Raw genomic sequence first — 230,686 nt, 5'->3', positions numbered from 1 at the left:
CGGCTGGGCTGTGACTACTTGTGCGTCAACTGGAAACTTTGTTCGCCAGAACTTGTAGAGAAAGCTCGCCGGAGAGGAATGCATGTCTCCTGCTGGACCGTCAACCGCATCCAGGACATGCTTCGGCTTGAAGCTATGGGCGTGGACAGTATCATCACAGACTTCCCTACAAGCACGCGCATGTTTTTTGATAATCGCGCACGCTCTGCCACCTCACTGCCTGACGACCGCCAGGAAAACACAACGACGGGTAATGCGACATTACCCGCCAACTGAACCTGAACCGATCAGAAGATCCGGTTCAGGCCGTTCAACGCAGCTACCCGGTAAGCTTCCGCCATGGTCGGGTAGTTAAAGGTTGTGTTGATGAAGTAATTGAGAGAGTTGGCCTCACCCTCCTGATTCATGATCGCCTGGCCGATGTGAACAATCTCGGCAGCCTGGTCCCCAAAGCAGTGTATGCCCAGAATCTGTCGGGTTTCACGGTGGAACAGGATTTTGAGCATGCCGACAGCTTCGCCAGTAATCTGCGCCCGGGCAAGATCCTTGAAAAAAGCCTGCCCAACTTCATAGGGTACCTTGGCTTCTGTCAGCTCACTCTCGGTTTTACCGACAGAACTGATTTCGGGAATCGTATAAATGCCCGTGGGCACATCTGAAACAAACCGGAAGTACTCATCCTGAGCAATGTCCGAAGATGCAGATCGCCCCTGGTCATAGGCAGCACTTGCAAGGCTTGGCCAACCGATAACATCGCCAGCAGCGTAGATGTTCTCCACATCTGTGCGGTAGTGCTTATCAGTGGACAACTGGCCACGACCATTCGGCGTCAGGCCAATGTTCTCCAGCCCCAGGCTTTCAGTATTGCCACTGCGGCCGTTGCACCAGAGAAACGCATCGGCGCGTATTTTCTTGCCTGACTGCAGAGAAAGAACAACCCCGTGGTCGTCCCCATCCAAAGCCTCATATTGCTCGTTGTGACGCACCAGCACACCGTTGTTGCGCAGGTGGTAGCTAAGCGCATCCGAGATTTCATCATCAAGGAATGACAGCAGGCGACTGCCCGGGTTGATCAGGTCAACCTTCACACCAAGACCGGCAAAAATGGACGCATATTCGGAACCGATAACGCCGGCACCGTAAATGATCAGCGTGCGCGGTGTATGGGACAGATTGAGTATGGTGTCCGAGTTGTAAATCCGGTGATGGCGGAAATCGACATCAGGCGGCAAATACGGACGTGAGCCGGTCGCAATCACTGCCTGCTTGAAGTGCAGTGTCTCGACGGACTTGTTACCACGGACTTCGAGCCGGTTCTCATCCAGAAACGATGCGCGTCCGTTGATCAGATCCACTCGGTTACGGGAATAAAACTGAGTTCTCAGTTTTACCTGTTTACCAATGACCTTCTGTGCATTTTGCAGCACCCGGGGAAACGAGAACCAGCGGGGTTCTCCGATATCCCGGAACATCTGATTGGTATTGAAGGTAATGATCTGTTTGACCGAGTGGCGCAAAGCCTTGGAAGGAATCGTACCCCAGTGGGTGCAGTTGCCTCCCACGGTGGGCTTGTCTTCAACGATAGCAACACGCTTGCCATGCTTCGTCGCGTTCATTGCCGCACCTTCACCTGAAGGTCCCGCACCGATAACGACGACGTCGTAATGATGTTCTGCCATGCGTGCAGTGACTCCTTATCTACGTCGTGAAAAAGTAATTGTGATTATTCTGGATCTGCCAGCGCTTACTGCTTGCGACCAGCCTTGGTCGCATCATAGGCCAGGTCCTCGGGTGCTACTGCCTCCAAAGCCACACGCTGACTTTCCTCTTCGCACTTCTGGGTGTTGCCGCCACAAATATCACAGGACGAGCTGATTCCAACCGCACTCATACCGCCACAGCTGCCGCTGATCGGCTTGCGACCAAAAATGACGCCAACAGACATGCCGGCGACCAGCAAAACCACAATCAAAAAAACCAGAAGAAAGGTACTCATGTTGTCCTCCCCTTACTGAGCAACGAAGGACGAAAACGCCGGGGTCTGATGCCCCTCAAACCCGTCTTCCGTCCGAATAATAAAATAGGCCGGAATATTCTCCCGCGTTGCGAGCTCACTCGCCCGCTCGTAACCCATCACAGTGAAACCGGTCGCCAGTGCATCAGCGGTCATGCAGTCATCTGCAATAACCGTTACAGAAGCCAGATGATGCGCAATCGGGTGTCCGGTCTCAGGGTCTATTGTATGGGATAAACGGCGCCCTTCCGATTCGTAATAGTTACGATAGTCTCCTGAGGTGGCCATTGCCCGTGAAGGCAGGGAAACGATGCTGTTGACCGTATGCTCTGCGCCATCCACCGGCTGCTCAATGGCAAGCCTCCACACGCTACCATCCGGCTTCTGCCCGTGGGTGCGAATTTCTCCACCTATTTCGACAAGATAAGCCTCAACACCTTCACTATCGAGATAGCGAGCCACGACGTCTACACCGTAACCTTTTGCGATCGCAGACAGATCGATGTATTGGGGCATCGCCGCCTTTACAGCGGGCGGATCGGCCTGAAGCGTCAGCTGCTCGTAACCCGTCTTGGCCAAAGCGCGAGCCAAGGCCTCTTCTGAAGGAATCTGTTCTGGCCGTGCATCCGGACCGAAGCCCCAGAGATTGACCATCGGCCCGATGGTTACGTCAAACGCACCGCCTGTCAGCCGTGAAATCTCATTGGCCCTGGCCAACACTTCAAAAAGCCCATCAGACACCGGAATCCAGTCCGACTGATCTTCCCGGCGGTTCAGCTTTGACAGTTCTGAGTCCTCCCGCCAGGTCGACATGGAGGCATCAACCCCTTCAAGAGCGTCGTCAATGCCTTTTGCCAGCGCCTGAAGCCTCTCGTGATCTTCCGGTAAGACAACGCTGATATGATAAGTGGTGCCAAACGCAGGACCTGAAATTTCCCAGACTTCTTCGTCCGGCTGAAACGAGCAACCCGCCAAGGCCACCAGTGCCAGCATCATGAAGATGCTGGCAAAGGCTACCCGGGCGGGTTGTAACATACGGGATGTCATCTGAAAGGTTTAGCCTCCGAAGTCATCCAGCATGATGTTCTCGTCTTCAACACCCATATCCTTCAGCATCTTGATAACAGACGCGTTCATGATAGGAGGCCCGCACATATAGAACTCACAGTCTTCCGGAGCGGGGTGATCCTTAAGGTATTTGTCATACAGAACGTTGTGGATAAAGCCCGTTGGGCCTTCCCAGTTGTCTTCCGGCTGCGCATCAGACAGGGCCACGTGCCATTCGAAGTTCTCGTTCTCTTCGGCAAGCATGTCGAAGTCTTCCACGTAGAACATCTCGCGGACACTCCGGGCACCATACCAGAAGCTGATCTTGCGCTTGGAGTTCAGGCGCTTGAGCTGATCAAAGATATGGGAACGCATTGGTGCCATGCCGGCTCCGCCGCCGATAAACACCATTTCCGCTTCGGTCTTCTTGGCGAAGAACTCACCGAATGGCCCCATAACCGTAACCTTGTCACCCGGCTTCAGGTTGAACGTATAGCTAGACATGATACCCGGCGGGTGATCAGTCCCCGGAGGCGGGGTGGCAATACGGATATTAAACTTGAGAACACCCTTCTCTTCCGGATAGTTCGCCATAGAATAGGCGCGGATGGTCTCTTCCTTGTTGATTGCCTTGTAGCGCCAGATATCAAGCTTGTCCCAATCGCCGTGGAAATCCTCTTCAATATCAAAATCCTTGAAATCGATTTCGTAAGGAGGACACTCCAGCTGAACATAACCGCCAGCGCGGAAATCCACTTCCTCGCCTTCCGGAAGCTTCAGTATAAGTTCTTTGATAAAGGTGGCCACGTTGTGGTTGGAGGCAACCTCACACTCCCACTTTTGAACACCGAAGAACTCTTCAGGCACTTCAATTTTCATGTCCTGCTTAACCGGAACCTGGCACGACAGGCGCCAGCCTTCCTTCTCTTCACGGTTCGTGAAGTGGGTCTTTTCCGTAGCCAGCATCGCCCCGCCGCCATCAAGCACTTTACACTTGCATTGCGCGCAGGTACCGCCACCACCACAGGCTGACGACAGGAAAATACCGCTGCCTGCCAGTGTGCCCAGAAGCTTGCCGCCGGCTTCCGTTTTTACGGTATGTTCCGGATCGTCATTGATTTCGATGGTCACATCACCGGTGCTTACCAGTTTGGATCTCGCCGCGAGGATGATCGCCACAAGCGCCAGAACGATAACGGTGAACATGACCACGCCGAGTATGATTTCTGTATACATGGTCTCGCCTTTTCGTTAAACCGAATCACCGGATGAGTTACAGGGAAATCCCAGAGAATGACATAAAGCCAAGGGACATCAGACCAACGGTAATGAAGGTGATACCCAGGCCACGCAGACCTTCAGGAACATCGCTGTACTTCAGCTTTTCACGGATGCCGGCCAGGGCAATAATAGCCAGAGCCCAGCCCACACCGGCACCAAAGCCATAAACCACACTTTCACTGAACGTATAGTCACGTTCCACCATAAACAGTGCAGCACCCATGATTGCGCAGTTCACTGTAATCAATGGCAGGAACACGCCCAGTGCGGAGTAAAGTGCGGGGATATATTTGTCCAGAATCATTTCCATGATCTGAACAATGGCCGCGATAACGCCGATGTAGGTAATCAACCCAAGAAAACTCAGATCCACATCAGGCAAACCTGCCCAGGACAACGCACCTTCACGCAGGATGTTGTTGTAGATCAGGTTGTTGACTGGCACGGTCAGTGTCAGAACCACAACAACGGCAATACCGAGACCCGTCGCCGCTTCAATCTTCTTGGAAATGGCAAGAAACGTGCACATACCCAGGAAGAACGCGAGCGCCATGTTCTCAATGAAAATTGCCTTGAGAAGCAAGCTGATATAATGCTCCATCAGAAGGCCTCCTTATGGGTGTGGCGGGACATTTTGTAGTCCTCTTCTTCTACTTGCTCAGGCATCCAGGAACGCAGCCCCCAGATCGCAAGACCAATGATGAAGAACGCACTCGGTGGCAGCAGCAGCAGGCCATTTGTCACGTACCAGCCACCTTCGTTTACCGGAGACAGGATGGTCACACCGAACAGTGAACCGGCACCCAGAAGCTCGCGGAAAAAAGCCACGAACAGCAGCATGACCGAGTAGCCCAGACCGTTACCAATGCCGTCGAGGAAGCTCAACCAGGGGCCGTTCTTCATAGCGAAACCTTCGGCGCGCCCCATAACAATACAGTTGGTGATGATCAGACCAACGAATACAGAAAGCTGTTTACTGATTTCGTAAGCATAGGCCTTGAGTATCTGATCAACCACGATTACCAGAGAAGCAATAATGGTCATCTGTACGATGATCCGGATGCTTGCCGGAATCTGGGTACGAACCAGTGAGACAGCCAAGTTGGAAAACGCGGTAACAGCGATAACCGAAAGACACATAACGATGGTGACGTTCATGCTCGTGGTTACGGCAAGTGCTGAACAGATACCAAGGATCTGCAGCCCGATCGGGTTATTACTGAATATCGGTTCAAAAAGAACCTGTTTGGCGGTTATTTCGGCCATGATCAGACCTCCCCTTCACGAAGTTTCTTGAGGAACGGTGCGAAGCCCCGGCCACCCATCCAGTAGTTAACCAAGTGCTGAACGCCACGGCTGGTCAGTGTTGCTCCGGAAAGCGCATCGACCTTGTGCTCTTTGTCAGCAGTGTTAGCGCTTACGCCACCCTTAACCAGGCGAATTTCTGGTTGAGACGTGTTGTTACCGTAAAGCTCCTTGCCTACCCACTGCGATTTCCAGCGCGGGTTATCTACTTCACCCCCGAGGCCGGGTGTTTCTGCGTGCGCGTAGAAACCCAGACCCTCAATGGTGTTCAGATCCCCTTTAAGCGACATGAAACCATACAGAGTAGACCATAGCCCGTAACCGTGAATCGGCAGTACCACACGCTTGAGATTACCACCTTCGCTCAGAGTATAAACCTTTGCGACATTGGGGCGGCGCTTGATGCCAGCCAGATCTTCAGAGGCTGGAATCCTGGTCGACATCTCGGGATTTGAAGCGCTTTTGTACATGTCATACTTCATGGGATCTTTAACATCCACGAAAGACGGCTCCACGTATTCACCGGTTTCGAGATCCACCAGACGCACTTCAAATTGCGAAAATACTTTTTCGATTTCCTCAGCGCCGGCTCCCTGAGGCAGCATTCCTGCCGCAGACAGGATGTTTGTCTTGATATCCAGGTTCTGGTTCTTGATCTGCGCCGGGCGGAGCACTACCGCCGCGGTAGAGACTACAACAGAGAACACAATACTCAGTACCAGAGCAACAATCAGCGTTCTGGAGACGGTTTCTTTACCTTTAGCCACGAGCGAGCCTCCTTTTGACGTTGGCCTGAACCACGTAATGATCCATAAGCGGAGCAAAGAGGTTAGCGAACAGAATCGCCAGCATGATGCCCTCCGGGAATGCCGGATTAATAACCCGGATCAGGATGGTCATTACACCCACCAGAATACCGAAGCACCAGCGACCGGTGTTGGTCATTGCCGAAGAGACCGGATCTGTTGCCATGAACATCATACCGAAAGCAAAGCCACCCATAACCAGGTGCCAATGAGCCGGAATCGCAAACATCGGGTTGGTTTCAGAACCGACAACATTCAGCAAAACGGCCATACCGATCATGCCGATGAGCACACCACCCACAATCCGGTAGCTGGCAATTCGCATGCCGATCAGTATCAGACCACCAATGAGTACAGCCAGCGTAGAGGTTTCGCCCATAGAGCCCTGAATAGAACCCATGAATGCGTTCATCCAGCCAATATTGCTTTCCAGCGCATCCAGGCCACCGCTTGCTGCCCAGCTCAGAGCTGTTGCACCACTGAAACCGTCAACTGCAGTCCATACCGTATCGCCGGAGATCTGCGCCGGATAGGCGAAGTACAGAAATGCACGGCCAGTCAGCGCGGGGTTCAGGAAGTTTTTGCCGGTACCACCGAAAACTTCCTTACCGATTACGACACCGAAGGTAATGCCCAGAGCTACCTGCCAAAGCGGGATAGTCGGCGGGCAGATCAACGCAAACAGGATTGAGGTTACGAAGAAGCCTTCATTCACCTCGTGACGACGCACGGTGGCGAACAGCACTTCCCAGAAACCACCAACCACAAAGGTCACGAAGTAGACGGGAACAAAGTACGCCAACCCGTAAACAAAGTTGTCCCAGATGCCAGCGCCGGCCCCTGTAACCGCAAGAGCCTGTATAAAGGCTGCACGCAGACCATTGTCAGCAATCAGCGCGTCCGGGTTTGACGCCAGAAAGCTGTTCGCCTGAAAGCCAATGTTCCACATACCAAAGAACATCGCCGGAAAGGTACACATCCACACCGTGATCATAATGCGCTTGAGATCAACGCCATCACGAACGTGCGAGGTTGTCGAGGTTACCGAACTGGGCGTGTAGAAAATGGTATCGGCGGCTTCGTAAAGCGCATACCAGCGCTCGTACTTGCCTCCTTTTTCAAAATGATGCTCGATTCCATCGAGAAACTGTCTGATAGCCATCGTATTAGCCCTCGATCTCGATTCGGGTCAGGTTCTCGCGGAGAATCGGACCGTATTCATATTTACCCGGGCACACGAAAGTGCACAGCGCCAGATCTTCTTCGTCCAACTCCAGAGCGCCAAGCTTCTGAGCCATTTCGGTATCACCCACAATCAGCGCACGCAGCAACTGGGTAGGCAGAATATCCAGAGGCATAACCTTTTCGTAGGCACCTACCGGCACCATGGCGCGTTCACTGCCATTGGTGGTGGTCGTGAAATTGAAAAGCTTGTTACCGGAAAGCTTGGACAGGTAGATATTCAGAACGGAGAACTTGTTAACGCCCGGCGTCAGCCATCCCATGAAGTAGCGCTTGTTGCCTTCTTCCAGCAGAGATACCTGATTGGCAAAACGGCCAAGGTAAGCACAGGGGCCATCGCCACGGCGACCGCCAAACACAGAACCGGAAATCGCGCGTACATCACAGTCTGTGGCCACTTCGCCATCGAGAAGTTCGGCCAGGCTGGCGCCCAAACGGGTGCGAACCAGGCGCGGCTTCAGGGCCTTGGGGCCGCCAAGCGCAACAATCCGGCCAACATTCAGCTCACCGGTTGAAAACAGCTGCCCTATATCAATTACGTCCTGGTAGTTAATTGTCCAGACGCACTTTGAGACAGACACCGGATCAAGGTGATGTATATGAGTCCCGACGTTTCCGGCGGGATGCAAGCCATCAAACTGCTGAACATCAATGTTATCGGCTTTTGGAACGGATACGTTAGATCCGGGCCGGCCGGTCACGAACACTTTGCCAGAGGTGATCCGGCCCAGAATAGTCAGGCCGTTCTCAAACGCTGCCGCATTTTCAGCGATCACCAGAGTGGGATCAGCCGCCAGCGGATTGGTGTCCATAACGGATACGAAAATGGAGTGCGGAGCAGTGTCGATTGCCGGAACTTTGCTGTACGGACGGGTCTTCAGAGCCGTCCACAAACCGGACTCAACCAGATTATCGACCACCTGCTGACGTTCCAGACCGGCAAGGTCCGAGTCACTGAAGCGGGCGAAGGTCTCAGCGTCGTCACCATCAATTTCGATGACAACTGACTGGAACACCCGACGCTCACCGCGATTGATTTCTTTCACCACACCAGCGGCAGGTGATGTGTAACGAACGCCTTCGGTCTTCTTGTCCGTGAACAGCAGCGTACCGCGTTTGACACGGTCCCCTTCTTTAACAGCCATCGTCGGCTTCATGCCGATGTAGTCAAAACCGATTAGCGCAACATGGCGAACCGGTTTGCCGTCTGTAATGGTCTGTTCGGGAGCGCCGCTGATGGGAAGATCCAGGCCTTTTTTGATCTTGATCATTAGCCTCATCCAATCATCGGAAACTATTCTATGAATTTGCGTCGCCCGCCCCCTGCGGCCCAGAAACAGATGAGAAACGGAGGGACAGACATACCTAAAATCGCGCCAATTATAGAGTCTAAGGCAAGCTATTTCCACCGGAAACGAGAACGGGTTTGTACCGGAACGTAATTCCGCAGTGGCAAGCCATCGTTAACAAAAAAACCCGGCGACTTCCGGCGCCGGGTTTCTGGAGCTATCAACGCCAACTCTGGCGCACTACCCTCAGTCGCGCGAGCGCTTCGGGAAGATAGGGAACTCAATGCCTGCCATCTGGGTTACTACCCTGATCACCTGGGCACTGTACCCGAACTCATTGTCGTACCAGACGTAGAGAATCAGCCGCTTACCCGCAGCAATCGTTGCCTGGGCATCAACAATGCCGGCGTGGCGGGAGCCCACAAAATCTGTAGACACCACTTCCGGAGAGTTCACAAAATCTATCTGTTTCTGCAACTCGGAGTGCAAAGCCATCTCGCGCAGGTAGTCGTTGACAGCTTCTACACTAACCTCTTTTTCCAGATTGAGGTTCAGGATCGCCATGGAAACGTTCGGTGTCGGCACGCGGATGGCATTTCCGGTGAGCTTGCCTTTCAGCTCCGGAAGAGCTTTGGACACCGCTTTTGCCGCTCCTGTCTCGGTAATTACCATGTTCAGCGCAGCGCTTCGGCCACGACGACTGCCTTTGTGGTAGTTATCGATCAGGTTTTGGTCGTTGGTATAGGAGTGCACCGTCTCAACGTGGCCATCCTCAATACCATACTCGTCGTGAATTGCTTTCAGCACCGGAGTAATGGCATTGGTGGTACAGGAGGCTGCCGACAGGATCTTGTCGGCATCCGTAATCGAGTCGCTGTTGATGCCGTAAACGATATTCTTGATATCACCCTTACCCGGCGCTGTGAGCAGAACACGGCTGACACCCTTGGATTTCAGGTGCAGGCCCAAGCCCTCTTCGTCACGCCACATACCGGTGTTATCGATAACAATGGCGTTGTTGATACCGTACTCGGTGTAATCCACCTTGTCCGGGCCGTCTGAATAAATCACCTTGATGAAATTGCCATTGGCAATCAGCGCCGACTCTTTCTCGTCCACACGGATGGTGCCATCAAATGGGCCGTGTACAGAATCGCGGCGCAGCAGGCTGGCGCGCTTTTCCAGATCGCTTTCTGCGCCGCCATGGCGCACCACAATGGCTCGCAGGCGAAGGTTATTCCCGCCGCCGGCTTTTTCGATCAGGATACGGGCGAGCAGGCGCCCGATGCGTCCGAAGCCGTAAAGCACGACATCTTTAGTGGCGTTACTGGCATCTTCTTCCGACTGGAAAGGGTACTGACCAACCACCGGCCCGATTTCTCTTTTGAGAAATTCGACCAGGTCACCACCTTCTTCTTTGAATTTTACCGCCAGCTTACCTATGTCAACGTGCGCGCGCCCGAGATCCATCTGGTCCATAGCCTGCAGAATTGGCAAGGTATCGTGAACGGACAATTCGCTGTCCTCCACTTGGCGCACAAATCTGTGGGCGCGGATGATATCGATAACCGACTGGTTGATAATGGCGCGACCATATACGGAGGTAACAACGTTGTTTTTCCGGTAAAGACGGCCAATCAGCGGAATCATAGCCTCCGCAGTGGATTCTCTGTCCATCCAGTTCGACAGGCACTGGTTCATCTGTTCGTGACTCACGGTAGGGACCCCTGTTTCGCACGTGTAATAATTCAGGTCGGGCATTATCCAACTTAAACCGGCTAACGGCAAATACGAACTGGCACGGACATCGTAAATTTGCCGCCATGACACCGCCATCTGCCGGCGTTAGAATAGCTACCTCACCGGCTCCCAACACCCACAGCAGGAGAACACGACTGCCCATGAATCAAGGTGCCCCGACTACCGCTTCACTGCAAACACTGATTGCGCCGTCATTTCCTGAGAAACAGGCCGATCACCGCACCTGGGGGCAATTGCATGGCAGCAGTGACGCCCTGGCCATTTGTGAAAGCGCCCGGGCCCATGAGGGACTGACCCTGGTCATTACCCGCAGTACGGCCGATGCGATCCGCCTGGAGCAGTCCATGCGCTTTTTCCTGGGCCTGCCTCCAGAAGAAGATGGCGCCACCATCACAGAGGGCGGCCTTGAGCTGCTATCGCTGCCGGACTGGGAAACCCTGCCCTACGATCTGTTTTCTCCGCATCAGGATATAACCTCACGGCGCATTCGCACCCTGCACCGGCTGCCTGGCATCCGGCACGGCGTGATTGTGGTGCCGGCCCGAACCCTGATGCACCGCCTGCCGCCGGTAAGCTATCTCCAGGGCAATACTCTGCTGCTGGAAACCGGTCAGACCCTGGATATCGACAACTGGCGCATGCAGCTGGCAACCGCAGGCTACCGGCACGCCGAAAACGTTTATGAACACGGTGAATATGCCGTTCGAGGCTCCATACTCGACATATTCCCTATGGGCTCCAACCTGCCCTATCGGATCGATCTGTTTGATAACGAAGTGGAAACACTGCGCACGTTCGATCCGGAAACCCAGCGCTCCATCGATCGGATTGAGCGCATCGAACTTCTCCCTGCCTATGAATTCCCATGGCACAAGGAGGCCCGTTCCGGCTTCCGCGGCCGCTGGTTTGAGCAGTTCCCAAATGCTGATAAAGATGTGCCCATATACCAGGACGTCAGCCACGGTATTACGCCGCCGGGTATCGAATACTATCTGCCACTGTTTTTCGACCAGACAGCAACCCTGTTTGATTACCTGCCGGACACCACCCACGTTTTTACAGCTGAGGGCCTGAACGAATCAGTCAGCCACTTCGACGCAGACACCCGTAATCGCTACGAAGATCGCCGCCACGACCGGCTGCGGCCGATTCTTCCGCCGTCCAGCTTGTTTTTGCAACAGGATGAACTGTTTGGCCATCTCAAGGCCTTCCCCCGGGTAACCACGTCGCCCGAGCCAGCAGAAGGTAGCGGCACGGTCAACTGCGCCAGTGAAGCGCTTCCGGATATCGCGATGAACGCACGGGCCGCCGATCCTGCGGGCCAGCTGAAGCGTTTTATACAGACTTTTGCCGGACGGGTACTGATTTGCGCCGAATCTTCAGGCCGGCGCGAAGCCTTGATTGAAAATCTGGGGGAGTACCAACTTCAACTGCAAAGCTTTGAAAACTGGAAGGACTTTCTGGCAGATGGTAGCAGCAGGCTAGGCATCACCATTGCACCCATGGAACAGGGGCTGGTGCTACCCGGTCACAACCTGGCCCTGATTACTGAAACCGCCCTGTTTGGCGAACGAGTGCTGCAGCGCCGCCGGCGTGAGAAGCCCACCGAAGCAAATGACGACGGCTATCGCGACCTGTCCGAGCTACGAATCGGCTCACCCGTCGTGCATATCGATCACGGTGTTGGCCGCTATCTCGGCCTGGAAACCATTTCCGTGGAAGGCGAATCCAGCGAATTTCTAATGCTCGAATACGCCGGCAGCTCAAAGCTGTACGTTCCGGTATCCAGCCTGCATCTGATTTCACGCTATGCCGGCACTGACACAGAGCACGCGCCACTGCATAAGCTGGGTACTGAGCGCTGGAGCAACGCCAAGCAGAAGGCTCTGGAAAAGATCCGCGATACCGCTGCCGAGCTTTTAGATGTATACGCCCGCCGTGAAGCCCGCACAGGGTTCGCCTTTGAAGACCCGAAAGAAGCCTACCGCGCTTTTGCAGCAGGGTTTCCATTTGAGGAGACGCCAGACCAGGAGGTTGCTATTCAGGCAGTCTTCGAAGATATGACCAATGAAAAACCCATGGACAGGCTGATTTGTGGCGACGTCGGCTTTGGCAAAACCGAAGTCGCCATGCGCGCTGCCTTCATGGCGACATGGTCGGGAAAGCAGGTCGCGGTGCTTGTGCCAACAACGCTGCTGGCCCAACAACACTATGAATCCTTCCGTGACCGTTTCTCGGATACACCGGTCAATATCGAACTACTGAGCCGTTTTCGAAGCACTAGCCAGACCAACAAGGCACTGGCGGCCACCGAAAGCGGAACAGCTGATATCGTCATCGGTACCCACAAGCTGCTTCAGGGCGACATCCGGTTCAAAAACCTGGGCTTGGTTATCATTGATGAAGAACACCGGTTCGGCGTAGGACAGAAGGAAAAGTTCAAGGCTCTGCGCGCTGAAGTGGATATGCTGAATCTCACGGCAACGCCCATTCCAAGAACCCTCAACATGGCTATGGGTCACCTGAGAGATCTTTCTATCATCGCTACTCCACCGGCCCGGCGGCTCTCAGTGAAAACCTTTGTGCGTGAGCGGGACGAGCCGATGGTCAAAGAAGCTATTCTGCGTGAGGTTCTGCGTGGTGGTCAGGTGTATGTCCTGCACAACGATGTGGCAAGCATCGAGAAAACCGCGGCGGATTTGCGGCGCCTGGTTCCCGAGGCTCGAGTGGGCGTGGCTCATGGCCAGATGCGGGAGAGACAGCTTGAACAGATCATGTCTGACTTTTATCACAAGCGCTTCAACGTGCTGGTGTGCACCACCATCATCGAAACCGGGATCGACATCCCCAGCGCCAATACCATCATTATCGAACGTGCCGACAAGTTCGGCCTTGCTCAGTTGCACCAGCTACGTGGCCGCGTTGGCCGCTCGCACCACCAGGCTTATGCTTACCTTCTGACACCTCCTCCGAAAGCCATCAGTGCGGATGCAAAAAAACGGCTGGAAGCTATTGCCGAGGCTCAGGAGCTGGGCGCCGGCTTTATGCTGGCAACCCACGATCTGGAGATTCGTGGTGCCGGCGAACTACTGGGCGACGAACAGAGCGGTCAGATAGAGGGCATAGGCTTCACCCTGTATATGCAATTGCTGGATGAGGCGGTGAAAGCCATTCGTGAAGGCCGCACGCCCAATGCTGAACTGCCCCTGAGCCACGGCACAGAAATGAACCTTCGAATACCGGCGCTGATTCCGGAGGATTACCTGCCAGACGTTCATATCCGGTTGATGCTCTATAAGCGCATTGCAAGCGTCAGCAACCGCGATGCATTAAAAGAACTTCAGGTTGAAATGATTGATCGCTTCGGATTATTACCGGAACCGGCAAAAAACCTGGTTCGACAGACTGAACTCCGGCTCAAGGCAGAAGCCCTGGGTATTGTGAAAGTGGACGCCGGCAAGGAGTGGGCCCGTCTTGAATTTGGCAGCTCTACACCGGTGGATCCGCTGATTCTGGTTAAGAAAATGCAATCTGCACCAGACACATATCGCCTTGAAGGAGCTAACAGTTTCCGTTTTCGGCTGAAGGACGCCTCAACCAGTGGTAAACTCGACGGCATTTCCGGGATGCTAAGCGAACTGGTGCCCGCACCAAGCGCCGCTACCGCCTGACTATCGCCTGAAAAAAATGGCCTGAATAGAATTGGAGCAACCTCTTGCAGACTGATGGTAATCGCTTGTGCCGGCTACTGGCACGCACACTACTGACGGCTTTTCTGCTCACAACTGCCATGGGGATCCATGCGCAGCAAACGCCCGACGACTATTACCGGGCCGAGTTTGTGATTCTGGAGCGCATCGTCGAACCAGGCGAGGTGAATGAACGCATGGTTAACCGTAAAGTGGAAGCGCCGGTGGATACCAGCGAAACTCTTTATCGTGTCGCCAGAGACGGAACGACCAGCTCTTCCCTCAAGCTCGTACCACGCAACGAACTTCATCTTGGGAGCGCTGCCAACCGACTGGAACGAAGCGGCCGCTACCGTGTACTCATGTCGGCAGGCTGGTACGAAGCTTTCCCGCCAGACTACAAAGGCCAGCCGCTGCGCATCGAAATTGGAGACTGGCTGGAGCAGGCGGGCCAGAGAGAGATTGAAGGGAACATCACAATCGATCGGCAACGCTACCTGCATGTCGCCGTTCACCTCAACCACTGGCAAGAAGGAAAAATTGCTGCGCCGGGGGTAACCCTGGTGAATGCAGATCAGACACCCGGCGCCAGCCCGGCGGCAAGCGCCGAGTTGGCTATCAAGCCTGACATACCGCTGGAGTTAGTGACCTGGATCCGCGAAACCCGCAGGATGCGGAGCGAGGAAATTCACTTCCTGGACTCCCCCACCATCGGCGTTCTCATATTCTTCAAGAAGGTTGAGGCAAAGCCATAAGGGCTCCTAGCCCGGCCATCGAGACTTCAAGAATCTGTCTGACACCAGACATGCCTTGCTCGATGGCCGCTTCGATTTCTTCCATGGTAATGACGTGATCTGACTTCCCGGCCGCCCGGTTTACCACAAGGCCAAGGCACACATACCGCATCCCCAGCTCAGCCGCCAGAGCGGCTTCCGGCATGCCGGTCATCCCTACCAGATCACACCCATCCCTCTCCATACGGCGTATTTCTGCCGCTGTCTCCAGCCTCGGCCCCTGGGTTGCGCCATAAACACCAAACCCGGCAAAGGACACCTCATGGGCCGTTGCAGCCTGCATCAGAACATCTCGCCCGGCCTTGTCGTAAGGCCAGGTAAAATCAATATGGGTCACTCTTTCCAGGTCACCCTCAAAGAAAGTGCCGGCTCTACCCCAGGTGTAATCAATGATCTGCTCTGGGATAACCACGCAGGCGGGGCCCATATCCGGATGTATCCCACCCACCGCATTCACTCCGATTACGGTGCGCACACCCGCGTCGTAAAGCGCTTTTATGTTCGCCCGATAGTTCACTTCATGAGGCGGTATCCTGTGAGGATTACCATGCCGGGACAGGAACACAACAGGCTGGCCATCGAGGCGCCCTTCGGTCAACTCGGATGAAGGTGCTCCCCAGGGCGTTTCCACGGTTCGCGCCCCCGTGATCTTCAGGCCCGACAGGGTAGTCAGGCCGGTGCCACCAATAATGCCAACCGCACTGCTGGTTTCAGACATCAATCTCCATCTCCCGTGTCCAGGGACTGTTCACCGACGTCACCCGCCTTTGTATCCCGCCGGCGACTACGCTCGTTGTCGTTACCACCCTCATCCGCATAGGCGATTTGTTTCCTGCCATTTCGGCCACCGTCTCTGGCTTTGCTGTCTCTATCGCTCTCTTGCTCTGAGGGCCGGCCATCATCACTGATGTGTATGGTTTGCGTGGGGAAAGCTACCTCGCCGCCGTGGCCTACGATAACTTCGCTGATTTTCAGCAGCACATCCTGCTTCACCTCATGAAACCGAACCCATTGGGTTGTCTTGGTAAACGCGTAAACCATGATGTCGAGCGATGACTGACTGAACGCCAGAAAATTCACAATCAACGTTTGCTTGCTATCAATGTCCTCATGCTTTTCAAGCATTGAGCGGATATCTGAAACAATAGTCTCCATTTGGCTGACATCCGCATAGCGGATGCCGATGGTTTCGTAGATACGCCGGTTGGTCATTCGAGAGGGGTTTTCTACCGCGATGACTGTAAACGTGGCATTGGGAACATAAAGAGGGCGCTTGTCAAACGTCCGGATAGTCGTAAGCCGCCATCCGATGTGTTCCACAGTACCCTCGATATTGCGATCCGGTGAGCGCACCCAGTCTCCGACCTTGAACGGCCGGTCCAGATGGATAATAAAGCCGCCGAAAAAGTTGGCCAGCAGATCTTTGGCCGCAAAACCCACAGCAATACCGCCCACACCACCAAAGGCAAGCACGCCCGAAATACTATAGCCCAGCGACTGCAGACTGATCAGTACAGCTGTAATGATCACCACCGCTCGCGAAAGCTTACTGATCGCGTTAATGGTGGTGTAATCCATGGGCTTTTTCATTTTTACCGGAGAGACAAGAATGCTCTCTCCTTCCTTTATCGTCCTGAGCAAGGCCCAGACAAAGATAAAAATGAAGCCGACCTGGAGCACCGTGTCATTGACTTTGAAGATCTCGGCGGATGAATAGCGATGGGCCACTTCAGCAGCCCAGTAAACACCTTGAAGCCAGACAAAAGCCACCACAGGTTTACGAGCAGCATGCAGCGCTGTGTCATCCCAGAGATTGCTGGTGCTTGCGCATTTTCGTTCCAGCGCAACAATAATATGGCTGAAAACATAGGCAACTGTGGCTGTGCCGAATACCAGTGCGAACACAACAATACCCACGCGCCATGCCTCAGACAGCAGACCGAAGTTCTCGATCCAGCTGTTTAGAATGGCCATCATTTCTCCGATCATCGGATTCCTCTAATCAGTGTTAACACTCTGTGTCAGCGGATAGTAACCGGCATACCTGGCCGGGCACAGTCAAACAGTTCAATGACATCGGCATTGCGCATGCGAACACATCCATGTGAACGCGCCAGGCCCATAGGCTCCGTATCGGGCGTGCCATGTATGTATATAAAACGGCGGAAAGTATCAACACCAGCACCACGGTTTTTTCCCGGTTCCAGACCACAGAGCCACAGTATGCGGCTCAGGATCCAGTCACGACCAGGGTGGCTGGCCGCAAGTGCCGGGCTGTATATCTCGCCGGTGGGCCGACGGGCACGGAAAACGGTGTTGGCAGGGAGCCCGGAACCAATCATCGCGCGTATATAGTGCTCACCTCCCGGTGTGCAACCACTGCCATCCTGCGCGCCCACGCCATTAAGCGCGGAGGAAACAGGATAGCGAACGATAACGCCCCCGCTGGCATCGAGCAGCGCAAGGCTCTGACCATTCAGGGTGATGTCAATTGAACAGGCACTGCGGTTGTGGTGGTTCACAACGGGTCGGGCTCCCTCCAGGATTCAGGAGGAAGCCTAACCGAGAGGATACAGATCAGGCAACCGGGATCTTATCGGCGGCGGAGGGAATCAGCAAGGCATCGTGCGCCTGCATGCCGGCTGCGAGGAAGGGCACAAGACGTGCGGCAATTTCCTGAACCGTGGTTTCCACGCCCAGTTTGTTGCGCAAAATGTCCTGAAGGGCATCGCTGCTGGACATGGTAAACGCTGTCGCTCCAAGCATGAACTGGATGCGCCAGTAACGATCTACAGCTGAAAGTTGCGGCGTTGCTTCTTTCAGCAGACGCATGAAGCGACTGAAAGGCTGACTGTATTCCTGCTCCAGAAACTTGCGCAAGTGCCCTTGCGACTGAGTATACGCCAGCCCAAGAAGCCGCATGAAAATCGAAATGCCCTTTTCATTCCGCTGTGGCATTCGAATGGCGCTCTCAGTGAGAGCCCACAAAGTCTGGTTCAGTGTTGGCGGACTGCCGTCACAACGAGCTTCCAACCCATCAAACGCGTTTTCAAGAGTCGCTGAAAACGGCGTCAGAAAACGACCAAAAACAGCATGGATCAGCGCGTTTTTGGAGCCAAAGTGGTAATTCACAGCGGCCAGATTTACTCTGGCCTTGCTGGTAATCATGCGCAGTGACGTCTCTGAAAAACCACGTTCAGCAAACAGTTCTTCTGCGGCATCAAGGATTCGATCAACAGTATCTGACTGGGCCATTTTGTTTTCAGTGCCTCTAGCAAACGTCTGTTTGAAACATACGTTTGAAGGACATTTATGTCAAGTTCTGTCCTCCGGCTCCGCAGCCGCTTTTTCCCAGCCCTTGTCGATGGCTTCCTGATTACCTTCGAAAAAAGCCGCCTGAGCCCGACCATAAGCATTCTCCGCTTCAAGAAGATAAATCAGATAAAGCCTCACATGCTCCCGTCGGGACAGCGCCCGGGGCAAAGATTTCTGTTCCGACAGGTGCAGCAGGCTACTGAACCTGGCATTTTTCAGGGCGGGGTTAAAGTCTGCCATTCGGGCACACTGCCAGATCAGCCCCTCTTTGCCCTCCAGGTGCTCGGCGTGTTTCCGTGCATCACGCATCATGCGTTGGCGCTTGATCAGTAAGTCCAGATAAGACGGCGCCGATGTATAAATCCGGCGAACGGCTGGAATACCCAATAGCAGAATAATGATAAAGGCCCCAAACCCGCCCCCGGCAATCCAGGCAGGCACAAAGCCTGTCAGACCGCTGAGGAATATGGTTGCAGCGACAATCGCACTGAACATCCACAGATCCCGGCTTCGCCGTGCGGCCGCAACACTGAAGTTATCAGGCCAGTCGTTCATTGCCAGCAAATCAAAATCCATCAGCAGCACACGATCGCATTGGCGCAACATCAGTCTCAGGGTGCGCTGACGGGATTCAGCCCTAACGGGGCCTGCATCGCCAGTGGCTTCGACGCTGTCTATCGACTCTGCGTCGGGCTGATTGTTATCTACCTCAGCAGTCCCGACGGCGCTGTTTCCAGCGTTTGCAGAGACTTCTTTCTGAGAGACAGGCGCCGGATCAGCCGAGCGCCCAGGATGCAACACGGCATCCTGGGCGGCTCCTGTTAAAGCTTCTGCAGCATTCTGATTCCGGGCCATGGCGGTTTATCCCACTCGTTATAGAGCCTCTGATTTAAGAATGTGCTCTAACAGGGTATCGACAAGCTTTCCTATATCTTGAGCCGGGATGTTCCGGATAGCATTTTCCCGCCCTCAAACTTGGCAACAGCTAGCTTGCTGGTTATCCTTCCTATCCGTTACGGCGCTCTCTAATACACTCTCCAATGCACTCTGCGCTCTAAAGAGGTCTGCTTATGTTCACCGGTATTGTTCAGGGTATTGCTGTTGTTGAAGATGTCACCGCTGCAACCGGGCTGAGCACTTTTGCAATCCGCTTGCCGGATGACAGCGCAGATGGCGTAAACATTGGCGCGTCGGTTGCTATTAATGGTACTTGCCTGACCGTTACCCGCCAGGCAGGCAACACGCTGTTTTTTGATGCCATGCAGGAAACCTTGAGACTAACAACGCTTGGCGACCTGGAGCCCGGACACAGTATTAACTTCGAAAGAGCGGCGCGGATCGGCGATGAAATCGGCGGCCATTTGCTGTCGGGGCACATCCACACAACCGCAAGCGTCATTGAGATTCTGCGCCCGGAGAACAACGTGACGATCTGGTTTGAAGTTCCGGAGCAGTGGGCTCGCTACATCTTTCCAAAAGGCTACATTGCAATCAATGGCGCCAGCCTGACCATCGGTGAGGTAGCCCGCAACCGGTTCAATATTCACCTGATTCCCGAAACCCTGAGAGCCACAACCTTTGGTGCAGTAGAAGAGGGAATGAAGGTCAACATCGAAATTGACAGTCAGACACAAACCATCGTGGATACACTGGCGCGCCTGGGTTATGACAGCCAGGCTTCGAAGACCACAAATTTGGGATTGGCATCCAGCTGACGGAGGTGCGGAAAGAAACGCTGCAAGCTTCGGTGGTAACCAAGATGCCGGTTCCCCACCATAAGCAGGCGACCGGTTTCAGACAGATTCTGCGACGCCTGCTCAAACAGCCGCAGTGCAATATGATCACCCACTACACCGCCTTCATGAAAAGGTGGGTTTAACAGGATTCGTTCGAACGGCTCGCTGCCCCCGGCAACTCCATCCGCATGCATGAACAAACCCCTGGCATCAGGAAATGCAACCTCTGTGTTCCGGCGAGCACTCAGAACTGCCTGGCTGGATACGTCGCTGAAGGTCATATCGATACCCGGTTGCGCGGCCAACGCACTCAGGCCGAGAATGCCGTTACCGCAAGCCAGATCCAGCACTCGGGCACCGGGAAGGCAAGACTTAAGGGTGGGTTTGAGGTGGGGCAGCATCAGCCGTGTGCCAATATCCAGCTTCTCCCGCGCAAATACCGCGGGCATGGCGGCTACATGAACGCCTCCGCTCTCCAACTCATAACCCTTCCAGGTACCCGACCAGCCGTCCAACGGCGCCTCACCGCGACCACAGGTCATCATGCGAGCCTTTTTTACCGCACGACCCACGCTCTGAACCGCCACAGCCCCGGCAAAAACGTCCACACTGCGATCTGGCAGATGCTTGATCATGCCTGCAGCCAGTATCACCCCATCGGGTTTGAGCGCGCCATTGGCCCAGCGCAGAAGCCAGGCCAGATAATCCGCTTCCCGGGGAATCTTCAGGAGAACCAGATCGTAAGTGCCAGCGGGAGGCTGCAACCAGCTGTATACCTGCTCAGGAGCCGAACTGCCGGGGTTCAGTCTCGCATTCAGCTCCAGTGCAGCGCTTAGCTGAGCGCTATCGGCAACCACGTCTGGAGAAAACCGCGACAACCCCAGCGTCAATGCCCCATATTGGTCATCAACCACCAGAACCCGGGATTCAGGCGCAGCTTCCAGGCGGCTCAAAGCTTCCTGCAAGAGCAGTTCGTCGGCAGAGCTCCAGGCGCGAAGGCTCGGATCATCTGTACCGGGCCGGCTAAGCGTCAGGCTAACACCGGGAAAATCCAGCACAGCGGTTGTCATATCAGGCATCCAGAGGGAAGTTCGCAGAAAAATGCCATTTTAGGCTGATTACTCTAAAAAATAACCCTAATGTTTAATCTGTTCACCTTAAGGAGGTTCTCTTTAGGAGGGTTATTCTTAAATACTTTCGTGGTTAGCTCCGTTTTTCCGGACGCCAACCTTTTGCCCCTTACCCCTGGGGCTTTTTTCGTTATTAGCCCCGAAAAGCACGGTAAACGGTGAAGCGCCCGTCTTCATGCAGGCGCTCGACGCGCCCGATGTGCCGCTTGATCTGAACCTCATAGGGTAGAAAACTGTTCGCCACCAGGCGCAGCTCGCCGCCGGGTTGCAAGTGTCGCTTCACGTCCTGAAGGAACTGCTCTGTCATAGATGTATCGGTTTTCACACCGGTATGAAAGGGAGGATTGCTGATAATTCCGGGCCAGAGGCCGTCAATGCCCGCGAGACCGTCTGAGGCGAATATCGTACCGGCAGCGCTATGACGCCGGTAGGTTTCCCTTGCGCAAATAACCGCCTGCGACTGGACATCCACGCCGTCAACATTGGCAACGGGCATTCCCCGCGCTGCCTGAAAAGCCTGAGTCCAGGCACCGATCACGCCCGCACCACAGGCAAAATCCAATAGTCGGTCAGCGCGGACCGGCTGCTCTGCAAGGGTTTCCAGCAGCATGCGCGTTCCCTTATCCAGACCATCCTGGCTGAAGATCCCCGGCAACCCGGCAATCTCTAAGGATACTCCCGCACACTCAATCGAGCTCCAGTTCAGCCAGTCCTGAACCCGAAACCCGGGAGCGGGCTCGATCGCTTCTGCACACCAGACCTGGCAATGGCGTGCACTGTCGACCTTGGTCGCCTGCGGGGCAACCGCTTTCAGCTGCTTGATCGCTCCGGCAATGCCTTCCTTTTTTTCGCCGACCAGTATCAGCCGCGCATTTTCTGCCGCCAGCGAGCGCGCCAGCGCCAGGCGCATTTCCAGCTCGGCACGGGCTTTTGGCAGAAACACCACGACGCTGTCGTAGCGGCCTTCTGCCAGTGCCGGGTCTTCATAACCAAAACTGGCCTGCCAGGTTTCATGGTGCTCAAGCGCACCAAAGACTCCGGCATGCTCGCTCATGGCAAGGCCGCTGAGAGGAAGCTCCGGCAGCAGGGATGCGGACGCCACACCCAACACAGCCAGCCGACCGGACAACAAGTGCTGGTTTTTAAGCAGCGCCTGATGAGAGTTCGGTAAAGAGGAGCCAGATAAACTTTGCATGGGTTGGATGATGCCGTTTTGCGGTGAAAATTAGACTTTTTTCTGGCGACCTGAGCGCACCGGGCGCAATATCAGCTCATCCAGACTGTTCTGTTTGACCTGTTCCCAGTCTTCAGCGCCGGAAACCGATAAGCCCATGTCCCGGAGTATGCCGTCCGACACATCGTATACGAAGCCATGAACATTCAGCCGCTGGCCACGCTTCCAGGCTTCCTGAACGATGTTGTTCTGGCACACATGCCCTACCTGCTCAACCACATTCAGTTCACATAACCGGTCAACCCGATCGAGCTCACTGCCACTTGCATCGAGTACGGACTGATGACGATCGCGCACATCCTGAACATGCCTTAGCCAGTGACTGATCAGTCCAAAGCCTTCGTTACGCAGAGCGGCTCTGACACCACCGCAGCCATAATGACCAACCACAAGAATATGCTTGACCTTCAGTACTTCTATGGCGAACTGCAAAACGGACAGGCAATTGAAATCCGTATGCACTACTACGTTGGCAACGTTGCGGTGAACGAAAAGCTCACCAGGCATAAGATCAACAATCTGGTTAGCGGGCACACGGCTATCGGCACAGCCAATCCACAGATATTCAGGCGCCTGCTGGTTCGACAGGCGATGAAAAAACTGCGGATCCTCAGCCTTGATGCCATCGGCCCAGGCCCGGTTTTTTTCAAGAAGATGGTCAAGCTGCCCCATTTAAAGACTCCGTTTCGTGATTCCCGGTCACGATTGAACGGGAATCACGGCTTCAAAGCAATACTCAGTTTGTCTGAATCATCTCATGAAGTCTTTTCGGACTGATTGTCGCCGTGGGTCTGATGCATCGTGCTTTGCGCCAGGTCCAGCAGCTCGCGCAGAGCAACCGAGAACATGGCGTATTCCGGCTCCCTCACACCCTTGAGTTCCAGCAACATGGTTTTCCAGCGCTCAATCATGGGCTCGTGCCGCTGCAGCCAACCATCTACGCAAGCAGGCACGTCTTCCGGTTTCTCTGCCAGATTCAGCACACCGGTCGTCAGCGCGCGCTGCTGCCAGTCCAGATCTTCACGGAAGCTCTCCCGCGCCAGCGCCTGCCAGTGTGATGCCGGCGTAAGGCTGGCAATAGCGGTGGCGAACCAGTTCAGGTCTAGCCGATCGCCCAGCTCATAATAAAGATTAGCGACGGTTTTCAGCGGCATGCCGGTAGCTTCCTGAGCCTCGATAATGCCAAGCGACGAATACAGATAGCCAGTGCCCGACACGACAGAAGCCAGTTCCACCGGAAGCCCGACTCTGACCAGCGCCTCGTTGCGCTTTTCCCAATTGGCGCGGGCCTGGTCGCCCAGATATTCCGGCAAGCCCGCGGTAATAGCCCAGACACTGTCGGCAAAACGTTCCATGTGGCTCTGAATGCTGAGCTCTGCCCGGCGATTACGTAACAGCCAGCGCACAGACCGGCGCATCAGACGCATGAGATCCCGCATCAGCTCCATCTGCAACTGCGGCGGAATGTGGAAATCGAGATCTTCGATCTTGTCCCACCAGTTATCAATCCGGTAGACATCCCGGGCGATAAGCCATGCCAGCGCTATGGACGCTGCGTCTGCCCCGGTAGACTGACTCAGGCGCTCCACAAAGGTAATGCCCATGTGGTTAACCATGTCGTTAGCGACCTGTGTGGCGATAATCTCACGCCGCAGCTGGTGCTCACCGAGTTCTTTTGAGAACTTCTTGGTCAGATCGCGCGGGAACACCTTGTACATTTCACGGGCAAGCAACGGATCGTCCGGAAGGGTACTATTTATCAGAGTCTGTTTTAAATCGCCTTTGACATAAGAGATCAGAACCGACAGTTCAGGGCGGGTCAGCCCCTTTTTGTTCAGCTTGCGCTCAGACAGGGTTTCATCATCCGGCAGGAACTCCAGAGCCCGGTTGAGTTTGCCTTCGCTCTCAAAGGTGTTCATCAGCCTGCGGTATTCCTCCAGGCGCGTTGCTGCATCGTCGTTGGCAATACTGATAGCCTGAGTCTGCCGGTAGCTGTTCTTGAGAACCAACGCTGCAACATCGTCTGTCATTTCTTCCAGCATGACGTTGCGCTGCTTGGGCGTAAGATCTCCCATGACGACGGCACGATTGAGCAGGATCTTCATATTGACTTCATGGTCCGAACAATCGACACCGCCGGAGTTGTCAATAAAGTCTGTGTTCAATCGCCCGCCCTTCAGGGCATAGTCAATACGGCCAAGCTGGGTCATACCCAGGTTGCCGCCCTCACCTACAATCTTGCAGCGCAGTTCCCCGCCATTGATGCGCAGGCCGTCGTTGGCTTTGTCTCCAACATCACTGTGGGATTCGCGACTGCCCTTGACGTATGAGCCAATGCCGCCGATCCAGAGCAGGTCGACCTGGGCTTTCAGAATGTGGGAAATCAGCATGTTCGGGGGCACGCGGTCGGAATTGACTCCCAGAAGTTTTTTGATTTCCGGACTTATCGCTATGGATTTGGAATTGCGGCTGAAAACGCCACCGCCCTTGGAGATCAGCTTGGTGTCGTAGTCTGTCCAGGCTGAACGGGGCATATCGAACAGTCGCTTGCGCTCTTTGTAGCTCTTTTCCGCATCCGGTGAAGGATCCACGAAAATGTGAATATGATTAAACGCTGCCACCAGGCGGGTTTTCTCGGAGCTCAACAGGCCGTTCCCGAATACGTCCCCGCCCATGTCGCCGATACCAATTGCGGTAAACTCATCCACCGCCGGGTTAATGCCCGCTTCGCGGAAATGCCGTTCTACAGACACCCAGGCACCCCGCGCGGTAATGCCCATCTTCTTGTGGTCGTAGCCATTGCTGCCACCGGATGCAAACGCGTCGCCCATCCAGAAGTTGTATTCCGCCGCCAGGCCATTAGCAATATCGGAGAATGTGGCGGTACCTTTGTCCGCTGCAACAACAAGATAGTGATCATCCGCATCGTGGCGAACCACGCGCTCCGGGGGCTGGATACCAGAATCCACCAGGTTGTCGGTAATATCGAGCAGCCCCCGGATAAAGGTCTTGTATGCTGCAATGCCTTCCGCCTGGAAAGCTTCGCGGTCAGACGAATCCGGCAACCGTTTGGCAACAAAACCGCCTTTGGCACCCACCGGCACGATTATCGCGTTTTTCACCTGCTGAGCCTTTACCAGGCCCAGAACTTCGGTCCGGTAGTCCTCAAAGCGATCAGACCAGCGCAACCCGCCCCTCGCCACCTTGCCACCGCGCAGGTGAACACCTTCAACCCGGGGCGAGTATACGAAGATCTCGAACACGGGTAATGGCAATGGCATGTCCGGAATCCCGGAGGGATCAAACTTCACGCTGATGTAAGACTTGGGGCCGCCAGCTTCGTCGAGCTGATAGTAGTTGGTGCGCAGCGTAGCCTGCATCAGTTCCAGATAGAGGCGCAGCACGCGGTCTTCACTGAGGTTTTCCACCTCTTCCAGCCCCGCATTAAACTCAATTTCCAGTTTCTGCTGGGCAGCCTGGCACTTGCCATCACTTTGATAACGATCCGGATTGAAACGTATCTCAAAGTACTCCAGCAAAATCCGGGTGAGCTCAACATGATTCACCAGCGTGTTGGAGATGAAAGTCTGACTGTTGGAAAAGCGGATCTGGCGCATATAACGAGCGTAAGTGCGCAGCAACGCAATTTCCCGCCAGCTCATGTAAGAGGAAATGAGCATGCGGTTGAAGGCGTCATTTTCCGCTTCGCCGTGCCACACCCGATGGAACAGGTCTTCGAAGATGGGCCGTATCCGGTGGATATCCACTACATTACCGCTGTGGGCATAGAGGGTGAAATCATGAATCCAGACGGTTTTGTTGTTACGGTCGGTTACTTCGAACGGGTGCTCACCCAGAACACGGAAGCCCAAATTGTCGAAAATGGGCATAACGTCCGACAGCGGCAACGGCTGGTCGGGATAGAAGAGCTTGAAGTGAAGCGTGCTCTCATCCTCTTCCAGGGCCCGGTAAAAGCTCATGGCCAGGTCGTTTCGGGTAGAGGCTGCCGATATATGCTCAAGATCAATAGCCGCCCGGCGCGGCGAGAACATCTCGATGTAACTCGCAGGGAAGCCCGCGGCCCAAAGCCGATATAGCTCGTTACCTTCCTCTTCGCCGAAGGTCTCGCTAAGCGCTCCAGAGAGGCCGTCGCGCCAGGACTGAGCCATCTCGATGACCTTTTCCCGTATTTCAGCGATCGGCAACTTGCGGTTTTCAACCTGGGGAACACGAATGGTGAACTGCACCCGGGCCAGCACAGACTCCGAGAAGTGCGTAACAAACTCGATGTCCTCAGCTTCCAGCCGGTCCAGAAGTACCTGCTCCACCTTCAGACGAAGCTCGGTGTTGTAAATGTCCCTCGGGAAAAACGCGAGACAGGTAACAAACTGGCCGTATACATCCTCGCGCATGAACAGCTCAATGCGACGCCGCTCCTGTATATACAGGATATTTTTCGCCACATCCAACAACTCATCCTCGGCGATCTGGAACAGCTCGTCACGGGGATAGAGGGTAAGAATCTGCTCCAGCTCCTTACCCGCGTAATCTGCGCGCAGGAACCCGGAATGTTTCATCACATTCTGGAACTTGCGTTTGAGCAACGGGATCTCATCAGGCCGCTCATTGTAGGCCCGAGCCGTATACAGGCCGAGGAAACGGCGTTCACCAACCACCTCGCCTTTTTTGTTGAATTTCTTGACAGCAATGTAATCCGGGTAGGCGGGGCGGTGAACCCGTGAACGCTGGGCAGACTTGGCGAAAATGAAAATATCGTCGGCCCGCGTCATTTCATGGCGGGTGCGCTGGGGCAGCTCGTTGAGGTGAACCCGATCAGGCCGCTCATTATTTACGCGAAGAATCCCCAGCTCGGAATTCTCCACCCGTCGAACCACCATGCCCGACTTGTCACTGGCGAAGTCGTACTCATCGTAGCCAAGAAAGGTAAAGTGATCGCTCACCAGCCAGCTCAGGAACGCTCGGGCTTCCTCCTTTTTCTCGCTGCTGATCCCTGCGGTAGTGGTTTCCAGTTCTTCAATGACCTGGTTGACCTTGTCGATGACAACCGGGAAATCCGCGACCGCAATGCGCACCTCGTGCAACACAGTTTGCAGTGTCTGCTCCAGATCTTTCAGATCCTCTGGATTGCTGTGCCTGTCGATTTCCAGAACAATAAACGCTTCATAGGCAGAAGCGGAATCGCTTTTTTTGGTTGCTAGCAGCTTTTTGAGCTTTCCGGCTTTGTCTCGCTCCAACTGAAGTATGGAATGCTGGATCGAGTGCGTTCCGATTTCCCGCTGATTAACAGCTATCCGAAGGGAGTCGATCAGGAACGGGATGTTCGGATGCAGAACGAAAACAACGGTATGGGTAGATTGCCAGCCGTCGCTTTCCAGATCCGGATTGAATACCGCAACAGGCGTTTCGTCGGCGCTGCGTTTCTGCAAAAACTGCCATGCGGCCAGTGCTGCGCCGTAGGTATCGGAGAGGCGTCGACTGACGAGCTCCTCCAGAGGAATGTGGGCGTAATGTTGCTTTACAAACTCGCTGATTTTTTGGGCTTCGGCTTTGGCGATCTTTCTGGAAAACTCTTCCGCCAAGAGCTGGAAAAACTGATCTTTGCTGGCCACTGTCAGCGCATTCATGGGCGACCTCAGATAGTGTGAAATAAACGTAATCGGGATATCGTTAGATAAGCATAGTCAAACCCTTGATTTTTGCCGGCCAGACACCAAAACTGCGACAACTACTTATCCACGAGAGCAATCATTTCCAATGTCGCTACAGCATACGTTCGGTGAGCTACGGACACAGTTAGCCAAAAGGATTATCGGGCAGGAAAAACTGGTTGATCGCCTTCTCATTGCGTTGCTGGCCGATGGACACCTTTTGGTAGAAGGTGCACCGGGGCTGGCCAAAACTACGGCCATAAAGGCCCTGGCAGATCATATTACGGGCGACTTCCATCGCATCCAGTTCACCCCTGATCTACTGCCATCAGATGTGACCGGCAGCGAAATTTACCGCGCTGAAACCGGGCTGTTCGAGTTCCAGCGCGGGCCGATTTTCCACAATCTGGTGCTGGCAGATGAAATCAACCGGGCACCGGCAAAAGTGCAGTCTGCTCTGCTGGAGGCTATGGGTGAGCGTCAGGTCAGCGTGGGCATGCGAACGTTCCCGCTTGATCGCCTGTTCATGGTGATGGCCACCCAGAACCCTATCGAGCAGGAAGGCACTTACCCGCTCCCCGAGGCCCAGCTTGACCGCTTCCTGATGCACGTGGTGATTGGTTATCCATCTGCACAGGCCGAACAGGCCATTCTCCACCTGGCCAGAAGCGACTACCGCCAGGGCCAGCCAGCCGCTGATACTCGACTGACCGCAGATCAGGTGTTTGAAGCCCGGGCTGAGGTTGCGGATATCTATATGGCCGAACCGGTTGAGCAGTACCTGCTGGCCCTGGTACTGGCAACAAGAGACCCGGGCTCTCTGGACCCGGAGCTGGCAAACTGGACGGCTTTCGGCGCCAGCCCGCGAGGCACCATTGCCCTCGACCGCTGCGCTCGAGCTATCGCTTGGCTGAATAACCGGGATTATGTAACACCCGATGATGTTCGTGCGGTGGCTTTTGATGTGCTCCGGCACCGCATTCTGCTTACCTTTGAAGCCGAGGCCGAAGGGGTGACCGCCGACACTGTGATACAACGCCTGATTGATCGCGTGCCAGTGAGCGCCTGAATGGATGTGACCGACAGCGATACAACAACCCACATCAACCTGCAGGCACTCATTCGCCTGCAGGCTGATGCCAGGGCGCTGAAGTTACCATCGGCACGTCCGGCGCGAGCGCGACAGGCCGGGCTTCAGCACTCTTCGCAGCGCGGGCGCGGGATGGCGTTTTCGGAAGTGCGGCTTTACCAGCCGGGAGACGATATCCGCAGCATCGACTGGCGCGTAACTGCCCGGCGCCAGGCACCCCACACCAAACTTTATGAAGAGGAGCGGGAACGCCCTGTACTGCTAATTTGCGATCTCGGCCCTACCCTGTTCTTTGCCAGTACCGGCGCGTTCAAACAGGTACGGTGCGCCCAGCTTACCGCCATTCTTGCCTGGCTCGCGCTGTCGGCAGGCGATCAGGTAGGCGGCATTGTCTTTAACGGTAACGCCTTGACCGTTCAGCGCCCGGCACGGCGCAAAAAATCTGTGCTGCGGCTGCTCGATACACTTGCCAGCCAGCAACGTACGTCGGTCGATAGCGCAGCAACAGAAACCACCCTCGATACGGCCCTGGCTGAAGCTCGCAGAGTCGCCCATACCGGCAGCCGGATTTTTGTAATCAGCGATTTTCTAAGCATCTCAGAGAACACCACATCGCTACTTGGTGCGCTGGCCCGCCACAACAGCGTAAGCGCACTGCGGGTTGTCGACCCACTGGAACAGGAGCTGCCGAAAAGTGGCCGCTTTGCCATTGCGGGAACGGAAGGCCCGGTCTGGTTCGATGCGTCCAACAAGAGCTTTCAACAGGCCTGGCATGAAAAGATCACCCGTCATGAAGCCACACTTGCGGAGTGCTTCCGCTTGTCCGGCGTCCGGGCAACAGACGTTTCAACCCGTGAGGCAGCCGCTGCAAGCCTTCAAACCATGCTCGGGCCCGGAGGGCGAATCGGATGATGCCAGACGATCCGCTAAGCCAGCTCCGCGATATTCACCTGCCACAAACCGGAGGCTTCTGGCCACCGGCTCCGGGCTGGTGGATTCTGGCTGCTGTACTCCTTGTCGCAGTTGCTGCCCTGGTGTGGCTGGTCCGTCGTCACCGCCGCCGTAACCGTTGGCTGAAACAGGCCAAGGTCGAGCTGGCCAACCTTGAACGCATCGTGTCGAAAGAGCCTCAGTGGTTTGCGCAGCTCAATGCGCTGCTCAAGCGAGTGGCGCGGGAGCGCTACCCGAATGAACACCCTGAAGCACAATCTGGCGAACAGTGGGCCAACTGTCTGTTACGCCACCTCCCTGATGGTCGGATTGCACAGCAACCGTTTGTTAATGCGCTGGTAAACAGCGCCTGGCAGCCGAAGCCAACGGCCGAACCCGCACAGGCCCTGGATTTTGCCCGAACTTGGCTGAAGGCACAGAAATGCTGAGCCTCGCCTACCCCTGGGTACTGCTGCTGACTTTGGTGCCGTTGCTTTTGCAGTGGAAAAAGCCCGCGGCACATACCGTGGATGCTCCGGTTTTCCCCGTTGGACACTGGATCTCGGACCTGCCCGGCGTTACCCGTCAGGGTAATGGTGTGCCTCGCTGGCAAACTCTGGTGCTATTCCTGGCCTGGGCATTACTGGTGTTGGCATTGGCACGGCCACAGCATGTGGGTGAGCAGGTTCAGATGCCCGTTTCCGGGCGCGATCTTATGCTGGTCGTGGACATTTCACCCAGCATGGAAGAGCAGGACATGATCATTCAGGGCCGCAGCATAAACCGCCTGCAGGCGGTCAAAAATGTGCTGAACGACTTTATTGCCCGCCGGAAGGGAGACAGGTTAGGCCTGATACTGTTCGGCACAGAACCCTACGTTCAAGCGCCCCTGACATTTGATCTCGCAACGCTGGAAACGCTTTTGCAGGAATCAGGTATCGGCATGGCCGGGCGTGCAACCGCTATTGGTGATGCCGTTGGGCTGGCCACCAAGCGTTTAAGGGACAGACCCCAGCAGCAACGGGTAGCAGTGTTGCTGACAGATGGCGCCAACACCGCCGGTGAGATCACGCCCGACAAAGCCACAGAAATAGCGGCTGCCGCCGGCATTCGCCTCTACACCATCGGCATTGGCGCCGAATCCATGATCCAGCGAGGGCTGCTCGGCTCACGCCGGGTAAATCCTTCCAGAGATCTGGATGAAAACCTCCTGATTCGAATGGCCCAACAAACCGGTGGTGAGTATTTTCGTGCCCGCAGCCTGCCGGAACTGGAGCTGATCTACGAAACCATCAACCAGCTTGAACCCATTGAGCTGGACGGCAAATTCTACCGCCCGGTTACCGATCTCTTTTTCTGGCCTGCAGGTATGGCCGCGGCTCTCTGGCTAGGCCTTTTTCTTTTCCGACGTAGCGGAGGCAAGCTGACTCGAGCTCGCCAACACGCCGGCGGGAGCGTGAACCATGGCTGATTTCCACTTCCTGCGTCCACTCTGGCTGTTACTGCTGCTGACCCTGCCAGTGCTTTACCTGGCTCTGAAGCGCAAAAGCTTCAGCGACAGCGGCTGGTCCGGTTTGATCCCTGAGCCGTTTTTGTCCCCGGTGATCCGGCGGTACGGCGGCGCTGCAGAAAAGCACGGATCGCTTTTTGTACCCGCAATCAGTGCTATTGTTATCCTGGCTATAGCCCTCGCAGGACCTGCATGGCGTGAGGCGCCCACTCCCCTGAAAAAACCGGGAGATAGCCTGGTGATCGCTCTCGATCTGTCCTTATCCATGCTGGCAACGGATCTGGAGCCAGACCGCCTGACCCGGGCAAAGCGCAAAATCCGCGATATTCTGGCGATTCGTGAGGGCAGCCTCACCGGGCTGGTGGTGTATTCCGGCGATGCGCACGTAGTGACACCCCTGACTGACGACAGCAACACACTGATAGGCATGCTCAACGTACTCGACCCGATAATCATGCCGGTTCAGGGCAACCGTGCTGATCTGGCTGTTACCAGAGCCCGCGCGCTTCTGGAACAGGGCGCCCCCGGCCAAGGCCGGATCCTGTTGATTACTGATGGCGTTACAGAAAACTACCGTGCGTCCATCAGCAATTCGCTTACCGGCACCGGCTTTACCCTGAGCACTTTGGCAGCTGGCACCCGTGATGGCGGCCCCATTCCCCTTGCCCAACGCGGTTTTATACGGGACAACGGCAATATTGTCATAACACAGACCGACCCGGACATGCTCGCGGCGCTTGCCCGTAACAATGGTGGCACAAGCCATGAACTGACACTGGATGGCAGTGACATAGCTGCTCTGAATCTCAGCCCCGTGAAATCAGACGAGTGGCAGGACACAGACACAGGGCTCACCATCGATCGCTGGAAGGATGACGGTTATTGGCTGTTATGGCTCGCCCTGCCATTGCTATTGCTGGGCTGGCGCCGCGGGGCCTTTACCGCGATGGCACTGATTCTTATGCCGGCGATACCCCAGCCGGCCGCGGCCATGGATTGGGGCAGCCTCTGGCAACGGGAGGATCAGCGGGCAGCAGAACTGATCAGTAAAGATCCCGACGGGGCATCGCAACTACTTCAATCACCGGAATGGCTGGGCTCCGCGCTTTACAGGGCGGAACGATTTGACGAAGGCGCCAAAGCCTTCTCCGGAGCAGACACAGCCTTGGCAGATTACAATCGCGGCAACGCCCTGGCCCGTGCTGGTAAGCTGCAAGAAGCTCTGAAGGCTTATGACAGCGCTCTGGACCGCAACCCGGATATGGAAGACGCTCGTGTAAACCGCCAGCTGGTTGCAGATCTGCTCAAGCAACAGGAGGAGGAAAAGTCCAGCCAGGATCAGGGCAACAGCGATCAGCAGCAGGAAAATAATTCCGACTCATCTGGCGATAACCAGAACTCTCAAGGCTCTCAAAGCTCTGAAAGCTCTCAAAATCTCGACGGAGAACCTGAGCAGTCCCAGGGTAGTCCCCAAGAACAGGAGCAAAGCGGCGGGCAAGAAGCATCAGGCGAGCAACAACCCGGAGATGCATCCGAAAACAGCGATACAAATGCGCAGGCCGCGGGAGCAGAACCTGGCGGAAAAGAAGCTCAGGCGCCCGCCCCGGTATCCGAAACGCCCCTGACTCAAAGCCAGGAGCAATCACTGCGCCGGGTGCCCGATAACCCAGGTGGGCTGTTACAGCGAAAATTCCTGCAACAATACCAGGAACGCCAGACACCATCCGATGAAGGCGATACACCATGGTAAAACGGCTGATCATTCCGACAATCTGGCTGGCGGTTTTGATGGCTCTCTGGCTACCTGCCCATGCCGGCAAACTTACTGCTGAACCTGACAGAACCCAGCTGTACGAAGGCGAAGTCTTAACGCTAACCGTCAAGGGCACCACAAAGATCGATATCAACCTGAGCAATCTTTTTGATTTTGATGTCTCTAGCCTGCCCTCGCCGGATATTGACAAGGTGTCTCCAGACTTTGAAATACTGGCTCGCAATCAGCGTTATAGCATTCGCACTGTTAACGGCGACATGGTCGGAGAAATAACCTGGACCTACCAGCTTGCGCCTACATCAACCGGAGAGCTGACAATCCCCGCGCTTACCTTCAAGGATTCCGTATCCAGACCGGTAAACATAGAGGTCGTGGACGGTAACCCTCCGGGTCAAGCGAACGCCAACCGGATCAGTTTCATTGAACTGACAGCAGACAAGGCGGAAGTCTATGTCCAGGAGCAACTGATACTGACGGTGAGGCTGTTCTTCCGGGGCAACCTTATAGGTGGCGAGCTATCCGACCCCCAACACCCCAATGCAATCGTCGAAACCCTGGGCAAACAACGCGAGTATTCCCGCGACCGTGATGGCGTGCGCTACCGGGTAGTGGAGCGGCGCTATGCGCTGTTCCCACAGAAACCAGGCCCGCTGAACCTGCCTCCCATCCGTTTTGAGGGCCAGGCCAGGGACACCGATGGCACGCTTAAATTCCTGCGCGACAGTGCCACTTTGTTTGAGGTACCCGTGAAAGACGTCCCCGCAGAGTTCAGCGGCTCAACCTGGCTCCCGGCTACCAGCCTTACTTTGGCTGAAGCAGGCATGCCGCCAACCCTGAACCTCAAGACCGGGGACAACCTCACACGCACGCTGAGCTTGCAGGCAACCGGGCTGCCTTCAGAGGCCTTGCCGCCCTTGCCTGCATCTGTACCGGACGGGCTTCGCAGTTATCCCGAGGAGCCTCAGCGGAACACCAGCGTCGGCCCGGACGGGATTACTTCAACCCTTACGCAGACCCGGGCGTTGGTTCCGGTAGAGGCAGGCAAACTCTTGCTCCCGGCGATTCGTATTCCCTGGTGGGATACAGAGTCCAACAGTGAAAAAGTAGCCGTTATCCCTGCGCAAACCCTGAACGTAATCAGTTCGGGTAATGAAAATAGTGCGGCTATGCCCGCTGCTGCCCCGGCAGATAAGCAAGCCACGCCGCAGGAAACCGGCAGCAAAGAGAACTCCGCCAACGCAACCGTCAACAGTAGCTTCTGGCAGTGGGTCAGTCTTGTGCTGGCTGGAATCTGGGTTTTGACCATGCTGGCCTGGTGGCGAACCCGTAGAATGGAATCTCAGGCACCAATCAGCATTGATTCTGCAGAAATCCGGAACGAGAAAGCGGTGTTTGAGCAGCTGCTTGCGGCTGCGAAAGAAGCCAGTACTTCAACGCCTGGGCTGTTCGTAAGCTGGGCCAATATACGCTGGCCCGGCCACAGCTTCCACTCTGCAGGAGACGTCTTCGGCGTATTCCCGGAAGCAGACCTGGAAGTGGAACTCAACCGACTGCAGGCTCACCTGTTCAGCCGGGAGCATACCGGTGATGAGGAAAACAGCGAAAAATGGAGTGGCCGCGCCTTGGTCGACGCGCTCAGACAAACCCGGGAGAGAATGGAAGAGTCATCGTCAGTCGCGGGTTTACCGCCACTCTACCCGGGCAATCTTTCAGTGTCGGGGCAGGCCTGACGCTCAGTTAATCAGCTGCTGGTCAATAACCAGCGCTATCGGCGCCCCCTGATCTTCAGTAACTGCAACGGGAGAATCTGTGCGGCCCTGCCAGTCCCCAGACTGCGCGTTGATGTTGCCTGAGCGTGTCAGGCGGGCGGTCACAACCACTTCTTCTGCGCCAGATATAACCGCTTGCGGCGCCATCGAATGACTGTCATCCAAACGAATCTCAACGGGCAGGTCGCCCGCCGTCAATCTGACAACGGCCAGGGGCGGCCCCCCCTGAGTATTGGCAGCACGGGCAAAGAGAAACAGCGTGGTATCGTCCGGGACATCCTGCCGAAATGCCTCATCGAGCGTTACCCGAACGCTTACACCCAAACCTCCAGCCTGCGAGACGGATCCCTCATTTGTTGCTGGCGGCTGTTCGCCGAGGCGCGTGTACGCCTCTTTTATGCCGCCCTGAATCGAAGCCAGCTGTGGATGATCAGGTGCGACCGTCTCGATACGCTCCCAGTAAGCGATCGCCTCACGATAGTTGCCCTGGCTGAACGCATGGATTCCCAGCAGCCCAAGCGAGTTAACCTCGTCGGGGTTCAATGCCATGGCCTCTTCAATCGCCGATGTTACGCCGTCGGTCATGGCGCCCTGGCTGCGAAAAAACTGTGCCTGAGCAGACAGGCCTAGAGCTACAGCCCGGGATCCGTCATCGGAACTGACGCTGTCAGCCAGTTCCCGGAATGCCCAGGCCGCGTCATCGTAACGCTCCAGACGCATATACGTCTGGCCCAGCATGGCCCAGCCGTCCGGGTTGTCCGGGCTGGCCTCCAGGCGCGTACGCAATTGCTGCGTCAGTTCATTCATCTTCGCTGCCCGAGCATCATCCGAACTGCCCAGTTCCTGCATTGCAACGAAAGCTTCAACGCTGTCCATCGCCCCCCACTCTTCGTAGAGCAGAACCGTGGCTGCAGGAATCAGAAGTATTGATAACAGGCCAACCGCCATGGCGGCTTTGCGGCCCGGAACTGTTTTTGCGGGAGCTTCGTTCTCCGGAACGTCGTCCAGCATGGCGCCGGCAAGTTCGTCCCGGAGTTGTCGATGGCTTTCATCATCGATAATGCCCGCCTGATGCTCTTTTTCCAGCTCCGCCATCCGGCTGCGATAGGCCATCAGGTTCTGATTTCGGAGATCTGTCTGCTGCCGGTCGCCCCGACGATGGAACAGCACGGGGTAAAGTACAAATGCCAGGGCAAGAATGATCAGTACCGTTGCGGCAATCCAGAAAGTTTCGGTCATGGAGATATCGTCACAGGTTCAAAAATGAATAAAGCGGTGTATGTTGCTGCGAAACTAGGCGCGCTTGCTCTGCATGCAGGTTAATCGTTGCCGTTCTGCGTCCGTTCCGCGAGCATTTTATCAATCCGGGCCTGCTCTTCGGTGCTCAGGGCCGGCTCTGTTTTACCGGCCCTGCGGGAGCGTACAGCAACCCCGGCGACCACAAGGAGGCCGCCCAGAACCGCAATCGCAGGTGTTGCCCATAGCATGAACGTACGGCTGTCCAGGTCAGGCTTGTATTTCACGAACTCACCAAAGCGGCCCACCAGAGATTCGACTATTTCCTCGTTGCTGGCGCCATCCAGCATCATCTGATAGACAGCATTTCTCATATCCTTGGAAATAGGCGAATTTGAATCCGCAATGTTCTGGTTCTGACACTTGGGGCACCGCAGTTCTGCAATCAGATTCTGATAACGCTGCTCTTCGCTACGGCTATCAAAATCATAGACGGCCGCCACATCCGCAACGGACAGTCCGGGTGCCATTATCACCATAAGAAAACAGATAATACGGAGCATCAGCCGTTCTCCCGCGCGTCGTTAATCACCGGCAACAGAACCTGCTCCCATACCTCGGCGTTAATCACACCTACATGGCGATAACGCACAACACCGGCGGCATCAATGACAAAGGTTTCCGGTGCGCCATAAACGCCCAGATCAAAACCCAGCGTGCCTTTGGGGTCATAGATAACCGAACGGTATGGGTCGCCCAGCCTGTCCAGCCAGACCAGAGCATCGTCGCGGTTATCCTTGTAGTTCAGCCCGATGATCGCAACCTTCTTTTCCCGGGCAAGCCACATCAGGTCGGCATGCTCGTCGCGGCAGGAAGGGCACCAGGTGCCCCAAACGTTCAGCAAAGTAACCTCACCCCGGAACAGGCTCTCATCAAGATTGCTTTCAGGGTTTTTAAGGCTCCTGAGGCTGAACGCCGGAACCGGCTTTCCAACCAGCACGGACTCGAGCTTGGTCGGATCCTTGCCAATACCGGCAAACAGAACAACACCCAATATAACTGCCACCAGCAAGGGCAGGAACAGCAAAAGTCGCTTCATGAAATCGCTCCGGCTGTGCCTTGGGCATCAGTCTGCGCAAGCGAAGAAGTAGCTGAGGGTTCAGCAACCCGTTCACGGATCCGGTAGCGACGATCCGACACAGCCAGGAAGCCACCGGCAGCCATAAACAGGGCCCCCAGCCACAGCCATCGGATCAGCGGCTTGTACTGGAGCCGGATGGCCCAGGCGTTATCAGAAATCCGCTCACCTACGGCGATAAAGATATCCCTGAACAAGCCGGCATCAATATCCGCTTCGGTCATAACACTCATCCCCACCGCGTACTGACGCTTTTCGGGATGCAGTTCGGCGACAGGTTTGCCGTCCATCATGACCTCAAAACTGGCGTACTGGGCGGTGAAGTTCTGGCCGCGCCGCTCACCGATATCCATAAAGCGAAACTGATAGTCACCAACCTCGGCGACATCGCCTGGCACCATACGCACATCACGCTCGATGCCGTAGTTCGATACAATCGTTGCACCGGCCATGGTGATGGCCAGGCCAAGATGCCCAAGCACCATGCCGTAGTAACTGCGAGACTGGCGCCTGAGGCCGTGGATGCGCCCCTTTCTGGAGGAGGACTTGTCCCACAGATCCCAGAACGTCGCCGTAGTTACCCAGACTGCTGTAAATACACCTAGGAAGGCCCAGGGAGTGAACCCGCCATAACCGACCATGACCGCCGTGCTGATCAGTATACTGACCGCCAGAGGCCACAACAGCTTACGCGCAAGCCAGCCGGCATCTGTTTTCTTCCAGCGGGAAAAGATGCCGACGCCCATCAGAAGGCCGGCCGCCACAGCCAGAGGGCTGAAGGTGAGATTAAAGAACGGCTCGCCAATGGAGATTTTGCCGAGATCGAAAAAATCAAGAACCAGCGGGTACAGGGTACCAACCGCTACCAGCAGCGTTGCTGAAACCAGCAATACGTTGTTCAGCAGCAGGAATATTTCCCGCGACAGAGAACCATAGTGGGAGCGTACGTGAACTACCGGCGCCCTGAATGCATAGAGCACCAGGCTCGCCAAAATAGTGAATGCCAGCAAAACAAGCAGAAAGGTGCCGCGCTCTGGGTCGGATGCAAAGGCGTGGACCGAGGTAAGCACGCCAGAGCGAACCAGGAAGGTGCCCAGCAGGCTCAGTGCAAAGGTGACAATCGCCAGCAATACCGTCCAGCTTTTGAAGACACCGCGTTTTTCTGTCACTGCCAGTGAGTGCATCAACGCCGTCCCGGACAACCATGGCAACAGGGAAGCGTTCTCAACCGGATCCCAGAACCACCACCCGCCCCAGCCGAGCTCGTAGTAAGCCCACCAGCTTCCGAGGGCGATACCGACGGAGAGAAATGCCCAGGCAACGGTGGTCCAGGGCCGTGACCATCTGGCCCAGGCGGCGTCCAGGCGACCGTTGATCAAAGCGGCAATGGCAAACGCAAACGCCACGGCAAAGCCAACATAGCCCATGTAAAGCATAGGCGGATGAATGATCAGCCCGAAGTCCTGTAACAGCGGGTTCAAGTCCGCACCATCAGCCGGCACATTGGGCAGCAAACGGTCAAAGGGGTTCGATGTAACAACAATAAAGAGCATGAACCCGACACTGACCATGCCAAGAACTGACAGCACCTGTGAAATCATCACTGATGGCAAACGGCGGCTGAAAATGGCGACTGCCAGAGTCCAGCCCGTCAGCATCAGTATCCACAGCAGCAGCGAGCCTTCGTGGCCGCCCCAGACTGCGCTGAACTTGAAGTACCAGGGCAACATGCTGTTACTGTTGTTAGCGACGTAGGCTACCGAGAAATCGTCTGTCATAAAGGCATGGGTAAGCACAGCAAAAGCCAGCCCGACAAAAACGAACATGCCCGCCGCCAGAGGCCTGGCAAACGCCTGAAGGTTCTCCCGGCCGGTGAGTGAGCCAACAAGGGGTACAACCGAAAGAAGCACTGCCAGCAACAGCGCGAGTATCAGTGCAAGCTGTCCGAGTTCGGGATACATCAAAGCTCTCCAGGAATCATGCTGTCGGGTGTGGTGTGTTTAATCAGGTTGCGGGCGCGACACTGCCAGCCGCGGCCTCACTCTTGTTTTGGGCGGCCTTTTCCAGTGCATCGGCAACTTCCGGGGGCATATAGTTTTCATCGTGCTTGGCCAGAACCTGATCTGCAACAAAGCGGCCTTTGTTGTTAAGCCGGCCCATGGCAACAATGCCCTGCCCTTCCGCAAACAGATCCGGCAGGATACCAACGTACTCAACAGGCACCGAGGCATTAAAGTCGGTTACCAGGAATTCCACTTTCAGGGTTTCCGGATCCCGCCTGACCGAGCCTTCTTCCACCATGCCGCCAGCGCGGATTCGCACATCAACCGGCGCCTCCCCGGCGGAAATCTGGCTTGGGTCGTAAAACAGGTTGATGTTCTGGCGCAGCGCATAGGTTGTCAGCGCCACCGCAATGGAGAGTCCTGCCAGAAGAAACAGAACAATGGTCAGCCGCTTTTTACGGATCGGATGCATGTACATACCTGTCAGTCAGTCTTGGGAAACGTTCACGCGCGCGAACGACGCAGAAGGTGTCGGCGCCGTCGTCACTTTACTCTTGTCGGCCTGAAACTCATAACCGCGACGGCAGGATTCGATAATCGCTTTCCTGCTCCGCACCGACAAGATCATCATCATTACCATCAGTACGAAAAACACAGCGTAACTGGCCCACACATAAGGGCCGTGGCCTTCCATCGTGATAAAGGCAGAAAAGGAATCAAATGCCATTGGTCAGACCCTTCCTTTCATTACGAATTCTTTTACCCAGCGAGTACGCTGCTCCCGGGACAGAATCTCTGTCTGCATACGAACGCAGGCCAGCCAGCCAAATATCAGATACAGGCCCAGCACTGACAGCAGCAGCGGCACCCACATCTCCGCCGGCATGGACGGTTTTTCTGTGAGTTTGAATGTCGCAGGTTGATGCAGTGTATTCCACCATTCCACGGAGTATTTGATAATGGGGATATTCACTACCCCTACCAGCACCAGCACGGCAACCGCGCGGGCGGCTGACTTCTCATCATTAATAGCGCGATCCAGTGCAATAACACCACCATATAGAAACAGCAGTATCAGCATGGAGGTCAGCCGGGCATCCCAAATCCACCAGGTACCCCAGGTCGGTTTACCCCAGACCGCGCCGGTAAACAGTGCCAGAAACGTGAGAACCAACCCTACCGGGGCAACCGCCTTGACGAACACATCGGCCAGCTTCATTCGCCAGACCAGTGTCACAACGGCCGCGGACGCCATCATGATATATACCGACTGCGCCATAAACGCCGTTGGAACATGAATAAATATAATCCGATAGCTGTTGCCCTGAAGGTAATCCTTGGGTGCAAACACCAGGCCCCAGATCACCCCGGCCATAAGCAGCAATGTGCCGCCCACCAGCAGCCAGGGCATAAGCCGGGTGGCTATCCCGAAAAACCATTTTGGGGAACCCAGTTTGTGAAAAATTTGCCACATCAGATGGTCACCGTCCTACCGTTTACCTTGTTTTACCCATTCGACAAACTGATTCTCAACGCTGCTGCCGCCGCAAAAGGCGCCAGTGTCAGCGACAGCATCAGGAAGGCCCCCATCAGAGCCAGATAGGCTCCCACAGCCGCACCATCCGCTGCTACCGCAACGGTGCCTGTGCCAAAAATCAGCACAGGAATGTACAGTGGAATGATCAGCAGGGACAAGAGCACACCTGCCGAACGCAATCCAAGGGTCAGCGCAGCGCCAATGGCGCCAATCAAACTCAGTACCGGCGTACCAATCAGCAGCGTTAGACACAAAATCGCGATGGAGTTCCCGTCAAGGTGCACCATTACACCAAGAACAGGTGTCAGCAAGACCAGAGGCAGCCCAGTCAGCATCCAGTGCGCCATGGTTTTTGCCAGAATCAGCAGAAACAGGGGCTGGGGCTGGAGCACGAGCTGCTCGAGCGTGCCATCGTCAAAATCATGGCGGAACAGATGATCCAGCGACAACAATACCGAAAGCAGCGCCGCTACCCAGAGAATACCAGCTCCCGCTTCTTGCAAAAATGAGACTTCCGGGCTGACTCCGAGCGGAAACAGAGTAACAACCATAACGAAAAACAACAGCGGGTTGAGCAGATCCTGGCGCTGCCGGAATGCTACCTTCATATCCCGAGCAAAAACGCCTTTCATTGCAGCCAGCGCACCAACACTGCTACTGGCAAGCCTAACCGCCGGTCGGGCTTCAGCGTTCATCAGACACGCCTCCCGCGCCAAGAACCAGTCTATGCATGCCTGGCAATGCCAGATCATGGTGAGTCGTAACAAGCACGGCGCCCCCTTCAGCTGCCCGCTGCTGTATAAGCGCCTCGAGCGCTTTTACGCCATCTGCGTCGATGGCAGTAAACACTTCATCGAGCAGCCACAGGGGTTCATCGGCAATCAGCAGGCGTGCCAAAGCAACTCTGCGCTGCTGGCCGGCAGACAGATTGCGACAAGGTACATTTTCATAGCCTGCCAGGCCGGTACCTTGCAGCGCCTGGCTCAATGCCGCATCAGACACCGGACTACGACCGGCCATCAAGGCCCGGAGGTTTTCCAGTGGAGTAAGCAGGGGTTTGATACCCGGGCGGTGTCCGAGATAAAGCATGTTCCGGAGAAACGCTTCCCGCTGACGGTCTACTGGGGATCCGCACCACTTCAGCTCGCCTGTCCACCCATCGTTCAGACCCGCCAACATTCTCAGTAGCGTCGTTTTGCCGGAGCCGTTTGGCCCCTCGACACGGGTTACCGTACCGGGCAGTATGGAGAAGGATAACTCACGGAAAAGTATCCGCTTGTCCCGTTCACACTGCAGATCGACAGCCTGTAGTAACGGCTCGGACATCAGGGCCCCGTAATCAGGACGATGCGCAATCGCATCGGGTGTATTCACGACAATAGTTGCCGGCGCGGCGTATTATAACGAAAGCGTCTACAGATTACTCTTGTCTGGTATCAAGTCAGCAGCGATGAAATTACCTAGCGGTCAACAGCCCCCTACTCCCCCTGCACCGGCAACTCCGAGGCCGGCGCAAACCAACGACGCCGGGCAGCCTGGCCGTGAAACAGCGGCTTTGTCTGCCCGGCAGCAACTGGACCAACTACAGCTCGCGAACCGGGAAACCATACTGGCCCGCGTAACGGAAATCATCAACCGCCAGGGCGGCGGCAATGCTGAAGTCCTGCTCGATGTGCGAGGCAAGCCGCTTCAGGTAAGTGCCTCCATTGGCGCCACGGAGCTAACGACCGGTGACTGGGTAAAAGTGATGCGCGCCGGCAATGAGCTGCAACTGATGGGAAAGCTGGCACCCACGCCAGAAGCCGCCATCTCCCGCGCCCTGGCCCAGCGTATGCCCTGGCAGCAAAGCCTGGACAGCGGCCTGGCAAAACTGATGACAGCACTGAACCGGGGCGTGGTTCCTGAACTGACGTCCGGCCAGCTTCCCACAGGACGCAGCCCGCAGCCGTTGCCAGAGGCAGCGCGACAAGCGCTTGAAACGCTGATTGGGCGGCTGCCTGCCAGTAATACTCTGGCACCCGGTGCCGGCACGCAAAGCAACACAGTGCAGCAAATGCGGCAGTGGATAGCCGAGAGCGGGCTGTTTGCAGAATCTCGCCTGACCCAGACGCCCTCCTCGGCCTTACCCGACCTAAAACTTGCCCTTGGCCGGATGATCACCGGCCTGCTGGCTGAGCAAAGCGGCGACGCGACAACGTTGTTTAACCGTCTCACGCCGCTGGCCAGCCCGGGGCTGATTCAGGCGCCGCTGCAGTTCCCTCAGGCTTTGGCATCACCGCGGCCTGCGAGCAGCTCTGAGCCCATATCTGTGGGCCAGACACTGCGAATGTTAGCCGGCATGCTGAACCGGATTACGGTTAACCAGCTTCACAGCCAGATACTGACCGCCAGAGGCGGAGGTGACACACCTGCACCTGCCTCAACCATGCTAATGGATTTACCCTGGGTAACGCCTCAGAACGAGCCCAGAGTGGCACAACTGCGCATAGAGCAGCACAAAGAGGATCCCGCATCCAAAGGCCGTGACCAAAAGTGGGCAGCGATCAGCGAATGGCGACTTAATCTTGCGATTGATCTGGAACTGGCGGGCGCTCTGAATTTCGAGGTTGCCCTGCGCCAGCAGGAGGTAAGCGCACGGGTATGGGCAGAAAAACAGGATACGCTGAAGCAGGTCAACGAAGAGCTGCCGCTTCTGAGGCGCAGCCTTGCGGAGCTGGGGCTGGAAGTCACCGACCTCGAATGTCGCCGGGGCAGCCCCTTATACCCGGCAACGAAGCTGGAGCACAGACTGGTGGATACTCGGGCATGAAAGAACAAAACGAAGGTTCCTCTTCAAACTCGAACTCCAGCGCCGCCGTTGCACTTAAATATGACGGCGAAAAGGCCCCGACCATAACGGCCACGGGTACTTACGAACTGGCAGATGAGATTATCAGGATCGCCAGAGAGCACAATGTGCCTCTGTATGAAAACGCAGAGCTGGCCGGCATTCTCGCGCGTTTGTCCCTGAACGATGAAATTCCCGAAAACCTTTACCGGGTTATTGCTGAAATTCTCGCCTTCGCCTTTCATATCCGCGGCCGGACGCCTGAAGACGCCGGCCGGGACACTTCCGCTCCCTCAGTGGATGAGTGAGCGCAGCGGCCCATACCTGAGCCCGGATTTCACCCTAAGGGGTGCGATTGCTGTCTCAAAGTAGTGTTTGAGGCGCCGGCGATCGGTACTGCGACCATCCATGGTCTGGCCGCTACGCAGCTCATGGTACATGGTTACAAGAACCTCGATGACGGCTTCATCAAGATCGACGCTGATACCAGCGTGCCTGTTGGCTTTTCTCACTTCTCGTAGAACCAGGCCTATTTCATCCGGCAGATTCTTGATCGGACGGAGTTCCTCGAAGTCCATGCGGCGCTGTTATCAGGCCGCCTGACGTTTTCTCAGCGCTGATACCAGCTCGGCCTCGGGACGGGATATTCCGCACGTGTTCATAAGATCGTCTATATCCGCCCCCAGATCAACAAGCCGTGAGGCTTCATCGTAGGAAATACGCAAAGGATCGTTCTGGCGCATCTCATCAATGGTCGAGCGCAGCTCATGCAATTGCCGCTCGCAGACTACAAGGCGCTGGCCTACGCCCATACTGCCGCTTGCTGTGGCATGCAACTCCCTGCCAAGCGCATCGCAGCGATCCTTGAGCGTGGCTTTCAATTGACGGTTTTGACATCCGAGCATCAAGCCCTGCGCAAAAACCAGACAGAGCGCTACTACGGTCAGCACCCAGGGAATATAGGAAGGCATTTCAGCAAACATGATGGACGTCTCCGGTTTATTAGCCACGGAAGGCGTCCATCATCAGGTCTGGCCGGTACGACTCCGATTCACAGCCCTGAGATTTCTGCCCATTCGTGGTCTGACAACATTTTGTCGAACTCGACCAATATGATCAGTTCGCCATCTTTATTACATACACCCTGGATAAACCGGGCACTTTCCTCGTTACCCACATTCGGTGCAGTCTCAATTTCACTGGCTTTCAGGTACACAACCTCGGCCACGGAATCTACCAGAATGCCCATTACCTGGTCGGCTGACTCCATCACCACTATCCGGGTGGCGTCTGTGATATCCGCATCCGCCAATCCAAAACGGCGGCGTGTGTCGATAACCGTGACCACATTGCCCCGCAGGTTGATGATACCGAGCACGTAATCCGGAGCGCCCGGTACCGGCGCGATTTCCGTGTATCTCAGTACTTCCTGGATCTGCATAACGTTCAGACCATAGGTCTCGTTATCCAGCCGGAAGGTCACATATTGCAGGACCTGATCGTCCTGGGCCTGACTTTGCTGTCCGCTCGGGGATGCCATAACCTGAATCTCCTGTTCGGCTGCCCAGCGGGCAACCTGATCGTCAAAAAAACATCATCAGCGCCCAATACTATAGTTAAGGGCACAAATCGTGCCAGCACGGCACCGTTTCATTCCGTAACCGGCTCGCCGGTCAGCTCAGATCAAGATGCTGCTCACGCTCGGCACGCACCAGCAAGTTCGCCATGGTGCGCACATCAACAAGGGCGCACATTTGTTCAATTACCGTTCCCGCCAGCCAGGGCCGTTTGCTGCGAGCCGTGCGCCAGCGCACATCATCCGGGCTAAGAGTGAATGACTGGGCGACGTCGTCACAGGCCAACCCCCACTCGCTGTTATCCAGTCGGATCACAAACCGGTAGTTGTCCCGGGCGTTAGCTGGCACCCTTCCGGCCATAATCCACTCTGCCGTATCCACAACTCTCAGATTCTGATTAGAGCCCGGACGGATCCCCATATACCAGCGGGGGCTGCCGGGAATTGGTCGGATGTCCTCTTCAATCCGATGGATAGCGCCTAGCAGGACAAGAGGAACCGCAAGCTGCAGACCGGCCACGGTAAAAATCAGACACTCAAACGGGCGCTCCGACCACTCCGGGCGCGCTACAGATGTTTCCGGCGCCGGTTCTGGTTCCGGCGTGGAAGCCACGGCAGCAACGGCCTCTTGTGCTCGAACCGATTGCGGCGGCGCCTCCACCCTGGGCGCCGGTCTGGGCCTCGAAACCGGTTTCTGAACTGGCGCAGGTTCAGGTTCAGGTTTCATTTCGGGAACAGGCTCCGGCGCGCTAATCTCTTCGCGCAAAGAGGTGTCCGTTGCCGTATGCAGCAATTCGTCCAGATAGCTGGCAATTGCGCTGGCCGGATCCACCAGCTTTGTCAATTTCTCGTCAGCCATGCTGACGCTCCTTCAGCGTGCTCGTCCGCTCCAGCAAATCGTCCAGCAAGTGCCGGTATGCCCGGACACCATGGGTTTGGGCATCCAGTTTTGACGGCACGACGCCCGCCTGGCTGGCGTCGCGGAATTTTGTATCGACGGGCACCGCAAATTTCCACAGATTGTCCTGATAGGTTTTCCGCAGCACGTTCAGACTCTTCACAGAAGCCTGAGTGCGCCGATCGAACATAGTGGGCGCAATAGTATAGGACAACTGATTTTTCTGAGAGCGCATGATCATCTGCAGAGTATGCAGCATACGCTCAAGGCCTTTGATCGCGAGAAACTCTGTCTGCACCGGAATAACAAGATGCTGCGCGGCCGCCAGTGCATTCACCATAAGTACACCCAGCGACGGCGTGTTATCAAGGATGACGTAGTCAAAATCGTCCCATAACTGGGCAAGAGCCCGGGAAACGATAAGCCCCATACCCTCAACGCCAACCATACGGCGCTCCAGCGTAGCCAGCGCCGTACTCGCTGGCAGCAGAGCCAGCCCGGGGCAACTGGTTTCGGTAATAAGTTGGGCAGGAAGGCCCTCAGGTACTTTGCCCTGATGCTGAAACAGGTCAAAAACACTATGTGCGAGAGTATCCGGGTCGTAACCGAACCAACTGGTCAGAGAGCCGTGAGGGTCAAGATCAACCACGAGAACGCGCTTGCCACGCTCCGCCAGCAAGCCGCCCAAAGCGACCACCGAGGTGGTTTTACCCACACCACCCTTCTGATTGGCTACTGCCCAAATGCGCACGTTTTCTCTCCGAAAATACGTTATTGCAAGCCACTGAAAACCGCTCTATTCCGGGTTATCGGCCAGCGGATAAACAACTTGAACGGGAACGGGGTTCTAGCGCATGACTCCCCGGATGCTGGCATCGCGGGAAATAAGAAGCACCACACGCCGGTTGCGGCGGCGACCTTCTTCTGTGTCGTTGCGGGCCAAAGGCTGGTGCTGCCCGTACCCAACCGCTGCCAGACGTTCAGGCTCAATGCCCTCCATACCCAGCATGCGAACAACCACTGCCGCCCGTGCAGCTGACAACTCCCAGTTCGAGGGAAAGCGGGGCGTACGAATGGGCTGATTGTCAGTGAAGCCCTCAACCTTTACAGCGTTGTCCCGGTTCCTGAGAACCCTGGCAACTTTTTTGATCACATTAAACGCATCATAGTGTGGCTCGGCATTACCACTGCCAAACAACAGGCTGTCCGGCAGGTTGAGCGCCAGCCAGCGATCATTGGTTTCAAGCGTGACGACCCCGCGGTTGATCAGATCATCAAATTCCATTGCCAGCTGATCAGCCATGGCACGCAGGGCCTCAGTACGTTCCCGGGTATCCTGTTCCGGATTCCGGGGGGCTTCGGTTACCACCGGGGGAATCACATCCTTCGAGACAACCACTTCAGGACGCGAGAGCTGGTCACCCACTTCAATAGGCTGAAAGGATCGCTGAGGGGCGTTGAAAACGCCCGTAAGCGTTTCTGAAAGCACCTTGTACTTGCCCTCATTTACCGATGACACCGAGTACATCACCACAAAAAAAGCAAACAGCAGGGTTATGAAATCCGCATAGGAAATCAGCCAACGTTCTTTGTTGTGCAAATCGTCCTGGGGTTGCCTGCGACGCCGCATAATAGGAACCGGGTTTGCTTACTGCAGAAAGCCCCGCAGCCGCAATTCAATGGATTTAGGGTTCTCACCCTCCGCGATGGCGATAATGCCATCGATCATCATATCTTCGTATCTGGAGCGCTCCTTAACCAGCCCACGCAGTTTGTTGGCAACCGGGAAAAACAGCAGGTTTGCCAGTGCTACGCCGTAGATGGTTGCCACAAACGCTGTGGCGATGCCGCTGCCGAGCGACTGGGGGTCTTCAAGGTTGGTCATTACCTGAATCAGCCCCATGACCGCACCGATGATACCAATCGTCGGTGAGTAGCCACCCATGGCTTCAAACACTCTGGAAGACTCCAGATCCCGCTGCTCCCGACAATCCAGATCAATTTCCATGATGCTGCGGATGGTTTCTGTTTCTGCCCCATCCACCAACAGTTGCAGGCCTTTTCGGGCGAAATTTTCCGGTTCTTTTTCAGCCAGCCCCTCAAGCCCGAGCAGCCCCTGTTTGCGGGCTTTTACGCTCCAGTCAATCACCTTGCCAATGCCATCTTCAATACTGATAAAGGGAGGAACAAACACCCATCGGAACTGGGCAGAGGCCCGTTTCAGTATCGGCCAGGAGGTCTGAAGAATGGTCGCCGCCAGAGTGCCACCAATAACGATAACGGCCGCAGGGGCATTGAAGAGCGAACTGAGGGCTCCGCCCTCAAGCAGGTTGCCACCGAGGATGGCCACAAATGCCAGAATAACGCCAAGCAGGCTGAGGAAATCCATCAGCAAACAGCCTCAACCAGTCTGGGAGCTATTTCATCGAGAGACAGAACCTCATCGCTCAGGTCTGCTTTGGCAACGGCCATGGGCATGCCGTAGATCACCGATGATTTTTCATCCTGAGACCAGATTTGCGAGCCGCTCTGTTTCATCATGCGGCAACCTTCCCTGCCGTCTGCTCCCATTCCGGTAAGGATCACACCCAGCGTTTTTCCGGGAAATGCGCGGGCCAGAGAGCCAAAGGTAACGTCTACACAAGGCCGGTAATTCAGCCGCTCGTCTCCCGGCAAAATGCGCACCCGGGGCTGGCCACTTCGGTTTTCAACCATCATCTGTGTGCCACCAGGTGCGAGCAACGCCAGCCCGGGACGAAGAATATCGCCGTCCTCAGCCTGGCGAACTTCTATCTTGCATAGTTTGTTAAGCCGCTCTGCAAACGCCGGCGTAAAACTCGCAGGCATATGTTGAACCAGTACAATTGGCGAAGGAAAAGACGCTGGCAAGGCCGTCAACACACGCTGGAGTGCGACCGGCCCACCGGTAGAGGTACCGATACCGACAACGGCATAGTGCCGTGCCGGACTTTTCCGTGTGGAACGCCTGGGAGATTCCTCCTGCGCTGGCTGCGCAGCCTGGCGACCGGATACCACAGGGCGTCCAGAAACAGAAGGTTTGGCCGCACCGGGGCGCGGAGGCGGTGCAGCATGTCGCGGAGCGGACGGCGTTCGACTGGCCGGCCGGCTGCGAGCAACATCAAGCACACGATCTATCAGAATTTTCTGCAGCTGGCTGCCATCCCGGGCAATTTCCTCGAAGTTTTTAGGCAGAAAATCCACTGCCCCGGCTTCGAGTGCGTCCAGTGTAATTCTGGCACCTTCGTAGGTAAGAGAAGAAAACATCAAGACCGGCACAGGGTGTCTCTTCATGATCTCGCGCACGGCTGAAATACCGTCCATAATCGGCATTTCGTAATCCATGGTAATGACATCCGGGCGCAGTGATTCAGCAAGCTCAACGCCTTCCCGGCCATTGGAAGCGACACCCACCACCCGGATCTGCCCGGACGCAGTCAGTATCTCCGTCAGCCGTTTGCGGAAAAACCCCGAATCGTCAACGACCAGGACAGAAACTGTCATCCGTTTCTCCTACCAAAAATCCCTTCGCCCCAACCGAACACTCAGCTGTAACGCTGAAGCAAGCTGGGAACATCAAGAATGAGCGCGATACGACCGTCGCCGGTAATCGTTGCACCCGCCATGCCCGGTGTACCCTGAAGTCCACGCCCAAGAGGCTTGATAACCACCTCTTCCTGACCGACCAATTGATCAACAACAAAGCCGACCTGCCGGGTTCCCATGGCCACGATCACAACATGCCCATTTTCAGTATCGAGCTTGTTTGCAGCACCCTTAACCAGCCAGCGCTTTATATGAAACAGCGGGAACACCTTGTCGCGAACAACAATGCACTCGCGGCCATCCACAATATTGGTTCGGGTCAGGTCGAGGTGAAAGATTTCAACCACATTAACCAGCGGCAGCGCAAAAGACTGGTCTCCGAGCTTGATCATCAACGTAGGCATAATTGCCAGAGTCAAAGGCACTTTGATAATAATGCGCGAGCCCTTGCCCAACTCTGAAACAATGCTGAGCTGGCCGTTGAGCTGACCAATTTTGGTTTTGACCACATCCATACCCACGCCCCGGCCAGAGACGTCAGAAATCTGCTCTTTGGTGGAGAAACCAGCGGCGAAGATCAGGTTAAAACACTCTGAATCTGTCAGGCGATCGGCAGCGTCCTGATCATGAATTCCTTTCTCTATCGCTTTGCGGCGCAGTACTTCCGGATCCATACCGGCGCCATCGTCATCAATGGACAGGAGAATATGGTCCCCTTCCTGCTCTGCAGACAGGGTGACTGTACCCTGTCGTGGCTTGCCGGCTTTTTCGCGTACGTCCGGCGCTTCAATACCGTGATCGACCGAGTTCCGGACCAGGTGGACAAGTGGATCCGAAAGGGCTTCGACGAGATTTTTGTCGAGGTCTGTGTCCTCACCATGCATGACCAGGTTCACTTCCTTTTTCATGCTCCGGGCAAGATCGCGAACAACACGCGGGAAACGGCCAAATACTTTCTTGATCGGCTGCATCCGGGTTTGCATAACGGCTGCCTGAAGATCTGTAGTCACGACATCAAGGCTGGATACGGCCTTATGCATGTGCTCATCTTCGCTCGCGGAGCCCAGCCGCTGCAATCGGTTACGCACCAGTACCAGTTCGCCCACCATGTTCATGATGTCGTCCAGGCGCTTGGTATCGACGCGAACGGTGGTTTCTGCCACCGGAGCTTGCTCCCTTGCGGGTGAAGCCGGAGTAGCTTTTTCGGGAGACAATTTGGCTGCCGGTTTTGGATCAGCCTTGCGTTTCTCAGGCACGGGTTTGATGGGCTGAGCTTTTGCCGGCGAAGGTTCAGCTGCCTTTTTTCCGGAATCGCCGGTTGTCGGGCTACCGCCCTTGCCGTGCAGTTCATCCAGCAGTCTTTCAAATTCATCGTCGTTGATCAGCCCGCCATCGCTGCTCGTTGCCGGGTCAGCTGCACCTGTGGTTCCGGAACCTGCGCCCGGAACCTCCTGCACGGCAAATTTTCCTTTGCCGTGCAGATCATCCAGCAAAGCTTCAAATTCATCATCGGTGATATCATCGCCAGCACCATCATTCTTGCCAGCTGGCTTCTCATGAGCCGGGCTATCGCCTGCCCCGGCGGTGGGAGCTTCCGCATGCAGGGCATCAAGCAATTTTTCAAACTCATCGTCGGTAATGTCACCGTTGTCCAGGCCGGCTTCTGAAGGCTCATCCGAGGGTTCGGCGGTCTCTTGCGCAGCGGCATCCTGAGGCAGGGCCAGAGCGTCCAGTGCGGCAATCAGCTCACCAGGCGCGGGCGTCAGCTCTTCGCGATTACGTACCTGCTCAAACATGGCATTAACATGATCCAGAACCTCCAGGACAACATCCATAAGCTCCGAATCCACCTTCCGCTTATGGTTGCGCAGGATGTCGAAGACGTTTTCTGCGGAGTGGCAGCAGTTGACCAGAGCATCCAGCTGCAGGAAGCCAGCACCACCCTTGATGGTATGAAATCCACGGAATATGGCGTTGAGCAGATTGCTGTCATCAGGATGTTGCTCAAGATCGACAAGTTGCTCAGACAACTTTTCGAGAATCTCTCCAGCCTCTACAAGGAAGTCCTGAAGGATCTCATCATCGGCATCAAACGCCATGTGTTAACCTCTTATATTCAGAAACCGAGACTGGACAACAAGTCATCTACGTCGTTTTGTCCCGAGACTACATCTTCACGCTCTTCAGCCTTCATCTGAGGCCCCACACCCTGCTCGGCAGATACTTCCTGGCCGTCAATCTGATGCACCGTGCCGGTGAGCTGGTCAACATGGCTGGCCATAACTACCAGGCTGAGCATCTGCTCCTCCACGTCTTTGACCAGCGTCGTAACGCGCTGAATCACCTGGCCGGTCAGGTCCTGAAAATCCTGCGCCAACAGGATTTCAGAAAGACTGCTGTAAATGGTGTCGGCGTCCTGGGTCAGGCTCAGAAAAAAGTTATCGATCCGACCGTACAGCTCACGAAACTCAGAAGGTTGCATCTCACGACGGCGCAAACGCTGCCATTCATCCCGTAAAGTGGACGCTTCGGCGCGCATTGCATGGGCTACCGGCATACTTTCTTCAACCAGATCCATGGTGCGATTGGCAGCCTGGCCCGTCATCTGAACAACGTACGCAAGCCGATCTGAGGCGTCTGTCATCATCGACAGAACTTCCTTCTGTTCCGCACTGCGCGGATCTATCTGAAAGTTCCGGATTGATTCATGGAGCGTTCGGGTCAACCGACCCACTTCCCGATACAGACTCTGATCCCGGACCTCGCCCAGTTCATTGATCAGAGCCATAGCGCGGACATAATCTCCGCCTTCAACGCATTGACTGAGCTCTGCCGCCTGATGCCGGAGCTTTTCGGTTACTTCCGGCTCAAGACCCTGGTGGATCTGTTCGTTATCGCTCATACGACCCATCCAATCTCTGTTTACTGGATTCGTTCAAAGATTTTCTCAATTTTTTCTTTGAGAACGGCGGCGGTGAAGGGCTTTACCACATACCCATTCACGCCGGCTTGAGCAGCTGCCACAATCTGGTCCCGCTTGGCTTCGGCAGTAACCATCAAAACCGGGAGGGTTTTCAGATTGTCATCGGCCCGCACCGCCTTGAGCAAATCAAAGCCGGACATTCCGGGCATGTTCCAGTCAGTTACCAGGAAATCGTACTTGCCGCTTTTCAGCATGGGCAGAGCAGTGTTGCCGTCATCCGCTTCATCAGTGTTGGTGAAACCCAGATCACGGAGCAGGTTTTTGATAATCCGCCGCATTGTGGAAAAATCGTCCACAATGAGAATTTTCATGTTCTTGTCCAAAGGGACCTCCAGTTAGTAAGACCCGGAATTCGTTTGACCTTAGCGCTCAAAGTGTAGCCGGCCGCTGATTTAACCACTTATTGTCTGATCTTTATCACGGTTGTAAAGCATCGGTTACCAAATACTACACTCCAGTACGATCCAGAAACCTGAGACGGGCCTAACTGCCATCATCATTACGCCATTCCGAGAGCCTGGCACGAAGCCGTAGCGCCGCCTGGCTGTGAATCTGGCTGACTCTGCTTTCGCTGACGCCCAGCACTGCACCGATTTCTTTGAGGTTCAGTTCATCCTGGTAATACAGGCTCAGAACCAGTTTTTCCCGCTCAGGGAGCTGTTCAATAGCAGCGGCCAGATTGCTCTGAAAGGAATCCGAAGTCAGGCCGTCCAGCGGATTATCGCTGGCCTCTGTTTCTTCTATCGGCAGCTCTCCGGATTCATTGAGCTCATCAAGGCTAAAAAGTCGCCCGCTGCTCGCATCCGACAAAGTGGCGTGGTATTGAGAAAGCTCCATGCCGAGTTCTTCGGCAACCTCACCGTCCTGTGCTTCACGCCCCATACGATTTTCAACAGCCTTGATAGCCTGAGCAACCCGGCGGGCGTTCCTGTGAACAGAGCGCGGCACCCAGTCGCCTTTGCGGATTTCATCCACCATGGCACCGCGAATGCGTATCCCCGCATAGGTCTCGAATGTTGCGCCTTTGGTTGAGCTATAGCGTTGAGCAGCCTCCAGCAATCCAATCATGCCGGCCTGCATAAGGTCATCCAGTTGCACGGAGGCTGGCAGCCGCGCCAAAAGATGAAGAGCAATTTTCTTGACCAGAGGCGCGTGCGTCTCAATCAGTTCCGAGGAACTTTTTACGCCAGCCTGGTGATAGATTCCCAGATTTTTCGACAATGTCATGTATCCGGTATTGTTTAACGGGTTCCGTTTCAGACTTCGACGAGCCGCTCCACAAAAAACTCCAGATGCCCGCGGGGAGATGAAGGCAGCGGCCAAGTCTCTACTTTTTCAGCCAGTGCCTTGATCGCAAGCGAGGCTTTGGCCCGAGGGTAGGCTTCCAGCACTGCTTTCTGACGCTGAACGGCTTTTTTCACAGCTTCGTCGTACGGCACCATACCTACATATTGCAGTGCCACGTCCAGAAAGCGTTCGGTGACCCGGGTCAGTTTTTCAAACAGATGACGACCTTCCTGCTCAGTACCCACCTGATTGGCGAGAATCCGGAAGCGGTTGGTGCCGTAGTCACGATTCATCAGCTTAATCAGAGCATAGGCGTCAGTGATGGATGTCGGCTCATCGCAAACGACCAGCAGCAACTCCTGGGAGGCCCGGAGAAAACTCACTACCGCCTCGGAAATGCCCGCTGCAGTGTCCACAATGAGTACATCCATCTGATCACCCAGCTCGCTGAATGCGTTGATCAGGCCTGCGTGTTCCATAGGGCTGAGCTGAGTCATGCGTTGCGTGCCGGAAGATGCCGGAACAATTTTGATACCCCCCGGGCCGTTAACCAGAACGTCTCGAAGATCGCACTCGCCCGCCAGCACATCCTGCAAGGTACGATTTGCCGTAATGCCAAGCAGCACATCAATGTTGCCCAGACCAAGGTCGGCATCAAGCAAAACCACACGCCGGCCCTTCTGGGCCAGAGCGATGGCAAGATTGACCGACACGTTACTCTTGCCGACACCGCCCTTACCGCCGGAAACTGCGATCACCTGTACCGGATGTGGTTTGCTCATACTGTTTATTATCTCTCACAACGTTTAGCCGGGTATGGTTCGTAGCTGGATGCAGCTCAGATCTTCAGGGCCTCATGCCGTTTCGCGCGGACGCTCTGCGTCAGGTAACCGCTCTGCAGCGGCCTGTTGCTGAAGCGTTTTAAGGCGCTCGACAGCCAGGCGCACTAGCGGAACCGCTTCGGCATGATGCAGATCTCCAGGAATCTTTTGCCCATCTGTGTAGTAGGCCACCGGCAATCCGGTTTCCATCACAAATCCCAGAGACTCGCCCAGTGTCAGGGCTTCGTCAATTTTTGTCATTACGCAGCCCGAAAGATTTGCCATCTTATAGCAATGCCATACGGATTTCATAATTCGCGGCTGGCTGGTTGCGGAAACAACCAAGTGTGTACGCACATTATGGTGACTGCGGGCCAGCTCTGTCAGTTGCTCCTGATAGCCCTTCTCGGAGCTGGTCAGCCCCGCGGTATCAATCAGCACCAGATGGCGATCCGACAGCTCATCAAGAATATCATCCAGTGTGTGGCTTTCATCCACCACCCGGACCGGCACATTCAGAATGCGACCAAACACGAAAAGCTGCTCATGCGCGGCAACCCGATAGCGATCTGTGGTAACCAGCGCCAAAGAATCGGCACCGTGCTTCAGCACATAACGGGCAGCCAGCTTGCCAATCGTGGTGGTCTTGCCAGCGCCCGTGGGGCCGACCAGTGCATAAACCCCCCCCTCGTCCAGCCACTCCTGACGCGCTGTGCGCACGCCGGTAACGAGCATTTTCAGGGCCCGCTTCCAGCCGTCATCAAGCTTCCCGCTTTTGTGTCGACGGGAGAGAGAGCCTGCCAGATCCGGGCTCAGGCCAAATTCCTGCAACCGCTCTGCCAGCCGCTGCTGAACCGCGTTGACGCCGGGTTCTTCCGGCTCATTGCGCTGGCCACTCATGAGATCCCGCAAAGAGCTGATTTCTGCACGCATGCTGGCAAGCTCATCGGAATAGTCGGTATTGCTGCTGACGCTTGCGGAGGCAGGTTCCTCATAACCTTCACTCGCTGCTTCATGCAGCTCCGCAAACGATGCTTCGGCATAGCCCTGACTGCGCGCTGCTCGATTTTCGCGAACATCGCGAATACGTGAGCGGGAGCGACTCAGCTCATCTTCCAGCCGGCGGTGCTGCTCGGCCTGCATTTCCGCAAGTCGGGCTCCGTTGGTGGCCTCACTGGCTTTTTCGCCAAGGCTCTGGCGCGCCATATTTTCGTCGTAATCCAGCGCAGAGACAATTTCAACGCCACCATCTACTCGCCGGTTGGATAGGATGACAGCATCTGGCCCCATCTGCTCACTGATCTGTTTCAGTGCTTCGGCCATGCTCTTGGCAAAAAAACGTTTCACTTTCATGTTATTGCATCCTCCACCGGCAACGCTGTATCGGCGTTGTCCGTTCTTTCATCCGCATGCCTACTGGCCCACGGACGCCACGATCGTAATCTGCTTGTTATCCGGTATTTCCTGGTACGAAAGCACATGCAGCCGCTCCACACCGAAACTGGCAAACTTTGCAAGCACCGGCCTCAGCGGGCCGGATACCAAAAGGATGGCGGGCTTACCCAGAACTTCCTGGCGCTGAACGCTGTCTTGCAAAGAGCGCTGCAGCTTCTCCACCATATTCGGCTCCAGAACCATACCTATATCTTCCTGGCCGCCAGATTGTTGACTCTGCTGAACAGACTTTAGCAATAACTGTTCCAGATCCGGATCCAGAGTAATCACTGGTATCTCCTGATCATTGCCACAGATGCTCTGAACGATCATCCGACGAAGAGCCTGACGTGCCAACGTCGTCAGCAACCTGGGATCCTGACTCTTCGGATGCACGTTCACGATGGATTCGGCAATGGACCGCATATCCCGGATGGGAACTTCTTCTTTGAGCAGGTTCTGGAGCACTTTCAACAAAAGGCTGATGGACACCGTAGTCGGCACCAGCTCTTCTGCCAGCTTGGGCGAGACCTTTTCCAGTTGATCCAGCCATTTCTGGACTTCTTCGTGCCCCAACAGTTCGTGGGCATGTTTTTGCAGAACCTGGTTCAGGTGCGTAGCGACAACCGTGCTGGCATCAACTACGGTATAGCCAAGTGTCTGAGCCTGATCTTTTTTCTCCGGTTCAATCCAGCTCGCATCCAGGCCAAAGGCCGGATCCTTGCCTTCTATCCCTTCGATTTTTCCGAATACCTGGCCGGGGTCGATGGCCAGTTCCCGGTCGGGATGTATTTCCGCTTCGGCTATCGTTACCCCCATTAGAGTGATGCGATACACATTGGGCATGAGATCCAGATTGTCGCGGATGTGCACGGAGGGCATCAGAAACCCCATGTCCTGAGACAGTTTTTTACGGACACCCTTGATGCGGCTTAGCAGCTGGCCACCCTGGGACTTGTCGACCAGCGGTATCAGGCGGTAGCCGACTTCCAGCCCGACAATATCCACTGTTGCCACATCGTCCCAGCCCAGCTCCCGGGTCTCTCCCGGCGCAGGTAACTGACGGCCCTGATCGCCGCCAGTGTCACCTGCCAGTGGCGCTTCACGGCCACCAGGGCCGGGTACAACACCGGCGCCACCCTGGCCCGGGAACAAGCCACCCTCTTCAACAGTCTGCTGGTCTTTCTTCCAGATAAACCAGGCTCCAGCGGCAGCGAGGCTCCCGAGCCCCAAAAATGCCACATGGGGCATGCCCGGAATCAGGCCCAACAGGAGCAGAATGCCTGCCGCTATCGCCAGAGCCTTGGGAGCATTGAACAGCTGCTGAAGAATCTGCCCGCCCATATCCTGACTGGAGGTCACACGGGTAACCATGATTGCAGCAGAGGTAGAAAGCAGCAGTGACGGGATCTGGGCGACCAGCCCATCACCAATGGTGAGAAGCGCATAGCGCTCCATGGCAAGCCCGAAATCAAGGCCATGCTGGACCATACCAATGGCAACACCGCCAATAATGTTGATCGCCAGAATCAGCAGGCCTGCGACCGCATCGCCTTTAACAAACTTGGACGCACCATCCATAGAGCCATAGAAATCGGCTTCCTGCGCTATCTCTGCACGCCGGTGTTTAGCCTCTTCCTGATTCACAAGACCGGCGTTCAGATCGGCGTCAATAGCCATCTGCTTGCCCGGCATCGCATCCAGGGTAAACCGCGCGCTTACTTCCGAAACCCGGCCGGCACCCTTGGTAACAACCAGGAAGTTAATAATCATCAGAATGGCGAAGACCACGAGGCCGACCGCGTAGTTCCCACCAATCAGCACGGCACCGAATGACTCGATAACCTTACCCGCTGCATCCCCGCCCTCATGCCCTTCCAGCAACACAATCCGGGTGGAAGCCACGTTCAACGCCAGGCGCAGAAGGGTTGCGACCAGCAATACCGTCGGGAAGGAGGCAAATTCCATGGGCCGCAGTGCATAGACACACACCAGCAGAATGACAATCGAGAGCGTGATGTTGAACGTGAAAAATACGTCCAGCAGAAAAGCAGGCATGGGCAGTATCATCATGCCCAGCAAACCCATCAGCATGACGGGCACACCGAGATTGCCCCGCGTCAGGGATTTGACATTACGAAGGACTAAAGCTGTGTCCATGCCGGAAGCATCTCCGATTTACTGTTTCTGAAGGCGTTTTAAGGGTCGAAATTCTGACGCCCAGGCGTCTTTTACAGTGATACCGCAAGATCCATACCACCGTGTTCGATTTTTCGTTCGCGAGCTGGCCTTACCTGCCTGACTCACATTCTAAGATGCGGTATCCTTGCGCCACTTAATCGCGATATTGCACCCTGAACTCCACAACCTCAGACCCACAAACAGGTGAGCCCATGCCGATCCACGAGGTAAGACACCCCCTTATCAGACACAAACTCGGCCTCATGCGCCGTGCCGACATCAGCACCAAGAACTTTCGTGAACTGGCGCAGGAAGTCGGTGCACTGCTCACCTACGAGGCCACAAAGGATTTTAATCTGCAGGAAAAGACCATTGAGGGGTGGGCGGGGCCGGTGAATGTGGAACAGATCCACGGTAAAAAAATCACGATCGTCCCTATCCTGCGAGCCGGGCTCGGCATGTTGGACGGCGTTCTGAGCCTGATCCCTGTGGCTCGGGTCAGTGTGGTGGGCCAGATCCGCAACGAGGAAACTCTGGAAGCCAATACCTACCTTGAAAAGCTGGTCGGTGAACTGGATGAACGCATGGCCTTGATCGTTGATCCGATGGTTGCCACCGGCGGTTCGATGATTTCTACCATCGACCTGCTCAAAAAAGCCGGAAGCACTGAAATCCGCGCGTTGGTGCTGGTGGCCGCTCCGGAAGGCATAAAAAATGTTCTGGACAAGCACCCGGATGTGTCCATTTATACCGCGTCGGTGGACAAGTGCCTGAATGAGAAAGGCTATATCCTGCCAGGTCTTGGCGACGCCGGTGACAAAATATTCGGCACCAAGCAGAAGGACGTCTGATCATGGAAGACCATACCAATGACCCCGTCTGGAAGCAGGCGATTGCCGGCTCCCAGATGCTGCTAGTAGCCTTCGGCGCTTTGGTGCTGATGCCATTGATCACTGGCCTGGATCCGAACGTTGCGCTCTTTACCGCCGGCCTGGGCACGCTGATTTTCCACATTGTGACCGGAGGCCAGATTCCAATCTTTCTGGCCTCATCTTTTGCGTTTATCGCGCCGGTTATTGCTTCCAAGGGCAAGTTCGGCCTTGAGGAAACCCTGGGCGGCCTGATGGCAGCGGGTATTCTTTATATCCTGCTCAGTGGTGCAATACGACTGCGCGGCACCGGCTTTGTGACCCGCCTGCTGCCCCCGGTGGTTATCGGACCGGTCATCATGGTGATCGGTCTGGGACTGGCACCCGTTGCGGTACACATGGCTTCCGGCCGCACTGGCGATGGCGGAACCCAGCTGATACCGCAGGACACGGCGCTGTGGATTGCGATGATTTCGCTGACCGTGACCATTGTTGCTTCGGTTTGGTCCAAGGGTATCTTCCGCCTGATCCCGATCATGTTTGGTGTGATTGTTGGTTATATACTGTCTGCTTTCGCGGGCATTGTTGATATCACGCCTATCCAACAGGCGCCCTGGCTTGCGGTTCCCAACTTTGTCGCCCCGCAGTTCAGCTGGGGCGCCATACTGTTCATGATTCCGGTAGCCATTGCTCCGGCCATTGAGCACATCGGGGATGTTCTGGCGATTGGCAATGTCACTCGCAAAAACTATCTGGAAAAGCCCGGCCTGCACCGCACTCTGCTGGGCGACGGTCTGGCTACCAGCGCTGCCGCTTTACTGGGCGGGCCACCCAATACGACCTACTCTGAAGTGACCGGCGCTGTGATGCTGACACGCAACTTTAACCCGAAGGTTATGTGGTGGGCGGCCTGCACTGCGATCGTGCTGGCCTTTGTGGGCAAGTTTGGCGCGGTTCTGCAGACGATTCCGGTGCCAGTTATGGGCGGCATTTTGTGTCTGCTGTTCGGTTCCATTGCGGTGGTGGGTATGAGCACGCTGATTCGCCATCAGGTGGATCTTTCTCAGTCGCGGAATCTGGTTATTGTGGGTGTAACGCTGGTGTTCGGTATCGGCGGCATGGTTCTCGGCCACCTTGAGGGTATCGCTCTGTGTGCGGTGGCAGCCATCATTCTGAACCTGATACTTCCGGGCAGCCGCGAAGCCTGGGGCAAGGCGATTTACGAGCACAAAGAAGACTGACAGCAACTCCTATGGTGCCTGCAGGCTAGAAACCAAATCAAATATCCCGTCGCAAATCCGAGGGGATCGGAAGATCAGGCATGCCGGGCTTGGGCCCGCGCCCCTTGCGGAACTGCCGGAGTTGGAACACGTAGGCCAGCACCTGGGCGATGGCCATATACAGGCCGTCGGGGATTTCGTCGCCTATGTCACTGTTGTGGTAAACGGCACGAGTAAGAGGTGGCGTGCGTAGGATCTCGACTTTGTATTCCCGGGCGATTTCCATGATTTTGAAAGCGGTCTCATCATTGCCTTTGGCGACGACCTTCGGCGCACCCATGGAGTTGGAATCGTACTTCAGAGCCACGGCATAGTGGGTCGGATTGGTGATGACAACGTCTGCAGTGGGCACATCCTGCATCATGCGGCGCTGGGACATTTCGCGTTGAAGCTGGCGAATTTTGCCTTTGACCTCAGGCTTGCCCTCAGTGTCCTTGTATTCGTCTTTAACTTCCTGCTTGGTCATCCGCAGTTTTTTCTGATGATCAAAAAGCTGAAACGGCACGTCGATAATGGCAATGATGATGGTGGAACAAGAAAGCAGGAAGAAACTCCACCCAAGTGTCCAGAGCACGTGCTCCATGGCCGGTACCGTGGGTTCTTCTGCGATGGCAAGCAGGTCTTCGGTACGGATGTCCAGTATGAGAATTGCTAACGCCATAACCAGACCGACTTTCGCGATAGCTTTCACCAGTTCGATCAAGGAACGCGCGGAGAACATTCTGCCCAGGCCTTTCATGGGGTCCATGCGATTGAGCTTGGGAGCGATAGCTTTACCGCTGAACAGCAAACCGCCGATGCCGATGGAGCCAGCAATGGCAGCGATGAGAAGCAGCAAGAGAATTGGCGCAAGAGCCCAGGCTGCTTCTTTGGCGGACGCCAACAGTTGAATGCTCATATGCCGGGTGTCGAATATCGCGGAGCGCTCCAGCGTGAAGGCATCGCGCATGATGGCCTCCATTGCGGCACCCAGCTGAGCTCCGAAGATCAACAAACCACCGGCACCGGCGATCAATACAGCCATGGTGGCCAGCTCTTTTGACCGCGCAGTCTGGCCATCCTCCCGGGCTTTTTCGAGCCTTCGGGGGGTAGCCTCTTCGGTTTTTTCCTGACTGTTGTCGTTCTCTTCTGCCATGCTCTAACTCTTGAGGTGTCGCCAGGGCTCGCCTAAGGCTGCCCCTGAAGGTTTCGCATAAACTCAAAGGTTTGCCGGGTATACACTTCGAAGTGCGGCAGAAAATTGGCGTGCAACACCCATATAGCAAACAATCCAAAAATCAGGCCAATCGGGAAGCCCAGGGCAAAAATGTTCATTTGGGGCGCCGCCCGGGTCATGACGCCGAAGGATATGCTGACGATGAGTACGGCGGTCACCGCCGGCAGTGCCAGTAACATGGCGGAGGCAAACATCCAGCTTATGCGGTGCGCCAATGCCCAGACACCAGCCTGGCCCAGGCCTTCCATGCCAATGGGCAGGGTTCGGAAACTTTCGATGAACACTTCAAACGCCACCAGATGGCCGTTCATGGCCAGGAACAGCAAGGTAACGGTAATGGTGTAGATCTGGGACAGCACAGGCACGTTGACGCCGTTCGCGGGGTCAACCATGGATGCGAAGCCCAGGCCCATTTGCATGGCAATCATCTGCCCGGCGATCACGAAAAGTTGCCACAGAGCGGTCAGCGCAAACCCCAGACCTACGCCGATCAGAATTTGTTGCAAGGTAATCACGACGGCGTCGGCACTCAGGGCTTCAACCTGTGGCACTTCCGGGATCATGGGTACGATCAGTATGGTCATTAGCAGTGCCAGCCCGAGGCGCACCCTGGCGGGCACGAGCTGGGTACCGAAGATGGGAATAACCATCAAAAAACTCGCCAGCCGGAACAGCGGCCACAGGTGCTGCCCGACCCACTGGCCAAGCATATCCGCACTGATTTCCGCAGGAGTCATGTGTCAGCCGATCAGGAAAGGAATGCTGGATATCAGCCGGTGTGCGTGATCCAGAAGTTTTGTCAGCATCCATGGCCCCATAACGATTATAACAATGAGCGTTATCAGCAGGCGCGGCAGAAAACTGAGGGTTTGTTCGTTTATCTGGGTAGCTGCCTGGAAAGTACTCACAACGAGGCCAATAACCAAACCTGGCATAATAATCACGGAGCAGAGAAGCACGATCATCCACAGGGCTTCCCGCAGGATGTCGATAACGGTTTCCGGAGTCATAATTTCCTCCTGTTTCCCATAGCGGAGCTATATCCCATAACTGGCAGCCAACGTGCCCATGATCAGGGCCCAACCATCCACCAGAACAAACAGCATGATCTTGAATGGCAGCGAGATAATGATCGGCGACAGCATCATCATACCCATTGCCATAAGTACGCTGGCTACAACCATGTCGAGAATCAGAAACGGGATAAACAGGATAAACCCTATCTGAAACGCAGTTTTGAGCTCGCTGGTCACGAACGCCGGCATCAGTATCCAGAAGGAGACATCCTGAGGCGTGTCATATTGAACATCTGCGATGCGCATGAACAACGCGAGGTCATCTTCCCGGGTCTGTCCCAGCATGAATTTCTTGAAGGGCTCGCTGGCCAGTTCAACTGCTTCCAGTGAGGTGACTTCTTCCTGAAGGTACGGCTGTAATCCGACGCGATTGGCTTCTTCGAGGACCGGCTTCATAATGAAAATACTGAGAAACAGAGCCAGGCCGAGCAGTATCTGGTTGGAGGGCGTCGCCTGCAGGCCCAGCGCCTGGCGCAGAATCGCAAACACCACGATAATGCGGGTGAAGGAGGTCATCATCATCAACATGGCCGGCAGAAACGTCAGCGCGGTCATCAACGCCAGAATCTGCAAGGTTACCGAGTATTCCTGAATACCCTCCCCTTCGCCGGGCTGTACCGTAAAGGCAGGAATACCGGGCAGGTCCGCAAATGACAGCGGTGCCCAGAACAGGCCGCCAAGCAAAACAGACAGCGGAATAAGTCGTTTAAGCGTTGCCACCATCATGGGCCTGTTCATTCCTTAGTCGGGGCTGTCCAGGATTTGCCGATCATGCTCTGCAGGCGTCGGGCAAAGTCTCCGGAGTTCGGGTTGCCCGCATCCACAATCGGCTCCTCAAAGATCTGTAGCGTGCGGATAGCCGATGGGGTAATGCCCAGAAGAATCTGCTGCCCCCCCACTTCAATCAGAGCGATGCGTTCGCGGGCGCCTATGGCCATTACCGAAACGACCTTGATCGCATTGTTGTTCATGCCCGTCATACCGTTCATCCGACGGATAATCCAGGCACAACCGTATATGACTGCGATCACCGCCACCAGGCCGGCACCAAGGCTAAGCAGAGTGCCGAGTGTGCCCTGTGCCCTGTCCGGACCGCCCGTTGTCGCTTTGGCCGTTTCTTCGGCAATAACTGGCATGGCCAGTAGCAGCAGTAACGAACCCGCAGTTTTCATCCACATTCTATTTCTGCAGCCGTTTGATTCGTTCGCCCGGGCTGATCACATCGGTCAGACGGATACCAAACTTTTCGTTGACCATGACCACCTCGCCGTGAGCTATAAGCGTACCGTTGACCAGCACATCCAATGGCTCGCCTGCCAATCGATCCAGCTCGATAACCGAGCCCTGATTCAACTGCAGAAGGTTGCGGATAGGAATCTGGGTATTCCCCACCTCCATAGAGATACTGACGGGAATGTCCAGAATGACATCAAGATCCGGTGGTGGCCCGCTGCCCTGAGTCTCCATCGAAACCTCATCAAACTCTTCCATCGGCGCTGTTCGCACACTTTTTTTAGCGCCTGCTCCTTCATCTTTCTCTCCACCGTTTTCTCCAGCTTCCTCCATGGCCTGGGCCCACTCATCGCCTGGGGACTCTTCAGCGCCCTCTTCGCCGGTCTCTTCCATGGCGGCCTCCCATTCGGCTGCCAGCTTTTCGTCCTCGCTCAGCTCCTGACCGTCTTTGTTGTCGTCAGCCATTGCGTTCTACCTTCAGTTGTTTTTTTAACTTGGGCCGTGTCGCCCGTTCATGAATCCTGAGCGCCAGTTTTCCGTCCCGGGTTCCCATCGTTGCCTTGTATATGGGGATGCCATTGGCCGTTACTGTCAGATATTCAGGCACCTCTACAGGAATGATGTCGCCAGCTTTCAGTTTGGCGATGTCTCTCAGGGAAATCCTGCGCCGACAAACCGTGGTGTTGACCGGAACATCCACCTCCTTGATATCCTCCTGCAACGCATTGACCCAACGCTCGTCCACGTCATCAACGTCACTTTGTACTCCAGAATCAAGCACATCCCGGATCGGTTCAATCATTGAATAGGGCAAGGCAAAGTGCAGCTCACCGCCACCGCCATCCAGCTCGATGTGGAAGGTGCTGACCACTACCACTTCGCTGGGGCTCACAATATTGGCCATGGCCGGGTTTACCTCGGAACTGAGGTATTCGAAATTCACTTTGATGACCGCTTGCCAAGCCTCCTGCATGTCATTAAAAACCTGGTTAAGCACCATCTGCACTATGCGGTTTTCCGTCGGCGTGAACTCCCGGCCCTCGATCTTTGCGTGCCGCCCTTCACCTCCAAAAAAGTTATCAACCAGCTTGAACACCAGTTTGGCATCCATAACAAACAGGGATGTCCCCCGCAACGGGCGAACCTTGCACAGATTCAGGCTGGTGGGCACATAAAGTGTGTGTATGTATTCGCCGAACTTCATGATCTGGACGCCACCGGTGGAAACATCCGCATTACGACGCAGAAGATTGAACAGGCTGATGCGGGTGTACCGTGCAAAGCGCTCGTTGATCATCTCCAACGTGGGCATCCGGCCACGGACGATACGATCCTGACTGGCAAGATCGTAATTTTTTACGCCGGTTTCGTCAGCTTCTTCATAAGTATCAACGTCACCGTCATCCACGCCGTGGAGGAGCGCATCAATTTCATCCTGTGACAGTAAATCCTGCATACGTTGTCCTGCTGCTGAAATGCCTTGCCCGTATCCGGGCTCTATTGCACTTTCTATTGCACTACAAAATTCCTGAACAGCACCTGGCTGATGCCGGGCTCACCTTCTTGCTCCAGCACCTGATTAACCGTTGTCAGCATGTTTTCCGCCAGGCTTTGTCGGCCTTCCGGTGTCTGCAACTCCTTAAAATTGCTGCTACCAAGCACCATAACCAGCTGGCTTCGAATCAGGGGCATATGCAGTTTGGCTGCGGTCAGCGCCTCAGGGTCGGTTGCTCCGAGAGCTACGTAGGCCTGCGCATAGCGCTGACGGCCTTCGCCCTGCAACGTCGTCACCAGAGCTTTTTCAATGTCCAGGTAAACGCTCGGAGTGAAGGTTTCTACCGCCACATCATCCTGGCTTTCTGTATCGTCGCCCATTCCGGGCAAACCGCCACCAAGAAACCACAAGGTGCCAGCAACCGACAAGGCAATCGCCAGTAGCACCACCACTGTCAGCAGGATAATCACTTTCAGTTTACCTTTCTTGGCCGGTTCTGCCTCAGGTGCGCTATTTTCTGCCATAGTGTTTTTCGCCAGAAATCCGTCAATGGAAGTACGTTTCCATGACTTTTACAGATTGACTGCAAAGGGCGGGCCAGAAGGCCCAACCCTCCCGCTCAGACCCGCAGTCTAGCGTTGCACGAAAGGATGGGCAAAGCAGATTAACGAAGAGGGCTCAGCAAGATGACCCAAACACTCAGGCAAAAATATCGACGGCGCCGTTCCAGCTCAGGTCAAGACTGCCAGTCTGAGTGTTTGCTTCACCGCCATCTGCAGCCGAGAGCTCTGCACCTGAACCCGAAGACGAACCGTCTCCATCACCCGCGCCCTGCTCTCCACGCTGGTTCTGTGAGTTGTCAGAGACATCGAACTGAGCCAGGGAAAGGCCTTGCTCACCCAGCATGTCACGCAGCCGATGTGAATGCAGTTCCAGTTGATCCCGCACCACCGGGTTAGCGGCATGGACGGTAATGGTGGCCTGATCGTTGTGTACGCGAACCCGTACCTCCATTGGCCCCATATCAGGCGGCGTGAGGTGAATCTCGGCCACTGACAGGTTTTTGGCTGTCAACCAGCTGAGCTTACCCATCAGTTTATCCCCCCACTCTGCGTGGTTTACGGGAACATCAACCGATGTCGCGTAGCTCCTCAGGGGCACCTGGGCTTCTGCCGCAAGCTTGCCAGCCGCGTTGTTGGTGCTTTGCTGAGAAACCAACTCCATGGCCGATTCGAACCGGGTACCATTCAGCAGGCTGGAAGGGTCCATGACACTGGCTTTTTCTCCGGCTGCCGGGGCCAGGGAATCGGTCAGTTGCAGACCAGACATCAGCCCACCTTTTCCACCGAGCGCAGTCTGGCCAGGCTGCCCGGGTTTGCCCCCGACAAGTCCTGCAAACAACTCGGAGCCCTGTATTATTGCCGGACTGCTCGCGGCCGGACCTGCGGCACCACCTGCCACTGCAACCTGCCCGGTTGAAGGCAGCAACAGAGCCTGCAACTCTGCAAAAGTCAGCGGGGTCGTAATGGCTTCCATTTCAGGGGCCGTCTCTGCGATTTTCCCGGCAGTTGTTTTTTCCGCCGCTTCGTCTTCACCCGTTACGGAAGTCTTAACGCTCTTGCCGGACTCACCGGTTTTCCCGGGAGGTTCGGACTGGCTCGCTGATTGCGCACCATCCTCTTTTGCGGAGTTTCTGGCATCGGCTTGCTGGCGATCGAGACGTTTTTGCTCCGCACGGGAGAAAGCTTCGTACCGGCTTTCACTGGCGCCATTGTCTCGACCGGAACCGGATTTCGATGCGCCGGCATCATTCTGCATCCCGGGCGCGGGAGTCTGGGGAAGAACCATCTGTGTCATGGCAACCTCTTGCCGCTTTTTATCGGTAGACGCACTGTTCAGTCCGTTTCAGAGCTGATTTTCAGGCGGTTTCCCAAACAACTGCAAAAGCAATGCCAGCCGCACACTCTGTCTGGCCGCTTTCTGCTTAGCCGCACTCGGTTAACGCCATCGACTGCTAGCTGGCGCCGCGCGCCATCAGAGCATTAAGCGCATTAGTAACCCGTTGAAATTCTGACTTAATGGCTTCCAGAACGGCCGGAGCTTCGTTAAGGCTATCGCTCTTCCCGGCTTCCTCCGCTTCCCGGCACAGCTCTCCAAGTCGAGGAGCTCCAATATTAATGCTGCTACCCTTGAAGCTATGGGCCGTTTTTGCAAAGGCGCCTGAATCCCCATCCATCATGGCCCCCTTCAAGCTATCGATTCGTTCTTGCGAATCATTAAGATAGGTCCGGATCAGCATCTCGAACTCATCTTCCATTACGTCCTGAAGCTCTGCCAAAGCTTCGTCATCAAGGTGTGGCTTATCAACCATGACCAACTCCCTTGTTTCTGTTAAAAGTGCCGATTAGATTAAAAGTGCCGATTAAAAGTACCAATCATAAACAATTTCCACCCGACTCCCCTGTTCATGAAACCTGATGGATTCTGCCAGTCGCTTTAGCAAAATCAGTCCACGCCCCGCATAACGGGGCCCGCTCTGCTCCATCTCCGTGGATTGCAGAACCGCATGATTCTGGAAATCGAACCCCTGGCCGCTGTCTTCGCAAACAACCCGCAGGCGCCCACCCCACTGCATAGGTTCATGATGAAAACTGAACCTGATGTAATGGCCGCTCACTCCGCTGAGACGCAAAGCACGCTCGAAATAGTAACGGTCAAAGCCCTCCGGTGTGTACTTCCATTCAGAAGGTAGCTCAAGAACACCATGTTCCAGAGCATTATTATACAGCTCTGAGAGCAAGGTATAAATTTCTCCGCTTTTACGCCGCAGCCCCGGCACTTCCATGCAGATATGGAGCAACAACGGCAAGGGGCTGAACTCCCCCAGCGTGCGCTCCCGGATTTCATACACACACTTCCACTCCGTCGGCCCAGCCAGAGTGGAAGGCTCAGCCCCTTCGGGCATAGCCGTAAGTCCCGCGTGATCAACCATTTCCAGACAGCAGAGCGTGAGATCATCACCGAATTTCTGGCGCCCGGTAAACCGCCGTATTCCACTCATAAGAGCATCAAACGGATGCCGTCCGGAGGTCACGCCCTCGACTGCGAGCCGCACGCCACGCTCACCGAAGAGATGGCCTTCTTCGTTGCTGCATTCCAGCACGCCATCGGTCATCAACAGCAGCCGGTCGCCGGGCAGCGTTCTGATGGTCTCCATTTCGGCATTAAACTGATCAGCGTTCAGAATCCCCAGTGGCAGATGTCGGGATGGCAGGCTATAACTTGCGGCGGATGAGCGCACCAGCCACCCATCGGGTAAGCCACCATTCCATACTTTCAGCTGGTTGAGCCCGAAGTCTGCCTCAACCATCGCACCGCAGCAGAACATGTCTTTCGGCAGTATGCGCACCAGCTTCTGATTGATTTCCCGGAGAATATCGGACCCGTCAAAGCCTTTGCTTGCCATGCCGTAAAAGGTTTCCGCAACGGGCATGGCGCCAATCGCTGCAGGCAATCCATGTCCGGTAAAATCGCCCGTAAACACAAGCATTCCACCGGCAGGGCGGGGTGAAGCGAACAGCACATCGCCACTGAAGACCGATAGGGGCGACGCGTGGTAGCGAATGTTAGGCGAATCCAGGCACCCGGTGTGAGCGACGTTGTCAAAGACCCGCCGCGCCACATGTTGCTCCTCCAGCAGTTGCCGGTTGCGCTCATGCATCAGATCCCTCTGGTCTGACAGAGCCTGGTGCATCAGACGCATCCGGTTAAAGGCATTGATCTTGGCGTCGATCATTACCCGGTTATAGGGTTTGCTCAGAAAGCCGTCGCCGCCTGCTTCAAGGCATCGCGCCAGATCCTCCGCTTCCGACAGAGAGGTAATGAAAATCAGCGGCACCATGCGCTCACCGGCAAGCCGTTTAATCTCCCGCGCCGCCTCCATGCCGTCCATTGCGGGCATCAATGCGTCCAGAAGGACGATGTCCGGCTCGCCCGAACGAAAAAGTGCCACCGCCTCCCGACCATTAGCAGCATCCAGCACATGGTGGCCAAGGTGTCTCAGCAGGGTTTTCAGGATCACCCGGTCACTGTCGCTGTCATCGGCAATGAGGATTTTCAGGGGGTCGCTTTCTGCTGCAGGCTCATCCATCACAGGTTCCGGCGGCCTGAGCAATCACCGAATGGTGAACAGTTGCTCGAAATTGGAAATGGTCAGAATCTTGCGGACATCGTTATTGCAATTTTCAATGGCAATACTGGCCTTGTCACCCCCGCCGTAGTCCCTCAGCAAAAGCAACATACCCAGCGCTGAGCTGTCGAGATAGGTTGCTTCGGACAAATCCACAATGTAACCGCGCACATCCTTACCGCCATGCTCGTACGCATCGCGGAAGGCCTGATGGGTGCTGAAATCAAAGCGCCCCTCTATTCTGATAATCAGAGTCTGACCGTCGTGACTGCGGCGGGTCTGGATCGGCATCCGCAAAACCTCCGGTGGTATTCACTGAAACATCCAGCCGCCACTTGTGACGCGACCTGAGTTTCTATAAGGATAGCCCAGCGCAGTCAGTTTGCATGGAATTGCGATTGATTCAGGGCAAGCGTCAGCGGCGGCGGCGCGCAAAAGCACGGCCAGCGGCTTCATCAGACATCTTTTGCTCCTGCAGATCCTGAACTCTTTGCTCTTGCTTACGACAGGTCTCGATGTATTTCTCCATACCTCGCCGACGCTCCCAGGCGTGCTGCCACTCCCGTCGACGAGTCTCAAAAACCGCTTCGGTCTGAACCAGCTGCTTTTGCTGCTGCAGGATAACCTGATCAAGCTGCGCAATAAACGCCTGCCACGCTTGCAAACGACTGACCTGCACCACGCCGTGTTGACTGTTGCGGATCTGATCCCGGTATTCCTGCTGGTAGCTGTTGAGGTTTTCTATCTGACCCTTGTGTTGCTCCATCAGTTCCCGGGCCTTGCCCATCCGCTCCAGCGCTTCCTGCTCCTTGCGCTCTTCCAGCGCAAGCACTACGGTCAGGCGCTGAGAACGCAATATCAACTGACACCTCTGCTTGCATTGGCGGCATCGGGATCAGGAACAGCAGACTTGCGGCGTTCCGGTGAGCGACGTTCGGGCACCACAGATAGCAGCCCCTCGATGCTCTCGGTTAGTGAAGCGCGCTCGTTCAGCCCCTGCTGCAGGAACTGGCGCATATTCCCGATATGGGTAATGGCGAAGTCGGTTTCCGGATCGGAGCCCTTCACATAGGCGCCTACGCTGATCAGATCCCGGGCCTGCTGATAACGTGAATAGACCTGTTTGAACCGCTGGGACCGGGCGAAGTGCTCGGTTTCTGTCACCTGCGGCATAACCCGGCTGATAGAAGCCTCAACGTCGATGGCAGGATAGTGCCCTTCTTCTGCAAGCCGGCGCGAGAGCACAATATGGCCATCCAGGATCGCCCTGGCTGCATCCGCAATGGGATCCTGCTGATCGTCACCTTCGGTCAGCACGGTATAAAACGCGGTGATCGAACCACCTCCGGGCAAACCATTGCCGGTGCGCTCCACCAGCTGCGGCAACTTGGCGAATACGGAAGGTGGATAACCTTTGGTGGCAGGTGGTTCGCCAACCGCCAGCGCAATTTCACGCTGAGCCTGGGCGTATCGGGTAAGCGAGTCCATCAGCAGAAGCACTCGCTTGCCCTTGTCCCGGTAGTATTCGGCAATCCGAGTCGTAAGCATGGCTGCGCGCAGGCGCATCAGCGGTGAGTCATCCGCCGGAGCAGCAACCACAACCGATCTGGCCAGCCCTTCTTCACCCAGAATATCTTCAATGAATTCCTTGACCTCCCGGCCACGCTCACCGATCAACCCAACCACGATAACGTCGGCATCGGTGAACCGGGTCATCATACCCAGCAGCATACTTTTACCAACACCACTGCCAGCAAACAGCCCCAGACGCTGGCCCTGACCAACGGTCAGCAGGGCATTAATAGCCCGAATGCCAACATCCATGGACTGCCTTACAGGTGCCCGGTTGAGGGGGTTTATGATTTCTCCGGTCAGCGGAACCCGGGCCTCTGCCTGGAGCGGGCCTTTGCCATCGAGGGGTTCGCCGCTGCCATCCACCACACGACCCAGCATAAGAGGGCCAACAGGAACGCGACTTGCGGAGGCTAGCGGAACCACCCTGGCGCCTGGTTTAAGGCCTTCGATGGCGGTCAGCGGCATAAGGTAGACCTTGTCATCCTCAAACCCCACGACTTCGGCCTCAACGGTGCCTGAACCCTGGCCTTTTATCACACAGCGATCCCCCACCACCATAGGGCAGCCAACGCACTCCAGCGTCAGCCCTACCATTCGGGTCAGGCGGCCTGATAGCTCCGGCTCAGGCTCTGCACGCAAATAAGCCTGGTATCGATCCAGGCGATCAGCCAGGGAGGATGTCATCACGCTTGCCTTCGATGGGGTTGTCTTCGATGGAGGTGTCTTCGATGGAGGTGTCTTCGCTAAGTTTGTTTTCGACTGGGTCTTCGTTCGGGGTTTTATCCGGTGAGCTCAATACATCTCGCTGAAAGTCAGTCAGGTCATCCATCAGGGCGCCCAGCTCTTCGGGCTCGCCGCCCTCACCGTCATCTGTCTGCTGCTCAAGCATACTCTGAACAGCACGCTGAAAGCGCTTTTCAACGGTAAAGTCGACGAGACTGTTGCGGGTTTCGACCCGGCAACCGCCAGGCAAGATGCTGTCATCCTCCAGAACGGAGGCGGCCGCTTCAAAGCGTTCCGCCACTTCACGAACAACACTGCAGTCGTCCGGATGAACATGAATCCGGACATTGTCCGCCGTCGACGGCAGAGCCTCTAATGCCCGGCGCACCACCTGCCGGATTTGCAAGGAGTCAATGGTCAGCTCGCGGTAAACAACGGCCCGGGCAAGTACCATGGTGAGATTGAGCAGCGAGGTTTCAATCTCATCCTGGTGCTGGCGGATTGGCAGCAACAGCTCGCCCAGCATCGGTTCGAGGCGATCCAGGCCTGCGGTTACTTCTGCCCGGGTTTCGTCATAGCCTTCACTCTGTCCTCGCTCCTTCCCCTCAGCCTGGCCAGTTTCGAATCCTTCCTTATGGCCCTGTTCATACCCTTCGGTGCGGCCCTCCTGAAAACCCTGCTCCCGGCCTTCCTTCAGGCCGTCTTCCAGCGCAGCCTGGCGAATTTCGGCAAGGTCACCTGCCGTCAGAGGTTTGACATTACGCTCCTCCTCACGAGCAACCTCATTGCCACTGGCATCCAGCAGCGGAAGCTCCCATCGCTCGTAGGCAGTTAACTGCTCTTTGGGAATGCGACTAGGGTCTCTGGAAGCTGCTCTGGAGAGATCTTTGGAGGAGTCTTTCATCACATCATTTCTTCACCGGCACCGCCAAGCGTGATTTCTCCCGCTTCAGCCATGCGACGGGCAATGGTAATAATGTCTTTCTGGGCAGACTCGACGTCGCTGACCTTCACCGGGCCTTTGGCCTCCAGGTCATCCTGCAGCAACTCGGCGGCGCGCTTGGACATGTTCTTGAAGATCTTTTCCTGAACCCCGCCGTCAGCGCCCTTGAGAGCAACTACGAGAACTTCCGAGGACACCTCACGCAACAACGCCTGAATACCCCTGTCATCAATATCCTTGAGGTTATCAAATACAAACATGAGGTCTTCGATGGTAGAGGCGAGATCCGGATCCATATCCTTGATGGAGTCCAGCAGGCTGCCCTCTATACTGCGATCCATAAAGTTCATGATATCCGCGGCACGCTTTACACCACCTATGCGGCTGGTCTGGGCCGCTGAGCCGCCGGAAAACTGTTTTTCCAGAATGTCGTTCAGTTCCTGCAGAGCCTGGGGCTGGATGCTTTCCAGCGAGGCAACCCGCATCATGACATCGAGGCGAACTTTCTCATCCAGCGTTGCAAGAATCTCGGCAGCCTGATCAGGGTCCAGGTAAGAGATAACAATGGCCTGAATTTGCGGGTGCTCATAGCGGATGATATCGCCGACGGCTCTTGGCTCCATCCATTTAAGCGTGTCCAGCCCGGTGGTATTGCCACCAATGAGAATGCGATCGATCAGGCTGGCGGCCTTGTCGTCACCCAAAGCCTGGGTGAGCATGGCGCGGATATAGTCATCATTACCCACGCCCAGCCCAGTCTGGCCACCCACCGCTTCTACGAACTGCGTTAACACGTAAGAGACGTCATCTTTGCTGACGTCTTTCATCTGGGCCATGGCAACACCCACCCGCTGAACTTCTTTCGGGCCCATATGCTTGAGCACTTCGGCGGCATCCGCCTCGCCCAGAGACATCAGCAGGATCGCGGCCTGCTCTACCCGCGGAATTTTCCGCTGGGGCTTCTGGGGCTCATCGCCACCCGACAGCCTGGATTGATCAGTCATCAACGTTCACCCACTGGCGCATCACCTGAGAAACCCTCGCCGGGTCTTCGGCGATTAGGCCTTTAAGCGCATTCAATTGCCTATCATAACTGTCTGTAGCCCCCGGCAAAAGCAGGTCGTCCTGAGGAGCCATTGCCTGGCGCAAGGCATCGTCGCTGCCAGCATCATCGTAACCGCCATAACCACCGGAATCGGAATCTTCCCCCCGCTCGCGGCGCCCGCCACCAGACAGGCTTTTCAACGTCGGGCGCAGTAAGCCAAGCACCAGCACCAGAATAACCAGACCGGCCAATACCTGTTTCATCAGATCCCAGAACCAGGGCTGCTCCCAGAACCCCGGTGTTTCAAATTCAAATTCCTCTTCGGGAGCAAACGCGGTATTCATTACGGTTACGCTGTCGCCACGGGCTGCGGAGTAGCCCACTGCATCACGCACCAGCATACTCAGGCGCTGCAACTCCTGCTCAGGCCAAGCCTCATAGGTTACATCGCCGGTTTCCGGATCAACCACTTTCATATCATCAACTGCAAGCGCAACGGTCACCCGCCTCACACGCCCAAGCTCCTGCCGGGTGTAGCTGACCGTACGATCCATCTCATAGTTGCGGGTAGATTCCTTGCGTACGTTAACAGGCTGTGCCGGCGCTGCGCCATCAGCGCCACCCGCATTTGTATTTGTATTTGCATTTACCTGTTCCGGCACTGTGGCATTGGCAGGCGGCTGATTGGACAATGCTCCCGGGATGCCACCGTTGAAGCCGGCAACACGCTCTTCTGTCAGATCACGCTCACTGCGAACCGCCTGCTGATCTGGGTTGAACAGTTCCTCCGCCTGCTCCACCGACGAAAAATCCAGGTCTGCAGAAACTTCTGCCCGATACCGGCCTTCGCCAACAATGGGTGCGATCAAAGAGGAAACACGGCGTGTCAGCCCCTCTTCCAGACGCGAGGTGTAGTCGTACTGATCCTGCATACGCTCGCCATCGCCACGACTTTCATTCCCGGTCAGCAGATTGCCGTTCTGGTCAACAACCGTGACATGATCTTTGTTCATCATCGGAATACTGCCGGCGACCAGGTTCACAATCGCTGCAATCTGTTCGTGCTCGGGGCGACGGCCTGCAAAGACCTCCAGGAAAACCGAGGCAGTCGGATCACGGGCATCCCGCACGAATACGGAACGCTCGGGAATAGCCAAATGAACCCTGGCACCGCGAACGCCACGCATGCTGCTAATGGTGCGCGCCAGTTCACCCTCAAGGCCACGGCGATAGCTGATGGTTTCCATGAACTGGGAGGTGCCTAACCCGCGATCCTGGTCCAACAACTCGTAGCCCATGGTCTTCTGATCTGTCACGCCCTCGGCAGCCAGCTTGAGCCGCGCATTAAAGACCTGATCGGAAGGCACCAGCAGAGCACCTGTGCGCGTATCCATTTTGTAATCGATGCCGTTGCTATCGAGGATCGTGGTCACGTCCTGAGGGTTGTACGCCGACAAGTCCCCCACCACTGGCTGGTAGTTCGGCTCCTGGGCCCAAAGCACAACCGCAACTCCCAAGGCAACGCTGGCAGCGAGGCCCACCATCAGGCCGACCTGGCGCAGAAGGTTCAGGCGGTTAAATCCCAGAAACATGTCGCTGTTGCTCTCGGAGCGATCACCACCCTGAGCGGCTGGCATGTTTGAGGTAGTTTCTGCGGGAACGCTGGCCATGTCTGTACTCCGTTATCAGATCGGCATATTCATGATGTCTTCGTAAGCCTTGACCACGCGGTTACGCACCTGGGTCAAAGCCTCGAAAGACACAGAAGACTTCTGGGCAGCAATCATTACCCGAGTGATGTCCACATTGGGGTCGCCCATATCGTATGCGGTCCGCAGGGCACCGGCATTTTGCTGAACCTCGTTCACGTTGTTGACTGCATTGCTGAGCATATCGCCGAAATTCGACGTCTGCCCGGTCTGATCAACCTGGCGCGGGCCGTCAATGCGGCCACGCACCGACTGATCCTGCTCAACACGCTGGTTCTGATTCATTTGCGAACGCAGTGAACGGATATCGGACAGAACGCTATTGATGTCGGCACGCTGAACCATAACTTTCTCCTGACACCACCCCAACAGGGGCAGGCTTGCTGGTCTGACTTTATTGATCAGGGCCAAGCAATGGTCAGGCCATAATTTATTTCATTCTTATTAACAGTTAGTTAGAAGAACAAAAATCATAGAAAAAATCACTGACGGCGGAATTTTGACGGAGAGAAAGTGGCGGTTTCTGTATTTGAACCGGAATCTTTGTAATATTCAATGTTACCCACAAAACCTGTGGATAACATTGTTAACACGGCAAGGACAGGTGTCCTACAACACCATGGAACGGCGCCTGCCGGACACTGGCGTTAAATTGATCAGGGTGCGACGGGCCCGGAAATCACCCAAAAAAAAGCACCCATACGGGTGCCAAAATAAGGGGTACTACGAAGGGGTACTACAAAAGACTGCTTACGCCATGTCCAACTCTGCATCCAGATCAATCCCGGCATCACGCATCTGGGCCAGTTTGTATCTCAGAGTTCTCGGGCTAATACCCAGTTGCTCTGCGGCCCGGTTGCGACGCCCACGCTCTTTTCTGAGTGTCTGGATGATTATACGGAACTCCTGCTGCCGCAGATCATCTCCGAGCGATCCAGCTTCAATTGATACCGGGGCCGGGTGATCGGATTCAGAAAATCCGGGGACCGGTGTTACTGCACCCAGCTGTTCCGGTTGCTGCAGATGCGCTTCTTCAAAAGGTGGAGCGACAGATGCCGGTGCTACCGGGGCCGCTACAGTTCCGTGGCCATCAAAACGTCCGCTGGCGCCAATCTCGAGGCACAGATCGCCTGCGTGAATCACATTCCCCTGGTGCAGAACTAACGAACGCTGAATAGCGTTGTCCAGTTCCCGCACGTTGCCGGGCCACCTATGCTGAATCAGCGCGCTGCGGGCATCGGCAGCAAAGCTGATACCGGTCAGTTTCATCTTGCGACAATGCTTCTTCAGCAGCGACGTTGCCATCGGAAGTATGTCCAGCGGACGTTCCCGCAGCGGCTGCCAGTGGATAGGAAACACACTCAGCCGGTAGTAGAGATCTTCCCGGAACCGCCCTTCCCGCACGAAATCCGCCAGATCCCGGTTAGTCGTGGCAATCACACGAACATCCAGCGAGATGGTTTTACGACCACCTACGCGCTCAACTTCCCGCTCCTGCAAAACCCGGAGCAGTTTGGATTGGAGCCCGGGGTCCATTTCCGAAACTTCGTCCAGCAGAATCGTTCCACCATTGGCTTGCTCGAACTTTCCGGGGGCGGATGCAACTGCGCCGGTAAAGGCACCTTTCTCATGGCCGAACAGAATCGCTTCAAGCATGTTTTCAGGAATAGCCGCACAGTTAATGGCGACAAAAGGTTGATCCGCCCGTGGCGACTGCTGGTGAACATACCGGGCCAGAACTTCTTTACCGGTCCCGCTTTCCCCGGAGATCATCACCGTCGAATCACTGCCAGCCACTTTGGCTGCCAGCTGGAATATACGCTTACTGGCCGGATCCTCAGCCACAGGCTGCTCATCGCCAGGCTTCTGACGGCTTCCGCCCACTACCTTGGTGACTGCATCAACGAGCACCTTCGGCTCAAACGGCTTTACCAGATAGTCCACAGCACCGGACTGCATGGCTGAAACCGCGTGGCTGATCTGCCCATACGCTGTAATCAGCATCATCGGCAAACCGGGATACAAGCGTTGCACCTCGCCCAGCAACTCATGACCGGAGAGCCCGGGCATGTTCACATCGCTGACCACCATATCGACCGGAGCCTCTGCTAGCCGTGCCAGCGCCTCATGAGCGTTCGAGGCCTCGCGGACGCGAAATTTCGCCAGTTCCAGAGTGGTTACCAGCGCCTCGCGCAGGTCACGGTCATCTTCAACAATCAGAATCTGGGCCTTGGCCATATTCGCCTCCGATCAGAGTTTGTTACGCAATAGCGGCAGACGCAGAGTCGCGACAGCGCCACCCTGCTCCGGCGATTCAATGGAAAACTGACCCTGATGAGCCTTCACAACAGCCTGCACAACCGCCAGGCCTAGCCCCGTGCCGTGGGATTTGGTGGTGTAGAAAGCCTCAGCCAACCGGCTTGCTTCCGCCTTGCCAAACCCCGGGCCGTTATCCAAAACCCGGATCAACAGCTCACCCGCCTCCGATGCAACCTGAACGGCAACAGCAGTGGCGCCTGCTTCGAGACTGTTGTTCACCAGGTTGGTACAGGCTCCAACCAACGCATCCCGGTTGCACATCAACCGGCAATCCGCTGGTACGTCGCTCTTCAACATCACGTCAGAACCTGCCGCAGGCTTAATCCCCTCCAGCGCAGATTCCAGAGCCGAAACCAGCGTGGCCGCAAACAGCTCCTCCGCCAGACGGGTTTCGCCCCGTGCAAAAATCAGCATATCCCGCACCTGTTGTTCCAGGTGCGTAAGCCGCGACATCAGGCGAGTTGCGCAACGCTGGCGCATCTCTTCATCCAGATCGTCCTGGGTTAAGTGCCCGCCATAAAGAATGGCCGCAGACAAAGGCGTGCGAATCTGGTGAGCAAGCGAAGCCACCATTTTGCCCATGGCAGAAAGCCGCTGGGCATGGGCCAGCTGGGACTGAAGATGACGGGTTTCTGTCAGATCGGTGAGCAAAATCAACTGCCCCGGCTGGTTGTCCATGGTGCGGATCTCAATGCTCACCCGGCGCCCATCCTTCAAAGACACCTCATGACCATCATCCCGGCGCGGAGAGAAACAGCGACCAATCACATCCACCCAGCGCTCACCGTCCAACGGCTCACCCAGCAACACAATAGCCGCAGGATTGCTCTGCGACACCACACCCTGGCTGTCCAGCACCACCACACCTGCCGGCAGGGCCTTCAGCAGAGTAGAAAGCCGGTCGGCCAACTGCTCCTTCTCCTCCAGCTCTTGCTGACGCTGCAAAGACTCTTGGCTCAACTCCCCCGACAACTGATTAACCCGCGACTCCAGCGTGCGATAAGAATCGGTAATCTGCCGCGACATCTGGTTAAACATCTCCAGCGCAGAACCCACCGCCTCATCATCCTGCTGCGGAAACAACGCCCTCACCTTATCGTTAGCATCCGCCGCCGCATTGGCCTGCGCCTCATGCTCCGCCGACTGAATGATAAACTGTGCCTGACTCATAACCTGACTCCCGATCAGCCCCGATACACAGGGCCACACCCTTCGGATGATTCGTTTTCAGATCACTAAGCCAGTGCCGTGCCAACTAGGATTTTTCCATATAGATCAATGGACAGAAAAACTCACAAAAAGGTAAACGACGGTTTTACGTCGCCCTGAACGAGAAAAACGCCGAAGGCTACAAACCTTTGACGTCTCGTTGGCACACAAAAAGAGGAGGACTACCCCGCGACCGCACCCCACCATCTTGCAAGCTTACTCAAAACTCCTCAGGCTCCTCCTCCCGAAGCCCATACTTCCGAACCTTCTCCACAAGAGTAGTCCGCCGGATCCGAAGCTTCTCCGCCGCACGGGCAACCACCCCCCCGGCCTCGTCCAAAGCCTGCTGAATCAGCTGCCTCTCAAGATTCGACAGATAATCCTTCAGATCAATACCATTCACCGGCAACAAAGCCGGAGCATCCAGCCCCACCAACCCGGGAATACCAGAAGGCATCCCCGAATCCTCAACCGGCCGATTCTCATCAAAATCATCTATATATCGAAACTTCTTCGGCAACTCCTGCACCCCGATTACAGAGTATGGATGCATAATCGCCAGACGCTCCACCAGGTTCGCCAGCTCGCGGACATTACCTGGCCAGTCGTGCCGGCACAGGCTCATGATCGCTGCCGAATTCATCCGTAAGGAACCGCGTTTTTCCTTTTCCATACGGGAAATCAGCTCATTGATAAGCAACGGAATATCCTCTACCCGATCCCGCAATGATGGCACTTCGATGGGAAAGACATTCAACCGGTAATAGAGATCTTCCCGGAATTCACCCGATTCGATCATATCTTCAAGATGCTTATGCGTCGCCGCAATAACACGGACATCCGCGGAAATAGTCCGATTACTGCCTACCCGCTCGAATGTCCGTTCCTGCAGTACGCGCAGTATTTTAACCTGCATATTCAGCGGCATATCGCCGATTTCATCCAGGAACAGGGTGCCCCCCTCCGCCAGCTCGAAACGCCCGACCCGGGCGGTAATCGCACCAGTGAATGCGCCTTTTTCATGGCCGAAGAGCTCACTTTCAAGCAGTTCCGCTGGTATAGCACCACAGTTGACGGGTACAAACGGTTTGTCGCGACGTGAAGAGTGGTAATGAAGATTGCGCGCAACAACTTCTTTACCGGTGCCAGACGGACCGGTAATCAGCACGCTCACATCCTTGTCCGCCACCTGCTCCATGAGCTGGCGCACTTGCTGAATCTGGCGGCTAGTTCCTACCAGGCTCCGGAATAACTGCAGGCCGCGCTGCTGGCCACGCTCTTTTGAACGACGGAACTGCTCTGCAAAAATCTGGGCACGGTAGAGCGAGTCTACGAATTTAGTGTAATTCAGAGGCCATTCCATCCGAGCAATAACGCGAGCAGCATCCGACTCCGCCAAGCCTTTGAGTGCGGGATCACCCACCATCAACAAAGGAACGCCCTGCACGGCCTTGCACACAGCCTCAATCATGCTTACGGCACCAGAATCGAAGCCATTTACAACGGCAACGGAAATATCCGCCAGACTCTCTTCATCGCCAGATTCCAGGAGTGCCCAGGCGTCATGACCTGCAATAACCTGCTCTTCGCCAATAAACTCCAGAATCGTCGCCATGTCCCGGCGCATCGACTCGTCCTCACTCAGCACCAGCACCTTGTTATTTTTAGACATTCACAAGAGTCTCTTTGGGGATTTGTGCGGTATTTAAGACGTTAAAACCAAAAGAGTCAATTTTATGACGCTATTTAGGCCGCGGCGTTGAAACATTCTGGTAGGCCTTAGCTGCACTGCGGTTTCGGTTCACTCCTTTCAGGGCCTGCTCCGCTTCTGCTTTGGCCCGGGCAGCCCCTTCACCTGCTGTGTCCAGAAACTGCCGCAACTCTTCAAGTCGAGTCCGGACAGGCTCCGGTTCAATTTTCCCATCCTCCAGTGCGGCTATCAACGGCTCTGTCGCGGGTTTCACCCCAGCGCTGAGGCTAACCAGAGCGTCCCAGTCCTGATTGGCCAGAGCGCTGCCAAGATCCGCCATTAGCTGATCGAAGTTTGCCAGACACGACTGGCCTTCAGAGCGGGAACCATCTTGAGAGTCCGCCAAGACATTTTCTCCTTGCACAAAGAGGTGAAGAACGAGCGACCCTGAAGAGACGCCGGCGAGTGCCAGCGTCTCATACCGTAGTACTGCAATCAGCGACGAGCAGCCCTCCTCGCAGAAGAAGCAGTAAACTCACTACCGCGAAATCCGGGGTTAAAATCGTAGGCCGGGAAATCGTCATTCAGCCCGTCGATGTAATAGCGCTTAGATTTTAGGTCGTAAGTCATCTCCATGGTAGTCCAGAACACCGGCTCATTGTAATAGCTGATGTTATGGGCTTCCGAAACCCGCCACAGCTCGCCATCCTCGTTATACTCTTCCGACATCAGGATCTGCCAACTGTCTTCATCCACATAAAAAACTCGACGGTCGTAGATGTGCTTGATGCCGGTGCGGCGCTTTGCCTCAACCACCCAAACCCGATGCAACTCATAGCGCGTCAGTTTCTGGTTAATGTGCCCTGCACGAATAACGTCGTCCGGCCGAACTGACTGATTGTGCAACTTGTAAGCATTGTAGGGAACAAAGAGCTCGCGCTTGCCCTTCAGAATCCAGTCGTACTGATTTGGAGCACCATTGTACATATCCTTCTGGTCAACGGAGCGCAGGGACGAGGAGTTTGGCAAATCCGTCTCGTAGGCCAGATTCGGTGACCGCCTCAAGCGCCGGGAGCCAGAATCATAACGCCAGGCCAAGCGGGGCGAGCGCACCTGGTCGAGTGTTTCGTGCACAAGCGTGATAGTACCAGCCAGCGTAGAGGGCGAAATCGTATCCGTCTTGAGGTAGAAAATCTTGTTATCTATATCAGCAAGCTCTGTATCTCTCTTGCTGTAGGCAAAATAGTAATCATATTGATTGACTACCGGGTTATAGGAACCGTCCACCTGGGGCGTGGCGGAAGCGCTACGGAACGATACCTCTTCACCGCGATAACGCAGAATGTGATTCCACATGACTTCGAGCCCGTTTTCAGGAATCGGAAACGGGCTGGTCATAATAGTGTTGCGCACGCCATTTCCGTTATCCAGCACTTTAGCGCTCAGAGCATTGTCATAAAACTTATCATACACATGTTGCGGGAACGCGGCGGTGCGGCGAGTCTGGTAAACCGGCATGAAAAAATCCGGGCCGTACTGGCTGAGCATCCGGAGCGAAGCGTCAGAGAGCTTGTCCTTATACAGGTGCATATTGCCCGCCGTGATCACGAACAACGCCTCATCTTGCGGAAACGGATCTACCTCAATATCGCCTTCACGCCAGTTGGCAGGTGGCGCAGTCAACCCGCCGGTCCACTCCGGAATACTGCCGGAAGCATTGGCTCCTCGCTCGGCACCGACCGGCGTCAGATCCAGCTTTAGCCGTTCGGCTTCAGCTACCGATACTGCTGACAACGCCTGCCCGGAAAACCCGAACGAAAGCACTGCAATACACGCGACAAATTGGCTCCGCATTCCTAACCCCTCCAGACAATCCAAAACCCATAATAGGGGCTCCCTTTTGCCAAATTCAAACGACCGTTTCAAGTGATTGTTTGTATTTTATTGTCACTTGAGACCAAAACGGAAGAGGTAAAGAAATCTGCCAGCTGAAATGCTATGATGGCAGGCTATTTTATTCGGCTGTTTTCGGGCAGGGATCCTCAGCGGGACCTCTGCGCAGCAGGGAGTTTTCAGAGGCACCCCATGGCATCTCAATGGTATTCGCTGGTTTCACAAAAGCTGTTTCTTGCAAGGACGCTTCTTGAAACACCGAAGCAGCCAACCGATACCGGGAACCCGGTTCATACTCCTGCGCAAAAATTACAACGTGAAGCGGCTACCCAAGGTTCTATCGAGCTTCTTTTAAGGGCAAGACGGCTCTTACTGATTATGATTGCCCGGTTTTACCAGAAGCGCTCGGAGGAGCCTTCATCTCTGGCAGAACTTGCAAACCTGATTGGAGAGCAAGCCACCGAAACCAGCGAACTGAGAGCCCTTGAGCAGGAAGCGGGAAGCTGGTGGAATCACCTTGACCAGCTCGAAACCGCCCAGAGCAGACCGCCCGCAGCGCGGAAAACGGTTAGTGCAGAAAATATAATTGCCGTATCTGCCGAGGTCGGGCCAGACCGCTCCGCCCAAGTGCTTATGAAGACTCTGAACGCAGTAAAACAGTTTGCCGACAACCTGGAAGAACAACACGGCGAGTGGTAATCACCAATCACTCAGGACCGCCGCTTCCGGTTTTCAACACTAAAAGGTTAATGAAATGTCACCATCGTTTTTCGAGATTGTACAATTAAGCAACGGCGACTATGCCCTGCGACGCATCGACGACGACAGTGCACCACTGGTCAGGATTTCGTTTTCAAATGAAGCCCGCGAAATGATGGAAGATCGGGATATGTCTGTAGCCAAGGCAATGATTGCTGCAGGAATAGAAGCCGCTGGAAATGTTACTCACGACATTGACTGGGAAGATGACGAGCTGGACGTTTCAGACGCTCAGCCCGCTTACACTCTGCACTAAGTGGGTAAGACTCAGCGTTGCCTAAGCACGACGCCGTGGCTGTTACCTTCCGCCGCCGCCTTCTGCAGGGAGTCAAAGGCTGTTTTCCCCAGTTTACGCGTCCACATAACCACCGCATGACAGGTACCCGCGCTCAAGGCTCTTTCCGCAAGCTGACGCGCAGGGTATTCTGCGGTGGAGCGCAAAACCAGAAGCTCTCCAGCGACAATACCGTGCATTTTCTGCCACTTGCTCACCAGTGCCTGGGGAGGATCAATCCACGCCAACCAACGTTTTTCCTGGTTGAGCTGAGTCAGCATCGGTAGCAACAGCTGAAAGTTTTCTACCTGCCCTTCTGGCAGAATGATTTCCGTGACATTGCCAACCGGAGTGGAGTCCGCGACATCCGGTTTGTAATTGGCTCGAATGACTGTGCGCTGTTTCCGGGCTGTATATTCCGGCACTGAGCAAGGCAAAATACCTTGCTGCCATGCCATGTTCTGATTGAAGCTAAGTTGTTCCATAATTCACCCGTTTTTCAATGCGTCTGTGGTTATACCAGCCCGATCAGTGCAGATCAGAACGCCGGATAACACCTACACCCAGCCCTTCAATGAACAGCTCCTGCTCCTTGAGGTCGACCTCTATCGGCGCAAACTCTTCATTTTCGGCACTCAAATAGACCTTCGAGCCTTCTTTCCGGAAGCGCTTCACCGTCACTTCGTCACCCACTCTGGCCACAACAACCTGGCCGTTATGAACATCCTGAGTGCTGTGTACTGCAAGAAGGTCGCCGTCAAGAATGCCGATATCCTTCATGCTCATCCCTCTGACCCGAAGCAGGTAATCGGCTGAAGGCGAGAAAAACTCCGGCTTCAGCGAGCAATGATCCTCGATATGCTCCTGAGCCAGAATCGGACTGCCCGCCGCCACCTGACCAATAACAGGTAGCCCCGGGTCTTCAGCAACTTCGGGCAGGCGAATACCCCGGCTGGCGCCCGGCACCATTTCGATAGCGCCCTTGCGGGCCAGTGCACGCAGATGCTCCTCAGCGGCGTTCGCCGAGCGGAATCCAAGCTCCGCTGCTATTTCCGCGCGAGTGGGTGGGTAGCCGGTTTCATCCACGGATCGGCGAATAATCGCCAGTACCTGAGACTGTCTTGCTGTCAGCTTCATTGTTGCGCTGCTCCGCTTGCTGCATGCAGGGCTTATACATGCTGGGCCTGATATCTGCTGGCATATACAGTGCACCAGCAATCCTGTTTGTTTATACAGTGTTTTGACTATATACAGTGTTTTATCCAGTGTAAAGCCAGGTGACTTATTTTCTTGCTATCCCTTAACCACCGCCGCTACAGGAGTGTGATATGGTGAAAAATCGCAAATTTATTACCTGTGAGTACTATGAGTAAAACTACCCCCTGCAAGATGCCAGACATACTGAACACGACTGACGGAAAACAACGCCGCGTGGGTGTGGAAATCGAACTGTCCGGGCTTGGATACGGGCAACTCGTCAGCCTGGTTGCAGAGCTTCTTGGTGGAACGCCCACACTGGAATCCCGCTATGTGAGCAAGCTTGAGACGCCTCTGGGCTGCTTTGTTATCGAACTGGATTCGGATCCGGTGAAAGATCTGGATCTCACGGATGAGAGAGTGCCCGAGGCACTCCGTGAGCTCGGCGGGCAAGCCATGGAAGTCATCGATGCCGCGGCTGAGCGTATTGTGCCGCTGGAGATTGTGAGCCCGCCTATGCGGTTTTCGGAACTGCAGCAGATTGAGGTTCTGGTCAAGGAGCTGCGTGACGCCGGCGCACTGGGTAGCCGGGAGGCTATTTATTTTGCATTCGGCTTGCAGCTGAATCCTGAGTTGCCTGACCTCAAACCGACAACACTGGTTCGCTACTTTCAGGCCTTTGCCGTGCTCTATGACTGGCTCAAAGCTCGCCATCAGCTGGACATCAGCAGAAAGTTCACACCCTATATTGAACCCTGGAGCAGCCGTTATACTGACCTTCTGATAACTGAGGGCTATGCACCAGACCAACACCAGATGATGGTGGATTATCTGGAATCCAACCCCACGCGCAACCGTGCCCTGGATCTTCTGCCGTTGTTTGCCCATCTGGACAAACCTCTTCTCGACCAGTACGTGAAAGACCCACGCATCAAAAGCCGGCCTACACTTCACTACCGGCTGCCAGACTGTGACATCGACAACCCGGAATGGAACTTTTCCAACGTGTGGAATGACTGGGTGGTGGTAGAGCAGATCGCCAACAATGCGGACGACTTGGCCGAGCTTCGGGCTTTGTTCCGGGAAAGCCGGAAAATCAGCCTGCGCAATCTGACTCAGAGCTGGCAGGAAACCTCAGCAAGCTGGCTGCACAGCAAAGACTATGTCTGAACAGCATCCTACTGAAGACAACCTGCCCGGCCTGACAATCGGCATCAGCGGCCCTGCCCGCAAGCGTGTTGCGCAACAGTTGATCAGTTTTGGCCTCAGGCTGCAGGGTGCGCGCCCCTATTACATCCGGCCCGGTGCCCGGGTGGACGTTTCAATGCTGGACGGATTGGTGCTGTCAGGCGGCACCCATGTTCACCCGGGGCGTTATGGCCAGGAACCCCAGGTGAGTGCCCGTTACGACAAGGTCCGGGATACAACCGATTATCACCTGCTGGAACAGGCAGAATCTGTCGGGATTCCTGTGTTGGGTATCTGCCGGGGCGCTCAGTTTATCAACATATTTCACGGTGGTTCCCTGTGCCAGAACGTAACGCCCCTCAGGGTGAATACCCGGCACAGACCACTGTTATTGCCCATGCAGACCGTTCGACTTGTGAAAACCAGCCGGCTGGGAAAGCTTATGCGGGCCCCGGTAATCGGGGCCAACCGGATACACAGCCAGGCTATAAAACGCTTGGGCAAGAATCTCAAGGTGACAGCTGTAGACAATGATCTGTTCGTCCAGGCCATTGAAAGCACTCGTGGCCAATGGCTTATGGGGCTGCAGTGGCATCCTGAATACCTGCTTTACCACAGTGGACACCGGCGGATTTTCAGCGAGTTCGTGCAGGCAGCGCTGTCATTCAAGCTGGCCCGGCTGGAGCCCGCATCCAGCCGGGCCAGTTGATGGAGCAATAGCGCGAAGGGATCACTGAGTGCAGGATGCAACGTTTGAACTGGACTGAACTCAGAAGTCCCGTGTATAAAATATATCCAGAGAGGCTGCCAATCCGCTGGCAGCTTCAAGATAAAAGTACCGTCCCAGATCGTAACGCAGCGCCACGGTGTTGATGGGCACAAAGATGCCCACCCCGTAGCGGATACTAAGGTCGTCGTTCAGGTAGCCACTGGCGACAACCGATGTCTGGTCCCCACTACCTTCCGCTTCAAGCGTTAACTCGCGAATACCGAAGCCTTCTCCGATCTGGCCGGTTACCTTGTTCACCTGAGTTAGCCCCAGCGAAATGGCAGCCCGGCTCATCTGCCCGTCTTCACTCTGTCCCCTGGGAGCGCGACCAAGAATCACGTAGGACAAAGCATCTGCCTGCGGCATATCCGGGCTGGAGAACACCTCGGTAGTGGGTGACTGAACCGGGCCACTCAAGCGAATCCCTGCCACCACCGTATCCACCTGCCTCACCGCTTCAATATCCAGGTACGGCTGAACCAGGCTGCCGACAAATAGCAGCCGTGCACGCCGCAATTCAAGCTCCTGGCCATACGCTTCGTATTGACCGTTCACCAACTGCAGGGTGCCCCGGGTGTCCATGTCATTACCGATCCGCAGGGTGCCCTCAAGGTCGCCCGTCACGCCGAACGCGACAAAGCTAACCCGGTCTTGGCCTACAACCACCGTGACATCCATATCCAGAGACCTGACAAGAGGCTCTTCCTGCTTTACTCCGACAATCACTTCATCTTCGGATACGGAAACAGCCTGCTCGGGCAGCCCTTCTATTTCAATGTCACCCCGAGGCACTTCAATCCGGCCTTCCACTCGCAAGGCACCTTCACGGAATGCAATGGTCAGATCCGGCGCCACCTCCAGATGGGCGTAGGGTTCCAGGCTGAAAGGCAACCTGTCACCGGTAATGCGAACCTCACCGCCTGGAGCATCCTGCCAGTCAATTTCCCCCCGAATAAGAGCTTCGCTGCGGGCGTTGCTTCTGATACGACCGCGAATGTCCGCTGAATAGCCGTCAAGCTTGACGCTGATAACCACTTCTTCCATGGGCAGAGGCAGGCGGGGATCCACTATCCGGCCGTTGGTTAACGCCACCTCCCCACGCACCGCAGGCTTCATCAGAGGCCCGGAGATCGTTCCTTCGCCGTTCACCTCGCCGGCCACCTCTTCAAGCCCGGTGAACAGGCCAGCCAAGGCGATATCAAGGCCTTCCAGTTTAAACTGACCTTCAACCGGGCGGCCTTCGGCCATCGGATCCAGGGTCATATTCACCGAGAGTCTGCCAAGTTCCGGGCCAGACAACCGTACCGCAAGATCCGCCTCGTCGGGCTTGAGATCCAGTTCCGTCGTCAGGGTATCGTAACTCAGGCTCTCCCACTCTCCGTCCAGAAGCAGCTCAAATCGACCCTCACCGGCATCGAGTACAATGCGACCATCAGGGCCGTTGTCGGTTGAGGTAAAGTTAATTTCACCGCTAATGCTTGAATACCAGCGTAATGTCTCTGGCAGAAGCGGAGCCAAAGCCGCGGCGGGGAAACTGTCGATACGATAGGCAATGCCGGGCACAGGCAGCAGGGTCTGTTTGTCTGCGCAAACAGAACTTTGCTGCCAGCGCCAGCAATGGGCCGCAAAACTGAGTTTGCCATCATCTGCGTATGCTAGTCCGGCGGGAGATTCCAGCTCCCAGGTCTGCTCCTGCCCGGGCACATCAATAACGCCCCGCGCAAGCTCACCTTGCCAGTTTGCCCAAGCCTCACCCGCAGAACCCTGAAAATCCAGCTGCACTCGCGCATCTGCATGCCGGGCATCAATGGCAACCTCGTGATCGCCCTGGGTGCCCTGAGCCTTGACGGCCAGCGACTCGATAGTTTGCCCGGCGACGGCAATACCCTTGCTCTGCAACTCGGCATTGAGACGGAACCCGGATTCCAGCTGGGCATCGAGGCTTAGCGCGTCAACAACCAGAAGATCCTGCCAGCGCAGTTCGACAGCACTTGCGGTCAACTCCCCTCGCGGGTCATCGGGAGTTCCTGCAAGCTTGAGCTGGAGCTTGGCCTCTCCGCCCAGGCCCGGCAGAATTTTTTCCGGATCCGGCAGTTTGAGGTCTAGATTGGCCTGTAACTCCTTGCCCCATTTACCGCTACCATCAAGTCGATTATCACCAATAACCAGCTTCAGCTGCGGCACAACCCAATCACCCGTTGAGGTATCAAGGCGGCCCGCCGCAACAGTCGGGCTGGAGCGCCACTGGCCCTTCAGATCCCAGCTGGCCTCCATAGCCGGAACTGCCCCATCCGTGAGCTGCCCTTTTGTTGAGACCTCGCCGCTGAGACTCGCTTCCAGAACAGGCACCCAATATCCGGGGTTAAAATCCACAAGTTCCAAGGCGGCCTGCCAGCTTAGCGGACCGGAAAAATCCAGGGCCCCTTCACCAGAGAGGGACCCCGCCCCCGTCACCGCAGAGAGTTCTGTTAACCTGGCCCGGCTGGCATCACCGTCAATAGATGTAGACAACTCTGCCGGGCCTTGGGCCCCGTCCACTTCAGCGGTCAGGTTCGCCTGATAGCGACCATCACGCCACGAAGCCTCACCATCCAGCTTGCGAAGCGCAACAGGCGGCTCGTCCAGGCCGGGAACCAGTGAATACCAGGGGAACTGCCGCAACTGGAACTTCGCCTCCGCACTGAGACCGTCCTGCCACTGCGTATTGCCGGTGACCACCACCGTTTTGGATGGTGTGTCTGCCTTGCTCTTCTCTGCCCCACTCTTCGCCGAAAGTTCCAGCCTGATATCCCGGGCCTCAGCGGTTGTAACCAGGCCCGAAAGTGTCAGATAAACCGGCCCTTCCGTGCCGGGAAGTGTCGCCTGCGCTGTCGTTTTAAATCCGCTCTGCAGGCTGCCTGCGGCCTCAACAAACCAGTCGTTCAGCACCAGGGTTGCCGGCAAGGCCTCGGCCGCCAGGAACGTTTCCGAGGTTACCCGCAAGCGTGCTGGCAGGTTCGACGCCAACGGCTCCACCTTGCCTTCCAGCGCGGCGTCGAGATAGCCGCGACTCTGCCCGGCAAGAGCAAGATCCCGCACGCTGCCAGAAAGCGCCAGGCCAATTGTCCAGGTATCGCCATAAGGAGGCGGCAGCTTGGCGTTCACCTCAAGATTGACGGGCCAGTCTCTGCGGGTTTCCACGCGACCAGATGCCACCACGGTATAGTCATCAAGCTGGTAGTAGACCCGCTCCAGTTTCCAGTCTGCCCCGGAGCCGCCGGCATCAAGCTCGAATCTGTCCCATACCTTGCTGCCATTGAAGGTAAATGTTCCTAACCGTACGTCGTTAACTCTGAGCCCCAGCGGCAACTCAAGCCCAGGCAGACTGAGGTCTTCGGCCGGACCCTGCGCCTCTGCAGAAGGTTGTATATTCACGTCCAACTGCTTTATGTGAAGGGTTTCCAGGCAGAACTGCAAGTCAAAAAGGCAGGAAGGCGACCAGTCTATGAGCGGGAATTCAGCCGCCACATCAACACCGTATCCCCGCCACTGAAGACGATCCGCCTGCCAGGTTCCAAACAGCGAGCCGCGGTCGTTGACAACCTCGAGCCCGGGTATCTGCTCAATTACCCAGGCGGTTCCTGTCTCAGAGCGCAATACCAGCAACGCCGCCGCAACCAGAACAACCGGCAACAGTACCAACAGCCCAAGAAGCAGAAGCAACCAGAACCGGATACGACCAGTCCGCTTGCCCTGAGGCTGTTTTGCGCTATCCGCTGTTTCGTTATCTTTATGAATTTCCGTCACAGCTCCGGCCCCATCGAGAAATGAACCCGCCACTGGCCACCAAGTTCAGGATTCAGGCCTTTGGCAATATCCAGACGCAAGGGCCCAAGCGGACTGACCCAACGAATACCGGCGCCGACGCCGGTAGCCAAGGGGTCTAACAAATCGTTAATCGCGTTGCCATGATCAACAAACAGCGCGGCACGCCATTTATCAGCAAACTGGTATTGGTATTCAGCACTGCCCACTATCGTGTAACGACCCCCAACCGGGATGCCATTATCATTCTCCGGTGATAACGTCTGGTAACCGTAACCGCGCACACTCTGGTCGCCACCGGCGAAGAAGCGCAGAGAAGGCGGTACGTCCTCAAACCGGTTAGTTGCTACGCCACCGAACTGGAGGCGTGACAGAAAACGGTGTTTGCCAGCGAGTGTAAACAGGCCCTTGGCAATGGCGTTCACATGCAGGATATCCACACTGGACAGAACCGCCCTGTGAGAGCCGCTCACATTAACCTGCAAACGGTAACCCCGGGACGGATCCAGCGGTGAATCGGCGTGCAGTTTGGAGTAACCGATCCCCGGGAGCAGCAGAGTACTGGTGCCTTTTTCATCGTCACCAATATTGAAGCGTTCGCCTTCCCAGCGCACTGACAACACCTGCAGCCAGCCATCATCCAGCTGGTGCTGCCACTGCTGCCCAAAGGTCAACAGCTCGGACTCAACGTTCTCGATATCTTCGCGCTGATAACCTGCAGTGAGCCGGATCAGGTCGGTCATGGGTGGGTCCAGCGGGAGTTCATACCAAGTGCTGAGGTTCTGCCGAGGTGCGGAAAGCTCTGTTTCAGCCCCACGCTTGTGTCCCATCGGGTTAATCCAGTGCTCCCGCCAGGTGCCCCGGAAGCGCGGCCCGACATCCGTGGAAAAACCGAGGCCGGTGGCCATAGAGCGGCGATCTCTGCGGGTCAGATCGATACGCACGGGAATCACCCCATTTTCAGCGCTCCCCGGCACGGCATCTATGTTCACACCCGAGAAATAGCCACTACCAAGGAGATCGCTGTTAAGTTTTGCGATTTCATCTGCGTGATAAGGAGTGCCTGGTTCAAAGGTAACAAACTGGCGAAGAAGATGGTTTTCAAACCAGTGCCCTTCTTCAAATGTGACCTCTCCCAGCCGATACCGGTCACCGCTTTCAAACACCAGAGTAATGTTTGCCGACAGGGCTTCCGGATCAACCTCGAGGGTACGGGTAACAAGGCGGCCATCGAAATAGCCCCTACGCCGGGCCCGGTTCTGCAGGGTGTCCCGGAGGTTGGTGTAGTCGCCATGATTCAGGATGTCGCCTTCGGCGGGGTGAACAGGCAGATTCTCTGTGAAGCGCGAGTCCGATGCGGCAGCACCCCGTATCTCAACGGTCCGGGATTTGATTCGCACAGGGTCACCGGGCGTAATAGTCAGAATCAGCCGGGCGGTTTCTTCTGCGTCACCTTCTTCTACCTGCCAATCCACAACCGGACTGTAATAACCCAGCGCACGCAGCGCTTTGCTGGCCTGGCTGGCCGCCGTCGATGCATAACGACGAAGGTTACCGGCACTTCGGCCCTCCACCTCGCCAATGAACGCTTTGGCATTTTCCTGAAGCCCGGGGTAATCACCTTTGACACGAACCTCTACCTGCTGGGCCAGGCCTGCGGAAGACCACAGGAAAAGCAGCAGGCCCAGAAGCCGGATTCGGCCAGATTTCAAAATATGATCAAGTGATAGCATCCGGCTGTTTCAGTGTTGGTCATGATAGGAATGATGGGATTGATGACAGCTATTATCGCTCAAGCGTGAGAGTTTAATACTAGACGGTCAAGTTAATCTGCGCCCGGACAAGTCGTCGGCCGGGTTCAAATACGCTAACCTGTTAAACGATCTGCGACTGCTATTACACCACAGAGGACGGATACCAGCGAATGCTGAAAATTAACCGCGAGAACCTGAAGTCCAGCCATCAACTTATCTGGTTCATTATCGACTTCCTGATGTTGGGACTACTCATCATCAATCTTGCGTTCATTATCTGGGATTCCACCTATAGCTTCGTTGTTATCCAGAACGCTTTGAAAGAGCACCTTCCGGCGTTCCAGGCCGCCTATCACCCGATACACGAAAACTTCATTCTCTACGATGCGATGTTCGTTGCAGTCTTCCTGTCCGAGTTTTTTGTGCGCTGGGGCTATGCAATCAGGGCCAAAGTGTACGACCGCTGGTACTTCTATCCCTTTATCCACTGGTATGATGTCGTTGGATGTATACCTGTAGGAAGCCTGCGGTTCCTGCGGATCCTGCGGGTTATTTCCATTGTGTACCGCCTGCATCAATACAAGATAATCGATGTTACCAGCACCGGAATTTACCGCTTTGTAAACTTCTACTACGAAGCCTTCATGGAAGAACTTTCCGATCGCATCGTGGCAAAGGTACTGAGCGGTATTCAGCACGAAATAAAACTGGGCTCTCCGCTGTTCGAACACATCCAGAATGACATTCTGTACCCGAGGCGCGACATGCTTTCCGGGTGGATATCCAAGCGCGTCGCAGAGGCAGCACAAGAGGGCTATGTACCCAATCGCGGGGCATTAAGAAGTTACCTTGAAGACCGGGTTGATCACGCCCTGAAGCAGAACGTGGAATTATCGCGGCTGAAATACCTGCCGGTCGTGGGATCAACCATCAAGGAAACCCTTGAGGACGCTGTCGGCGACATTGTGGCCAATGTTATCCAGCAGATTCTGGAGGATCTGGCATCTTCTTCGAACCACGCGTTTATCGAAGACATTGTAAACGCCTTTATTCGCGGGCCCGGCGAACCGGAAACCAATGAAGACCGAAACGAAGCACTGATCGCCCTGATCATTGAAGTTATTGATGCCATTAAGGGCCAGGTCAGGGTCAAGCGTTGGCGGGAGCAGCTTCCATAGACCCGCTGTCTGAGAGCGCCGGGAACTTATGTGCCAGCTCCGTCCGCGGTTCGAACCCTCTTTCTTGCATACTGGGAATAAATAAGCGCCTAATGAAAACTATTTCTAGGAACTGCGAGCAATCAACCCATGGATTACCGTACCTACCGCGACAAACTGCAGTCCAAGTTTCCCGAGCCCGTACTGGCGTTCGAACCGGATGAATACGAGGCGCGGCTCGCCTCCGTTCGACGGGGGATGGCTGAAGCCGGGTTTGATCTGCTACTGCTGACCGAAGCCGGAGAACTGTGTTACCTGACCGGATATACTACCTTCGAGGTCTCGGTACAGTGCGTGCTGCTGGTCGCGACTGATCGAACCGTGCTGTTTGTGCCGGCCATAGAAATCGGCCCCGCCGTGTATCTGAGTCGGGTGGACGAGGTTATCGGCTATCCATGGCAGGCGCCCGAGGCGGTAGCCGGCGAACTGGCTGTGCAGGTTCGTCGCACGGCGGGCACCCCGGCGCCGCGAATTGGCTTCAACCCCTGGACAGGCTCCTTTCGGCCGGGGTTGCTTTCAGCACTCAAGAACGAGTTGGAGGCAGCCACGTTCACCGATTTCGGCGCGCTGATTGATCGTGTTCGCCTGGTGAAATCACCCGCTGAACTCGCTTATCTGTCCGAAAGCGCAGCCATCACCGGTGCCGGTCTGGACGCGGCGGCGGCCGTGATACGAGCAGGTGTGGTCGATCATGAAATCGCCCGGGCCGGCGCCAGTTCCATGCTGGGGGCGGGCAGCGAATTCATGAGCATGCAACCGATTGTGACGACTGGCGCGCGCAGCGGCATCATTCATACTAATCATGCCGGTTATGAAGTTGCGAGCGGTGATGTGGTGTTCACCGAATTCGGTGCGGTTCGCAAACGCTACACTGCGCCGATGATGCGTACCGCCGTCGTCGGCCAGGCTTCGGCCGAAATTCGTGAGTTTCATGCGATCTGTCTTGACGTCCTCGAAGCGGTGATGTCGGCCGCGCGAGCCGGTTCAAGCTTCGCCTCGGCTGCACGCGCCGGAGAGGCCGCGCTGGCGCCGATCGTCGATCGTGCGTTTTTCTCCGGCGTCTTTGGCTATCCGGTCGGCGCGGCGTTTCCGCCATCCTGGGTCGCCGGCTCAATGTTCCTGGCCACCGACAACGAGGCAGTTCTGGAAGAGGATATGGTGTTTCATCTGCCGATCTGCTTACGCAAGCCAGGAGAGTTTGGAGTCGGTTTCAGCGAAACGGTGCGTATTACCGCGACAGGGGCCGAGCGGATTACGACTAATACGCTGTCTCTCGAAGAAATTTCCTTATAACAGCAGAAAACCTGGAAAGCAGAAACAAAAAAGGCAGACCAATAAGTTACTGATCTGCCTTTCTTTTATATGGTAGCGGGGGCAGGATTCGAACCTACGACCTTCGGGTTATGAGCCCGACGAGCTACCAGACTGCTCCACCCCGCATCAAACTGGTTGGTGGTCTCTCGATCACCGTGGCGCGCATACTACGGCGCCAAACCGGGTCTGTCAAAGACTATTCCGGCTTTCCTGCAAATTATCGCTCCAGGATAGCCGTTATGCCCTGGCCGCCTGCGGCACAGATTGAAATAAGGCCGCGTCCGCTTCCTTTTTCCTCCAGCAGCTTGGCTAGCGTGGCGACAATACGCCCGCCCGTCGCAGCGAATGGGTGACCGGTGGCAAGGCTACTGCCTTTCACGTTGAGTTTGTTACGGTCAATGCTGCCAAGCGGCTTGTCCAGGCCCAGCTTGTCTTTGCAGAAGGCAGGGTCTTCCCAGGCTTTCAGCGTTGAGAGGACCTGAGCCGCAAACGCTTCGTGGATTTCATAAAAGTCGAAATCCTGCAGTGTAAGCCCAGCTTTCTCCAGAAGCCGCGGCACGGCGTAAGCCGGAGCCATGAGCAGCCCTTCTTTCTTATCGACAAAATCAACCGCCGCTACTTCCGAGAAAGTCAGCCAGGCTTTTACTTCCAGGTTATGGGCTTTTGCCCATTCTTCACTGGCCAGAAGCACGCAGGAAGCGCCGTCCGTCAGTGCGGTGCTGTTGGCAGCCGTCATGGTGCCACGCTCACGATCGAAAACCGGCTTCAGGGTTGCCAGCTTTTCCAGCGTAGTATCCGGGCGCAGAATGTTATCTTTCTCAAGCCCTGCAAGCGGGGTCATCAGGTCGCTAAAGAAACCTTCTTCGTAGGCTTTCGCCAGCTTCTGATGGCTTTCCCATGCCAGAAGATCCTGCTCGTCCCGCGGGATGGACCACTCGTGGGCGGTTACCTGAGCATGCTCGCCCATGGACATACCTGTGCGGGGCTCGCCGTTCTGCGGCACTTCCGGCTTAAGGTCGCTGAGGCGAAAACGGCTGAGAATTTTCAGCCGTTCACCGGTGGTCTTGGCCCGGTTCAGGTCAAGCAATATCTCCCGCAACCCTTCACTCACGCCAACGGGAGCATCCGACGTTGTATCCGTGCCGCCCGCAATACCGCATTCAATCTGGCCCAGGGCGATCTTGTTTGCCACCAGAATGGCCGCCTCCAACCCGGTACCACAAGCCTGCTGAATATCGTACGCCGGGGTCTCCGGCGCCAGTCCGCAACTCATTGCAGCTTCCCGGGTCAGGTTAAAATCTCTGGAGTGCTTGATCACGGCCCCGGCAACCACTTCACCAAGACGCTGGCCCTGAAGGCCGAAACGATCTACCAACCCGCGCAGGGTGGAGGTCAGCAATTCCTGGTTACTGATCTTGCTGTAGACCGTATTGGAACGGGCAAAAGGAATCCGGTTGCCACCAATAACGGCCACACGGCGTACGCCACTGGGGCCCTTCTCCGAAGCTTCTGGGGCTGCGGGTTCCTTCTGGTTGGACTTCTGAGCCTGTGTCATGATGATATCCTCTCTTGAAAACAACATGCTCCGCACATCATAGCAACGCAAGGACGAAGCCATGTCTGACATCTACTTTAAACTTGTAAACACCCCGGTTGGTAAAACCGCCGCGCAATCCCTCGGGCTGCCCTCACCGGTGCCGCTGAAACGACTCAAGCGCGCGGATCAGCCTTTTATTGAAGGTAATGTGCTGGTTGGCGCAGGTAACGGCGGCAAAGCCATAGCGACGATTGGTGGCGTTCTCGGCGCCAGTGCCGCGACGCTTTATCATGCCAGCGGCAAAACAACCCTGGAAGACTCATCAAAAGCCGGCAATAAAGCCCGGGCGCTGGAGCTGGCGCCGGATACTGAAACAAAATTCTCAGCCCTGGTCTTCGACGCCACCGGCCTGAAGGGCCCCGGAGATCTCCGTGCTCTGTACGATTTCTTCCATCCCACCATAAAAAAACTCGGCGCAAACGCCCGTGTTGTGATCGTAGGCCAGAACCCGACAACCTGCCGAAAAGCGCCCCAGGCGGCCGCGCAACAGGCTCTGGAAGGCTTTACTCGCAGTGTAGGTAAGGAAGTTGGCAAAAAAGGCGCAACCGCTAACCTGCTCTGGATTGCACCCAATGCTGAAAAACAGCTGGAATCCAGCCTCCGCTTCTTCCTCTCTGCCCGATCAGCGTATGTTTCCGGCCAGGTTGTGCGCATTGGTAAAACCGCCAGCGCGCCGACAACAAACCCGGTTGCTCCGCTTACCGGAAAGGTTGCACTGGTGACCGGTGCGTCACGGGGTATTGGCGCTTCAATTGCAGAAACCCTGGCCCGGGATGGCGCCACAGTAATCGGGCTGGACATTGAGCCTGCTATGGAAGATCTCGAAAACGTGATGCGCGCCATCAAAGGCAAGGCCCTTTCCTGCGACATTACCTCTGAAGACGCGCCGGCAAAAATTGCAGATTTTGTTGAAAAGCATTTTGGCGGAGTGGATCTTGTCATTCATAACGCGGGCATCACCCGTGACAAAACTCTCGGCAACATGCCCGAGCACTTCTGGGATATGACCATCGCCGTTAACCTGACCGCTGAAGAACACATCAACGATGAACTCATGAACCGGGAGTTGCTTCGTGAAAGTGGTCGCATTGTCTGCATCTCGTCCATCAGCGGCATCGCCGGAAACTTCGGACAGACCAACTACTCGGCGGCGAAATCCGGCGTGATCGGCTACGTAGAAGCCATGGCCAGGCAGGTTAAAAACGGCATTACCATTAACGCCGTAGCACCGGGCTTCATTGAAACTCAGATGACGGCGGCCATGCCCATGACGCTGCGAGAAGCCGGGAGACGCATGAACAGCCTGTCTCAGGGTGGCCAGCCTGTGGACGTTGCAGAAACCATTGCCTGGTATTGCAGCCCCGCTTCCGGCGGCGTGAACGGGAACGTTGTGCGAGTATGTGGTCAGTCGCTGATCGGAAAGTAAAAAAAGGGCAAGTCCATCGGACTTGCCCTTTCTGAAATCTGGTGGGTGGTACTGGGATCGAACCAGTGACCCTCGCCTTGTAAGGGCGATGCTCTCCCAGCTGAGCTAACCACCCAAAAAGAGTGGCGGAGCGGACGGGACTCGAACCCGCGACCCCCGGCGTGACAGGCCGGTATTCTAACCAACTGAACTACCGCTCCGCATCGATCCGGCATTAAGCCTGAATCGTGCACCGAACTCAAGTGCTCGATGCTTACCTTGAAAGAAAGTGGTGGGTGGTACTGGGATCGAACCAGTGACCCTCGCCTTGTAAGGGCGATGCTCTCCCAGCTGAGCTAACCACCCACTTAGTCACCTTTCAAAGGCACTCACTTGAAAATGCTAATGTTGCCTGCGAACAGACCTCATTGCTCGACCAAGTGAGAGGCGCATTTTAAGCATTTGCCCGGCGGTGTCAAATCTTTTTCCGGAAACCCTAAAAAAACCACCAACCGTCAGATTCCGCTGCCTCACGGCGCTCCCTTTCCAGCTCCAGCTGAGCATACTCCTGCTCCAGCTGTTTAATTTTCCGGTCTGCTTCTAGCGGAACCGAAGGACCATCTCCGAAAGGCCAGAACCAGGATGCCGGCTCGTACTGCCCCTCACGCTCAAGCCTTTCCATCTCCAGCTCGCGCTCCTCTTCCAGAAGCGCCATACGCCGCTCGTAGTCCACATCTTCAGTAGTTGCGACAATAGAAACCGCCGCGTGGTTGGGGGGCCAGCACATCGCTGTTCAGGAAACGGGTTGAGATGATTTCCTGACCCTGCATGGCATACTCCCGCGTCACGAGTTGCAGGTCACCCTCAGTGAGCGGATGCTCCGGATCGAGCTCCGGATGTGCCTGTATAGGCTCAGACAGTTCGTTATATCGCAGATAATAAATACGGCCGGGCTCAACCGTGAGAGTGGCGTCCGCAATCAGGCTGAGGCTGAACGAGTTCACCCCCTCCAGGCCAAGCAACGGCCTGCGCATGGTGATATGGCGATCTCCAGGACTGACCACAAGCCAGGTAAAGCTGTTATTGCGGATATTAAAGTAGTGGGTGTCATCAACGTAAACGCTGGGCGCTTCAATCTCATCAGCGGCCCACTGGGAGTGAGTGCGATAGAAGTACAGAACCGCATGCCTGCGATCCCAGTCACCGTTATCAATGTGCACAAAATCATGGCCGGAGACCGGGTGCAGAAACGACCCGACGCTTTTGCCAATGGACTGGTAAACCGTGCACCCAGACGCAGACAGCAACAGTAAGGCGACCAACAACACACGAAAACAAAACGAGGAAAGCTTGAAGGGCCCAAAAAAAGACACTGGGGTTTTCATTTTTGTTAACTCTTCATCCTTTGGTGAGTTACCTGATCATAGCAACTGCCAAACGGTATAAATGAGAGCTACCGCAAGGGATGAATAACAAACCGTTACAAAACCTGACGCCCACGATCATTGCGGCGCCACCAGTGTCGACGCCACATCCGTTACTGGCCTGATACCTGACTGCGAAGCTGATTAACCTCCTCCGACAACCGCACGAGGCGCGAGGTTACCTGAGCGCGGGACGAATCAATCGCCTCAACGTTCTTCTTCACCGCCGCCAGCTCATTTACGAGCGCACGATCACGATCGTTGCCCGAAAGATCAGCCAGTTTCTTCTCCAGAGCAGACAAACGCCCTTCTATGCCACTGATCCCGAGCTTCTGCTCTTGCTCAAAACGCCGCACCCGCCGCTCAACAACCTGATCAACTTCCACCAGCTGCTTGCTCAGCGACGTCAACTGCTCGGACGCCTGCCGGTTTGCATCTTCCAGAGCCGCAACCGACGTCTCCGTCTGCTTAGTCAACGAGGCCACATCGGCGCCCAGAGACGTCCGGACTTTCTCAACCGTGGAGCCCGCATCCGCCAACGCCTTCTTACTTTCTGCGAGCCCGACCTCTGCCGCAGCAATCCGCTCCTGATGATCATCCAGCCGCTTCTTGTTCCGCTCATTTGCGATGACCCATAGCTTACGGATTTCGCTGTCGGCCTCATCAAGCTGTTTCTTCTGGAGATCAATCTGATCAGTCAGAGACGCGCCGCGCTCCTGAAGATTCTCCCCCGTTTCCGACAGATCACCTTCAAACCTCGCCAACGCCAGCTTACTCTGACGCGCCCAGTAATCCGCCTCCTCCAACTGCCCTTCAAGCATCAGAATCCGTTGATTCTGCGAGTACCATCCCGCCACTGAGGCTACAGCTACAGCAATAACCAACAACCACAAAACCGCCAGACCCGACCGGCCACTGCCCCCACCGTTATCGTTCCTGCCGCCCTTCGCCGGTTTCGGTGGTTTAGGCTTCCCACCCGCACCCTCGACTGACGACTTAGGTTTCTTCTGAACTGGCGCCTTCTGCTCCGATGCACCAAAAGGCCGTTCGGCTCTCAGTTCATCGTCATCTGGACGGATGGGTTCCATTACAGCTCCTGAATATGGACGGTTCAATTAATTGGCATTGATAATACATGCACTTGTTCACAGGTTGAAATGACGAAGCCCCAACCGTGCCTAACACCCAAAGACCTTCCTTGCATGGTAGATAGCCAAAACATACAATGTCCGGCTTTCCAATTATCACAGGACTGTTGCGTATGCGGCCGCTTGTAGGACTTATCATGGGCTCAAAATCCGACTGGCCCACCATGGAACACGCCGCCAACATGCTCGAAAAACTCGGCGTCACCTATGAAACCAAAGTCGTCTCGGCCCACCGCACCCCGGATCTGCTTTTCGACTACGCAAAAACCGCCTCCGACCGCGGCCTGAAAGTCATCATCGCAGGCGCCGGCGGCGCAGCTCACCTACCCGGAATGGTCGCTTCCCAGACATCCTTGCCAGTACTGGGCGTACCCGTCCAGTCCAAAGCACTCAACGGCCTCGACTCGCTGCTCTCTATCGTACAAATGCCCGGTGGCATCGCCGTAGGCACCCTGGCGATCGGCAACGCCGGTGCCACCAACGCCGGTTTGCTAGCGGCACAGATTATTGGCACATCTGATAAGGTTGTTCGCAAGGCTGTTGATGAATTCCGGGCGACACAGACCCAAACGATTCTGAACAATCCTGATCCAAAAGAGCAGTGAACCCACTGGCCAGCTCAGACTGCGCGGATGGGGCAAGCCTTCCAAAACTGTGCGTAGCCATGGATGGCGGAGCCAAGCGTACAAGGACGTATTCACAGCGTGTTTTGGAAGGCTTGCCCCACCCGTGCTGACCAATAAAAGTGAAATGCCCACCGTGACAGGAGAACACAAATGAGAATTGGTGTACTAGGCGCCGGTCAACTGGGAAGAATGCTCGCCCTCGCCGGATATCCGCTGGCCAAAACCTTTGTTTTCTATGACATGTCAGGCAGCCCCAGCGCCGGGTTGGGTGAAGTCATCATTGATCGCGAAGGCAAGTACCTCGACGACTTCCTGTCGCGGGTAGATCGGGTCACCTACGAATTTGAACACCTTCCCGTAGAAGTTGCAGAAAGGCTAGCCAAAGAAAAGCCGGTTCATCCCTGCCCCCGCGCCCTGCAGGTTTGTCAGAACCGCGAAGCCGAGAAAACACTGTTCGGTGAGCTTGGCATCCCAACGCCACAATGGAAGATTGCAGACAGCGCTGAGTCCCTGAAAGCCGCAGCAGAAAGCCTCGGCTGCCCGGTCGTTGCCAAATCCAATACCGAAGGTTACGACGGCAAAGGCCAGGCCGTGCTGAAAAGCCCGGAAGATGCAGAGGCAGCTTGGGCATCCATCGGCCATCCCAGATTGATGGTAGAGAAGTTTGTCGAGTTCAGCCGCGAGGTTTCCATCATTGCTGTGCGCGCTGAAGATGGGCAACTGGCCTTCTACCCAATCTCCGAAAACGTTCACCACGAAGGCATTCTGCGCTACTCAATTGCCCCGGCGCCGAGACTCGAAAAACACATTCAGGAAGATGCAGAGCTACACATCAAAGCCCTGCTCAACGAACTGGATTATGTCGGCGTGCTCACACTCGAGCTGTTTGAAACAGCAGATGGCCTGGTGGCAAACGAGATGGCGCCGAGGGTTCATAATTCCGGGCACTGGACCATCGAGGGTGCGATGACCAGCCAGTTCGAGAACCATATCCGGGCCGTGAGCGGTCACCCGTTGGGCAATGTTGCACCTCGCGGCCTGAGCTGCATGGTTAACATCATCGGTGAGCATGGGGATGTTGAACGCCTGCTGGAGCTCCCTTACGCTCACGTACACCTCTACAACAAAGGCGAACGGCCTGGCCGCAAGCTTGGCCACGTAAACATTCTGGCGGACAGCTACGCCGAACTGGTGTGGCGGGTCAGAAACTGTGTACAGTTTTTGCCCGGCAGCCCCGAATTCAGCAGCTCGCTGAACGCAAGCGACAGGCGCTGAATTGCTTTACGGGGTTGATATCGCTCAGATCGACCCTATATTAGAGCAGTAACATTCACCATAACAGAGAGACCAGGGAGAACGATCTCATGGCATTTGAACTTCCGGCATTACCTTACGAAAAGAACGCACTGGAACCACACATCTCTGCTGAAACCCTCGAATACCATTACGGCAAGCACCACAACACCTACGTAACTAAGCTCAACGGCCTGGTTGACGGTACGGACAACGCCAACAAGTCGCTTGAAGACATTATCAAAAGCGCCAGCGGCCCGTTGTTCAACAACGCTGCCCAAGTTTGGAACCATACCTTTTACTGGCACTGCCTGAGCCCGAACGGCGGCGGTGAGCCCAAGGGCGCAGCGAAAGAAGCTATCGAAAAAGCCTTCGGCTCGTTCGAAGACTTCAAGAAAGAATTCAACGACAAGGCCGCCAACAACTTCGGTTCAGGTTGGACCTGGCTCGTCAAGAAAGCAGACGGCAGCGTTGCAATCGCCAACACCAGCAATGCGGAAACACCTCTGACTGGTGCTGACAAGCCAGTGCTGACCGTTGATGTGTGGGAGCACGCGTACTACATTGATTATCGCAACTCTCGCCCGAACTATCTGGAAGCATTCTGGAACCTGGTCAACTGGGATTTCGTAAACGAAAACCTCGCCTGATCAGCCTGACTCGCTTTCCAGGCTCAGCCGGCAATGGCTGAATAAAAAACGCCCGCTTGCAGCGGGCGTTTTTTGTGTGGCGATTCACTAAACTTACAAATTGAAACGTCAGCATTCTCCAGTTTTTGAAATAATCACCGATAGTTCATGCAGAGTTGTTTAACCTGAATCATAATCTGTATCTTTGACAATGTGTTATGTTGGGTTGCCGGCACTTACCGGTTACAGGAACTTGTGCGCCTGACAAACAGGCTAAAAACGGGTCTGAATGCAAAAATTCTTTAAGGTTGAAAACCGCCTTGGCTACCGCATCCTCCGGTGGATACTGGCTGTTGCACTGATCAGCGGTGTGATCGTCAGTGCCATACAGGTGGTGCTCGATGCCCGCCGCGTATCTGCCGACCTGAACAGCCAGGCCAGCCAGACCATTGCCATGGTTAAAGATGCTGCCACCCAGGCCGTATTCAGCATTGACGCGGACCTGGCAAAGCAAGTGGTCGACGGCATGTTTGCGCGGGAAGCCGTGCAGGTGGCTCAGATTCTTCACACAAACGGGGATCCCCTGAGTTCCCGCGTGCGCCCATTGGCCGACAGTGCATTCCGGCCGCTGATTAACTGGATTTTTGGTGCCGATCGCGAATTCCGTACAGAATTGGTGCGCGACGGCGATTCTGCTGGCACCGTATACGGTTATTTCGTTGTTCACTACGATACCTTGCCGGCGGCCCACATGTGGCTGAGCCGTGCCATCGCGACCTTCACTTCGGTCATTGCCACGGCGGTAATTCTCGGCATGGTGCTGTTCTTTGTCTTTTACATGCTGCTGACCCGTCCACTGTTACGCATCGTAAATTCTGTAAAGCAGGTCGACCCCGCGCGTCCGGATGATCGCCTGGTTGACACGCCTGCAGGCCATGAAAAAGACGAACTCGGGCTTTGGGTAACAGCAACCAACACTCTGCTTATCGCCATTGGTGAGAGCCAGAAGCGCCATCGTGAAGCCGAAGACAGAGTAAACAGGCTCGCCCGCTTCGACCAGTTAACCGGGTTGCTCAGCCGGGACAGCTTCATGGAGCTGTTGAAGGCTGATATTGCACAGTCGAAACGCAACCATACCCTGCTGTCCGTGATTGTCTGCGGCATTGATGATTTCAAATCCATCAACGATCAATGCGGTTTCCGCACCGGAGATCTGACCCTGCAAACCGTTGCAGACCGGCTTATAAACTGCCTGAGCGGCTCCCGCTTTACGGTAGCCCGGCTCGGGGGTGATCAGTTTGTTGTTGTCGAGAAAGGGCTTAAAGATGGTTTTCAGGCGGCAGACACCGCAGAAGCCATTCTGGTTGGAATCAGTGAGAACATGGGAATGGAGGGCCAGAACATTTCCTTGACGGCAACTCTGGGCATTGCCCTCTATCCATCTGACGCCATACAACCGGATCGACTGCTCCAGAGCGCCGAGCAGACAATGATGCTGGCTAAACAGAAGGGCCGGGATCACTTCCAGTTTTACGTAGCAAGTATTGACCAGGAAATCCGGGATCGCAAACAGCTGGAGAAAGATCTTTCCCAGGCTCTGACCCTTCAGCAGTTCCATCTGGTTTACCAGCCTCAGATAAACCTTGAAACAAAACGGATTATTGGCGCAGAAGCGCTGCTTCGCTGGGAACATCCCGTGCGCGGCCTGGTGCCACCGGACTACTTCATCCCGGTCGCGGAAAACAATGGTTCCATTGTAGAGATCGGTCAGTGGGTTCTGGAGCAAGCCTGCCTGCAAGCCAAGTTGTGGGCAGACAAGGGGCTTCCCCTGCGTATCGCCGTAAACTTGTCTGCGGTGCAACTGCGCCAGGACCGCATTGTGGATGACATACTGGGCACGCTTAAGCGCCACAACATTCCTGCAGGTCGCCTGGAACTGGAAGTTACGGAGACCAGCTTCATGACTAACCTGTCAGACGCCGTTGCCAAACTGCACACCCTGAACCGGGCTGGCATCAGTATCGCCGTTGATGACTTCGGCACCGGCTACTCATCCCTTACCTACCTCAAGAAAATGCCGGTGCAGCACCTGAAAATTGACAAGCAGTTTATACGGGACCTACTGGTTAACGAGGAAGACACCCAAATTGCCAACACCATTATCGACCTCGGCAAAAGTCTCAACCTTTCGGTGATCGCGGAAGGCGTGGAAACAGCGGAACAGGAATATTACCTCAGCCAGCGTGGATGTACGTTGGCACAAGGGTATTTCTTCAGCAGACCTCTGCGCCCTGCGGATTTCGAGACATTTGTTCAGGGATTTCACCAGAAAATCGAAGAAAATAACGTTTGATCCATTATCTGTGAGGAGTTGCCATGGGCACTACTATTATCGGCCTGATCGTTATTGCCATCGCGGCAATCTATCTGGTTTTCATCTACAACCGCCTGGTTTCTCTGCGTAACCAGTTCAAAAATGGTTTTGCCCAGATTGATGTGCAACTCCAGCGCAGGCACGACCTTATACCCAACCTGGTTGAAGCAGCCAAAGCCTACCTTGTGCATGAGAAATCAACGCTGACCCAGGTTATGGAAGCCAGAAATAACGCCGTCAGCGCCCAGAAAGATGCTGCCAAAGATCCCGGAGACGGCACCAAAATCCAGCGCCTTGGTGGTGCAGAGAACCTGCTCACCAAAGCCCTCGCCAACTTTTATGCAGTGGCAGAGAATTACCCGGACCTGAAAGCCAACGAGACAATCCAGCAATTGATGGAAGAGCTTTCAAGCACCGAGAATCGCGTTTCCTTTGCCCGCCAGGCCTATAACGATGGTGTAATGAGTTACAACATCTTCCGCGAACAGTTCCCTAACAACTTTATTGCCGGCATGTTTGCGTTCAAGGAAACCTCTCAGCTGGAACTTGAGTCTCCAGAGGCCCGCCAGGCTCCGAAAGTCGCCTTCTGAGGCTCTGAAGTATGGCTCATCCGGGGTTTTTCCAGCGCCAGGCCAGTGCCCGGCGCAATACCAGCCTGCTGGTATTTCTGTTTCTCACGGCGGTGGTACTGATCACACTGGCCGTCTGCCTGGTGGGCTATTTCGTAACCCGCAGCGAAACCTCCGGCCAACCCTTTCATTACTGGCTGCTATCCAGCCACGGTCTCATCACCGCCTCGGCTGTGGTAACGCTCATATTTATGGGTTCACTCATACGCTGGGCAGACCTGGCAGGCGGCGGGAGCCGCGTTGCCAAAATGGTTGGTGCGCGGCCTATTGACCCGGACACTCGCGACAGCGACGAGCGCAAACTGCGCAATATCGTAGAGGAAATGGCCATTGCCAGCGGCGTGCCCGTGCCGGAACTCTATCTCATGGATAACGAGACCGGCATCAACGCCTTTGTAGCGGGATACACGCCCGGCTCCGCCGTTATGGTGGTCACCCATGGCGCAATCACTCAGCTAACCCGGGACGAACTCCAGGGCGTTGTGGGTCACGAGTTCAGCCACATCTTCAACGGTGACATGCGCCTGAACGTGCGCCTCATTGCCCTGCTTTCCGGCATCCTGATGATCGGCCAGATCGGCGGCTTTCTTCTTCATGTCTCGTTTTACAGCGGCGGGCGAACAACGGCCCGCAATCGGGACAGCCGTGCCCAGGCTGCCATGGGGATTCTTGGCGTAGCACTGTTTGTAATCGGTTACGTGGGCGTATTTTTCGGGCGCCTGATTCAGGCTGCCGTGTCGCGCCAGCGGGAAACCCTCGCCGACGCATCGTCGGTGCAGTTTACCCGCAACCCGGACGGGATTGGCGGCGCACTTTTCAAGATAGGGCTTCGAAGCAGCTATCTGGATACCACCGGCCACGCCAGTGACATGAACCACATGTGCTTCGGTGAAAGCGCCCGCATGAAGTTCACTTCGCTGCTCGCCTCTCATCCACCGATCGAACAACGCATTAACGCCATCCAGCCGGGGCTTATGGCACGGTTAAAAAGCCGCCTGCGGGATACCGAGTCTGGAGGCGACCTGCGCACGGCAACTGCCGGGCGCGGGCCCGCAGGGGCTTCTAACTTTGCGGGTGCAGCAGCAGACCTCTACGGCACCGTCTCCGGGCGGCGGACATCGCATTCAGGATCGGCAATTGCGACGCCTGTGCCAGCAACCGCAGCCGCGCAAAAGCTATCTGAAAGAGTCGGCACGGTCAGCCCGGAAGGCGAAGACTTTGCCGTTCATCTGCTGCGGCGCTTACCATCAACCTTCCGCGGTTTGCTGTACACTCGGGCAGGAGCCATTCAACTCTGCTATGCCCTGCTCATTAGCGATCTGGACGAACAGCAGCAAGCGGAACGCCTCAGACTACTCCCCGACCGCTCATTCTTTGGCCCACAATCAGACCTGTTGGCGAAACTCATTCCGGCACTTCAGAACCTTGGTGAGGCTGTGCGCTTTCCGGCCCTGGAACTCTCTATGCCGGCACTGCGCAAACTGGATCCGGACGAGCGCGCTGAATTGATTCGGAATGTGAGAAAACTGGTAGACGCAGATAATCGGGTCACACTGTTTGAACTGGCTCTTACCAGCTTCCTCTCTCGCCACCTGGGCGCGGATGCAGACAGGGCAATACCCGTTCGCTACCGTAGCTACAAAGCGGTGATACCCGCATTACAGCGACTCCTGAGCTTGCTGGCAAGAGCCGGCTCAGGTGACAGTCAGGGAGCAGAGATTTTGTATCGTGAAGCCATAGCCGGCTTTGCCAGCCGAGGGAATAACGATTACCCGATACTGACAAAAGTTACCATGCGGCAGTTGCAGGAAGCATTGAAGGCGCTGAATGGGCTTTCACCCCTGCTGAAGCCCGCGGTTATAGATGCCTGCGGGCATTGCATCACTTATGATGGCGTTATTGACGTGCGGGAGTATGAACTGATGCGGCTGGTGGCGGATCAGATGGATTGCCCGATGCCGCCAATGACCGTTTAAAAAACAAGCCGGTATTATTTCGCCAGCTTACTGTCTCCCATGTTAAACAACACATCAATACCAGGATTGGCCTCCATATCCGGCAAGCCGAGTTTGTTGCGAATATCGAGATTCACGTTCCACAACTTGTTGAATTTCTCGGATGTAACAGCAACAGCCTCAGCCTTCCCAAGCATAATCTTAGGGCGCAGGAATACCAATAGGTTCCGCTTTACCCGGCGCTCAGACTCCGACGAGAACAAGCGACCGATAAAGGGAATATCACCCAGCAAGGGAACCTTGCTCTTGTTTACCAGGTAATCTTCTCGGGTCAGACCACCAAGCACAATGGTTTCGCCATCATCCGCCAACACGGTTGTCTTGATTTCACGCTTGTTAGTGACAATGTCCGACGCATCTTCGATGCTGTCAGCAACACTTTCGGTGGTCTGCTCCACTACCAGCCTCACCAGGCCATCAGCACTGATTGTCGGGGTCACTTTCAGGGTAAGACCAATATCCCGACGCTCAATGGTGGTAAACGGATTGGTCGTGCCATCCCCGGTGACTGTGGATTGCCCGGTGCGGAACGGGACGTTCTGACCCACGATAATTTCGGACTCCTGGTTATCCAGGGTGATGATGCTCGGTGTCGAAAGCAGATTGGCCGCTGCCGAGGTAGAGAGCGCCTGCAAAAGAACGCCCCAGCTCACGCCGTTTTCATTTCTCTGGCCAGCACCAACGGTAACACCCCCTACTGCCGGCGAAATGGCGGACCCACTCAGGATTGCGCCGAGCACATCGCCCAGACTACGACCAACGTTCCCAAAGTTTGTTCCCATTACAGGCGTAGAAGATCCGGATTCATCACCCACTGCGAGCTGAACGCCAAGATCCTGACCCAGCTCATCACTGATTTCTACAATAGCCGCCTCAATCATCACCTGGGCACGACGCACGTCCAGCGCCGCGACAATCTCTTCTGCCTCTTGCATCAGAGAAGGGTCACCGCGAACCACGAGAGCGTTCAGCCCTTCATCCGCAAACACCGCAAAATTGCCCTGAGGCCTATTACTGGCGCCGCCACCGGCAGCACCTCCGGCACCCTCCTTGGCGAGCTCACCCATCACACCCTTGAGGATCTCGGTCAGATTCTTGGCATCGCCGTGCTTGAGGCGAATAACCTTGGTAGCGCCGCCGCTGGCAGATGGCTGGTCAAGCTGCACAATCAGCCCACGGATCTTGCTTCGGAACGATTCATCGCCACGGAGGATAAGGCGATTGCTGCGTTCATCTGCCGTGACACTGTACTTTCTGGAGGCGCTGTCGTTCCCGGCGCGGCCCAGCTCATCCGGTGCCAACTCCTGCAGAAGAACCACCATATCGCCGACCCAGGCTTCCTTGAGCTTGATCACTTCTACTTCGTATTTGGAAGGGCTGTCCAGCTCCCGGACAATCTCCTCGATCCGCTGAATATTGGATGAATGATCACTGATAATCAGCGCATTGGCGGCCGCTACTCCAGCCAAGTGGCCATACTTTGCCACCAACGGCCGAAGAATGGGTACCAGCTCCAGCGCATTCGCGTTATCAATCTGGATAACCCGGGTAATAAGCTGTTCGGAGGGTATGCTCGGGAAGCGGCCAAGCGCTTCGGCGGACTGTTTCGCATCCACCTGCTGCACCACCTTTATAACTTCTTCTCCGGGAATGGCGGTGAAACCATGAACGTTCAGCACCGCAAGAAACAGATCATAAATCTGGTTCTTGTCCATCGGGGCACTGGAAAGCACGGTGACCTTGCCTTTTACCCTGGGGTCCACCACAAAACTGTAACCGGTAATATCCGCCACCTGAGTGACAAAGGCGCGGATATCCGCGTCTTTCAGGTTCAGCCTCCAGGTTTCCTCCTGACCGTGCGCCATCGACATCAGGGGTAGAAGAATAAGCAGAGCCAAGGCCCGCAGAAAGTTGGTCTTGTGGTTATACATCTGGCGATTTCGTCCTGTATCGATGAACCCTGTCAGCGCCACTGCTCAGGTATGGCATAACTTATGGTAAGAAAAGACCCGTCACGTTCGATTTCTATATCCAGACTGGCTTGGCCGCGCCAGCTTTCAAGCAGCGATCGATCCTGTTGCACATCACCCAGGCGTTGCCCGTTGATGGCGGTAATCACGTCTCCGGCTTTAAGATTCACTGCGTTCAGCATGGCATTGGAGCCGTTATATACGTAACCAGAACCACCGCTGTCATCAACGGGACTGAGACCATAAGGCGTCAGTGCGGCCGCCCCTGCGCTGTCCAGTTGCTCCCTGGCGTTCTCAAGAAACGCTTCCGGTGATGATTCTGCCGGCTCCCGGGTCACCTCTGCAACCATTGTGGACGTGTCGTCTTCTTCAAACGTCAGTGATTCGTATCGACCACCACGGCGAATCAGTATGCGCCCCGACTCCACCTCTGCCAACTCAGCATTGCCTGGCAGCAAATCGCCAACCCGGTACCACGCAGTTTCACCGTTACTTCCAGCCACTATAGCACCTGAGGCTTCCGGGTGCTGTCCTACCAGAACGCCCTGAAGCCTGAGCCTCAGCCCGGTTTCCGGCGCCGAACGTTTCACGGCCTCGGCCACCTCTCCGGGCGCTTCCGGCCGGCCAAAGAACTCATAGCTGGCCATCGGATAACTGCCGAAACTTCCGAACGTCTGTGATCCGGGTGAGCCCGCAGCAGGTGCGACCGCAACCGGCTTGTCCTTCCAGGCAAAAAGCCAGGTAGCGTTTGCCATAAAAACACCCAGGTAGATCACCAATCCGGCGAGCAGCAGGTTAGCGACCGCTTTCGCAATCCGATGCTGGGTGTCGGCGGCCGGCATAACAATCATCAACGCGGCCCCGGAAGCAATGGCTGTCTTACACGGAACACAATATCATCGGGGCTGGCAGAATCTGGCCAAGGCTGGCCGGCAAGATCGATCATGCGCTTGTAAACCCGCAGTTCCATCATTCCGCTCCAGAGAATACTGGCATCCGCTGCAGGGCCATTGCCCGCCTGCTCCGCAACGACCAGGGCCACACCGCCATCTGTGGTGTCGATAGTTGCCCGCATGGGCGGGAACTGTGCCTGCCCGGTCTGGTTACCCATGGGCCAGCTCACTCTACCTCCAGCCCATCGACCAACGCCATCAGCACGCACAATACGATTATCTGCCCACTCCAGCTCCAGGCGGTCAATGCTTACGTCGCCTTCAATCATCGCACCACCACTGCGCCGGATCAGTTCTTCAAACTCTGCCACAGCAATGTTGCCACGAGCATTCAGGCGGGCATTTGCCGGCCATCCCACGGTGACGTCTCCAGAAACATCCGACTGCAGGGTCTCCACCGAAATCCGCACCGGCTGCTCCAGAGCCGTAATCGAAGGCCAGCCCAGCTGCCACTTAACACGCACCGGAAAGCCGGCAACAATAACTCCGGCCGAACCATCCCAGACCTTGCCCGCAACCTGTCGAACCTGAACCTGGGGAGGAAGAGAAATATGTGGCGAAGCCTGATGCCAGGCCCAGCCAGCGGGTATAAAAACGATCAGTGCACCGAGATAGACAAACACCCCAAGCAACACAAGCAGCAATAACTTGCCGGGGCGTAAAAAAGGTTTGGATTCAGCGTCACTCATTCGGTTTCACACAGACAGTTGACCGGTAGACGAGTCTAACAAACGCCTTAGTCAAGTTCATGACAAAAAAACAAAAAACCCCGCGCCAGTGTGAACCAACGCGGGGTTTTTAAAGGCAGATCAGGCCACGCCCCGGAATTTGAGACGTGGTCGGGATCAGCTCGGTATGACCGGCATTACATCATGCCGCCCATGCCTCCCATTCCGCCCATACCACCCATATCCGGCATACCGCCGCCGGCGTTGCCTTCGTCCGGCTCATCAGCAATCATCGCCTCAGTGGTGATGATCAGTGATGCTACGGAAGCCGCGGCCTGCAGTGCAGAACGGGTTACTTTGGCAGGATCCAGGATACCCATTTCCAGCATGTCGCCGTATTCTTCGGTAGCAGCATTATACCCGAAGGCGCCTTTACCGTCGCGAACCTTGGCAACAACTACTGAAGACTCACCACCAGCGTTGGAAACGATCTGGCGCAGAGGAGCTTCCATGGCGCGGCGCAGGATATTGACACCCGCTCTCTGCTCTTCGTTGAGGACTTCAACCTTGTCCAGCGCAGCGAGAACGCGAATCAGAGTTACACCACCGCCCGGAACAATGCCTTCTTCAACAGCGGCACGAGTAGAGTGAAGAGCGTCTTCAACGCGGGCCTTCTTCTCTTTCATTTCCACTTCAGAACCGGCGCCTACCTTGATGACGGCAACACCGCCAGCCAACTTGGCCACACGCTCCTGAAGCTTCTCTTTATCGTAGTCTGAAGAGCTGTCTTCAATTTGCTTACGCACCTGCTCAACACGGGCTTCGATATCAGCCTGTGCACCAGCACCGTCAATGATGGTGGTGTTTTCTTTGGTCAGGTTTACGCGCTTGGCTGTGCCCAGATCGTCCAGAGTGGCGTTCTCAAGGCTAAGACCAACTTCTTCGGAAATCACAGTACCGCCGGTCAGAATGGCGATATCCTGCAGCATTTCCTTGCGGCGATCACCAAAGCCAGGCGCCTTGACAGCGGCGACTTTCACAATGCCACGCATGTTGTTCACAACCAGAGTCGCCAGAGCTTCTCCTTCAATATCTTCGGCGATGATCATCAGCGGCTTGCCCGATTTGGCAACAGCTTCCAGCACCGGAAGCAGCTCGCGGATGTTGGAGATTTTCTTGTCAACCAGCAGCATGTACGGGTCATCAAGTTCAACAGACATGTTGTCCTGGTTGTTGATGAAGTACGGAGACAGGAAGCCGCGGTCGAACTGCATACCTTCAACTACGTCCAGCTCGTCTTCCAGGCCACGGCCTTCTTCAACCGTGATCACGCCTTCTTTACCGACTTTACCCATCGCATCGGCAATCAGCTGACCAATTGTCTCGTCGCCGTTGGCGGAGATGGTGCCTACCTGAGCAATGTTGCGGCTATCGTCGCAAGGCTTGGCCATTTCACGAATGGCTTTTACAGCCTCCGCAGTGGCCTTGTCGATGCCACGCTTCAGATCCATCGGGTTCATGCCGGCAGTCACTGCCTTTACGCCCTCATTAACGATGGCCTGGGCCAGAACTGTCGCAGTGGTGGTGCCGTCACCGGCGGTGTCGTTGGTTTGGGAAGCAACTTCCTTCACCATCTGGGCGCCCATGTTCTCGAACTTGTCTTTCAGTTCGATTTCTTTGGCAACCGATACACCGTCTTTGGTGATGGACGGAGCGCCGAAGGACTTCTCCAGAACCACGTTACGGCCTTTGGGGCCGAGAGTTACCCTGACTGCGTCCGCCAGAATGTTGACGCCTGCGACCATACGCTTACGCGCGCTATCACCGAATTTGACTTCTTTTGCTGACATGTTTTCTCTTCCTGTTCGTTAAACCGAATTCGTTGAATCAATCGAGTAAATGACTGTTCGTGCGAATTGCTTCAGAGATCACTCAAGCACGCCGTAGATGTCGCTTTCGCTCATGATAAGCAGCTCTTCACCGTCGATTTTCACGGTGTTGCCGGCGTACTGGCCAAATACCACGGTGTCACCCGCTTTGACTGCCAGCGCACGAACGTCGCCATTTTCCAGAACGCGACCGTTACCCACAGCAACAACTTCACCCTGGGAAGGCTTCTCTTTGGCGTTACCCGGCAGCACGATGCCACCAGCAGTTTTCTCTTCTTCTTCTTTACGGCGTACAACAACACGATCGTGTAGCGGACGAATCTTCATTGCTCGGCTTCTCCAATAGTCAGATTAATGTGGCAATGACATTTACTGTTAATGGTCAGACTGCTATATCAGTCCGACAAAATTGCCCGGCTTCGAACCTGCTGTTTAAAGCTGGTACCAGCCTGCGGCGAACTTGTGAGATGTATGTGGGGCTGGCACCGGAGTTTTCAACACCCGCCCTCATAAATCTTTTCATTTTTTATCAAGGCGATCGTGGTTGGTTTTGGTCTCATCACGGTATTCACCTTCAATAATATCGCCGTTGTGATCCCGGTCGAACGGGCGCTGTTGACCAAAAGGGTTGCTGCGCCCCCCGAAGGGGTCCTGTCCGAACGGATTCTGGCCGCCTCCGGCACGGAAATAGAACCCACCACTCTTGCTTGAAGCTACCATGCGCTTCAACGCCTGCGCAGCCAGCCAGTGGCGGGTCAACGGAATAAGACACAGAAACCCGAAGGTATCGGTAATAAACCCCGGAGTAATCAGGAGCACACCGCCAACTGCCAGAATAAGCCCTTCGGCAACTTCTTTAGCGGGCAACTCACCACTGTTCAGGCGCTGGTTAGCCTTGAGCAATGTCGCCAGACCTTGCTGGCGAAGCAGCCAGGCCCCGGCAACAGCCGTCAGCAGCACAAAGCCAATGGTATTGAACACACCAACCATGGTGCCCACCTGAATGAGCACCGCCATTTCAGCGATCGGCATGATAATGAAAACAAATAATAATATGGGCATCAGGCTCTCGCGATCTGGATGTGGGCATTTAAAGGTCTGGTATACTCGCAGCCTTTCCAAAAACACCTTCTCTCTAATTTAGGGCAAAACATGAAACTTCAAGATTCTGTGATAGCAATTACCGGTAGCGGCCAGGGTCTGGGCCGCGCGATGGCCGAGTACCTGGCCGCAAAAGGCGCCAGGCTGGCTCTGATTGACCTGACGCCCGAAAAACTTGCAGAAACCGCCGAAGCCTGTAAAACAGCTGGCAGCGAAGCGAAAACCTACGTGTGCAACGTAGCGAAAGAAGACGAAGTAGAACAAACATTTGCAGCCATCTTAAAGGACTTCGGCCAGCTGAACGGCCTCGTTAATAATGCCGGCATCTTGCGTGATAGCCTGCTGGTCAAAGTGAAAGACGGCCAGATAGCAAAGCGCATGGAATTATCCCAGTGGCAGGCCGTTATCGACGTTAACCTCACGGGTGTATTCCTTTGCGGCCGTGAAGCGGCTACTCAGATGATCAAAAACGACAGCAAAGGCGTCATCATCAATATTGCGTCCATTTCCCGTGCCGGAAACATGGGCCAGAGTAACTACTCCGCCGCCAAAGCCGGTGTCTCTGCGCTGGTGCCGGTGTGGGCGAAAGAACTCGCACGCTATGGCATCCGCTGCATGGGCATTGCACCGGGGTTCGTTGGCACTGAAATGACCGAATCAATGAGGCCGGATGTACTCGAGAAATTGATCGCAAGCATCCCCCTCAAACGAATGGGCACACCCGAAGAAATCGCCTCAACCGTTGCGTTCATCTTTGAAAACGATTACCTGTCTGGCCGAATGATCGAGGTAGACGGCGCACTGCGAATTTAGCATTTAGCCAACAAAGTACAAGGGAGCCAGACCTGGTCTGGCTCCTTCCTACTGCCAACGAAACCGGCGCATAGCCACCCGGCCGTTAACCACTTCCACGCCTTCGGCTTCCAGTAAACTGACCTGCTTGCAGTAAATCCCGGAGCCTTCCGGAAAGGCGATCTGGCCGTTGCTGCGGATAACGCGGTACCAGGGCACCGAGTGGCCTTGCGGAAGTTTGCCGAGTGCACGGCCGATGTAGCGGGCCTGGCGACCAAGGCCTGCCATTTCGGCAACCTGGCCGTAACTTGCGACCTTGCCCGGCGGGATTGCGAGTACGACTTGCCAGATTTTCTGATCCTTTCCCGGCTCCATACGCTCTACCCGCTTGTGTTCTGCCCAGAGTCTACACTGTCGTTACCAGAGTGATCGGGAGCAAGTGCATCCAGCCTTTTGCCCTGGCGAATCAGGAACAGAGCCAGAAGAATAGCAGGGATTCCCATCAAGCCGGACACGAAAAAAAACTCCGCATAACCAAAGCCTGCAACAACCATCCCGGAGAACCCGCCCAGGAACTTTCCGGGCAGCGTCATCAAGGAGCTGAACAGCGCATACTGTGTGGCGGTAAATGAGGCGCTGGTCATACTGGAGAGCCAGGCAATCAAGGCCACATTGGCAATGCCACCGCTGAGGTTATCGGCACTCACCACCGCCGCCAGGGTCACCAGGTTGGGCGGATACTGCGCCAGAAACACGAACAAAAGATTCGTGGCTGCGGTCATGATCGCGCCTATCAGCAGTATTTTTCTTGTGCCGTAGCGCACAACGAGAACTCCGCCTGCCAGAGACCCGGCAATGGTCATGAAAAACCCGAAGATTTTAGTAACATCCGCAACCTGGGTTTTGCTGAAGCCCATAAAATCCAGATAGAACGGATTGGCCATCACACCCATGGCAATGTCGGAAATGCGGTAAACCGCCACCATCACCAGAATGGCAATGGAAAGCTCTTTGTAGCGCTGAAAGAAATCCAGAAAAGGTCCGGCAACAGCGGCATAGAACCAGCCGGCAAAGCGCGCCAGCCGAGGGCTCAGGTGGGTGCGTTTAGCTGTTTCCTGCTCGATTTTGTATGCGATGTCCTGAGCGGCAGCAAAATGGTTCACCGCTGGCTCGCGCACAATCAGCACGGTTAATGCACCAACACCCACCAGAGCCGCCATAACCTCGTAAGAAACCCGCCAGGACCAGAACTCTGCCAGATACAGTGCCCCGGCTCCGGCAACCAGTAACGCCAGCCGATAGCCAAAGATATAGGTTGCCGCGAGTGCAGCCTGAAGCCGCTCTTCGGCGATCTCGATACGATACGCATCAATGGCCACATCCTGGGTGGCCGATGAAAACGCCACCAGCAACCCACAAAGGGCCATCATTTCAGGAACTGCGGTGGCGTCTACTTGGGCCATCAGGTACAGGCCGGTAGCAATGCCCACCTGTGCCAGCAGTATCCAGCTCCGGCGCTTCCCCAGCAGCCTGTCCAGCACCGGCAGCTTCAGCCTGTCGACCACCGGCGCCCAAAACACCTTGATGGAATAGGTAATCCCCAGCCAGCTGAAGAACCCGATGGTGGCGGTTTCCACACCAACGTCGGCAAGGCGGGCGTTCAGCGTTGAAAACACCAGCAGAAACGGCAACCCGGCCGAAAAGCCGAGAAACAGAAGAGCAATCACCTGCCAACGGGTGTAGGTGTGTAGCGAATCCCGGATCAGGGCCAGGCGGGTACCGGTTGAAATGGTGGAGCCTCCGGATCAGTCGCGGAAATTATTGAACTGCAGAGGTACTTCCAGCTCGGTCTCACGCAGCAAGGCAATCGCGGTTTGCAGATCATCCCGTTTCTTGCCGTTCACCCGGACTTTGTCGCCCTGGATGCTGGACTGTACTTTCAGCTTGGCGTCCTTGATCAGCTTCACGATTTTTTTCGCCATGTCGGTTTCAAGGCCCTGCTTCAGCACAAAATGCTGCTTCATCAGCTTGCCGGATTTGCTTTCTCCGCTCTCGGAAAGCGCGCGACCATCGATATCGCGGCTGGCAAAAGCCATCCGCAATATGTCAATCAGCTGCTCCAACTGGAATTCCTGCTCGGCACTGACCGTCACGCCCTTATCATCAATCTCAATGTCTGCGTCTACGTTTTTGAAATCCCAGCGATTGCCGAGATCTTTCTTGGCTTTATCCACCGCGTTGGTGACTTCGTGCATGTCGATTTCAGAAACAATATCAAAAGAAGGCATGGTCGTTATTCTCCTGGACCTGTAGCGAGTATACTGTCGGCTTTAGAAATAGAGGCAAGCATACCAAGCCCCGGTAAGCACCGCATCTGACAATGGACTGCAAAAGTAGACAACCATGCCAAACCTGGACCTTCCAATACTTGTAGTAGACGACGCGAAATTCAGCAGTATGGTGGTTGGCCGAACCCTGCGAAATGCCGGATATCGCGACGTACGTATCGCCAATGATGCTCCTGCGGCCCTCAAGCTGACGGAACAACGCGCCGTGAGCGTGCTGATTGCAGACTGGCTGATGCCCGAGATGGACGGGCTGGCGTTAACCGATGGGGTACGCCAGCAAGATGAGCAGATCAACCACTACACCTACGTGATCCTCCTGACAGCCCGTGAGAGCGTAGAGGCCCTGGCAGAAGCATTCGACCGGGGCGTGGACGATTTTATCTACAAATCCGACATGACCAAGCAGCTTATCCCGAGGATTTTTGCTGCGGATCGCATGGCCGACCGCCAGAACACTCTGCTACGCGCAAACGCCCTGCTTATCGAAAATAACCGGGAGCTGGAATCCAGTAACATCATCGACCTTGAAACCGGGCTTTGCAACAACCGCTATGGCCGCGACCGGCTGGCCAAAATGCTGCGCCACGCTGAATCCCGGGGTGGCGCTTCGGCGTATGTATTGTGTGGTATCCGTAACTGGCAGGAGCTTAAACGCAAGCACCCGCCCACAGTCATGAATGAATTGTCGGTGGGTATTGCCCGCAGGCTCAGCACCCTGATTCGCCCCATCGATGTGCTGTGCCGAGTCGGTGACAATCAATTTGCGATCATTTCCTATTTTCCGAACAGCGATCATTGCACAACGACCGCCTTTCGCCGGGTTTTTGATGGCATTAACCATAAGGCACTGAAAACCACGGCCGGATACATTTCTGTGGAAGCCGGCATGGTGCTTTGCAAAGCCGATGCCCAGAACGGAACGCCATCCATTCAGGAGATGGAACGGGCCTCTGTGAACGGCCTGGTGAATGCCTATGAGACTCGCCGGTTTACCGAAGCCGCACCGGAGATCGGTGCAAGCGCTTAAGCCAGCAAACAATCCGTAACACTGAGACACACATCACACACAGACACAGCAGAACGAACGGCCTATTCTGAAATTGTGGATTTAAGCAGTATCCCCCATGGTGGAGGAGCCGAGTTGTACCTCCGCCGCCAAATGGGAAATCCATCGGATTAACGAATTTTTCAGGCACTTTCGTTGTTCTTTTTTGGGCCAGCTTTTTAGCTGGCCTTTTTGTTTTTTGGTTCCGTACAAAATCTGCTTTTAAAGTCGTCCAGCACAACTTCCGTTATACTCCAGCCATAAAATCTAACAATTGCGCTGTCATCATGAAAAGCCTTGGAACCGCCTCCGTCGCCGCACTCCGCCAATACGCACGTGCGGCAGAATCCGCAGGCACCGACATCTCAGCCCTGTTTAAACAAGCCGATCTGGACCCCGCCATTCTGGATTCCGACGACGGCCGCATTAATGGCGAACAGTTCCAGCACTTCCTCCGCTTACTGTGTGAGTTCACCAACAACCCGATTCTCGGACTGGAAACCGGCGACTTCGTACAGCCGGGCTCCTACAGCGTACTGGGTTACATCACCATGAGCTGTGCCACGCTAGGAGAGGCCGTCGCCCGGATTGCTCCGTTTGAAAAGCTGGTAGGCGATATGGGCACAACTGGGCTCTCCATGTCGCAAGGTTCGATTACGCTAACCTGGAACTGCAACTACAACGATCCCGTAGTGCGACCGCAAGTCGTCGACAACATATTCGCCTCCTGGGTGAACTACGCCCGCTGGTTGGCGGACGATACCGCAGCCTCGCCTACCAGAGTGCGCCTTAAGCGGGAACCACCCGGCACCGAGCTGGAACAGGCCTATCACAACCGCTGGAACTGCCCGGTTCATTTTGGAGCAGATAAAGACTCCATTACTCTGAAACAGGAACTTCTGAATACCCGCCTGCGCCAACCAGACCCCATGCTACGCAAAACCCTCGAGGCGCACGCCCTCTCTCAGCTTGCGTCACTGGATACACTGGATACAGACACCGACCTCACCTCCCAGGTGAAGCACAGCATTCAGCAACAGTTGATGCACGGCATAACCCGGCAGGACATGGTGGCCGAAGCTCTGGGAATCACGAGCCGGACCCTGCAGCGGAAACTGAGCCAGGAAGGCGTTTCGTATCAAAAACTGCTGGATGAGGTTCGTCAGAAGATGGCAGAGGATTATCTGCTGAGCAGCGACCTGAACATTCCGGATATTGCAGTGCGGCTGGGCTACAGCGAAACCACATCGTTTCACCGTAAATTCAAAGCAGTAACAGGAAAGACGCCCGGAGAGTTCCGGGCGTCCACAACCTGATCTTAAAGCTTGCGGCCTTTGCCTGCGGCGATGCGCAGGCGCAGAGCGTTCAGCTTGATAAAGCCTTCCGCGTCCTTCTGATCATAGGCACCATGATCTTCCTCGAACGTCGCGATCTTCTCGTCGAACAGTGAGTCGTCAGACTTACGGCCAACCACATCAACATTGCCCTTATAGAGCTTCAGACGAACCGTTCCGTTCACGTAGGCCTGAGTCTGATCGATCAGCGCCTGCAGAGCTTCACGCTCCGGCGACCACCAATAACCGTTATAAATGACCTCGGCATAACGCGGCATCAGACTGTCTTTCAGATGCGCTACTTCGCGATCCAGAGTAATGGACTCGATAGCACGATGCCCGCGCAGCATGATGGTGCCACCCGGTGTTTCGTAACAGCCGCGGGACTTCATGCCCACATAACGGTTCTCAACGATATCCAGGCGGCCAATGCCGTTGGCTCCGCCAACCTTGTTCAGGTTTTCCAGCACTTCGTGTGCCTTCATCTCCTGACCATCGACGGCAACAATATCGCCCTTGCTGTAGGTAAGCTCAATGTACGCCGGCTTCTCTGGTGCAGCTTCCGGAGACACACTCCAACGCCACATCTCTTCCTCAGCTTCCGCCCAGGGATCTTCCAGATTCATGCCTTCGTAGGAAATATGCAGCAAGTTGGCGTCCATGGAGTAAGGCGACTTGCCCTTCTTCATATCCACCGGAATATTGCGCTCTTCGCAGTACGTCAGAAGCTTCTCACGGGAATTCAGATCCCACTCACGCCAGGGCGCGATAACCTTCACGCCGGGCTTGAGCGCATAAGCACCCAGCTCAAAACGAACCTGATCGTTACCCTTGCCGGTCGCGCCATGGGAAATGGCGTCTGCGCCGGTTTGATTGGCAATATCGATCAAACGCTTGGCAATCAGGGGGCGGGCAATCGACGTGCCCAGCAGGTACTCACCTTCATAAACGGTGTTCGCGCGGAACATCGGGAATACGTAATCGCGCACAAACTCTTCACGCAGATCCTCGATGTAAATTTCCTTAACCCCCAACGCCTCGGCCTTCGCCCGCGCCGGCTCAACTTCCTCGCCCTGGCCTATATCAGCGGTAAACGTTACCACCTCGCAATTATAGGTATCCTGTAACCACCGAACAATAACGGAAGTATCCAGGCCACCAGAATAGGCCAGCACCACCTTTTTAATATCAGACATGCCTGTGCTCCAGACTGAACAGAATGGATGTATCGAAAAGAAGGGGCGTATTGTACGGGAGTGCGGGGGAGTTGGCTATTGGGAGGGTTACTGACTGCGCCTCTCCCTTGATCCCTCTCCCGCAGGGGGGAGAGGGGGAAGGCTCAACCAACCTGAGCCGACTGCGCCACTGTTTCTTCCCGAATCCCATCCCAGCCGCCTTTGATGGAGCGCAGCAAGTCAGCCACCTCATCCAGCTTAGCCACATCATTCTTGGCATTAGCTTCAAACAACGTGCGCTCCATATAGTCATACAGCGCCTCCAGCCGAACAGCCAAATCACCACCCTTCTCAAAATCCAGAAAGGTACGCAGGCCGCCAATAATTTCCATAGCCTTGGAGATCAACTTACCCTTCCCCGCATAATCCTTAGCCTGCATGCGAGCGTTGGCCATATTGATCCGCTCCAGCGCACCGTTATACAGAAGCTGAATCAACTTGTGGGGATCGGCATCAGTAATGCTGGTCTGAGTGTTTACCCGTTGGTAAGCCTGTAAACCGTTCATAATTAACCTCGTTTCTCACCGGCTACGCCGGAATTATCAAAGCGTTAGCCGGAATTACTTCTTGTTGAAATTCTGAGGAGCCAGTGCATCCAGCTGCTGGCTTACATAATCCTGTGTGCTGTTGAGCTGGGAAATCAGCGAATCGGCTGCCGTAAACTGTTTCACCAATCGCTCTCGATAAGCAGCAATGCGCTCATCCAGCCGCACCTGGTTTTCCTGAATTTGTTCCAGTTCGCGGTTCAGGCTCTGGGTTCTGGACTCAAGTGCACCATCCGCACCAACAAAGCTGCTCACCAAATCAACCGTGCGCTCGGCGACACCCTCAATAAAGGTAATGGAGCCGCGGCTGCCTGTCTGGTCACCCAGAATGCGAACCTGCAGACCGGAAGCTCCACCATTGCCGCTGCCAAGAAACAGAACTTGACCGTCCCCTTCCGCTGTTCGCCCACCAATGGTTCCGGCAACATCGTTACCCGCAACCCCTGTGGCGGCAGCCAGCCCGTATGACGAACCATCCTCTGCAGATACGATGCTTACATTGGAGTCGCTGCCATACTTGGCGGAGGTGAACGTCAGCGTTCCGCTTCCATCCACACCAACCTGAACCGACGAACCGGAGGCATTCAACGCGTTACTGGCATTGAACTGGGCCTGAAGCTCGTCTGCCAAGTCCTGGGCGGTATTATACGTCTGCTGGGTAAGCTGCAGACTCACCGATGTTTCGCCGTTTATCTGAAAAGTCAGCTCATCGTTAGTGCCATCAATCGTGACCGGAACAGAACCCCCGGAACTACCTGCCAAAGCTCCCTGAGTTGCAGCCTGAGTAATATTGAGGTCGTACTTCCCAGGCTGAGTGTTAATACCACTGCGAACAAACTCCACCTGGCTATCAGTCGCACGGCCTTGCTCAGCAAACAGTGCAGTCACATCATCCGGATTATTCTTCAGCTGTTCTTCAAACTTTTCCCGGTCAAACTCAAGACCGCCGGTCTCAAAATTGGTGGTAACGCCGACGTCGGCAAGGCTGCGCACACTGGAATTTTCCAAGCCTGGGACAACACGAGTCAGAATCTGGCGCAACTGATTCTGAATCCCCCGAACAGTGCTGTCTCCCGTTAGCAAACTGCCTACGCCCGCCTCGGCATTAAAACCGGCAAGACTGTTAATGGTGGACTGAAAACCGTTGAATTTGTCGACGAAGCCCTGCACACGATCCGCGACCGCACCCAAATCCTGCTGGACGTTGATAATCGACGTGCCAGTATTCGCGATATCGAACGTCAGGCCATCAATCACGTTCTCAAAATTATTGGTAGAGCGGGTAACTTCCACGCCATTGATCTTCATCACTGCATCAGAAGCCGCAATCGTCTCTTGAAAACCAGCATCCACATCCATTCCGCTGTTGAAAGCAAAACGGGAAAGCCCCTGATTATCAGTATCCGAACCGCCGGTGTCCCCCGATACGGAAATACTTACCGAATTGGCCGTGCCCGTCTCGTCTGCAGACAACACAAGCTGAAAGCCGTTTCCAGTATCGATCACACCTGCCGATACGCCGGCATCCGAATCGTTGATCGCGTTAGCCAGTCCCTGAAGCGTGTCGTTGCTGCTATCCACGGTGATGCTTGTGGTCTTGTCACCGACAGAAAGCGTCAGCGCACCCTGGCCCACGCTGGTCGCATCACGGTCAGCAAAGACATCACGGGAGGCAAGCGCCTGAGCACCGGCAAGGCTGGTGACTTCAACGCTATAAGTGCCCCGATTGGCTTTTGTACTATCGACGGAAACGCCAATATCTTCGTTCGAGGAACTCGCAGAGAAAGCCTTAAGATTGTCAGGCGCGCTCAGTTGGCGCATCGGCAGGCGCAATTCGGTAATGGCACTGCGCAGTTTCCCATAGGCGGATAACAGCGCCTGGGACTGTTCGGTTCTCCGGGTAAGGCGATTCTCGGTGGGCGCCCGTTCTGCCGCCACCAACTGATCAACCAGATCAGACGTCAGAACGCCCGAACCAATACCCAATGATGAAATACCTGCCATAACCATGCCTCCTCAAAGGGGCAAATCTCTTCGATACTCAAGGTATCGGCAAAATGCGGCAAAACTTTGCCTTTTTCTCCCGCCGATTTGTAACACCTTGTAACTCAACCCCCTCTCCCATTTAATTCAATTCCCTCCCCCCTTGCGGGAGAGGGGTTAGGGGAGAGGGGGAGCCCCACCCAAACGCAAAACACCGCCGAACCCTCTCGGGCATGGCGGTGCTGAAATACCGTCGTTTCCATCCGTGTAAAAGCGGCAAGCCTTTACACTTTGATGTTAAACACCGTCAGCGGTTCATCTTGCTGCAATTTCTCTGCCAACCTCATTGCCACTTCATCCGGAATCTGGCGAATAACTTCCTGGGTTTGCTGATCTACCACCCGAACGATGGTTTGCCCCATTTCATTATCCACTTCAAACTGCAGATCCCTCTGGACGCTCTGAACATAATCGTTCAACTGCGAAACTGCCTCATCCAAATCTTTCCGCTGCGCCTCATTCCGCTTCTGCAGCTGTTCAGCTTTCGAAACGTCCTGGGCCTGAGAAACCGACTGATTCGGCACTACGCGTCCGGCCGATGAAGAAGCAAGCTCGGAGGCATTTCTGCCTTCGGCCTGAGATGACGACATTGCCTTGGCCGGAGCCTGGATGCCAGAGCGCACCAGTTTAAGATCCGGGCTGTTCAGGTTAACGTCATTCATAGCTCACCTCACTATGCTTAAACGGCTTAAAGCCGGAACCCGAAGGTTCCGGCCATTACCGTTAATCCCTTACTGCAGGAGAGACAGAACCTGCTGCGGACGGGCATTGGCCTGTGCCAGTACTGAGATACCAGCCTGCTGCAGCACCTGGGACTTGGCCAATTTTGCAGTTTCTGCTGCGAAGTCTGCGTCCAGGATACGGCTGTTGGCCGCGCTCAGATTTTCTGAAGTGGAGGCCAGGTTTGAAATTGTTGACTCAAACCGACTCTGAACCGCACCCAGCTCGGCACGAAGGCTGTTGATCTGATCAAGTGCAAAGTCGACCGTCTTGATCGCGTCAGTCGCGTCGGTCCGGGACAACACGTTAACATCATTTAGAACAGAGGCGTTGGTTGCCAAGTTACCTGTGGTCAAACCAAAGTTAGCCACTGTACCAGTGCCACCAACTGTGATGTCAGAATCAATCTCAGTATTTAGCACCAGCCCGGCATCGTATATCTCTTCTGAGGTACCGATGTCGCCAAATATATCAGTCGTCCCATCGTCAGTAACGGAGATACTCGCGCCGTTGCTATCAGTCAGGGTTATGTTTGTTCCATCATTGGTTGCAGCGACGCCAGTCTGGCCAGCAGCATCATTAATGGCTTTAGTTGCTGCATCAATGTCAGCAGCATCCGCAATGGTCACATCAGTACCATTGATATTGACTGTTGCAGTCGCACCCGACGGGGCGTTGTAGGCGCCGCCAGCAACCACTGTTTCAGTCGCCTGCGCGGCGCTCACACCAGTGGACGCGGTTACGCCGTTTATAGCCGAAACTACATCGGAGCCATCTTGTGCAGAAGACAGATCCACATCGATTCCATTAAGAGTTAAGGAGCCAGCACCAGAGAAGCCAGCAATGTCTGCCCTGTCAAAACTTGCACCTTCAAATACTTCAGCGCCCAACTGAGAGCCGCGTGCATCTACACCGTCAACTGAAATGGTCTGTCCAGCGTTCGCACCAACCTGAAAGTTAAGAGTAGAAAGCGACCCATCCAGAATATTCTGACCGTTAAACTGTGTAGAACTCGAGATACGATTCACTTCGCTGATCAAGGCCGAAACCTCTTGGTTCAAAGCCTGACGATCAGAAGCTGAGTTAGTGTCGTTAGCAGACTGTACCGCCAAGTCACGAATTCGGGACAGGCCGTTAGTAACTTCACCTAACGCACCTTCAGCTGTCTGGGCATAGGAAATGCCATCGTTAGCATTGCGCTGTGCCACGTCCAAACCCGAAATTTGAGCACTGAAACGTGTGGAGATCGCCAAGCCGGCCGCATCGTCTTTCGCGGAGTTGATGCGCAGACCAGAAGACAGGCGCTCAAGAGCCTGATCGTTCAGCTTTTGTGAATTACTCAGCTGATTCTGAGCAGAAAGCGACGCTACGTTGGTGTTGATTCCGAGAGCCATAGTACTTCTCCTTCGACATAAGTCTTTATTTCATGGAAGAGGCCTGACGTTCTCTTTTTGGTTTGGAGCGCCGCCCTGTTACTTCTCTTAACGGCAGCGCAGTCAGGTGCTTTAGAAAAAGAGCGGGGGATTTTGTAAAGGAATGTAAAAAAACAAGATAAATCGTACAACGCATTGTTTTTTATATTCTTTATATTTTAAATAATTTTCCATAGGCTCTGCTTTAATAGATCCCACCCGCTTAAAAAAGCGGCAACGTGTTTCCTGCCAACTCCGCCGATAATCTGGCAACACTTTCTGAAGTGTCGTCAGAATACACAATAAAAAAATATAATAATCAATCAGTTAAAATCAAAAAAGAAAACCTGGCACATACTTCGCTTCACTCTCACTCAAACGGTCATTTAACGATTCTTTGCCGGAATGCTGCCTCTATCTAAATGAGCAACGTGACCCGGCACCTCTGAGCAGGGAGAACAGATATGCCTCAGATCATCAATACCAACATCGCTTCACTGAACGCTCAACGAAACCTCAATGCCTCGCAAGGCGACTCCAACGTTGCTTTGCAGCGCCTGTCGTCTGGCTTGCGCATCAACTCCGCCAAAGACGATGCGGCCGGTTTGGCCATCTCGGAGCGCTTTACCTCGCAAATCACGGGTCTGAACCAGGCAATGCGAAATGCCAACGATGGCATCTCTTTGGCGCAGACCGCTGAAGGTGCGCTTGGTGAGGCCGGTAATATTCTGCAACGGATGCGTGAACTCGCTGTTCAGTCCGCGAACGCAACCAATTCAGCCTCAGACCGAAATGCCCTTCAGTCCGAAGTGAACCAGCTTAAAGAAGAACTTGAACGCATTGCGACCACAACGGAATTCAATGGTCTCAAATTGCTGGATGGCACGTTTCAGGCCCAGAAATTCCAGGCCGGCGCCAATGAAAATCAGACCATTTCGGTATCAATTACAGGTGCGCGTACCGATTCACTGGCAAACAATTCCGTATCCGAAGCAAACGCGACAGCGAATCAAGGCACCGGGTCCGCTACCACTGCGGGAACAGCTCCCGCTGCAGCGAATAACATCGCGGCTCAGAACATCACAGTATCAAGCTCTCTGGACACAGCCACGGTGTCCGTTGGAATTGGCGATTCAGTTGAAAAAATTGCTGCGGCTATTAACAGCGAAGCCGCAACTACCGGCGTGAAAGCCTCAGCTCGAACGAGTGCAACGCTTTCCGGTCTTGATGCAACGGGCACTATTTCTCTGACTCTGGTAAATGGCGCGCAGGAATCCACAATTTCTGCTCAGATATCAGATGTCGCCGATCTGTCCCCCCTTGCACGGGAAATCAATTCCGCAAGCGGGCAGACAGGCATCACTGCAGAAGTAGAAAACGGCACCCTGACCCTGATTCAGGAGAATGGCAGAGACATCGTCGTTAAGGATTTCACAACCAACGCAGCGACGCCTAATGATACAGTCGACTTTCAGGGCAGCGCCGATGCAGCGGTGACACCGCTCACCAGTGGAGGCAACGACAGCATCAGAGCTAGCGGCGAACTGACCTTCGACTCCGCCGTCAGCTTTGCCGTTTCCTCCTCTATCGATGCAGCTTCTGGTAGCGTTTTCAATAACGCAGCTGCGGGCACTGCAGTTGGCTCAACACCAGAAACGGTTGCGACCGTGGATATCAGTGATTTTGAAGGAGCAACCAGCGCGCTTTCAATCCTGGATGCTGCCCTCGAAACCATCAGTGGCATAAGGGCCGACTTGGGTGCCGTCCAGAACCGCCTTGAATCGACCATTGCAAACCTGAGCACAACGTCAGAAAACCTCTCGGCAGCACGTTCCCGCATCCGCGATGCAGATTTTGCATCGGAATCCGCCGAACTGGCCCGCACCCAGGTGCTCCAGCAGGCTGGCCTCTCGGTACTGGCCCAGGCGAACGCCAGACCTCAGCAGGTTTTGCAGTTGCTGCAGGGATAATGACCAGCACCAAATAAAACGGCCGGACTAACAACCCGGTCGTTTTTCTTTGCAGTCAGATTCCAACTCGGCAATATCGCTGGTGTCGACCGCCTCATCTTCCCTGTCCAGCAACTCCTTGTCATCTGTTCTAGGTGCACTGTTCATTAAGCCTTTACTCAGGCCACCCCCCCCTATACCTGCCTCAAAACTGGCACGCCTTTCGCAACACCCAATACAAACCACCAAAAACTGCAGGCCTTTGCCGCACATTCCGGAATAGCGGCAGGTACATGAGGTATCCCATGCAAGCCAATCGTCAAACCCAGGAATCCCGCTCCCATCAGGCCCAGGCTGCCCGTCTGCTTCTGCAGGCCAACCTTGCCTATGGCGAATCCAACAGCAACGGGCTCAGCCATATCCAACGCCTGAAGGCCCGGCAGGAATGCCGTGGGTACCTGGAAGAGGTGAATGTGCTCAATCCAGGCAACGCCGTTGCTTTGGGATTGCTGGGGCGTGTCGAGATGGACGATGGGCAGCTTGAAAAAGCCCACGCTCTATTCACCGCCAGTCTGGACGCTCAACCGGGACAAACGCAGCAGTATGCCAACCTGGGTTACTGGGCACTGAAAACCGAACGGCCAGCCCTGGCAGAGCAGCACTTTCTGCAGGCTCTGGACTGCGACCGGCAATCCGCCGCCGCTTTTTGCGGTGTGGCCCACTCCAAGCAGGTGCAGGGGCAGTTTGATGTGGCTTATCTACACTACCGCAGGCTGCTGGAGGCGGGCGCTGAATGGAATTCCGTTTACAGCGGCATGCTCACCTGCGCCCAACACCTGGCGGTCGATAAAGCGGACAGCGATCTCGCGCTGGATGCGATTGCCCTGCTAAAGCACGAAGGCTTGCCCCATCAGGAAATCGGTCGCTTTGTAGGTGCGATCATCCGCCAGCAATACGATCTGGATAATCCGAAGGCAGAGATTTTTCTGGATGCTGCCTGCGAAGATGAGCTGCTGATTCTGGCCCTGCAAAACACACTGATGCCGGATCCAGCGGTAGAAGAACTTGTTGTGATGCTACGCCGTGCCATTTTGGCGGAAGTCGCGCAAACCGTTGAGCTTCGCGATGAACTTCAGCAACTCGCACTCGCCATTGCACAGTACGCAGACCGCACCGGCTATGCGCTGGCGGCGGAAGACGATGAAGAGCGGCTCGTAGGCGCCGTGAATGACAGCCTCAAAGCGCAGTTTGTAATGGGTGAGGCCCAGGACGCTTTAATTGGATCGCTGATGATCAGCTCCATGTACGGCGCCCTGTTTCATCAGGAGTTTGCAGTGCAGCTCGGGCAGTGGAACCCGGTGGACTGGCCACTGGCACTTCAGCCGGTCTTGGCCGCCAGCTACTACCACCGCGCCGAAGAAGAAGGCATCAAACAGTGCTTTGATGAGAAAGCGGAAGAGCTGAGCCTGGATAAAACCGATGTGCCACAAGCCTGGCCTGCCTGGTCGAAACTGGCTTACCGCGCTGAAAGCAGCCTGAAGTCAATTATGGCGACAGAGTTGGGATTGGAAGCAAACAACCTGCCAGACACCTTGCGCATTATGGTGTGTGGCGCCCAGTCCGGCCAGCGCGCCATGGAACTGGCGAGCTACCTGGCGGATGTGGAAGTCATCGCCGTAGATGAGTCCCTGGCCAACATCGCCAAAGCCACCCGCATGGCAGCCGAATCCGAGGTCAGCAACATCGTGTTCTGGCCCTGGTCAATCGCACAGCAGTTTGTGGCGGATGGCCACAAGGTGCACTGGGTCGAAGTCGGCCGCCTGCCCTCCCCGGCCATGACCGAACTCTCGCTCGCCGCTCTGGTGAACAGCGCCTCCGGCTCCGGCGCCATCGTGCATTTGCATACCGCCATTGCTGAACAGACTGCCGGCGACCTGCAGATGCGGAAACTGATTGCAGAACACAGCCTGCAACCAACCCGCTCTACCCTGCGTCAACTTCGCCGGATGGTGTTAACCAACCGGCAAGATGCCACATGGCAGAAACTTGCCCAAGAAGATGACTTCTACAGCCTGGGCGGGTGCCGCGACCGCTGGTTCCGGCCGCAGGATGAGGCACAGTTAAAAGACCTGATGGCGATGGTTAGCAATGAAGTGGAGTGGAAGCTGGTGAAAGCCCGCGATGAAGACGGCCACAGCTTGGCTACCAGGCCAGTACAAACGCAGATTCAGGCCGAGGCGCTGGGGAGCGAAGTGCAAAGTGTGATGGGGCAGAATCTGAGCGTTTATTTTCAGCGGCGGAGGTAACCGGCGCAAACTCTCGGGGCCAGAGACAAACCTCTGGCCCCGGACCAATCCAGGCTTTCACTACATGTAGGGAATCAAAGATTCCCCATACAAATGCAAATCCTCCAGAATCTGCTGCTTCTGCGGCGGCAACTCCGGATCACTCGCAAGCCTCTGCAGCTCAAGCCCAAACGCCTCAAGCGAAAGCCAGCCTTTCTTCGGGGTCATCAACCGCTGACTACGAAACTCTTCCCAACGCTCCGCTTCCTCACTGGTTAGCGAATCCGGGTAATTGCGGGCGCGATAGCGGAACAGCAGCTCCGGCAAGCGCTCATCTTTAAAGTTAAAAGTCTCTTCCACCAGCGCTTCCGGCGGTGTTTGCAGTACGCGGTTCAGCTCGCTGCGATCCGCAGGCGAGATAAAGCCACCGGCGTAGAGCTGCTCGTCGGGATCCGTCAGGTCGCCTTCGTGGGGTTTATCAAACGCTTCGGCGATTCGCCCGGCCAAATTCGGGGCTTTTCTCAACAGTGCGAGGTTGGCGCGAAGCGTCTCGCCGTTAAGCTCCAGTTCTGCCAGCCGTTCAGCAGACAGTGTGGTGAGCATGTTAGCCGGCGCCAGTACCGGGCATTTATTCAGCTGCACACTTTTTAACGGGAATCGCCTCGTCTCCCCCAACTGCGCCTGCGAAGTAAATACACGCTCACGAATCTGCTCAGGGGTGGCGCTAATCAGCTCCGTGGGGTCTTCCCGCAGATCGTAAACAATCACCAGGTTTTTGTTCGTGGGGTGGTCCGCGAGCGGTGCCACCATGGCGCAGCAGCCGCGCGTAGCCGGGTATTTGGCTGAGATGTGGAATACCGGCTTCATGGCCGCAGTATCCAGCATCGCGCGGGCGGAGTGCTTGTCTTTGTTCTTCAGCACAAAATCAAACAGCTTGGGCTGTTTTTCCCGGATCAGCTTCGCAACCGCGAGAGTTGCTTCCACATCCGACATGGCATCGTGGGCGGCTTCGTGGGCAATGCCGTTGGCGGTGGTCAGGGCTTCCAGTTTGAAGCTGGGGCTGCCATCTTCCTTGCGCGGCCAGGTGATGCCCTCGGGCCGAAGCGCATAGGTCAGCCGCACCATGTCGATAATGTCCCAGCGGGAATTGCCGTTCTGCCATTCCCGGGCATAAGGATCACGCAGGTTGCGGTACAGGGTGTGGCGGGTGACTTCATCATCAAAGCGCAGGCTGTTGTAGCCCACTACGCAGGTGCCCGGCTGGCTGAACGCTTCGTTAATCTGTGCGATAAACTCTGCTTCCGGGTAGCCCTCTTCCATGGCTTTCTGGGGCGTGATGCCGGTAATCAGGCAGGCTTCCGGTGATGGCAGGTAGTCGTCTGTGGGCTTGCAGTAAATAACCAGCGGCTCTTCAATAATATTCAGATCCGCATCGGTTCGCACACCGGCAAACTGGGAGGGCCGGTCATGAACCGGGTCGACGCCAAAGGTTTCGTAGTCATGCCAATAAAACGAGCGGATCAAAGCCAGGCTCCAACGGGAAATAGGGTTATAACAGTTTACCCGATTCTAGCCCAGCGCTTGCGCTCAAGTACATGGATGCGATGCAACCTGCCAGTATCAGGCATTCAGAAAAGCTTGGTTCCCATGTCTGTCCGGTGGGTCTGCAAGCGTGATACCCCCGGATCGTGCGGTGAAATCCGAACCGCCATCAATCTCACCCATTCTCGCGTCATCAATATTCACACGGGTTTCTACATCCATGCTCAGAGTCATGCGGGTGAATTCGTGAGTCGCGCCGGTAATATTCTCAACCTGCAAAAAAGCCTGCCCGGTCACATCCCCCATGGCCGACTCGGAAATGGGCTGCAGTTCAGCCCGGGCAACGGGCGCCATGCCAAGGCAAAACATGATGAGAGCAGCGTATCCATACGCGTGGTGTCTCATAGCAATGTCTCTGATTAAGGGTTTACCACGGTCAGTTTTAATTTTACCGCTGCTTACAGGAAGCCTATACTTGCAATCCACATCTTCTTTTATTGCCACAATCTCACTATAGCGGAGACCACACAGGCTATAGAGTGAGCTCAGTCACAAACGCGGATAACAAACCGTTACACTTCGTCAGCAGTGAAGCCGCCCAATAAGGTGTCGTTTACGTGTACATATCTGAGCGTGCTGTTATGATAGATGAAACGTTATTCAATTCTTTTCGGCCACATTCATGACCACCCGTATCCTCATCTGCGACGATTCCGCGCTTGCCAGAAAACAAATGGCCCGGGCCCTGCCCACTGGCCTGGCCGATAAAATCCTGTTTGCCAATAATGGCCTGGAAGCGCTTGAGAAACTGCGCGCGCACGAGGCCGACCTGATGTTTCTGGATCTCAACATGCCAGAGATGGATGGCTATGAGGTTCTGGAGCGTGTGCTGGCCGAAGACCTGCCCATAATGACCATCGTGGTTTCCGGCGACATACAGCCCGAAGCCCGGGAGCGGGTACGCAAGCTTGGCGCTATCGATTTTATAAAAAAGCCTACAGACCTGGCGGTTGTCCTCAGCCTGCTTGCCGATTACGGCTTTTACCGCCCGGGGGATCTTGAAAGCGCTGCGCTGAGTGATGGTGAACTCAACTCCGGCGGCGAATCCCAGGCACAGGAAATCTCGGTTTCACTGAACGATTACCTGCAGGAAATTTCCAACGTCGCGATGGGGCGCTCATCAGACCTGCTTGCGCGGCTGTTGCGGGTATTCGTGAAGCAGCCCATCCCGAAAGTCGCTTTTATTGCCAACTCCGAACTCCACATGGCTATCTCTGCTGCCCACGACAGCGATACCTACTCTGCTGTGTGTCAGGGCTTCACCGGAGCGGGCATTGCCGGCGAGGCCCTGCTGCTGTTTGCTGACGCCAGCTTCCGGGAAATGGCCGAACTCCTCCACTACGAGAGGCTCGAGGGTGAATCTGTAAACGTGGAAGTGCTGATGGATATGTCGAGCATACTGTTCGGGGCCTTCCTCAAAGGCATTGGCGATCAGCTGGATTTAAAACTCAGCCTGGGCCATCCCAGCGTATTAGGCCAGCACCGGCAGATCGCAGAACTGCTCGATCATCAGAACTCCCGGGAAGAGCAACTCCTTTGCATTGAAATAAGCTACACGCTGGAGGAACGGGATATACAGTGCGACATGCTGATGCTGCTCACCGAAGATTCAGTGCCCTTCCTTGAACAACGTCTTCAATACCTGACGGACTGAAACCATGGCCATAGACGAACTTGAAGCGCAATCCTTCCACTGGCTTGTGGATATGCTGGAATCCGTTGAGGTTGGCCTGGTGGTGCTGGACCTGGAATTCCGGGTGCAGGCCTGGAATGGGTTTATGGAGAACCACAGCGGCATTACCGCCAGCAAAATCCGCAACCGGGTATTGTTTGAGCTGTTCCCCGATATTCCCGAAGCCTGGCTTACCCGCAAAGTGGATTCAGTAGCACTGCTGAACACCCGGGCCTTCACCTCCTGGGAGCAACGGCCCTACCTGTTCAAGTTTCGCAACACACGCCCCATCACCGGCACAGAAGACTACATGTTCCAGAACCTGACCATCAGCCCGCTTTCAGGCACTACCGGCCAGGTGGAGAAGATATGCCTCATGGTGTATGACGTAACCGATATTGCTTCCGGCAAGCGCGCTCTGGAGCGGGCAAATGAACAGCTCGCCAAACTCAGCATGACAGACCGCCTAACCGGCCTGCTGAACAGGGGTACCTGGGAAAACCTGGTGGACGCGGAATTCGAACGGTATCGCCGCTATAACCAGGCAACCAGCCTTGTGATGTTTGATATCGACTTCTTCAAAAAAGTAAACGATAACTACGGTCACCTGGCCGGCGATGAGGTAATCAAAGATACCGCCGCGACCACGAAAACAAATTTACGACAATCCGACAGTATCGGCCGTTATGGCGGCGAAGAATTTGGAATTGTATTACCGGAAACCGATGCCGAGGGCGCTCGCATAATATGTGAGCGAATACGAGAAAGCATTGAACATAGCGTAGTTCAGACTAGTGTTGCACCCATTCGTTATACGGTGAGTGTGGGCATTGCACAACTGGGCGACAAGCCTAAAAGCTATATGGAATGGTTGCAGCAGGCAGACAAAGCTTTGTATGCGGCAAAAAAAGGCGGAAGAAATCGTGTCGTCGTTTTTGAATAATTTTTTGAATAGCTTTTTTGAGTAGCGCTTTTGAGTAACTTTGGTTCAGACAAAAAAAGAGGCCAGATGCAATATGCATCTGGCCTCTTTTTTTCAATGCTCAACCGGTCAGTCTTGCTGCCAGCTTTGCACTGCTTCTTTACCGTGCTTTTCACGCCACTCGTTCAGAACCTTATGGTTACCGCCACGAGTTTTAACCACTTCGCCGGTATGCGGGTTCTTATAGGTTTTCATCGGGCGCTTGGCACGGGTGCCAGTGCTGCCTTCCGCTTTGGCTCCGGCAATGGAGGGATCAATAGCGGCCAGAATCTGAAGCACATGCTTCGGAGACTTGTCATATTCTTTCATCAACTCACGAATGCTGTTCTCAAACGCCAGTTCGTGCTTCAGAGCCTGATCCTGCTCCAGTTGATTAATCTCGTCTGCAAGCTTTTCCATAAGCTGCTTCTTCTGGTAATAATCGTTAATCTTTGCCATCGAATTAAAACCTTATCTTTTCTGTGGGTTCTAAAACTTAAACCGCGCTAATGAACTCATCGGCTCAAGGGCTTTCTCGAATCGTTGAGAATAATAAGTCATCGAGTTATATATGGCAAAGGTTATTCTTTTACCAGTTCTTAATTAAGCAAAAGAACTGATTAAATACTTTATTAATTGGGTATGAACACACATGGATAATCCATCTCAACAAGGCGCTGTTTAAACGCCAGCTTTGCAGACTCATCCCCATGCACAATACGAATCTCAGAGGGCTTCTTTGAAATACCTTCGATAAAACGGATCAAGTCTGACTGCCCTGCATGGGCAGAGTAACCACCCACCTGATGCACCTTGGCGCGTATATCAAACCGCTCACTATCCAGCTCTACCCAGCCGCCCCGCGGACCATACGTCAGAATGTCCCGCCCCGGTGTACCCGCCGCCTGATAACCTACAAACAACACATCGTTTCTGGCTTCACCCAGCATCGCTTTAAGATAATTAACCACCCTGCCCCCGGCACACATCCCGGAGCCCGCCAGCACCACACAAGGCCGATGAGAGCGAGCCAGATATGCCACCGCATTCAAGTGGTCCTCGTGGGAGCCAATCACCGTTAACTGCTCAAACGAAAGCGGGTGCCGGCCCTCTCGAACCCGATCAGCCGCTTCCGCATTCCAGAACGGCTTCAACTTGCGATAGATGCCCGTGAACTCCGCCGCCAGGGGTGAATCCACTACAATTTCCAATTCATCCCAAACCAGGCCATCCGCGACAGAATCGCTTCGGAACTCGTGTATCAGGCCTTCAATTTCATACAACAGCTCCTGAGTACGCCCGATACTGAACGCCGGAATCAACACCGTGCCGCCGTCCGCCAGCGCGTGCTCCAGAATGGCTTTCAGGTGATAGCGACGTGTTTCCCGGCTCTCATGATCCTTGTCGCCGTAGGTGCTTTCAATAACAAGGCGATCCGCGCGCTCCGGAGAAGCCGGCTGCTGCAACAAAGGCGCATGGGGCGCGCCCAAATCACCGCTGAACACCACGCGTTCGTGCTCATCTCCGGAAACCGCATCACACTCCACGTAAGCCGAACCCAGAATATGTCCCGCACGCTGAAAGCGAACGGAGAGCGAACTGCCCTGCTCCGCAAACACCTCGTGCCACTGCCCATAAGGCACAGGCACAAGCCGTGAACGGATCAGCCCAAGCACCCGCTCAATCAGTGCCCTGTCCCGGGTAAAACCGATCTTCAAAGCATCTTCCAGAATTTCCGGCAACATAATGGCGGAAGGTTCCGAACAGATAATCGGCCCCTCAAACCCCGCCGCCAACAAATACGGAATACGGCCAACGTGGTCAATGTGCACGTGAGTGACGACCAGGGCACGGATATGCGCTATGGGGAAATCAACCGAGAGATCAGAAGCACTGGCGCCGTCGCCTTTTTCCTGGCCCTGAAACAGACCGCAGTCAATCAGGATACCGGCGAAGGCGTTTGGTTCAGAACGGAGGTTAAGTTCATGGCAGGAGCCGGTGACGCCGGTGGTGGCGCCGTGGTGGGTTATATCTATCATGCACAACAGTCCTTGTTGTCAGCTTTAATCAAATAGGAAGCCGGTGTACTTTTCCAGTGCTCTCATGAGCGACGGTCAAATCATGGCCCCCATTGCACCATACAAGATCGGCCACACTCCCATTCGGTGTAAACCCGGTCGGCGCACTTTTCAGAGTTTCAACAATCTCGCGACAGTCAAACTCCTGGCTGGCCCGCGAAAGCTTACTTAACACCAATTCCAGATCGTCCCAAGCCATTGAAGCTTCTCGGGCCATCATAATTCGAGGGTGCGAAGTGCCCTGCGGGTCATCACCAATCAACAACTCCTCAAAGAGCTTTTCGCCTGGCCGCAGCCCCGTGAAGACCACCTCAATATCACCTTCCGGCTGATCCGGCGTTTTCTCCACAAGCCCCATCAGGTGAATCATCTTGCGAGCCAGATCCGCAATTTTCACCGGCTCACCCATATCCAATACAAACACCTCACCACCGCGCCCCATACTCCCGGCCTGCAGCACTAGCTGGCTCGCTTCAGGGATGGTCATGAAATAACGGATGATATCCTGGTGAGTAACAGTAATCGGCCCGCCATCGCGGATCTGATCACGGAACAGAGGCACAACCGAGCCGGAAGAGCCCAGCACATTGCCGAAACGAACCATCGAGAAAACCGTTTTGCTTTGCCGTTGCGCAAGGCCCTGCAACACCAACTCCGCCATACGCTTGCTGGCACCCATAACGTTGGTAGGGCGAACCGCTTTATCGGTAGAGATCAGAACAAACCGCTCAACCCCGGCTGCAATAGCCGCTTCCGCCGCGTGCAACGTGCCAAACGTATTGTTCTGGACGCCTTCAATCACATTGTGCTCAACCAGCGGCACGTGTTTATAAGCGGCGGCGTGATAAACCGTTTGGACACCAAAACTGCGCATCACCATCTCACACCGGCGGCGATGCACCACACTGCCAAGAAGGGGGTGGATCTCGACATCGAGCCCATCAATCCGATTAATAGCCTGCAACTCGCGCTCAATGGCGTACAGCGAAAATTCAGATTGCTCAAACAAAACCAGAACCCGCGGCCGATGCCGAATAATCTGCCGGCAAAGCTCGGAGCCAATAGACCCACCAGCACCGGTTACCATCACTGCCTTGTTATACAAACTGGCAGCAACCTGAGCGTTATCTGGCCGCACCGGATCACGGCCCAGCAGGTCTTCGATTTCCAGATCGCGGATGTCGTTAATCCGGGCCTGGCCTGCAACCAGCTCCGACATGGACGGGACTGTCTGAACCGGCAATTTCAGCGCTTCTAACCGATTAAGAAGCTGTCGACGATCGATCTGCTTATCGGCATCCAACGCCAACAGCAACCGTTTTACACCGTGAACGCGCACCGCCTCCTCAAGGTGACTCAAAGCAAGTACTGGCACCCCGGAAATCAGAGCTTTGTGGTTAGCGGGCAGTAAACCAATGAACACCACTGGGTGGTACTCCGTGCCCTGCTGCAGAGCCTTAGCCAGCTGAGCGCCGGTTTCACCCGCACCGACAATCGCCACCCACTCTTTGCCACGATTAGAGGTGTGATGCACCAGCATGCGAACACTCATTCGGCTACCGCCGACAAAAATAAACGCCAGTGCCGCATAAATTATTGGAACGGAACGTGGAACCAGAACCTGGAGGCTGTAGCCCAGAATGATCAGTAACAGAGCAGAAGAGCCGACGCCCATGATTATGGTAAGAAAGGCTCGGTCGCTCATGTAGCGGACAACGGCGCGGTAAAGGCCAAGGCGAACGAAAACGCCCAAGGTAAAAACGACCGTGAGCGCAGAGACCAGAAGCTGTCCCTGATTGGGTACCCATAGGCTCTGGTCTAGCCGCAGCGCGAAGGACGCCCAAAGGGCGAAGGAAAGGGCTACCGCGTCTACCGAAACAGAAACGAGACGTTTATGAAAACGTGATAGCTTCAGAAAGGATTTAAACATCCGCAGGCACCGCTTGTTTCATAACGCTTGCTAGAACATCGCAAGTTTTATGAATTTCTTCGTCGGTCAACGTTGGGTGAACTAAAAACATCAAACTGGTCTCTCCCAGTTCGTGGGCAACCGGCAGCGGTATTTCCGGTCGCCAAGCTGTTCCGTCAAATGCTTTCTCAAGATACACCTCAGAACAAGAACCAGAAAAGCAGGGAACACCTGCCTCTACAATTGCATTCTGAATGCGATCACGGCTCCATCCCTCTACCAACCGATTTGGTTCAACAAAAACATAGCACTTATAGGCAGCGTGCTCGATATCCGCGGGTACGTCCGGCACTCGCAAACCCGGCAAGTTACGGGCACAGTCCCAGATGGCGTTGGCGTTACGTTGCCGTGCTTTTCGCCATTCAGGCATGCGGGCAAGCTGGATACGCCCTATGACACCCTGCATCTCAGTCATGCGCCAGTTGGTGCCAAAGCTTTCGTGCAACCAACGAAACCCCGGCGGATGTTGGCGCTCATAAACAGCGCTCCAGCTCTTGCCATGATCTTTATACGACCACATACGCGACCACAAGTTACGATCATTACAGGTTACCGCACCGCCCTCACCTCCGGTGGTCATAATTTTGTCCTGGCAGAACGACCAGCAACCCACATGGCCGATGGAGCCAACAGCACGACCTTTGTACCTCGCACCGTGGGCTTGGGCACAATCCTCAATCACAAATAGATTGTGCTCACGGGCCACCGCAATGAGGGGGTCCATATCACAAGGCCAGCCGGCCAAGTGCACACAAATAATCGCCCGGGTGCGCTCGGTGAGCACCGCACTAACCGTTTCGGCTGTGATATTCTGTGAATCCGCGTCCACCTCCGCAAACACCGGCACCGCACCCGCCGTTACAATGCTGGAAACAGAAGCCAAAAACGTACGGGGCGTAACCACCACCTCATCACCAGGACCGATGCCCAGTCCTTTCAGGGCCAGGTCCAGCGCAAGAGTGCCGTTTGCCAGTGCAATGGCGTATTCAGAGTCCGCAAACTCCGCAAACTCGCGCTCAAACTCACGGCATTCCTGGCCTGTCCAGTAATTTACCTTATTGGAGAGCAGAACTTTGGAAACAGCGTTGGCCTCTTCTTCGGTGAAGGAGGGCCATGGAGAGAAAGGTCCGTTTAGCATGGTTACTCTGTTTGATTTCGGGTTTAAATGGAGTGAGTATCTTGATTTCGGGGTTCAACCACCTTCACCTTCGCAGGGTTGCCAACTACGGTTACGCCAGAGATCACATCCCTGGTCACCACAGCCCCCATCCCAACTACCGAAGCCTCGCCAACCGCAATCAATTGTCTTACCGAAGCGCAACTGCCAACCCAAGCTAGCGGGCCGAGCGTCACACCACCGGCCAACACAGCATTAGGGCTAATATGAGCGAAATTGCCGACCGCACAGTCATGCTCCACGACAGCGCCAGTATTTATAATCACACCGGCACCCACGGTGGCGCAGGCATTAACGACTGCATGCGCGAAGACTAAACTACCCTCATCTATAAACGCGTGAACACTTACCGTTGCTGACGGGTGAACAATCGTGGCCATTTTCCCGCCAGCCGCCACAAGCTCTGCTTGTTTTACTGAACGTATACGATTATTCCCAATGGCAACGACCACACCATCAAAATCCGTCAGTCTCCCAATCAACGCTTCAGTACTGCCTTCAACCGCCCACGGCCCGTTGACTTGAAGGCCAGGCCAGGCATCATCGAAAAAAACAACACTCTGCCATCCAGCGTGCTCTGCGGCATCAGCCACTACTTTACCGTGGCCGCTGGCTCCGAGAATGGCGAGGCGCATCAATCGTTGCTCCCGGTGAACCTGGACATCGTCACCTCCCCTTCACCACTAATCCCGTCCCGTACCAGCACTTTCTTGATAGTCAGGAACAGAATCTTCAAATCGAGCCAAAACGAACAATGATCTACATACCAGACATCCAGCTTGAACTTATCCTCCCAGGAAATCGCATTACGACCATTCACCTGGGCCCAACCGGTCACGCCAGGGCGGACGTCATGGCGGCGGTATTGTTCTTTTGAATAAAGCGGCAAATACTCCATTAACAATGGGCGGGGACCGACAAGGCTCATCTCGCCTTTCAGCACGTTCCAGAGTCCGGGCAGTTCGTCCAGACTGCTGGAGCGAAGGAATTGACCAAACGGAGTCATCCGTTCTGAGTCCGGCAATGGATTACCTTGGGCGTCCACCGCGTCACGCATGGTACGAAACTTCACCATCAGAAAAGGCTTTCCGTTTTTTCCTGGACGGATCTGACGGAATAAAACTGGCGAACCTAGTTTACGATGGATCAGCAGGGCGACAACAGCAATCACCGGAAGTAACGTCATAAGCGCCGCAAGCGATACCAGAAAATCAAAAATACGTTTGATCACTGAATCCCCATCCCACTCAACATGATTTCATTCACTTTATGAACGTCATACTTTTCTTCTGCAATCAGCCTCGAGCGCTCGCCCATCCGCGCGGCGAGCTGCGGCTCTTCTATAAACTGAACCATTGCGCTGGCCAGCTCGTCCACTGCCTGTACAGGCACCAGAAAGCCGTTGTCACCATCCACTACCGTTTCCCGACAACCGGGTGCGTCGGTGGTAATGACCGGCCGGCCCATGGCCATTGCCTCCAACACTGTGCGGGGGGTCCCCTCGCGGTACGACGGCAGCACATAGACATTGCTGCCAGCAATGGCCGGACGCACGTCGGCCAGTTTTCCAAGAAATTCCAGGGTGCCGGAGTTTACCCACTCATCCAGCTCGTGCTGGCCAATGGCATCGGGATTATCGTCAATCCAGCCCACCAGTTTAAAACTCACCTGAGGATGAGCCTGTCTCACCTTTCTGGCTGCCTTCGCGTACTCACGAACACCCTTGTCGCCTAACAGGCGAGCGATCAGAAGGAACGACGTATTCTCGGGTAACGGAACCACCAAATAATCAGCCACGTCCACGCCAGAGCCATTAACCACACAGGAGAGATTATCCAACGGTAGCAAATCAAGCTGCCGGAACAGCGCCTCGTCATCCGGGTTTTGGAAGAACACTTTATGGCATTTAGAGAGCCCGAACCGGTACAAACGCTGAATCAGCTTCCGCAGCAGACCTCGCTTACCCGAGGCTTCACCAGTAAAGGCATAACCAAGCCCCGTGACAAGTGAAAACCGGTTGGGAACACCCACCACCCACGCCGCGATAGAACCATAAATCACTGGTTTTATGGTATAGCCAAGCACATAATCCGGCCGAATTCGGCGCATCAATCGCCACAGCTCAGCCATGGTGCCCAAATCCGCAACCGGGTCGGTACCCGTGCGTTTGAGCCCTATTTCGTGCAGGGTAATACCCATCGCAACGAGCTCGTTCCGGATATCTTGCGCCCCGGATAAATCCGGCGCCGCGACATGAACCTCCAGCCCTTTTGCCAACAAGGCACGCAGCAACGGCCCGCGAAACTTGATGAGCGAATCAGGAAAACTAGCGATCAGTAGAAACGTCATCAGAGTCGCAAGTCCGCTTCACCTAACGGCAACAAACCTTTGAGGTCATAAAGTAAACCACCCGCCTTAAGATAGCCCCGCAGGTCATCAGCACTCATCAACGCATACTCTTTGTGGGGAACAGCCACAATAACACCGTCGTACTCGCCTTGCCCTGGCTGCTCGGTCAGGCTAATCCCATACTCGTGCTGCGCCTCGGTACTGTCTGCCCAGCAGTCGGTAATATCCACCTGGCAGCCAAAATCCTCTAGCTCTTTTACCACATCAATCACACGGGTATTACGCAGGTCCGGGCAGTTTTCCTTGAAAGCGAAGCCCATTATCAGCACCCGGGCTTTAGCTATAGTATGGCCGGCTTTGATCATGGCTTTTACCAGTTCAGACGCCACATAGGAACCCATACCGTCGTTCACCCGGCGGCCTGCGAGGATGACTTCCGGGTGGTAACCAATAGCCTGAGCTTTGTGGGTCAGGTAGTACGGGTCCACCCCAATACAATGGCCGCCAACCAGGCCAGGCTTGAACGGCAGAAAATTCCACTTGGTACCGGCCGCAGCCAACACTTCGTGGGTATCAATCCCCAGCCGGGCGAAGATCATCGCCAACTCATTTATCAACGCAATGTTCAGATCCCGCTGAGTGTTTTCAATCACCTTGGCAGCTTCCGCCACCTTAATAGAACTGGCTTTGTGAGTGCCCGCAGTAATAATCTCCGCATACAGGGCATCAACTTCGTTCGCAATGGCAGGGGTGGAGCCGGAAGTGACCTTCATAATCGTGGTCACCCGATGCTCCTTGTCTCCCGGATTGATTCGCTCGGGGCTGTAACCGGCGTAAAAATCCTCATTGAATTTCAAACCAGACACCCGCTCCAGCACAGGCACACACACTTCCTCTGTGGCACCGGGATAAACCGTGGATTCGTAAATTACAATATCGCCGGCTTTTAGCACCTTGCCCACGCTCTCACTGGCCTTCACCAGCGGCGTGAGATCCGGGGTTTTGAAATCATCTATCGGCGTAGGCACAGTCACAATGAACACCGTGCAGTCGGCAATATCATCTAGGCAATCGCTGAACGACAACTGAGGCGCCGCGGCCAATTCCTCGGGAGAAACTTCCCGGGTGAAGTCGTTGCCATTTTTAAGCTCGGCAATTCGCTTGGTGTTGACGTCAAAACCAACAACCAGTCGCTTCTCGCCAAAGGCAACAGCCAAGGGAAGACCTACATAGCCGAGACCTATGATTGCGATTTTCTTCATGAAACAGATCCGTTGATAAATTGAACAAGTGGTAACTGGGCGGAGTAAACTTAGCTTTTGCGGTCAAGATACCATGGCATCGCCTTGGCAATACCCTCCGCAATCCGATATTCCGGCGCATACCCCAGCTTGCTGGCTGCCTTGCTGATATCTGCCTGCGAATGCCGCACATCTCCCGGCCGAAAATCGCGGTACACCGGCTGTTTCTCGTTAACCACACCGTTTTCCGCCAAAGCCTCTTTCAGCGAATTGAACAAAATATTCAGGGTGGTGCGATCCCCAACTGCCACGTTGTATACCTCATTCTTAGCAGCTTCGTCGGCCGTCGCTGCGAGCAGATTGGCCTGAACGGCGTTTTCAATGAAACAAAAATCCCGGCTGGTTTCGCCATCGCCGTTGATGAATACATCCTCACCACTGACCATGGCTGCTGTCCACTTTGGGATTACCGCCGCATAGGCACCGTTCGGGTCCTGCCGTTTACCGAACACATTGAAATAACGTAGACCGATAGTTTTGAAGCCGTAGGTTGTAGCGAACACATCCGCATACAATTCGTTCACGTACTTGGTGACGGCGTAGGGGGACAGAGGCTTGCCGATATTCTCCTCAACCTTTGGCAGCGCCGGGTGATCGCCGTAGGTGGAGCTACTGGCAGCATATGTGAAGCTTTTCACGCTGGCATCACGAGCAGCTACCAGCATGTTCAGAAAGCCCGCGATATTGGCTGCATTTGTGGTGATGGGATCGTTGATGGAGCGTGGCACTGAGCCCAAAGCGGCTTGGTGCAGTACATAGTCCACACCCTCGCAGGCTTTTGCACAATCATCTTGGTTGCGAATGTCGCCTTCAATGAAGGTAAAGAGCGACCATTGTTCCGGGGTGACCAAGCTTTGAACTTCACCTAGATTGTGCTGATGGCCGGTGGCGAAGTTGTCCAACCCAATTACGTTTTGGTTTAGCTTGAGGAGATGTTCGAGAAGATTGGAGCCTATGAAGCCAGCGGTGCCAGTTATTAGCCACGTTTTTTGCGTCTCTTTAAGAAAGTAAATCAGGTTTTGATAAGTGCTCATTAATTCAACCAATTAGTTTGAGAAATTCATCAGAGTACACCTCTGGTGCAAAATATGATTCCGCTGTTTCCCTGGCACGCAGTCTCATGCATTCTCTATCATTATATTGCGAGCACCTTTTAATCACTTCAACCAAACTATCTATATCTGAGTTTGGACAGACAAATCCATTAAAACCATCTTTTAAATACCTACCAAGATCACTGGTAAGATTCGCTATAACCGGCGTCCCAACGGCCATACTCTCGACAAACTTAGTAGGAAATCCAGCCTGAATGCTACGCTTATCTGGTCGCAATATAATTGAATAGTCAGAAGTTCTTACCAAATTCATCGTATCCATGTGACTCAAAACACCATGACATTTTACAACCCTGCCTACAAAATCCGAGTTATTATCAGTTGATGGCAAGAAATCCACCAAACGATCTATTGGAACGCCCGCTATATGAAACTCGACCCTCTCACCTAGTGCATCGGCTTTAAAAACAGCAGCTATAATTGAAGAGAGGGCATCTTTACTACCCGGAGTTCCAGCATATACAAATTTAGTAGAGTTCTGATTACGATAGAGATCACTCGGGGAAATATTTATCAAATCCACTGTTGGCGGAACCTGCACAATATTTTTCACAGCTGGAGCGTAATATTTTCTCAAATAATCACTAATTACAATTAAACCATCGCACCTTTTAATTAAATATCGCATAGCCAATTCTATATTCAAATAATAGGGAGAAAAGAAACGAGCCATCAGGTTAGGCGGATCATACCATTCCACAACATCAAATATTATCTTAACTCCATTTTTCTTCGCCCAAGGAAGAAGCCTAAATAAATAGGGCGAGTATCCGCTATACAGGATTATTGACTCAGGCTTCTTATCAAGCGAATTCAGCCAATCAACTGTCACCTTTCCGGCAGAAAAGTACATCAGGTGCTTTAAAAGAGTCGGTAAATCTTCATGGCGCCGCTCATTTAGAGACACCACCGGAATTCCGTTGTATTTTTTATCAACCTCATCAGACATTTGGCCTGATGTTACAACAACATCATACCCCGCACTCTTAAGCGAAATACAATTCCCATAAATTCTTCTAGCAGCGGCACCACCGTCAGGAAAGGCATATGGCCCAACGTACACCACCAACTTCTGGCCATTAGTCATAACACTTCCAAACCGTCTGCATCACATAGTCACGATAACTGTGAATAATGCGAACAATCTTATCAGCTACATTTGGCATGCTGTAATCAGCCACCAATCGCAAGGTACGCTCATCGCCACGTCCCTGGCTTTCAAGAATCGCCAAACCCTGCAACACGCGCTCCTTGCTCAACCCCACCATCATGGCAGCAGTTTCTTCCATCCCTTCAGGGCGCTCATGAGCTTCACGAATGTTCAGTGCCGGGAAGTTGAGGATGGAGGCTTCTTCGTTAATGGTGCCGCTGTCCGACAGCACAGCCTTGGCGCTCAACTGCAGTTTGTTGTAATCCTTGAACCCCAGTGGCTTCAGCAAGCGTACATTCTCATGGAACTGCACACCCATGGCATCCACCCGCTTCTGGGTTCGAGGGTGGGTAGAAACAATCACCGGGTAGCCGTACTGCTCCGCCACGGCGTTCAGGGTGTCAACAAGGGCCAGGAAGTTCTTGTCAGAATCCACATTCTCTTCCCGGTGGGCACTGACCACAAAGAACTGCCCTTCCGTCAGACCCAAGCGCTCCAAAACATCGGAAGCGTCAATGCCCTCGCGGAAGTGGTTCAGCACTTCAAACATCGGGCTTCCGGTTTTGATTATCCGGTCTGGCGGCAGGCCTTCGCGCAGCAGGTAATCCCGGGCGATGGTGCTGTAGGTGAGGTTGATATCCGCGGTATGGTCCACAATGCGGCGGTTGATTTCCTCTGGCACTCGCATATCAAAGCAGCGGTTGCCGGCCTCCATATGGAAGGTCGGAATCTTGCGGCGTTTGGCGGGGATAACCGCCATACAACTGTTGGTATCGCCCAGTATCAGCAGGGCTTCCGGCTGAACTTCGGCCAGCACTTTATCAACCGCGATAATCACGTTGCCGATCGTTTCTGCACCAGTGACACCAGCGGCGTTCAGAAAATGATCCGGCTTGCGGATACCCAAGTCCTGGAAGAAAATTTCATTCAGTTCAAAATCGTAGTTCTGGCCAGTGTGAACCAGAATATGCTCGCAATGCTCATCCAATTTGGCCATTACCCGGGAAAGACGAATAATCTCCGGCCGGGTGCCAACCACGGTCATTACTTTCAACTTGTTCATATAATTACTCAACTATTCGTACTGGCGATTCAGGCTTCGGTGCCCACCGGGCAGGCAAAGGTATCCGGGCGTTCACGGTCGAAAATCTCGTTAGCCCAGAGCATGCAGACCAACTCGTTGTCACCCTCGTTGGTGATATCGTGAGTCCAGCCCGGAACGGTTTCCACAATCTCCGGCTTGTCACCGGAGGTGTGCAGTTCATAGAACTCGTCGGTCAGCATGTGGCGGAAACGGAAGCAGGCCTCGCCTTTGATCACCAGGAACTTTTCAGTTTTGGAGTGGTGGTAATGGCCGCCACGGGTAACACCGGGGTGGGCGGTGAAAAACGAAAACTGGCCGGCATCCGGGGTTTTCAGCATTTCCACGAACACACCGCGCTCATCCCCATGCTGGGGCACGGTATAGGTGAAGTTCTCCGGTGGCAGGTAACTCACATAGGTGGAATACAGGGCGCGAGTCAAGCCTGTGCCTACAGGCTCGGTAATCAGGTTGTTCCGGGTAGCTTTGAAGCGCTGCAACTGTTCCGACAATTCGCCCACAGCAATCTGATAAACCGGCTCTACGTCAACAAAGGGTGTAGCCTGTGCAGCACCCTCCAGCAAGCTAATAAAGCTGGCTACCACGTCATCAATGTAAACCAGCTGAATCACTGCACTCGGATTATTAATCTGCACCGGCAAATTCCGGGCGATATTATGGCAGAACGTAGCCACCGCCGAGTTGTAATTGGGCCGCGCCCATTTACCGAACACATTCGGAAGGCGATAGATGTAAACCGGGCAGCCTGTCGATTGGTTCAGATCCAGCAGGGCATCTTCCGCTGCACGCTTGCTGGCGCCGTAGTCGTTATCCCGCTCCACCTGAATGGAGGAGGTATAAACCACCGAAATTTTGCGGCCGGATTCTTTCACCGCATTGCTCAAAGCCTGAGTTAGCCCGGCATTGCCGGTAATGAATTCAGAAGGGTCTTCCGGGCGGTTAATGCCCGCCAGATGAAACACCCAATCCACGCCTTTCAGCAGACCGGGAAAATCCGCCTCAGTGTGCTCGCGGGTGAACGGCACTATCTCCAAACTGCTCTCCATGCCACCCAGCTCAAGCAAATGCAGCTGCAGATTCTTACCGATAAAACCGTTAGCGCCGGTTACCAGTACACGCATGGTTCAATCCTCCGTGTTGAGGTATTCACCCCGTTCCAGGGCTCCAATGAAATCCAGCTTGCGCAACAAGGTTTGCATACCGGCTACATCCAGGCGTTCGGTGTTATGGGAATTGTAATCCTCGGTGTGAGAGATCTTCTCCTCACCCTGCTCCACAAACTTGCCGTAGTTCAAATCCCGCAGATCGGGCGGCACCTGGTAATAGCCGCCCAAGTCTTGCGCACAGGCCATTTCCTCACGACTAAGCAGAGCTTCAAACAGCTTCTCGCCGTGGCGAGTACCGATTACGTTAATGGGGTGATCCCGCTTACCCATCATGTCGGTAAGCGCCCGCGCCAGGGTTTCGATCGTGGCGGCGGGAGCCTTCTGCACGAACAAGTCACCATTGGAGCCATGTTCAAAGGCATAAAGCACCAGATCTACTGCGTCCGCCAGAGTCATCATGAAGCGGGTCATATTCGGATCAGTAATGGTCAAGGCTTGATCGGCACGAATCTGATCCACGAACAGGGGAATAACGGAACCGCGAGACGCCATCACGTTGCCATAGCGGGTACCGCAAATAACGGTTTTCTCCGGATCCACATTGCGAGACTTGGCCACCATCACCTTTTCCATCATGGCTTTGGATATACCCATGGCGTTGATGGGGTATACAGCTTTATCTGTGCTTAAGCAGACCACACGCTTTACTTCGTTCTGTATTGCCGCTTCGAGGACGTTTTCGGTACCGAGGATATTGGTTTTGACGGCTTCCATAGGGTGGAATTCACAGGAGGGCACTTGCTTCAGCGCTGCAGCGTGAAAGATGAAGTCCACACCTCGAGTAGCATTCAGAATGCTCTGATAATCGCGCACATCGCCAATGTAGAACTTGAGCTTAGGATTGGCATACCGCTTGCGCATGTCGTCCTGTTTTTTCTCGTCCCGGCTAAAAATTCGAATTTCTTCGATGTCTGTGTCCAGAAAACGTTTTAGGACGGCGTTTCCGAAAGACCCAGTGCCGCCAGTGAGCAGCAGCTTATTGTCACTAAACATTATATTTTCCTTTAATCACCAAAAACAAACATCGTTATGCTCGAAACTTATAATTTTGTCATTCTGACAACTATTCCACTTTCATTAGTTATTGAAAACCGTGACTTTCAACTCCAAGTGCAACACTCAGTTAATACCTCCGGTCGGTGCGCACGCGCAGCTTTATAAAATTTCCAGTGATGCTTGAAAACTAGGGAGGGTCTGATTAACGCCTGATTTGTCGTTGAATCGCTTTTCAATTCCAAAAAAAAGCCATTCACACTCGATTTGGGTGCAATCCTCCTCTCTTTTTGTTCGTTTTTTGCCCGCTTCCCGCCATTTTGGCGGAATTCAGGCGCACTGGCCCTACTCCAGCAGGTATTTTTCACCCATCAGCAAGTTGCGGAACGCGGCCAGCAAGTGCAGTCGGTTACTGTTTTTAGCCAGGCCGCGATAGCGCACTTTGCTGTAGCCAAAAACTTGCTTGATATACCGGAATGGGTGTTCCACTTTGGCCCGGGCGCTGGCTTTAAGCTTTTCGGCTTTCAACTTACGGTCGTCCAATTTCTTGCGAGAGCCAGGACGCTTGGCAACGAACCAGGATACATTTTTACGATCTTTATGCTCATCCCGCTTTTGAATTCCAAGATAACCGGCACCACCGAACACGCGCTGCTCATCGCCGTGGAGAAGGTTACCGGCGGGCACAATGTCGTGGACGTTAGCTGCCGTGGTATCAATGCTGTGGATCAGGCCGAGCATGTCATCGACGCCGATGTGCATTTTCATGCCAAAGCACCACTGATTTCCTTTTCGGGTCTGGTGCATCTCGGGATCGCGTTGGCCACTTTCATTCTTCGTGGAGCTTGGTGCAGAAATGATGGAAGCATCCACAATGCTGCCTTCGCGCAGCATCAGACCGTTCTTCTCCAAATGCTTGTTCACTTCTTTGAACAACACCTTGCTGAGGCCGTGACACTCCAGAAAATGGCGGAACTTGAGAATGGTGGTGTCATCCGGCAAGCGATCCAGATTCAAATCGGCAAAGTGCCGCATGGATGCGATTTCGTAGAGGGCGTCTTCCATGGCCGGGTCGCTGAGGTTTTAGAACAGCTGCATACAGTGGACTCGCAGCATCGTGGGCAGCGGATACGGTGGTCGGCCAGTCTGGCCCTTGGGGTAATATCGGGCTACCTTCTTCTCAAGCTGCTTCCAGGGAATCAGCTTGTCCATCCGCTCCAGAAAGATCTCGCGGCGAGTCTTGCGCTTCTTGGTCTGGTACTCGGCTTCGGAGAAGGTAATCTGATCCATGGTGGTGACGAATCTTATACAGTTGACGATGGCCGTATTATCGCTGACTTTGGAGACTTATTTAGAGTCTCCCTAGTCGTTTTCAAAGCCGAGAGTTGCATTGGAATACGATGGCGCCCAAGTCGCCTTGGATCAGCTCGGCCAGGCCCACACTCTTGGGTATAATTACCGCAGGTATCTTCGCTAATCGAACGATGCCAAGGACTTGTGCGGGTCGGCATTGTAGATAGTTGGGCTGCCTCTCTGAGTCATTTCAGTGTTACGTATCGAGCATTTGATCGCAGGTAAAGCCCTGACGTATTGGCAGAGGCCCTTGATTGACCGTCGCCCTAGAGCCTTGAACAACTGCTATAGTTGTGGTTCAAGGCAATCTTAGCAGGAATACGAGCCACTAATTCGCTCGACAAGTGTACCGACGGTCGAAGGGGGGGCGACCCTCAAGCCAGTCGACTTGGGAAAGATCTCGAACCAAACTGGGATTAAATAGCGTCAGAAGGAAGTCGAGAGCAGCCTGCGCTTCGTCACTAGGAAGGCGATACGCCTTAGCAAAATATATTTCACGAGATAAATGATGCAGGCTTATTTTTGAACTTATTAGCAAGGCTCGTTAAAGTGATCCCAATTAATATTTCCGTTCAAGAGATGGTCATAAACCGACTTAACTTCTTCGACGTGAGCCTCTATGCTAAAAAACTTCTGGGCTTTATCTCGCCCAGAAAGACCATACTTAACTGCAATCGGTTTATTATCAGCCAAGAAATTAATAGCGTCCGCAAGGTTTTTAGGGCTTGAAACATCAACCAAAATCCCATCTACATTATTACAAACAATCTCACTCATCCCTTCAATATCTGAAGCAACCACAGGCTTACCTCGAGAAAACGCCTCTATAATTGGTCTTGAAAAATGCTCAACAGTAAAAGGACTAATCAAAATATCTGCATCATCAATTAATTTATTTGGATCTTTAACTATACCAACAAAATCCACGCACTCATATTTTATAGTCTCAAAGAGAATCTTGTAGTCGGATCTTCTTATCAAAAAATCAATTTTATTAGCACCTCTGAACTCTTTATGAAGCAAGTCATCTACGAACCCATAACCACCAGCCAACTGGACAATAATATTTTTATTTAAATACTTAACAGCTTCGGCCACAACTCTAAAACCTTTAGCTTTTGCCATCCCCCCTAAGTAAACAACTCTATATGGAGCAGAACCGGAAAATGGAACTCGGTATTCCTCAGGTATATCCACCGAATTATAAATAGTGACCGACTTACTTTCAAGACAAAGTCTTTTCCGATTATCGTTGCTTATGCATATAAAAACATCTACCGTAGAGTTCAATATTTTTCGAACGAGACCCGTCCTCAGCCCAAAATATCCTCTCGACTCAAAAGGATCACGATTGTGACAAACAACAGGGATATTTCTTTTCTTCGCTGCATAAGCCCAAGAAGAAAGAACATCTGAGTTCAAGTGAATCAAATCTGGCTTATACTTTTCTATATACTCGGGAGCTATAAACAAGGCGTTATGAATCCAATCTTTAAATATGAAAAAATACCGATAAAATTTAAACCAAGATATAAAGCTTTTTTTATGGTGAGATAAATAATTCTTGGCTCGCCCGACGACATCTACTTTTATGCCACTATCTTCGAATAAATCAACAGCCGCACTGTGTTGCTGAAACACTACTGAAGCTTTATAGGTGTTGCTCGGCAAACTTTTAACCAAGTTCAACAAGCTTTTTGGTGCGCCACCGATACCATGCCCATGGTGAACGTACAATATTTTAACTTTATCCTGCCCTGTCATTATGCATAATTCCTTATCGTATCCCATTGACACTTTAGTTTTCTATATGTGAATTCCCACAAGTGTCTTATGAGTCAAAATCGGGCACCGCCCTAATAGTTTTTAAGGCAGCCTAATTTCCCCAGCACGAATAAATTTTAAGTCAGCGCTAGCTAGTGCTTCAACATTACTCCGTCGGTGACACCCAACTACGAAAACTTATAACCAACATCTACCTAGTCTTACTTTCATAAAATAATGTATAAGGTATGAGAGTATAATTTCTGGCCTCAGAAGAAACGCTTTCGTTATACCTAACCCTTTCACGCTCCCCATATATACTCATAGTGCTTGAGATATAAAACCAAAACGACAAGCCAAGAATAGAAGCCAAGTACATAAAACCTGATTTTCTTGAAACCCCAGATGAATCATGCTGACACAGCTTATAAATTAAAACTGCAAAGACCATCAAATAAAGTCTTGACGCATACTCAAAAAACATAACGGAGCAAAAAATTGCAATGAAATAAAACGTTGTAAAAAATATATCAACGCGAATTGACTCAACTAAAAACAATGAAAAAACAATACTTACTGAAAAAAATATCGCAACAATGGAAAGGTCAAAACCAGAAAATGAAAGCAAACCATAAATAAGCATCTTGTTAATCAAATAATCTGAAAACAACAGATAAAAATAAGCAAAAAAAACACCAAGGCAAAGATACACAGCTATTTTCTTTAAAACTGACAACCTCAAAGAGATAATAAAAATTGGAATAAAGACAAGTGCAGAAAAGTGAGAAAGAATTGATAACAAAAAAACGACATGTGCCGACGTCACTTTCCCCCTATCCAGCAGTGACAATGAATACAAAAAAAACAAGAGCGCCAAGGAAGCTCTTAATATATTAAAATGATAGTCAAAGAAATATATCAATAGATAAAAAAAAAGAAATATATATTTTCGAGACAACGATGCAAAAACCTTCGAAAGAAGGAAAGTCTGAATAAATGAAACTATAACAAGAAAAAAAGTGAAGCTCCCGAAAACATTGCTAACCATATAGGCTATAAAATAGAAAACAGGCTCCTTCTGAAAGATATGTATCCAAGATCGCCAGCCATCAAAAACTTCATTAAAATAATACTGGTAAGAATATGTATCGATACCAGTATCACCACGAAAACCTGGAATAACAAATACTATAAAAAAAATTATATAGATAAAAAAATTTGAGTGTTTCTTTAAATTTGCAGCCATAAATATAAGGCCTGCAAATAGAAATTGTAACGAAAGATAAAACACCATAAATAATAACTCAAAAAATGGTATTAAAAATTCAGTGTAGATCGACATGATCTAGACTTTTCGGACAAGCTCTATCTTCTGGCCTGAATTTTTGGGCTACTTTATTTAGCTTTGTCCGGGCTGATTAATTATTTTCTTTAGAAACCTCATAAGATTACTGTCGAACCCACCTACTTACTTTATTCCTAAAAAACCCAATCACCTCTCGAACTTCACCCCTAAAAATAACAACCCAACTTCCTAACACCAACACCCAGAACCCTACCATCCAGCAACCCAACACCTCACCCCAAAGGGTAAACACTACGGCACCAGAAACCGAGATCATTGTGTAGGTATACATCAACACCCTCGGTATTGATTTCCACACGTATATCGAGAACTCAGTTCTCAACACAAAGAAAACCCAAAAGGAAACGCAGGTGCTCACTGCTGCGCCAGCGGCACCATAAATCGGTATCAACCACCAATTACCGGCCAGATTGACAGCAAACGCGATGCCGGCCGCTAACATGGAAAAAGAACTTCGCCTAGAGATGCCTATGCCTACTACGGTGGTTTCAGACAACGTGTAAAGCAATGGAAAACCAATGCAGGACACTACAATCCACTGCACGGCTGCGTAGTTAGCCGGGAGGAACAAGGTGACGGTCCATGAGAGCAGGCCTGCCAACGAAAACCCAAGCACCACCAGCGCCAGTATGTAGCGGCTTACCTTGTGGACTTTTTCCAGCCCCTGTCCGGTGCTGGCCCATTTATACACTGTAGGGGCCCAAACGACGGAAAATACGCTTTGAAGTATTGCCGCCGCCCCCGCAAAACTGACCGCTATCGAATAGACTCCCAATTCCTCGAAACTCGCAAGGGTACGCAAGAATACCTTGTCTATGGCTGTAAGCCCCCAGAAAGCGAGCCCACCCAGTATCAGCGGCATGCCAAACTGGAGCATGCTCTTGAGCTGATTAATGTCCAGCTTGCTGGAAATACCTGCCAGCCACTCCGCACGGGTGTTCCATCCATAGATTGCACAAACAAAGGTGATGGAAGTAACGTTGGCTAGGACCAGGTTGGTCAGGCTCTTATCCACGCCTATGGCCACGTAGCTGCCAATAATCGCCAATAAAAGTAGTTTGGGAAGCAGCTGGCTCATAGAAAATGCCAAACCACGCTCGTTCATCCGCAATACAAGAGACAAAAAGCGGGAAATATAGCTAACCATGAGTGCGAGCCCGACAAGAACACTCAGATGCCAATGCGGCACATCAAACAGCCAGTCTGCAAGAGACCCGCCAAATGATAAGAGTACAAGAACGGTAATTAGCAACAGAATCAAGCCCGGTAGCATTGCTCGTTTTAGTAATGCCGGCTTGTTTTCCGCCTCGTGAAACTCCCTTACATAGGACTGGTCCAAGCCAAGACTGAACAACAGAATGCTGAATCCAAGAGTTACTTGAAGCATAGCCATGCGCCCCACATCTTCCTGAGAGAAAAACCAGGTAATGACGGGTAGCGAGATGAGACCGAGTACTGCGCCTCCTATAGGGCCTATGGCGAAAGCGGCTATTTGTTTGGGGGTCACTTATAGAACTCGAGAATCGCTTCCACAACCTTCTGCTGAGCCGCCTGCTCGATCCCGAACCACAATGGCAGCCTGACCAGCCTCTCACTGCCACTAGTTGTGTAGTAATCCTGACCACAGAAGCGGCCAAAGGAACGCCCTGCTTTTGCCGTATGCAAGGGCACGTAATGAAACACAGCCTGAATACCCCGGCTCTTCAAGTGTTCCAGCAACGCTGTACGCTCTTCCAGGTCGGAAGCTTTCAGGTAAAACATATGCGCGTTGTGTGTGCAATCAACAGGAATTTCAGCCAATTCAAATCGGCTCTTGTCAGCCAGAGGCTTTAGTTGCTGATAATAATAATTCCATGCAACCAAGCGTGCATCGTTGATTTTATTTACGTTTTCCAGCTGCCCCCAAAGATATGCTGCTTGCAACTCGCTCGGCAGGTAACTACTACCGATATCGACCCACTGGTACTTATCAACCATGCCACGGAAGAATTGGCTGCGGTTGGTTCCCTTCTCCCGAATAATCTCTGCTCGCTCTGCAAACCTTTCATTATTGATGATCAGCAAGCCACCTTCACCGCCACTAGTGTAGTTCTTGGTTTCGTGAAAACTGAACGTTCCCATATGGCCAATCGTGCCCAATGCTTGCCCTTTATAACTGCTCATCATGCCTTGGGCAGCATCTTCGATGACATACAGTTTGTGGCGTTCCGCTATCGCCATAATGGCATCCATCTCGCAGCCTACACCTGCGTAGTGAACTGGTACGATGGCGCGCGTTTTGGGCGTAATTGCAGCCTCAATCAGACCTTCGTCGATATTCATGGTATCAGGCCGAATATCCACGAATACAATTTTTGCGCCCCGCAGCACGAACGCATTCGCAGTACTGACGAAGGTGTAACTGGGCATAATTACTTCATCTCCCGGCTGAATGCCTATAAGCATAGCAGCCAACTCCAGAGCAGCAGTGCATGACGGAGTGAGAAGCGCTTTACTGGCGGGAAGTTTTTTCTCAAACCAGCTCTGGCATTTTTTCCCGAAGGGGCCATCGCCGGAAAGCTTTTGGCTAGTCAATGCCTGCTTAATGAATTTCTCTTCGACTCCAGTGTATGGCGGAACGTTGAATGGAATCATTCTTGCTGCTCTTTAACAAATTGTGCTTCTAGAGCTAGGAGATCTCTTTTACGATCTTTGATTCGGCGAGCGGGATTGCCAGAGTATATACCCCAAGGTTGTGTACTTTTGTTTACCAAGGTCATGGCACCAACAGAACAACCGTCGGCAAGGTCTACCCCCGGGAACACGATAGAGCTTGCGCCAATAATGACATGCCGCCCAATATAGACGGCAGCTTTGCGCTCCCTTTTGTACTTATCACCTACCGTCGGATTTGTGAGTGTCCCGCCTGAATAATCATCTGACTGGGAAAACACTTGAACACCGTAGGCAAGTCCGGAAAAGTCTGCCATTGTTATGCCTACGTCGCCCCCCGCAACTAAGCAAAAAGGGGCAATATGAACATAGCTTCCAATCTTAATTCGTCCTGAAATCACACAAAAATCATCAATCCGCGAGTGATCACCAATTTCAATCGTTTCAGGATTGTAAATACTCGCTCTATCGCTGACTTTTACGTTTTCACCTAAGGCCTTAAACCCCATGCCCATTAGTACTTCTTTGGTCAGATAGGCCATACTATCCCTCGAAGATATCTGTAAGTTGGTTCATCAGCGTTTCCCTTGAGAAATACGACTGCACAATTCGGGAGTTCTCTTGTGCCGCTTCACTGTCTATTTGTCTCAGCGTTAACCCTGCTACATCGTTCAGAGTTATTCCCAATCCGCTCAAAAACCGCCAATGGTTAACATCGCTCTGCATGAATACGGTCTTACCCATACCCAGAAGAGTGATCGTATTCCCCATAGCTTGCTGCCGCTGGTGATTAAAAATGGCGAGATCCAAACTTTTCAAAAATTCCAGATACTGATCAAACGCAATAAAATCAGTAAGAGGCACAAACTTCTCTCCAAACCACTCTCTACCCTGACTAATGACCTTTTTGGCGTGGCCTTGATCTCCATAAGACAGCGGCACAAATATCTTGATATCTTGATCTTTGTATGGGACTAGGAACTCCAAGGCTTGAATATGATTATTACTTGGATCTGCGGAGTTTCCTAGTAATATACGTAGGCTATTTCTGTCGGTTTTCTTAGAGCCCGTGGAAATGATGGTCCGCTCTACCACGTTGCTGAGGTACATTAAACACTCGTGGTGGACACCTTTTGCGCCATACCACTTGCGTGCTAGATCAACATCGCCATTTATATAAGTAATCAAATGACCAATTCGCTGGATAACAAAACGTCGAATGACTTCTTTAGTCCGTGAACGCCAGGCGTTGTTTGCTCTGGCATATTGATAGAGATCGCCACCCCAGATAACCCAATAGCACTTCGGTAACACCCATGGACATAGTGCAAGAATCAACACAACCCTGATATCAAAGAGACCGTGTAATATGATTTTGCGGGCAGAATGACACTGTAATATGAGTTTGGCATAGGCGCGCAGTTTGGCCCAAAAGCCCTTACTGCAAACATAGACGGACTCACTTACTTCTACCGGGTACTTTTCAATCGAGCCCGTAAACCAGAATTGGTGAGCCTCCTCTCCAAAACCCTCGTTGATGAGTTTAATGAATGGAGGAATAAACTTGTCTAGCACTGCAACATGTAAAATCACAAAAATGCCTTTTAGAGTTCGCCAAGTGCCAAGGCGTTCAAGTACTCGCCGTAACTGTTTTTACGGAGCTCTTTTGCTTGTTGCACAAGCTTTTCTTTGCTTAACCAACCATAGTTGTACGCGATCTCTTCCAGGCAGGCGATTTTATAACCTTGTCGCTTTTCAATGGTTTCTACAAATTGCGCGGCTTCTAGCAAACTTTCGTGAGTGCCGGTGTCCAGCCAAGCAAAACCGCGACCCAGCAGGTTGACGTTCAAATTACCCTGCTTCAGGTAGGCTTTGTTTACATCTGTGATTTCCAGTTCGCCCCGGTTTGAAGGCTGAACCGCTTTAGCAATTTCAATCACTTCATTGTCGTAGAAATAGAGGCCGGTCACAGCAAAGTGAGATTTTGGCTTAGCTGGCTTTTCTTCAATAGAAATTGCTTTTTGGGCACTATCGAACTCCACTACACCAAAACGCTCGGGGTCTTTAACCTGATAACCGAAAATTGTTGCTCCGCCATGCTCTTCAGTTTGCTTGACGGCCTCAAGCAGCTTCGGGGTGAAACCTTGTCCATAGAAAATGTTGTCGCCGAGAACTAGGCAGACGCTGCTATTATCTAAGAACTCTTCGCCAATGATGAATGCTTGCGCCAGGCCATCTGGGCTGGGCTGTATAGCATAGCTCAGAGTGACGCCAAACTGTTCGCCCTTACCTAAAGCACGCTTGAAACCAGCAAGATCTTCCGGCGTGGTGATGATAAGAATGTCCCGGATGCCCGCCAGCATGAGTACAGAGAGCGGGTAGTAGATCATAGGCTTGTCGTACACTGGCAGCAGTTGTTTGGAGGTGCCTAGTGTTATGGGGTAGAGGCGGGTACCGGAGCCGCCTGCCAGGATGATGCCTTTCATGCGTTAACTCCCAACCGTTCTCTTTGGTAACTGCCATCTTGTACTCGCCGGCACCAATCGAGGTTTTGGAGGTACCACTGTACGGTTTTTCGGATGCCGGTTTCGAAGGTTTCTTCCGGGACCCAGCCGAGTTCTTTCTGGATTTTGCTGGCGTCTATAGCGTAACGCATGTCGTGACCGGGGCGGTCTTTAACGTTTGTGATCAAGTCCCGGTAGTTTCGGTCCTGCGGACGGAGTTCCTGGAGGATGTTGCAGATGGTATGGACGACTTCGATGTTCTGTTTTTCGTTGTGGCCGCCGATGTTGTAGGTTTCGCCGGGCTCGCCTCCTTTGAGCACTTTGTAGAGGGCGCGGGCGTGGTCTTCTACGTAGAGCCAGTCGCGAATCTGGTCACCTTTGCCGTAAACCGGGAGCGGCTTGCCTTCCAGGGCGTTGAGGATCATCAACGGGACGAGCTTTTCCGGGAAGTGGAAGGGGCCGTAGTTGTTGCTGCAGTTGGTTACTAGTGCCGGCAGGCCGTAAGTGCGCTGCCAGGCGCGGACCAGGTGGTCGGAGCTGGCTTTGCTGGCGCTATAGGGGCTGCTTGGGGCGTAGGCCGTCTCTTCTGTGAAGAGAGGCAGAGATTTCCCCCTCTCCCCTGACCCCTCTCCCGCGAGGGGAGAGGGGTGTGTCGTCTCACCCCGCGGGTAGCCATTGGGATGCGGGAGGTCGCCGTAGACTTCGTCTGTGCTTATGTGGTGGAAGCGGAAGTTGGCTTTTTTCTCGGCTTCCATGGCCTGCCAGTATTGGCGGATGGCTTCCAGCAGGGTGTAGGTTCCTACTATATTGGTTTCGATAAATTCCGCGGGGCCATCTATGGAGCGGTCTACATGGCTTTCGGCGGCCAGGTGCATGATGGCGTCTGGCTGTTGTTGAGCCAGCACACGGTCTACTTCTGCTCGGTTGCAGATGTCTACTTGTTCGAAGGCGTAGCGTTGGCTGTTACTGACATCTGCTAAGCTTTCGAGATTGCCGGCGTACGTCAGTTTGTCGAGGTTTACCACTTCATCGGTGGTGTTGTTCATAACATGACGTATGACGGCGGAACCGATAAAGCCGGCGCCGCCGGTAATCAGAAGTTTCATGATTTTGGTTCGATTTGATCAGATTTGAGAAAGGCACGGAGAAATACAACAAATACACCAAGCATGCCGCCCAGCATTACCGCAAGCACAACAATCAAAGTGCGCTTGGGCTCACTTTTCTCTTGGGGTGCTACGGCAGGGTCTAAGGTTTTGAACACATATTCCGGTTGCGCGTTAGCCAGCATTACCGTCCGGGTTTCGCTTTCAATGAGCTGGTAAAACACTTGTTGCATGCCAGCGATGCTGGTTTCCTCCAGCTTACTTTCCAGATAAGCAATGCGGGCTTCAGAAGTGCCTACATCTTCTTTACGCATGTGCTCGTTAATATCGGCTACCAACAACCTCGCCCATTCTTTTGCTGCGACGGGGGACAAGTTTTTGATACTGATTGTGAGCATGCCGGTATCTTTGTTTTCGCTCACGCTCAGATGGTTTTCCTTGAAAGCCTTAACCAGATCCCAATCAGTGGGCGCAAAGCTTTCGCCTTCATCATCCTTCAGCCACTCTTTGGTTACTGGGTTATAGACTTCGCGATTGTATAGCCATTGCTGATTTTCTTTGTTCCAGCCCTCAACTGCCTTCAGCGGAACGGCCAATTGATGCCGGCGTATAAAGTCAGTCAGAAATGCACGGGACTGCAGTACTTCTTTGGCGATAACCGTTTGATTAGAACCACCGCCCCCCAGATTGATACCTGCCAAGCTGGCCAAGCCTCCCAATTGGCCACTCAGGCCTTTAACGCCGCCTTCCTCGTTAGCGGGTGCCACCAATACGCTGGCCTGGTAGATATCAGGTTTCATAAGAGCAAATGCCACGCCACCCGCAGCAAATAGAATTGTAAACGCCATAACGAGCCACTTTCCGGCCCACAAGGTAGCGAAAAGCTGGTGAAGATCGATTTCATCATCTGCGTACTGGTTTACCTGCTCGAATGCTATGCGCTGATTCATCAGAGGTTCCCCACTGCCGCTGCGCCCAGAGCCATTTGATAAACGATCTGGCTCACGTTGGTCCAAAGCTCAAGTTGGTTCAGGCGATCCACATCAATCGGCATGATGACTGTATCACCTGGCTGCAATTGCTGGCTGCGGCCACCGAACCACGCGCTTTTCTCAGGTAATATCACTGAACCGTCCGCTTTCACCACGTACACCCGGCTCTCGTCCGCCTGGCGGGTTGGGCCGCCGGAGCGCTCCAGGTAGTCGTCAACGGTTAACCCGGCTACGTGCAGATGGCTGGTCGGGAACTGTACTTCGCCAAATACGCTGACAGCTTGTGGAATGGTGGGTACTGTCAGCGTGTCGCCGTCTTGCAGGCGAATGGATTGGTAGGCGCTGTCACTCAGCACTGCCTGCAGGTCAATAACCATGCGGCCCACCGGACGGCTGCTTTGCACATCATCCAACAGACCTTTTACCTGGTCTACGCGCTGCGCATTTTGGCCACCGAAGCTGTCACCTTCCAGCTGAACCCCTAGCAGGTCGCCTTGCAGCCGCTGTTCAGCCTCGCGCAGGCGCCGGGCTTCCAGCTCGCGCAATTTTTCACGGGTGAAGACGGCGCCACGGGGAAAGGCGTTGCTGGTCAGGCCGCCGGCCCGCTGAAGTACCGCGGCCAGAGTTTCGCCATCGCTAAAGGTGTACTCCCCGGGATACACAACTTCGCCATCTAATGTGATGGTGCGTGTGGCGCCGAACAGCGGTATGGATTTGACCATCAATCGATCACGGCTTTGCAGGTACACGTCTACCTGATCATTCATTGCATTGGCCAGGTCAATGGTTTGCAGGCGGGTTCGCTCTGCGCCGTTTTCATCCCGAGTGCGCCGGGCCAGCTCGGCTTCCAGCATCAGGGCGGAGTCTGTTAGACCGCCGGCCATTACGATGGCGTCTCTTACTTTACCGGTGGCCGGTAACGGGTATTCACCGGGGTAGCGCACAGGACCGCTGATGGTCATGGTTTGTTGCGGCGCTGATGGTGTTGCCTGGGCTTTCAAGCGTTTTACCACAGGATAGAAGAGCGCATCGCGACTAAAGCGCTGCGGGTCTGTTTGTTCATCAGTTCGGTTTAGTGCCAATTCACCAGACCTGTTTCTCGCCACATCGCTTCCATTGCCCATTTCAGGCTTTTCTGGAAAGCTCTGCTCGAAGTCTCCCTTACTTTCGTCCGCAAACAGCAGTAACTGGTCTTTTTCATGCATGACCAGATCGGCTGGCCCACCGGGATTGCTTACTGCATTTTTGAGCTGCAGGCTCAGTACCGAAATCTGCTGAGTATCCGGGTTGGTTCTGACGATGGCTGCGAAGTTGGTGTCTGCCATCGGCAACAGATCTGCATCCAGATTGCGTATTACGGAACTCACGCGCATACCCGGAACCCAGGCAAATTTGCCGGTGCGCGTTGCAGCGCCAGTTATTTCGACATATTGTCCCGTTACGTCGGCAATGGATGCAATCGTCACCCGATCACCGGCTTTTATGCGAGCCTGCTTGCCGGCTGCCTTGGTCAAATCGGCTTCAGCAATCACGCGCAGAAATTCCTGGTTTGTGCGCTCTATACGGGTAATTTTCGGATACGCTTGCGACGTGAAGCCACCAGCCAGATTGACCAGTTCTTCCAGAGTGGTAGCGCTTGCAATTTCATACAGGGCTGGGCGATAGACTTCGCCGTCTATCCCTACACGCGGGCCTACGGCCGGAATAAATACTGCGTCTCCGGGCTGAAGGCGAACGTCGCCACTGGTGTCACCTTTCAGTAGTAAGTCGTAAAGGTCCAGAGTACTGACAACCTTGCCATTTCGCTTCAACTGTATGTTACGCAGAGAGCCGGTATGGCGAATACCGCCAGATACGTAGAGCAGGTTGGTTATGGTCGACAGGGAACTCACACTGAACGACCCCGGAGTGCGCGCTTCACCAAGCACAAAAACTCGCATACTGCGCAACTCACCCAGAGATACGGCAGCTTTCACCCCAATGTACTGTTCTGCAACCAACCTGCTGATTTCGTCTCTGACTTGCTGAAAGCTCATGCCCGCTACATTAACTGGCCCTTTTCCCGGCATATCTATGGTGCCGTCGCGGGACACAGTCAGTGACAGCTGGCGGTTTTCGTTGCCCCAAAGCTGAACTTTCAATTCATCACCAGGGCCCATCGTATAGTTGGCGGGAACCGGAATTTCTGTCACTGGAGCAAAGGTGCTGGGCTTACCCTCGAACAGTTCATAGCCAAACGGCTTCAGACCAAAATTTTTCTTGCTGAAAGCCTGCTCTTCTTTAGATAGTTGGCTGTCACTCTGATCTTCCTTTTCATTCTGCCCTGCCTCTTTCTCAAGTGGCTCGACGACCGAAATCTGTTGATTCACTTCCGGGCCGGGTTGCGCCGCACTCCCCTGAATCTGATCCAGATCTACACCGTATTGCCGTGCCAAGGCTTCCTGCTGGGCTGTAGGCAGGGATTGAAACTGCTGGACCTGGGCGGGTGTTATCGATTGAGCGAAAACACACAGAGGCATTAATAATGCCGAGGAAAAAAGAAAGCGCTTCAAGTTCACAGCGGGTATCCAGTGTATATTTTGAAAAATAGTTTGAAATTATCGATTAGATGAAGCACATCAAAAACGGTATCGCCAACTGGCGCCAACAGACCATTGACCGGCTTCATTGTCTGCCGGATTGACCAGTTCAAGCTTTTTATCTGCAAACTGCGCGCTCAGGTCCAGCCAGCCATTGAGTAATTCTGTGCCATAACCGACTTTTGCAATCACTTGTTTGGCATTTTCAGCGGGCACCATCAACTTGATGTCTTTATCGATCACAGGTGTCCGGCTTATTCCATCTTTGTTGAACTCAACAAAGCTGAGGCTGGCCGACAGGTTGCGGCCGTCGTCGAAGAAATGGAAACCACCCAGAGTGACGGCTTCGGCGTCGCCACTGAAGCTGGCACCCATGGTGCGGCCGTAGTAACGGTATCCACTATTATACCGAGAGTGGTCGTAAGTGATGTTGGGCATGGCGTCGCCCAGGAAGTCGTCGGCGAGGGTGTTGGCGTATTCGACAAACCACTGTTGCTCGCCGTTTAACAGCTCACTGGTCCAGTCGCTACCCAATAGCCAGGACTTCCGTGCGGGAAATGCGCCAGCCTCGTCTTCGCCCATCATCTGGCCGTAAAGGCCCATGGACTGCTTGCCTATAGCAAAGCCATAACGGGCATCTATGCCGGCAAGCTGATTACCCGGGTCGTTTTCTTCCAGCTGACCGTTATCCTTGCCGATCAACGCATTCCAAATGGTAGAGGCGCCTTCAGGGCGCCCTTCCCCGCCAAACATGATGGCGCGGGAAAAGCCGAGTTCCAGACCATCCAGCGGGCGGACGTTTAAGCGCATACCAATCAGCTTGGCTTCCGGCACTTTGCGTTCTTTTTCATACTGCCCGGCAAGCACTGTGAACTGCCAGGGGCCAACCCAACTCAACCAGCGGCTTTCAGGCGCGGAGGCATCTTTGCGATTCAGCCATACGGAGGGTAGTGGCCGGGCGTTGCTGGATAAGATAAGACTGGATTGCCAGCCAGGCCCCCACCAGCGATCAATGGCACCGGCACCAAATACCCAGTTTCCTGCGGTGGCTGCGAGATAGGAGCCATCAAAGCGGACATTTTCATCGTCATCAGGGTTATGAGCGTATGAAGGACTCAGGCCAAAAGCCCAGTTCTGCCCTTGCCATTGCACGTCCAGTTTTACTGTCGCTTCAGCCATTGGCCCGCGATCAAAGCCCTGAACCATAGCCACTTCATTGGTACCCACGACTTCCAGTTCCGAACGAAAACCAGGAGAGGCTTGCTGGGCACGTTCGAACTCGAGGTAGTTACGAGCCAGCCCAGTGACAGCCTCAGGCTTGGCCTCTGCCTCATTCAGTCCGTTGGTTATCGAACCCCACATTATTGGCCAGCTCGTGACTGGGCGCTGAAGGTGGCCGCGATCTGCAAGCTTCTGTACCGCATACCGGGCGCGCGCATCACCCGGCTCAAGCCAGGGTGCCGCTATCGTAAAAGTGCTGGTCAGGCACGCTACCGCCCCACCGACCAGGGCCCAGTGTTTTAAGGTCATAGAAATAAATTGCCAGCAATAGCAGGAAAAAACGAGGAGGGGAAAACATACTCCCAACTGCATCCCTGTCAGTGTGTGAATGCTCCAAGTCTGAAGCGAGGCGATTCTACGGCATCGCATGAGACATTCAAGTGACAGAAAGTCTGACACATAGACCAAATGAATGCGGAAGCGTCAAAGGTTGTCAAAGAGTCAGAAATACACCTAACTCGAATAAAATCAGCCAGCGCTCTCGGTTGCTACTTGCTCTCTCACTAAGGCCGCAAACTCACTAATAAAGACCAAAAAAACACCCAACATGCTACCTAGCAAAACTGCCAACACAACAATCAGACGACGCTTCGGGGCTACTTTTTCAGCACTTTGGCGGCTGGTAACAAGCACCTCCGCTCCCTGCAGCCCTTCGAGCTTAGCCTCAAGCCTGGAACGTCTTTCTATCGTGCCGGCAATAGCTTCACCGGCATCCTTCTCACCCTTTAAAGTTTCAATAGCCTTTTCAAGAGACACTAACTGGCGTTCAAGGCTTTGCCTCTCGCCCTCAATCAACACCTTTTGGTGGTCTTCCACGCTGCTGATCAGAGAACTGTGGGCTGCGCCAACGGATTTCTCTTCTTCTTTCGTCGTGTTACTACTAAAACGAATCAGGCCAGTGCTTTCGGGATTAATGAAAGACACATTAAAGGGCAGTTTTCTGCCATGTTTTTCGCGATATATGGCTTTCACTTCCGGAAACCAGCGACTCTCCAGTGTTGCAATGATTGTTTCTGGCGGTTGGACAAACTCTTTGCTATCTTTTTGAGCGATCTGAATAAGACTCGCGTACTCATACTCGTCCGGCATCCATAGTGCGTAGGCCAAGCCAGCTAGTGTGACAGTAACAAAGACCACATAAAAAACCCGACGCCTGCGGATAAACGTTGCAACGAGATCAACCAGACTGATCTCATCGGAATAATCTGGCCGTTGACCGCCAGAAGGCGTGCTTTGCGTGTTATTCATTTGACTGCGGTCTCCAAAACATAGCTTTTAATCAGCGTATTGACTTTGCCGACACCTAATTCAGCGCCGGAAAGCTCTACACTTTACAGGGTATGCCGATTGATTTCCGTTACCGGCTGGAAAACCATCCGATTTAGCGCTTTATCGCCGAAACCGGCACCTTAACGCGCTGTTGCTTTTGCATGAAGTTGATCAGAACAATCGCCCGCTCTTCACCATCGTACGCCTGAAAAACCGCATTGATACCCTCAAACGGCCCCTCACCCAGCTGAACCGCCTCGCCATACTTGAGCCCACCCTGCTGAGCGACGGAGTCGAGGCTGTCTTTGATCTGCTGAATAACGTCACCTGAGATGCCTGCAGGCTTGTTAGCAAAGCTGACGACACGCACTACGCCACGGGTTGAGCGGAGCTTGGCCCAGCTGGGGTCCGTCTGTTCCAGGTTGACGAACATATAACCCCGAAAAAGCGGCTCAAGCTTCTGGGTGCGTTTGCCCGCTTTGATTTTCTCCACCTGAATTTTAGGGTAGAAGCAGACAATGTCCTGATTCTGCAAATGAGCCAGTGCGCGGTCGCCTTGGGCTGGCTTGTGTTGGAGTGCGTACCAAGTCATACGGTTCCAGTGTCAGTTGATAATGTGCCTTGATCTTAAAAGCGCATCAAAAATACCAGTTCCCTGCCGCAATAAAATACGGGTTTAGCACATCCTCTTTGCCGTATTCCAAAGGCTTGCCCTCCAAAGTGTGCACATTACCGCCGGCGGCAAGCAACACAGCATGAGCTGCGGCCGTATCCCACTCGCTGGTGGGTCCCATGCGCGGATAGATATCAGCGTGGCCTTCTGCTATTCGGCAGAATTTGAGGGAACTGCCAGCCTGAAGCGTTTTGTGAGCTCCGAGAGCTTTAATAAAGGTGCGGGTTTCATCATTCATGTGATTTTTGCTGGCAACTACACGCTTGGTTGCCTGGGGTTCTGCGACGCGGATGCGGTGAATCCGCCCGCTCCTGTCACGCTTGTGAGCGCCCTCGCCTTTAATGCCCCAAAACGCTTCTTTTAATGCGGGCGCTGTGACAACGCCCATTACCGGCTCACCGTCTTCAATCAGTGCGATGTTCACCGTGAATTCCCCGGTACGCTGGGTAAATTCTTTGGTGCCATCGATAGGATCAACCAGCCAGAACCGGCGCCAATGCCTGCGCTCTTCCCACGGGGCCTGGGCGCCCTCCTCGGAGAGAATCGGTATATCCCGGCTGATGTTGTGCAGGCCTTTTACTATAATCTCGTGGCTTGCAACATCTGCTGCCGTTATAGGCGATTCATCTTCCTTGTAACTCACCTTGAAGTCGGACTGATAGATTCGAAGCACCTTTGCACTGGCTTCGTCGGCCACTCGAATCACGTCCGGAAGTAATGAACTGTAGGGCATGCTTTGCATCCTGCGTTGCTTGTATCTCCGCATAATAGCAAATAGTGGAGGTTGACCGTATTCGGGCTTTTCTGGCAAGGCGCTTTCAGGCACCCTGATATAAGGAATGTTAACTGCGATTCTGAGGTTCTGACGCCTCTCCAGCCAGAAGGTCTTTTGTGTATGAAACTTCGCTTCCTCGGCGGTACCGGCACGGTAACCGGCTCACGTTACCTGTTATCCGATGACAATCACCGCGTACTGATTGATTGCGGCATGTACCAGGGTGTTAAAACCCTGCGTAAAAGGAACTGGGCGAAGTTTCCCGTAGACCCAGGCACCATCGATGCCGTGGTTCTGACCCACGCCCACATAGACCACTCTGGCTATCTGCCCGCGCTGGTAAAAAACGGCTTCAAAGGCAAGATTTACTGCACCCAGGGCACTTACGATTTGTGCAAGGTGCTACTTCCGGATGCAGGCCACCTGCAGGAAGAGGATGCCAAGTACGCCCTGCGTAAGAAATTCTCGAAACACGAACATCCAGAACCCCTGTTCGGCGTAAAGGATGCATGGGAGGCCCTGGAACACTTTGAGCCCCTGCATTACCACGAAACCTTCGAGCCGGTGAAAGGCTTTGAAGTGACCTTTACCCCTGCCGGGCACATTCTGGGATCTTCTTGCGTGCATGTTCACCACAAAGCAGATGATCGCACAGTGGTATTCAGCGGGGATGTGGGCCGGCAGAATGACCCGATCATGCGCCCACCGGAGCCCATCAAAAAAGCCGACGTGCTTGTGTGTGAATCCACCTACGGTGACAGACTGCACGAGGGAACCGATCCGGAAACCGAGCTGGCAGAGATTATCACCCGCACCGCTGGCCGCGGCGGCATTGTATTAATACCGGCTTTTGCGGTTGGCCGCGCCCAGATGCTGCTTTATGTGATTCACAAGATCATGAACGAAGGGCGTATTCCCAAACTACCGGTATTCCTTAACAGCCCTATGGCGATCAAGGCTACCGAGATTTTTTGCAAGCACCATAAAGAGCACAAGCTGAGCGCCAGCCAGTGCGAGGTGATCGACAGCGATACGGAATTCGTTCGCACTGTGGATGAATCCATCAAACTGGATTCCGCCCGCTACCCTTGCATCATCGTATCCGCCAGCGGCATGGCCAGTGGTGGCCGGGTTCTCCACCATCTGAAAACCCTGCTGCCAAACCACAGAAACAGTATCGTCTTCGCTGGTTTCCAGGCACCGGGAACCCGGGGCGACAGGTTAGTGGCGGGTGTAGACTCGGTGAAAATTCACGGTGAATACTGGCCGGTTAAAGCTGAGATCGACAACTTGGGCTCCCTCTCCGCCCACGGCGACTACAATGAGATTCTGCAATGGCTTGAACAGGGAACTCTTGAGCCTGACAAAGTGTATGTCACCCACGGCGAGATGCTGGCCAGTGACATTATGCGCAAGCGGATCAATGAAAAATTCGGATGGGACGCAGAGGTGCCGGATTTGTTTGAAGAGGTTGAGATTTGAAGCTCGCCGCGCTGTTTTTTGGCTTTGTCCTACTGTTTAATGCAGTTGGTACTGCTCAAGCCCAACCCTTCACACTCCCCGGTATACCCGGGTTTTCAGGGCAAGCAGAGAAGGAAGACGCAGCGTCCCCTGAAGAGCTGGCTGCGTCTCTTGAGGTGACCATTCAGGCCCTGCAAGACGACGAGAGCCGGCGGGCTCTGGTAGAGCAACTCAAGTCCATCCAACAGGGGTTACAGGCGGAATCGTCCAAGACTGCACAAAGGGCTTCCGGTGGGGAGGGCCTTTTGGGCGCCCTTGCCGGTTTTTTCGATGAAGCTGCCAACCTTGATGGCAACGCAGAGACGCCGCTTGGGAAGTGGAGATCAAATTTTCGCAATGCCTACCTGGCTGCCGAAAAACTGTTAACCAGCGTATCGTTTCGCGTCCTGGCAGAAACCATAGCCGGGTTTACAGTATGGCTGATCGCACTGTGGGGGCTTTCACGCCTTGCCCGCATGTTATACGCGTGGCAAGGCTGGCCAGTGCAGATGCCGAGGCAACCCCGGCCCTGGATGCTGATCGCGCATCTGGCGCGACGCCTTTTACCCTGGCTGATTACCTTTACCGCGCTTTTGGCCGGCCTGCCCACATTCGGCATGTCTGAAGGCGCTCAGCAAACAGTGCTCGTCCTGGCTTACGCCGCTCTGTGCGCCCGCGGGCTGACGACATTTTTTGATGTGACAATCTCCATTTTCTCCAGCGGCCATCGCCAGACTGCCGTTCTTATCCTGCGCCGGCGAATGCTGGTGCCACTGTTTATTATCGGCGTACTCTTCGCCCTTGAAGATGCGTTGGGCACCACGGAGTTCACCTCACAACTCGGCACGGAACTGGCTAGCGCGCTGGCTCTGATCTTCAGCATAGTCGCAGCCCTGCTGAGCTTTTTCCTGATCGTTCGGAACCGGCGCCCTGTCACTCATCTGATTCGCAATCGCCCCTACAAACAACGCAAAAACCAGGGCGTATGGCGGGAAGTGACCGCACTGCTGGCCCGGCTTTGGCACATACCGATGCTACTGGCGATCAGCGCGTCGGTGGTCGCGGTTTTTGCCAATGGTGGCGAGGCTGATGCGGCCTTGGGTAAGGCAATGATCTGCGCGTTACTGCTTGCGGTAACTCTTGCCATTCAGGGACTCTTTGGCATTCAGGAGAACAGCCCCAAGCACCAGGCGCTTAGCAAGTTCAGCCAAAGGTTGGTGCGCTTTGGTTATCACTTGCTACAGACAGCAGCATGGCTGGCGTTTTTTGAGCTGGTCCTGCAGATCTGGGGCTTGTCGCTGCTGGGCTTGGGTGAAAAATCACCGGTTAGTATCGGCTTAACGAACAGCCTGATCGGTGTGGTTCTCACATGGCTGATTGCCAGTATCACCTGGATTTTTGTCGATGAATTCCTGGAACGGGCAATGCGCGGCGGCGATCGCAAGAAGCGGATCAACCCTGCAAGGGCGCAGACAATTGTCCCCATTGCCCGGAACACCCTGCTGATCACAATTGTAATAATCGCCATATTTGTGGGCCTGTCCACTTTGGGTGTCGACGTAACGCCCCTTCTGGCGGGTGCGGGTATTATCGGCCTGGCGGTTGGCTTCGGCGCCCAGACCCTCGTTCAGGATTTGATCACAGGCCTGTTTATTGTGGTTGAAGACTCCATGTCGGTCGGCGATTTCGTGGAGATCAACAGTTTCATGGGAACGGTGGAAGGATTCAACCTGCGCACCGTGCGGTTGCGGGATCTTGAAGGCGTTGTTCATCACATAACCTTCAGCAAAATCAGCTCCATTCACAACATGTCTCGCCAGTTTGGTATCGCACTGATCAAGATTCGGATTCCCCGCGAACTGCCCATTGATGACGCCATACTTCTGATGACAGAAACCGCTGAGGAATTGCGTACGCAGCCGGATATGCGGTGGCTGATCTGGTCGCCTCTTGAAATGCAGGGGATTCACTCGTTTGAGGAAGGCTGCCCGGTGTTGCGGATGCGGATGCGTACGAAGCCAGAGTGCCAGTGGGATGTTTCCAGGGCGTTTAATCTGTTGCTTAAGCGGAACATGGAAGAGCGCTACCTTGATGTGGCAGCGCCGAGGATTAGTGTTGAGGTGGACGGGGAAGGGGGCTCTGGGTCGCCGCTGATGGAGCGCTAAACTCCGGGGAGCATGTGATTTCCAAATCGGGTTCTCCTTACTCCGACAGCGCTGCGACTGCGACTGCGACCACTGAAATACTCACCATTTCGAAGTACGACATTCAGCTTCACAAACGACAACCAGAAGGCAAATACGACGCTTCCCACGTCGCAGTTACCGCTGAGTTATCGAGCACACAACTCCAAGCGCCCGAAGATGTGCGTTCAAACCGCAGGACCAAACCTGTCAAGTTTGGGTGCGCATTGCCACCCATGGTCACTTGGAGCTGACCAGATCCGTCAGGATTAAGCGTACCGATATTCGTTGCCTGGCTTCCATTAGTAAGGTTCGAGGGATTATAGCCAATATCATTGTTGGTTACGTTCCCACCTGTACCCGCGCGCTCTTCAAACGGAGCTTTATAAGCTGACAATTCACCTACGGCCCTGTTTATCTGAGCTTTAAAGATGTAACCCTGATAGAGAGGGATAGAAACGGCAGCAAGGATGCCGATGATAGCCACGACAATCATCAGTTCTATTAAGGTAAAGCCGGCATTTTTATTCATAAGTGATTGGGTTCTGACAGTTAAATTATACTCAACACGAAGCAAATTCTGAGCCAGAAACCCGACTTGGACTTGGCAGAACTCTCACTGGTTTTGATAACGCTCATGCCAGTCAGGACAATGATCATGGCCGTCTGCCCAGAAACGGGGACCATAACTGAGATTGACAACGCCATCTGGCGATACCAACAATTTCTGCTGAAGAATGAGATCTGCTTTTACACCCCATATCGTTATCGCCAGAAATGCAGCCAGAACTATTACATATGCACCCTGATACCGGCAAAGAGCCTTGCCAGCCAGTAGAGCAAATTTTCCCTGGGTAAAAACATGCAAAGCCCAGCCAAGCACCAAAACAAGCAACATCTGCTGCAGAGGACCAGTAATCATGCCCTCCACCATGCTGGCAGCCACTGTAGCTACCAGCGTCGCAAACAGAGAGAATTCGAGTGGATTTATATGACGCTCGGAACGCAGATGCCGCACTAGTGCAACAAACATAAGCAAAGCAAGGACCAGGCATAGCAGGGTCATGAATATACCCCACTCCGACAGAAGCTGGAAAAACAGATTGTGGGGGGCCGCTACCAACTCACTCGTAAAACAGGCAAACCCCCCCGGGCCATTTCCCAGCCAAGGATACTGCAGAAAATGGCCCCAGGCTTCCGCCCATATATCTAACCGCCCACTACTGGACCCACGGGCGAAGCTCATGCTGCCCTCACCCCAGAGTGAAGTGTTCAAATACCAAGCAACACCGCCCCGCAAAAACAAAAACATCAGCACACCACCGGCAAACTGAATGGCTAACACCTTGAGCCAACCCAAAGTGTTACGCCCAGCCGCCAACCCGAGAACCAGCAAGGCGAAAGGCAAGGCCACCAACGCCGAGCGGGTACCGGTAAACAACAACAACCCCCACCAAAGCATTGCTGTTAACCCTATAAAGCGCCGCCAGCCCGCAGAATTCATCTGCAGCCAGGCTGCCGGCAAAACAAACAAGGTCAGGAACTGTAGTTCAGCGAAAATACGCACGTTGACAAAAGCGCCAAAAACCACCCGATGATCTACCATGTGAATGGAAAGACTGAGCAGCAATCCTTCCAACACAATCAAAGAGCAACCAAAGCAAAACAGCACCAAACCGATATAAGCAGCCCTGTCAAAACTGGCAGCGCCCGCGTGCTGCCTTGCTTTGGCAACAACCAGCATGGCCGTAAAAAGGGCCAAATACTGCATCCCTTCCCGTATCGCCAACCAATGATTATCTGCCTGCCAAATCACTAGCGCCATGACCAACAACAGGACAAAGCATGAAACCGCCCAAAACCGGCTCAAACGGAAGCGAACCGGCAGCATGACACCGGCACACAACAGACTCCCTAAAAGAAGAATCTCGAAATACCGCTGAGCGTTATAGGCAAAACCGGGCTTCCAGCCCACATAGCCAAGATAAGATGCCACCCAAACGCACAACAGAAACGGTAGTAGAAATTGAGAGAAACGCAGTTTCAGCATCAGGTTCGTAGTATTCAATTGGAAATTTCAGCTTGATTTTTTTTCTGCATCGATACAATAGTCTCACCCCGAGGGGCCAACCCCTTCTCAATGCAGTTCGCTATCTCAGTTATCTGTGCGGGTGACAGAACACCAGCTAGCAGACTATGATCAAGCATAATCGGTGCGGAGTATGGATAGCGATAGGCCGATTGCTCCGCCACTTCACAGGCTTCGCTAACATCCCGCTTTAGAACCAGCAAGGAAAACTCACGCAATATCACAAGATCTCTTGGCTGCCAAGCTTTCATCTTGCGAACTTCTAATAACTGCCAGTCAATATTGGTAATCTCTGGCGCGAAGTCCCGGTATTTCCTGAGTACCGCATAAGGCCCCATCAGGCTGTCGTTCGCCAGAAAAGCCAAGGCTTGATAATCCTGCCTGTCACGCTGTGAATTCAGCGCCACACCAGCAATGCGACTGTATTGATAGCCCACATTCACCAGAAGTGTTAGCACCATCAACAACCCACAAAACCCCACCACCGGCTTAAGCCACTTTGAATCCCCTTTAAGCCCTTTAACGTCAAAGAGATTCGTCAGCAACAGACAAAACAGCACCAAAAACCAGAGATACCACAGAGGGAATTCAAGATTACTATGGATAAATAGGAGGCCGATCCCACCTATGGAAAAGAACTTTGACAAAGTCATGGGTGCCTTCAAGGCTACCACCGCAATACACACCAAAAACGTGAGCAAAAAAGCCAGTCCAACTAATCCAAACTCAACAAACACCATACTGAAAAGATTATGTGAGTGCAGCCAAGTGCCTGCCACAGGCCCTTCCGGTGGTAAAACCATATCTGCGTGATAGGAGAATGTCGGATAATTCCCGGGGCCTACTCCAATAAACCATTGCGGCCAGGAAAATGTGCTTGCCGAAGAAAAAACTTTGGATAACTCTGCCAACCTTGCGCTGTCATGGAAGACGGTCCTGTCAGCTAGAGAGATTACCGAACTTTTATCCAGTATATTGAAAGAAATCAAGGCTTCCCGAATGGGCTGATTGAGCAGGGGTACCACAAATACAAGAACAATAACCAGAGCAGTGCCTTTAGCTAAAAGTCGACTGGCATTAAAGGTTTCATTCACCTGATAGCGCGACAGTCGGCTAATAAATACCAAAGCGAGCAGCCCAACCGCCATCAGCCACGACATGCGCGAAGCCGCGCAGGCCAGAGTCCAGCCCAGCACCAGGATACTGACATACCACCATCCTTTTTGCTCTTTCCGAGAAAACACCACAGCCCCGGCCAACAAACCTAGCCAGCAGCTCGTTGTGGTTAAATTGGGTTGCCCCCAAATGCCGGACAAGCGCCCGCTTGAAGGCTCTACCCAAGTGAAAACAAGGGATAGCACTCCATAATATTTCAACAGACTCATAACGCTGTAAGCAAAACAGCCAAGCCATAAAAAAAAGCTAATCCTGCTATGGAACTGTTGTGGACTTTTGGCCTTGAGTTCACTGGAAGCTACCAGTGTCATAATGCAAACAATAAAAGCGATCAGGTACCAGCGCCAAGTAGTTTCATTGGCGTAGCTGTTCAACGCCACAGACACGACAAGGGCTAGGGCCATCCCAAGAAAGAAAAAAATCGCAGCATTGAAACGAAAACTGGAATCTCGTTTAGTGAACTGCATCCCGAAAAAAAGGCCAACACAAAGAAGCGTCAAACCGGCGGTAATTGCAGTAGGCAGGGGCCAAACTTTCAACAACCCAAGGGCGGGCGCAAGCATAAAAAGCAATAACACCGCAGATACAGACAGCGAGGAACCAGCAGTTTCTGCTTTAAATCTGATCATTTAGTTTTACCAGGGACAGAATGAGCAGGCTGTACAAAAAAATACGCTTTAAATAAGAAAGGCCCGACAAAGTAGCCGGGCCTTTCTTACATCAGGTCAGAATTTCATCAAACCAGACTGTACTTACGGGGAAACCGGGCAGCCAGATGGTGCGTAGGAGTTGTCCCAACCACCGCCTGAAGCGGCAGTAACTTCACAGCTCCACGCTCCAGCAGTTGTTCTAGTGAGCGTAACCTTTGCGCCGTCCACTGCTGAACTGGCATTGTTGCCCAATTCAGCTACGATGGTGCCATCACCAGTGCTATTGAAGTTAACAGATTCAAGATCTGAACCAGTCAGCAGGTCCGAACCAGTAAAGCCAAGCGAGCCAGCACCCGATGGCTCCTGCCCTCTCATCAACTGCTCTTCTGCAGACGTTTTAAGAGCCGAAATCTCTCCTACAACACGAGTAACCTGCGAGCGTGCAATGTAATCCTGGTATTGCGGAATAGCGATAGCCGCCAAAATACCAATGATCGCAACAACGATCATAAGTTCGATCAGCGTGAAACCCTTCTGGGCGTGATTGATTTTCATGTTCTTCATATTCGACCTCTATGATTGTCGTTGATCAACTCGAATTGGCCCGGGGCCGGTGGAGCCTTGCCCCGCAACCGGTTGTTTGAGCCTGAATATCTTAAAGCATTCCTTGTGCCAACTTACCAAAAAACCTATAAGGCACTATAAATCAGACAGCTATAAAGCACCTCCACGCCTTACGCGACATGTCAGCAGAAGAACTCCAGAGCCGTTACCCGTCATTCACTGACAAAATTTGTCACTCGGTCATCTTTCTTACTCACTTCTATTTACTGATCCAGTATCATTTGAAGCCCATGAATTAACCACACACCTTTCCAAACTCAGGCCAGCCATCTAAACTCTCCTCAATAAACAGAAACCCTTTTTCAGTCACTTAGGCAGCATTCTTTACTCATTTTATGGCTACTAACCAAAGTAACATCACGCTTACTGGTCTCGCCCGGCGCTTTGTGGACGACGGGCTTCTTGAAGAGGCAATCGCCAAGGATGCCTTTGTGCAGGCGTCTCAGAATCGGATTCCACTGATCACCTACCTTACCCAGAACAAATTGGCGGACAGTTCCAAACTGGCCTTTTCGGCTGCGATGGAATTTGGAGTGTCTGTTCTGGACCTATCATCGTTTATGCCGGAGATGATGCCGGATAAGGTGGTCGACGAGAAATTAGTGCGAAAGCACAACGCTCTCCCATTATATAAGAGGGGCAACAGGCTTTTCATTGCGGTGTCCGACCCCACGAACATTCAGGCGCTGGATGAAATCAAGTTCAACACCGGCCTGAGCACCGACCCTATCCTGGTTGATGATGCAAAGCTCCGCGAAGCTATCGATAAATATCTGGAATCCCACGATACCAGCATGGGTGATCTGGATGATGCGGACCTGGAGGGCGTGGAAACCGAGGGCGGCGAACCGGAAGATGACGGGGCCGTTTCTGCAAATGATATAGACGATGCGCCCATCGTAAAGTATGTGAACAAGATGCTGCTGGACGCCATTCGTGGGGGCGCCTCAGATGTGCATTTCGAGCCTTATGAGAAAACTTACAGGGTTCGATACAGAACAGACGGTATTTTGAAGGAGATGTCACGGCCTTCCATCAAGCTGGCACCCAAGATTTCGGCGCGCATAAAAATTATGGCCCAGCTGGATATTTCGGAGCGTCGGGTTCCCCAGGATGGCCGGATCAAGATGAAGCTGTCCAAAACCAAAGCCATCGATTTCCGGGTTAATACCTTGCCGACGCTTTGGGGTGAGAAAATCGTTCTTCGAATTCTGGACCCCAGCCAGGCCAAGCTGGGCATTGATGCGCTGGGCTACGAGGAAGACCAGAAGAAGCTGTACATGGATGCGCTTGCCCAGCCACAGGGCATGATTCTGGTTACCGGGCCAACGGGCTCTGGTAAAACCGTATCGCTTTATACCGGCCTGAATATTCTGAATACAGCGGATATCAACATCTCCACGGCGGAGGATCCGGCCGAGATCAACCTCGAGGGCATTAACCAGGTCAACGTGAACAACAGGGTTGGCCTGGGATTCGCCGAAGCACTGCGAGCCTTCCTCCGCCAGGATCCGGACGTAATCATGGTGGGTGAGATCCGGGACCTTGAAACCGCCAACATTGCCATCAAGGCGGCGCAGACGGGCCACCTGGTTCTTTCTACTCTGCACACTAACAGCGCGGCAGAAACCCTCACGCGGATGATGAACATGGGCGTCCCCGCCTTCAACATTGCAACGTCCGTAAGCCTGATCATTGCCCAACGGCTTGGCCGAAAACTATGCAGTGCGTGCAAACAGCCCGGTGACGTGCCAAAAGACGTACTTTTGGCCGAGGGGTTCACACAAGAACAAATTGATACAGGCTTTACGTTGTTCCACCCCAAGGGCTGTGATAAATGCAATGGTGGGTATAAAGGCCGCGTCGGTATTTACGAGGTGGTCAAGGTTACCGGTACGCTGGCGAACATGATTATGGAAGAGGCCAGCTCCATTAAAATTGCACAACAGGCTGAGGCCGAGGGCTTCCGGAATTTACGCCAGGCAGCACTTTTGAAAGTGATTGCGGGCGTGACCAGCCTTGAGGAAGCCAACCGCGTGACGAAGGATTAAGCATGGCAGAGAAAGCGCAAAAGCTGGAATCGTACATCTGGGAAGGTAAAGACCGGAGGGGTAACAAATCCAAAGGCGAGCTTACCGGCTCCAACCTGGCCCTGGTAAAGGCCCAGCTACGTAAACAGGGGATTATCCCTAACAAGGTCAAGAAAAAGCCAAAACCTTTGTTTGGTGGCAGCAAGAAGATCACACCCTTCGACATCGCCATGCTTACCCGGCAACTGGCAACGATGATGAAAGCGGGCGTGCCGCTGGTTCAAAGCTTTGACATAGTTACCGATGGCCTTGAGAACAAAGGGTTGCAAGATTTGGTAATGACAATCCGGAATGAGATTTCATCCGGCACCAGTTTTGCGGGGGCGCTGCGCAAGCACCCCAAGCACTTTGACGATCTTTACTGCAACCTGGTGGATTCCGGTGAGAAGGCCGGCGCGCTGGAGAAGATGCTGGATCGCATTGCGACTTACCTTGAAAAAACCGAACTGTTGAAGAAAAAAGTAAAAAAGGCGATGACCTACCCTATTGCGGTTGTTGTCGTGGCGATCGTTGTTACCGCGATTCTGCTGGTAAAGGTTGTTCCACAATTTGAGAGCCTGTTCCAAGGGTTTGGCGCGGAGCTTCCTGTGTTTACGCAGATGGTTGTTCGGCTTTCTGAGTGGATGCAGACCTGGTGGTTTGTGGTGCTGCTGGGCATTGTTGGCACGATATTCCTGTTCAAGGAGGCAAATCGTCGCTCACAGAAATTTTCGGATACGGTGGATAAATACGTCCTTAAAATTCCGGTTATGGGCGAGATCATCGACAAATCGGCGGTAGCCAAGTTCGGGCGGGTTCTGTCCACTACCTTTGCTGCGGGTGTTCCCCTTGTGGACGCTTTGGACTCTGTGGCCGGCGCCACGGGTAACGCGGTTTATCGAGATGCCATTCAGCGCATCAAGAACGATGTTTCCAGCGGTACTCAGTTGCAGGCTTCTATGCGGGAGCAGGGTGTTTTCCCGGTTATGGCTGTTCAGCTGACGGCTATTGGTGAAGAGTCTGGTAATTTGGACGAGATGCTGGAGAAGGTGGCCGAGCATTATGAGGGGGTGGTTGATGATATGGTTGATAACCTGACCGCGCTGATGGAGCCGATGATTATGTCGGTTCTGGGTGTTCTTGTGGGTGGTTTGATTATTGCTATGTATCTGCCGATCTTTCAGATGGGGCAGGTTGTTGGGTAGGGCCGCCGGCCCGCTTTCTCCCTCTCCCCCCGGCCCCTCTCCCGCTGGGGGAGAGGGGAGTAAAGAAAAAAGAGAAACATTAAGAGTTTTTGAATGGCTACATTAGATACTTTCCTCTCAACTCCCTGGCTTTTTTACCTCACTGTAACCTTCGTCTCTCTTTGCATTGGTAGCTTTCTAAATGTGGTGATTCTTCGGCTGCCGAAGATGATGCATCAAGATTGGCGTTGTCAGTGCGAGGCGTTTCTGGAGGTTCCGGAGGATCAGCATAGCCAGGAAGATCGCGTAACGCTTTCCAGTCCTGCTTCCACCTGCCCTTCCTGTGGTCATAAGATCCGGGCCTGGGAGAATATTCCGGTTATCAGCTATCTGTTTCTTGGCGGGAAGTGTGGCGGCTGTAAGGCTCACATTTCGATCCGTTACCCGGTAATTGAGGCAGTCACTGCGCTGTTTTCTGTGATCACTGTCGTGGTAGGTGGCCCTTCCGTGGCGACCTTGTTGTCACTCCTGCTGGTTTGGGCGCTGGTTGCTCTTACGGTGATCGATTTCGACACGCAGCTTTTGCCAGACAGCATCACCCTGCCCTTGATGTGGCTCGGGCTGATGTTGAGCTATTTCGGGTATCTGGGCGATTTTAACAGCGCTTTCCTGGGTGCGGTTTTTGGCTATCTTTCCCTCTGGTCTGTTTACTGGCTGTTCAAGCTGGCAACCGGAAAAGAGGGTATGGGGCACGGCGATTTCAAGCTGCTGGCCGCTCTGGGCGCCTGGCTGGGATGGGAGTTGTTGCCCGCCGTGATTCTGTTGTCGTCTGTTGTGGGTGCCGTTGTGGGTATCAGCCTGATGGTTTTCAAGAAGCATGGGCGTGAAGTACCTATCCCGTTTGGGCCCTATCTGGCAGCTGCCGGGCTGTTGTGTTTGTGGTTTGGCGTTGAGATTCAGGCATTCTGGTACGGGCTGCTGGGAGTTTGACAGCTCGGATGGTCGTTATCGGATTAACAGGTGGCATCGGATCGGGGAAATCCACGGTTGCGCGTCAGTTTGGTAGCCTCGGCGTGCACTGGGTGGATGCGGACGATGTGGCCCGCGAAGTGGTTGAGCCTGGCATGCCCGCGCTGACGGTTATTGCCGATCACTTCGGGCAGGACATTCTCACGGAAGACGGAGCCCTGGATCGGGCACGCCTTCGGCAGATTGTGTTTGAGCAGCCGGAGCAACGAGTCTGGCTTGAGAGCTTGTTGCATCCGATTATTCGCGAGGAGCTGATTCGTCAGCTCCATCCTTCCGATTATACTTTGCCTTACGTTCTGTTAGTGTCTCCCCTACTGCTGGAAACAGACCAGAACAAACTGGTTGAAAAGGTGCTGGTGGTGGATGTTCCAGTGGATGTTCAGATTGAGCGCACCATGGCCCGGGATACAAACTCCCGCGAGCAGGTTGAGCGGATTATTGCCGCCCAGATGGATCGGGAGCAGCGAGTTGCCAAAGCGGATGCCGTTATTGATAACAACCAGCCCAAAAACAAGGTTTCGGCCGAGGTTCGCGCATTGCATGAAAGGTTCATTGTGGACTTTGGTTAATCAGCTCCGTTTAAGGTACTGTTCGGCTTTTTCCCGAACCGTTGCAGCGTTGTTCCTTGTAATAAGTGCAAACAGTTACGGGATAGAGCCGATTTTCGAGGTTCGGGAAAACTCTATACCCGATACTCTGACCCCGGAGAAGCTGCCGCTCTCGTTCTACACGTTTGAGCCAGAAGAGTACTGGGCGGAACCAATAGACTCCTACTGGCTGAACTTCGGCAACTTCGTTCTGCGCCAGGAGCGTATTCAAAGCCCGAAGGTTCAGTCAATTGGAAATTGGGCCGACCGAACGCTCTCCGGTGAAACCCATAACCTCCCCAACAACGAAAGTTATTTGCGACTTGGCTTCGCCACCGAGTCCGAATACGGCGACCCGGCCCAATTCGATTCAGAAGTCCGGTTCCGCCTGGATATCCCCACCACGCGGCGCAAACTGCGGCTGGTTATCGAGAGCGAAAGCGACGAGCTTATTCCCCTGGAAGAACGCCAGCGCGACCGGCAGCTCACGGAACCCGACCGTACAGACACCCAAACAACCGGTGCGTTGCGGTATCTCTCGCAAATCGGCGATGCCATCAACCTGTCAAACGACATTGGCGCCCGCCTGCGCTTGCCGCCTGATGCCTTCTGGCGGGCAACAGCTGAAAAACGCTGGAACGCAGATGCCGACTGGGCTTTTCGCGCGCAACAACGTTTTTACTATTACCACCAGGATGGCTGGGGTGCCCGCACCTGGTTCAGCGCCAGCCGGGATGTTGGTAATGGCTGGCGTTTCGCGTCTTCCTCTGAGCTTGAATGGGTCCACCGCGACGGCAAATTTGTAGCGGCGCAGATTTTCAGCACGGGTAAAAGGCTCAATAATCGCTCAACCCTCACCCCGCGTATCGGCGTTCTCGGCGAGAGCAAACCCGTCTGGCGCACGACGTCTGCCTTTGCCGATCTCACCTGGCGTTACCGGCTGCACAGTGACTGGCTATTTGCCGAGTTAATCCCCGCGTTAACTTTCCCGAGGGACAGGAGTTTTAAAGACCAAGGCTCTGTGCTTTTTCGCCTGGAAATGTACTTTTCCGGTAGCATTCACCCGAACTTCTAGTAGGCTTATACTGCTGACTCGGTCCCAAGGCCAAGAAGGTCTGCAAGCAGACCTTCGCTCGGAGCATGAATTTGTAACCACGAACCAAGGCCTATGCCCAGACACCTCTCAATACCAGCTGAAGAAGCTCTGGCTCTTACGCCTATTGCCATCACACATTCATGCTTCAAAGACAAATTCGGAGTCCCACGGCAACCGGGGCTCACCCGCTATGCCAGAGCAGACCTGATTATTCAGTCACCTTACGATCGGGAAGATGCATTCCGTGGCCTGGAAACAGCCAGCCACCTCTGGCTGATCTTCCAGTTTCATGAAGCCGTGCGTGCGGAGTGGCGGCCCGTGGTTCGGCCACCTCGCCTGGGCGGAAACCGGAAAATCGGCGTGTTCGCCAGTCGCTCACCGTTCCGGCCCAACAGTCTTGGGCTGTCTGTGGTCCGTAACGAGGGGCTTGTGCGCAAAGACGGCAGGCTGGTTCTGCAGATTAGCGACCATGACCTGATCGATGGCACCCCGATTCTGGATATCAAACCTTACCTGCCGTTTGCGGATTCGGTGCCGGATGCTGGGCTGGGCTGGGCTGAAACGGCGCCCACTGAACGCCTCGAGGTTGATTTTCTGCCAGAGGCCGAGGCTCAGCTTGCCAGCCTGCCACCAGAGAAATACCCCGATCTGAGGCTGCTTATTGCCGATGTTGTGGGCTATGACCCCCGCCCTTCGTTCCGCAGAGGCCGCGATGAGGAGCGTATCTACGGGGCGCATCTTTATGATCTCAACGTCCGGTTCCGGTTTGTGAATGTTCATTCACAGAAACGTGTCGAAGTGCTGACGGTCTGTTAGACTTCCGTAGATGATTTAGTCGTGACACAGGGAATTTGTGCCTTGCCTTCAAATCGGTTTTTCACGCGCATGGGTATCCGGCCGCTCGCTATGCGGCTGCTTGCGTATGTCCTGATGTTCAGCCTGGTGATTTCTCTGGTTGCCACCGGCGTGCAGATGATCGGTGAATTTGAGCGCCGCAAGTCAGATCTTCAGGAAACCCAGAAACGCGCCGCAGGGCTGGTTTCCGGTGGTATGAGCAACAACATCTGGCTGATGAATTTCAGCGAGGTGGCCAACAGCCTGGATGACATGCGTTCGGTAGAGGCGATTGACTACGCCAGAGTTGTAACCTCCACCGGCGAAGAATTCTCCACAGGTGGTTACCCCGAAGGCAGGGTTATTTCGCAAACGTTCCCGCTGGTGTTCAACCGCTCCACATTTCGTGGCCCGGAAAACGTGGGCACTCTTACCATCACCTCGTCGGTTGAACAGGTTTATTCCGAGCTGCGCAACGGCGCACTGATTAACCTGTTGTTTCAGTCAATTGTTGTAATGCTGGGCACGCTGGGGCTTTTGATCATTGTTCGCTTCACCCTCTCCCGCCATCTGGAATCCATGGCAGATTACGCCGCGCGGCTGAATCTGGATGCACTGGTGGACCCTCTCAAGCTAAAGCGCAAACCGCCCGGAAACCCCGATGAACTTTCGGAGCTTGAGCAGGCGCTTAACAAGATGCGGCTTCAGATTCTGGAAGACACCCGATCGCTCCGGCAAACCACCATCCAATCCCAGGGTGAGCGGGATGAAGCGATACGGGCCAACCGGGCAAAAAGCCAGTTTCTCGCCAATGTAAGCCATGAGCTGCGCACACCTCTACAATCTATTCTCGGCTACGCCAACCTGTTGACCGACACGCCTCTGGATCAAGAGCAAAGTGAGTACGTACACACCCTGCTCAGTGCATCAGAAGGCCTCTCTGCCATCATCAACGACCTGCTGGACATTTCCAGCATGGAAGCTGAGAAGCTTGTGCTTGAGGACATCCCTTTCGACCTGAGGGAAACCCTGAACGATCTGGTGCACATGCTGGGCGACCGGGCGCGGGAAAAACGACTGGCACTGGAGTTACGCATTGACGAAGAGTTGCCCTGGGCCCTGCGAGGTGACCCTGCACGGATTCGTCAGGTTTTGCTGAACCTGGTTTCTAACGCCATCAAGTTTACGGATTCCGGGCACGTGTTGATCAGTATTGAGGTGCTGGGGCGCCGGGATGAAAAGGTTCGCCTGCGCCTCGCCGTAGAAGATACGGGCATTGGCATCAACCCGGAAGATATTCCACTGGTGTATGAGCCTTATGTGCAGTTAGGCCAGAGGTTCCAGCGCCAGCTACCCGGTGCCGGGCTGGGGCTGACCATCTGCCGCCAGCTCGTCAAGCTGATGCATGGCTCTCTGGATCTCGAGAGTCAACCCGGTGAGGGCTCTACATTCTGGGTTGAGCTGACACTGCCCACAGCGCCTGACAGCGCATCGCGCATGCGCCCGGATACCCGCATGCTGAAGGGCAAGCGCGTGCTGGTAGCCGATTCCTACGAGCTTTCCCGCAAGATTACGTTGGAAATGCTGTCGCGCCATGATGTCCACATCGAGGCCGTTAAATCCGCCGGAGAAGCACTCACGTCATTGCGCCTGGCATTTGACAGTGAGGAACCGTTTGATGCCATTATCCTCGATGGCTTTTTGCCGGATATGGACAGCGATCTATTATGCGGCCAGATTCGCGGCAACCCTTTATGGGCGGATATGCGCCTCTTGATCCTCTCATCCAATCCGCAGCGCGGCGATGCCGAACATTTCCGCCAGTCCGGAGCAGATGCCTTTCTCAGTAAGTCCCTGCGGGAATCCTGCCTGACGCCGATTCTTAACCAGCTCTTCAAGGACGCAACAAAGGATGAGCGGTGTTTTCTGACCCGATTTTCCCTGCAGACCAGCGACGATACTGAAAAACGCCACAAGCTTACCTCCCGCCGCATGAAGGTGCTGCTGGTAGAAGACAACCCGGTAAACCGCACGCTTACCCGCAGACTGCTGGAAAAACTGGGATGCGATGTAATGACGGCGAATGATGGCGAGGCTGCATCCAGCTTGTGGCAATGGCATCCTTTCGACCTTATATTTATGGACTGCGTGATGCCCAGAGTGGACGGTTTTGAGGCCACCCGGCGCCTGCGGGAATGGGAAGCAACCCGAAAACGACCACGGGTTCCGGTCGTCGCCCTAACCGCCAGCGCGATGGAAGAAGATGAAGAGCGTTGCCGCCGCGCCGGCATGGATTCATTTGTTGCCAAGCCTGTCAATATTGAAATGCTACGGGCAGTACTGGAACAATACGCCCATGGCGCTCCCGCAAAAGCCCCTGTTTAACGCCGCCAAGCTATACGCGGCAACCGCACAAACGATGAACGAGTTGAAAGGTCCACATGAACGTAGAATGCCCCACCTGCAAAAAATTCGTAGAATGGTCAGAAACCAACCCTTCGCGACCATTCTGTTCAGAACGCTGCAAACTGATTGATCTCGGGGCCTGGGCCAACGAGGAATATCGGGTTCCGGCGGAGAATGCGTCTCCGGACGATCTTGATCAGGGTGGTGAAACGACGCACCATTAACTTATGAGGGTGAGTCTGCGTAGTTATATCCACGAGCTTACAGCGGGCTTACGCGCTTGTAATTTGTGGTACTCCAGGCAGCGCGTTACTCTCCCCACGATCAATACTTGCAACGCAATCGAGAAGGTAAAAGAATGAAAGTATCCCGTGTTTCCGTGTTGGTTCTTTCTCTGGCTGCTGCGCCTGTGTTTGCCAGCGACCTGGATTTGAGCCTGACCAACGAGTCCGTGAAGGGCCAGGTAAACTTTTTTGGCAACAACAACGACCTTCAGCTGGGTGCCGGTTACACCTACCATGAAGGTAGCCGCCATATTGGTAACGTGGATTTTCATGCTCAGGGCCGTACCGCACTGGGTAACCTGCCCACAACCGCCGGCATCGGTTTGCGCGCCATAGGCTGGGACGACGACCGCCTGGATGGCGGCGCAGTGGGTCTGGGCGGCTTTGCTACTGTGAACATCCCCACGGTCCCGGGCCTCTCGTTCACTGGCGGCCTGCACTATGCACCACGAATCCTCTCGTTTGGTGACTCTGAAGATATGACCAGCGTTGAGTTCCGTGGCAGCTATCGCGTTATCCGCAACGCTGAACTGTTTGCCGGTTACCGCTACCTGAACACCGGGCTGGACGCGCCGCGCCGGGGTGACATCAACCTGGATGAAGGCGTTATGGCCGGCATGAAGATTTTCTTCTAAATCCGTTCAGCTTTCTGATGCGTGCGCCCTCCCGGGGCGCCCGTTTGTGCCCCTCTTCACGCTTTCCCAAAAACCGCACTGCTAAACTGGCCGCATGCGACTGAATCCCGGGCAGGTTAGCTTCAGCGCTGGAGACCTCCTGTTGAAAGGCTTTGTGACGGCGTATCAAAGCCAGTTTTTCCTCTTGTACCGAGACGTCGTCAACGGCGAAGAGCGGCTTGGCCTTCTGATCGCGACTCAACTGCCATGAACCCTCAGGCACCCCTGCTCGTACAACCTGTTATAATCATCAACACATCGCCCAAATGTATAGGCTTGCCGGGCACAGAAACAGAGTGTAAAGAGAGGTTTTATGTCGGCTACAATGCGCTCGCTAATGCTGGTAGTTCCGCTGGTTGCTTTTGCCATCGGGGGAGGCTTTTATGTGCCATCGGAACGCTTAGACAGTTACAACAATACCGGCTCAGAGCCCGCCCTGAGCTCACTGCCACCTCTGCCCTCCTGGGCTCGTGAGGATCTTCCGGATTTCTCTGGCTATCAGGACACCACTGAAAAGAAAGTGGCCTTTTTCTCGTTTATGTACCCTCGCATCGTACTTGCCAATTCCCGCATCCTCATTGAACGGGACTATCTGGATAGCCTTGCCACGAAAGACACACTATCGAAAAAAGAACGCGCCTGGCTAGCAGCCCAATCTAAGCGCTTACGTGTAAAGGAAGATCCCGGCAGCCCCGAGCAATTTGCCCTGCTGAGAAAGCGTCTGGATGTTATTCCGCCCTCCCTGATTCTGGCCCAGGCCGCCAATGAGTCGGCTTGGGGAACTTCACGCTTTGCTCTTCGCGGTAACAATCTTTTCGGCCAGTGGTGCTTCTCCAAAGGCTGCGGTCTGGTGCCCCTGAGCCGCGTTGAGGGTGCCAGCCATGAGGTGGCTGCCTTCCCATCGCCCTACCACTCTGTAAGGGGCTATATTCAGAACCTGAACCGACACGCGAGTTATCAGGAACTGCGCGACACTCGTCTTGATGACAGAGAAGCCGGCGATCCGCTTTCAGGGCTTGCCCTTGCCCACGGATTAATCGGCTATTCTGAGCGCGGCGAAGACTATATTAATGAAATTCGCTCGATGATCCGCTACAACAATCTGGAATTCTACGACACTGAATTCAGGAAAATTTTAAGCGACCGCAGCCCGTCGCACCTGAAGGATCTGGCATCGGCAAAGGCCGGGCAGACCCTTCTCCCAGGACAGATTGCCGGAGAGAAAACCGCTGCTTCGGCCAAGGGCTGATCTACGATTAACCCCTGACAACCTGAGACAACCCGAATGCTTGATTTTCTACCTGCGCCGCTAAAGGGGACTCTGGCGGCGCTGTTTATGTTACTCAACACCCTCGTACTCTTCCCGTTTCTGATGCTGTTTGCGCTACTCAAGCTAGTGCTTCCGGTGATTGCTATCCGCAAGGGCTGTACGGTCCTGCTGAATAACATTGCCCGGGTGTGGATCGGGGTCAACAACCTGGTAATGGATAGCCTGCACAAGCTCGACTGGGATGTGCGGGGCGCAGCGAATCTCAGCCGCGAGCACTGGTATTTTGTTACCTGTAACCATCAGAGCTGGGCTGATATTCCCGCCATACAGTATGTACTCAACAGCCGTGCTCCCCTGCTCAAGTTTTTTCTGAAAAAGCAGCTTATCTGGGTTCCTTTGCTAGGCGTTGCCTGGTGGGCTCTCGACTTTCCATTTATGCACCGCCACACCAAAGAGCAGATTGCCCGGAATCCGGAACTGAAAAGCAAAGATGTTTCCGCCACCCACGCTGCGTGTGAAAAATTCCGCTACACACCAGTGACCATCTTCAACTTCATGGAGGGAACCCGCTTCACCCCCGCCAAACATAAACGCCAGAACTCCCCATACAAGCACCTGCTAAAGCCACGCGCGGGAGGCACGGCGTTTGTTCTGGGCGCCATGGGCGAAATGCTGCATACCATGCTGGATGTGACGATTGTTTACCCGGGGGAGCGCGTAGGTATTTGGGATTATCTGTGCGGGCGTATCCGTACAATTGTGATCGATATCCGGGTACGGGAGATTCCGTCGCAGTTTCTTGGAATGAACTATGAAGACAGCCGTGAAATCCGGGTGGAATTCCAGCGCTGGGTAGGTGAACTCTGGGCCGAGAAAGACGCCCGCATCGAAGTACTCAAAAATGAGCGCCAGAGCCAGGCCTGATTTATCTCAACGCCTAACGGGCGTTAGAGCAACCCCAGCTCCCGGGCACGAACAGTCGCCTGGGTTCGGGAGCGCACTTCCAGCTTGGCGTTTATACGCCGGGCGTGGGTTTTGACCGTATGCAGCGAGATGTGCAGTTTATCGGCGATCTCCTGGTTCGACAAACCTTTGGCAATCAGCTCAAGCACACCCTGTTCGCGGTCGCTGATTGGCTCGGCCAACAACGCCGGCACGGCTCCTCCCGCTTTGCCAAACAGATGGCCCAGGGCACTCCGGAAAGGGGTTTCAGGTAGCTGGCTGTAAACCTTTTCCATCAGCTCTCGCAACTCAAGCTTCAGTTCTGCGAATGGGCTTATGAAGTGTTCTTTTTCCGCTTCGGATATCACGGCTATAACAATCTTCTGCGCGGCTGCCAGGCCTTTGTCTTCGCTGACAAGTATGGCTTCCAATAGCCGCATGTGTATGTCTACGCCCCATGGAATGGCCTGACTGTAGCGTTTACGCGTGCTAGCAAGGGTCTCACGGGCTTTTACGGTTTCGCCCCGGGCAAGATCCAGCCGCACCTGAAGGCAGTCCAGCAACCCGGGCATCATCGGGAAGAGCTCCGGCACGCAGCCGGCCTCCCGGTAGGGCCGCAGTCTCGCAAGCGCCTGGGCGACACTTTCAAGCTGATTCTGAGCCAGCCAGCAACTGGCTTTAAGTGCTTCCAGCACCGGAACATAGAGAGACTCATCTACCTGCCAGGTGTGCATGGTGCGCTCCGCTCTTCCAATCCAGACAAATGCGTCTTCCAGACGGCCCTGAGAGCGGCACATCAATACCCGAATAGCCATTGCCAGCAATAGCCCGAGATCCCGGGTCTGCTCCGCATGGCGACCACAGGTCACCAGCAACCGATCCGCCTCTGCGTCGCGCCCTTGATGCCAGAGCACGAGCACCAGGTTCAACTGAAGCCGTGTTTCCCCGATGCGCGCAGGCCGGGCGAGCTCCTGCACAACGGTATCCAGACCGGTTCGCAGCAACTGTTCTGCATGCCTGAGAGCGCCTTTACCCAGTTCAATTCGTGCGTGGGCATATACAGCCAGCGCTTCTGAACCTGAGTCACCCGCCTCCCTGGCCAAGCGGGATGCCGCGCGATTGGCCTCCCGGGCTTCTGAAAAGTGCCCGGATGCGCACAAAGCACTGGCACGAACCATCTGAGTGACCAGCTGGCCCTGAGTTGAAAGCTCACGCCCGGAAAGCGCACGCTCTGCCATTTCCAGAGCCGGTGCGACCTGCCCTTCCCCACGCAGGATAAACGCCCTGAGCGCACAGATTCGTGTTTCGTGTTCCTGCTGGCTCTCATCATTCATGCCGTCAATCAGGGCACGCGCCTGCCGGAACTGCCCCCCAATAGCGTGCACCCAGCTATAGACAATTCTCAGCCTGGGGCTGCGCTCAAGCAGCAGTGCCGGCAGGCTTTTGCGCAAGCGCAGCAACGAGGCCGTATCCTGCCCAAGCAATAGTGCTTCGGAACCCTCAGAGGCGATACGGATCACTTCTTCCGAATCACCTGCCAGCAGTGAGTACTTCAAAGCTTCAGGGAATTGATTGCGACTGCCAAACCACCGGCTCGCCGCAAGCATCCTGTCGGAATAGCCCGCCATTACGGGTGCTTTCAGCCACTCCATCAACAGCGGGTTGAGCCGATACCAGCGCCCCCAACCCGGCATAATCTTGACGGGCAGCCCACGCTCAAAGGCCTCGGATGGCAACAGTGCGCCGTCTGGAATCAAGGATTCGAATGCCAGAACCAACTCGTCAGAGCAGAGCCCGAGTTCTGATATGGCTCTCAGCGCGCGCACCTGGCCTGGCGTCAAGCTGCCTAATACGGATTCCTTCAAAAATCGTTCAACACCGGGCGTTTCTGAAACTGCGTGTCTTTCCGAACTTTGCAGAATATCCCGGCGGTAGAGCGCCAGCGGCGTGGGCCAGCCCTCAGTAAGATCGTACAAATGATCAATCGCAACACTGGTTAACTGCTGATCACCCAGAATATCCCGGAAAAACTCAAAGGTTTCGCTTCGGCTGAACTCGAGCTTTTCACTACCTATGCGGGCAAACCGGTTTTCCAGTTCCAGGGCGTGGGTTTCATAGGGCAACGCCTGCCTTGAAAGCATGGCGACCGAAAAATGAGGCGGTATATCAGCAACCAACTGCTGAAGCAACGCAACGACTGCGGGGTTTGTAATGTGATGGAGACAGTCCAGAACTAAAACAAACCGCCCCTCTGCCGGCGCTTTTTTCAGGCCGAGAAGCATTATTGCAAGCGCATCAGGGAACGTGGCACCGCCTTGCAGGCTGCTTTCAGAGGATTCGGGGATATCCAGCGCTACGGACAACAGGCTGAGAAAACGGGTGGGAGCGTTATCCTGGGAGTTAAGCGATAGCCACCGAACGCTTTCGTCTCCAACCCCCGCCGCCTGAACACCCGTAGCCACCGTATGGGATTTTCCGTATCCACAGGGTGCCTCTACAAAAATCACACCGCGTGGTGTTAATGCATCGACGATCAAAGCATCCAGGTGAGGACGTGCCAACGAGTTCGCTGGAACAACCGGTACCTGCAGCCTCTGCCTGAGCAAGTCCCTTACGAGTTCGCCCCGCTGGAGTCCGCTGTTTGCTGACTGAAACTCGTCATTGGCTGCATAGCCATCATGGAATGATTTCACTCGCTGCCCCGAATACGCCTTTAGTATGATAGGGAGGTTAAACCAATTGAGGGGCGGGCTGCAAAGTTTTGACGTGAAAGGTATTTATCTGGTGGCAGTTTTTTATCGCAGAAACAAAAATAGCGGGCCGAAGCCCGCCATTTTTGAAAGATTCACACAACCCGTTAACGGGTACCCGCACGGCGCAGAGCCGCTGGCGAGTAATCTCTGGACTGGCGTTCGACGCCAAACTGGTAAGGATCGACTTCCTCGTTTGTCAGGCCAAGAACCAGGTAACGGCCGGACAGGAGGTCGTACAGGGTTTCAACCGCATACCAAGGCACGATTTGATCGTAGAACTGCATGGAGTGGGCTTCTGCTACGCGCCAGAGCTCACCACGACCATCATAATGATCAACAACCGATGCCTGCCAGGTATCTTCGTCAATATAGAAGTCACGCTGAGCATAGACATGACGCTCACCCTCTTTCAAGGTTGCACGCACGTGCCACATACGGTGGAGCTCGTAACGGGTCAGATCTTGGTTGATATGTCCGGCTTTGACGATTTGGTCGTAGCTCAGGTTACGATCGACCAGCTTGTAGGAGTTGTACGGAACGTACATTTCCTGCTTGCCAACCAACTCCCAGTTATAACGATCGGGTGCGCCGTTGAACATATCGAAGTTATCGGTTGTCCGCATGCCATCAGACGCCGTACCCGGTCCGTCGTAGGCAACCTGAGGCGCACGGCGAACACGACGCTGACCTGCGTTGTATACCCACGCACGACGAGGCTCTGCAACCTGGTCAATGGTCTCGTGAACCAGCAGTACGTTGCCGGCCAGACGGGCCGGAGCTGTGATGGCCTGTTTGAAGTAGAACAATACGTTAGCATCCTCGCCCGGACTGTAATCCGTAAGGTAGCTTCTCCAGGTCAGCTCATCCTGAAACTTCACGATGGAGTAGGCGCCACTCGCGGTAGGCGTAGCCTGCCCGACGTTACGCTGCACCGAACCACCACGATAGCGCGTGATGTGGTTCCAGATTGCTTCCAGACCGTTCTGGGGTATCGGGAATGGTGTCGCATTCTGGTAGTTACCCAGACCGTTGCCGTCTTTGATCAGTTCTGTAACGGTCGCATTCTTGACCGTCTCATCCATGATGTTTTGCGGATAAGCACCCGTACGATGGGTCTCATAAACCGGCAGCACATAATCCGGGTACTGCTTGATCATCGCAACCTGTCCCGGAGACAGCTTATCAGCGTACTCCGCTACGTTGCTCTGGTTGATTATGAATTTTGGCGTTTCGTCCGGAAACGGGTTTATATAAATACCGTCATCCTTGTAACCCGCTGGTGGCGTGGTCAGGCCGCCGGTCCACGCGGGAATCGCCCCGCCATTGCCTGCTTTTTCGGCTCCCATCGGTGTAAGGGAGTCGCCCAGCTTAGCTGCTTCTTCGGCAGAAACCGCACCCCAGGCCTGGCCTGCAACAAGACTTGCAGCCAGAATACCCGTGGTAAGTAATTTCTTGTTTAGTTTCATTTAAATTACCTCGTTAAACGAATTCTTGGCGGTTCAGAATGAGTAGGAAACGCTGGCACTCACGAAATCCCGGTCAGTCAACTCGTTAAACGGCTTGCCGCCGAAAAAGTTTGTGTAACCGATTTCACCAGAAATCTTGTTCTGATACACCGCTTCGATGGACAAGCCAAGAGCTTTGCTGCCTTCATTGAAAGCACCGCCAGGCTGAGGACTGTATCCCTCCACGTCATGACTCCAGGCCAGCTGCGGCGACAGGTTGACGCCCGCAATGGCATTCGGGTAGTTCCATACCAGGCGGGTACGGTAACCCCAGGAGAAGTCTGTTGTAAATCCATCGTTAGTACAGTAGTTCGTGTTGATGTTTGCACCAAGGGCACAGAAATCAGCTCCGCCGAGACTGTCCAATGGAAGTGTTCCGATACCGAAGGTACCTGAACGCCCGTAGCGTGCTTCGTCGTAGCCCGGAAGATCGTGAATGTATGTTGCACCGAATTCGGTAATCAATGACAAGCGGCTTGCACCCATCACCTGATCAAAGAACTTGATCAATGTAAACTGGGCCTGAGACACATTGAAGCGGTCGTTACCGGCAACCGGCTTGCCGGCAAAATTCGCACCACCCGTTTCCGCAAGACGCTGGGCTTCCAGCTTACTCAGAACTTCTCCGGACGGGCTGCGCTGCTGGACACCACCGAAAATCAGCTCAAAGGCATTCCACTGCAAGGGAACATTGTCGCGGAAGCTGTATTCTGCGCCCAGCGACCAGCCACCCGGAATGGTTGTGTTGATGCTGATGCCATAGAGATTGATGTTCTCCGGATACTCAATGAAATAGCTCGGGAACTGCGAGAATGGCAGTGAAGGATCATTCACCTGCCCTACACCCGGGCTTGCGGGGTTATTCACCAAGCCGCTTACATAGGGCAAACGGCTATTGTATTTGATGTAATAGAACCCAATCTCTGAATCATTCAATTCGGGGACGTACCAGCGAACAGCAACACCGAACTGATCCTTGGAATCGGCCTCTTTATCTCCAAGACGAGGGGCGATAAAGCCTTGAGCATATGCTTGTGAGTCTGGTAACTGTCCAGCCAGCAAAATCGGCCCACACCCATCGGAAGCAAAATCGCTGGTTGAGAAAAACGTACCACAATCGTCCGGACGCACGGGCGCCCAGTCAGTCTGAACGAAGGTTTCGACCGTGACGTTCTCTGTGATACCCGCTGACATGTAGAGCATTTCCACCGGCAGCAAGGCGTCTTTCAATTCTGAACCAGGTGCACGGAACGCCGGAATGTCGACAGGGTTGATTACATTGATACCTCCCTGAATGAAGGTACTCTCACCCCAGCTTACAACCTGATTGCCGTAACGAATGCTTACAGGCACATTGCCAAAATACCAGTTTGAAAACACGTAGGCATCGAGGATTTCTCCGCCGGAAGCATTACCTTTTGCCGAATCGTTCAATTCCCGAACCTGACCAACGTAGTCCATTGCACGACTTTCATCTTTCAGCTCAAAGTCATACCAGTATCGACCCCGAACCAGAGCGCCTACTCGGGTAAGCATGTCGCCGTTCACATCGTAGTTCAGGAACAGCTCACTGTTGCCTTTGACAATTTTGGAGTAGGTATCTCCCTTCTCAAAATTCAGATTGCCGTCATCGTAGTTGTTTGTGGAGGAACCGATGTTTGCAAGCGATCCACCCGGCACATAATCTGGCCCAAGGTTACCTGTAGAGATCAGGCGCTTGTCACGATCCGACACTCGCCATCCAACACCAGCCGACAGCGTGGTGTTGAACTGGGCTTCTACATCCCCGAGGTAAAAAGAGTAGGCGGATGCGTGACCGGACATACCGGCCGCCACTGCCACGGCAAGCGGTAATCTTGTCCAACGCTGCCATTGATGTATTTTTCTTGTCATTGGAAGGCTACTCCATTGTTGTTCTGAGTCGCTGCTCTGATTATTGGTATTCACGATGTATCGGAGGCTTCATGCACAGTGCTCGTGATGTAGGCACTATAGCTAACGCTGTCCAGTGCTTTGATCAGTCAAAAGTATGATTTTGCTCTCACCACCCGCTCACCACCCCGATCGACGCCGGGTTTACTCGCACGAATTCACTATAGACAACAATCCCGGATGCAACCACTTTGCTTTTGATGGTTTTTTGCCCTTGCTAGGGCTTATGCGGCGCCTCCAGATATTCTTGTGACTGCATTTCCAGAAGCCGCGATTCGGTGCGTTCAAATTCGAAGCTCAGGCGACCGCCGGAGTAAAGTTCAGTAATAGGAACAGCCGCCGAAATAATAACTTTCACATTGCGGTCATAGAACTCGTCAACCATGTTCACGAACCGGCGTGACTGATCGTCTTTGTCACCCCCCAGCACGGGGACATTACTGATAATAATCGCGTGAAACTGGCGTGCCATCTCGATGTAGTCGTTCTGGCTGCGGGGGCCGTCACACGCATCTTTGAAATCAAACCAGACCACGTCATCGGCGTGAGCCTGCGCGGGGATCTTGCGACCGTTAATTTCCATGGATTTGCTGTGCTTACCGGCTTCGACTGCCAGTGCGTCGAAGCTACTGCGCAGGGAGGCATCGGCCTCTTCACCCAGCGGCGAATAGAAGAGTTCGGCCTGTTTCAGAGTCCGCAAGCGATAATCGACTCCGCCATCTACGTTCACCACATCGGTGTATTTTTTTACCAGCGTAATGGCCGGCAGGAAACGCGCCCGCTGCAAGCCGTCCTTGTAGAGGCCATCGGGGACGATATTAGAGGTACACACCAGAGTAACGCCACGATTGAACAGCTCATCCATAAGAGTTGCGAGGATCATGGCATCGCCGATATCCGACACAAAGAACTCGTCAAAGCAGATCACCCGGGTTTCATCGGCGAACTTTTTGGCCACCAGTTTTAGCGGGTTTTTTTCACCCTTAAAGTGTTTCAGCTCCTGATGAACCCGCTGCATGAAGCGATGAAAGTGCACGCGCATTTTGCGTTTGAACGGCAGCGACTCAAAAAAGTTATCCATCAGATAGGTTTTGCCACGGCCAACACCACCCCAGAAATACAGGCCTTTGACCGGCTCTTCCCGGCCTTTTCTTAACTTGCGCCGCAATTTGGCCATTGCTTTTCCGCGTTCGCTTTCCGCTTCCACCAGTTTGTCGTAAAGTGTCTGAAGGCGCTGAACAGCATCAGCCTGAGCGGGATCCTTATGAAAGTCCGGGCGCTCAAGATCCGTTTGATAGCGCTGCCAGGGGGGCTGATTCGCAGTGGTTTCAGAAGGCATAGAAGCTGTCATCAGGAAATCCCGGGGTCTGATCGTTGATTTTGAGGCGACGTATTATCGCGTATTTACGGTTTTTTCGCCATGTTGAAGGGCTGCGGGGCAATACGACGATTGGCGCAGCACGTAAGCATGGGCTGAAGAGGCTGCGGGCGTTATACTGGCTTACACAGCTTGGTTCATTTTTTAGGCAACAGGACGACACAGCATATGACAAACCTGATTCTGGCAGCGATTGCCGCATTGATTGTTGGCATTGTCATCGGAGCACTTGTTGGCCGCTCGAGGCACGGGTCTACACTCCGACAGCGCCGTGCGGAACAACAGGCAGAGGAACTGCGCAACGAGTACACCCGTTACCAGGCCCAGGTGAATGAGCATTTTATGGAGTCGGCACATTTGCTGCGCCGGTTTAATGATGCTTACCGTGATGTGAACCAGCATATGGCTCGCGGAGCGAACCGTCTGTGTAACGATGAGGAGTGGATGGCAGAGCTTGCGGAGCAGACTTCCCGCAAGCGCCTTGAAGAGGTCAGCGAGGATGGTGCTGAGCCACCCCGGGATTACGCACCTAAGACTTCCGGGACGCTTTCTGAGGACTTTGGACTCAAGAAAGGCGACAAAGCCGCCGAGGCCTGATCAAACCGGGTTATCGCAATCGATGAACCGGTGACTGAGCCCAAACTCTTTTTCTAAAGCTGCGCCCAGAGCTTTTACACCGTATCGCTCTGTGGCGTGGTGGCCTGCGGCGTAATAGTGGATGCCGCACTCTCTGGCTGTGTGAGTTGTCGGTTCAGAAATCTCACCACTGATATAAGCGTCGAGGCCAGCATCTAGCGCTGTATTTATAAAACCTTGCGCTGCTCCTGTGCACCACCCTATCCGTTTGATTTCCGCATTGCCCTCACCCACTCTTAACGGTTCGCGGTGGAGTGCTCTAGCAATGTGCAGTCCAAACTTTTCAGGACTCATCGCTTCCTGAAGTTCACCTTCCCAGACCAGGCCGCTCAATGGGCGCGGGTTCTGGATATCCAAGATATCCGCCAGTTGGCGATTGTTGCCGTATTCCCGGTGATCATCCAGCGGCAGATGGTAGGCGACGAGGTTGAGATCGTTGTCTAACAGCCGTTTGAGACGTTCACGTTTCATGCCCTGGATGCGCTGGTCTTCGCCTTTCCAGAAGTAGCCATGGTGAACGATAACCATATCGGCGTTTGCTGCGATAGCGGCTTCAATTAATGCCCGGGAAGCGGTTACACCGGTGACGATGGTGTTCACGTCACCTTTACCCTGAACCTGCAGACCATTTGGGCAGTAATCCTGAAAGTTTTCAGGCTGCAGCCACTCGTTCAGTTTCGCGAGAATAGTGTCACGGGTTGCCATGTTTTATCCTCTTTTAACTTAAACACTGGAGTTACCGGCCGGCAGGGATGGGTGTTCCGGGAACCGCTACAAGCACATCCGTGTGCGCTTGACTCCGGCCATCCATGGCCTCCGACATTCCCGGAACGCCCTCTCTGCCTGCCAGCCTCGATCGGACTTCAGTCGTTTACAGAAATTTAAGGCCAGTAATCAAAGCGTCATTCTGCTCGGGAGTGCCAATGGTAATCCTCAAGAAATCACTGATCCGGGGCTTGCTGAAGTGACGGACAATAATGCCTTGCTCTCTCAGAGCCTTCGACAGGCTTTCGCCAGTTTTCTCTCTGTGACGGGTAAAAATAAAGTTCGCTTTCGAAGGTAGGACTTCAAAGTTCAGACCTTCCAGGGCCTTAGTCACGCGTTCCCTTTCAGAAATCACGCCTTTGCAGGACTTCTGGAACCAGGCTTCGTCTTCGTAAGCGGCTTTGGCACCGGCCAAAGCCAGCCTGTCCAGCGGGTAGCTGTTGAAGCTGTTTTTGACGCGGTTCAGCGCCTCGATGAGCTCCGGATGGCCGATGGCAAAACCAACGCGAAGGCCTGCCAATGACCGGGCCTTGGACAGTGTCTGGCTGACCAGCAGGTTGGAATACTGATCAACAAGCTTGATAGCAGATTCGCCGCCAAAATCGACGTAAGCCTCATCGACTACAACAACACGCTCGGGGTTGGCCTTAAGGATTGCCTCGACATGCTCAAGCCCAAGGTAACGGCCGGTGGGCGCATTAGGATTGGGAAAGATGATCCCGCCGTTGGGTTGCTTGTAGTCTTCGGGGTTTATTTCGAAGCTATCGGTCAGGGGTACCTTTTTGCCTTCTATGTTGTAGAGGCCACAGTACACCGGATAAAAACTGTAGGTTACGTCCGGGAACAGGATCGGCTGGCCGTGCTGGAACAGGGCATAAAATATGTGCGCCAGAACTTCATCGGAGCCATTGCCCAGGAACACTTGTTCGGGCATTACGCTGTGATAACCGGCAATGGTCTGGCGCAGGCTTTCGCCTTCCGGATCCGGGTAGAGGCGAAGGCTGTCGTTGAGTTCGGCTTGTATGGCTTCGATAACTTTTGGCGACGGGCCGAATGGGTTTTCATTGGTGTTCAGCTTTACCAGATTGGCCATCTTTGGCTGCTCGCCTGGCACGTAGGGAACGAGGCTGTTGACCAAAGGACTCCAGAATTTACTCATCGTTTTTAATCCTGTATTCAGCAGACCGGGCGTGGGCCGTCAGGCCTTCCCCTCTTGCCAGAACCGACGCGACGCGCCCCATCCGATCAGCACCCTGGGCGCTGAAGCCGATGATGGATGAGCGCTTCTGGAAGTCGTAGACGCCCAACGGGGATGAGAACCGGGCTGTTCCGCTGGTGGGCAGAACATGGTTCGGGCCAGCACAGTAGTCTCCCAGAGCCTCGGCGGTGTAGCGGCCCATGAAGATAGCGCCTGCGTGGCGGATTTCTTCCAGCAGGGTTTCCGGGTCTTCTACAGACAACTCCAGGTGTTCCGGCGCGATGCGGTTGGAAACCCTCGCAGCTTCGCTGAGGTCGGCAACGTGAATCAGGGCTGCGCGGTCGGTCATGGAGGTGCGGATGATGTCGGCGCGCTCCATGGTGGGCAACAGTTTGTTGATGCTGGCTTCAACGGCATCAAGAAAGTCTGCGTCGGGGCTGACGAGGATGGACTGGGCCTGTTCGTCATGCTCTGCCTGGGAGAACAGATCCATGGCGATCCAGTCTGGGTCGGTTTTGCCGTCGCAGATTACGAGAATTTCGGATGGCCCAGCGATCATGTCGATGCCGACGGTGCCGAAGACTTCTCGCTTGGCGGTGGCAACGAAGATGTTGCCGGGGCCAACGATTTTATCCACGGCCGGGATGGTTTCTGTGCCGTAGGCCAGAGCACCAACAGCCTGGGCGCCACCTACGGTGAATACTCGATCTACACCCGCGATGGCGGCCGCTGCCAGCACCAGGTCGTTAACCACACCATCCGGGGTGGGAACCACCATAATGACTTCGCCCACTCCGGCGACTTTCGCGGGGATAGCGTTCATCAGAACAGAGGACGGATAAGCGGCTTTGCCACCTGGCACATAAAGGCCGGCGCGATCTAACGGTGTCACTTTCTGGCCCAGCAAGGTGCCATCTTCGTCCTGGTACTGCCAGGATTTCTGGTTCTGCCGTTCGTGATAATCACGCACACGATCCGCAGCCTGCTCCAGCGCTACGCGCTGACCTTCAGGAACTGCTTTCAAGGCCTGCTGCAACCGACTCTGGCTCATTTCCAGTTCCGCAACGCTGCCGACTTTGAGCCGGTCAAACTTTTCCGTGAACTCGAGAACCGCCTGGTCACCGCGGGTTTTCACTTCATGCAGGATATGACGCACCGTCTCGTTCACCTGATGATCAACACTGTCATCCCAAGCCAGCAACCTGGCCAGTGCACTGTCAAAGTCACTTTGGGAAGCGTTCAATCGTCTGATGCTAACGGTCATTTCTCAAATCCTGCTTTGGATTACGAACTTTATCTGCGTTTTTCGACGGCAGCCGCCATCTTCTCAATGATGGGGTTAATCCGCTCGTGTTTCATCTTCATCGACGCGCGGTTAACCACCAGCCGACTACTGATATGATCAATCAACTCCCGCGCTTCAAGACCATTGGCCTTCAGAGTATTGCCGGTATCCACGATATCGACGATCTCATCCGCCAACCCGAGAATCGGCGCCAGTTCCATCGCACCGTAGAGTTTGATGATATCTGCCTGGCGCCCCTGCGCCGCGTAATACCGGCGAGCCAGGTTAACGAACTTGGTTGCTACACGGATGCGCCCGGCCGGAGGGGTTTCGCCCTTGGGACCAGCGGTCATAAGGCGGCAGCAGGAGATATTCAGATCCAGAGGCTCGTACAGTCCCTCCCCGCCATGCTCCATCAGCACATCCTTTCCAGTGACACCCAAATCGGCACCGCCGTACTGCACGTAGGTCGGCACGTCAGTCGCGCGAATTATAAGCACCCGCACATTGGGATCCGTGGTGGGAAACACCAGTTTACGGGATTTCTTGATGTCGTCGACCAGCTCAATCCCGGCTTCTGCCAGCAGTGGCAGGGTTTCTTCCAGGATTCGCCCCTTTGACAAAGCGATGGTAATGGAATCTGTCATGCGTCCTTCCGGTTTCCCGATTGTGTCTGTCACGCTGGCAGGCGGCGGATACTCGCGCCAAGCAACTGCAGTTTCTCTTCAATGCACTCGTAGCCACGATCGATATGGTAGATACGATCGATAATGGTCTCACCGTCGGCCATCAGGCCTGCGATTACCAGGCTCGCGGACGCCCGCAGGTCAGTGGCCATTACCGGCGCACCGGTCAGATGGTCAACGCCTTTAATAATCGCCGCGTTGCCTTCCAGGGTTATATCGGCGCCCATGCGGGTCAGTTCCTGCAGGTGCATGAAACGATTCTCGAATACAGTCTCGATTATTGTGCCCGTGCCCTCTGCCACGGCGTTCATGGCGGCGAACTGGGCCTGCATATCCGTCGGGAAAGCCGGGTAAGGCGCTGTTCGAATATTAACCGCCTTCGGGCGCTGGCCTTTCATATCCAGCTCGATCCAGTTAGGGCCGGAGGTAATATGGGCGCCGGCTTCTTCCAGCTTGAGCAGCACCGCGTCCAGAAGATCCGCGCGGGTATCTTTTAGCTTAACGCGGCCACCGGTCGCTGCCGCTGCCACCAGATAAGTTCCGGTTTCAATGCGGTCTGGCAACACGTTGTAGTGGCATCCGTGCAGGCGCTCAACGCCTTCAATTTCAATGGTCGAGGAACCATGCCCGGTGATCTTCGCACCCATGGCAATCAGGCATTCGGCCAGATCCACGATTTCCGGCTCGCGAGCGGCGTTTTCGAGGATGGTTTTGCCATCAGCCAGCGTCGCGGCCATCAACAGGTTCTCAGTGCCGGTTACCGTCACCGTATCCATGAAGATGTGTGCGCCTTTCAAGCGGCCGTTGGTTTTTGCCCGGATATAGCCGTTTTCCACCTTGATATCCGCGCCCATCTGCTCGAGGCCCTGAATATGCAGGTTTACCGGGCGGCTACCAATGGCACAGCCACCGGGCAGCGACACTTCTGCTTCGCCAAAGTGCGCAACCAGAGGCCCCAGCACTAAAATGGAGGCGCGCATGGTTTTGACCAGTTCATAAGGCGCGTGGAAATGCTTGATGGTGTTGGCGTGAATTTCTACGCTCATTTTCTCATCAATCATCAGTTCCACACCCATGCGGCCAAGCAGCTCGATCATGGTGGTAACGTCATGCAGGTGCGGCAAGTTGCCTACGGTAACCGGTTCATCCGCCAGCAAGGTTGCCGCAAGAATAGGAAGGGCAGCGTTTTTTGCACCGGAAATCCGGATTTCACCGTCCAGGGGCTTACCGCCCCGGATCAAAAGTTTGTCCACAATAATAATCCTGTCGTGTGCGAGCAGTTCAGCCCTGGCGCGCAGCCCATTCAGCCGGTGTAAACGGTTTCGGGTGAAGGGCGTGAATAGTGCCATCCATGATTTGCTGGAATAGCGCCTTGTTGATCAGTTGCTGCCGTTTGATGGTCGACAGGCCTTCAAAAACCTCACCTACGACTACCACCATATAATGGTTACCGTCGATCTGTACCTGCACCTCACAATCGGGCAGTGCTTCTTTGACCAGCTCGGTGACTTCGGTGGCGTCCATAGTAAATCCTCGGGTATTTTTGAAATCAGGGGCGGGATTGTAACCAATCCTCGAGGTTGCTCAAAGCGGCAAGAGAAACGAGGCGGTCTGGCGCCTCTCTGAAAGACAGCGAAATACCCTGTTTTTCAGCCAGCCGGCTCCAGCACAAGAGCATAGAGAGCACAACGCTGTGGGTCGTGGACAGGCCTTCGAGATCAACCACCAGGCTCTTCAGGCTCTCACTGGCTGTTTTAATAAGCCCCTCGCCCTCGGCCCGTAGCGGTATAACCGTGTGGGCGTCGATTGCGCCGGAGACCGAGAGCACGCCTTCCTTGAGCTGAACAACTGGAGCTTCGACACTCATGATTTGTTCACTTCATCTTCCAGGTTGAGGGATTTCACCGCGTCGGTCCATCCGTCGATCACGACCTGAACCTGTCCTCGACTGGCTTCCATTTCCTGAGTGAAACGATCCCGGAACGAAAGACCGATGTTGACCCCTTCGACAATCACATTTTCCATCAACCATTTACTGCCTTCCTTGCGGTACATGGAATAGGTGACTGAGTGGCGGTTACCGGAGGCGGTGATCACCTCCATGGCCACAGAGGCGCGGTTATCGTCCTGGAGGTTGATGGTGGCGTCATTTACCTTGATCCTGAAATCTTCAGCGCTCACCAAAGCCTGGGCGTAGCTGTCAAAAAGGCTACGCTTGAACTTGACTACAAACTCATCCCGCTGCTCGGGGGTTGTCTGGCGCGCATAGCGCCCCATTACCCGGGCAGCAATTCGACGAAAATCCACGAAACCGTCAAGGGCATCGTCCATGCTCTGGTAAAAAGCCTCAGGGTCACGATCATAGAGCCCGCGCTCGGCATTGAGTTTCTTTACCAGGCGCTGGGTGTTGTCGTTGACGTATTGCTGCAAGTCTTCTTCCGGGCCCGCCTGAACCGATGCCACGCATACGGCCATCAATGTCAGAGCGAGAAAAATTCTCTGTGTTAACGCAATCACCTGGTTTCTCCTGTTCTTTCGCACTGCTGGCTTACTTGCCAGACGCAAAATTGCTGATCAACCGCTCAATGTTCATGGCGGACTGGCTGGAATAGAACGTGTCACCCGGTTTGAGGGAATCCATTTCGCCACCAATGGATATATCAATGTACTGCTCTCCCAGCAGACCGGATGTACGTATTACTGCAGCGCTGTCGGCAGGAATGTTGTCCACGTCGCCATGAATAGACATGGCGACCCGCGCCTGGAATGTTTCCTTGTTCAGGCTAACGGAATCGATACTGCCCACCGTTACGCCCGCCATGGACACTCTGCCCCGGGGCGTAATGCCACCGGTGTCGTTAAAATTTGCATAGATGGTGTAGGTGCTTTCGGCAGATTTTGGCGACAGCCCGCTTACCTGTAGTGCCAGAAACAGCAGTGCAGCCAAGCCAGCGAGCATAAACAGACCCACTGTGATGTCCGTTGTTCTTTGTTTCATTACCGACTCCCGGTGTTATCTCGTCAATCGTTGATCAGAAGTTGCCGAACATTACGGCGGTCAGCACAAAATCCAGCCCCAATACGGCCAGCGAGGAGTAGACCACGGTTTTCGTGGTGGCCGAGCTGATTCCTGCCGATGTGGGTACACAGTCGTAGCCCTGGTAAACCGCAATCCAGGCGCAGACAAAACCGAACACGACGCTTTTGATAACGCCGTTTACCACGTCGTCCCAGAAATCCACAGAGGCTTGCATGTTGCCCCAGTAGGAGCCTTCAAAAACGCCGAGCCATTCCACGCCAACCAGCATACCGCCCCAGATACCCACCATCGAAAAAATGATAGCCAGTACCGGCATGGCGATAAAGCCAGCCCAAAGTCTGGGCGCTATGACCCGACGCAAGGGGTCTACGCCCATCATTTCCAAACTGGACAGCTGCTCGGTCGCTTTCATCAGGCCAATCTCGGCGGTGAGCGCCGAACCTGCGCGCCCTGCAAATAGCAGGGCAGTTACCACCGGGCCGAGCTCGCGCACCAGAGTGAGCGCAATCATCTGCCCGATAGCGGCTTCGGAACCAAAATCACTGAGGATAGTGTAGCCCTGAAGGCCAAGCACCATGCCAATAAACAGCCCAGATACAACAACAATGGCCAGCGACAGCACGCCAACGGAATAAAGCTGTTTCATCAAAAGCGGAAAGCCGGTTGCCGGGCGTGGAACACCTGACAGTACGCCCGCCAGAAAACGGCCAGCACGGCCAAAAGCGATAACGAAACTTATTCCGCTGTGCCCGAAGGAAGCAATTTTATCGATCACACAACACCTCCCGTAAGCCCGAAATCCTCAGCCGCCGCAGAGGACGGATAATGGAACGGCACCGGGCCATCCGGATACCCCTGCAGAAACTGCTGCACCTGCTCAGAAGGATGATCTTGCAACTCAGCGGGCGTGCCTGCGCCAATTATTTTGCCATCCGAAATAATGCAGGCGTGATGGCATATGCTCAGAGATTCTTTAACATCGTGAGAAACCAGAACGCTGGTGAGCCCCATGGAGCTGTTCAGATCACGAATCAGCTTCACCAGCACACCCATGGCGATCGGATCCTGACCGGCGAAAGGCTCATCGTACATGATCAGTTCCGGATCCAGCGCTATACTCCGGGCAAGCGCAACGCGCCGGGTCATGCCGCCAGAAAGTTCAGACGGCATCAGCTTGCGGGCACCCCGCAGCCCAACGGCTTCAAGCTTCATCAACACGATGTCGTGAATCATGTCTTCCGGCAGCTTGGTGTGCACACGCATCGGGAAAGCCACGTTCTCGAATACGCTCAAATCGGTAAACAGCGCACCGCTCTGGAAGAGCATGCCCATTTTTTCCCGTAATGAGTAAAGCTCCTTGCGGCGAAGTTCAGGTACTGAGTGGCCATCCACCACTATGCTGCCGGAGTCCGGCCGAATCTGACCGCCGATCAGGCGCAGCAAGGTGGTTTTACCGGTGCCGCTAGGGCCCATAATGGCGGTAATTTTCCCACGGGGAATCTCCAAGGACACACCGTCGAAAATACGGCGCCCAGAGCGGGAAAATACAACGTCCTTCAATGAGATGTACGAGCGTAAACCCATAGTCCTTACCTTTCAGCCCACAACACTTAGCTTTCAGAGAGCGGCTACATTATGCGAAGGAGCGCCCAAGCTCAATCGCTGGTTCTTAAAATGAATTGATAGCAATGATCAATTCCACTGAGCTTCCTACATTTTTCTCTACGACATTCGTTAAAGAACTCACTACTGAAAACTCTGGTGAACTTGCCGTAACCCGCCTGCTCAGCTCGCGAGAAATGTTATACTTCGCCAACTTAATCGCAATTCCGTCTTTTCAAATAGAACGCGTCAACGAGAAAGCAGGTTCTTCGCCCGATGACTGAACAGAGTACATACGATTTTCGGAACTCCGCACTCCAGGCTATCCGCATTGAGCGGGATGCAATCAGCGCCCTGGAAAACCGCATCGACGACCATTTCATACGTGCCTGCGAAGTAATCATGGCATGCAAGGGCCGGGTGGTTGTGACCGGCATGGGCAAATCCGGCCACATTGGCCACAAGATTGCGGCCACCCTTGCCAGCACCGGAACACCCGCGTTTTTTGTTCACCCCGGGGAAGCCAGCCACGGCGACATGGGCATGATTACCAGCCAGGATGTGGTTATTGCCATTTCAAACAGTGGCAACACCAGCGAAGTGATTACCATTCTGCCACTTATAAAACGCATGGGCGCACCTCTGATCAGCATGACCGGCAATCCGAACTCCACACTGTCAAAAGAGGCTGTAGCGAATCTGGATGTCAGCGTTGAAGCGGAGGCCTGCCCGCTTGGCCTGGCGCCCACATCCAGCACAACGGCAACTCTGGTGATGGGCGATGCCCTGGCCGTTGCCTTGCTGGAAGCCCGGGGCTTCAGCGCGGAAGACTTCGCGTTCTCTCATCCCGGCGGCAGCCTTGGGCGCAAACTCCTGCTTCGGGTATCCGACATTATGCATACCGGCGATAGCATACCCACCGTTAGTGAAGACACCACTCTGAGCGGCGCATTGCTGGAGATCTCCCGCAAAGGCCTGGGCATGACCACCGTTGCAGACGCCACCGGCGCAATGACCGGTATTTTTACTGACGGCGACCTGCGCCGCACCCTGGACAAATCCATCGATGTGCACACCACGCCCATGCGGGATGTGATGACACGAAACGGCAGGGCCATCCAGCCTGACCAGCTGGCTGCAGAAGCACTCAACATCATGGATGAGCTCAAAATCAACGCACTCCCGGTTGTTGACAAGAGCGGCACCCTGGTAGGCGCCATCAACATGCACGACCTGCTTCGCGCCGGTGTGATTTAAAGAGCGGTAATAAGAAGCTATATGATGACTAAACTGCATAGCCCACTGGAAGAAGCCTGGCCAGAAGCCCTTCTGGCCAAAGCTGCGCGCATCAAGCTCGTTGCTCTGGACGTTGATGGCATCATGAGCGATGGCAAAATTTACTTCAGCGCCAAAGGCGACGAATTGAAAGGCTTCAACATTCTGGACGGGCTGGGCCTGAAGCAGATCATGGCAGCGGGAATCAACGTAGCCGTCATTACCGGCCGCAGCTCACCGCTCACCGAAAAACGCATGAAAGACCTGAAAATCCCCCATCTGATGCAGGGGCGTGAAGACAAAAGGGTCGCTTTGCAGGAACTGGTGAACAGTCTGGACATACTGCCGGAAGCTATCGCCTATATGGGTGACGACTTGCCGGATCTGCCCGCCATTCGCTACGCAGGCCTCGGAGTTACGGTTCCGAACGGATACTGGCTGGTGCGTGAGCACGCCGATTACTGCACCCGGGTTAGCGGAGGCAAGGGTGCAGTGCGAGAGCTTTGCGATCTGCTGCTGACAGCCGGAGGGCATCTGGATGCAACGCTGACGCCCTACCTGGAGCCATAGCCATGGCACAGAGCGAAAAAAACAGCCTGCTTTCCACACTGGCCATGACAAACAAGCCCAGGCTTCGCATGCTGGCGCTTGCAGCCACCATTGCAGCCACGGTTTTCCTGCTGTGGCGGAGCGACGAGCCACCGATCACCAGCTACAGCGATGCCAGGCAACTTCGGGGCGATGCAGAGCCCGACGGCTTTGTAATCAACGGCAGCTACACATCTTACGATGAAACCGGCCACCGCAAGATCGTTTTTACAAGCCCTCGCATCGAACAGTTCGAAGAGGAAAACCTGGCTACCATGGAGTCGCCGAACGCAGAATTGTTCAGCGCAACCGAGGCCGAGCCCTGGGTCCTCGAAGCCGAGAATGGCCGCCTGCGGCGGAACGAAGACCAGCTATACCTGACCGGCAACGTTCGTGTGGTGCGGACCATTGGTGACCGAAAAGCGACACTGGTTACCGAGAGCCTGACCCTGGACAACATTCAAGGTACTGTCTATACCGACGAACCGGTAGAAATAACCGATAGTCTGGGCACGACCCGGGCTAAAGGCATGAAAGCGTGGATCGATGAGCGCATTGTGGAACTCAATTCCCAGGTGGAAGGACGTTATGAAACTATTAGATAACCCCATGCGCCAACTATTGGCTATCATCCTGGTGGCTGGTCTTTCCAGCCCGACTCTGGCCTTTGATCTCGATTCCGACGAGCCAATTACCGTCAGCGCCGACAGCGCCCGCCTGGACGATGGCAAGGGCATTGCCACCTACACCGGAGCGGTGGAACTGGTTCAAGGCAAAACGCGCCTGACAGCGGAACGGGTGGTTCTGTACCGCAGCGCCAAAGGTCTCAACCGTATTGAAGCCAACGGCTCTCCTGCCCGATACCAGCAACCCGTTGCCAGCGGCGAAGGTGAAACCGATGCCAAAGCCCGGAACATCACCTGGTCTGCCTCAGACAAACAGCTCACCTTTGAACGGGAGGCTGTGATTGAGCAGAATGGCAACATATTCCGCGGCGACATTATTCATTACGATACCGAGCAACGGGTGGTCACCGCAGCAGGCAGCGAAGATACCGGCGCTGGCCCGGGCCGGGTTGAGATGGTCATTCAGCCCCGCGGCAGCAGCAACTCCACAAAATAACGGCAAACAGGGATCCGATGGCAGTTCTCAGAGCGAGCAACCTGGCAAAAAGCTATAAGCAGAAAAAAGTGGTCATTGATGTCTCGCTGGAAATTCGCAGCGGTGAAATCGTCGGCCTGCTCGGCCCGAACGGCGCCGGCAAAACCACCTGCTTTTACATGATCGTGGGGCTGGTAAACGCCGATAACGGCCGCATAACCATCGACAGCCAGGATATCACGTCTCTGCCCATGCATGGCCGGGCCCGCAAAGGCATCGGCTACCTGCCTCAGGAGGCTTCGGTGTTCCGCAAGCTATCCGTGCGGGATAACATCATGGCGATTCTGGAAACCCGAAAGAACCTCGGCCGTGCTGAACGCCTGAGCAAGCTCGAACACCTGCTGGAAGAGTTTCACATTACCCACATCCGCGACAGCCTGGGCATGGCACTCTCCGGGGGCGAGCGGCGCCGGGTGGAAATTGCCCGTGCCCTGGCAATGGAGCCTGCCTTCATTCTGTTGGACGAGCCGTTTGCCGGGGTAGATCCCATCTCTGTCAGTGATATCAAGCAGATCATCCGCCACCTCCGGGACAAGGGCATCGGCGTTCTGATTACCGACCACAACGTGCGCGAAACACTGGATATCTGCGAGAACGCTTACATTGTTTCTGGTGGCCACATTATCGCCTCCGGAAACTCCGAAACCATTCTCGCCAATCAACAGGTTAAAGAAGTGTATCTTGGCAACGAATTCCACCTGTAGCATCTGTTTTCGGCATCCGGATACACCCGTTCGATTGTTTTGCTGACCCGGAGCAAGTAAACTCGGCAAAGAACTTGCAAGGGTACTCAAAAATGGCGGCAAGTTGCCGCCATACATAGATTTTTTAGCCGATGCAAGAAATTCAGAGCGGGTATGAGTGACGGATCCTGAGCGATGGTTATGAAAGCCTCATTACAATTAAAGCTGGGTCAGAGCCTGACAATGACGCCCCAGCTGCAACAGGCGATCAGGCTTCTGCAGTTATCAACTCTCGATCTTCAGCAGGAAATCCAGCAAGCCCTGGAATCCAATCCCCTGCTGGAAGCTTCGGAAGATGACGACCAAACTGAAACGCCGTCAGCCGACGGTGATCAGAATCAAGACAACACCGCTAACGAAACATCTCCTGAGGCGTCTGCCGAGGCTGCCACCTCCGACTGGGATGAGAGCGAAAGCGGCCCGGACTGGCAATCTGAAAACGAAATCCCGGATACGCTTCCCGACGATCTTCCCGTCGATACCGCCTGGGAAGATGTTTACCAGTCCGCCCCCGCCCCGGCTGCGCGGAATGACGACGAAAGCGACCACGATTTCGAAACCCGGAACTCACCGACCGAAACCCTCAGGGATCACCTTGAGTGGCAGCTCAACCTCACACCTTTGAATGAACGGGATCAGGCCATTGCTCACGCCCTGATGGATGCGGTAGACGAACGGGGGTATCTAACCAGCTCTCTTGAGGACATATACGCAGGCCTGACCGACGATGCTGATGAAGACCCTCTTGAGATGGATGAAGTGGAAGCCGTTTTACGCCGGCTACAGTACTTCGACCCGCCAGGGGTTTTTGCCCGGGATCTTCAGGACTGCCTGCTTATCCAGCTTAACCAGCTGCCCCCGGAAACCCCCTGGCTCGCCCAGGCCCGGCTCGTCATCACCCATTACATAAATCTGTTGGGCAACCGCGACTACGCCCAACTGCTTCGCCGCAGCCGCCTTAAAGAAGATCAGTTGCGCGACGTACTTGCGCTGATCACCAGCCTCAACCCGCGGCCGGGTGACATCATCGACCGCACAGAGCCGGATTACGTTATTCCCGATGTCATCGTGCGCAAACACAACGGCCGCTGGCGTGTGGAACTGAACCCCGAAATTGCTCCGCGCATACGCGTGAATGCCAGCTATGCTTCATTAATAAGACGAGCCGATAGCAGCGCCGATAACACCTATCTCCGCGACCAGCTTCAGGAGGCAAAGTGGTTCATAAAAAGCCTGCAAAGCCGGAACGAAACACTGCTGAAGGTTGCCACACGTATTGTCGAGTATCAGCAGGGTTTTCTGGATCACGGGGAAGAAGCAATGAAGCCGCTGATTCTCTCGGATATTGCCCAGGTTGTGGAAATGCACGAATCCACTATTTCCCGTGTAACCACGCAGAAATACATGCACACACCGCGGGGCATTTTTGAACTGAAGTACTTTTTCTCCAGCCACGTCAGCACCGACGAAGGCGGCGAATGCTCCTCAACCGCGATCCGCGCCATGATCAAAAAGCTCATTGCAGCGGAAACACCGAAAAAGCCGTTGAGTGACAGCAAGATTGCGGCCATGCTTGGAGAAGAGGGAATCAAGGTGGCTCGGCGCACGGTTGCAAAATATCGCGAGGCGATGCACATTCCGCCCTCGAACGAACGCAAGCGCCTGGTTTAAACCGGGCACCGCTGGCCGGTTCACACGGATTTCGCTGACGCAGCCACAAGCGCCAGCACTCAGCCCGGCTCCTGGAGCCGGGACGGATGACAACAGGAGACGTCTATGCAACTCAATATTTCAGGCCATCACGTAGAACTGACTCCCGCCCTGAAGGACTATGTATCCGAAAAGTTTGAACGACTGGAGCGGCACTTTGACCACATCAGTAATTGCCAGGTAACACTGGAAGTGGATAAGGTTCGTCAGATCGCGGAGGCTACGCTTCACGTGGTGGGTGGTGAGATTCACGCAAAGGCGGAAAGTGAGGATATGTACGCAGCTATCGACGGCCTCGTCGACAAGCTTGATCGACAGATCCTCAAGCATAAAGAAAAGAGTGTGGACAGGATGCATGGAAACGCAGCCCGCTAGGCGGCTGTTTTCAGGCATGTCATCTAATCAAGCTGCGGCGCGGACAACGTGTCGCAGCTTTTTTTAACGGAAGCGCGGTCGATTCATGAGCGACACATCCCTGACAATAGACAACATTCTTGCACCGGAACTGACCCTGTGTAAGGTACCCGCATCGAGTAAAAAGCGGGTTCTGGAGTTCATTGCCGAGCAGATCCGTCAGCACAATGATTCACTCGGAGAGGGTCAGATTTTCAACAATCTGATCGCTCGTGAGCGACTGGGCAGCACGGGAATTGGTCAGGGAATCGCCATCCCCCACTGTCGGCTGGAAGGGCTTGAACACGTGATCGGCGTTCTGATAACTCTGGAAGAAGCCGTCGAGTTTGATGCTATTGATAACCAGCCGGTGGATCTTGTGTTTGCACTTGTTGTGCCCAAGGAAGCCACCAGCGAGCATCTTGAGCTACTGAGCCAGCTCGCAGAGAAATTCAATGAGCGCACCTTCTGCGACCGCCTCAGGCAGTGCGAAGATGCGGGTACGCTTTACCAACGCATGACCGCCGCAAGCGGCTGATATCCACTCTGGTAACAGGCTGTTTCACCATGAAGCTGATCATCGTCAGTGGCCGGTCCGGCTCCGGCAAGAGCACCGCTCTTCACGTACTGGAAGACCTCGGATACTACTGTATTGATAACCTGCCGATCGGACTTCTGTTCCCTCTCACCCGGGAAGCCGCCAACCAGAGCGCGCCTGGGCGGCTCGACAAGATGGCCGTCAGCATTGATGCCCGCAACCTGTCTGGGGAGCTGGGCAATTTTGAGGAGATTTACCGCAAGCTTCGCAGAGACGACATCCAGGCCGAGGTCATCTATCTGGATGCGGATGAACAGTCCCTGCTACAGCGGTTCCACGCGACCCGTCGCAAGCACCCCCTCAGCGATGATAAAACATCTCTCAGAGAGGCCATCACTAACGAAAAGATTCTGCTGGAACCCCTTTCCAAACTGTCGGATCTCTACATCAATACCACGGGCCTCTCGATGTACGAACTTCGGGATATGGTGAAACAGCGGGTAGCTGGCCGCAAAGATCAGGAACTGGCCCTGCTTTTCCAGTCCTTCGGCTTCAAACACGGCGTACCACTGGATTCCGATTACGTGTTTGATGTGCGCTGCCTGCCCAACCCCTATTGGGATACCAGCCTGCGCAAGTTTACAGGCCTTGACCAGCCGGTAATCGAGTTTCTTGAGAAAGAACCTGCAAGCCGCAAAATGGCAAACGATCTTATTACTTTCCTGGAAAACTGGATCCCCTCTTTTGCAGACAGTAATCGCAGTTACATGACCATTTCCATTGGATGCACTGGCGGCCAGCACCGATCCGTTTATATCTGTGAGCAGCTGGGGCGGCATTTCCGGGAGCACAGCAGCAACACACAGGTGCGCCACACCGAGCTGCCGCATCTGCAGGCCCGGAAAGAGGTCTAAGCCAGCGTGATACGCCAGCGGATTGTTATTATCAATAAACTTGGCCTGCACGCCCGTGCTACTGCCAAACTGGTCGCCACCGCATCGGCATACCCTTGTTCCGTCAGGGTTTGTGGCAAGGGACGGGAAGTGGACGCCAAAAACATCATGCAGATCATGATGCTTGCGGCCAGCAAAGGCACTGAAGTGGAGCTTGTGGCCGATGGTCCGCGTGAGCAGGAGGCCATTGATGCCCTGACCACACTGATCAACGATTATTTCGGAGAAGGTGAATAATCCCCTTCAACTCTTTCTCACGTGTATAGGCTAACTCCGTTATAATACGGGCGTTTTCTGAGCGCAGGTGATTCATGTCTGATAATCTGGATAAAAGCCAGGCCCGCCAACGTTTACGCTCTCTGAGTGAAGCGCTGGACAGTGGTGCCCTGAAACAGGTCGCCCGTATTCTCAACGGTGGCCTGAGCCCCAGTGATATCGCTCACCTGCTCGAATCTTCGCCACCGCGCCAGCGCGCCCTGCTGTGGAATCTGGTAGACAAACAGCTGGAAGGCGAGGTTCTCCAGTATCTCAATGAGGACATTCGTGCCGAATATCTGAGCCGACTGAACGCTCAGGAGCTGGCGGATATCATCGAGGACTTCGAGTCCGACGATCTCGCCGACCTTCTGCAACAGTTGCCGGATACGGTGATCCAGGAAGTTCTGGACACCATGGATGAACAGGATCGGCAGCGAGTCGAAGAGGTGCTTTCCTACCCGGAAGACACCGCTGGCGGCCTGATGAACACGGACACCATCACCGTGCGCCCCGATCTCAGCATTGATGTGGTATTGCGTTACCTGCGCCGGCACAGGGCGCTGCCGCCTATGACCGACAGCCTGATCGTTGTAAGCCGGCGCGACGAGTTTATCGGCATGCTTCCCATTACCAAAATGCTGGTATCCAACCAGTCCGCAACCGTGCGGGAAGTCATGGATACCGATATCGAGCCTATACCCGTCACCCTCTCCGACACCAAAGTCGCCCAACTGTTTGAGCGCTACGATCTGATTTCTGCGCCAGTGGTAAACAGCGAGGGTCGTCTGCTGGGCCGGATTACCATCGATGACGTGGTGGATGTTATCCGCGAGGACGCGGACCACTCGCTGATGAGTATGGCCGGTCTTGATGACGACGAGGATACCTTTGCACCGGTCTGGAAAACCACAAGGCGCAGGGCTGTATGGCTGGGCATTAACCTGCTCACCGCCTTTATCGCGTCCGGAGTGATCGGACTGTTCGAGGACACCATCGACAAAGTTGTCGCCCTGGCGATACTGATGCCCATCGTAGCCAGCATGGGAGGCATCGCCGGTAGCCAGACACTGACCCTGGTGATCAGAGGTATGGCGGTGGGGCAAATCAGCGGCGCCAACGTTGGCTGGTTGCTGAACCGGGAATTTCTTTCCGGCATCCTCAACGGCCTGCTCTGGGCAGCGTTAGTTGCAGTTGCAGCCATGGCCTGGTTTCAGGATATATTGATCGGCGCGATCATTGCCGCCGCGCTGGTTATCAACCTGGTCGCTGCCGCGCTGGTGGGGACGGTACTGCCGCTGTTCCTGAAATCCCGCAACATCGATCCTGCACTGGCAGGCAGCGTTATACTGACAACCGTTACCGACGTGGTCGGCTTCACGTCTTTTCTCGGCCTTGCCACCATTTTCTACGCCTGATCCGACAAACCTGGAAGGAACAATGATCGACAGCAATGACGACGACACCCCACAATATTCCGGCCCCAGCAAATCCCAGCTCAAGCGGGACATGCACGCGCTCCAGAACATGGGCAAGCGCATGACGGAGCTGAGCAATGAGCAACTTGATACGCTTACCATCAGCGACACTCTGAGAAGCGCGATTGAGGAGTCCCGGAAGATCCGCCAAAACGAAGCCAAACGCCGCCATCTTCAGTACATAGGCAAGATCATCCGCCAGGAAGATGACCCGGAAGCGTTGCAGCGGGCCATTGATGCCTTCGATTCCGGGAGCGAGGAGCATACACGCCGCCACCATCTGGCTGAACGCTGGCGTGACCGTATGATTACAGAAGGCGACTCCGTTGCTGGCGAGTTTTTCAGTTACTGCCCAGACGCAGATATGCAGCACTTACGCAACCTGGTTCGCAACGCCCGCAAGGATGTGGAAAAACAGAAAAACACCGGCCAGATCCGCAAGCTCTTCCGTTACCTGCGGGAGCGCATTGACGAGGTAGAGGCCTGATTTTCTGCCCGTGGTACCGGGTTAATTACCGGTATCGAAAACCCGCCGAAGGTCTACTTTGGGCTCGTCCCAGGTACCAGTAACGTCATAGGTGGCGCTGGTCAACTTACTCAGCGGGTCGCCCAACAACTTGTCCAGCACGAACAGTGCTCCTCCTATGGGCGCGCCTGCCCCCATCAGTAACGCTGCCAGAGGCAGGTTCTGGGTCAGTGGCAAAACGACCACAAGGCGCATATCAAGCGCCCCGCTTGCCAGATCTGTGGTACCACTAAGCTTGAAGGCTCCCGATGGTCCCGCTACCTGAAGTTCGGGATCCATGGTCAACAGGCCCTCGTTCAGGCTCGCCTTGCCTGAGATCGCATCGAACGCCACACCGCGTTCATACAGATCGGAAAAATCCAGCTTGAGCCTGCGCCAGAGCGTATCGGCGTTGAGCAGGTTGAATATCCGAAATATTTGGGCGCTGTTGTTTCGCTCCAGAATCACGCCATCATCCAGTCGGAGACTGACTACACCACTGAGTTTCGCAAGATCGAATTCATCCGGGCGGCCGGGCCAGTCCAGTTCCAGTTCAACGCCGGTCTTCTTATTCGAAAGCGGGATATCGGTATTGAACAGCTCACCCAGATCCGCCAGCGCTCCGCCGGAGACGGTGCCGGAGAACTGACTGGTTTCTATGTTATTTATCACGCTCCAGGTCATATCGCCCAGAAGTGTAAGGGATTTCAGCCGGCCCTCGATGCCGGTGATATTAAGCTGGTATGGCTCGGGCCGCAGGTGAAACGACCAGCGCCCCAAGCTGTCGTCATCAAGCCGCAGTTCGGAAATAGCTATATCCACATCTGGCCAACTCGCCATATCCATTGCACGGAAGGCTTCCAGTTGCTGCTCGATCGTCAATAGCTCCGGCGCATCTTCCGCCTTGGTGTTATCCCGGAGGAGCCGTAACACTTCAAAATCTGCGGTTACAGGGCGGTCGTCGTCCGGGAATTCAATCCGGCCAATCGCCCTCTCGGAGCGGGTCGTAAGAACCCAGCGATCGCCCAGGTCGAGAGCCTCCACATGGATGTTCGTCAGAGTCTGATCGCCGAGATGCAGCTCGCCGAACGTCAGTTCAACGCCTGAGCGTTTCAGCAGCAGATCGAATGTTGCGCGATTTTCCCAGCTCCCGGCGATGCTGATCCCGTTCGCCGCCTCGGGATTGATTTCCACAACCAGCGGAGAAGCTTCACTCGACTTCTTCGAAAACGGACCTGGCCAGTCAATGGTCAACCCCTCAAGGTTTGAGCGAACGGTAATGCGCGACGCAGTGTCAGCGGCTACATTGAGCTCCGCAGAGTAATCAATGCTGCCTTTAAGCCCGTAACTGCCCTCTCCGTTACCACCGCTGGCTCCGGCATCGGAGTCCACTAGCCCCGTCTGGCGGAGCGCGTCAGGTACGGACAAGGAGCCGGTTTGCCGAATAGTTAGCATCTCTGCGCCGGAAGCCTTGCCTGTAGACGATTTGCTGAACATAACCTTGACCGGCTCGCCCAGAAACCGGGCGCCGAGGGGGCCCCCGGAAAATCCCTTGGCCGAGTGGTACTTCACGGACCCCGAAATTTTTTCCCAACTCAAGTCCGCGTCCGGATATCGGACATAGCCATTCGAGGTACTGACGCCCGCGTCCACCACCACTTCTCCAGCGCCATCAAGAGGCAGATCAATGCCCAGATCCAACTCGTAGTCACCGCCGTATTTCAGGCTTGCGGCCTGGGGCCCGGCCATTTCCCCGAAGGGGCTATTTGCCATCCAGAACGCAATGGCCTCACCCGGCACGGGCGCCGACACATCCACCCGGACAAGCGCCCCTTCAACGCGGGGAATAATGGCGACAGTGCCTGGACTCAGCGACAGCCCGCCAGTTTTTCCGGTTTCAAGAGACACCAGGGTGTCGCCGTTCTGTATGGCGACTCTGCCGCGCGCCTCCGTCACCTCGGGCCACCGTTCGTCATAACGGACAGTGGCGTTCTCGAACTCATACCACATGGAGGAAACAAATGACCCCGAAGGCGCATCTCTGCCAATCTGGCCATGGCCGTAATACACGCCCGATGTGATATCCGCCTCTTTGATTGCGGTAGTGAGCCATTGATACAGGCCGGCATCTACGATCTTTTCAGGCACAAATTCTGCCAGCAAGGAGGCGTCTGCATTCTCGACAGCCACACGCAGCCCCAGATCATCCTCACCCTGCCGATCCAGCTTCAGATCAAAAGCTCCGGTCAGGCGGGTACCCTCGCCATAGGTCATGCTTATGTCACTCGCGTATACGCGAGTGACAGGGCCATCCAGCTTCCAGGCGATGGTGGCGTCAGCCTCGGGCAAGGACCACTCACTGCCGAACAGTTCGGGAAACGCAAGGGTAACGGGCTGACTGCCTGAGCGGGCTTTCACGTAGCCTGATGTCTGATCAACATAAATAAACCCGTTAACACTCTTTACCGCCGGCGCACCAGCGTATGCCGCAGCCCCGACATTCCTCAGACGCCCGGATAATTCGAAGCTGCTGCCGGCATTTCCCGGAACGCTGAGCGTCATGCCGTCAAGAAAACCAACGGGGCGGTAATGTTCCAATGCTTCCCGGGCTAAGTACGGAAGCACCGGCAGAGCTCCTGCCAGGCGTCTTAACGGGCGCAGAGGAAGGGCGTCAGCCGTTACAGAAAACCCCTCTGGCTCAGGTGACAGCAGCAGACTGAACGGGGGGACACTGTCACCGTTCCAGGTCCAGGCGAGCTGCTTCAGGTGCCACTCCCCGATGGTCTCGAGCTGCTTACTGGCGTCGCCCTGCTCTTCCAGAACAGCATTATGTCGCCGCCAGCCGAAACGGGCGCTGATATCCTCCAGCGGTGCCAGAGATTCGCCAGCAACACCAAGCTGCAGGTAAGGGGTTCTTACCGTCCCGCTGACTTGCTGCAAGACGCCGTCGCGAAAGGTAAGCCAGGCTTCGCCGCCCAGATCAAACCCCTCCACACGAATGTCCCGCCACTGGTATTCATCAACCAATCCGTCAAACAGGCGGCCGGAGTTCACATCAAGGTACAACTGGCCGGTAAAGTCACCGCGAAAGAAATGCTGTCCCACAAGGGTAAAGCTGGCAAGCTGCTGGGTTGTCGCAGACCGCATGGCGCGCCCGGACGCGCGGAACAGGCCCTGGTGATATTTCAGGTCAAGCTGGGGAACATCGATATGCCGGAGCTGGCCCTGATTGTCGCGGATACCCAAGCTCACGCGAGTCACTTTTATGTAGGGATCTGACAGCCATTTTCCGGCGACTTCCAGCCAGTGCCGGAACCGGTTATTGAAGGGTTCCTGAAAGTCTGCCCCCCGAACGCCCACATCGCCACTGTCCTTCTGATTCAACGTCAACTCGAGCCCTTCGGCTTCAAAATCCTCAAACACAATTCTGAAGCGCATCAGCGAAGCGAGTGCGTCGAAACGAATGGTCAAATGCTGCAGGCTCAGCGCCCGCACCCCGGAATCGGCGTTGGTAATTTCTATATCCTGCGCGGTAAAGGAGGGGTCAAGCCAGAACCAGCGAGAGGAGAGGCTGCCAATGCTGACTTCGTGCCCCAGGCGGGCGGAAAGCTCGCGGGAAAGATCATCCCGGAAGGCGTCGACATTCTGAGTGAGCTGCCTGCCAATTCCGGCATAGAGCGCAAACAGCACCAGAATAACCACCAGCAACCACCAAATAGCGCCGGTAAACAGCGCAATCAGGCGGAACGGCGGGCTTTCTGAGGAAGACATTCGGCGGACTACTCCCTACTCCGGTGAAGCGCCCCGGAATCAGAGCAAAACGACATCATACTGCTCCTGGCTGTAAAATGGTTCTACCTGGAATCGAACGGTCTTTGAGATGAAGGTTTCAAGATCCGCTACGTTGTCGGATTCTTCATCAACCAGGCGATCGACCACGCTCTGGGAGGCCATCACCAGATAGCTTTCTGCGTCGTAAGCACGGTTAACCCGCAGAATTTCCCGGAAAATTTCGAAACACACTGTCTCGCTGGATTTCAGGAACCCTCTGCCATCGCAAATGGGACAGGGCTCGCACAGAACCTGGCCGAGGCTTTCTGTGGTTCGCTTACGGGTCATCTCCACAAGGCCCAGCTCGGACACGCCGGTAATCTTGGTTTTAGCATGATCTCGCTCAAGCATCTTTTCGAGCATTCTGTGAACCTGGCGCTGATGCTCTGCATCTTCCATGTCGATAAAATCGATTATGATGATGCCACCCAGATTACGCAGGCGCAGCTGGCGGCTGATCGCCCGGGCCGCTTCCAGGTTGGTCTTGAAAATGGTCTCTTCCAGGTTGCGATGACCGACAAACGCGCCGGTGTTGATATCGATGGTGGTCATAGCTTCGGTCTGATCAATGATCACGTAGCCGCCGGACTTGAGCTGAACTTTGCGACTAAGCGCCTTCTGAATCTCATCCTCCACCGAATAAAGATCGAAAATCGGCCGCTCGCCGGGGTAGTACTCCACTTTATCCGCAAACTCGGTCACAAATTCTTCGACAAACTCCATCACCCTCTGGTGGCTCTCACGGCTGTCGATACGCACTTTTTCAGTCTGTGGCCGGATGAGGTCACGGATGGTGCGGATGAACAGGGGCAAATCCTTGTAAACGGCTGCCGGCGCCTGCACTTTTTCAATCCTCTCGTGAATGGACTGGCTAAGGTGGTGCAGGTAGTTCATATCACCCATCAGCTCTTCCGCCGATGCAGCCTCAGCCGCCGTGCGGATAATATATCCGCCCTGCACTTCAGGATGCGCTGCGGCGCCTTCCTCAACGAGGGTTTTCAAGCGGTTGCGTTCGGTCTCGTCTTCAATTCTCTGGGAAATACCCACGTGACTGACTTCGGGCATGAAGACCAGGTAACGGGACGGTATGGAAAGCTGAGTGGTCAGCCGGGCGCCCTTTGTTCCAATAGGATCCTTGGTTACCTGCACCACCAATGACTGGCCTTCCCGCAACAAGGTACGAATGTCCGGAACGGTTTTGGGCCCGTCGCCGGGATCTGCCGCGCCAGATTGACTCGAGACAACATCGGAGGCATGAATGAACGCCGCCCTTTCCAGGCCTATATCTACGAATGCCGCCTCCATGCCGGGAAGCACGCGCACAACCTTGCCCTTATAGATATTACCGACAATGCCCTTGCGGCTGGCACGCTCAATATATGCTTCCTGAAGCATACCGTTCTCGACCAACGCGACCCGGGTTTCAACCGGCGTTACGTTGATCAGGATTTCTTCGCTCATGATTGGCTCTCCCGACTACTTCGGCCAGTGTTTCCAGACAGGGCAGCCAGCATCGGCCAGCAAAGCAGCTGTCTCCTGCAATGGCAGGCCAACAACCGCACTGTAGCTCCCTTTGATTTCTTTCACAAAAATACCACCAAGCCCCTGAATTCCATAACTTCCGGCCTTGTCCATGGGCTCACCTGTGGTCACATAGGCGGCAATCTCATCCCCGGACAGCGAGCGAAACGTAACTTCCGCAGTCACCAGGCGAGACTCGCAGCGCACGCCCTGCGCCAGCGCAATGGCCGTCATGACCTGATGCGTTGTGCCAGACAACTCGGAAAGCATGGCTCTGGCTTCGTGTTGATCGGATGGTTTACCGAGAATTGCATTATCCAGAACCACAGAGGTATCGGAGCCGAGAACCAGCTTGCCGGGAAAGCTGACCGCAACAGCGAGGGCTTTCTCCCGGGCCAGTCGCTCAACGTAATCTCCGGGCATCTCCGCAGTTCGGGGTGTTTCGTCGATATGAGCGGGCTGCACAGAAAACACAACACCGATCTGCTCAAGCAGCTCTGAACGGCGCGGAGACGCAGAGGCAAGAATAATGGAGGCCATGGCTATCCCAACTTCCGGTTGATGTTGTCCATCAGTATGGAAAACACAGGCCATACCAGGGCGCTGGTCAGTGCTGGCCACAAATAGCTGAAACCGGCATCCTCGCCTCCGAACATCTGCTTGAGGAAGTGCACCAGCATCTGATTTATGCCCAGAAGGAGGAATACCATAAGGCACTGTTGCGGCATGGGATGCATGCGCAGCCGCTGATGAATAGTGAGAACAAGAAAGGCGATCAGCCCCATCCCCAGAGCATTAACACCCAACGGCGTTGCTTCCAGCACATCGAGCAACAGGCCCAGACACCACGCAAACAGGATGCCGAACTGCGCCGGGGCCCGGAACGCCCAGTAGAACACAATCAAGCCAAGCCACTCAGGTCGGAACTCAAACCAGCCCACGGGAAACAAAGAAATGCTCAGCACCAGTGATACAATCACTGAGAGTACAAATACCGGATAACTGATCACAGACAACATCAGCCCTGGCCCTCCTGCGCGGTATCGGTGGCAGGCGACTCTGGCTGAACCTGATCACCGGTAGCGGGCTCCGTTTGAAACCCGCCTTTTGGCGGAAAAACCACCAGTACCAGACGGCTTTGATTGAGCTGTGCCTTCGGCCGCGCCTGAATCGATACAAAAGGTTCGCCTGGCTCTTTGTTGATCAGGCTGACTTCCGCAACCGGATAACCTCTTGGAAAACGCCCGCCAAGGCCAGAACTGACGAGCAGGTCCCCCTCACGAATATCGGCAGTATCAGGCACATGAACCAGATCAAGCGTACCGGAATCGCCAGTGCCCAGAAGAATGGCCCGCAACCCGTTTCGCACCACTTCAACCGGCACAGCATGACTGCTGTCGGAAACAAGAAGTACACGGGAGGTTACCTGGCTGGTCTGCACTACCTGCCCCATCAGCCCATGGGCATCCAGTATTGCCTGCCCGACCTGCAGACCGTCGCTGCGACCTTTATTGATAATAATTTCGTGGGAATACGGATCCGGCGACACACTCACCACTTCACTGACGATAACCCGGTCATCCAGGAGTTCTGAGGAATTCATCAGGCGGCGGAGTTCGTTATTTTCAGAGGCCAGAGCGGCATACTTGAGGGCCCTTCGCTCAAGAATGAGCAGGCGGGCTTTCAGATCTTCGTTTTCCTGTTTCACGTCTTCGCGGGTGGTAAACAGGCTGGCAACCCAGTCGCTGAACTGATAGGGCGCATTACCTAGCCAGTAAACAGGAGTGAGGCCAGTTGCCAGAGTACTTCGGACAGGCGTCAGACGATCGAACTGCTGATCGGCAACGATCAGCGTTGCCGATACGATAATAACGAGTAGGAGCCGGAGGCCAGGCACTGGCCCCTGGACAAAAATGGTTTTAATGGCGATCCCTCCCCAAAGGATTAACCCTCCGGAGAGAACATTCCGATGCCACCCCGGTCAATCACTTCCAGCGCCTTGCCGCCACCACGGGCGACACAGGTGAGCGGATCCTCGGCAATGATCACAGGTAGCCCGGTTTCTTCGCTAATCAGCTTATCCAAACCGCGCAGCAGTGCGCCACCGCCGGTCAGCACAATACCGCGTTCTGCGATATCCGAGGCCAGTTCTGGCGGGGACTGTTCCAGCGCGCTTTTAACCGTTTGTACAATCTGCGCCAGAGATTCCTGAAGCGCGTCCAGGATTTCTTCACTGTTAAGGGTGAACGCGCGCGGCACACCTTCGGCCAGGTTACGCCCACGCACATCGATTTCGAGAATTTCCAGCCCTTCATAAGCGCAACCGATTTCATGCTTGATGCGCTCGGCGGTAGATTCGCCAATCAGGCTGCCGTAGTTGCGGCGCACATAGGTAACGATGGCTTCGTCGAACTTGTCACCACCCACCCTTACCGAATCTGCGTATACGATGCCGTTAAGGGAAATAATCGCAATTTCGGAGGTACCACCGCCAACATCCACAATCATTGAGCCGCTGGCTTCTTCTACCGGCAGGCCGGCACCGATCGCGGCGGCCATGGGCTCTTCAATCAGGAACACTTCCCGGGCACCGGCACCAAGGGCCGACTCGCGGATCGCTTTGCGTTCTACCTGGGTAGATTTGCTGGGAACACACACCAGAACCCTCGGGCTCGGGGTGATAAAGCTGTTCTCGTGCACCTTGTGAATAAAGTGCTGGAGCATTTTCTCCGTCACCACAAAATCAGCGATTACGCCGTCTTTCATGGGGCGAATCGCGGTGATATTGCCAGGAGTTCGGCCCAGCATGCGCTTGGCTTCGGCGCCAACGGCGGCAACCATCTTCTGGGAGTTCGTGGTACGAATGGCTACAACGGAAGGCTCGTTCAGCACAATCCCGCGGTCACGCACGAAAATAAGGGTGTTGGCGGTGCCCAAATCAATGGACAGGTCGCTGGAGAATAAGCCTCGGAGTCTTTTAATCAACATTCGTGTAGTTTCAACCTGAGAGTTGCGGTTGCAGAAAGATGCGGCAACTTTAGCAGTGCCCCCCCGCTCAGGCAAGACGCAGCCTGCTGCAAAGGCAAATGATATTGCTCCCCGCATGAACAATTGTCCATGCGCTTATGAGACCAGAATTCCGTACGGGGCATTTTTCTGGTTGACGCGGGCGGTGAGTTGATCTTTGCTTCACATTAAAGATGTCTGAAAAGACGGCCTGAAACCTCCGACCCACGCTGTTCAACCTGCCATAATCGAGGCCCCAGTTGAGAATACCAGAAATTAATCTGCCGCAGCGCATCCGCACGGCAGCAGTGGCTTGGCGTTTGTGTCTAACTTTGACTTTGGCATTGACTGTCGCGGCGGCGCTGCCCTCCTTAGCTCTGGCCCAGCAAAGCGAAGCCGAGCCAGCAGGGGCGATCACCTTGCAGCCAGGTGCCGACCGTGACGCGCTGATCGCCGAGCGCATCACCAGTATTTTTGCCCAAATTCCGCAGTTCGAGTCACTGCAGGTCAGCGTTAACAGCGGTGTGGTGGCACTGACGGGGCAGATTGCCAACGAAGCCCAGGCCCAGCGGGCACTAAAACTCGCCCACCGGGTAGAAGGTGCCGTTGCCGTTGATGACAGGGTTGTGCGCACCCTGGACTTGCAGGACAACCTCAACCCTCTTTGGGATTCGCTACAAAATACCCTGCGCGGCTGGGTAAGAGCCCTGCCACTATTGCTGGTGGCGCTCAGTATTTTGGTCGTAGTGGCCTTTGCCGGGCACCGTCTGGCTAACTACAACCCGCTCTGGTCACGGTTAACCAAAAACCCGTTCCTGGCGGAACTGGCCGGCCATGCAGTCAGGCTGGTGACGATACTTCTGGGCCTGCTACTTGCCCTGAACGTACTCGGGGCCACAGCGCTGATGGGCACATTACTGGGTGGCGCAGGTGTGCTAGGTCTGGCCATCAGCTTTGCAGTCAAAGACTCCATGGAAAATTATATCTCCAGCATCATGCTCAGCATCCGCCAGCCCTTCCGGGCTCAGGAGCACGTGGTCATCAACGACTACGAAGGCGTCGTGGTGCGACTGACATCGCGTTCCACGGTACTGATGACACTGGACGGCAACCACTTGCGCATCCCCAACGCGACGGTTTTCAAAGCCGTTATTCTGAATTACACCCGCAACCCTCAGCGCCGCTTTGACTTTATCCTGGGCGTAGACGCAGAAGACGACCCGGCTCAAGCCATCCAGACCGGCCTGGCCGCGCTGCAGCAGCTGGATTGGGTGCTGGAAGACCCCGAGCCCCACGGGATCATCGAATCCGTGGGCGATTCCAACATTCTGATCAAGTTCATGGCCTGGATTGACCAGCGCGAAACCGACTATGGCAAAGCTCGCAGTCTCTCCATTCGTGCCTCCAAGAATGCACTGGAAGCCCAGGGCTTCACCTTACCCGAACCCATCTACCGGCTGCGTTTCGACCAGACACCGGCAACGCTGGTAGTAACGGACTCTTCCGAAAAGCCGGTGGAAGCGACAAAACCGGACACAAGCACCGTCACAAATTCGCCGATTTCCGAACTACCGCCTGGCGATGTATTGAATGTACGCCCGGACACCAATATTGCGCGACAAGTGCGCGAAGAGCGCAGCGATACCGCAGTCGAAGACCTTCTGGACGATGCCAGGCCGATTGAATAGCTTTGCGGTCTCGCGAGTCTGATGGCTCACACCGCCGTGGCCCTCCCGCACAGCCGCGAATCTGTTACCATAACGGCCTTCATAAAAACGCTGTTTTATACTTTGGAGTCAACGTGACCATTTCCCGCGAAGACATTGAAAAAGTCGCCGTGCTGGCCCGTATTCGTCTCGACGAAGAGCAGATACCGGCACTGGAGAAAGACCTGGGCAACATCCTCAGCCTCGTTGACCAGCTCAGCGCCGCCGATACCGACAACGTAGAGCCCCTGGCCCACCCGCTGGATGCGGTGCAGCGCCTGCGCGCCGACGAAGTTAGCGAGAGTAACCAGCGCGAAGCCTTTCAGGCCATTGCTCCGGCCACCGAGAATGGCCTTTATCTTGTACCTCGCGTTATTGAGTGATCTGACGAACCACACCATCAGGATTGAACATGCATAACAAATCCGTAGCAGAGCTTTCCCGCGAACTGGAAAGCGGCAAGATTTCAAGCGTGGAACTGACCCGTGAGTTCCTCGACCGCATCAAGGCCGAAGACGGCCAGTACAACAGCTTTATTACGGTCACCGACGATCAGGCCATGGCTTACGCCAAGGCCGCTGACGAACAGCGTGCAGCCGGCAAAGCCGGCGCGTGGACCGGTGTGCCCTTGGCCCACAAAGATATTTTCTGCACCAGCGGCGTAACCACCACCGCCGGTTCGAAAATGCTGGCCAATTTTGTGCCACCCTACGACGCCACGGTAACCGCTAACTTCCGCGCTGCCGGTGCGGTGTGCCTGGGTAAAACCAATATGGACGAGTTCGCCATGGGCTCTTCCAACGAATCCAGCTTCTTCGGCCCGGTGACCAACCCCTGGGGCCTGAACAGCGGCGACAAACGTGTACCCGGTGGATCTTCCGGCGGTTCTGCGGCGGCCATCGCCGCTCGTCTGGTTCCGGCAGCCACTGCAACAGACACCGGTGGTTCCATTCGCCAGCCGGCGGCACTGTGCGGCATCACGGGACTGAAGCCTACCTATGGCCGGGTGTCTCGCCACGGCATGATCGCTTTTGCCTCCAGCCTTGATCAAGGCGGCACTATGGCGCGCACCGCCGAAGACAACGCGCTGATGTTGAATGTGATGGCCGGATTCGATCCGAAAGACTCCACATCCGCTGATCGTGCCGTGCCGGATTACACCGCAACCCTGAAAGAACCCTTGAAAGGCCTGCGTATCGGTCTGCCGAAAGAGTATTTCTCGGATCAACTCAGCCCCGCGATGGAAGAGCAGGTACGCAATGCCGTAAAGGAATACGAGAAGCAGGGCGCGATCGTGAAAGAAGTGTCACTACCCCACGCCAAACTCGCCATTGCCGCCTACTACGTGATTGCCCCAGCCGAAGCCTCCGCCAACCTGTCGCGCTTTGATGGCGTGCGTTACGGCTACCGCTGTGAAGATCCGCAGGACCTCAACGATCTTTATACCCGTACCCGCGCCGAAGGCTTCGGAGGTGAGGTAAAGCGCCGTATTCTGGTAGGCACCTACGCGCTCTCTGCCGGCTATTTTGATGCCTATTACCTGAAGGCCCAGAAAGTCCGCCGCCTGATCCAGCAGGATTTCATCAATGCATTTAAAGAAGTGGATGTGCTGATGAGCCCGGTTTCGCCGTCACCTGCGTTTGTGCAAGGCGAGAAAACCAGTGATCCGGTGACCATGTACCTGGAAGATATTTTCACCATCGCCGTGAACCTCGCGGGTGTGCCGGCCATGTCGGTGCCGGCGGGCTTTGTGGACGGCCTGCCAGTAGGGCTGCAGATTATCGGGAACTATTTTGAAGAAGCCCGTCTGCTGAATGCTGCCCATCAGTTCCAGCAGGTAACTGACTGGCACCAGAAGCTTCCCCAGTAAGCCGGAACCAGGAGAACGTTTATGCAGTGGGATATTGTGATCGGGCTGGAAATTCATGTTCAGCTTGCCACCAAAACCAAGATTTTTTCCGGCTCCAGCACCGCCTTTGGTGCCGAGCCCAACACACAGGCCAGTGCCGTTGATCTGGCCATGCCTGGCACCTTACCTGTACCGAATGAACAGGCCTTCCGTTATGCGGTCATGTTCGGCTTGGCGGTAAATGCCGAAATCGGCCGGCGCTCGGTGTTCGACCGTAAAAACTATTTTTATCCGGATTTGCCCAAGGGCTACCAGACCACTCAGCTGGACCACCCTATCGTAGGCCCCGGCTTCGTGGATGTTGATCTGGCTAACGGCCGCAGCAAGCGTGTGCGCATTCACCACGCCCATCTGGAAGAAGACGCCGGCAAATCCCTGCATGAAGACTTTCACGGCATGACCGGCATCGACCTTAACCGTGCCGGCACGCCGCTGATCGAAATTGTCACCGAGCCGGATATGAACAGCGCGGAAGAAGCCGTTGCCTTCGCCAAAAAGCTGCACAGCCTGGTGTCCTCTCTGGGCATCTGCGATGGCGATATGAGCCAGGGCTCGCTGCGCTTTGACGTGAACATCTCCCTCAAACCAAAGGGTTCGAATGAGCTGGGGACACGTACAGAAACCAAAAACCTGAACTCCTTTCGCTTTATGGAGCAGGCCATCGCCCACGAAGTGGAACGGCAGATGGACATTCTGGAAGACGGCGGCAGAATCATCCAGGAAACCCGCCTCTACAATGGCGACCGGGACGAATCCCGCTCCATGCGCAGCAAAGAAGAAGCCAACGATTACCGTTACTTCCCCTGCCCGGACTTGCTGCCCGTGGTCATCGACGACGCCTTTATTGAAAGCGCACGCGATCTCCTGCCGGAGTTGCCGGACGACCGCAAAGCAAGATTCAAGGAGCAGTTCGGACTGAACGACTACGACGCGCGCCTGCTCAGCGATGATGCTCGCCTGGCGGCGTTTTTTGAAGAAGCCGCCAGCCACGGCAAAGATGCCAAGCTGGCCGCCAACTGGGTGCTGGGTGAATTCTCCGCGCGCCTGAACGCAGAAGACAAGGCCGTGACGCAAGCGCCCATCACCGGCACTCAGCTAGGCCAACTGGTGGCGCGCATTGCCGACAATACGGTGTCGTCATCCGGAGCCAAGAAGGTATTCGAGGCACTTTGGAACGGTGACGGCAATAACGCCGATGCCATCATCGAGGCCCAGGGCCTGAAACAGGTGTCGGATACCGGTGCACTGGAACAGATGGTGGATGAGGTTCTGGCGGGCATGCCGGATCAGGTTGCGCAGTATCATCAGGAAACCGATACCAAGAAGCAAAAGAAAATGCTCGGGGGCTTTATGGGACCTTTGATGAAGGCCTCGAAGGGACAGGGCAACCCGAAACTGTTTACCGAAATTCTGCTGAAAAAGCTCAACGGCTGAGGAACATCTGCTCAAACTGACGGATATTCTGCTGCACGTAATCAATAAATGCCCGCATGGCCGGCGTAGGATGCCGTGCCTGCGGGTAGACCACACACCAGCTGCGCCTCAGCGGGAAGCCCTTGATATCAACAATGTGCAAACTGCCCAAGGCGAGCTCGGACAACACGCCCAGCTTTGGCAGAACAGCCACACCAAGACCCGCCAGAACTGCATGCTTTACCGCATCGTTGGAGCCCAGCTCCATGCTTGGCTCTGCCCGTAGACGCTGATCCTGACAATGCAGTTCCAGCGCCAACCGGCTACCTGAACCACTTTCCCGCACCAGAAGGCTATTATCCAGAAACTCCTGGGTCGTCACATTTTGCTGTTTGAGCAATGGATGACCACTGGGCACAACCGGCACCAGTTCGTTATCCAGAAATGGCAGTGATGCCAACGGCTTTTCTGCAGGCACCATACCCATAATCACCAAGTCATCGGCGTTTTCGTTCAGCCTCTGCAAAGCCGTTGCCCGGTTAACAACGGCAACCGACACAGTCACCTGAGGGTTCAGCTGCAGAAACGCACTCAGCATATAAGGCACAATGTATTGCGCGGTATTGACCGCCACCAGCCTGAGCTCTCCCGCCACCTGCCCCTCCAGAGCCGCCAGGCTATTCTGCACCCGCTCCAGCTCCCGGAAGACGGCATGCACACAGCCGGCCATCTCCTCGCCGGCAGCGGTGCAGTAGAGTTTACGACCTACGTACTCAAACATGGGCATGCCCAGCGCCTGCTCCAGGTGACGCACCTGGCTGCTGACCGCTGGCTGGGTCAGCCCAAGTAGCTCCCCTGCCTTACTGTAGCTTTTCAGATCATTCACGGCCTTGAAAACCTGAAGCTGCCGAAAAGTCAGGCGACTGGCCATTTTCTGGATGGTAAGGGGCATAGAAGGCGCTTCCCGCTGCTTGTCATAAGCTATTACTTATAGATAAACAAAATAATATCAATTTTTCGCCAAAGGTCTATCCCGTTAGTCTCTCTATCACCTTCATTCGGGACGACGAGACGAGGAATCTCCCATGCTGAAGAAAGTATTAATCGCCAACCGCGGCGAAATTGCCGTCCGCATCGTGCGGGCTTGCGCAGAAATGGGGATACGATCGGTGGCTATCTACACCGAACCCGACCGCTACGGCTTACACGTAAAACGGGCCGACGAATCCTACTCTCTGGGCGACGACCCGTTGGCGGGCTATCTAGATCCCGCCCGCATCGTCAACCTGGCTGTAGAAACCGGGTGCGATGCCATTCACCCCGGTTACGGCTTCTTATCAGAAAACGCCGACTTCGCACGCCTTTGCGAGCAGAAAGGCGTAGCGTTTATTGGCCCTAAGTCCAGCGTGATCCACGGTATGGGGGATAAAACTCAAGCCCGCGACAGTATGCGAGCCGCCGGTATTCCTATCACTCCCGGCTCCGACGGAAATCTTGAAAATCTGGACGAAGCCCTGAAACTGGCCAACGACATCGGCTACCCGGTGATGGTGAAAGCCACCTCGGGTGGTGGCGGACGCGGCATACGCCGCTGCGATACGCCGCAAGAACTGAAAGCCCAGTACCCGCGAGTCATTTCCGAGGCCACAAAAGCCTTCGGTTCCGCCGAAGTGTTTATGGAAAAGTGCATTGTAAACCCGCGCCACATCGAGGTGCAGATACTGGCCGACAGCCAAGGCAACGCCATCCATTTATTCGAGCGCGACTGCTCCATACAGCGCCGCAACCAGAAGCTGATCGAGATAGCTCCCAGCCCGCAGCTCACGCCGGAGCAGCGCCAGTACATTGGCGATCTGGCCGTCAGGGCCGCCAAAGCCGTGGGCTACGAAAACGCCGGCACGGTGGAGTTTTTGCTATCCGGTAACGAAGTGCACTTCATGGAAATGAACACCCGGGTGCAGGTGGAACACACCATTACCGAGGCGATCACCGGCGTAGACATTGTGCGCGAACAACTGCGCATTGCCTCAGGACTGCCTTTGAGCTATCGCCAGGAAGATATCCAGTTCCGGGGCTATGCGTTGCAATTTCGCATCAACGCCGAGGATCCGAAAAACGACTTTTTACCCAGCTTCGGCCGCATCACCCATTACTACGCACCCGGTGGACCCGGAGTGCGGGTTGATACCGCCATCTATACCGGTTATGAAATCCCACCCTACTACGACTCCATGTGCCTGAAGCTGGTCGTGTGGGCACTGACCTGGGACGAAGTGATCGCCCGCGGCAAACGCGCACTGGACGACATGCGCCTGCACGGCATCAAAACCACCGCC

Annotated in this window: 209 protein-coding genes, 4 tRNA genes and 1 pseudogene (2 of these 214 only partly in view); 66 read left to right on the top strand and 148 right to left on the bottom strand. The window is 54.6% G+C overall.

Annotation, left to right across the window (positions count from 1 at the left end; translation table 11 throughout):
* On the top strand, positions 1 to 276 hold the final stretch of the coding sequence (locus BUA49_RS09130; protein ID WP_072796849.1) for a glycerophosphodiester phosphodiesterase. Its footprint begins 522 nt before the window's first position; only the last 276 of its 798 coding nucleotides appear in the window; the start codon falls outside the window, past its left edge; the stop codon is at positions 274 to 276.
* A gap of 11 nt (positions 277 to 287) precedes the next feature.
* On the opposite strand, the gene sthA is transcribed toward BUA49_RS09130, so the two are convergent.
* The 10 genes from sthA to BUA49_RS09080 all read right to left on the bottom strand — a co-directional run bounded on the left by sthA (position 288) and on the right by BUA49_RS09080 (position 10,745).
* Positions 288 to 1,679 (bottom strand): Si-specific NAD(P)(+) transhydrogenase, encoded by a 1,392-nt coding sequence (gene sthA / locus BUA49_RS09125; RefSeq protein WP_072796848.1) that lies wholly within the window; start codon positions 1,677 to 1,679, stop codon positions 288 to 290.
* Between the two features lie 65 nt (positions 1,680 to 1,744).
* Complete coding sequence (gene nqrM / locus BUA49_RS09120) at positions 1,745 to 1,996, bottom strand: (Na+)-NQR maturation NqrM (protein WP_072796847.1); 252 nt, start codon at positions 1,994 to 1,996, stop codon at positions 1,745 to 1,747.
* 12 nt (positions 1,997 to 2,008) lie between these two features.
* On the bottom strand, positions 2,009 to 3,061 hold the full coding sequence (locus BUA49_RS09115) for an FAD:protein FMN transferase (protein WP_072796846.1): 1,053 nt from the start codon (positions 3,059 to 3,061) through the stop codon (positions 2,009 to 2,011).
* Between the two features lie 9 nt (positions 3,062 to 3,070).
* Positions 3,071 to 4,297: an NADH:ubiquinone reductase (Na(+)-transporting) subunit F gene (gene nqrF, locus BUA49_RS09110; protein ID WP_072796845.1), complete on the bottom strand. Its 1,227-nt coding sequence runs from the start codon at positions 4,295 to 4,297 to the stop codon at positions 3,071 to 3,073.
* A 37-nt stretch (positions 4,298 to 4,334) separates the two neighbouring features.
* A complete protein-coding gene (gene nqrE, locus BUA49_RS09105) occupies positions 4,335 to 4,943 on the bottom strand; it encodes an NADH:ubiquinone reductase (Na(+)-transporting) subunit E (RefSeq protein WP_072796844.1) in 609 nt (202 codons plus the stop codon).
* Positions 4,943 to 5,608 (bottom strand): NADH:ubiquinone reductase (Na(+)-transporting) subunit D, encoded by a 666-nt coding sequence (locus BUA49_RS09100; protein ID WP_072796843.1) that lies wholly within the window; start codon positions 5,606 to 5,608, stop codon positions 4,943 to 4,945. The genes nqrE and BUA49_RS09100 overlap by 1 nt, the downstream gene beginning before the upstream one ends.
* Positions 5,609 to 5,610: 2 nt before the next feature.
* Entirely contained in the window at positions 5,611 to 6,414 is an 804-nt protein-coding gene (locus tag BUA49_RS09095) for a Na(+)-translocating NADH-quinone reductase subunit C (protein WP_072796842.1), read from the bottom strand.
* Entirely contained in the window at positions 6,407 to 7,615 is a 1,209-nt protein-coding gene (locus BUA49_RS09090; RefSeq protein ID WP_072796841.1) for an NADH:ubiquinone reductase (Na(+)-transporting) subunit B, read from the bottom strand. Before BUA49_RS09090 ends, BUA49_RS09095 begins: the two co-directional genes overlap by 8 nt.
* A 4-nt stretch (positions 7,616 to 7,619) precedes the next feature.
* Positions 7,620 to 8,966 carry a Na(+)-translocating NADH-quinone reductase subunit A gene (locus BUA49_RS09085; RefSeq protein WP_072796840.1) on the bottom strand — a complete coding sequence of 449 codons (1,347 nt, stop codon included), beginning with the start codon at positions 8,964 to 8,966 and terminating at the stop codon, positions 7,620 to 7,622.
* 264 nt (positions 8,967 to 9,230) lie between these two features.
* Positions 9,231 to 10,745, bottom strand: a complete 1,515-nt coding sequence (locus BUA49_RS09080) for a glyceraldehyde-3-phosphate dehydrogenase (protein WP_228704437.1) — start codon at positions 10,743 to 10,745, stop codon at positions 9,231 to 9,233.
* Between the two features lie 140 nt (positions 10,746 to 10,885).
* On the opposite strand from BUA49_RS09080, the gene mfd reads away from it, so the two are divergent.
* Both mfd and BUA49_RS09070 read left to right on the top strand, forming a co-directional pair.
* Positions 10,886 to 14,416, top strand: a complete 3,531-nt coding sequence (mfd, locus tag BUA49_RS09075; protein WP_072796838.1) for a transcription-repair coupling factor — start codon at positions 10,886 to 10,888, stop codon at positions 14,414 to 14,416.
* 44 nt (positions 14,417 to 14,460) lie between these two features.
* A complete protein-coding gene (locus tag BUA49_RS09070) occupies positions 14,461 to 15,189 on the top strand; it encodes a CsiV family protein (protein ID WP_072796837.1) in 729 nt (242 codons plus the stop codon).
* Here the strand turns inward: BUA49_RS09070 and BUA49_RS09065 are convergent.
* The 5 genes from BUA49_RS09065 to BUA49_RS09045 all read right to left on the bottom strand — a co-directional run bounded on the left by BUA49_RS09065 (position 15,164) and on the right by BUA49_RS09045 (position 19,398).
* On the bottom strand, positions 15,164 to 15,946 hold the full coding sequence (locus BUA49_RS09065) for an S-methyl-5'-thioinosine phosphorylase (protein WP_072796836.1): 783 nt from the start codon (positions 15,944 to 15,946) through the stop codon (positions 15,164 to 15,166). The two genes, BUA49_RS09070 and BUA49_RS09065, sit on opposite strands and share 26 nt — an antisense overlap.
* Entirely contained in the window at positions 15,946 to 17,217 is a 1,272-nt protein-coding gene (locus tag BUA49_RS09060; RefSeq protein WP_072796835.1) for a mechanosensitive ion channel family protein, read from the bottom strand. Before BUA49_RS09060 ends, BUA49_RS09065 begins: the two co-directional genes overlap by 1 nt.
* Positions 17,218 to 17,249: 32 nt before the next feature.
* A complete protein-coding gene (locus BUA49_RS09055) occupies positions 17,250 to 17,714 on the bottom strand; it encodes a L,D-transpeptidase (protein ID WP_228704473.1) in 465 nt (154 codons plus the stop codon).
* Between the two features lie 91 nt (positions 17,715 to 17,805).
* Entirely contained in the window at positions 17,806 to 18,483 is a 678-nt protein-coding gene (locus BUA49_RS09050) for a TetR/AcrR family transcriptional regulator (protein WP_072796833.1), read from the bottom strand.
* Between the two features lie 60 nt (positions 18,484 to 18,543).
* The gene (locus BUA49_RS09045; RefSeq protein ID WP_072796832.1) at positions 18,544 to 19,398 is read right to left on the bottom strand and encodes a hypothetical protein; all 855 of its coding nucleotides are present in this window, start codon (positions 19,396 to 19,398) and stop codon (positions 18,544 to 18,546) included.
* A 215-nt stretch (positions 19,399 to 19,613) separates the two neighbouring features.
* On the opposite strand from BUA49_RS09045, the gene BUA49_RS09040 reads away from it, so the two are divergent.
* The gene (locus BUA49_RS09040) at positions 19,614 to 20,258 is read left to right on the top strand and encodes a riboflavin synthase subunit alpha (protein ID WP_072796831.1); all 645 of its coding nucleotides are present in this window, start codon (positions 19,614 to 19,616) and stop codon (positions 20,256 to 20,258) included.
* Here BUA49_RS09040 and BUA49_RS09035 read toward each other — a convergent pair.
* From BUA49_RS09035 to BUA49_RS09020, 4 genes are all read right to left on the bottom strand, one after another.
* The gene (locus BUA49_RS09035; RefSeq protein ID WP_072796830.1) at positions 20,207 to 21,349 is read right to left on the bottom strand and encodes a methyltransferase; all 1,143 of its coding nucleotides are present in this window, start codon (positions 21,347 to 21,349) and stop codon (positions 20,207 to 20,209) included. The genes BUA49_RS09040 and BUA49_RS09035 overlap by 52 nt on opposite strands.
* A gap of 193 nt (positions 21,350 to 21,542) precedes the next feature.
* On the bottom strand, positions 21,543 to 22,604 hold the full coding sequence (locus BUA49_RS09030) for a class I SAM-dependent methyltransferase (RefSeq protein WP_072796829.1): 1,062 nt from the start codon (positions 22,602 to 22,604) through the stop codon (positions 21,543 to 21,545).
* A 30-nt stretch (positions 22,605 to 22,634) separates the two neighbouring features.
* Positions 22,635 to 23,315: a carbonate dehydratase gene (gene can, locus BUA49_RS09025; protein ID WP_072796828.1), complete on the bottom strand. Its 681-nt coding sequence runs from the start codon at positions 23,313 to 23,315 to the stop codon at positions 22,635 to 22,637.
* 83 nt (positions 23,316 to 23,398) lie between these two features.
* On the bottom strand, positions 23,399 to 28,288 hold the full coding sequence (locus BUA49_RS09020) for an NAD-glutamate dehydrogenase (protein ID WP_072796827.1): 4,890 nt from the start codon (positions 28,286 to 28,288) through the stop codon (positions 23,399 to 23,401).
* A 130-nt stretch (positions 28,289 to 28,418) separates the two neighbouring features.
* Here BUA49_RS09020 and BUA49_RS09015 point away from each other — a divergent pair, with 130 nt between their 5' ends.
* Genes BUA49_RS09015 through BUA49_RS08990 form a run of 6 tightly spaced genes read left to right on the top strand, consistent with a single transcriptional unit; the run spans position 28,419 to position 35,346 of the window.
* Positions 28,419 to 29,381 carry an AAA family ATPase gene (locus BUA49_RS09015; protein ID WP_072796826.1) on the top strand — a complete coding sequence of 321 codons (963 nt, stop codon included), beginning with the start codon at positions 28,419 to 28,421 and terminating at the stop codon, positions 29,379 to 29,381.
* Positions 29,382 to 30,314, top strand: coding sequence for a DUF58 domain-containing protein (locus tag BUA49_RS09010; protein ID WP_175547563.1), 933 nt, complete (start codon positions 29,382 to 29,384; stop codon positions 30,312 to 30,314).
* On the top strand, positions 30,311 to 30,781 hold the full coding sequence (locus BUA49_RS09005; protein WP_072796825.1) for a DUF4381 domain-containing protein: 471 nt from the start codon (positions 30,311 to 30,313) through the stop codon (positions 30,779 to 30,781). The genes BUA49_RS09010 and BUA49_RS09005 overlap by 4 nt, the downstream gene beginning before the upstream one ends.
* On the top strand, positions 30,775 to 31,803 hold the full coding sequence (locus BUA49_RS09000) for a vWA domain-containing protein (protein ID WP_072796824.1): 1,029 nt from the start codon (positions 30,775 to 30,777) through the stop codon (positions 31,801 to 31,803). Before BUA49_RS09005 ends, BUA49_RS09000 begins: the two co-directional genes overlap by 7 nt.
* Positions 31,796 to 33,592 carry a VWA domain-containing protein gene (locus BUA49_RS08995; RefSeq protein WP_072796823.1) on the top strand — a complete coding sequence of 599 codons (1,797 nt, stop codon included), beginning with the start codon at positions 31,796 to 31,798 and terminating at the stop codon, positions 33,590 to 33,592. The genes BUA49_RS09000 and BUA49_RS08995 overlap by 8 nt, the downstream gene beginning before the upstream one ends.
* The gene (locus BUA49_RS08990; RefSeq protein WP_072796822.1) at positions 33,586 to 35,346 is read left to right on the top strand and encodes a BatD family protein; all 1,761 of its coding nucleotides are present in this window, start codon (positions 33,586 to 33,588) and stop codon (positions 35,344 to 35,346) included. The genes BUA49_RS08995 and BUA49_RS08990 overlap by 7 nt, the downstream gene beginning before the upstream one ends.
* 3 nt (positions 35,347 to 35,349) lie before the next feature.
* On the opposite strand, the gene ccmI is transcribed toward BUA49_RS08990, so the two are convergent.
* The 9 genes from ccmI to ccmA all read right to left on the bottom strand — a co-directional run bounded on the left by ccmI (position 35,350) and on the right by ccmA (position 42,625).
* Complete coding sequence (ccmI, locus tag BUA49_RS08985) at positions 35,350 to 36,624, bottom strand: c-type cytochrome biogenesis protein CcmI (RefSeq protein ID WP_072796821.1); 1,275 nt, start codon at positions 36,622 to 36,624, stop codon at positions 35,350 to 35,352.
* An 80-nt stretch (positions 36,625 to 36,704) separates the two neighbouring features.
* Positions 36,705 to 37,184, bottom strand: coding sequence for a cytochrome c-type biogenesis protein (locus BUA49_RS08980; protein ID WP_072796820.1), 480 nt, complete (start codon positions 37,182 to 37,184; stop codon positions 36,705 to 36,707).
* A complete protein-coding gene (locus tag BUA49_RS08975; RefSeq protein ID WP_072796819.1) occupies positions 37,184 to 37,720 on the bottom strand; it encodes a DsbE family thiol:disulfide interchange protein in 537 nt (178 codons plus the stop codon). Before BUA49_RS08975 ends, BUA49_RS08980 begins: the two co-directional genes overlap by 1 nt.
* Positions 37,717 to 39,720 carry a heme lyase CcmF/NrfE family subunit gene (locus BUA49_RS08970; protein WP_072796818.1) on the bottom strand — a complete coding sequence of 668 codons (2,004 nt, stop codon included), beginning with the start codon at positions 39,718 to 39,720 and terminating at the stop codon, positions 37,717 to 37,719. Before BUA49_RS08970 ends, BUA49_RS08975 begins: the two co-directional genes overlap by 4 nt.
* Before the next feature lie 43 nt (positions 39,721 to 39,763).
* Entirely contained in the window at positions 39,764 to 40,234 is a 471-nt protein-coding gene (gene ccmE / locus BUA49_RS08965) for a cytochrome c maturation protein CcmE (protein ID WP_072796817.1), read from the bottom strand.
* A 15-nt stretch (positions 40,235 to 40,249) separates the two neighbouring features.
* A complete protein-coding gene (gene ccmD / locus BUA49_RS08960) occupies positions 40,250 to 40,489 on the bottom strand; it encodes a heme exporter protein CcmD (protein ID WP_072796816.1) in 240 nt (79 codons plus the stop codon).
* A gap of 3 nt (positions 40,490 to 40,492) precedes the next feature.
* Complete coding sequence (gene ccmC / locus BUA49_RS08955; RefSeq protein WP_072796815.1) at positions 40,493 to 41,236, bottom strand: heme ABC transporter permease CcmC; 744 nt, start codon at positions 41,234 to 41,236, stop codon at positions 40,493 to 40,495.
* Positions 41,237 to 41,268: 32 nt separating this feature from the next.
* A complete protein-coding gene (ccmB, locus tag BUA49_RS08950) occupies positions 41,269 to 41,994 on the bottom strand; it encodes a heme exporter protein CcmB (protein WP_072796814.1) in 726 nt (241 codons plus the stop codon).
* Positions 41,984 to 42,625 (bottom strand): cytochrome c biogenesis heme-transporting ATPase CcmA, encoded by a 642-nt coding sequence (gene ccmA / locus BUA49_RS08945; protein WP_072796813.1) that lies wholly within the window; start codon positions 42,623 to 42,625, stop codon positions 41,984 to 41,986. The genes ccmB and ccmA overlap by 11 nt, the downstream gene beginning before the upstream one ends.
* A gap of 124 nt (positions 42,626 to 42,749) precedes the next feature.
* Here ccmA and fliK point away from each other — a divergent pair, with 124 nt between their 5' ends.
* Positions 42,750 to 44,108: a flagellar hook-length control protein FliK gene (gene fliK / locus BUA49_RS08940; RefSeq protein WP_072796812.1), complete on the top strand. Its 1,359-nt coding sequence runs from the start codon at positions 42,750 to 42,752 to the stop codon at positions 44,106 to 44,108.
* Positions 44,105 to 44,434: an EscU/YscU/HrcU family type III secretion system export apparatus switch protein gene (locus BUA49_RS08935; protein ID WP_072796811.1), complete on the top strand. Its 330-nt coding sequence runs from the start codon at positions 44,105 to 44,107 to the stop codon at positions 44,432 to 44,434. Before fliK ends, BUA49_RS08935 begins: the two co-directional genes overlap by 4 nt.
* Here the strand turns inward: BUA49_RS08935 and BUA49_RS08930 are convergent.
* From BUA49_RS08930 to flhA, 15 genes are all read right to left on the bottom strand, one after another.
* Positions 44,420 to 44,704, bottom strand: coding sequence for a hypothetical protein (locus tag BUA49_RS08930; protein ID WP_072796810.1), 285 nt, complete (start codon positions 44,702 to 44,704; stop codon positions 44,420 to 44,422). The two genes, BUA49_RS08935 and BUA49_RS08930, sit on opposite strands and share 15 nt — an antisense overlap.
* 12 nt (positions 44,705 to 44,716) lie before the next feature.
* Positions 44,717 to 45,109, bottom strand: a complete 393-nt coding sequence (locus tag BUA49_RS08925) for a DUF2802 domain-containing protein (RefSeq protein ID WP_072796809.1) — start codon at positions 45,107 to 45,109, stop codon at positions 44,717 to 44,719.
* A 68-nt stretch (positions 45,110 to 45,177) separates the two neighbouring features.
* On the bottom strand, positions 45,178 to 45,666 hold the full coding sequence (locus BUA49_RS08920) for a chemotaxis protein CheW (RefSeq protein WP_072796808.1): 489 nt from the start codon (positions 45,664 to 45,666) through the stop codon (positions 45,178 to 45,180).
* A gap of 133 nt (positions 45,667 to 45,799) precedes the next feature.
* Positions 45,800 to 46,561 carry a chemotaxis protein CheW gene (locus BUA49_RS08915; protein WP_072796807.1) on the bottom strand — a complete coding sequence of 254 codons (762 nt, stop codon included), beginning with the start codon at positions 46,559 to 46,561 and terminating at the stop codon, positions 45,800 to 45,802.
* Entirely contained in the window at positions 46,554 to 47,351 is a 798-nt protein-coding gene (locus tag BUA49_RS08910) for a ParA family protein (protein ID WP_072796806.1), read from the bottom strand. The genes BUA49_RS08915 and BUA49_RS08910 overlap by 8 nt, the downstream gene beginning before the upstream one ends.
* A gap of 96 nt (positions 47,352 to 47,447) precedes the next feature.
* Positions 47,448 to 48,230, bottom strand: a complete 783-nt coding sequence (gene motD / locus BUA49_RS08905) for a flagellar motor protein MotD (RefSeq protein WP_072796805.1) — start codon at positions 48,228 to 48,230, stop codon at positions 47,448 to 47,450.
* Between the two features lie 18 nt (positions 48,231 to 48,248).
* Entirely contained in the window at positions 48,249 to 48,989 is a 741-nt protein-coding gene (locus BUA49_RS08900; protein WP_072796804.1) for a flagellar motor protein, read from the bottom strand.
* Complete coding sequence (locus tag BUA49_RS08895; protein WP_072796803.1) at positions 48,989 to 50,122, bottom strand: protein-glutamate methylesterase/protein-glutamine glutaminase; 1,134 nt, start codon at positions 50,120 to 50,122, stop codon at positions 48,989 to 48,991. Before BUA49_RS08895 ends, BUA49_RS08900 begins: the two co-directional genes overlap by 1 nt.
* Before the next feature lie 41 nt (positions 50,123 to 50,163).
* Positions 50,164 to 52,263, bottom strand: coding sequence for a chemotaxis protein CheA (locus BUA49_RS08890; protein ID WP_072796802.1), 2,100 nt, complete (start codon positions 52,261 to 52,263; stop codon positions 50,164 to 50,166).
* 17 nt (positions 52,264 to 52,280) lie between these two features.
* Positions 52,281 to 53,066: a protein phosphatase CheZ gene (locus tag BUA49_RS08885; protein WP_072797791.1), complete on the bottom strand. Its 786-nt coding sequence runs from the start codon at positions 53,064 to 53,066 to the stop codon at positions 52,281 to 52,283.
* A gap of 20 nt (positions 53,067 to 53,086) precedes the next feature.
* Positions 53,087 to 53,470, bottom strand: a complete 384-nt coding sequence (gene cheY, locus BUA49_RS08880; protein WP_072796801.1) for a chemotaxis response regulator CheY — start codon at positions 53,468 to 53,470, stop codon at positions 53,087 to 53,089.
* Positions 53,471 to 53,630: 160 nt separating this feature from the next.
* Positions 53,631 to 54,374 (bottom strand): RNA polymerase sigma factor FliA, encoded by a 744-nt coding sequence (locus BUA49_RS08875; RefSeq protein WP_072796800.1) that lies wholly within the window; start codon positions 54,372 to 54,374, stop codon positions 53,631 to 53,633.
* Positions 54,375 to 54,403: 29 nt separating this feature from the next.
* Positions 54,404 to 55,216 carry a MinD/ParA family protein gene (locus BUA49_RS08870; RefSeq protein ID WP_072796799.1) on the bottom strand — a complete coding sequence of 271 codons (813 nt, stop codon included), beginning with the start codon at positions 55,214 to 55,216 and terminating at the stop codon, positions 54,404 to 54,406.
* 72 nt (positions 55,217 to 55,288) lie between these two features.
* Positions 55,289 to 56,608 (bottom strand): flagellar biosynthesis protein FlhF, encoded by a 1,320-nt coding sequence (flhF, locus tag BUA49_RS08865; protein WP_072796798.1) that lies wholly within the window; start codon positions 56,606 to 56,608, stop codon positions 55,289 to 55,291.
* 60 nt (positions 56,609 to 56,668) lie between these two features.
* Complete coding sequence (gene flhA / locus BUA49_RS08860; protein WP_072796797.1) at positions 56,669 to 58,849, bottom strand: flagellar biosynthesis protein FlhA; 2,181 nt, start codon at positions 58,847 to 58,849, stop codon at positions 56,669 to 56,671.
* Positions 58,850 to 59,082: 233 nt separating this feature from the next.
* On the opposite strand from flhA, the gene upp reads away from it, so the two are divergent.
* Complete coding sequence (upp, locus tag BUA49_RS08855; RefSeq protein WP_072796796.1) at positions 59,083 to 59,721, top strand: uracil phosphoribosyltransferase; 639 nt, start codon at positions 59,083 to 59,085, stop codon at positions 59,719 to 59,721.
* 2 nt (positions 59,722 to 59,723) lie between these two features.
* Positions 59,724 to 60,980, top strand: coding sequence for a uracil-xanthine permease family protein (locus tag BUA49_RS08850; RefSeq protein WP_072796795.1), 1,257 nt, complete (start codon positions 59,724 to 59,726; stop codon positions 60,978 to 60,980).
* A 37-nt stretch (positions 60,981 to 61,017) separates the two neighbouring features.
* Here the strand turns inward: BUA49_RS08850 and flhB are convergent, their stop codons facing one another.
* From flhB to BUA49_RS08735, 23 genes are all read right to left on the bottom strand, one after another.
* Entirely contained in the window at positions 61,018 to 62,154 is a 1,137-nt protein-coding gene (gene flhB, locus BUA49_RS08845; protein ID WP_072796794.1) for a flagellar biosynthesis protein FlhB, read from the bottom strand.
* A gap of 32 nt (positions 62,155 to 62,186) precedes the next feature.
* Positions 62,187 to 62,972, bottom strand: a complete 786-nt coding sequence (gene fliR / locus BUA49_RS08840) for a flagellar biosynthetic protein FliR (protein WP_072796793.1) — start codon at positions 62,970 to 62,972, stop codon at positions 62,187 to 62,189.
* Positions 62,973 to 62,975: 3 nt separating this feature from the next.
* Positions 62,976 to 63,245, bottom strand: coding sequence for a flagellar biosynthesis protein FliQ (fliQ, locus tag BUA49_RS08835; protein WP_072796792.1), 270 nt, complete (start codon positions 63,243 to 63,245; stop codon positions 62,976 to 62,978).
* Positions 63,246 to 63,272: 27 nt separating this feature from the next.
* Positions 63,273 to 64,037, bottom strand: coding sequence for a flagellar type III secretion system pore protein FliP (fliP, locus tag BUA49_RS08830; protein WP_072796791.1), 765 nt, complete (start codon positions 64,035 to 64,037; stop codon positions 63,273 to 63,275).
* Between the two features lie 8 nt (positions 64,038 to 64,045).
* Positions 64,046 to 64,489 (bottom strand): flagellar biosynthetic protein FliO, encoded by a 444-nt coding sequence (fliO, locus tag BUA49_RS08825; protein ID WP_072796790.1) that lies wholly within the window; start codon positions 64,487 to 64,489, stop codon positions 64,046 to 64,048.
* Position 64,490: 1 nt separating this feature from the next.
* Positions 64,491 to 65,009 (bottom strand): flagellar motor switch protein FliN, encoded by a 519-nt coding sequence (fliN, locus tag BUA49_RS08820; RefSeq protein WP_072796789.1) that lies wholly within the window; start codon positions 65,007 to 65,009, stop codon positions 64,491 to 64,493.
* A complete protein-coding gene (gene fliM, locus BUA49_RS08815; protein WP_072796788.1) occupies positions 65,002 to 66,000 on the bottom strand; it encodes a flagellar motor switch protein FliM in 999 nt (332 codons plus the stop codon). Before fliM ends, fliN begins: the two co-directional genes overlap by 8 nt.
* Before the next feature lie 53 nt (positions 66,001 to 66,053).
* Positions 66,054 to 66,563: a flagellar basal body-associated FliL family protein gene (locus BUA49_RS08810; RefSeq protein WP_072796787.1), complete on the bottom strand. Its 510-nt coding sequence runs from the start codon at positions 66,561 to 66,563 to the stop codon at positions 66,054 to 66,056.
* 175 nt (positions 66,564 to 66,738) lie between these two features.
* Complete coding sequence (locus tag BUA49_RS08805) at positions 66,739 to 67,896, bottom strand: flagellar hook-length control protein FliK (RefSeq protein ID WP_072796786.1); 1,158 nt, start codon at positions 67,894 to 67,896, stop codon at positions 66,739 to 66,741.
* Between the two features lie 157 nt (positions 67,897 to 68,053).
* Positions 68,054 to 68,410: an Hpt domain-containing protein gene (locus BUA49_RS08800; RefSeq protein ID WP_072796785.1), complete on the bottom strand. Its 357-nt coding sequence runs from the start codon at positions 68,408 to 68,410 to the stop codon at positions 68,054 to 68,056.
* A 51-nt stretch (positions 68,411 to 68,461) separates the two neighbouring features.
* Complete coding sequence (locus BUA49_RS08795) at positions 68,462 to 70,189, bottom strand: ATP-binding SpoIIE family protein phosphatase (protein ID WP_072796784.1); 1,728 nt, start codon at positions 70,187 to 70,189, stop codon at positions 68,462 to 68,464.
* Between the two features lie 24 nt (positions 70,190 to 70,213).
* Positions 70,214 to 70,519: an STAS domain-containing protein gene (locus BUA49_RS08790; RefSeq protein ID WP_072796783.1), complete on the bottom strand. Its 306-nt coding sequence runs from the start codon at positions 70,517 to 70,519 to the stop codon at positions 70,214 to 70,216.
* Positions 70,520 to 70,643: 124 nt separating this feature from the next.
* Positions 70,644 to 71,087 carry a flagellar export protein FliJ gene (gene fliJ / locus BUA49_RS08785; RefSeq protein ID WP_072797789.1) on the bottom strand — a complete coding sequence of 148 codons (444 nt, stop codon included), beginning with the start codon at positions 71,085 to 71,087 and terminating at the stop codon, positions 70,644 to 70,646.
* The gene (fliI, locus tag BUA49_RS08780; RefSeq protein ID WP_072796782.1) at positions 71,087 to 72,487 is read right to left on the bottom strand and encodes a flagellar protein export ATPase FliI; all 1,401 of its coding nucleotides are present in this window, start codon (positions 72,485 to 72,487) and stop codon (positions 71,087 to 71,089) included. Before fliI ends, fliJ begins: the two co-directional genes overlap by 1 nt.
* On the bottom strand, positions 72,468 to 73,430 hold the full coding sequence (locus BUA49_RS08775; RefSeq protein ID WP_084063521.1) for a flagellar assembly protein FliH: 963 nt from the start codon (positions 73,428 to 73,430) through the stop codon (positions 72,468 to 72,470). The genes fliI and BUA49_RS08775 overlap by 20 nt, the downstream gene beginning before the upstream one ends.
* On the bottom strand, positions 73,430 to 74,473 hold the full coding sequence (gene fliG / locus BUA49_RS08770; protein WP_072796781.1) for a flagellar motor switch protein FliG: 1,044 nt from the start codon (positions 74,471 to 74,473) through the stop codon (positions 73,430 to 73,432). The genes BUA49_RS08775 and fliG overlap by 1 nt, the downstream gene beginning before the upstream one ends.
* On the bottom strand, positions 74,466 to 76,184 hold the full coding sequence (fliF, locus tag BUA49_RS08765; RefSeq protein ID WP_072796780.1) for a flagellar basal-body MS-ring/collar protein FliF: 1,719 nt from the start codon (positions 76,182 to 76,184) through the stop codon (positions 74,466 to 74,468). The genes fliG and fliF overlap by 8 nt, the downstream gene beginning before the upstream one ends.
* A 15-nt stretch (positions 76,185 to 76,199) precedes the next feature.
* Positions 76,200 to 76,568: a flagellar hook-basal body complex protein FliE gene (fliE, locus tag BUA49_RS08760; RefSeq protein ID WP_072796779.1), complete on the bottom strand. Its 369-nt coding sequence runs from the start codon at positions 76,566 to 76,568 to the stop codon at positions 76,200 to 76,202.
* 405 nt (positions 76,569 to 76,973) lie between these two features.
* Positions 76,974 to 78,461, bottom strand: a complete 1,488-nt coding sequence (locus BUA49_RS08755; protein WP_072796778.1) for a sigma-54-dependent transcriptional regulator — start codon at positions 78,459 to 78,461, stop codon at positions 76,974 to 76,976.
* A 12-nt stretch (positions 78,462 to 78,473) separates the two neighbouring features.
* On the bottom strand, positions 78,474 to 79,712 hold the full coding sequence (locus BUA49_RS08750) for a sensor histidine kinase (protein ID WP_072796777.1): 1,239 nt from the start codon (positions 79,710 to 79,712) through the stop codon (positions 78,474 to 78,476).
* 259 nt (positions 79,713 to 79,971) lie between these two features.
* Complete coding sequence (locus BUA49_RS08745) at positions 79,972 to 81,423, bottom strand: sigma-54 dependent transcriptional regulator (RefSeq protein ID WP_072796776.1); 1,452 nt, start codon at positions 81,421 to 81,423, stop codon at positions 79,972 to 79,974.
* 70 nt (positions 81,424 to 81,493) lie between these two features.
* Positions 81,494 to 81,847, bottom strand: coding sequence for an SOS cell division inhibitor (locus BUA49_RS08740; protein WP_228704436.1), 354 nt, complete (start codon positions 81,845 to 81,847; stop codon positions 81,494 to 81,496).
* Between the two features lie 89 nt (positions 81,848 to 81,936).
* Positions 81,937 to 83,295 (bottom strand): DUF1329 domain-containing protein, encoded by a 1,359-nt coding sequence (locus BUA49_RS08735; RefSeq protein WP_072796775.1) that lies wholly within the window; start codon positions 83,293 to 83,295, stop codon positions 81,937 to 81,939.
* A 231-nt stretch (positions 83,296 to 83,526) separates the two neighbouring features.
* Between BUA49_RS08735 and BUA49_RS08730 the strand changes: the two genes are divergently transcribed.
* Both BUA49_RS08730 and BUA49_RS08725 read left to right on the top strand, forming a co-directional pair.
* The gene (locus BUA49_RS08730; RefSeq protein ID WP_072797786.1) at positions 83,527 to 84,033 is read left to right on the top strand and encodes a DUF6586 family protein; all 507 of its coding nucleotides are present in this window, start codon (positions 83,527 to 83,529) and stop codon (positions 84,031 to 84,033) included.
* Positions 84,034 to 84,088: 55 nt separating this feature from the next.
* Positions 84,089 to 84,349 (top strand): hypothetical protein, encoded by a 261-nt coding sequence (locus tag BUA49_RS08725; protein WP_072796774.1) that lies wholly within the window; start codon positions 84,089 to 84,091, stop codon positions 84,347 to 84,349.
* A gap of 11 nt (positions 84,350 to 84,360) precedes the next feature.
* Here BUA49_RS08725 and BUA49_RS08720 read toward each other — a convergent pair whose 3' ends face one another.
* Entirely contained in the window at positions 84,361 to 84,852 is a 492-nt protein-coding gene (locus BUA49_RS08720; protein ID WP_072796773.1) for a cell division inhibitor SulA, read from the bottom strand.
* A gap of 43 nt (positions 84,853 to 84,895) precedes the next feature.
* Positions 84,896 to 85,504, bottom strand: coding sequence for a transcriptional repressor LexA (lexA, locus tag BUA49_RS08715; RefSeq protein WP_072796772.1), 609 nt, complete (start codon positions 85,502 to 85,504; stop codon positions 84,896 to 84,898).
* Positions 85,505 to 85,732: 228 nt separating this feature from the next.
* Here lexA and BUA49_RS08710 point away from each other — a divergent pair, with 228 nt between their 5' ends.
* On the top strand, positions 85,733 to 86,734 hold the full coding sequence (locus tag BUA49_RS08710) for an amidoligase family protein (RefSeq protein ID WP_072796771.1): 1,002 nt from the start codon (positions 85,733 to 85,735) through the stop codon (positions 86,732 to 86,734).
* On the top strand, positions 86,727 to 87,461 hold the full coding sequence (locus BUA49_RS08705; protein ID WP_072796770.1) for a gamma-glutamyl-gamma-aminobutyrate hydrolase family protein: 735 nt from the start codon (positions 86,727 to 86,729) through the stop codon (positions 87,459 to 87,461). Before BUA49_RS08710 ends, BUA49_RS08705 begins: the two co-directional genes overlap by 8 nt.
* Before the next feature lie 60 nt (positions 87,462 to 87,521).
* Here the strand turns inward: BUA49_RS08705 and BUA49_RS08700 are convergent, their stop codons facing one another.
* Both BUA49_RS08700 and BUA49_RS08695 read right to left on the bottom strand, forming a co-directional pair.
* The gene (locus BUA49_RS08700; protein ID WP_228704435.1) at positions 87,522 to 91,307 is read right to left on the bottom strand and encodes a translocation/assembly module TamB domain-containing protein; all 3,786 of its coding nucleotides are present in this window, start codon (positions 91,305 to 91,307) and stop codon (positions 87,522 to 87,524) included.
* The gene (locus BUA49_RS08695) at positions 91,304 to 93,058 is read right to left on the bottom strand and encodes an autotransporter assembly complex protein TamA (RefSeq protein WP_084063520.1); all 1,755 of its coding nucleotides are present in this window, start codon (positions 93,056 to 93,058) and stop codon (positions 91,304 to 91,306) included. The genes BUA49_RS08700 and BUA49_RS08695 overlap by 4 nt, the downstream gene beginning before the upstream one ends.
* 191 nt (positions 93,059 to 93,249) lie before the next feature.
* On the opposite strand from BUA49_RS08695, the gene BUA49_RS08690 reads away from it, so the two are divergent.
* Both BUA49_RS08690 and BUA49_RS08685 read left to right on the top strand, forming a co-directional pair.
* Positions 93,250 to 94,257, top strand: coding sequence for a hypothetical protein (locus tag BUA49_RS08690; protein ID WP_072796769.1), 1,008 nt, complete (start codon positions 93,250 to 93,252; stop codon positions 94,255 to 94,257).
* Between the two features lie 129 nt (positions 94,258 to 94,386).
* Positions 94,387 to 95,589, top strand: a complete 1,203-nt coding sequence (locus BUA49_RS08685) for a M24 family metallopeptidase (RefSeq protein WP_072796768.1) — start codon at positions 94,387 to 94,389, stop codon at positions 95,587 to 95,589.
* Between the two features lie 70 nt (positions 95,590 to 95,659).
* On the opposite strand, the gene BUA49_RS08680 is transcribed toward BUA49_RS08685, so the two are convergent.
* Both BUA49_RS08680 and BUA49_RS08675 read right to left on the bottom strand, forming a co-directional pair.
* A tRNA-Met gene (locus BUA49_RS08680) sits at positions 95,660 to 95,736 on the bottom strand.
* Positions 95,737 to 95,827: 91 nt separating this feature from the next.
* Positions 95,828 to 97,165, bottom strand: coding sequence for an acetyl-CoA C-acetyltransferase (locus BUA49_RS08675; protein ID WP_072796767.1), 1,338 nt, complete (start codon positions 97,163 to 97,165; stop codon positions 95,828 to 95,830).
* Positions 97,166 to 97,226: 61 nt separating this feature from the next.
* Between BUA49_RS08675 and BUA49_RS08670 the strand changes: the two genes are divergently transcribed.
* The gene (locus BUA49_RS08670) at positions 97,227 to 98,633 is read left to right on the top strand and encodes a 3-oxoacyl-ACP reductase (RefSeq protein ID WP_072796766.1); all 1,407 of its coding nucleotides are present in this window, start codon (positions 97,227 to 97,229) and stop codon (positions 98,631 to 98,633) included.
* A 39-nt stretch (positions 98,634 to 98,672) separates the two neighbouring features.
* On the opposite strand, the gene BUA49_RS08665 is transcribed toward BUA49_RS08670, so the two are convergent.
* The 6 genes from BUA49_RS08665 to BUA49_RS08645 all read right to left on the bottom strand — a co-directional run bounded on the left by BUA49_RS08665 (position 98,673) and on the right by BUA49_RS08645 (position 101,124).
* A tRNA-Val gene (locus BUA49_RS08665) sits at positions 98,673 to 98,748 on the bottom strand.
* Positions 98,749 to 98,756: 8 nt separating this feature from the next.
* Positions 98,757 to 98,833, bottom strand: a tRNA-Asp gene (locus BUA49_RS08660).
* Between the two features lie 69 nt (positions 98,834 to 98,902).
* Positions 98,903 to 98,978, bottom strand: a tRNA-Val gene (locus BUA49_RS08655).
* A gap of 130 nt (positions 98,979 to 99,108) precedes the next feature.
* Positions 99,109 to 99,327, bottom strand: a complete 219-nt coding sequence (locus BUA49_RS18040; RefSeq protein ID WP_228704434.1) for a hypothetical protein — start codon at positions 99,325 to 99,327, stop codon at positions 99,109 to 99,111.
* A 22-nt stretch (positions 99,328 to 99,349) separates the two neighbouring features.
* On the bottom strand, positions 99,350 to 99,997 hold the full coding sequence (locus BUA49_RS08650; RefSeq protein WP_228704433.1) for a DUF2846 domain-containing protein: 648 nt from the start codon (positions 99,995 to 99,997) through the stop codon (positions 99,350 to 99,352).
* 152 nt (positions 99,998 to 100,149) lie between these two features.
* The gene (locus tag BUA49_RS08645) at positions 100,150 to 101,124 is read right to left on the bottom strand and encodes a hypothetical protein (protein ID WP_072796765.1); all 975 of its coding nucleotides are present in this window, start codon (positions 101,122 to 101,124) and stop codon (positions 100,150 to 100,152) included.
* 173 nt (positions 101,125 to 101,297) lie between these two features.
* On the opposite strand from BUA49_RS08645, the gene purE reads away from it, so the two are divergent.
* The 6 genes from purE (at position 101,298) to BUA49_RS08615 (ending at position 108,711) form a co-directional block, all read left to right on the top strand.
* On the top strand, positions 101,298 to 101,789 hold the full coding sequence (gene purE, locus BUA49_RS08640) for a 5-(carboxyamino)imidazole ribonucleotide mutase (RefSeq protein ID WP_072796764.1): 492 nt from the start codon (positions 101,298 to 101,300) through the stop codon (positions 101,787 to 101,789).
* 171 nt (positions 101,790 to 101,960) lie between these two features.
* Positions 101,961 to 103,085, top strand: coding sequence for a 5-(carboxyamino)imidazole ribonucleotide synthase (locus tag BUA49_RS08635; protein ID WP_072796763.1), 1,125 nt, complete (start codon positions 101,961 to 101,963; stop codon positions 103,083 to 103,085).
* A gap of 89 nt (positions 103,086 to 103,174) precedes the next feature.
* On the top strand, positions 103,175 to 103,753 hold the full coding sequence (gene sodB / locus BUA49_RS08630; RefSeq protein ID WP_072796762.1) for a superoxide dismutase [Fe]: 579 nt from the start codon (positions 103,175 to 103,177) through the stop codon (positions 103,751 to 103,753).
* Positions 103,754 to 104,021: 268 nt separating this feature from the next.
* A complete protein-coding gene (locus BUA49_RS08625; RefSeq protein ID WP_072796761.1) occupies positions 104,022 to 106,085 on the top strand; it encodes a putative bifunctional diguanylate cyclase/phosphodiesterase in 2,064 nt (687 codons plus the stop codon).
* Positions 106,086 to 106,108: 23 nt separating this feature from the next.
* Positions 106,109 to 106,696 carry a LemA family protein gene (locus tag BUA49_RS08620; protein ID WP_072796760.1) on the top strand — a complete coding sequence of 196 codons (588 nt, stop codon included), beginning with the start codon at positions 106,109 to 106,111 and terminating at the stop codon, positions 106,694 to 106,696.
* An 11-nt stretch (positions 106,697 to 106,707) separates the two neighbouring features.
* The gene (locus BUA49_RS08615) at positions 106,708 to 108,711 is read left to right on the top strand and encodes a M48 family metalloprotease (protein WP_072796759.1); all 2,004 of its coding nucleotides are present in this window, start codon (positions 106,708 to 106,710) and stop codon (positions 108,709 to 108,711) included.
* 14 nt (positions 108,712 to 108,725) lie between these two features.
* Here BUA49_RS08615 and gspD read toward each other — a convergent pair whose 3' ends face one another.
* The 6 genes from gspD to BUA49_RS08585 all read right to left on the bottom strand — a co-directional run bounded on the left by gspD (position 108,726) and on the right by BUA49_RS08585 (position 115,292).
* On the bottom strand, positions 108,726 to 110,681 hold the full coding sequence (gene gspD, locus BUA49_RS08610) for a type II secretion system secretin GspD (RefSeq protein ID WP_072796758.1): 1,956 nt from the start codon (positions 110,679 to 110,681) through the stop codon (positions 108,726 to 108,728).
* Between the two features lie 32 nt (positions 110,682 to 110,713).
* Positions 110,714 to 111,571: a type II secretion system protein N gene (locus BUA49_RS08605; RefSeq protein WP_228704432.1), complete on the bottom strand. Its 858-nt coding sequence runs from the start codon at positions 111,569 to 111,571 to the stop codon at positions 110,714 to 110,716.
* Positions 111,571 to 112,362: a type II secretion system protein N gene (gene gspN / locus BUA49_RS08600; RefSeq protein WP_072796757.1), complete on the bottom strand. Its 792-nt coding sequence runs from the start codon at positions 112,360 to 112,362 to the stop codon at positions 111,571 to 111,573. The genes BUA49_RS08605 and gspN overlap by 1 nt, the downstream gene beginning before the upstream one ends.
* 176 nt (positions 112,363 to 112,538) lie before the next feature.
* On the bottom strand, positions 112,539 to 114,191 hold the full coding sequence (gene groL, locus BUA49_RS08595; protein WP_072796756.1) for a chaperonin GroEL: 1,653 nt from the start codon (positions 114,189 to 114,191) through the stop codon (positions 112,539 to 112,541).
* Between the two features lie 78 nt (positions 114,192 to 114,269).
* Positions 114,270 to 114,557 (bottom strand): co-chaperone GroES, encoded by a 288-nt coding sequence (groES, locus tag BUA49_RS08590; RefSeq protein ID WP_072796755.1) that lies wholly within the window; start codon positions 114,555 to 114,557, stop codon positions 114,270 to 114,272.
* A gap of 192 nt (positions 114,558 to 114,749) precedes the next feature.
* Positions 114,750 to 115,292 (bottom strand): FxsA family protein, encoded by a 543-nt coding sequence (locus BUA49_RS08585; protein WP_072796754.1) that lies wholly within the window; start codon positions 115,290 to 115,292, stop codon positions 114,750 to 114,752.
* Between the two features lie 90 nt (positions 115,293 to 115,382).
* Here BUA49_RS08585 and BUA49_RS08580 point away from each other — a divergent pair, with 90 nt between their 5' ends.
* The gene (locus BUA49_RS08580; protein WP_072797778.1) at positions 115,383 to 116,144 is read left to right on the top strand and encodes an SDR family oxidoreductase; all 762 of its coding nucleotides are present in this window, start codon (positions 115,383 to 115,385) and stop codon (positions 116,142 to 116,144) included.
* Positions 116,145 to 116,192: 48 nt separating this feature from the next.
* Here BUA49_RS08580 and BUA49_RS08575 read toward each other — a convergent pair whose 3' ends face one another.
* The 3 genes from BUA49_RS08575 to BUA49_RS08565 all read right to left on the bottom strand — a co-directional run bounded on the left by BUA49_RS08575 (position 116,193) and on the right by BUA49_RS08565 (position 118,411).
* Positions 116,193 to 116,498 carry an MGMT family protein gene (locus BUA49_RS08575; protein ID WP_072796753.1) on the bottom strand — a complete coding sequence of 102 codons (306 nt, stop codon included), beginning with the start codon at positions 116,496 to 116,498 and terminating at the stop codon, positions 116,193 to 116,195.
* A 5-nt stretch (positions 116,499 to 116,503) separates the two neighbouring features.
* Complete coding sequence (locus BUA49_RS08570; protein WP_072796752.1) at positions 116,504 to 117,850, bottom strand: AmpG family muropeptide MFS transporter; 1,347 nt, start codon at positions 117,848 to 117,850, stop codon at positions 116,504 to 116,506.
* Positions 117,851 to 117,928: 78 nt separating this feature from the next.
* Positions 117,929 to 118,411: a YajQ family cyclic di-GMP-binding protein gene (locus tag BUA49_RS08565; RefSeq protein ID WP_072796751.1), complete on the bottom strand. Its 483-nt coding sequence runs from the start codon at positions 118,409 to 118,411 to the stop codon at positions 117,929 to 117,931.
* Between the two features lie 115 nt (positions 118,412 to 118,526).
* Between BUA49_RS08565 and BUA49_RS08560 the strand changes: the two genes are divergently transcribed.
* Positions 118,527 to 119,498, top strand: coding sequence for a GGDEF domain-containing response regulator (locus BUA49_RS08560; RefSeq protein ID WP_072796750.1), 972 nt, complete (start codon positions 118,527 to 118,529; stop codon positions 119,496 to 119,498).
* Positions 119,499 to 119,803: 305 nt separating this feature from the next.
* The gene (locus BUA49_RS08555; protein ID WP_072796749.1) at positions 119,804 to 120,832 is read left to right on the top strand and encodes an AraC family transcriptional regulator; all 1,029 of its coding nucleotides are present in this window, start codon (positions 119,804 to 119,806) and stop codon (positions 120,830 to 120,832) included.
* 2 nt (positions 120,833 to 120,834) lie between these two features.
* Here BUA49_RS08555 and BUA49_RS08550 read toward each other — a convergent pair whose 3' ends face one another.
* The 5 genes from BUA49_RS08550 to BUA49_RS08530 all read right to left on the bottom strand — a co-directional run bounded on the left by BUA49_RS08550 (position 120,835) and on the right by BUA49_RS08530 (position 126,787).
* Entirely contained in the window at positions 120,835 to 122,046 is a 1,212-nt protein-coding gene (locus BUA49_RS08550) for an argininosuccinate synthase (protein ID WP_072796748.1), read from the bottom strand.
* A 143-nt stretch (positions 122,047 to 122,189) separates the two neighbouring features.
* A complete protein-coding gene (gene fliS / locus BUA49_RS08545; RefSeq protein ID WP_072796747.1) occupies positions 122,190 to 122,591 on the bottom strand; it encodes a flagellar export chaperone FliS in 402 nt (133 codons plus the stop codon).
* 54 nt (positions 122,592 to 122,645) lie between these two features.
* Complete coding sequence (fliD, locus tag BUA49_RS08540) at positions 122,646 to 124,634, bottom strand: flagellar filament capping protein FliD (protein WP_072796746.1); 1,989 nt, start codon at positions 124,632 to 124,634, stop codon at positions 122,646 to 122,648.
* Between the two features lie 263 nt (positions 124,635 to 124,897).
* Positions 124,898 to 125,335, bottom strand: coding sequence for a flagellar protein FlaG (locus tag BUA49_RS08535; protein WP_072796745.1), 438 nt, complete (start codon positions 125,333 to 125,335; stop codon positions 124,898 to 124,900).
* 69 nt (positions 125,336 to 125,404) lie between these two features.
* Positions 125,405 to 126,787, bottom strand: coding sequence for a flagellin N-terminal helical domain-containing protein (locus BUA49_RS08530; protein ID WP_072796744.1), 1,383 nt, complete (start codon positions 126,785 to 126,787; stop codon positions 125,405 to 125,407).
* Positions 126,788 to 127,269: 482 nt separating this feature from the next.
* On the opposite strand from BUA49_RS08530, the gene BUA49_RS08525 reads away from it, so the two are divergent.
* Both BUA49_RS08525 and BUA49_RS08520 read left to right on the top strand, forming a co-directional pair.
* On the top strand, positions 127,270 to 128,775 hold the full coding sequence (locus BUA49_RS08525) for a flagellin N-terminal helical domain-containing protein (protein ID WP_072796743.1): 1,506 nt from the start codon (positions 127,270 to 127,272) through the stop codon (positions 128,773 to 128,775).
* A gap of 284 nt (positions 128,776 to 129,059) precedes the next feature.
* Positions 129,060 to 131,060: a tetratricopeptide repeat protein gene (locus tag BUA49_RS08520; protein ID WP_072796742.1), complete on the top strand. Its 2,001-nt coding sequence runs from the start codon at positions 129,060 to 129,062 to the stop codon at positions 131,058 to 131,060.
* A 60-nt stretch (positions 131,061 to 131,120) separates the two neighbouring features.
* Here the strand turns inward: BUA49_RS08520 and sbcB are convergent, their stop codons facing one another.
* Together sbcB and BUA49_RS08510 are read right to left on the bottom strand one after the other, a co-directional pair.
* Positions 131,121 to 132,563: an exodeoxyribonuclease I gene (gene sbcB, locus BUA49_RS08515; RefSeq protein WP_072796741.1), complete on the bottom strand. Its 1,443-nt coding sequence runs from the start codon at positions 132,561 to 132,563 to the stop codon at positions 131,121 to 131,123.
* A gap of 96 nt (positions 132,564 to 132,659) precedes the next feature.
* Positions 132,660 to 132,986, bottom strand: a complete 327-nt coding sequence (locus BUA49_RS08510) for a DUF6160 family protein (protein WP_175547562.1) — start codon at positions 132,984 to 132,986, stop codon at positions 132,660 to 132,662.
* 277 nt (positions 132,987 to 133,263) lie between these two features.
* Between BUA49_RS08510 and BUA49_RS08505 the strand changes: the two genes are divergently transcribed.
* The gene (locus BUA49_RS08505; protein ID WP_072796739.1) at positions 133,264 to 134,295 is read left to right on the top strand and encodes a response regulator; all 1,032 of its coding nucleotides are present in this window, start codon (positions 133,264 to 133,266) and stop codon (positions 134,293 to 134,295) included.
* 4 nt (positions 134,296 to 134,299) lie between these two features.
* Positions 134,300 to 135,256 (top strand): GGDEF domain-containing protein, encoded by a 957-nt coding sequence (locus BUA49_RS08500; RefSeq protein ID WP_072796738.1) that lies wholly within the window; start codon positions 134,300 to 134,302, stop codon positions 135,254 to 135,256.
* A 108-nt stretch (positions 135,257 to 135,364) separates the two neighbouring features.
* Here the strand turns inward: BUA49_RS08500 and BUA49_RS08495 are convergent, their stop codons facing one another.
* The 28 genes and pseudogenes from BUA49_RS08495 to cysQ all read right to left on the bottom strand — a co-directional run bounded on the left by BUA49_RS08495 (position 135,365) and on the right by cysQ (position 167,946).
* Positions 135,365 to 135,733, bottom strand: a complete 369-nt coding sequence (locus BUA49_RS08495) for a histone-like nucleoid-structuring protein, MvaT/MvaU family (protein ID WP_072796737.1) — start codon at positions 135,731 to 135,733, stop codon at positions 135,365 to 135,367.
* A gap of 173 nt (positions 135,734 to 135,906) precedes the next feature.
* The gene (locus BUA49_RS08490; protein ID WP_072796736.1) at positions 135,907 to 137,313 is read right to left on the bottom strand and encodes an MBL fold metallo-hydrolase RNA specificity domain-containing protein; all 1,407 of its coding nucleotides are present in this window, start codon (positions 137,311 to 137,313) and stop codon (positions 135,907 to 135,909) included.
* Between the two features lie 28 nt (positions 137,314 to 137,341).
* The gene (locus tag BUA49_RS08485) at positions 137,342 to 139,282 is read right to left on the bottom strand and encodes a nucleoside-diphosphate sugar epimerase/dehydratase (protein ID WP_072796735.1); all 1,941 of its coding nucleotides are present in this window, start codon (positions 139,280 to 139,282) and stop codon (positions 137,342 to 137,344) included.
* Positions 139,275 to 140,459 (bottom strand): DegT/DnrJ/EryC1/StrS family aminotransferase, encoded by a 1,185-nt coding sequence (locus tag BUA49_RS08480; protein ID WP_072796734.1) that lies wholly within the window; start codon positions 140,457 to 140,459, stop codon positions 139,275 to 139,277. Before BUA49_RS08480 ends, BUA49_RS08485 begins: the two co-directional genes overlap by 8 nt.
* A 23-nt stretch (positions 140,460 to 140,482) precedes the next feature.
* Complete coding sequence (locus BUA49_RS08475; RefSeq protein ID WP_175547561.1) at positions 140,483 to 141,133, bottom strand: acetyltransferase; 651 nt, start codon at positions 141,131 to 141,133, stop codon at positions 140,483 to 140,485.
* Complete coding sequence (locus tag BUA49_RS08470) at positions 141,133 to 141,729, bottom strand: sugar transferase (RefSeq protein ID WP_072796732.1); 597 nt, start codon at positions 141,727 to 141,729, stop codon at positions 141,133 to 141,135. The genes BUA49_RS08475 and BUA49_RS08470 overlap by 1 nt, the downstream gene beginning before the upstream one ends.
* Complete coding sequence (locus BUA49_RS08465; protein WP_072796731.1) at positions 141,726 to 142,847, bottom strand: glycosyltransferase family 4 protein; 1,122 nt, start codon at positions 142,845 to 142,847, stop codon at positions 141,726 to 141,728. The genes BUA49_RS08470 and BUA49_RS08465 overlap by 4 nt, the downstream gene beginning before the upstream one ends.
* On the bottom strand, positions 142,847 to 144,109 hold the full coding sequence (tviB, locus tag BUA49_RS08460; protein ID WP_072796730.1) for a Vi polysaccharide biosynthesis UDP-N-acetylglucosamine C-6 dehydrogenase TviB: 1,263 nt from the start codon (positions 144,107 to 144,109) through the stop codon (positions 142,847 to 142,849). The genes BUA49_RS08465 and tviB overlap by 1 nt, the downstream gene beginning before the upstream one ends.
* A gap of 50 nt (positions 144,110 to 144,159) precedes the next feature.
* Positions 144,160 to 145,182, bottom strand: coding sequence for an NAD-dependent epimerase/dehydratase family protein (locus BUA49_RS08455; protein ID WP_072796729.1), 1,023 nt, complete (start codon positions 145,180 to 145,182; stop codon positions 144,160 to 144,162).
* Between the two features lie 4 nt (positions 145,183 to 145,186).
* Complete coding sequence (locus tag BUA49_RS08450; RefSeq protein WP_072796728.1) at positions 145,187 to 146,350, bottom strand: glycosyltransferase; 1,164 nt, start codon at positions 146,348 to 146,350, stop codon at positions 145,187 to 145,189.
* A complete protein-coding gene (gene wecB / locus BUA49_RS08445; RefSeq protein ID WP_072796727.1) occupies positions 146,343 to 147,476 on the bottom strand; it encodes a non-hydrolyzing UDP-N-acetylglucosamine 2-epimerase in 1,134 nt (377 codons plus the stop codon). Before wecB ends, BUA49_RS08450 begins: the two co-directional genes overlap by 8 nt.
* Before the next feature lie 29 nt (positions 147,477 to 147,505).
* The gene (wbjC, locus tag BUA49_RS08440) at positions 147,506 to 148,636 is read right to left on the bottom strand and encodes a UDP-2-acetamido-2,6-beta-L-arabino-hexul-4-ose reductase (RefSeq protein WP_072796726.1); all 1,131 of its coding nucleotides are present in this window, start codon (positions 148,634 to 148,636) and stop codon (positions 147,506 to 147,508) included.
* A 3-nt stretch (positions 148,637 to 148,639) separates the two neighbouring features.
* Positions 148,640 to 149,674: a polysaccharide biosynthesis protein gene (locus BUA49_RS08435; protein ID WP_072796725.1), complete on the bottom strand. Its 1,035-nt coding sequence runs from the start codon at positions 149,672 to 149,674 to the stop codon at positions 148,640 to 148,642.
* Positions 149,675 to 150,019: 345 nt separating this feature from the next.
* Positions 150,020 to 150,964 (bottom strand): annotated as a pseudogene (locus BUA49_RS08430) (IS5 family transposase).
* A 594-nt stretch (positions 150,965 to 151,558) separates the two neighbouring features.
* On the bottom strand, positions 151,559 to 152,791 hold the full coding sequence (locus BUA49_RS08425; RefSeq protein WP_072796724.1) for a glycosyltransferase family 4 protein: 1,233 nt from the start codon (positions 152,789 to 152,791) through the stop codon (positions 151,559 to 151,561).
* 211 nt (positions 152,792 to 153,002) lie between these two features.
* Positions 153,003 to 154,037, bottom strand: coding sequence for an EpsG family protein (locus BUA49_RS08420; protein WP_175547560.1), 1,035 nt, complete (start codon positions 154,035 to 154,037; stop codon positions 153,003 to 153,005).
* A gap of 202 nt (positions 154,038 to 154,239) precedes the next feature.
* Positions 154,240 to 155,664 carry a lipopolysaccharide biosynthesis protein gene (locus tag BUA49_RS08415; RefSeq protein ID WP_072796722.1) on the bottom strand — a complete coding sequence of 475 codons (1,425 nt, stop codon included), beginning with the start codon at positions 155,662 to 155,664 and terminating at the stop codon, positions 154,240 to 154,242.
* On the bottom strand, positions 155,661 to 156,791 hold the full coding sequence (gene rffA, locus BUA49_RS08410; RefSeq protein ID WP_072796721.1) for a dTDP-4-amino-4,6-dideoxygalactose transaminase: 1,131 nt from the start codon (positions 156,789 to 156,791) through the stop codon (positions 155,661 to 155,663). Before rffA ends, BUA49_RS08415 begins: the two co-directional genes overlap by 4 nt.
* Positions 156,788 to 157,351 (bottom strand): acyltransferase, encoded by a 564-nt coding sequence (locus BUA49_RS08405; protein ID WP_072796720.1) that lies wholly within the window; start codon positions 157,349 to 157,351, stop codon positions 156,788 to 156,790. The genes rffA and BUA49_RS08405 overlap by 4 nt, the downstream gene beginning before the upstream one ends.
* Position 157,352: 1 nt before the next feature.
* Positions 157,353 to 158,402, bottom strand: coding sequence for a TDP-N-acetylfucosamine:lipid II N-acetylfucosaminyltransferase (locus BUA49_RS08400; protein ID WP_072796719.1), 1,050 nt, complete (start codon positions 158,400 to 158,402; stop codon positions 157,353 to 157,355).
* Positions 158,403 to 158,413: 11 nt separating this feature from the next.
* Positions 158,414 to 159,295, bottom strand: a complete 882-nt coding sequence (rfbA, locus tag BUA49_RS08395) for a glucose-1-phosphate thymidylyltransferase RfbA (protein WP_072796718.1) — start codon at positions 159,293 to 159,295, stop codon at positions 158,414 to 158,416.
* Positions 159,292 to 160,419: a dTDP-glucose 4,6-dehydratase gene (locus tag BUA49_RS08390; RefSeq protein ID WP_072796717.1), complete on the bottom strand. Its 1,128-nt coding sequence runs from the start codon at positions 160,417 to 160,419 to the stop codon at positions 159,292 to 159,294. The genes rfbA and BUA49_RS08390 overlap by 4 nt, the downstream gene beginning before the upstream one ends.
* Entirely contained in the window at positions 160,416 to 161,369 is a 954-nt protein-coding gene (locus BUA49_RS08385; protein WP_072796716.1) for a Wzz/FepE/Etk N-terminal domain-containing protein, read from the bottom strand. The genes BUA49_RS08390 and BUA49_RS08385 overlap by 4 nt, the downstream gene beginning before the upstream one ends.
* Positions 161,369 to 163,969, bottom strand: coding sequence for an SLBB domain-containing protein (locus BUA49_RS08380; RefSeq protein WP_072796715.1), 2,601 nt, complete (start codon positions 163,967 to 163,969; stop codon positions 161,369 to 161,371). Before BUA49_RS08380 ends, BUA49_RS08385 begins: the two co-directional genes overlap by 1 nt.
* A gap of 60 nt (positions 163,970 to 164,029) precedes the next feature.
* The gene (locus tag BUA49_RS08375) at positions 164,030 to 165,520 is read right to left on the bottom strand and encodes a capsule assembly Wzi family protein (protein WP_072796714.1); all 1,491 of its coding nucleotides are present in this window, start codon (positions 165,518 to 165,520) and stop codon (positions 164,030 to 164,032) included.
* Between the two features lie 219 nt (positions 165,521 to 165,739).
* Complete coding sequence (locus BUA49_RS08370) at positions 165,740 to 166,519, bottom strand: Wzz/FepE/Etk N-terminal domain-containing protein (protein ID WP_072796713.1); 780 nt, start codon at positions 166,517 to 166,519, stop codon at positions 165,740 to 165,742.
* A 133-nt stretch (positions 166,520 to 166,652) separates the two neighbouring features.
* The gene (gene rfaH / locus BUA49_RS08365; RefSeq protein WP_072796712.1) at positions 166,653 to 167,132 is read right to left on the bottom strand and encodes a transcription/translation regulatory transformer protein RfaH; all 480 of its coding nucleotides are present in this window, start codon (positions 167,130 to 167,132) and stop codon (positions 166,653 to 166,655) included.
* A 46-nt stretch (positions 167,133 to 167,178) separates the two neighbouring features.
* Entirely contained in the window at positions 167,179 to 167,946 is a 768-nt protein-coding gene (gene cysQ / locus BUA49_RS08360; RefSeq protein ID WP_072796711.1) for a 3'(2'),5'-bisphosphate nucleotidase CysQ, read from the bottom strand.
* A 162-nt stretch (positions 167,947 to 168,108) separates the two neighbouring features.
* Between cysQ and BUA49_RS08355 the strand changes: the two genes are divergently transcribed.
* Positions 168,109 to 169,470, top strand: coding sequence for an MBL fold metallo-hydrolase (locus tag BUA49_RS08355; protein WP_072796710.1), 1,362 nt, complete (start codon positions 168,109 to 168,111; stop codon positions 169,468 to 169,470).
* Positions 169,467 to 171,653 (top strand): mechanosensitive ion channel domain-containing protein, encoded by a 2,187-nt coding sequence (locus tag BUA49_RS08350; protein WP_072796709.1) that lies wholly within the window; start codon positions 169,467 to 169,469, stop codon positions 171,651 to 171,653. The genes BUA49_RS08355 and BUA49_RS08350 overlap by 4 nt, the downstream gene beginning before the upstream one ends.
* Positions 171,654 to 171,762: 109 nt before the next feature.
* Here BUA49_RS08350 and BUA49_RS08345 read toward each other — a convergent pair whose 3' ends face one another.
* From BUA49_RS08345 to BUA49_RS08330, 4 genes are all read right to left on the bottom strand, one after another.
* Positions 171,763 to 172,203, bottom strand: coding sequence for a pilin (locus BUA49_RS08345; RefSeq protein ID WP_072796708.1), 441 nt, complete (start codon positions 172,201 to 172,203; stop codon positions 171,763 to 171,765).
* Positions 172,204 to 172,287: 84 nt separating this feature from the next.
* Entirely contained in the window at positions 172,288 to 173,667 is a 1,380-nt protein-coding gene (locus tag BUA49_RS08340) for an O-antigen ligase family protein (RefSeq protein WP_175547559.1), read from the bottom strand.
* Positions 173,668 to 173,735: 68 nt separating this feature from the next.
* A complete protein-coding gene (locus tag BUA49_RS08335; RefSeq protein ID WP_072796706.1) occupies positions 173,736 to 175,565 on the bottom strand; it encodes a Wzy polymerase domain-containing protein in 1,830 nt (609 codons plus the stop codon).
* Between the two features lie 123 nt (positions 175,566 to 175,688).
* Entirely contained in the window at positions 175,689 to 176,150 is a 462-nt protein-coding gene (locus BUA49_RS08330; RefSeq protein WP_072796705.1) for a pilin, read from the bottom strand.
* 395 nt (positions 176,151 to 176,545) lie between these two features.
* On the opposite strand from BUA49_RS08330, the gene pilB reads away from it, so the two are divergent.
* The 11 genes from pilB to BUA49_RS08275 all read left to right on the top strand — a co-directional run bounded on the left by pilB (position 176,546) and on the right by BUA49_RS08275 (position 188,567).
* Entirely contained in the window at positions 176,546 to 178,261 is a 1,716-nt protein-coding gene (pilB, locus tag BUA49_RS08325; protein WP_072796704.1) for a type IV-A pilus assembly ATPase PilB, read from the top strand.
* A gap of 2 nt (positions 178,262 to 178,263) precedes the next feature.
* Positions 178,264 to 179,484: a type II secretion system F family protein gene (locus BUA49_RS08320; protein WP_072796703.1), complete on the top strand. Its 1,221-nt coding sequence runs from the start codon at positions 178,264 to 178,266 to the stop codon at positions 179,482 to 179,484.
* A gap of 93 nt (positions 179,485 to 179,577) precedes the next feature.
* Complete coding sequence (locus BUA49_RS08315) at positions 179,578 to 180,453, top strand: prepilin peptidase (RefSeq protein ID WP_072796702.1); 876 nt, start codon at positions 179,578 to 179,580, stop codon at positions 180,451 to 180,453.
* An 8-nt stretch (positions 180,454 to 180,461) separates the two neighbouring features.
* Positions 180,462 to 181,061, top strand: coding sequence for a dephospho-CoA kinase (gene coaE / locus BUA49_RS08310; RefSeq protein WP_072796701.1), 600 nt, complete (start codon positions 180,462 to 180,464; stop codon positions 181,059 to 181,061).
* Positions 181,033 to 182,154, top strand: coding sequence for a hypothetical protein (locus tag BUA49_RS08305; RefSeq protein WP_228704430.1), 1,122 nt, complete (start codon positions 181,033 to 181,035; stop codon positions 182,152 to 182,154). The genes coaE and BUA49_RS08305 overlap by 29 nt, the downstream gene beginning before the upstream one ends.
* A gap of 93 nt (positions 182,155 to 182,247) precedes the next feature.
* Positions 182,248 to 182,991, top strand: a complete 744-nt coding sequence (gene tsaA, locus BUA49_RS08300; RefSeq protein ID WP_072796699.1) for a tRNA (N6-threonylcarbamoyladenosine(37)-N6)-methyltransferase TrmO — start codon at positions 182,248 to 182,250, stop codon at positions 182,989 to 182,991.
* Between the two features lie 42 nt (positions 182,992 to 183,033).
* On the top strand, positions 183,034 to 185,394 hold the full coding sequence (locus BUA49_RS08295; RefSeq protein WP_072796698.1) for a hybrid sensor histidine kinase/response regulator: 2,361 nt from the start codon (positions 183,034 to 183,036) through the stop codon (positions 185,392 to 185,394).
* Positions 185,395 to 185,450: 56 nt separating this feature from the next.
* Positions 185,451 to 185,639: a DNA gyrase inhibitor YacG gene (gene yacG, locus BUA49_RS08290; RefSeq protein ID WP_072796697.1), complete on the top strand. Its 189-nt coding sequence runs from the start codon at positions 185,451 to 185,453 to the stop codon at positions 185,637 to 185,639.
* Positions 185,640 to 185,773: 134 nt separating this feature from the next.
* Positions 185,774 to 186,334: a YfaZ family outer membrane protein gene (locus BUA49_RS08285; RefSeq protein ID WP_072796696.1), complete on the top strand. Its 561-nt coding sequence runs from the start codon at positions 185,774 to 185,776 to the stop codon at positions 186,332 to 186,334.
* 352 nt (positions 186,335 to 186,686) lie between these two features.
* Entirely contained in the window at positions 186,687 to 187,622 is a 936-nt protein-coding gene (locus BUA49_RS08280; protein ID WP_072796695.1) for a glucosaminidase domain-containing protein, read from the top strand.
* 36 nt (positions 187,623 to 187,658) lie between these two features.
* The gene (locus BUA49_RS08275; protein WP_072796694.1) at positions 187,659 to 188,567 is read left to right on the top strand and encodes an acyltransferase; all 909 of its coding nucleotides are present in this window, start codon (positions 187,659 to 187,661) and stop codon (positions 188,565 to 188,567) included.
* Between the two features lie 23 nt (positions 188,568 to 188,590).
* Here the strand turns inward: BUA49_RS08275 and BUA49_RS08270 are convergent, their stop codons facing one another.
* The 4 genes from BUA49_RS08270 to zapE all read right to left on the bottom strand — a co-directional run bounded on the left by BUA49_RS08270 (position 188,591) and on the right by zapE (position 196,126).
* On the bottom strand, positions 188,591 to 191,278 hold the full coding sequence (locus BUA49_RS08270) for a LuxR C-terminal-related transcriptional regulator (RefSeq protein ID WP_072796693.1): 2,688 nt from the start codon (positions 191,276 to 191,278) through the stop codon (positions 188,591 to 188,593).
* Between the two features lie 164 nt (positions 191,279 to 191,442).
* Positions 191,443 to 192,804, bottom strand: coding sequence for a DUF1329 domain-containing protein (locus BUA49_RS08265; RefSeq protein ID WP_072796692.1), 1,362 nt, complete (start codon positions 192,802 to 192,804; stop codon positions 191,443 to 191,445).
* 33 nt (positions 192,805 to 192,837) lie between these two features.
* Positions 192,838 to 194,736 (bottom strand): DUF1302 domain-containing protein, encoded by a 1,899-nt coding sequence (locus BUA49_RS08260; protein WP_072796691.1) that lies wholly within the window; start codon positions 194,734 to 194,736, stop codon positions 192,838 to 192,840.
* 256 nt (positions 194,737 to 194,992) lie between these two features.
* Positions 194,993 to 196,126: a cell division protein ZapE gene (zapE, locus tag BUA49_RS08255; RefSeq protein ID WP_072796690.1), complete on the bottom strand. Its 1,134-nt coding sequence runs from the start codon at positions 196,124 to 196,126 to the stop codon at positions 194,993 to 194,995.
* A 195-nt stretch (positions 196,127 to 196,321) separates the two neighbouring features.
* Between zapE and BUA49_RS08250 the strand changes: the two genes are divergently transcribed.
* Positions 196,322 to 196,750, top strand: coding sequence for a YhcB family protein (locus BUA49_RS08250; RefSeq protein ID WP_072796689.1), 429 nt, complete (start codon positions 196,322 to 196,324; stop codon positions 196,748 to 196,750).
* Here BUA49_RS08250 and BUA49_RS08245 read toward each other — a convergent pair whose 3' ends face one another.
* The 11 genes from BUA49_RS08245 to BUA49_RS08195 form a co-directional block, all read right to left on the bottom strand.
* Positions 196,751 to 197,494 (bottom strand): Nif3-like dinuclear metal center hexameric protein, encoded by a 744-nt coding sequence (locus BUA49_RS08245; protein WP_072796688.1) that lies wholly within the window; start codon positions 197,492 to 197,494, stop codon positions 196,751 to 196,753.
* Between the two features lie 166 nt (positions 197,495 to 197,660).
* On the bottom strand, positions 197,661 to 198,713 hold the full coding sequence (hisC, locus tag BUA49_RS08240; RefSeq protein WP_072796687.1) for a histidinol-phosphate transaminase: 1,053 nt from the start codon (positions 198,711 to 198,713) through the stop codon (positions 197,661 to 197,663).
* Entirely contained in the window at positions 198,706 to 200,016 is a 1,311-nt protein-coding gene (gene hisD / locus BUA49_RS08235) for a histidinol dehydrogenase (protein ID WP_072796686.1), read from the bottom strand. Before hisD ends, hisC begins: the two co-directional genes overlap by 8 nt.
* A gap of 29 nt (positions 200,017 to 200,045) precedes the next feature.
* Positions 200,046 to 200,684: an ATP phosphoribosyltransferase gene (gene hisG, locus BUA49_RS08230; protein ID WP_072796685.1), complete on the bottom strand. Its 639-nt coding sequence runs from the start codon at positions 200,682 to 200,684 to the stop codon at positions 200,046 to 200,048.
* A gap of 29 nt (positions 200,685 to 200,713) precedes the next feature.
* The gene (gene murA / locus BUA49_RS08225; RefSeq protein ID WP_072796684.1) at positions 200,714 to 201,976 is read right to left on the bottom strand and encodes a UDP-N-acetylglucosamine 1-carboxyvinyltransferase; all 1,263 of its coding nucleotides are present in this window, start codon (positions 201,974 to 201,976) and stop codon (positions 200,714 to 200,716) included.
* 28 nt (positions 201,977 to 202,004) lie between these two features.
* Complete coding sequence (locus tag BUA49_RS08220) at positions 202,005 to 202,247, bottom strand: BolA/IbaG family iron-sulfur metabolism protein (protein WP_072796683.1); 243 nt, start codon at positions 202,245 to 202,247, stop codon at positions 202,005 to 202,007.
* Between the two features lie 25 nt (positions 202,248 to 202,272).
* Entirely contained in the window at positions 202,273 to 202,590 is a 318-nt protein-coding gene (locus BUA49_RS08215; RefSeq protein WP_072796682.1) for an STAS domain-containing protein, read from the bottom strand.
* Positions 202,587 to 203,198, bottom strand: coding sequence for an MlaC/ttg2D family ABC transporter substrate-binding protein (locus BUA49_RS08210; protein ID WP_072797776.1), 612 nt, complete (start codon positions 203,196 to 203,198; stop codon positions 202,587 to 202,589). The genes BUA49_RS08215 and BUA49_RS08210 overlap by 4 nt, the downstream gene beginning before the upstream one ends.
* A 73-nt stretch (positions 203,199 to 203,271) precedes the next feature.
* On the bottom strand, positions 203,272 to 203,721 hold the full coding sequence (gene mlaD / locus BUA49_RS08205) for an outer membrane lipid asymmetry maintenance protein MlaD (protein ID WP_072796681.1): 450 nt from the start codon (positions 203,719 to 203,721) through the stop codon (positions 203,272 to 203,274).
* A 34-nt stretch (positions 203,722 to 203,755) separates the two neighbouring features.
* Positions 203,756 to 204,538 (bottom strand): lipid asymmetry maintenance ABC transporter permease subunit MlaE, encoded by a 783-nt coding sequence (mlaE, locus tag BUA49_RS08200; protein WP_072796680.1) that lies wholly within the window; start codon positions 204,536 to 204,538, stop codon positions 203,756 to 203,758.
* Positions 204,535 to 205,347, bottom strand: coding sequence for an ATP-binding cassette domain-containing protein (locus BUA49_RS08195; RefSeq protein ID WP_072796679.1), 813 nt, complete (start codon positions 205,345 to 205,347; stop codon positions 204,535 to 204,537). Before BUA49_RS08195 ends, mlaE begins: the two co-directional genes overlap by 4 nt.
* Before the next feature lie 104 nt (positions 205,348 to 205,451).
* On the opposite strand from BUA49_RS08195, the gene BUA49_RS17685 reads away from it, so the two are divergent.
* From BUA49_RS17685 to yjgA, 13 genes are all read left to right on the top strand, one after another.
* On the top strand, positions 205,452 to 205,649 hold the full coding sequence (locus BUA49_RS17685; RefSeq protein WP_139248753.1) for a hypothetical protein: 198 nt from the start codon (positions 205,452 to 205,454) through the stop codon (positions 205,647 to 205,649).
* Positions 205,642 to 206,622, top strand: a complete 981-nt coding sequence (locus tag BUA49_RS08190; RefSeq protein WP_072796678.1) for a KpsF/GutQ family sugar-phosphate isomerase — start codon at positions 205,642 to 205,644, stop codon at positions 206,620 to 206,622. Before BUA49_RS17685 ends, BUA49_RS08190 begins: the two co-directional genes overlap by 8 nt.
* A gap of 24 nt (positions 206,623 to 206,646) precedes the next feature.
* On the top strand, positions 206,647 to 207,210 hold the full coding sequence (locus BUA49_RS08185) for a KdsC family phosphatase (RefSeq protein ID WP_072797774.1): 564 nt from the start codon (positions 206,647 to 206,649) through the stop codon (positions 207,208 to 207,210).
* 2 nt (positions 207,211 to 207,212) lie between these two features.
* Positions 207,213 to 207,833: an LPS export ABC transporter periplasmic protein LptC gene (gene lptC, locus BUA49_RS08180; protein WP_228704429.1), complete on the top strand. Its 621-nt coding sequence runs from the start codon at positions 207,213 to 207,215 to the stop codon at positions 207,831 to 207,833.
* Positions 207,817 to 208,350: a lipopolysaccharide transport periplasmic protein LptA gene (lptA, locus tag BUA49_RS08175; RefSeq protein ID WP_072796677.1), complete on the top strand. Its 534-nt coding sequence runs from the start codon at positions 207,817 to 207,819 to the stop codon at positions 208,348 to 208,350. Before lptC ends, lptA begins: the two co-directional genes overlap by 17 nt.
* A 17-nt stretch (positions 208,351 to 208,367) precedes the next feature.
* On the top strand, positions 208,368 to 209,093 hold the full coding sequence (gene lptB, locus BUA49_RS08170; protein WP_072796676.1) for an LPS export ABC transporter ATP-binding protein: 726 nt from the start codon (positions 208,368 to 208,370) through the stop codon (positions 209,091 to 209,093).
* Positions 209,094 to 209,273: 180 nt separating this feature from the next.
* Positions 209,274 to 210,803: an RNA polymerase factor sigma-54 gene (locus BUA49_RS08165; RefSeq protein WP_072797767.1), complete on the top strand. Its 1,530-nt coding sequence runs from the start codon at positions 209,274 to 209,276 to the stop codon at positions 210,801 to 210,803.
* Positions 210,804 to 210,908: 105 nt separating this feature from the next.
* Positions 210,909 to 211,217 carry a ribosome hibernation promoting factor gene (gene hpf / locus BUA49_RS08160; RefSeq protein WP_072796675.1) on the top strand — a complete coding sequence of 103 codons (309 nt, stop codon included), beginning with the start codon at positions 210,909 to 210,911 and terminating at the stop codon, positions 211,215 to 211,217.
* An 85-nt stretch (positions 211,218 to 211,302) separates the two neighbouring features.
* Complete coding sequence (gene ptsN / locus BUA49_RS08155; protein ID WP_072796674.1) at positions 211,303 to 211,773, top strand: PTS IIA-like nitrogen regulatory protein PtsN; 471 nt, start codon at positions 211,303 to 211,305, stop codon at positions 211,771 to 211,773.
* A 29-nt stretch (positions 211,774 to 211,802) separates the two neighbouring features.
* Entirely contained in the window at positions 211,803 to 212,687 is an 885-nt protein-coding gene (rapZ, locus tag BUA49_RS08150) for an RNase adapter RapZ (RefSeq protein WP_072796673.1), read from the top strand.
* A 6-nt stretch (positions 212,688 to 212,693) separates the two neighbouring features.
* Entirely contained in the window at positions 212,694 to 212,963 is a 270-nt protein-coding gene (locus tag BUA49_RS08145) for an HPr family phosphocarrier protein (protein WP_072796672.1), read from the top strand.
* Between the two features lie 74 nt (positions 212,964 to 213,037).
* The gene (gene mgtE, locus BUA49_RS08140; protein ID WP_072796671.1) at positions 213,038 to 214,399 is read left to right on the top strand and encodes a magnesium transporter; all 1,362 of its coding nucleotides are present in this window, start codon (positions 213,038 to 213,040) and stop codon (positions 214,397 to 214,399) included.
* Positions 214,400 to 214,421: 22 nt separating this feature from the next.
* On the top strand, positions 214,422 to 214,946 hold the full coding sequence (gene yjgA / locus BUA49_RS08135; RefSeq protein ID WP_072796670.1) for a ribosome biogenesis factor YjgA: 525 nt from the start codon (positions 214,422 to 214,424) through the stop codon (positions 214,944 to 214,946).
* A gap of 21 nt (positions 214,947 to 214,967) precedes the next feature.
* On the opposite strand, the gene BUA49_RS08130 is transcribed toward yjgA, so the two are convergent.
* From BUA49_RS08130 to BUA49_RS08105, 6 genes are read right to left on the bottom strand one after another with little or no spacing between them, the layout of a single operon-like run.
* Positions 214,968 to 218,735 carry a YhdP family phospholipid transporter gene (locus BUA49_RS08130; protein WP_072796669.1) on the bottom strand — a complete coding sequence of 1,256 codons (3,768 nt, stop codon included), beginning with the start codon at positions 218,733 to 218,735 and terminating at the stop codon, positions 214,968 to 214,970.
* Positions 218,736 to 218,774: 39 nt separating this feature from the next.
* Positions 218,775 to 220,256 carry a ribonuclease G gene (gene rng, locus BUA49_RS08125; RefSeq protein ID WP_072796668.1) on the bottom strand — a complete coding sequence of 494 codons (1,482 nt, stop codon included), beginning with the start codon at positions 220,254 to 220,256 and terminating at the stop codon, positions 218,775 to 218,777.
* Between the two features lie 15 nt (positions 220,257 to 220,271).
* Positions 220,272 to 220,856: a Maf family protein gene (locus BUA49_RS08120; protein ID WP_072796667.1), complete on the bottom strand. Its 585-nt coding sequence runs from the start codon at positions 220,854 to 220,856 to the stop codon at positions 220,272 to 220,274.
* A gap of 2 nt (positions 220,857 to 220,858) precedes the next feature.
* Positions 220,859 to 221,335, bottom strand: coding sequence for a rod shape-determining protein MreD (gene mreD / locus BUA49_RS08115; RefSeq protein ID WP_072796666.1), 477 nt, complete (start codon positions 221,333 to 221,335; stop codon positions 220,859 to 220,861).
* Complete coding sequence (gene mreC, locus BUA49_RS08110) at positions 221,335 to 222,231, bottom strand: rod shape-determining protein MreC (protein WP_084063516.1); 897 nt, start codon at positions 222,229 to 222,231, stop codon at positions 221,335 to 221,337. Before mreC ends, mreD begins: the two co-directional genes overlap by 1 nt.
* Before the next feature lie 29 nt (positions 222,232 to 222,260).
* A complete protein-coding gene (locus tag BUA49_RS08105; RefSeq protein ID WP_072797766.1) occupies positions 222,261 to 223,301 on the bottom strand; it encodes a rod shape-determining protein in 1,041 nt (346 codons plus the stop codon).
* 281 nt (positions 223,302 to 223,582) lie between these two features.
* Here BUA49_RS08105 and BUA49_RS08100 point away from each other — a divergent pair, with 281 nt between their 5' ends.
* The 4 genes from BUA49_RS08100 (at position 223,583) to gatB (ending at position 228,371) form a co-directional block, all read left to right on the top strand.
* A complete protein-coding gene (locus BUA49_RS08100; RefSeq protein ID WP_217650401.1) occupies positions 223,583 to 225,010 on the top strand; it encodes a mechanosensitive ion channel family protein in 1,428 nt (475 codons plus the stop codon).
* 113 nt (positions 225,011 to 225,123) lie between these two features.
* Positions 225,124 to 225,411, top strand: a complete 288-nt coding sequence (gene gatC / locus BUA49_RS08095) for an Asp-tRNA(Asn)/Glu-tRNA(Gln) amidotransferase subunit GatC (RefSeq protein ID WP_072796664.1) — start codon at positions 225,124 to 225,126, stop codon at positions 225,409 to 225,411.
* Between the two features lie 29 nt (positions 225,412 to 225,440).
* Entirely contained in the window at positions 225,441 to 226,898 is a 1,458-nt protein-coding gene (gene gatA / locus BUA49_RS08090; RefSeq protein ID WP_072796663.1) for an Asp-tRNA(Asn)/Glu-tRNA(Gln) amidotransferase subunit GatA, read from the top strand.
* 21 nt (positions 226,899 to 226,919) lie between these two features.
* The gene (gene gatB / locus BUA49_RS08085; protein ID WP_072796662.1) at positions 226,920 to 228,371 is read left to right on the top strand and encodes an Asp-tRNA(Asn)/Glu-tRNA(Gln) amidotransferase subunit GatB; all 1,452 of its coding nucleotides are present in this window, start codon (positions 226,920 to 226,922) and stop codon (positions 228,369 to 228,371) included.
* Here gatB and BUA49_RS08080 read toward each other — a convergent pair.
* On the bottom strand, positions 228,361 to 229,302 hold the full coding sequence (locus BUA49_RS08080; RefSeq protein ID WP_072796661.1) for a LysR family transcriptional regulator: 942 nt from the start codon (positions 229,300 to 229,302) through the stop codon (positions 228,361 to 228,363). The two genes, gatB and BUA49_RS08080, sit on opposite strands and share 11 nt — an antisense overlap.
* Positions 229,303 to 229,435: 133 nt before the next feature.
* Between BUA49_RS08080 and BUA49_RS08075 the strand changes: the two genes are divergently transcribed.
* Positions 229,436 to 230,686: the 5' portion of an acetyl-CoA carboxylase biotin carboxylase subunit gene (locus BUA49_RS08075; protein WP_072796660.1), read on the top strand. 165 nt of this gene lie beyond the right edge of the window; 1,251 of the gene's 1,416 nt are visible here — the first part of the coding sequence; its start codon is at positions 229,436 to 229,438; the stop codon falls past the right edge of the window.

The organism is Marinobacter antarcticus (assembly GCF_900142385.1).
In the GTDB taxonomy this organism is placed as follows: Bacteria; Pseudomonadota; Gammaproteobacteria; order Pseudomonadales; family Oleiphilaceae; genus Marinobacter; species Marinobacter antarcticus.
The sequence above is the reverse complement of the archived record's forward strand: the minus strand, read 5'-3'. Positions and strand labels throughout refer to the sequence as shown.

Bases quoted from the DNA above. Each gene is read 5' to 3' on its own strand.
- sthA (WP_072796848.1), bottom strand. From the start codon at position 1,679: ATGGCAGAACATCATTACGACGTCGTCGTTATCGGTGCGGGACCTTCA.
- nqrM (WP_072796847.1), bottom strand. From the start codon at position 1,996: ATGAGTACCTTTCTTCTGGTTTTTTTGATTGTGGTTTTGCTGGTCGCC.
- BUA49_RS09115 (WP_072796846.1), bottom strand. From the start codon at position 3,061: ATGACATCCCGTATGTTACAACCCGCCCGGGTAGCCTTTGCCAGCATC.
- nqrF (WP_072796845.1), bottom strand. From the start codon at position 4,297: ATGTATACAGAAATCATACTCGGCGTGGTCATGTTCACCGTTATCGTT.
- nqrE (WP_072796844.1), bottom strand. From the start codon at position 4,943: ATGGAGCATTATATCAGCTTGCTTCTCAAGGCAATTTTCATTGAGAAC.
- BUA49_RS09100 (WP_072796843.1), bottom strand. From the start codon at position 5,608: ATGGCCGAAATAACCGCCAAACAGGTTCTTTTTGAACCGATATTCAGT.
- BUA49_RS09090 (WP_072796841.1), bottom strand. From the start codon at position 7,615: ATGGCTATCAGACAGTTTCTCGATGGAATCGAGCATCATTTTGAAAAA.
- BUA49_RS09085 (WP_072796840.1), bottom strand. From the start codon at position 8,966: ATGATCAAGATCAAAAAAGGCCTGGATCTTCCCATCAGCGGCGCTCCC.
- BUA49_RS09080 (WP_228704437.1), bottom strand. From the start codon at position 10,745: ATGCCCGACCTGAATTATTACACGTGCGAAACAGGGGTCCCTACCGTG.
- mfd (WP_072796838.1), top strand. From the start codon at position 10,886: ATGAATCAAGGTGCCCCGACTACCGCTTCACTGCAAACACTGATTGCG.
- BUA49_RS09065 (WP_072796836.1), bottom strand. From the start codon at position 15,946: ATGTCTGAAACCAGCAGTGCGGTTGGCATTATTGGTGGCACCGGCCTG.
- BUA49_RS09060 (WP_072796835.1), bottom strand. From the start codon at position 17,217: ATGATCGGAGAAATGATGGCCATTCTAAACAGCTGGATCGAGAACTTC.
- BUA49_RS09050 (WP_072796833.1), bottom strand. From the start codon at position 18,483: ATGGCCCAGTCAGATACTGTTGATCGAATCCTTGATGCCGCAGAAGAA.
- BUA49_RS09045 (WP_072796832.1), bottom strand. From the start codon at position 19,398: ATGGCCCGGAATCAGAATGCTGCAGAAGCTTTAACAGGAGCCGCCCAG.
- BUA49_RS09040 (WP_072796831.1), top strand. From the start codon at position 19,614: ATGTTCACCGGTATTGTTCAGGGTATTGCTGTTGTTGAAGATGTCACC.
- BUA49_RS09035 (WP_072796830.1), bottom strand. From the start codon at position 21,349: ATGACAACCGCTGTGCTGGATTTTCCCGGTGTTAGCCTGACGCTTAGC.
- BUA49_RS09030 (WP_072796829.1), bottom strand. From the start codon at position 22,604: ATGCAAAGTTTATCTGGCTCCTCTTTACCGAACTCTCATCAGGCGCTG.
- can (WP_072796828.1), bottom strand. From the start codon at position 23,315: ATGGGGCAGCTTGACCATCTTCTTGAAAAAAACCGGGCCTGGGCCGAT.
- BUA49_RS09020 (WP_072796827.1), bottom strand. From the start codon at position 28,288: ATGAATGCGCTGACAGTGGCCAGCAAAGATCAGTTTTTCCAGCTCTTG.
- BUA49_RS09015 (WP_072796826.1), top strand. From the start codon at position 28,419: ATGTCGCTACAGCATACGTTCGGTGAGCTACGGACACAGTTAGCCAAA.
- BUA49_RS09010 (WP_175547563.1), top strand. From the start codon at position 29,382: ATGGATGTGACCGACAGCGATACAACAACCCACATCAACCTGCAGGCA.
- BUA49_RS09005 (WP_072796825.1), top strand. From the start codon at position 30,311: ATGATGCCAGACGATCCGCTAAGCCAGCTCCGCGATATTCACCTGCCA.
- BUA49_RS09000 (WP_072796824.1), top strand. From the start codon at position 30,775: ATGCTGAGCCTCGCCTACCCCTGGGTACTGCTGCTGACTTTGGTGCCG.
- BUA49_RS08995 (WP_072796823.1), top strand. From the start codon at position 31,796: ATGGCTGATTTCCACTTCCTGCGTCCACTCTGGCTGTTACTGCTGCTG.
- BUA49_RS08990 (WP_072796822.1), top strand. From the start codon at position 33,586: ATGGTAAAACGGCTGATCATTCCGACAATCTGGCTGGCGGTTTTGATG.
- ccmI (WP_072796821.1), bottom strand. From the start codon at position 36,624: ATGACCGAAACTTTCTGGATTGCCGCAACGGTACTGATCATTCTTGCC.
- BUA49_RS08980 (WP_072796820.1), bottom strand. From the start codon at position 37,184: ATGCTCCGTATTATCTGTTTTCTTATGGTGATAATGGCACCCGGACTG.
- BUA49_RS08975 (WP_072796819.1), bottom strand. From the start codon at position 37,720: ATGAAGCGACTTTTGCTGTTCCTGCCCTTGCTGGTGGCAGTTATATTG.
- BUA49_RS08970 (WP_072796818.1), bottom strand. From the start codon at position 39,720: ATGTATCCCGAACTCGGACAGCTTGCACTGATACTCGCGCTGTTGCTG.
- ccmE (WP_072796817.1), bottom strand. From the start codon at position 40,234: ATGCATCCGATCCGTAAAAAGCGGCTGACCATTGTTCTGTTTCTTCTG.
- ccmD (WP_072796816.1), bottom strand. From the start codon at position 40,489: ATGGCATTTGATTCCTTTTCTGCCTTTATCACGATGGAAGGCCACGGC.
- ccmC (WP_072796815.1), bottom strand. From the start codon at position 41,236: ATGTGGCAAATTTTTCACAAACTGGGTTCCCCAAAATGGTTTTTCGGG.
- ccmB (WP_072796814.1), bottom strand. From the start codon at position 41,994: ATGAACGCTGAAGCCCGACCGGCGGTTAGGCTTGCCAGTAGCAGTGTT.
- ccmA (WP_072796813.1), bottom strand. From the start codon at position 42,625: ATGTCCGAGCCGTTACTACAGGCTGTCGATCTGCAGTGTGAACGGGAC.
- fliK (WP_072796812.1), top strand. From the start codon at position 42,750: ATGAAATTACCTAGCGGTCAACAGCCCCCTACTCCCCCTGCACCGGCA.
- BUA49_RS08935 (WP_072796811.1), top strand. From the start codon at position 44,105: ATGAAAGAACAAAACGAAGGTTCCTCTTCAAACTCGAACTCCAGCGCC.
- BUA49_RS08930 (WP_072796810.1), bottom strand. From the start codon at position 44,704: ATGGACTTCGAGGAACTCCGTCCGATCAAGAATCTGCCGGATGAAATA.
- BUA49_RS08925 (WP_072796809.1), bottom strand. From the start codon at position 45,109: ATGTTTGCTGAAATGCCTTCCTATATTCCCTGGGTGCTGACCGTAGTA.
- BUA49_RS08920 (WP_072796808.1), bottom strand. From the start codon at position 45,666: ATGGCATCCCCGAGCGGACAGCAAAGTCAGGCCCAGGACGATCAGGTC.
- BUA49_RS08915 (WP_072796807.1), bottom strand. From the start codon at position 46,561: ATGGCTGACGAGAAATTGACAAAGCTGGTGGATCCGGCCAGCGCAATT.
- motD (WP_072796805.1), bottom strand. From the start codon at position 48,230: ATGCGGCGTCGCAGGCAACCCCAGGACGATTTGCACAACAAAGAACGT.
- BUA49_RS08900 (WP_072796804.1), bottom strand. From the start codon at position 48,989: ATGGATTTCCTCAGCCTGCTTGGCGTTATTCTGGCATTTGTGGCCATC.
- BUA49_RS08895 (WP_072796803.1), bottom strand. From the start codon at position 50,122: ATGACAGTTTCTGTCCTGGTCGTTGACGATTCGGGGTTTTTCCGCAAA.
- BUA49_RS08890 (WP_072796802.1), bottom strand. From the start codon at position 52,263: ATGGCGTTTGATGCCGATGATGAGATCCTTCAGGACTTCCTTGTAGAG.
- BUA49_RS08885 (WP_072797791.1), bottom strand. From the start codon at position 53,066: ATGAGCGATAACGAACAGATCCACCAGGGTCTTGAGCCGGAAGTAACC.
- BUA49_RS08875 (WP_072796800.1), bottom strand. From the start codon at position 54,374: ATGACATTGTCGAAAAATCTGGGAATCTATCACCAGGCTGGCGTAAAA.
- BUA49_RS08870 (WP_072796799.1), bottom strand. From the start codon at position 55,216: ATGAGCAAACCACATCCGGTACAGGTGATCGCAGTTTCCGGCGGTAAG.
- flhF (WP_072796798.1), bottom strand. From the start codon at position 56,608: ATGAAAGTGAAACGTTTTTTTGCCAAGAGCATGGCCGAAGCACTGAAA.
- flhA (WP_072796797.1), bottom strand. From the start codon at position 58,849: ATGGACACAGCTTTAGTCCTTCGTAATGTCAAATCCCTGACGCGGGGC.
- upp (WP_072796796.1), top strand. From the start codon at position 59,083: ATGCCGATCCACGAGGTAAGACACCCCCTTATCAGACACAAACTCGGC.
- BUA49_RS08850 (WP_072796795.1), top strand. From the start codon at position 59,724: ATGGAAGACCATACCAATGACCCCGTCTGGAAGCAGGCGATTGCCGGC.
- flhB (WP_072796794.1), bottom strand. From the start codon at position 62,154: ATGGCAGAAGAGAACGACAACAGTCAGGAAAAAACCGAAGAGGCTACC.
- fliR (WP_072796793.1), bottom strand. From the start codon at position 62,972: ATGACTCCTGCGGAAATCAGTGCGGATATGCTTGGCCAGTGGGTCGGG.
- fliQ (WP_072796792.1), bottom strand. From the start codon at position 63,245: ATGACTCCGGAAACCGTTATCGACATCCTGCGGGAAGCCCTGTGGATG.
- fliP (WP_072796791.1), bottom strand. From the start codon at position 64,037: ATGATGGTGGCAACGCTTAAACGACTTATTCCGCTGTCTGTTTTGCTT.
- fliO (WP_072796790.1), bottom strand. From the start codon at position 64,489: ATGTGGATGAAAACTGCGGGTTCGTTACTGCTGCTACTGGCCATGCCA.
- fliN (WP_072796789.1), bottom strand. From the start codon at position 65,009: ATGGCTGACGACAACAAAGACGGTCAGGAGCTGAGCGAGGACGAAAAG.
- fliM (WP_072796788.1), bottom strand. From the start codon at position 66,000: ATGCAGGATTTACTGTCACAGGATGAAATTGATGCGCTCCTCCACGGC.
- BUA49_RS08810 (WP_072796787.1), bottom strand. From the start codon at position 66,563: ATGGCAGAAAATAGCGCACCTGAGGCAGAACCGGCCAAGAAAGGTAAA.
- BUA49_RS08805 (WP_072796786.1), bottom strand. From the start codon at position 67,896: ATGACACAGATGGTTCTTCCCCAGACTCCCGCGCCCGGGATGCAGAAT.
- BUA49_RS08800 (WP_072796785.1), bottom strand. From the start codon at position 68,410: ATGGTTGATAAGCCACACCTTGATGACGAAGCTTTGGCAGAGCTTCAG.
- BUA49_RS08795 (WP_072796784.1), bottom strand. From the start codon at position 70,189: ATGGATGAGCCTGCAGCAGAAAGCGACCCCCTGAAAATCCTCATTGCC.
- BUA49_RS08790 (WP_072796783.1), bottom strand. From the start codon at position 70,519: ATGCCGATCCAGACCCGCCGCAGTCACGACGGTCAGACTCTGATTATC.
- fliI (WP_072796782.1), bottom strand. From the start codon at position 72,487: ATGACATCCTCCCTGGCTGATCGCCTGGATCGATACCAGGCTTATTTG.
- BUA49_RS08775 (WP_084063521.1), bottom strand. From the start codon at position 73,430: ATGAAAGACTCCTCCAAAGATCTCTCCAGAGCAGCTTCCAGAGACCCT.
- fliG (WP_072796781.1), bottom strand. From the start codon at position 74,473: ATGACTGATCAATCCAGGCTGTCGGGTGGCGATGAGCCCCAGAAGCCC.
- fliF (WP_072796780.1), bottom strand. From the start codon at position 76,184: ATGGCCAGCGTTCCCGCAGAAACTACCTCAAACATGCCAGCCGCTCAG.
- fliE (WP_072796779.1), bottom strand. From the start codon at position 76,568: ATGGTTCAGCGTGCCGACATCAATAGCGTTCTGTCCGATATCCGTTCA.
- BUA49_RS08755 (WP_072796778.1), bottom strand. From the start codon at position 78,461: ATGGCCAAGGCCCAGATTCTGATTGTTGAAGATGACCGTGACCTGCGC.
- BUA49_RS08750 (WP_072796777.1), bottom strand. From the start codon at position 79,712: ATGAGTCAGGCACAGTTTATCATTCAGTCGGCGGAGCATGAGGCGCAG.
- BUA49_RS08745 (WP_072796776.1), bottom strand. From the start codon at position 81,423: ATGTCTAAAAATAACAAGGTGCTGGTGCTGAGTGAGGACGAGTCGATG.
- BUA49_RS08735 (WP_072796775.1), bottom strand. From the start codon at position 83,295: ATGCGGAGCCAATTTGTCGCGTGTATTGCAGTGCTTTCGTTCGGGTTT.
- BUA49_RS08730 (WP_072797786.1), top strand. From the start codon at position 83,527: ATGGCATCTCAATGGTATTCGCTGGTTTCACAAAAGCTGTTTCTTGCA.
- BUA49_RS08725 (WP_072796774.1), top strand. From the start codon at position 84,089: ATGTCACCATCGTTTTTCGAGATTGTACAATTAAGCAACGGCGACTAT.
- BUA49_RS08720 (WP_072796773.1), bottom strand. From the start codon at position 84,852: ATGGAACAACTTAGCTTCAATCAGAACATGGCATGGCAGCAAGGTATT.
- lexA (WP_072796772.1), bottom strand. From the start codon at position 85,504: ATGAAGCTGACAGCAAGACAGTCTCAGGTACTGGCGATTATTCGCCGA.
- BUA49_RS08710 (WP_072796771.1), top strand. From the start codon at position 85,733: ATGAGTAAAACTACCCCCTGCAAGATGCCAGACATACTGAACACGACT.
- BUA49_RS08705 (WP_072796770.1), top strand. From the start codon at position 86,727: ATGTCTGAACAGCATCCTACTGAAGACAACCTGCCCGGCCTGACAATC.
- BUA49_RS08695 (WP_084063520.1), bottom strand. From the start codon at position 93,058: ATGCTATCACTTGATCATATTTTGAAATCTGGCCGAATCCGGCTTCTG.
- BUA49_RS08690 (WP_072796769.1), top strand. From the start codon at position 93,250: ATGCTGAAAATTAACCGCGAGAACCTGAAGTCCAGCCATCAACTTATC.
- BUA49_RS08685 (WP_072796768.1), top strand. From the start codon at position 94,387: ATGGATTACCGTACCTACCGCGACAAACTGCAGTCCAAGTTTCCCGAG.
- BUA49_RS08675 (WP_072796767.1), bottom strand. From the start codon at position 97,165: ATGACACAGGCTCAGAAGTCCAACCAGAAGGAACCCGCAGCCCCAGAA.
- BUA49_RS08670 (WP_072796766.1), top strand. From the start codon at position 97,227: ATGTCTGACATCTACTTTAAACTTGTAAACACCCCGGTTGGTAAAACC.
- BUA49_RS18040 (WP_228704434.1), bottom strand. From the start codon at position 99,327: ATGGCGCTTCTGGAAGAGGAGCGCGAGCTGGAGATGGAAAGGCTTGAG.
- BUA49_RS08650 (WP_228704433.1), bottom strand. From the start codon at position 99,997: ATGAAAACCCCAGTGTCTTTTTTTGGGCCCTTCAAGCTTTCCTCGTTT.
- BUA49_RS08645 (WP_072796765.1), bottom strand. From the start codon at position 101,124: ATGGAACCCATCCGTCCAGATGACGATGAACTGAGAGCCGAACGGCCT.
- purE (WP_072796764.1), top strand. From the start codon at position 101,298: ATGCGGCCGCTTGTAGGACTTATCATGGGCTCAAAATCCGACTGGCCC.
- BUA49_RS08635 (WP_072796763.1), top strand. From the start codon at position 101,961: ATGAGAATTGGTGTACTAGGCGCCGGTCAACTGGGAAGAATGCTCGCC.
- sodB (WP_072796762.1), top strand. From the start codon at position 103,175: ATGGCATTTGAACTTCCGGCATTACCTTACGAAAAGAACGCACTGGAA.
- BUA49_RS08625 (WP_072796761.1), top strand. From the start codon at position 104,022: ATGCAAAAATTCTTTAAGGTTGAAAACCGCCTTGGCTACCGCATCCTC.
- BUA49_RS08620 (WP_072796760.1), top strand. From the start codon at position 106,109: ATGGGCACTACTATTATCGGCCTGATCGTTATTGCCATCGCGGCAATC.
- BUA49_RS08615 (WP_072796759.1), top strand. From the start codon at position 106,708: ATGGCTCATCCGGGGTTTTTCCAGCGCCAGGCCAGTGCCCGGCGCAAT.
- gspD (WP_072796758.1), bottom strand. From the start codon at position 110,681: ATGTATAACCACAAGACCAACTTTCTGCGGGCCTTGGCTCTGCTTATT.
- BUA49_RS08605 (WP_228704432.1), bottom strand. From the start codon at position 111,571: ATGATTGTTATGCCGGCCGCCGACACCCAGCATCGGATTGCGAAAGCG.
- gspN (WP_072796757.1), bottom strand. From the start codon at position 112,362: ATGAGTGACGCTGAATCCAAACCTTTTTTACGCCCCGGCAAGTTATTG.
- groL (WP_072796756.1), bottom strand. From the start codon at position 114,191: ATGTCAGCAAAAGAAGTCAAATTCGGTGATAGCGCGCGTAAGCGTATG.
- groES (WP_072796755.1), bottom strand. From the start codon at position 114,557: ATGAAGATTCGTCCGCTACACGATCGTGTTGTTGTACGCCGTAAAGAA.
- BUA49_RS08585 (WP_072796754.1), bottom strand. From the start codon at position 115,292: ATGCCCATATTATTATTTGTTTTCATTATCATGCCGATCGCTGAAATG.
- BUA49_RS08580 (WP_072797778.1), top strand. From the start codon at position 115,383: ATGAAACTTCAAGATTCTGTGATAGCAATTACCGGTAGCGGCCAGGGT.
- BUA49_RS08575 (WP_072796753.1), bottom strand. From the start codon at position 116,498: ATGGAGCCGGGAAAGGATCAGAAAATCTGGCAAGTCGTACTCGCAATC.
- BUA49_RS08565 (WP_072796751.1), bottom strand. From the start codon at position 118,411: ATGCCTTCTTTTGATATTGTTTCTGAAATCGACATGCACGAAGTCACC.
- BUA49_RS08560 (WP_072796750.1), top strand. From the start codon at position 118,527: ATGCCAAACCTGGACCTTCCAATACTTGTAGTAGACGACGCGAAATTC.
- BUA49_RS08555 (WP_072796749.1), top strand. From the start codon at position 119,804: ATGAAAAGCCTTGGAACCGCCTCCGTCGCCGCACTCCGCCAATACGCA.
- BUA49_RS08550 (WP_072796748.1), bottom strand. From the start codon at position 122,046: ATGTCTGATATTAAAAAGGTGGTGCTGGCCTATTCTGGTGGCCTGGAT.
- fliS (WP_072796747.1), bottom strand. From the start codon at position 122,591: ATGAACGGTTTACAGGCTTACCAACGGGTAAACACTCAGACCAGCATT.
- fliD (WP_072796746.1), bottom strand. From the start codon at position 124,634: ATGGCAGGTATTTCATCATTGGGTATTGGTTCGGGCGTTCTGACGTCT.
- BUA49_RS08535 (WP_072796745.1), bottom strand. From the start codon at position 125,335: ATGAATGACGTTAACCTGAACAGCCCGGATCTTAAACTGGTGCGCTCT.
- BUA49_RS08530 (WP_072796744.1), bottom strand. From the start codon at position 126,787: ATGGCTCTCGGAATCAACACCAACGTAGCGTCGCTTTCTGCTCAGAAT.
- BUA49_RS08525 (WP_072796743.1), top strand. From the start codon at position 127,270: ATGCCTCAGATCATCAATACCAACATCGCTTCACTGAACGCTCAACGA.
- BUA49_RS08520 (WP_072796742.1), top strand. From the start codon at position 129,060: ATGCAAGCCAATCGTCAAACCCAGGAATCCCGCTCCCATCAGGCCCAG.
- BUA49_RS08510 (WP_175547562.1), bottom strand. From the start codon at position 132,986: ATGAGACACCACGCGTATGGATACGCTGCTCTCATCATGTTTTGCCTT.
- BUA49_RS08505 (WP_072796739.1), top strand. From the start codon at position 133,264: ATGACCACCCGTATCCTCATCTGCGACGATTCCGCGCTTGCCAGAAAA.
- BUA49_RS08500 (WP_072796738.1), top strand. From the start codon at position 134,300: ATGGCCATAGACGAACTTGAAGCGCAATCCTTCCACTGGCTTGTGGAT.
- BUA49_RS08495 (WP_072796737.1), bottom strand. From the start codon at position 135,733: ATGGCAAAGATTAACGATTATTACCAGAAGAAGCAGCTTATGGAAAAG.
- BUA49_RS08490 (WP_072796736.1), bottom strand. From the start codon at position 137,313: ATGATAGATATAACCCACCACGGCGCCACCACCGGCGTCACCGGCTCC.
- BUA49_RS08485 (WP_072796735.1), bottom strand. From the start codon at position 139,282: ATGTTTAAATCCTTTCTGAAGCTATCACGTTTTCATAAACGTCTCGTT.
- BUA49_RS08480 (WP_072796734.1), bottom strand. From the start codon at position 140,459: ATGCTAAACGGACCTTTCTCTCCATGGCCCTCCTTCACCGAAGAAGAG.
- BUA49_RS08475 (WP_175547561.1), bottom strand. From the start codon at position 141,133: ATGCGCCTCGCCATTCTCGGAGCCAGCGGCCACGGTAAAGTAGTGGCT.
- BUA49_RS08465 (WP_072796731.1), bottom strand. From the start codon at position 142,847: ATGACGTTTCTACTGATCGCTAGTTTTCCTGATTCGCTCATCAAGTTT.
- tviB (WP_072796730.1), bottom strand. From the start codon at position 144,109: ATGAAGAAAATCGCAATCATAGGTCTCGGCTATGTAGGTCTTCCCTTG.
- BUA49_RS08455 (WP_072796729.1), bottom strand. From the start codon at position 145,182: ATGAGCACTTATCAAAACCTGATTTACTTTCTTAAAGAGACGCAAAAA.
- BUA49_RS08450 (WP_072796728.1), bottom strand. From the start codon at position 146,350: ATGACTAATGGCCAGAAGTTGGTGGTGTACGTTGGGCCATATGCCTTT.
- wecB (WP_072796727.1), bottom strand. From the start codon at position 147,476: ATGAACAAGTTGAAAGTAATGACCGTGGTTGGCACCCGGCCGGAGATT.
- wbjC (WP_072796726.1), bottom strand. From the start codon at position 148,636: ATGCGTGTACTGGTAACCGGCGCTAACGGTTTTATCGGTAAGAATCTG.
- BUA49_RS08435 (WP_072796725.1), bottom strand. From the start codon at position 149,674: ATGTTTAGTGACAATAAGCTGCTGCTCACTGGCGGCACTGGGTCTTTC.
- BUA49_RS08425 (WP_072796724.1), bottom strand. From the start codon at position 152,791: ATGACAGGGCAGGATAAAGTTAAAATATTGTACGTTCACCATGGGCAT.
- BUA49_RS08420 (WP_175547560.1), bottom strand. From the start codon at position 154,037: ATGGCTGCAAATTTAAAGAAACACTCAAATTTTTTTATCTATATAATT.
- rffA (WP_072796721.1), bottom strand. From the start codon at position 156,791: ATGATTCCATTCAACGTTCCGCCATACACTGGAGTCGAAGAGAAATTC.
- BUA49_RS08405 (WP_072796720.1), bottom strand. From the start codon at position 157,351: ATGGCCTATCTGACCAAAGAAGTACTAATGGGCATGGGGTTTAAGGCC.
- rfbA (WP_072796718.1), bottom strand. From the start codon at position 159,295: ATGAAAGGCATCATCCTGGCAGGCGGCTCCGGTACCCGCCTCTACCCC.
- BUA49_RS08390 (WP_072796717.1), bottom strand. From the start codon at position 160,419: ATGAAACTTCTGATTACCGGCGGCGCCGGCTTTATCGGTTCCGCCGTC.
- BUA49_RS08385 (WP_072796716.1), bottom strand. From the start codon at position 161,369: ATGAATCAGCGCATAGCATTCGAGCAGGTAAACCAGTACGCAGATGAT.
- BUA49_RS08375 (WP_072796714.1), bottom strand. From the start codon at position 165,520: ATGACCTTAAAACACTGGGCCCTGGTCGGTGGGGCGGTAGCGTGCCTG.
- BUA49_RS08370 (WP_072796713.1), bottom strand. From the start codon at position 166,519: ATGAATAACACGCAAAGCACGCCTTCTGGCGGTCAACGGCCAGATTAT.
- rfaH (WP_072796712.1), bottom strand. From the start codon at position 167,132: ATGACTTGGTACGCACTCCAACACAAGCCAGCCCAAGGCGACCGCGCA.
- cysQ (WP_072796711.1), bottom strand. From the start codon at position 167,946: ATGCCCTACAGTTCATTACTTCCGGACGTGATTCGAGTGGCCGACGAA.
- BUA49_RS08355 (WP_072796710.1), top strand. From the start codon at position 168,109: ATGAAACTTCGCTTCCTCGGCGGTACCGGCACGGTAACCGGCTCACGT.
- BUA49_RS08345 (WP_072796708.1), bottom strand. From the start codon at position 172,203: ATGAATAAAAATGCCGGCTTTACCTTAATAGAACTGATGATTGTCGTG.
- BUA49_RS08335 (WP_072796706.1), bottom strand. From the start codon at position 175,565: ATGATCAGATTTAAAGCAGAAACTGCTGGTTCCTCGCTGTCTGTATCT.
- BUA49_RS08330 (WP_072796705.1), bottom strand. From the start codon at position 176,150: ATGAAGAACATGAAAATCAATCACGCCCAGAAGGGTTTCACGCTGATC.
- pilB (WP_072796704.1), top strand. From the start codon at position 176,546: ATGGCTACTAACCAAAGTAACATCACGCTTACTGGTCTCGCCCGGCGC.
- BUA49_RS08320 (WP_072796703.1), top strand. From the start codon at position 178,264: ATGGCAGAGAAAGCGCAAAAGCTGGAATCGTACATCTGGGAAGGTAAA.
- BUA49_RS08315 (WP_072796702.1), top strand. From the start codon at position 179,578: ATGGCTACATTAGATACTTTCCTCTCAACTCCCTGGCTTTTTTACCTC.
- coaE (WP_072796701.1), top strand. From the start codon at position 180,462: ATGGTCGTTATCGGATTAACAGGTGGCATCGGATCGGGGAAATCCACG.
- BUA49_RS08305 (WP_228704430.1), top strand. From the start codon at position 181,033: ATGAAAGGTTCATTGTGGACTTTGGTTAATCAGCTCCGTTTAAGGTAC.
- tsaA (WP_072796699.1), top strand. From the start codon at position 182,248: ATGCCCAGACACCTCTCAATACCAGCTGAAGAAGCTCTGGCTCTTACG.
- yacG (WP_072796697.1), top strand. From the start codon at position 185,451: ATGAACGTAGAATGCCCCACCTGCAAAAAATTCGTAGAATGGTCAGAA.
- BUA49_RS08285 (WP_072796696.1), top strand. From the start codon at position 185,774: ATGAAAGTATCCCGTGTTTCCGTGTTGGTTCTTTCTCTGGCTGCTGCG.
- BUA49_RS08280 (WP_072796695.1), top strand. From the start codon at position 186,687: ATGTCGGCTACAATGCGCTCGCTAATGCTGGTAGTTCCGCTGGTTGCT.
- BUA49_RS08275 (WP_072796694.1), top strand. From the start codon at position 187,659: ATGCTTGATTTTCTACCTGCGCCGCTAAAGGGGACTCTGGCGGCGCTG.
- BUA49_RS08265 (WP_072796692.1), bottom strand. From the start codon at position 192,804: ATGAAACTAAACAAGAAATTACTTACCACGGGTATTCTGGCTGCAAGT.
- BUA49_RS08260 (WP_072796691.1), bottom strand. From the start codon at position 194,736: ATGACAAGAAAAATACATCAATGGCAGCGTTGGACAAGATTACCGCTT.
- zapE (WP_072796690.1), bottom strand. From the start codon at position 196,126: ATGACAGCTTCTATGCCTTCTGAAACCACTGCGAATCAGCCCCCCTGG.
- BUA49_RS08250 (WP_072796689.1), top strand. From the start codon at position 196,322: ATGACAAACCTGATTCTGGCAGCGATTGCCGCATTGATTGTTGGCATT.
- BUA49_RS08245 (WP_072796688.1), bottom strand. From the start codon at position 197,494: ATGGCAACCCGTGACACTATTCTCGCGAAACTGAACGAGTGGCTGCAG.
- hisC (WP_072796687.1), bottom strand. From the start codon at position 198,713: ATGAGTAAATTCTGGAGTCCTTTGGTCAACAGCCTCGTTCCCTACGTG.
- hisD (WP_072796686.1), bottom strand. From the start codon at position 200,016: ATGACCGTTAGCATCAGACGATTGAACGCTTCCCAAAGTGACTTTGAC.
- hisG (WP_072796685.1), bottom strand. From the start codon at position 200,684: ATGACAGATTCCATTACCATCGCTTTGTCAAAGGGGCGAATCCTGGAA.
- BUA49_RS08220 (WP_072796683.1), bottom strand. From the start codon at position 202,247: ATGGACGCCACCGAAGTCACCGAGCTGGTCAAAGAAGCACTGCCCGAT.
- BUA49_RS08215 (WP_072796682.1), bottom strand. From the start codon at position 202,590: ATGAGTGTCGAAGCTCCAGTTGTTCAGCTCAAGGAAGGCGTGCTCTCG.
- BUA49_RS08210 (WP_072797776.1), bottom strand. From the start codon at position 203,198: ATGGCCGTATGCGTGGCATCGGTTCAGGCGGGCCCGGAAGAAGACTTG.
- mlaD (WP_072796681.1), bottom strand. From the start codon at position 203,721: ATGAAACAAAGAACAACGGACATCACAGTGGGTCTGTTTATGCTCGCT.
- BUA49_RS08195 (WP_072796679.1), bottom strand. From the start codon at position 205,347: ATGGGTTTACGCTCGTACATCTCATTGAAGGACGTTGTATTTTCCCGC.
- BUA49_RS17685 (WP_139248753.1), top strand. From the start codon at position 205,452: ATGATCAATTCCACTGAGCTTCCTACATTTTTCTCTACGACATTCGTT.
- BUA49_RS08190 (WP_072796678.1), top strand. From the start codon at position 205,642: ATGACTGAACAGAGTACATACGATTTTCGGAACTCCGCACTCCAGGCT.
- BUA49_RS08185 (WP_072797774.1), top strand. From the start codon at position 206,647: ATGACTAAACTGCATAGCCCACTGGAAGAAGCCTGGCCAGAAGCCCTT.
- lptC (WP_228704429.1), top strand. From the start codon at position 207,213: ATGGCACAGAGCGAAAAAAACAGCCTGCTTTCCACACTGGCCATGACA.
- lptA (WP_072796677.1), top strand. From the start codon at position 207,817: ATGAAACTATTAGATAACCCCATGCGCCAACTATTGGCTATCATCCTG.
- lptB (WP_072796676.1), top strand. From the start codon at position 208,368: ATGGCAGTTCTCAGAGCGAGCAACCTGGCAAAAAGCTATAAGCAGAAA.
- BUA49_RS08165 (WP_072797767.1), top strand. From the start codon at position 209,274: ATGAAAGCCTCATTACAATTAAAGCTGGGTCAGAGCCTGACAATGACG.
- hpf (WP_072796675.1), top strand. From the start codon at position 210,909: ATGCAACTCAATATTTCAGGCCATCACGTAGAACTGACTCCCGCCCTG.
- ptsN (WP_072796674.1), top strand. From the start codon at position 211,303: ATGAGCGACACATCCCTGACAATAGACAACATTCTTGCACCGGAACTG.
- rapZ (WP_072796673.1), top strand. From the start codon at position 211,803: ATGAAGCTGATCATCGTCAGTGGCCGGTCCGGCTCCGGCAAGAGCACC.
- mgtE (WP_072796671.1), top strand. From the start codon at position 213,038: ATGTCTGATAATCTGGATAAAAGCCAGGCCCGCCAACGTTTACGCTCT.
- yjgA (WP_072796670.1), top strand. From the start codon at position 214,422: ATGATCGACAGCAATGACGACGACACCCCACAATATTCCGGCCCCAGC.
- BUA49_RS08130 (WP_072796669.1), bottom strand. From the start codon at position 218,735: ATGTCTTCCTCAGAAAGCCCGCCGTTCCGCCTGATTGCGCTGTTTACC.
- rng (WP_072796668.1), bottom strand. From the start codon at position 220,256: ATGAGCGAAGAAATCCTGATCAACGTAACGCCGGTTGAAACCCGGGTC.
- BUA49_RS08120 (WP_072796667.1), bottom strand. From the start codon at position 220,856: ATGGCCTCCATTATTCTTGCCTCTGCGTCTCCGCGCCGTTCAGAGCTG.
- mreD (WP_072796666.1), bottom strand. From the start codon at position 221,335: ATGTTGTCTGTGATCAGTTATCCGGTATTTGTACTCTCAGTGATTGTA.
- gatA (WP_072796663.1), top strand. From the start codon at position 225,441: ATGCATAACAAATCCGTAGCAGAGCTTTCCCGCGAACTGGAAAGCGGC.
- gatB (WP_072796662.1), top strand. From the start codon at position 226,920: ATGCAGTGGGATATTGTGATCGGGCTGGAAATTCATGTTCAGCTTGCC.
- BUA49_RS08080 (WP_072796661.1), bottom strand. From the start codon at position 229,302: ATGCCCCTTACCATCCAGAAAATGGCCAGTCGCCTGACTTTTCGGCAG.